The following is a 230686-nucleotide window of genomic DNA, read 5'->3' as shown; positions in this document are numbered from 1 at the left end:
AACAGGGATGGAAAAATCTCTCTCAACTTCCTGAATGGCTGAGAGTTCGCCTTTGCCTTTTTCCTGTCGATCCAAGGCAACGATGACTCCGGCGGCACGGGCAGGGCTCTGATTAATAATGTCCATGATTTCACGAATGGCAGTACCCGCCGTGATCACGTCATCGACAATAATGGCGCGACCTTCAAGCGGAGCTCCGACAATATTGCCTCCTTCGCCATTGCCTTTGACTTCCTTACGGTTGAAACACCAGTGAGTGTTGATGTTGTGATGCTCAGACAATGCAACAGCAGTTGTGGTTGCCAGGGGGATGCCTTTGTAAGCCGGGCCAAAAAGCAGATCGTACCCGACAGCTGAATTGACCAGAGCCCGGGCATAAAACTGCCCCATTTTGTTGATGGCCTCTCCTGTGTTGAAAAGGCCTGCGTTAAAGAAGTAGGGCGATTTTCGGCCTGATTTGAGGGTGAACTCACCGAAGCGAATCACCTGTTCCTTTAAGGCGAAGTCCAGAAACTCTCTCTGATAATCGAGCATGATCTATTCAAGTGCCTGTTGTAAAAAACCGCCATTTTACCCTGAAAATTTTGCTCATGCAGGTTCTGCAACGATTTGTGACGGCTTCCTGCTCTACCGGACGGGGCTTCTGATTTTTCAGGCAGCGACGGGCCGTGTGCCGTACTCAGGAAAGTCACTCTTACGACTTCGGTCTTATGTTTGCCAAGTAAGGCTTTGATAGCAAAGTCAGTAAACTGTATTGAACGTCTCAATTTGGAAAATACCTTTGCTAATTATCCATGGGTGCAGCTATTCTCCGGGGTGGTTTCTTGAAAATGAGAAAAACCAAAAATAATGTTTTGATGCCTGATGGCGGTAGTCTGCCCTGATGTTTTGAGAAGTTGAGGCAGCATTTATGCGGATAAACATATCGGCGACAATCCTGTATCATCCGCCAGTTAAAATTCCCTCTTTTCCTGTGTTCTGTGTAGTTGACTCCCAACATTGGCGTGAGGCAGATGCAGGATTAAGCCTGTTTCAGTGGTTGTCGACCCCGGTCGACAGTCCAGTCAGGTATTTTGCTTTATGCCGGGCCAGATCTGGTCCAGGCAAGGTGTAGTCAATAATGAGAGTTATCAGCTTTAATTGTGAAGGCATAAAAAACGCGCATGACAAAGGTCTGTTTGACTGGTTAATAGACCAGGATGCCGATGTCATCTGCTTGCAGGACATCCGTGAGGATGAGTTTGCAATGGAAGGAGACCGGTATCAGCTTGATGGATATTTCTGTTATGCCTACGGTGGCTATGAAAGGAAAGATCGTGGTGGTGTAGCGATCTATACACGTCAGGCGCCCAAAGCCATTATCAGCGGTCTTGGCTTTCCCGAGGCCGATGAAACCGGGCGTTATATCCAGGCTGACTTTGATAAGATCAGCATTGCCAGCATGTATGTGCCTGAAGGTCATGATACTGCTAGTCAGAACTTCAAGTATCGCTTTCTGGACAATTATTCCCACCATCTGAACAAGCAGCGCCGAAAGCGCCGTGAATTCATTATGGCGGGTACCTGGAATATTGCCCATCGCAAAATTGATGTGGCTAACTGGCGCGACTCTGAGGAAGTTTCCGGCTTTCAGCCTGCAGAGCGTGGCTGGATGGAAGGCCTGCTGGGTGACATGGGCTTTGTTGATGCCTATCGTGAAGTGGATCGTGAGTCTGGCAAATACAGCTGGTGGCAGGATGAGCTCCTGCGTCACGACAACCTGGGTATGCGTCTTGATTATCAGATCATTACGGCCGGGATGCGTCATTCTGTTCTGAATGGTGGAATCTACAAAAACCAGGCTTTCTCCCAACATGCTCCAGTCATCATTGACTTTGACTGGGAACTGGAGAACTGATCTACATTTCCTCTTGATACTCCAGGCCGACAGGCGGCCTGGATCAAGGCTTTTACTCTGCCAGAGCTTCTTTTTGCAGCTTAACCAGGTCATCAATCCCTGCTTTAGCCAGGGCCAGCATGGCCGTCATTTCGTTTTGACTGAACGGTGCCGCCTCAGCAGTGCCCTGAATTTCAATAAAGCCGCCCTCTTCTGTCATGACCACGTTCATATCGGTTTCAGCGTTGGAGTCTTCCGGATAATCCAGATCCAGAACCGGGCTGCCCTGGTAAATACCCACAGAAACAGAAGCAATCATCTGCAGGAATGGATCATTCTTGATCATCTTTTTCCTTTGCATATGGCGGATAGCATCAACCAGGGCCACACAGGCACCGGTAATCGAGGCTGTGCGGGTGCCACCGTCGGCCTGGATAACATCACAGTCGATGGTGATGGTGTTCTCACCCAGTTTCTTCAGGTCAACAGCAGCGCGCAGGGAGCGGCCAATAAGACGCTGAATTTCCAGGGTGCGGCCACCCTGCTTGCCCCTTGCGGCTTCGCGACCCATACGATCGGTTGTTGAACGGGGCAGCATACCGTATTCGGCGGTCACCCAGCCCTGTCCGGAACCTTTCAGAAAGCGGGGAACCGATCTGTCGACCGACGCCGTGCAGATCACCTTTGTGTTGCCAAACTCAACCAGCACTGATCCTTCCGCGTGCATGGTGTACTCACGAGTAATTTTAATGTCGCGTAACTGATCCGCAGTTCTTCCGCTAGGACGCCGCATGGTCTTACCTTCTACCGCCAAGAATGTTAAAAGCGGAAGTATAACCAAGGCGGGCTAAGGGCTCTATGTTTCCTGTCAAATAACTGTTGATGGCTGGTAGCTCATCGGAGCTTGATACTGGTTGCTGTTGATGTATCCTGCAACATTTTGATAAGGAAACTTATGACTTCCAGTATGACGGCCTTTGCCCGTACTCAGATCCAGGAGGACTGGGGTAGCCTGGTGTGGGAAATTCGTTCAGTTAACCATCGCTATCTGGAGCCTCATTTTCGTCTGCCAGAAGCGGTTAGGGAAGTAGAACCAGCGTTGCGGGAGGCGTTGAGAAAGCACTTGCACAGGGGCAAGGTGGAATGTTCCTTAAAGTTGCAACTGGCAGAAGGTCAGCAGCAACTGAGCGTCAATGAATCGGCCCTGGAAGCCCTGCAATCGGTGGTCAATAAAGTTGAAACCTACTTTATCAATGCTTCTGGCGTAAACCCTCTGGAAGTCCTGCAATGGCCCGGCATTATGGACAATAAAGAGGCCAATATGGCTCCGGTTCATGCCGCGGCCATCAAAGCTTTTGAAGAGGCTCTGCTGCAACTGTCGGACTCCCGTCGCAGAGAAGGCGCCGAGCTGGAGAAATTCATCCGGTTAAGACTGGAAGGTGTGACCGGAGAGGTCGAGAGCGTGCGTTCGATTCTCCCTGATTTACTGGAGTCCCAGAGACAGAAAATCATGGATCGCCTGAAAGAAGCCAAAGCTGAACTGGATCCTGATCGACTGGAACAGGAGTTGGTGATTCTGGCTCAGAAAATGGACGTTGATGAAGAGCTGGATCGGTTATCCACCCACGTTTCTGAAGTTAAACACACCCTGGGCAAGAAAGGCGCTATCGGGCGCCGTCTTGATTTTCTGATGCAGGAACTCAACCGGGAAGCCAATACGCTGTCGTCAAAATCCATTAACGCTGGTCTGACACAGAGTGCTGTTAACCTTAAGGTGTTGGTTGAGCAGATGAGGGAGCAGGTGCAGAATATCGAATGATTAGTGCCGTGGCTTCATTAGGAAAGGTGGGGTGAGTTCACCCCATCATTTAAGGCTGAGCTGAGACATCCCGCAAAGCACCCGCTCCTGGGAGCGGTAAGCGTTGTTGGGGAAGGTGGGTTAAAGACGCCTCTGCGCTTCCCGGTAAACTTTCTGGCGATCGCGTTTGCCCACAGCAATAACAACAATCACAATCTCTTTGTCCCGCACTTCATAAACCAGCCGGAAGCCGGAAGAACGTAATTTTATCTTGTAACAGTTCTTTATATCTCTGAGTCGAGCCGATTGCACTTTAGGCGATCGTCGTCGTTCATCAAGTTTTTTCCTGAACTGATCCCGAAGGCTCTGGTCAAGCTGGCGCCACTCTTTCAGAGCTTCTTCCTTGAAGATCAGCTCATAAGTCATCGAGGTCTACCGGGATTTCTTTCTGGTTTTTGCGCTCCTCAACCAGCCTGGCCAGTTCGATGTCTTCCAGCTGATCCAGTACCGCTTCCCAGACGACAGAGGGTACGCAGTAAAAAGCAGGTTCATTGCGGTTCAGAACAGCCACCGGCTGGCCCCCTCCCTGATGAATGACGGCCATGGGATTTTTTTTGAATTCGCTGATACTGGTCGCCATATCGGCCAGTACGGGATGAACATTTGGCATGTTGAACCTCCATAAAGCTCTTTTAACAGAGCTAATCATAGACCATTAAGAAGAAAAAAATGGATCATTTACAGGAAAAAACGGAAAGCGAACCGGACGATAGTGACTCAGTGGTTGGACTTTCTGCGATTGCATTCCCGGCAAAGCACCTGGCCATTATCCAGCTCTGTCTTGCCGCCCTCGGACCACGGGGTGATGTGATCGGCTTCCATCTGGTCGATATCGAAAGGCTCTTTACACTCGGTACAGATACCTTTCTGGCGTTCAAAAAGCGTTCGTTTCTGGCTATCCGTAAAGGCTCGCAGGTTCAGGTGTTTTTCGTTGCCGGTCAGTAAGTATTGATAGACGCCTTTTTTAATGGCCACTTCATCATCGGCCATCAGTCTGCTTGTCTCACTCTCCAGGTGAGTCGGATCGAGGATGTCATCTTTGTGGGCGTTATAGAAATCACCCCAGGCAAGACCCTTCATCTCTTTGCGATAGGCCGGGAAGGTAGCCTTTACCCAGGCAATCACTTGCTGAAAATAAAGCCATAAATCTTTGGCGCTCTTATCATGTTGATGCTTGGCCATGTACCCTTCGATGTCACCCTTGCTTAACCATTTAACGGCAGTTTGCAGGTAATCCTGCCGAATGGGGGAGCCCTTCATATAGTCTTTCGCCAGTTGCCAGGCGGAGCACTGGTTTTTGGAAAAGAAGCGTTTAGCGTCCATCGTCCAGGAACCGGCATAAACCGCATTGCGTAACTCCTGATCGGTTAATTGTTCGCCTGCGATGTTGATGGTGCGAAACCAGTCCAGCTTTTCGCTGGGGGTGCCCTGGCACTGGTACACGGTCAGTTCGTAATTGAGAATGTCGTCCTGCTCATTCGATTGAAGGTTGTGAAAGTAGCGCTCCTTATAAGCAAAGACCCCGTCCACGTACTGGCAAATCGAAACGATGCGCTGCTGGCCGTCGATGACCTCGAAGCCATCGTTGGTTACTGCCCAGTAGATGGTGTTAAGCGGGAAGTCTTTGGTCACGGTATCAATAACCGCCTCCCGCTGTTTTTCGTTGTAGACAAACTCACGCTGGAAGGGTGGGCGGATATTCACTTTGCCTGCGAAGCCGATGACACCGGCTTCCTGGTTGTCTTGGTAATCTTGGGTCAATTCACGGATAGTGATGTGCTTTAGGGTGATGTCCATTTATGCGACCTTGGCCAGGGGTTTGCGGTGGCGGATGAACAGCCGTGTGTAAACCCCCTTGCCATTGATAACAGGGGCATCTCGACGATCATGGGGTAAATAAAGATGGTTAATTAAACCGTCCCCGCCTCGGTCTGAAGTGCCTATGATTTCAAATTGTTCTGGGTTGTACTTGTTCAGGAATGTGACTGGAACTCCCATGACCCCATCGTAATCCGCGGGAATGTCCTTAACGAATGGCACTTCAATGGCATCGTAATTGTCATAGCGCGGCTGACACTCCCCGCCCTTTCGGGCGAGGGTTCTTAGATCGCTCCAAGAACCTTCCTGCTTCGTCACGCCTTCCCTAGGTAGGGGCTTTTAAGCCTCTACCCCCGTTCCAGTCGCTCCACAGGCTAACCCCGCCAGTCCGGCGGTTTTGATATTCTTCGCTGCGTTAATGTCCCTGTCGTGATGGGTTTTGCATTCCGGGCATTCCCATTCACGAATAGACAACGGCAGACTTTCATGGACAAATCCGCAACTGGAACAGCGTTTAGAGCTTGGAAAGAAACGGTCTATCTTAACCAGACCTCTACCCGCCCAATCAGCCTTGTATTTCAACTGACGGACAAACTCTCCCCAGTTTGCATCGGCTATATGCTTTGCCAGCTTTGGATTTTTGATCATGCCCTTCACGTTCAGAGACTCTACGCAAACAACTTGGTTCTCGTTAATGAGTTTGCGTGATGCCTGGTGGGTGGCATCCATCCGACAATCGGCAATCTTGGCATGAAGTCGTGCAACCTTGAGCTTTGCTTTGGCTCTGTTGCTACTGCCTTTTTGCTTTTTTGACATCTGACGCTGAAGATAGGCGAGCTTTATCTCGTAGCGTTTGGTGTGCCTTGGGTTACCGGATTTTTCACCCTCTGAAGTGATGAACAGATCATTCAAACCTAAATCAATGCCTACTGTCTTGTTACTAATAGGCATTGGTTTAGCTTCAAACTCACACAGCATGGACACAAAGTACCGGCCTGCCCGATCTTTGATGATGGTGATACTTGAAGGATCAGAAGACAGCGGTCGGCTCCACCGGATATTCAGCGGATCTTTGCTTTTGGCAATGAAAAGCTGACCATCTTTGTATCTGAAAGCGGCCTTTGTTAGCCGGATACTTTGTCTTGAGTGTCTTTTCTTGAATTTAGGGTATTTGGCTTTTCCATTACAAAATTTCTTGAAAGCCTCTTGCTGATCTCTAAGCTTTTGTTGAAGAATCACGCTGGATACATCAGCCAGAAATGGAAACTCTGTCTTGAGCGAGACAAGCCTTTTTTCTACCTCAGAGTGGGATATGGATTTCCCGTCTTTGTAGTAGGCATCAGTGCGAAAACGAAGCGTATTGTTATAAACAAATCGAGCACAACCAAACGACTGAGCAAGTAGCTGAGTTTGCCCAGGTGTTGGGTAGAATCGTTCTTTGTAGGCTCGCTTAGTCTTCATGCGAAATATTTTACAGAAAGCATTGCCTTTCGTAAACCTTGATGTTTATTATCAGTCCTGCGGACTGACCGCTTGTATCACCGCCCGATTGGGCGATGCTTTACGCGGGAATTGGTAAGTGATCTCATTGCCGGAATACTGTTTCACCAAGATCAACTGCTCATTGCGGTTTTTATGCTTGAGGTTGGTATACCAGCACATATTGCCCAAACTTCGCCATTTCTGACCGTCTTCGTCTTGCCAATAACGCGTTTTACGGGGTTCGTAGTAATCCGGCACTTTAAACCGCATGTCACCGTTTTTGATACCAAGCCAGAGCTCATTATTTTTAATAAGGGGGAAAACTTGTTTGTAGCTAATCGCGTTCTGATTGCCGACAATGATGAACTTTTTTCTGGCCTGAACCAGCTGCGAGACATATTCCCTGAACAGGGAAAAAGGTGGATTAGTGACGACAATGTCAGCCTCTCTCAACAAGGCAATACATTCAGGACTGCGAAAGTCGCCGTCACCCTTGAGGTGTGTTACACCAATATCGTCAGGTCCCGGCAGGCTATTGGCTGCACCACCCGTGTATTCCAACTTGATGGCCTGGGCTGAATCGTTCTGGCTGAATTGCTTCACCTGCTGACTCTTGTAGCATGTGGTAATCAGCTTTTTTAGCTTCAGGAACTCAAAATTCTTGGAAAAGTACTCAAAGAAAGCACTGATATAAGGGTCGTCGCAGTTGCAGTACACCACCTTGTTTTTGAAGTGGTTTCGGTAGTGCTTCATCTCCTTTTCGATATCGGTAAGTTGCGTATAGAACTCATCGTTCTTTTCCTGCTTTGCTTTATTCAAGCCGTTGTTTTCGTTTGGCATCCTTGCCTCGATACGGGTTGGTCCTTGCCTGTACTGCCTGAGATCTGATTATGCTTTGTATCGTTTGATGACGGGAATAGCTTGAGTGTTGAATAAGCCGGAATCCAGTTTCATGTATTACACTTCACTCCTTTAGTACACTGAAGCAGGTTACGTATGGGGCTTAGATTTCATCCCGAACAGGGGACTGTTGTTATTTGTGATTTCAAAGGGTTCGTTCCACCGGAAATGGTTAAGCGCAGGCCTGCAGTAGTCGTGTCACCAAGGCTTCGCCACAGAAGTGGCCTTTGCACAGTTGTACCCCTGAGTACAACAGCTCCTAATGAGGTAGCGCCTTACCATTTTAAGCTCCATTTCACCCCAGTCCTCCCAAAGCCGTACAATGCCGATTTTCACTGGGTCAAAGCCGACATGATCTATACAGTGTCCTTTGACCGACTGTTTATACCGTTTGAGGGTAAGGATGCGTCTGGGCGCAGGCAGTATGATGTACGTGTGATAGACAAGGCGGATCTTCTTAAAATCCAGCAATGCATGCTGAATGGCCTCGGTTTAACCGCTTTGACAGACTATTTGTAAGTGTCTATAGTTCACTTGTCCCCGCTCTGCTCAGGCATCGGGCTTAAGTCCTCCCCGGAGGCCGTCATACGCAGGAGATTGCAATCCGGTATGCCGCCTAAAAGGCTCTGCGCTTGCGTAGAGCCTTTTGCTTTTTTGGCTCCCGGTTACGTCCCTTCCTGAAGTCTTGATTGAAAGTAGCCCTGTTAACCCCGGACACTGAACCCTCCCCAACAACGTATCAACCCCCTTCACCGTTTTCGGCGACAATTCATGCACTGGCGTCTGCTCTTTTTGCCCCCCAGCTTTCCGTGGGCTTCAGTCGTCTTCCGAGTCCGACGACATCCTATTAATTTTATCCATCGATATAGACTGCCAGTGCGGGCAACCCGTATATCGCCAGTTCCGTATGATGCCTTTGGAGGAAGTGGTAAACGACTGTCGACAGGTGCTCATCAGGTAGGCTGAGCCCCAGTTAGAGACCCAGCTATAAACGCTCTGACCATCTTCCAGTTGCAGCATGGAGCTGGGAGCTCCCCAATAACGGATCACTTCCTCTATGTGGCGACCCTGCCAGGAGTGCATGGTTTCCTGTGTGGTGGTGCAGCCTGTCAGAAGGAAGATAAAAAGTAGTAAATACTTCAAAGAATGTTTGCTGAACACCCGCCTGCCTTGCTTCGATCTATAGGGTTGAATCGAAGAAGTATAGAAGCGATTAGTACTGATCTTCCAGCAGTCGAAATTTGAACTGCCTGTAGCCTGGTGAGCTGGAGACGCACTCCAGCAGTTGCCCTTTTCGGATCTTGCCTCCCTGAAGCAGAGTGAATTTCAGTCCGCTTTTGAAGGACACCCTGGGTGTTATCAAGGTAGACGTGTCATTCACGGGGGGCATAACCGGCAAAAGGAATGCTCTTTGGTAGTGCGTTGCGTCGACATTTTTTTTCAGAGGTGTGAGCGCACAGGGTTTGGTTGAGGCGGACAGAAGCTCCAGACCTATAAGCAGATCTTTTTGATCATTCACCTGAACCCAACGCACTGCGGCCAGTAACCAGTTTTTCTGGCCGGGTTCCCGGATGGCCAGCAGCTCTCCAGTGTGCAGTTGGTGTTCAAGGTCACTACGGGTGCTCAGGCAGTAACCCCCTGCGCAGGTGTTGATGATTGAGCACTTATAAGTGGGATACAGGCTGCCCTGGTCGTCAGGCTGCTGGGTAAAGTGTACCGGTGAAGTGCTTGTGGACATTTTGGTATCTTCATCCGTATGGGCATCATGGGCCTCGGACCAGGCATCACTGCTGTCGTTGGAAGAGAAGGTGCTCTTGCCGGATTTGTTCTGGGCAATATGTCCGGAAACCATCTCATCAAACGTCTGTTGATCGTGCAGGAAGTAATGAACCGCACTGAAGCCAAAACAGATTTCACAAGAATCTGAGCTGCTCTGACGTTGGTGCTTTCGTTGTTCGGGCAGGCTCCAGGCAGTGGTCAGATGATCAATGACCCGTTTTGTCAGAGCCCCGGGTTTTTCTTCCGAGACTGATGCGCTGAGCTTTTTCAGGTGCGCACTCAGCAGTCTGGAATCCAGAGCCAGAAGGTGATCATTTTTTTCTCCTTCCAACAGCGAGCTGTAGAGTAGCCCTTCGTCAGAATCCAGATTGACCACAAAATGTGACCGGCTGTTTTCTACCGGCTCGAGTTTGCTGTGGGGTGCCCATAGACAGAGTGCTTTGAAAATCTGTCGGATTTCCTGAGGTCTCAACTGGTTGGATCGGGACCGACTGAGTAGCAAAGCTCGCTTATAAAGATCTGAAAGAGATAATTTTCTGGCTTTGGTGGTGATGGGGTCCTCAAGACTGAAGGTTTTCAGATTTTGTCCGCGGGCAGTGAAGTACAGCGTGTGCATTTCCAGCCATACGCGTTCGGGGACAGGTCGATAATACTCGCAGGTAAAGAGCAGAATAGAAGCACTTTCAGCCAGCGACCGGTGTAATGCGGCAGCCAGGGGGCTGGAAGGGTCCTGTTGGCTCTGGCTGCTGCGGACAACCACTTTATAGACTTTTAACAGCCTGAGAAGCAGCTTCAGGCAGTTGTTGTACTCTTCTTGCTGAGCATCATTAAAGGTGACGATATTTTTCAGAGCCTGGTTTTGACTCTGATGGATCAGAAAATAAACGACAGGTCTAAACTGTTCGACCAGAGACCATTGGAGAGAAGGTTGTACTTTAAGGCGAGCTAGCTCTTCCAGTGCCTGCCCTATTGATTTAAACGACAGTGGTCTATTGGTTTTAGGCAGCTCACTGAGCCATTGATGAACCGCGTGCACATCCGTCTGGCTGAACGATAAACTGTTCAGGCTTTGAGACGGAAGCTGCAGCGGAATCCTTTCATTCTGTACGTCCATGAAATCATCCTGATTATCTGTCCGTTAAAAATAGCTTTGGACCAGACTCTATACTATGACCACAGGCTTAAAGAATCCAGTGTGGCAAGCAGGCTAATTGACCGGTATGGGGGTTTTGCTGGCTGCGCCTGCTACTTCCCTGACCAGTCTTGGGACCAGGTAACCGGGGCATGTTTGCATCAGCTCATTAATGAGCAGCCTGGCTTTCTCATCCGTGACTTCAAAGTGAGCAGCACCCTTAACCCGATCCAGAAGATGCAGGTAATAAGGCAGTACTCCGGCATTAAAGAGCGTCTGGCTCAGATCGGCCAGTGACTTCGAGTCATCATTAATGTCTTTAAGCAACACCGTCTGGTTCAGTAATATTGCTCCCGCCTGCCTTAGTTTTTGCAGTGCCTGTTCAACCTGTTCATCGATCTCATTGGCATGGTTGCAATGAATCACCATAACGGGTTTAAGCCTTCCGCCACAAAACCACTGGAGCATTTCCCCGGTGACTCTCTGGGGAATGACGATGGGCAGGCGGGTGTGTATTCGCAGCGTTTTTACATGGGGAATATCGGACAACGTGTCCACCATGCGGGCAAGGCGACTATCTGTGGCAGCCAGTGGATCTCCGCCACTTAATATGACCTCGTGAATACTTTTTTCTGAGCGAATGTATTCCACCGCTTCTGTCCAGCTGTCTCCACTCAGCTGGTTGTCTCCATAAGGGAAATGTCGCCGAAAGCAAAAGCGGCAGTTGACGGCGCAGGCTCCGCTGGTGATCAGAAGCAGTCGTCCCTGGTATTTATGAATAATGCCCCGGCTCGGGTTCTGGGACTGTTCTGCCAGAGGGTCGAGACTGAATCCACTGACTTCCTCACACTCTTCTCCCAGGGGCAAAACTTGCCTGAGCAATGGATCGTACTGGTCACCTCTGGTCATCCGGTCTATATAAGGACGTGGAATTCGCATACTGAAAGATTTATTGCCCCTGACGGCTCCTGGCAACAGAGTCTTTGGAAGGTTCAGAATGTTGAGCAGTGCTTCAGGGTCGGTGACTGAATCGGCCAGCACTTTTTTCCAGTTCTCTGGCTGTTCTTCTGGAAGCAAAAGACGGGTTGATAGCTTATCAGTATGCACACCGCCCTCGTAACGGGTTATCATAGGGGTTTTCATTTTGCTGGTAGTGTCCGATGGCTAGTTATAGTACCAACGAGTTTCGTTCAGGTCTCAAAGTGATGCTGGAAGGTGATCCCTGCGTCATCATCGAGAACGAGTTTGTAAAACCGGGTAAGGGTCAGGCCTTTAACCGGGTTAAGTTTCGCAACCTGATGAGCAACCGTGTCTGGGAGCGTACCTTCAAGTCAGGTGAAAGCATCGAAGCTGCAGATGTGATGGACTACGACATGGAGTACCTGTACACCGACGGTGAATTCTGGCACTTCATGATGACTGATGGTTCTTTCGAGCAGCACGCTGCCAGCAAAGAAGCGGTGGGTGACACCCTCGATTGGCTTAAAGAGCAGGAAGTATACTCTGTAACTCTGTATAACGGATCCCCTCTTTCTGTGTCGGCACCTAACTTTGTGGAACTGGAAGTGATTGAAACCGATCCGGGCCTGAAAGGTGATACCGCTCAGGGGGGCTCCAAGCCAGCTAAACTGAGCACCGGCGCTTCTGTGAAAGTGCCTCTGTTTATCACTGAAGGTGAAGTTCTGAAAATCGATACTCGTACCGGTGAGTACGTGGGTCGTGTGAAGTAATTGTCCCTTTCCTCCAGTCCCTGGCTGGAGGGTTTTTTTGCTGACTCCTGTCTGCTGCGATCCTTCCCTGCTTTACCTTGATTAGCTCCCCGCGAAAGCTAAGATGTGATTCATTTTGACCCATGGAGTACCACTTGCATGTCATCTGATAACTGGAAACCCTCTGCCTCAATGTCGACATTGCAGGAAAGGGCGCGGCTATTTAGCAGAATCCGACATTATTTTGATGAGCAGCAAGTGATGGAAGTGGACACCCCGATGCTTTCTGCCAGCGCGACGGTGGATCTTCACATCGACAGTTTTGTCACCACCTTTCTTCCCATCGGTGGAGGTAGTGAGAAATCCTGCTACCTGCATACATCACCGGAGTTTCCAATGAAAAGGCTTCTGGCTGCCGGCAGTGGCGATATTTATTCCCTGGGTCGGGTGTTCCGCAATGGTGAAGCGGGTGGGCGGCACAATCCTGAGTTCACCATGCTTGAGTACTACCGGCTGGGAATGGATCAGCATCAGTTAATGGACGATATGACCTTGCTGTTATCTTCAGTTGCAGCCTTTAAAGAAATGGGGAGAGTCAGCTATGGCGACGTTTTTCAGAAAAAGCTGGGGTTGAATCCCCATACGGCATCGGATGAAGTGCTTTCTGCGCTGGTCAAAAAACATGTGGATAAGGGGCTGTCAGGTCTGGAAAGAAATGACTGCCTCGATGCGTTGTTTTCAAAAATGATCGAACCTGAGCTGGGTGTGAGTGAAGGCGGTGCACTCAACGGGGTTTATGTTTACGACTACCCTGCCAGTATGGCTGCTCTGGCGAGACTTCATAGCAATAGTCAGGGTGACCAGGTGGCTGCGCGATTCGAGCTTTTTATTAACGGTGTTGAGCTGGCTAATGGTTATCACGAACTGACCCATGGCGAAGAGCAGCAGGCTCGTTTCAAGGCGGAGCAGACTAAACGTAAGGAACAGGGCAGGCCTGTTTACCCCTACGACCATAACCTGGTTGAAGGTTTGAGATCAGGTATGCCCGATTGCGCTGGCGTTGCCATGGGGCTCGATCGCCTGCTGATGTTAATGCTGAATAAAAAGCAGATTGCAGATGTTATTGCGTTCGATTTCTTCAGGGCTTGAACCAACTGATTGTCGGGCAGGTTTATAAGCGATATTTGTCGTTTAATCATGGAGTCGTTGCATAAGCACCAGCGAGTATTAGGTATTAACCCTCTATTGCCATAATGGGTTTCAGACGTATAATTCGCTCCACTTCTTCGGCGCAATATCCCATTACTGGCAAACACAGCGCAATCAATAAAATATTGATTGACAGTTTCGCTTTGAAATGTAGAATGCGCCGCCGCTGAACGGGAAAAGCAGCACTGATTAAGTATCAGCGTTCGCCAGTTTGGTGGGTTGGAAAGCGGTTTTGTTTCTTCAGTAGAAGCAGTGCTTGACAACGAAAATGGTCGCGGTAATATAGCGGCCTCGCTGAACGGCACTGACTGCTGATTCAGCCGGTTAAAACCTTATTGTTTTAACTCAGTTCTTTAACAAATTATCAGACAATTCGTGTGGGCGCTTGTGCGAATGGCATCGGTCAACAGAGCTTTGCTCTGGAATGATTTAAATGCTGATCAAGCAAGTGAACATACCTGTAATTCATGTACGTTTAATTGCAAATGATTGAGCAGTTAGCTTGTTCTTCGGGACAGCTGACAAAACGATTTAAACTGAAGAGTTTGATCATGGCTCAGATTGAACGCTGGCGGCAGGCCTAACACATGCAAGTCGAGCGGTAACAGGACTAGCTTGCTAGTTGCTGACGAGCGGCGGACGGGTGCGTAACACGTAGGAATCTGCCCGGTAGTGGGGGATAGCCCGGAGAAATCCGGATTAATACCGCATACGCCTTAAGAGGGAAAGCAGGGGATTCTTCGGAACCTTGCGCTATCGGATGAGCCTGCGTCGGATTAGCTGGTTGGTGGGGTAAAGGCCTACCAAGGCGACGATCCGTAGCTGGTCTGAGAGGATGATCAGCCACACTGGGACTGAGACACGGCCCAGACTCCTACGGGAGGCAGCAGTGGGGAATATTGCACAATGGGCGAAAGCCTGATGCAGCCATGCCGCGTGTGTGAAGAAGGCCCTAGGGTTGTAAAGCACTTTCAGCGAGGAGGAAAGGTTCAAGGTTAATACCCTTGAGCTGTGACGTTACTCGCAGAAGAAGCACCGGCTAACTCCGTGCCAGCAGCCGCGGTAATACGGAGGGTGCGAGCGTTAATCGGAATTACTGGGCGTAAAGCGTGCGTAGGCGGCTTGTTAAGTTGGATGTGAAAGCCCCGGGCTTAACCTGGGAATTGCATCCAAAACTGGCAAGCTAGAGTGCGGAAGAGGAGTGTGGAATTTCCTGTGTAGCGGTGAAATGCGTAGATATAGGAAGGAACACCAGTGGCGAAGGCGACACTCTGGTCTGACACTGACGCTGAGGTACGAAAGCGTGGGGAGCAAACAGGATTAGATACCCTGGTAGTCCACGCCGTAAACGATGTCTACTAGTCGTCGGGGATCTTGCATTCCTGGTGACGCAGCTAACGCGATAAGTAGACCGCCTGGGGAGTACGGCCGCAAGGTTAAAACTCAAATGAATTGACGGGGGCCCGCACAAGCGGTGGAGCATGTGGTTTAATTCGAAGCAACGCGAAGAACCTTACCTGGCCTTGACATCCTGCGAACCCTTTAGAGATAGAGGGGTGCCTTCGGGAACGCAGTGACAGGTGCTGCATGGCTGTCGTCAGCTCGTGTCGTGAGATGTTGGGTTAAGTCCCGCAACGAGCGCAACCCTTATCCTCAGTTACCAGCGATTCGGTCGGGCACTCTGGGGAGACTGCCGGTGACAAACCGGAGGAAGGTGGGGACGACGTCAAGTCATCATGGCCCTTACGGCCAGGGCTACACACGTGCTACAATGGTGCATACAGACGGTTGCCAAGCCGCGAGGTGGAGCTAATCTGAGAAAGTGCATCGTAGTCCGGATTGGAGTCTGCAACTCGACTCCATGAAGTCGGAATCGCTAGTAATCGTGAATCAGAATGTCACGGTGAATACGTTCCCGGGCCTTGTACACACCGCCCGTCACACCATGGGAGTGGGTTGCTCCAGAAGTAGCTAGCTTAACCTTCGGGAGAGCGGTTACCACGGAGTGATTCATGACTGGGGTGAAGTCGTAACAAGGTAGCCCTAGGGGAACCTGGGGCTGGATCACCTCCTTAAACGACGACCGACCTTTCATAAGCGTTCACACGAATTGTTTGATAACACCAACGACGAAAGTCGTCTGGTGTTGTTTTGTTCTTTAAAAAGTGTGTTTAATGAATCGGTTGTTTTAGCATTGCGCTGAACCAACAGGATTGGGTCTGTAGCTCAGTTGGTTAGAGCGCACCCCTGATAAGGGTGAGGTCGGCAGTTCGAGTCTGCCCAGACCCACCAATCATGATTCGGGATATGGGGCTATAGCTCAGCTGGGAGAGCGCCTGCTTTGCACGCAGGAGGTCAGCGGTTCGATCCCGCTTAGCTCCACCATTAATCCGGACAACCCATTCATTAAGCGTATTTTGCTTCATTGTCCCCTTCTTTAACGGGAAGCGGATAATGCGATCTTTAACAATGTGGAATCCAAACTTAAATTAAGCTGAGTTGATTTAAAAGACGTTAGTCTTTTAATGAAATTCTTGCTGAGACACTCTCAAGTTATTTGCCGAAAGGTAATAGCTAATGTGTATGGCGTTCAGTTGTCAGTGGTCAGTTAACAGTGGCCAGTGATGAACTGAAGATCGTTAAAGGTAGTTATAGGAACCTTTGATTCAATCAATCATTAGATTGCTTTGGGTTATATGGTCAAGTGACTAAGCGTACACGGTGGATGCCTTGGCAGTCAGAGGCGATGAAGGACGTGGTAATCTGCGAAAAGTCTTGGGGAGCCGATAAACAGGCGTTGATCCAGGAATGTCCGAATGGGGAAACCCACTCACACAAGTGAGTATCCTTTACCTGAATACATAGGGTTTAGGAGGCGAACCCGGGGAACTGAAACATCTAAGTACCCGGAGGAAAAGAAATCAACCGAGATTCCCCCAGTAGCGGCGAGCGAACGGGGAGCAGCCCTTAAGCAATTTTTGGTCTAGTGGAAGGCTCTGGAAAGTGCCGCCATAGTGGGTGACAGCCCCGTACACGAAAGGCCAGTTATTGTGAAATCGAGTAGGACGGCACACGTGAAATGTTGTCTGAACATGGGGGGACCATCCTCCAAGGCTAAATACTCCTGACTGACCGATAGTGAACCAGTACCGTGAGGGAAAGGCGAAAAGAACCCCGTTGAGGGGAGTGAAATAGAACCTGAAACCGTGTACGTACAAGCAGTGGGAGCATCCTTAGGGGTGTGACTGCGTACCTTTTGTATAATGGGTCAGCGACTTACATTTTGTGGCAAGGTTAACCGAATAGGGAAGCCGTAGGGAAACCGAGTCTTAATAGGGCGCCAAGTCGCAAGGTGTAGACCCGAAACCGGGCGATCTATCCATGAGCAGGTTGAAGATCAGGTAACACTGATTGGAGGACCGAACCCACTGTCGTTGAAAAGCCAGGGGATGACTTGTGGATAGGAGTGAAAGGCTAATCAAGCCCGGAGATAGCTGGTTCTCCTCGAAAGCTATTTAGGTAGCGCCTCGTGTCTCACCATCGGGGGTAGAGCACTGTTTGGGCTAGGGGGCCATCCCGGCTTACCAACCCCATGCAAACTCCGAATACCGATGAGTGCAATCACGGGAGACACACGGCGGGTGCTAACGTCCGTCGTGGAAAGGGAAACAACCCAGACCGTCAGCTAAGGTCCCAAAGTAATAGTTAAGTGGGAAACGATGTGAGAAGGCCCAGACAGCCAGGAGGTTGGCTTAGAAGCAGCCACCCTTTAAAGAAAGCGTAATAGCTCACTGGTCGAGTCGGCTCGCGCGGAAGATGTAACGGGGCTCAAACTATTCACCGAAGCTACGGGGTTCAGTGGTCAGTTTTCAGTGGTCAGTTGTCAGTATGAGAAGACTGATGACCGACCACTGAAAACTGACCACTGCAACCGGTAGAGGAGCGTTCTGTAAGCCGTAGAAGGTTCACCGGGAGGTGGGCTGGAGGCATCAGAAGTGCGAATGCTGACATGAGTAACGATAAAGGGAGTGAGAGGCTCCCTCGCCGGAAGACCAAGGGTTCCTGCGCAACGCTAATCGGCGCAGGGTGAGTCGGCCCCTAAGGTGAGGTCGAAAGACGTAATCGATGGGAAACAGGTTAATATTCCTGTACCCCTTTTGACTGCGATGGAGTGACGGAGAAGGCTAGGCCAGCCCGGTGATGGTTATCCGGGTTTAAGGTCGTAGGCTGTGGACTCAGGAAAATCCGGGTCCACAAAGCCGAGAACTGATGACGAACCCACCAAGGTGGGGAAGTGGTTGATGCCAGGCTTCCAGGAAAACCTTCTAAGCACCAGGTCAAAAGGGACCGTACCCGAAACCGACACAGGTGGTCAGGTAGAGAATACCAAGGCGCTTGAGAGAACCTGGGTGAAGGAACTAGGCAAAATGGCACCGTAACTTCGGGAGAAGGTGCGCCGCTGCCGGTGACCGGACTTGCTCCGTAAGCTGGCGGTGGTCGAAGATACCAGGTGGCTGCGACTGTTTATTAAAAACACAGCACTGTGCTAACACGTAAGTGGACGTATACGGTGTGACGCCTGCCCGGTGCCGGAAGGTTAATTGATGGGGTTATCTTCGGAGAAGCTCTTGATCGAAGCCCCGGTAAACGGCGGCCGTAACTATAACGGTCCTAAGGTAGCGAAATTCCTTGTCGGGTAAGTTCCGACCTGCACGAATGGCGTAACGATGGCCACGCTGTCTCCACCCAGGACTCAGTGAAATTGAAATCGCTGTTAAGATGCAGTGTATCCGCGGCTAGACGGAAAGACCCCGTGAACCTTTACTACAGCTTCACAGTGGATCTTGATGTTGCTTGTGTAGGATAGGTGGGAGGCTTTGAAGTGTGGACGCCAGTCTGCATGGAGCCAACCTTGAAATACCACCCTGGCAATATTGAGGTTCTAACCCAGGTCCTTTACCAGGATCGGGGACATTGTGTGGTGGGTAGTTTGACTGGGGCGGTCTCCTCCCAAAGAGTAACGGAGGAGCACGAAGGTTGGCTAAGCACGGTCGGACATCGTGCGGTTAGTGTAATGGTACAAGCCAGCTTGACTGCGAGAGGTACATCTCGAGCAGGTACGAAAGTAGGTCATAGTGATCCGGTGGTTCTGAATGGAAGGGCCATCGCTCAACGGATAAAAGGTACTCCGGGGATAACAGGCTGATACCGCCCAAGAGTTCACATCGACGGCGGTGTTTGGCACCTCGATGTCGGCTCATCACATCCTGGGGCTGAAGCCGGTCCCAAGGGTATGGCTGTTCGCCATTTAAAGTGGTACGCGAGCTGGGTTTAGAACGTCGTGAGACAGTTCGGTCCCTATCTGCCGTGGACGTTGGAAGTTTGAGGAGAGCTGCTCCTAGTACGAGAGGACCGGAGTGGACGAACCACTGGTGTTCGGGTTGTGTCGCCAGACGCATTGCCCGGTAGCTAAGTTCGGACGGGATAACCGCTGAAAGCATCTAAGCGGGAAGCCCCCTTCAAGATGAGACTTCCCTGGCCTTAAGGCCCATAAGAGACGTTGAAGACTACGACGTTGATAGGCGGGGTGTGTAAGCGTTGTGAGGCGTTGAGCTAACCCGTACTAATGACTCGAGAGGCTTGACCATATAACGCCAAAGCGATCTAGCAGCTGAAAGCTTGAAGCTTGAAGCTGGAAGCTTGAAGCCGTACACAGTGAACGAGAGTGTTGAGCAAGAATAGACACACAGCTTAAAAAAAGATTTGGATTCCAGAGCCTTAGCTTTCGAGAAACAGCTTCAAGCCTCCAGCTTAAAGCTTCCAGCTCAAAAGCCACCGGCTCGACCAGTTTTGCCTGGTGACCATAGAGCGTTGGAACCACCCGATCCCATCCCGAACTCGGTAGTGAAACGACGCATCGCCGATGGTAGTGTGGGGTTTCCCCATGTGAGAGTAGGTCATCGCCAGGCATTGAATACAGAAAAACCCCAGTTGAGAGATCGACTGGGGTTTTTGTTTGTTGTCATTTCTTTTGGTTCACAGGGGTACGGCAGACTTTGTCTCCATAATAATCATTGCTGAAGTTGCAATCGCTTTGCTTGTTGGATTGCTGGGTTGGAGTATTGGTACTATCTTGTTTTTTCTCTGTTTGCTTAGTTGTATTCATGGATCGTCCTCTTCTTGTATGAAATAAATTCTACAGATGAGTCGATGAGGCTGGAAATTGGTAATGGCTATGACAGCAATAGAAAAACTGTATTCAAATTGTTGCAGTGCGGTGAGCCTAACCGGTCTTATTTATAGATAAAAGTCTCGGTTATCAGATTACTCCGCAGCATATAAAATACCGGCCTTCAGTCAACAGAGGTTTTGTTATGGCAATTAACTGGTTTCCCGGGCATATGCACAAGGCTCGAAAGGAGATCAAGAAAGTGGTTCCGGAAGTCGATCTGATTATCGAAGTTCTGGACGCTCGTCTTCCTTTCAGTAGCGGAAACCCTCTGGTGCCTTCCCTGCGCGGTAAAACGCCTTATATCAAGGTGTTGAACAAGAGTGATCTGGCTGATCCTGCTGTCACAGAGCAGTGGATCAGGGAGATGGAAAAGGAAGAAGGCGTTAAGGCCATTGCCCTGACCCAGAGTCAGCCAGAAAAAGTGCGTGGTGTGCTAAAACTGGCCGAGAGCATGGTGGAACGCAAGCTCGATATCAAAGGCATGAGAGCCATGATTCTGGGGATTCCCAATGTCGGCAAGTCCACCATGATCAACACGCTTGCCAACCGCATTATTGCCAAAACCGGAAATGTCCCGGCAGTCACGAAACAGCAGCAGCGTATTAAATTGCCTAATGGCATGATCCTTTTAGATACGCCCGGATTCCTCTGGCCCAAGCTGGAGCCGGAAGCCTGCGGCTATCGACTGGCCATTTCCGGAGCCATTAAAGATGCGGTTCTGGAATACGAAGACATTGCCCTGTTTGCTGCTGAATACTTTCTGAAAGCATATCCGGAAGCGCTCAGACAGCGTTTTCAGATCAATGAGTTACCCTCGACTGATATCGAACTGATGGATGCGATTGCTACCCGTAGAAATTGCATGAGAAGAGGTGGCATAGCTGATCTACACAAGGTCTCCGAGATTCTTCTGAATGAGTTCCGCAGTGGCGGCCTGGGACGGCTCAGTCTGGAAACACCGGAGATGGTCGAACAGGAAAGACCTGAGCCAAAAGATTAGCCGGATCAATAAGAAAGCCCGCTGAGCGGGCTTCTACAGGATTCAATCACTCGCTGGCAATCAATGATTCCCTGGGTGCGTAGGTTTTGTGGACATACTCCTCAATCATTTCCTTATACTCTTCAGTGATATTACCGCCTTTGAGCGTCGTTACTTTTTCACCGTCGATAAATACCGGTGCTGAAGGCGCTTCACCGGTTCCGGGCAGGCTGATACCGATATTGGCATGTTTACTCTCACCGGGGCCGTTAACAACACAACCCATAACCGCGACTTTCATTTCTTCCACACCCACAAACTGGTGGCGCCAGGTCACCATTTTAGTGCGCAGGAAAGCATCGACTTCGTCCGTCAGCACCCTGAAGAAAGTACTGGTGGTTCGACCGCAGCCCGGGCAGGCGGTCACTTCAGGGGCAAAACTGCGGACATCCAGTGCCTGCAGAATTTGTTGGGAAACAATCACCTCCCGGTCACGGCTGCCATTGGGCTCTGGAGTCAAAGAGGTGCGAATGGTGTTACCAATGCCCTGCTGAAGCAATACGCCCATGGCAATACTGGATGAAACAATGCCTTTGCTGCCCATGCCTGCTTCGGTCAGACCCAGGTGAAGGGCATATTCACAACGCTCTGAGAGCATCTCGTAGACGCTGATCAGATCCTGCACCCGAGAGACCTTGCAGGAAATAACAATTTTGTTGGCTCCCAGCCCTCTTGCCACGGCTGCATCGGCACTGGTCAACGCCGACAGGACCAAAGCTTCGTGCAGAACTTCCTGAGAGGACTTGGGGTTTTCAGAACGTGCATTCTCATCCATCAGACGAGTGGATAATTCTTTGTCCAGACTGCCCCAGTTCACCCCGATACGAATTGGCTTGTCGTATTTGATGGCCACATCAATCATGGTATTGAAGCGATCATCCTTTTTGTTGCCAAAGCCGACATTGCCCGGGTTAATGCGATACTTGTGCAGCAGGCGGGCCGTTTCATCATACTTGGTCAGCAAAGTGTGACCGTTGTAGTGAAAGTCCCCGACAATAGGAACGTTATAGCCCTGTTGGGCCAGCTTCTCATAGATGGCTGGCACTGCTGCAGCTGCTTCTTCGGTATTGACCGTCACCCGGACAATTTCGGAGCCAGCGTCTGCCAGCAGCTTGATCTGCTCAACCGTTCGTTCGACATCAGCAGTGTCCGTATCTGTCATGGATTGGACGACCACAGGGGCATCGCCACCGATGGTAATGTGTCCCACCTGAACAGCGTGAGTTTTATGGCGTCGGCCCATGAACTTGACTCCTCCGGAATAGGTTATCGGGTTGTTTCGAGAAAAAACTGGCAAGTGCCTGTAGCGTGATGACAGCGAATGTGCAGGCAGGCACACAGTCCAGATAGTTTAACACTTATCAGGGAAAGCGTATCAGGAAGAACGCATCCTCAGGCTAACGGTTTCATGTACCGTGGAAGAAATTATTGGTTTCAATCAGCAATGTGCCACGGGAGAGAGACTATGGCCAAAGAAACCACCGTCAGAGCGCGTATCGACGAAGCTTTAAAGGAAGAAGCTGAAGAGGTACTTCGTAAACTGGGACTGACGACCTCTCAGGCTATTAATATCTACTTCAGCCAGATTGCCCTGAGAAAAGGGCTGCCGTTTGAGTTCCCAAGCTGGAGTGGAACCAGGGTTTTACGACACCCTCTTTAAGGTGGAGGAGGGTGTCAAAAAGGATAGTGATCTTTCAGTCGGTTCACACCGTCACGAACCTTTTACAACTCGCTTTTGCTATCTGCCTGGAAATTGCTTGTGTAGCTTTTCAGGCACTCCTGTTTTGAAAGATTGGTATCTTTTAACAGTCTCTCCTCAGAGCATACTTTTTCTTTTACCTCATCGGATGAGAGATGCTTCTCAATTGCTGGTGCAGGATCAGGATCGCCGACACCATGCCTTTCAACGCAAAAAGCGACCAGTTGCATTAAGCTCAATGGTTCAGACGTTTTGTTTAAAGTCCCGGTGTAGCAACTCTTATACTTATACGCAAATCTCAGGTTATAGCCATAGAGGTTTAAAGTAGTGCCAGTGGCATCGTCCGTCCATTGCAGCCTGAGAGTGTCGGCGTGGCGGCTGCTATCATCTCGGCACAGATTGTTTTCTGGGGAGTCTGTCAGTTCTCCGCTCCATAAACGATGGGGAGGTGCTTTTTCCGTGAATGTCATTTTTCCGGAAAACATTCTCATATGGCCTTTTTCATAAACGCCTGAAATCAGCTCTCCTTCAAGCTTGTCTCCCGACAAAACCCCTTTTCCTAACAGTTTTACATGGTCTCCGGGTGGACCAAAATTCTCCCGACAGGCTGAGGATGCTTGGGTTTGATTAGAGGAAAACAGTATGGACAGTAGCAGTAGGGTATGTATTTTCATCGCTTTATCTCAACTGGATACCCCGTCCTTCAGGGCGGGGTTCAGTGACAACGGACTACACAAAGGAAGAGGATGGAAGACACAGACAAAAGTCAGTTACAAAAGAGTAGTAGGGAAAAGCGTGAATCGCCTCTTTTTTCAAAGAAACTGCCTACACTGAACCCGTTGCGAAATTTAAATAGTGTACAGGCATGATGACCAAACAAGAGAAGCACAACGCACCAGGTGTTCAGTGGGTGACACTGGATAATGGCTATCGAGTCTGGACTCAGAAGATGGGCTCTGGGTCGTTAAAGTTACTGACACTGCACGGTGGGCCGGGATGTTCCCATGAGTATCTGGAATGCCTGGAAGCTTTTCTGGTTCCTCAGGGAGTGGAAGTTATTTTTTATGACCAACTGGGTTCATGGTGCTCAGATCAGCCTGAAGACAAGTCACTCTGGCAATTGGAACGATTTATTGATGAGATCGAACAGGTTCGGACGGCATTGGGTCTGGAGGATTTTTATCTCTTTGGCCACGGCTGTGGCGGTTTATGGGCCATTGAATACGCACTTAAGTACCAGCGGCATCTTAAAGGACTGATTCTCGGCAGTATCACCGGCAGTGTTCATTCTTATACCGCTTATATCAATCATCTTCGGGAGCAGTTGCCACTGGCAGTGCTTGATAAAATGACGCAGCTTGAAGCAGCGAATGATCTCGATAATGAAGAGTATTCCTCTCTTTTGATGGAACATCTTTATCGTAAATACATATGCAGGCTGCCTGACTGGCCTGAAGCTTTGAGTCTGACCTTCGATCATAAGAATCACAGTGTTTATAACACCATGCAGGGCAATAATGAGTTTGTTTTCACCGGCAACCTGCTTGGCTGGGATCGGTGGAATGAGCTGGCAGAGATTCGTGCTGCAACACTGGTACTGGCTGGACGCTACGATACCGTAGCGCCGGATGATCAAAGGCAAATGGCTTCCATTCTGCCTCACAGCAGGCTGGTACTCTGTGATAATGGCAGTCACTGCTCCATGTGGGACGATCCGGAAAATTACCGTCAGGCACTCGTGGACTTTTTAAAGGACGTAGAAAATAGAAGAATTTAAGCATCAGACCCTTTGGTTTCGCCAGAACGAGCGAAACCAAAGGGTCTCTTTTAAAGTGCCGAGACGATCAGGCATTAATCTGCCAGGTTGGATTTTTGCCTGAGAATATCCCTTCTCTGTTTTTTGTCCGGACGGCGATCTGGTCTGGGAGTCATAACACCGCGCATAGCCTTGCGTTGTTCTGCTGACGCCTCACGAGACTGGATACTGTCCGGGGTCTCTTCGTAGAGTTGTTGTGCCAACTCGGCTTTCTGGCGTTTGTCAGAGAGCTCTCGAACAATCACCACCCTTTCATCCCAGCCAGTACGCAGTTTCAGCTCATCGCCTACTTTAGGCTCTTTGCCGGGCTTGCAGCGCTGGCCATTCAGGTGCACCTTGCCACCTTCAATGGCTTCTTTGGCGATACTACGGGTTTTGTAAAATCGGGCTGCCCAGAGCCATTTGTCCAGACGTACTTTGTCCGGTTGTTTGTTGTGAGCACTGCTTTGCTTGGCCATTCATTACTCTCAAAATTCGTTGGATTGTTTTTTCAAGGCTGGTTTTTAAGTCTGATCAAAGATGGATAAGCTCACGAAAATCTTCAACAGCCTGATATTGACCGGTATCTTTGGCACCCTGCTGGCTATCAGGATATCGGATAGCCAGTAAGTGAGCGATGCCATAGGTTTTGGCAGAGTCCAGAACAGGAAGGCTGTCATCAATAAACAGAGCCCGTTCCTTATCCGTTCCTATGTCAGCTTCAAGATTATGCCAGAATGCCTGGGTTTCCTTGGGGTAACCGTAATCGTGGGAGCTGATCAGTTTGTCAAAATAGTGGGCCATGGAGAGTCTTTCCAGTTTTAGCGACAGACTGTCCCGGTGAGCATTGGTGATCATGATCACTTTTTTGCCCCGGTCGCGGATATTTTGCAAAAAGGTGTCGGCACCGGGCCTGAAACGGATTAAATGAGCGATCTCGTGCTTCAGGGCGACGATATCCAGGTCCAGCTCTCTGGTCCAGTAATCCAGACAGTACCATTCCAGCTTGCCGTAGGTTTGTTTGCCCCTTGGATGCAGCTCTGCTTTCGACTGCTCAAGGGTAATACTGTGCTTCTCGGCATACTTCCCGGGCACATGTTCCATCCAGAAATAGTTATCAAAATGGAGATCCAGCAGAGTACCATCCATATCGAGGAGGACGGTATCTATCGCATTCCAGTTAATCATAAACACCTCGATTTTCTTTTCTTGGCATCACGATTCATCCGTGTTGTATCGTGGGCCTAAGGTAAACGTGCATAGACGTATGTAAGCAACGGGTTGGGTGTTTATAATAGCGGCAGAACAGGAGGCAGGGAATCATGTCAGAAAAACCAGTCATCAAAGCGTGCCGTGAAATTGCACGCACTCGTCTGTTCAGGATAGAAGAACTGGATCTCAAATTCTCCAATGGTGTTGAAAGAACCTATGAACGGTTGGGCTCTTTTGGAACGGGTCATCAAGCGGTCATGGTGGTGCCGCTGCTGGATAATCATCGTTTTCTGATGATCCGCGAGTATGCCGGTGGTACTGAAGACTATCAGTTGACTCTACCCAAGGGGCTGGTTGAGCCGGGGGAAAGTCTGGAGGAAGGGGGTAACCGTGAGTTAAAGGAAGAAGTGGGTTACGGTGCCCGTCATTGGCAGTACCTGAGTGCATTTACCCAGTCACCCAACTACATGAAAAGCACAATACACTCAATGGTGGCCTGGGACCTTTATGAAGAAAAGCTCGAAGGTGACGAGCCAGAGCCCCTGGAAGTGGTGGAGTGGTCTTTTGACCGTCTGCTGGAACTAAACGACAGGCCAGACTTTTCCGAAGCAAGAGCATTGGCTACCCTGTTTCTGGTTAGAGAGAAAATGCAGGCCGGATGGCTGGGAGACCCCCGATGTTTGACGACAAGTTAATTGAGTCCGTAAAGCACATTGCCCGGCAGGCCGGAGAGGCTATCCTGACCCTGTATCATCAGGCAGATCTGAACATTCAGCATAAATCTGACAAAACGCCTGTCACTGTGGCGGATCTCAAAGCCAATGAAGTCATTGAGCAGGGCCTTAAGGCTCTGCAGGTTCAGTACCCGATGTTATCAGAAGAATCAGAGCATACCGCTTTTCCCGAACGCTGCCAGTGGCAGCGTTACTGGCTGGTGGACCCTCTGGATGGTACTCAGGAGTTTATCAATGGCAATGGCCAGTTCACCGTGAATATTGCCCTGATGGAAAAGTCAGAAGAGGGCCCAAGCTACCCGTTATTAGGTGTGGTTCAGGTTCCTGATGAACATACTCTCTACTGGGGTGGCCGTGGTCTGGGAGCTTTCAAACAAATTGGCGATCAGCCTGCTGTCACTATTACGCCAAGAATATTTCAGCCAGAAAAGAGGGTTGTGGCACTGGGTAGTCGCAGCTATGGAACTGAAAGAGCAGCGGTATTTGTTAAAAAGCTCAAGGCGCTCTATCCCAATCTGGAGATAAGGCCCGTCGGCAGTGCCCTAAAGAGTTGCCATATTGCCGAAGGGCTGGCGGATATCTACCCAAGGCTGGGCCCCACATCCGAGTGGGATACCGGGGCGGCACAGGCGGTATTGGAAGGTGCCGGAGGTTTACTGCTGGACCCTGATGGCAAGCGGTTTTCCTACAACTTCAAAGAGAGTCTGCTGAACTCTGATTTCCTGGTGGTGGGGGATCCTACTCAAAACTGGTCGAAGATCTGGAACCCGCAGGTATTGGGTAGCCTTTAGCAACAACGACGATTCCAGAGGCTTCCGGGGCGCTTTTGGGTTTCGTGTGGTTGAGTACTTAGACTCGGAACAATAGAGAAGCACTGTTTTGACAAAACTATCCCATTTCTGGACTGATTTTAGAGCGGACCCGCTTGGGGCTATCCGTGACTGGCAGAATCACAGAACCACCTGGCTGATCATGCTGTTAACTGCGGTTTTCCTGGAGTCTGTGGCTTTTTATTTTCAGTACGTTATGTATCTGGATCCCTGTGAACTCTGTGTTTATCAGCGTCTGGCAGTATTGCTGATTGGCCTGGCGGCACTGGTCATGCTGGTGGCACCGCGAAACAAACTGGTAAGAGGCCTCGGATATAGTATCTGGATAGCCGGTGCTGCCTACGGGTTGGATGCTTCGATCAAAATGCTGGGTTACTACTCATCTAAAGACCTGTTTATGTCCTGCAAGGCTCTGCCCACTTTCCCATTTGATCTGCCGCTGTACGAATGGTGGCCTCAAATGTTCCTGCCGTCCGGTTTCTGCGGGCAGGATGGCTGGTTATTCCTGGGTATGAATATGGCTCACTGGATGACGTTTATTTTTAGCGTTTACATAGTGGCTTATGTGGTTTGTCTGGTGAGCCTGTTCAGGAAATCAAAGTAATCGCGTAAGCACACCGACGAGCACCCTGAAGTATATGCTCCAAACGCTCGACCTTTGCCATTCCCTCAAAAAGCTCTTCAAACACTTCTAATTCGGAACGGCAAAATCCCTGGCAGGCCGAGGCTGCTGAGCAGATCGGGCAATGATTTTCATAAAAGATAAACCCCTCATCGGTGGTTTCGTAATCTGCCATATACCCTTCGCTGGAGCGAACCCTGACCAGTGCTTTGACCTTGCCTTCCAGATCAGTATGCCGACCCAGAGCTTCATGATATTGCCGGGCTGTTTCTTTCGACCGGTGTTCTATCAGTTCATCCAGGCCTTGCTCGCCAAACACATCTTTGATGGAAATCAGCATGTCCAGAGTGAGCTGATCATGACGATCAGGAAAGTGTGACTGGGCCTTTTCTGTTAATTGCCAGAGTTTTTTGGGGCGACCGACTCCTCTACTGACTTCCTTGCTGGATACCAGACCCGCTTTCTCCATTCTTTCGAGATGTTGTCTGGCACCCATACTGGTGATGTCGAGATTTTTGCCCAGCTCCACGGCTGTTTTTGCGCCTTCCGTCTTCAGGAGCTGGAGAATTTTATCTTGGGCTTTTTCATTTTTCATGGCCTCAGTATATGAAGGGCATCTTAATTAGTAAATAAAAAGCTTTACAAAATCAGAGTGGTTGCCGTAGTCTGAATATATAAATAAAAAACTTTATATATCTGGAGAAGATTATGAATGCCTATCTTGAACATGCCAATATCACCGTCCCTTCGATTGATGAGGCTACTCGTATCCTGGGAGCTGCTTTTCCTGATTTTCAAGTGAGGGGTGAAGGAGAGTTTCGTGGCCGCCGTTGGGTACATTTTGGCAATGACACAACCTATATGGCTTTGAATGAATACCCCGAAGGTGAAGCAATTAAACCGAACTACAGCCACTTCGGTGTGAATCATATTGGCTTTGTGGTTGAGCAGCTTGATGAATTGGATCAAAGACTCAAAGACGAAGGGTATGAACTGATTCCGGACTTTCAGGAGGAGGGTGAGTTCCGTAGACGTCACTACTACTCTGACGGTAATGGCATGGAGTGGGAGTTTATTGAGTATTCAACCAAAGATGTTGCAAAAAGAAATAGCTATTGAATCAGGGCTGACCTGTGAAAAAGAATAAAATTTCTGTCGTGTATTATTCAGCTTCAGGTACCACTGAGCAGCTTGCAGAGTCCATTGCTAAAGGGGTTAACGCAGTAACACGTTCGGAAGCGGCGCTGATAAAAATCTCCGGTAAGGATATTTATGAGGGTCGTTATACAAACCATGAGGTGATGACAGCACTGACTGAGTCTCAGGGGATTGTATTCGGTACACCGACCTATATGGGAGGAGTGACTGCACAGTTCAAGGCTTTTGCGGATGCTACCAGTAACCCGTGGTACGTCAGAAGAGAATGGCTCGACAAAGTGGCTGCCGGATTTACCGTGGGTAGCTGCCCCAGCGGTGAGCAGCTTGCAACCATTCAATACCTTCAAACCTTTGCTGCCCAGCATGGTATGCATTGGACAGGTGTTGATGCCCGCCGTTCTGAGCATATCAACAGACTGGGAGCCAGCCAGGGCCTGATTGCCCAAACTGAAAAGGGAAAACTGGATCCTGCTGATTATAAAACAGCTGAACTGCTGGGTATTCGCGTTGCCACTCTGGCAGAAAAACTGACCTTAAGCTGACTGCGAGTTAGTAGTCAGTCTTTTCTACTAATGATTTTATGGACCTGTTCTTTTCAGTTATTTTTTTATCTATCATTGGCTTACTGGACTTGCATGTTGCTTTGTGCCTGTAAGATGGACAGTAGGATTAGAACAACAAAATTGCAGGAGACTCTTACCATGAAAAAAATTGGACAAATGATTCTGATCTCGATTGCAGTGGCCTTGACAGGCTGTGCCTCGACCCAGAAGCCAATAACATACAACCCTGAGAAATCCCGTGCTCTCAATCTTGTGAATGCAGCAGGCATTGGCTCGACACTGAAAGATACCAAGCTACCTCAAGATACAGTGAACACCCTTATGAAGAGTGATGCCGCTGACCTCAGTTTTGCGCTATCAGGGTTTGGGGCTCCGCTGCCTGGCCTTAGCGGTCTCAATACTGCCGGACTCAACCTATTGGCTACTGTTCTGGCTCCTGAAGATGCTGCTGCCAGAAACAGTATTTTTGGCTGGATGCCTGAAGATTTTGCTCAAGGTAAAGATCCAAAGAAGGCATTTATGAATGAACTTGAAAAAGCTTTTGAACATGCGTTAGCAGATAGAGGATTCGAGGTCATAAAACACTATTCTAATGATAAAAGCATATTAGTTTTAAGTTTTATAAATGATAAATTAAAATGCCCAAGCCCAGAAACTATAACAAATAATCAAAAATTTTGCTCACTAACATTATACGTAGATGATTATGAATTAGAAAACCCTCCCTCTTTTATAGGTAAAGAAACTTATCCGAGTTTTCATTTTAGTGCTGGAAATATAAACAACACTAGATTCAGATTTAAGAAAAATAAAAATAGCAATTTCAATGAATTCGAGATTGTGGAATCAGCAAGTAGCTATTTACCCGACTGGGCTTTTATATATCTAGCCCCAAAAATGATAGAAATGGATAATAAACAAAAAAACCCCGTGCCTATTGTTTTTGAAAAAGGAAAAGCTCTTTACTTTGTGACTACAGAGTAAAGCCCCCTCATTGACAGTTTTTTTCTATTTGAAAAGAAATCAGACATTGAAGCCTGAAGATAAAACACCACTTCAGGCTTCATTCATTCTTTCTTTCTTTGTCACCACTTCTGGATTAATTAATCCCAGAAGTAGACTGAGATTTTACTGTTTTTCTCTCACACTGATTCTTCTTCAGAGTCCAATCTATGGTGGACCCCACTGTCAAGACAGTAAATCAACAAATTTAAGTTAAGTCCTGGCAGTGGTTGAAAATCCCTCATGCAAAGTGAATTGCCTTCGGTGTCTTATAGTCCAGCGACTGATGTAATCGCTCAGTGTTGTAAAACTCAAAGTACTCATCCAGCCCTGCGTGAAGCTCAGGAACCGTCTGAAACTCATGTGTGTATAGCCATTCGTACTTGACGGAACGCCAGAGCCTTTCTACAAAAATGTTATCCAGTGCTCGGCCTTTGCCGTCCATACTGATCTTGATTTCCCGTTCCTGTAAGGGTGCCAGAAAATCATGGCTGGTAAACTGACAGCCTTGATCTGTGTTGAATATGTCAGGCTGTGCCCGCTCCAGAGCACGGTTCAACGCATGGATACAAAAATCTGCATCCAATGTATTTGATAACTCCCAGCTCACCACGTAACGGCTATACCAGTCAATAATGGCAACCAGATACATGAACCCCTGCGGCATAGGGCAGTAGGTAATATCAGTACTCCACACCTGGTTAGGCCTGAGAATCTCAACCCCTCGAAGCAAGTAAGGGTACACCTTGTGCTCCTTGTTCCTCAGACTGGTTCCAGGTTTTGGCCCTACACCCTGTATGCCCATCAGCTGCATGAGCCGCTGAACACGCTTCCTGTTGACTGGATAGCCCTGGTTATTCAGCCACGCTGTTAACCTGCGACTGCCGTAAAACGGTGTACGTGTATACTGTTCGTCAATCAAGCGCATCAGGCTCAGGTTCTCCAGGCTTTCCTGAGCCTGAGAGGCTTGGTAATACCAACTTGACCTGTTTAACCCAATCAGCTCACATTGTCGCTGAATGCTCAGTTCTGGATGATCTGGCTCAATGCACCTCCGCTTCTCATCAGTGGACATTGCCTGATTTTTTTTTCAACCAGTCCAGCTCCATTTTGAGCCGACCGATCTCTTGGTAAAGTGGCGCTGTCAGCGTTTCCGGATCAACCTCTGGTCTTGTCCTGCCGAAGACCTCTGAAATCCCTTGGAGCAGTTGACGCTTCCACTGACTGACCTGCACAGCTGCAACTTCATGCTCACTGGCCAGCTGGTTTATAGTCTTATCGCCCTTGTAAGCTTCCAGTGCCACCTGTGCCTTGAACTCGGGCGCGTGTCGTTTTCTTTTTGCTGCCATGATTCCCTCCTTTAGGGTCATGTTACAGCCAGAAAACTTAACTTAGCTAGCTGTCCAGTTTATGGGGTCCACTATAATCTGAGGGGCAAGAACAATCATAACGAACAAAAGTAGCATCAATGGCTGTCTGGGAAGCCCTGAGTGACTTTAAGAACGCAAAGCGTAAGGACGCGAGCTTTGCTGGTTTGTTTCTTGAATACTGGCTCTGTCCCATCGTTAGAAGGGTTGGCTATATATGAAGTAGACCGACTAAAGCCTGAGCTTGTTGACCATGCCTCTACCCGACAAACGTTTTTCTTAGGGGATTTTCTTATCTTGATGATGGGGTGTCACTTTTATCCCCTCTAGCCCTGAAGCATTGTCTCTTCTATAGCGGCTAACATGGGTTTTTAATCCGTCGATATGTTCAGCCAGATCGCCTTTGACCGTTCTCCCCATAGCATCCAGGATAAAATGAGCCCCTTCCACACGGGCAAGCTTTGCTGCTGGTACGAAGTCGCTATCACCAGATATAAGTATTATCTTGTTTGCCAGCTTCTTCAGTACAACGCTGGTGATGTCGATGCCAAGCTTCATATCAACACCTTTTTGCCGTGGCCTGAGAGAAACATTGTCAGGATTGATCTCCTTCGGATCGACATCGCCCCGAATCAGCTTTTTAAAATCGTGAATCTTATCCTGACGAATAAATCCCCATTGTTTATCCACCGTGCTCAGGTGTCCCATTCTGCAAGCAACGTAAGGCTGCTGCATGAGAGCTTCATGAAGCTTATTCTTGTACCTTGTAATATCACTTTTAGAAAAGTCGATCTGTCTGTTTGTTATAGGGTGATGGACTTTGTTTGTGAGCGGTGGACAGTCATAGTAATAAATGCGGTAGAGGTCTTCGCTTTTACGGTCAACATGCTTGATCCAGTAGTGCCACATCCTTTTTGCAAGTTCGGAGGGCTTCATGCTCATGTCCGGATCGACCAACTGAGTAAACAGCCTATTAAAGAAGCCTGCGTCAACAAAGATAGCAACTGTCCGCCGTGCCATTATGACCTCTCGAAAAAAAGCCCTTGGGTCGTCACTTCCCGTATTGTGGGAGGAGTCGCCAAGGGCTGTATGTTCTTTTCAATAAATTGTTTCGTAATAGTAGCCGGATTGCCTTTTTATGGCAAGCTGCGTTCTATCGCCTGCGTCATGCAAAAAGCATCGCAAAAACTCACAGAATGACAGTAATAATCTGTATCTGCTATGGAAAAGCGTAGCTTATGCGGTGCTTCTTGTTACAAAACACTTAACTTTCCATACAGCCACAATATCGGCTTGTTAAGGAGTTTCGTAACTGTTAAAGGCTCCAGAGGAAGGGGCAGAGGCAAGCATGCCGTGCACATGGTCAGCGCCTGGAGTCATCGCCATAGCTTGATATTGGGGTAAATGAAAGTAGACTCGAAATCCAATGAAATTACGGCTGTCCCTAAAGGGGGTTTACAGGGGATTGTATTCGGTACACCGACCTATTACATCATTTCAATGAGTTTGATGTGAACAATCTATGTTCATCCTGAGCGGAGTCGAAGGATGTGGACTCCGAACTAACAATAAAGCCCCTGCCAACCACCCTTCGACTCCGCTCAGGGTGAACGGAGTTTGGGTGCCATTGATAGAGGGAACCCGTCAATTACATTGAAACCCTGTACTACATGGGAGGAGTGACTGCACAATTCAAGGCTTTTGCGGATGCTACCAGTAACCCGTGGTACGTCAGAAGAGAATGGCTAGACAAAGTAGCTGCCGGATTTACCGTGGGTAGCTGCCCCAGCGGTGAGCAGCTTGCAACCATTCAATACCTTCAAACCTTTGCTGCCCAGCATGGTATGCATTGGACAGGTGTTGATGCCCGCCGTTCTGAGCATATCAACAGACTGGGAGCCAGCCAGGGTCTGATTGCCCAGACTGAAAAGGGAAAACTGGGTCCTGCTGATTATAAAACGGCTGAACTGCTGGGTATTCGCGTTGCCACTCTGGCAGAAAAACTGACCTTAAGCTGACTGCGAGTTAGTAGTCAGCCTTTTCTAATAATGATTTTATCGTAACCCGTGAAAAACCCCGTACTTTTAGTGCGGGGATGTAAACGGGGAAGCCGCCAGGCTTCCTTGTATCAACAATATCAATGTAGCCATTGGCTTTCTGTAGTATAAATATATAGAGAAAAAAGGAAATCGCGTGAAAAAAAATCGTGTCATTCAAATCAACATAGGCAAGCCAACAGATGGACAGACGCAAGTCCGTCTGGAAGCGGCTCGCCTGTGGAATGACATAGTTCGTTTGCACAAATATATCCGCAAGCGCCACTGGAAGTGGCCTACCGAGTCTAAAATGAAGACTCACGTCAAAGGCAAGTATGCATTGCATTCGCAGACCATACAGAAGCTCGTCGAGAAGTTGTACGACTCCATAGACTCAACTCGAACCAAAAGGGAACAGGGCGACACTAAAGCCCGTTACCCTTGGAAGTGCAAGAAGAAATTCCAGACTGTGACTTGGAAGCAGTCAGCCATTCGCCGCAAGGGGAATAGGCTGAATCTGTCCAATGGTCGTGGGGTAAAGGGTCTATCAATCAAAATTCCACTGGCTCAATTGCCGCAAGGCAAGATCACAGGAATTGAGCTTGGATACCGCACTCTCTACATTTCCATTCAAGACGTAGTTGAGAAACCAGAATCAGCCGGAGACAACACCGTTGCGGCTGATTTGGGTATCATTCATACCGCTGTCATGACGGACGGCATCAAATCAACGGCTGTTGTTGGTCGTGGCTTGCGTTCATTGACGCAAGGCAGGAACAAGAAAATAGCAGGCTACACACGTCTAATAGACAAATGCCAGAAGGGTTCCCGTCGAAGACAAAAACTCAAGGCTGAAAAGGCCAGATGTCTGGCACGATACCACAGGCAAGTTCACAACTTGCTACATCATACCGCAAACAAGATGATCGACTTTGCCATTGAACGGCAAGCCGGAACATTGGTTGTTGGGGATGTGACAGAAATAGCACGTAACAGGCGTAAGCAGAAAAAGGGATCAAGACGCAGCAACCAGGAGAACAGCGGGAACCCGCTAGGTCGATTGGTTGAGTACCTGACCTACAAAGGCAAGCTGAGAGGGGTTGATGTGGTTAAGATCAACGAATCCTACACCACTCAAACATGCCCTAAGTGCGGTCACAGGCATAAGCCAAGTGGGCGCAACTATAAGTGTCAGGGTTGCGGTTATGTTGCAGCGAGAGACGAAGTCGGAGCCTGCAACATCCTGAACAAATACATCCACAATGGACGTATGGTTCCTGATTCGATTCTGCCTACGGGAAGCGTGAAGTATCTACGACCGACCTTGCTACGCAAGTCGCCCGTAGTAGTGGCTTTGAATGAGCCTACTTTGCTTGGTACTACCCTTGAATCAGTTTGGGCGTCCGAGGACGCAGGTTTGGTTGAACCGTCCAAACAGAGTCTTGTGGCTTAACCAAGAAGAATCGCCTTCCTTTAGGAAGGGGAGCATTCAAACATTGCGATAAGTAAAGTGATACATTATCTTTACTATGCGAAAAATGTAAAGAGATAAAACTATGCCTAAACTCAGCGCCAAACGGCAAATCACTATCCCTGCCAGTCAGTGTGAAGAACTCGGCATCCAGCCAGGAGATGAAATCGACAGCTTTATCGTCGATGGTCGGATTACCTTGATCAAGAAGCATAAAGGGGCAGCAAAAGGGTTTCTGAAGCATGTCAAGGCCAAGCAGGACATCTCAGACGACGATTCACTTCAGAGTGCTTTACAGTGATAGTCATTGATACCAATATCCTGCTCCGGTACTTGCTGAAAGATGATAACAAGCAGTCAGCGCAGGCCTCCCGGTTGATTCAGGGAGGGGAAAAGGTTCTAGTGACTGATGCTGCCTTAGTTGAGACAGTCTGGACGCTAAAGGGCAAAAAATACCAGCTTACCAAAGCTGAAATCATTGAGACCGTTTTGCAGCTTTTTCAGGAAACCAACCTCCACTTTGAGGACGGCCAGGTTGTTTGGAAAGCCCTGAGTGACTTTAAGAACGCAAAGCCTGTAAAAGGTAAGGAAGCGGACTTTGCTGATGCGCTCATTGTTTGCAAAGGTCGAAGTGTGGTTGAGAAGCAGAAAGAGGCGTTCAATGGCTCGTTCACTTTTGACAAAGCTGCACAAAAACTACCTGGAGCCAAGGCTCCGAATTAATGTGATTTCATGAAGATTTCATCCAGTTACGAGCCACGCACGGAAATTGAAAGCCTGCTCAAAACAGTTATCAAAAGATCACAAAAAAATGGCATAAAAACTTTATTTCAGAATGTTTCCGAAGAAAAAGTAAACGCGAAACAATTAATTAAACATAGTCGTATATCATAAGTCCATTTTCCGATAAAACCATAACCACTTGTTTTTATTATCATAATTGCACAAAAAAGAAAGCGGTGTTCAGCCCGAATGCTCAGCTTGGGGGTATAAAAAACACCACTATTCACGAAATAAATAGCAGAAATAAAAACAACAGGATTGTCACAAACCTTCACAAATAACAAAATTCAGGCACCGGGTCGGTAAGACTCCAACAACGAAAGCCAGTCATCAAACCCTGTTGATGACGTCGCGAAAATGGAAGAACTCATCATGTCAAACTACCTGAATGATATTGACGCAATCGCTTCACTCAAAGCGGCTCAGGGCTCTTCCTGGGAAGCGATCAACCCCGAATACGCTGCGCGCATGAAAGCGCAGAACCCTTTCAAGACCGGTCTGGATATTGCCCGCTACACCGCCAGAATCATGCGCGAAGACATGGCAGCTTACGACGCTGACACGGCAAAATACACCCAATCCCTGGGCTGCTGGCATGGATTTATCGGTCAGCAGAAAATGATCTCCATCAAGAAACATTTCAACAGCACTGACCGTCGCTACCTTTACCTGTCCGGCTGGATGGTTGCGGCATTGCGCTCCGAGTTTGGTCCCTTGCCCGACCAATCCATGCACGAGAAAACGTCTGTAGCTGGCCTGATTGAAGAACTCTACACATTCCTGCGTCAGGCTGACGCCCGTGAACTGGGTGGTCTGTTCCGTGAACTGGATGCTGCCCGCAAGGCGGGTGATACCGCTAAAGAAGCAGAACTTCAGAGCCAGATCGACCATCACAAGACACACGTCGTACCTATTATTGCCGACATTGATGCGGGTTTCGGTAACGCAGAAGCGACTTACCTGTTGGCCAAAAAAATGATTGAAGCCGGTGCCTGCTGTATCCAGATAGAAAACCAGGTGTCTGATGAGAAACAATGTGGTCACCAGGACGGCAAGGTCACTGTTCCTCACGAAGATTTTCTGGCCAAGATCCGTGCTGTTCGCTACGCCTTCCTGGAGCTGGGGGTAGACGACGGAGTTATTGTTGCCCGTACTGACTCTCTGGGTGCCGGACTGACCAAGCAACTGGCAGTCACCCACCAGCCTGGTGACCTGGGCGACCAGTACAACAGTTTCCTGGATGTTGAAGAAGTGACTCCAGAGAACACGAAAAACGGCGACGTCATCATGAACCGCAATGGTAAGCTGGTTCGTCCCAAACGTCTGCCCAGCAATCTGTTCCAGTTCCGCCAGGGCACCGGTGAGGATCGTGTGGTCCTGGACTGCATCACTTCCCTGCAAAACGGCGCTGACCTGCTGTGGATCGAAACCGAAAAACCCCACGTTGGCCAGATCGCCGGGATGGTCAACAGGATTCGTGAAACCTGCCCGAACGCCAAGCTGGTCTACAATAATTCACCGTCCTTCAACTGGACTCTGAATTTCCGCCAGCAGGTATTCGATGCCTGGAGCGAACAGGGTAAAGACGTTTCTGCCTACGATCGCAGCCAGTTGATGAGTGCGGAGTATGATGAAACGGAACTGGCCCGGGTGGCTGATGACAAGATCCGTACCTTCCAGGCTGACGCTGCCCGTGAAGCCGGTATCTTCCACCATCTGATCACCCTGCCAACTTATCACACTGCCGCACTGTCCACTGACAATCTGGCTAAAGAGTATTTTGGTGATCAGGGCATGTTGGGCTACGTGGCTAACGTTCAGCGCAAAGAAATCCGTCAGGGTATCGCCTGTGTTAAACACCAGAATATGGCCGGTTCTGACATGGGTGACGATCACAAAGAGTACTTCTCCGGTGATGCCGCACTGAAAGCGGCCGGAGCAGACAACACCATGCATCAGTTCAGCTAAAAAAACTCACCTTTCTCGTTTCACATAGCTATTCAAATAGCTATTCAAATAGCTATTCAAATAGCCGTACAGGGTAGTTTATTACTACCCTGACTCATTCCGATTAAGCAAAGCCCTGATTCATTGAGTAGACTTAGCAACCAGCTGCCCCTGTTTTTTGGCGACATTAGGTGATTGATATGCGGATAGGAATCCCTGGAGAAATTCAGGATAACGAAAACCGGGTTGCCGCTACGCCTGATACCACAGGCAAGCTGCAAAAGCTCGGTTACGACGTCATCGTTGAGCGCGGAGCTGGCAGTAAAGCCAGTTTTGATGATGCCGCTTTTGAAGAGGCTGGTGCTCAAATTGCAGAACGTTCAGAAGTCTGGAGTTGTGATATTGTCCTGAAAGTGAACGCACCGACAGACGACGAAATATCTCTATTAAAAGACGGCGCTACCCTCGCCAGCTTTATCTGGCCCGGCCAGAATGAAGAACTTATGAACAAGCTCAGCCAGCGCAACATCAACGTGCTGGCCCTGGACAGCGTACCCCGTCTCTCCCGTTCCCAATCACTGGACGCCCTCAGCTCCATGGCCAATATTGGCGGTTATCGGGCTGTTGTTGAAGCTTCACATCACTTTGGCCGCTTCTTTAACGGCCAGATTACCGCCGCAGGTAAAATTCCACCGGCCAAGGTCATGGTTATTGGTGCCGGGGTTGCCGGTCTCGCTGCCCTGGGAGCGGCGGGCAGTATGGGGGCTATTGTTCGTGCTTTCGACACTCGTCCTGAAGTCAAGGAACAGGTAGAAAGCATGGGCGCTCAATTCCTGGAGCTGGACTTTTCAGCCAACGAGGAAGAGCAGCAGAAATCTTCTGACGGTTACGCCAAAGAAATGAGTCAGGCCTTTATTGATGCCGAGATGGCCTTGTTTATGGAACAGGCCAAAGAGGTCGACATCATTATCACCACTGCCCTGATTCCGGGTCGCCCGGCACCCAAACTGATCCTGGAGGACATGGTTAAAGCCATGAAGCCGGGCAGTGTTATTGTCGATCTGGCTGCCCAGACCGGCGGCAACTGTGAATGCACAGAAAAAGACAAGGTTGTGGTCAAACACGGTGTTACGGTAATCGGATATACCGATCTGCCCAGTCGACTGCCGACTCAGTCTTCCCAGTTATACGGCACCAACCTGGTAAATATGCTGAAACTGATGACACCCGAGAAAGACGGCAACCTGACCATCGACTTTGATGACGAAGTGGTTCGTGGCCTCACTGTTGTTAAAGAGGGCAAGATTACCTGGCCTCCACCACCTGTTAAAGTCAGTGCAGCTCCGGCAGCCAAATCTGCCCCGAAGGTTGCTGACGTTAAGCAGGAGAAGCCTTCCCGCCCCTGGCTGAAGCCAGTCCTGATGGCTGCCGGTGCTGTCATTTTCAGCTGGGTTGCCCATTCAGCTCCGGCCAGTTTCCTGCAACACTTCACCGTATTTGTTCTGTCGTCCATTATTGGCTACTACGTCATCTGGAATGTCACGCCTGCCCTGCATACACCTCTAATGAGTGTGACGAACGCCATCAGCGGCATCATCGTTATTGGTGCTCTGACGCAAATGGGAGGTGATCACACTATTATCCTGACTCTGTCGGGTATCGCCCTGTTGGTGGCCATGATCAATATTGTTGGTGGTTTCGCTGTGACCCAGCGGATGCTCAAGATGTTCATCAGAAATAGCTAAACACAGCGGGAGTTACAGGAATGTCAAAAGGATTATTAGAATCCGCCTACCTGATAGCAGCACTGCTGTTTGTCATGAGTCTGGCGGGTCTCAGTCGGCAGGATTCTGCCAGAAGCGGGAATCTCTATGGCATGGTCGGCATGGTCATCGCCGTTTTGGCCACTCTCGGTTATGCCCATCTGGAAGGTTTCACCTATATCACCATTATGATGATTGTCGGTACAGCCACAGGGCTGGTGCTGGCAAAGACGGTGGAAATGACAGAAATGCCCCAGCTGGTCGCCATTCTCAATGGTTTTGGTGGGCTGGCAGCGGTATTGATCGGTTTTTCCAGTGCTATTCAAGCTTCAGAATCAGTGGTCAGGATAGCCTCCAGTCTGGTGTCGTCTACTGATCACCTGATCCACAGCATTGAAGTTTTCGTTGGCATGATCATTGGTGCCATTACCTTCAGTGGTTCGGTGGTTGCCTGCCTGAAACTGAACGGTAACATCAGCAGTCGTCCCGTATCATTGGCTGGTGGACACTGGACTAATCTGGCCCTGATTGGTTTGGCTATTTTGATGGGCATTGTTTATGTGCAACAGGGTAGCATTCTGGCATTGATTGTTATGACAGCCCTGGCCCTTATGTTTGGTATCACGCTGGTGCTTGGCATTGGCGGTGCTGACATGCCGGTTGTGGTTTCCATGCTGAATGCGTACTCCGGTCTGGCCGCTGCGGCTACCGGTTTTATGCTGGGCAACAACCTGCTGATTATTACAGGTGCCATGGTAGGCTCTTCAGGTGCCATTCTTTCTTACCTGATGTGTGCCGCCATGAACCGCTCCTTTATATCGGTTATCCTGGGCGGTTTTGGCACCGAAGGTGGCTCTGTAGCAGGAGGTGAAGAACAGGGTGAGTACACTGAGGTCAATGTTGAAGAAGTCGCCGAAATGCTTAAAACGGCTTCCAGTGTGATCATTACTCCCGGCTACGGTATGGCCGTTGCCCAGGCTCAGCACCCCCTGAAAGAGCTGGTCAACAAGTTGCAGGCCCTGAACATTAAAGTACGTTTTGGTATTCACCCGGTTGCGGGTCGTCTGCCAGGTCATATGAACGTTCTGCTGGCCGAAGCAAAAGTGCCTTATGATGTCGTTGAAGAGATGGATGAGATCAACGACGATTTTGTTAAAACCGATGTTGTTCTGGTGATTGGTGCCAACGACACGGTAAACCCGGCGGCAGAAGACCCAGACAGCCCGATTGCCGGTATGCCCGTGCTTCGTGTCTGGGAAGCAGAAAGAACAGTGGTTTTTAAACGCTCTATGGCAACAGGCTATGCCGGTGTTCAGAATCCTCTTTTCTTTAAAGACAATGCTCGTATGCTTTTCGGAGATGCCCGCGGCACCGTCGAAGGTATTCTCAAGCTGTTCTGAGCTTAACCACCCCGCTCCAGGCGGGGTGGGGTATCGTTAAAGCTCACGACTTGGGGGGGATTGCTCTCCTGCAGGTTCCGGGCTCAGGGTTATCGTTAGCTTACTGCTCTCTGAGAAAGGTACCTTCTTGAAGTAAGTGGGTGAAAAGTTACTTTGCTTGTCTGTTTTCACCGGGCCGTAATCTCTACCATCCACTGTCAAGGTAATCTGGTAGGTTCGTTCATTAGCATAATAGAATTTACCACCGGCAAAAACGGTAAACATATAAGTAGGTTCATAGACATCTGGACTATCTATGCTCCAGGCTACCTTCCCCTCAGGGTACTTGGCGTCAGTGGGATAAAGATCATTATCCACGTTCTGGAGATCAATAATGGTATTAATGGGAATATAAACACCGGACTTTATGACATTGTCCAATGAGACCGACAAGCCATTTACCTTTCTGAAATACCTCATAGAATCATGTGCAAAGCCCGGTGCCTTGGCACTGAAACCATAACCGCTCCCCACCGTTTCGTCTCTGAACGTCACGTCCACCGCAGATGCCACGGACAGAAAGCCGGAAAGGATTACACCAACAGGAACAGCCAGTAAAACTTTCATAATTAAAAAAGCCTCTTCTGATGTCGTAACCCGGAAGTTCCATAAAGACGCTTTGACTTCATAAACACTGGCCTGTCCGTCGTTTGACAGGCACAAAAAAAATGAACGTCGCTCGTCGGCTGTTGCCAACGCTTTATGAAATCTCCGGGTTAACCCAACGCGAAATTATAGATGGTGATTTCCATAACTGCTTTTTTTGCCATGAAAAATATTTTGCCCAGCCGTCAAATACTGAGCCTCTGGTTATTCAGAGACCGCGAATATTTTCAGCTTCCAGCTCGGCAAAATATTTCAGGGTTTTCACTCGCAGTTCCATGGTGGCGTCTTCATCACAGACGATCATGGCTTTTGGGTGCATCTGCATGGCAGAAATGGTCCACAGATGATTCACAGAACCTTCTACCGCCGCATGGAGAGCGTAGGCTTTGTCGGCACCGGTGACCAGAATCATAACCTCACGGGCATCCATTAACGTGCCCACACCAATGGTCAGGGCCAGTTTGGGTACCTGGTCAATGTCGTTTTCAAAAAAGCGGGAATTAGCCTGACGGGTCTTGTCAGTCAGGGTCTTGATACGGGTGCGTGAAGACAGGGAAGAACCTGGCTCGTTAAAGGCAATATGACCATCATGACCGACCCCACCCATAAACAGGTCAATACCGCCGTATGATTTGATCTTTTCTTCATAGCGCTGGCATTCGGCTTCCAGATCTTTCGGATTGCCGTTGAGCAGATTAATGTTCTCGTGACGGATATCAATATGTTCAAAGAAGTTCTTGAACATGAAGGTACGGTAGGATTCCGGATGATCGGCGGGAATACCCACGTATTCGTCCATGTTGAACGTCACGACATGCTCAAAGCTCACTTCGCCGGCACGGTTCATCTCAATCAGGTTCTTGTAGGTAGCCAAAGGCGTGCCGCCTGTTGGCAGACCCAGGACAAAGGGTTTGTCCGCCGTCGGCTTGAACTCGTTGATCCTTCTGGCAATATGTCTGGCAGCCCATTTGCCCACATCGGGTTTAGCAGAGAGAGGAATTAAGCGCATAGTGTAACCTTCCGGTTGAAGAGCTTCTGGATTCTGTTTAGCCGGATGATGAGCATTTGTCACCCTTTTTTTCGGCATGATGAAACCGATTACGTTATCACCTTTGCCGATATTGGCCTATCTCACAGATCAATGTTTCGTGAAAAAGGTACAAATTTCTCTTATTCTCTACGGTCAATCTCTCTTTCTGATTAATCTTCAACCCATGCGCATCCTCCACACATCTGACTGGCACCTTGGCCAGCACTTTATGGGCAAGAGCCGTGAGCCTGAACATCAGGCATTTATTCGCTGGCTGCTGGCAACCGTCAATGAGAACTCGGTGGACGCCATCCTTATTGCCGGTGATATTTTTGATACCGGAACACCTCCCAGCTATGCACGAACCCTTTACAATCGGTTTATTGTCGATCTTCAAAAAACCTGCTGCCAGCAACTGATTATTGTCGGCGGCAACCATGACTCGGTCTCAACCCTGAATGAGTCCAAAGATTTATTGGCCTGTCTGAATACCCATGTAGTGGGAGGCGTTACAGAAAACCCACAGGACCAGATCGTGGTTTTGAAGAACCATCAGGGAGAACCCGGCGCCGTCGTCTGTGCCATACCTTTTATTCGCCCCAGGGATGTTCTGGAAAGTCAGGCAGGCGACAGTGACACCGATAAACAACAGGCTCTGCAGAATGCCATTGCCGGACACTATCAGACAGTGTTCAAACTGGCTTGTGACAAAAACCTGCCAACCATTGCAACAGGACACCTGACCACGGTCGGTGGCCAAATGACCGAGTCGGTGCGGGATATTTATATTGGAACATTGTCGGCTTTTCCGGCCAGTGCTTTTCCTCCGGCAGACTACATCGCCCTGGGACACCTGCACCGTGCCCAGAAGGTCTCGGACCAGGCTCATATCCGTTACTCAGGCTCCCCCATCCCACTGAGCTTTGATGAAACTTCTGCCCGCAAACAGGTCGTGCTGGTGGACCTTGAGCCTAACGCTGCGCCAACCATCACCGAACTGGAAGTGCCCACCTTTCGCCCCCTTAAAAGTCTCAAGGGCAGCCTGGAGACCCTTCAGCAGGCACTGGCGCAGATCAATGACGACAGCTCACTCACCACCTGGCTGGAACTGGAAGTCAGCACTGACGACTACCTCACCGACCTGCAAAAACCGATACAGACCATGCTGGAAGACCGGAATCTGGAAGTATTAAGGGTGCGTCGAAAGCGTGAAATCAATCGCGCTGCCCTGCAAAGTGAAAGTAAAGAAACGCTGGATGAGTTGGATGTTGCTGAAGTGTTTACCCGGCGATTAAACGACGAAGACCTTGACGAACAACGCACAGCCACTCTCAGACAGGCGTTTGATGAAATCCTTGCCAGTCTGGATGAGCCGGATGACGACAACAAAACCGCTGAGCCTGAGAGCAAGAAGGAGTTGATGGTTTGAAAATCCTCAGTTTACGTCTGAAGAACATCAACTCGCTTAAAGGTGAGTGGAAAATTGATTTCACCGAAGATCACTTTCGCAACAATGGCCTTTTTGCCATCACCGGTCCCACGGGTGCCGGAAAAACCACGCTGCTGGATGCTATCTGTCTGGCTCTCTATCACCAGACACCGCGACTGAGCACGGTTTCTGCCAGCGATAACGAGTTGATGACACGTCATACCTCAGAATCCCTGGCCGAAGTGGAGTTTGAAGTTCAGGGCCAGGGCTATCGTTCTTTCTGGTCCCAGCGTCGGGCCAGGGGCAAAGCGGACGGAAAGTTGCAAAGTCCACAGGTAGAGTTGGCGAAGCTGGATGGCTCCATCATGACCAGTCGTATTAACGACAAATTAAAAATCGTCAGCGATATTACCGGTCTCGACTTTGGTCGTTTTACCAAGTCCATGATGCTGGCTCAGGGGGGATTTGCCGCTTTTCTGCAAGCCAGTGCCAATGACCGGGCCGAGCTTCTGGAAGAACTGACCGGTACGGATATTTACGGAGAAATTTCCCGCCGGGTATTTGAGCGGGCAAGAACAGAGCAGGAAACGCTCAACCTGCTTCAGGCCAGAACGGAAGGCATTGAGCTGCTGGACGACAGTGTCCTGGAACAGCTGACTAAAGAACAGACGGGCCTGACGGAATCCACCGGCAAAATACAGAGCCAGATGGATGAACTGAACAGACAGCAGAGCTGGCTGGAAAAGAAAGCAGAGCTTGAGCAAGAAAAACAAACATCCGGGCAGTTACACCAGCAAAACCTCGAACAACGGGAAACCCATCGTGAAACACTGAAAAAGCTGGACGAAGCGATTCCTGCCCTGGAAATAAAGCCAGTCTACGACCAGTTATCGACCCTGAAAACAGCGGCTGTCCATCGCCAGAAACAGCTGGATGAACTGCTGGTGCAGGAACAGACACTTAAGGAAGCTCTGATCAAAAAAGCACAGGCCAGCAAAAATGCACAGGAAAATCTGGAGCAGGTCAAACAGCAAAAAGCAGAAACTGAGCAACTGATAGCGGATCAGATCATTCCCCTGGATCTTAAAATAGCCGAGGCTGAGCGCAGTCTTGCCGAGCTTTCTGAAGCACAAAAAGAACTCAATAAAACGCTTCAGCTCCAGCAAGAGCAACACTCAACACGGCAACAGCATCACCAACAACTTCAGCACTCTCTAAAACAGGCTTCTGACTATCTGACACAACACGCTCATCACGAGAAGCTGGCAGAACAACTGCCTCTGTGGCATTCGCAGTTTGATCAGAGAAAGTCTCTGACACAGCAGATTCATCAGCTCAGACACTCGCTGCAAGAACAGAATACTCAGATTAAGAAAAACGACACCCGACGTCAGAAATTACTGGAACGGCAAACTGCCAGTCAGGAGAGACTGACCCAGTCCAAACACCTGTTGGAGCAACAGCAGGCTCAACGCCAGCATTGGCTTGGGGGTCAGGAAGAGCCTGCACTCAGGGAACAGCAACAAACCCTGATGGAAAAAGTGCCCCTGTGCCAGCAGCTAAAAACTCTGGTTAAGCAGCACCTTGAAAACCAGAATAGTCTCTGTGCAGAAAAAACGACGCTGGATGACAATAAAAAGAAACTGACCAGTGTTCAGACAGCATTGACCCAACAAAGGGATCTTTACAGAAAAGAAGCTCAGCATCTGAAAGATCTGGAAACCCTGCTGCTGCAAGAACAAAAAATTGCCAGCCTCAGTGAACATCGTCATCAGCTGAAAGAAGGCGAAGCCTGCCCACTCTGTGGCTCAACCACACATCCTGCCATAGAGAGTTATCAACAGGTAGACGTCGACTCCACTCTTCATCGACATCAGGAAAAGAAGCAGCTTGTGGCAGAACTGGAACAGCAGGGAACCCGGAAAAAGCAACAGGAAACGGAGCTGAAAACCCTGTGCACTGCGTCAGAAAAACGCATTCGGGAATGTCAGGATCAACAGGCATCGACCCTGGAAGAGTGGCAGCAGCTTTGTCAGTCATTGCACCTGCAACTGACTATCTCTGACACGGAGTCAGTCAACGCCTGGCTGAGCAGCGCAAGAGAGAAGATGGCAGCCATCAATGAGCAGGTCAAACAGCTGGACACCCTCAATCAGCAACTGCAAAGCACCCAAAAGACGGCCACTCAGGAACAGCAGCAGCTCGATCAGAAACAGTCGCAACTGGCTCTGTTGCAGCAACAATTGAGTCAGGCTTCAGAGCAGGTCAAAACCCTGAGTCAGCAGCTTTCCCGGCAAGAGCAGGAACTGAGCCAACTGGAGGCCAGCCTTCAGCAATCCCTGCAAACAGCACTCCCGACACTGGCAAGTCAGGACAACTGGCTCACAAGCCAGACAGCGTTGAAGGAGCGCTGGCAGACCTGCCATCAGCAGAGTCTGGAGCAACAGCAGGCGCTGCAAACGCTCAATCATGAGATACAAATGCATGAGCAGAATCTGGATCAGTCCCGGCAGCAGGCCGGGCAATTAAATCGGCAGCTGGATCAGATCAGCGCAGAGCAGGCTGATCGCAAAGATATGAGATTCACCTTGTTTGGCGAACTGAAGGTCACTGAGGAACGCAGCAGGATCGAGCAGGCCATTATCACCGCTGAACAAAACGTTAAAAACGCAGAAACGGCGTTCCAGACATCACAGCGAGCGGTCAGCGAGCTGTCAGGCTCTATTCAACAACATCTCAATGACCAAAAAGCTCACCAGTCCGAACTGGAGGAAAAAGCGACACACTGGCAGACCACTCTGGAAGACAGCCCCTTTGATTCCAGCGAACAGTTTCAGCAGGCGTTGCTTGCTCCTGAACAACGTACTGAGCTGGAAGCATTGAAAAACACTTTGGACAAGGCCATTGCCAGCAGTGGTGAGCGTTTCAAGCTGGCGGAAGCCACCCTGGCAAAACTGTTGAAAGAAGCCCTGACTGAGCAAGCCTCTGAAGAAATCCTGACCCGCCTGGGACAACAGACCGCAGAGCTGAGCCTGAATCATCAACGGCTGGGTGAAATCCGGCAGGCACTCACCGAAGACCAGAAAAAACGTCAGCAGTTGTCTGACTGGGTAGCCCGGATCAGCCAGCAGAAACAGCAGTTTGCCGTCTGGGAACATCTCAACAGTCTGATTGGCTCGGCAAAAGGCGACAAGTTTCGTAAGTTTGCCCAGGGACTGACCCTCGACCACCTGATTTATCTGGCCAACCAACAGTTACAAAGGCTGCATGGCCGTTATCAGCTACACAGAAAGTCCGGCGAAGCCCTCAGTATGGAAGTCATTGATACCTGGCAGGGTGATACTGCCAGAGATATCAAAACCCTTTCAGGAGGCGAGAGCTTTCTGGTCAGTCTGGCGCTGGCACTGGCTTTGTCTGATCTGGTCAGCCATAAAACCAGCATTGACTCGCTGTTTCTCGACGAAGGCTTCGGCACACTGGATCAGGAGACACTGGAAATAGCGCTGGATGCCCTGGATAACCTCAATGCTTCGGGCAAGATGGTGGGTGTTATCTCCCATATAGAATCACTGAAAGAAAGGATACCCACACGGATTGAAGTCAGGAAAGAGACCGGGTTGGGGTACAGCTCTCTGGACAAGCATTATGCCGTGGCCGGCTAGCCGACTATGCAGGTCTACTATGCAGGTCTGTCCGCCCCGGATGCCCCAGAAACAGGATTCATACTCTGCCTGAGTGTTTTTTCGAGCCGGTTAAGCTCATTCACAATCTCAGGCTTTTCTTTATGCTGAAACCTTAGATCAGCAATTTTACTCAGGGGATTGACGCCTGCGAACGCTGGATCAATGACATTCTCACTGATCTCATTACTGGGTTGATGACCGTAGGCACGCTTGAGTTTATCAACCAGCTCCTTAACCTCCCGGGCAGTAAAATCCTCCGGTTCCAGATCAGCAATGGCAGCGGAAAATCCTTCCGCTTCCCGGTAAATAACCGAAACCGGCAAATGGTCAGATAACCCGCTTTCCAGAGCATTGTTAGCATCAAGCCCCAGTTGTCGTATTTCTACATGGGATGCCCATTTTTTTTCAGTGTCCCCATGCACCAGCTGGTAGTCATAGATACAGCGCCCTGCCACGTCGGGGTGTTCTTGCCAGCGCTTGCTTGCCCACTGTTGAGGCATTCTGTTTCCGGCGCCAAGATACCATGACCCATTCGGCTCCTGACGATTTTCCTGCGCCTGATCGCTATCGACAAAAAATGGCTCGCTGCTGTCAGCCAGCCGGGTATCATTTTCTTCGTTATGGGTATCGTAGTAACCGTTAGAGAAATCTGGCCCCAGTGCCTTCATGGCGTTATCGTACTCGTGGTCTTTAGCCACCTCTCCCTGTTCGTCTGAGCGGGCAACGTTCAGGTCTCCCATCAGGAAGGTGCCGACATGGTATCGCTTATTTTGTTTGTCGTTATGGCCATCTTCTTCAACCCATTTTCTTATCTGATACAACTCGTCATTGCGAATCGCTTCATAGACTTCACCCTCCTTGGCCTGAAGGTGGGCATTATAAACCACGGCGGTTTTATCATTACCAAGATCCAGGACGATCCGCAGCAACCCTTTATTGGCCAGCTGGTCTTCTGCAGCCAGATCAGAGAAAGGCCGGAATGTTGCCTCTTTTACGGGATATTTGCTGGCAATGGCCAGGCCACTGTTCAATCCGGTTTCCCGGGGGGCAACACTGTGAACAATATGGTGGTAGTGGCCACTGAGATCCTGACAGAGCTGCTCCGTTGCCTGTTGGTCAAAGGCCTCCTGAAAGCAGACAACATCGGGAGTAATGTCAGGATTGCGGGTTAATGCACTGGCAATCTCGTGACAGCGCTGCTGTGATGAGCGCAGGTCGTTCAGATTACGGATAAACGACGGCATCAGGCCCGTGTTGTAGGTCATCAAATGCAGGCCCCGCTCAGGACGATAAGTGGTGGGTGGAGCATCAGACTGAATCAGGGAAATTTCTTTCCTGAACAGATTGCCGATCATGCGGAGGGAGAACCCCACTACTCCCAATGCTAATGAGGGCACCAGAAACAGTGTCACGGCAGTCGCCCGGGCCACCTTTCTGGCCAACAGCGGTACACTTTGCGTCTTGGAAGACGAGTCGCTTTTGCCCGGCCGGTCATGGGCAAACAGCTTTGTTGCCGAATCGGCTACCAGTGAAACCGGTCGTGACAGAAATCTCCCAACGAAATGGCAACCACGACCAAAGCGGTTGTGAGAATAAACGTACTGGTTATCTCTGGAAACAGAGTGGTTCTGTGCTTTAGGTGGCTCGACGGCAGGCATGCAATTCCCTCTGGTTTGTTAACCGCTTATACCGAGCATCGACAATTGTTCTCAGTACTTAAAGGCTTTTGTATTGTTTTTCCTTCGATTACTGACCAATAAATAATTGCTTCGCCCCATCTTTTGCTTATCCAAAAAATCCTTGCTGCACAGCTGATTGAGGTACTTGGTGGCGGTCAGTCGGTTTTTTTCGATGAACTCGATTTTTGTATAAGGTTGCAGAACAGATGGTTGAGAAAGTTCTTACTGTACATTTTTACGCTAGTAAAAATATTTTGGCACCGAAATGGTTACACTGTGCTAGTCTGTAGCCATATCAGTTATAGGTTGGCGGTATGGCGATCAAGCGGTTCCTACATAAAGGGCTGGAAGACTTCTTTTACGATGGTTCCACCAACATTAGTCGCGGGGTTCTCCATCCTTTTGCGAAGCAATAGGGTGGAGGGGGATAGCGAGCAAGGCGCTAGCCTTGCCCCTGGGACGCAAAGTAATTATTGACGGTATCGATATTTGCACCACCTGTACTGCTCACAAAATAAGACCTCGACCATAAAACGGGCTTTGTATAAAACCTCGACAACTGTTCACCGAACTCTTTTCGTAAGATCCGGCTTGTTCCCGTCTTCAAAGCATTAACAAAATCCGACAGTGCAGCAGTTGGCGGCAGCTCTATCAATAAATGAACATGATCACAGTTGTCCGACTCACACTCTATCAACTCCCCTCCCCACGCCTCGCAACGCACTTTTGCCATTTCTTTAAAGCGTTTAACCATTGCATCAGACAATACTTTGCGCCGGTACTTGGTAACAAGAACCAAATGGTATGAAAGTGCATAAGTGCAGTGATTTAGAGTTTTAATACTTGATTTAGTCATAGTAACCAATTGTATAATAGAGATATGGAACTACGCAAAGCAACTTACAAGCTATATCCCACAAAGCAGCAGGCCGAAGCCCTGAATCACGCTTTGCGGTTGCATTGTGAGTTTTATAATGCAGCACTTCAGGAGCGAATAGAGGCATACCGGAAGTGCCGTATATCCATTAAGAACAAAGACCAGCAACCGCAGATCAAGGTGATTCGTGAAGAAATACCGGAGTTTGCGACACTCAATTACAGCAGCCTTCAGGTCACTCTAAGACGACTGGATAAAGCTTTCTCAGCCTTCTTTCGTCGTGTCAACTCGGGTGTAAAAGAACCAGGGTTCCCCCGCTTCAAATCCCACAAGCGTTATCCGGGCATCGGCTTTAGCTCGCACGGTGATGGTTGGCGGTTCACTCCTGGAGAGGATTGGAAGCATGGACGATTGAGACTGACGGGTGTTGGTCACATACGTTGTCGCGGCAAAGCCAGAGTTGCAGGCAAGATTAAAAGCATGGAGCTTTTGCATCGTGGGGGAGAGTGGCTTATCAGCCTCACGATGGAATGCAATGGTGTATTAAGAGAACCGGCTAGCGGTAAGGCTTGCGGCCTTGACTGGGGAGTAAACAAGCTTCTCAGCGTTGCAACAGAATCCGATGGTTATCAGGTTGATAATCCCCGTTGGTTTCAGCAGGAAAGAGAAAAACTAAAGGCTCTGAAGCAAGCGGTTAGCAGAAAGAAAAAAGGCTCGAACCGATGGAAGAAAGCCTGCAAGAAGCTGTCCACTCATCACCGGAAAGCAGCTAACCGGCGCAACCATGAACATCATCAATTATCGGCTCAAGTAGCCTCGCAATACGCTCTTGTGGCGACTGAGAAATTGCAGGTCAAGAATATGACCGGCAGTGCAAAAGGTACCTCAGAGAAGCCCGGGAAAAACGTAAAACAGAAAGCAGGTTTAAACCGTGAGATTTTAGACACTGCGCCAGCGACCTTGCTGGCTATGATCGCCTACAAAGTGAAGGAAACTGGTGGGCTATTCATAGAGACACCGACAAGGAAACTTAAACCCTCGCAGCGTTGCCCTGTATGCTGGTCAGTGAAGAAAAAGACACTGAAAGAACGGGTGCATCAATGCGAAGTCTGTGGTTGCAATGAAGATCGGGATATTGCCGCCGCACGGGTTAATTTAATCTGGGCGTTAAATGAGTTGGGGTCGGAAACCGGCCTACACAGAGCTTGCTCTGTAAAACCACCACCAAATCTTTAGAATTGGTGGTGGTAGTTTATGGGAATAAATTCGAAACATGCGCAACGACTGACTACTCGCCTTGACCGTCTCGATGCTGCCACACAACCAGCTGATATGCGCTTGCCCGGATATGACTTTCACAAGTTAAATCCAAAGTCAGCCGGTCGCTACTCGGTGCACGTGAATGGCCCCTGGTGCATTACTTTCGAGTTTGAAGGCAGTAACGCAACCAATGTTGACTACGAGCAATATCATTAAGGAGAGTGAGCTATGAGCCGAACCAGAAACAGAAAGCCGACTCATCCCGGCGTGGTGTTCCGTCTTGATGTACTGGAGCCTGCCGGAATCAGCGTGACTAAAGCGGCTGAAGTGCTGGACGTTTCCCGCAAGCACCTGTCTGAGTTTGTGAACCAGAAAAAACCCTGCACCCGAGACCTTGCCATACGGATCGCCATTGCCACCAACACCAGTGTCGCCAGCTGGCTGAACATGCAAACGTCGCTTGATGTATGGGAAGCTGAACACCAGAGCTCTGACTTCTATATGGCTGTGGGTTCGCTGGCGCTTAAACCCTGACCGGAGAGCTGGCCTCCGATTATTGACCAATATCCAGAAACAGTTTAACCAAGGGTTCGTTAATATAATAATTGCTTCGCCCCATTTTTTGCTTAACCAAAAAACCCTTGCTGCACAGCTGGTTGAGGTGCTTGGTAGCGGTCAGTCGGCTGACATTCAGTTCTTTTTCAATAAACTCGATTTTTGTGTAAGGGTGACAGAACAGATGGTTGAGCAGGTCCTGACTGTACATTTTGGGTAGTTCTTCACGCATTCTATGCTTTACAGCTTGCATCTGGATTTTTATTTCACCGATCAGAGCAGTGGTTTCTTTCGATGTTTCCGACACGGCTTCAAGCATGAACAGCAACCAGGTTTCCCAGTCGCCATGGTCTCTCACTGCCTGTAATCGTGAATAGTACTGAGCTTTGTTTCGAATGATGTAGCGACTTAAATAGAGCACTGGCAGATTCAGTAACTGCTGAGTGACCAGGTAAAGAATATTAATGATCCGGCCTGTTCGGCCATTGCCATCGTAAAAAGGATGAATGCTCTCAAACTGAAAGTGAATAACCGCCATTTTTACCAGCGGATCATTGTCTGAAAGCTCATCATCATTCAGATAGGCCACCAAGTTTGTCATCAGTGACTCAACCCTTTCCGGGTTTTTTCGTAAGCCTGCCCGGTTTTCTTCCAGTGTTTGCTGAACATCGAGAATATCCTGAAAGCGAAGCATCCCTGTTTTCCTGACAGTGTCGAAGCCACGGCTCAATGCTCTGGCGTAACTTTTAACTTCTTTTGTTGCAGGGCTGTAGGGTGATTCTGTCAGGTTGTTTTTAAACAGCTCATCATGAGTAGTGACAATATTTTCCACCTCTGAGCTGTCTTTGGCTTCCTGAAGCGTCAGGGTGCTGATCAGGATGGCTTCGTTGGGAATGGAGCGTACGACGCCTTTCAGTTCTGCCAGATGCCGGTGGGCGACAGCCAGCTTTTTTAGTACCTGACGTGTTTCCAGCTCATTTTCATGGGCCAGGGGTAGGTCAGTCGGTTGATAAGAGGTCACAGTGACTCCCAACATGTATAGGAAAGTGCCATTTTCTATACATGTTATCAGAACGTGTATAGAAAACTGGTGTTTTCTATACATATCCGTTGGATCCCTATAGAAAAAAGTCGGGGTCGGTCACTTGAGGATAATATATGAGATACGTCATTGATGATTTGGATAACAGAGGTCAGGTTTACAAACAAAGGGAGAGGTAATCCCCCGGGAGAAATAAAATGGTAGAAATACTGAAGCATGAGGGCGTCCCGGCATTCGCAGTAATCCCGTATGCCATGTATGAAAAGCTTATTGAGCTGGCAGAAGAAAGCAAAGACATAAAAGACTATGACAACTTCTGGGAAAATCTTGAGAGCGGTAATGAGGAATTTATTACTTCAGACGTTGCTGATCGTCTGCTGAATGAAAACCCTTTAAAAGTCTGGAGAGAGTATCGTGATCTCACTCAGGATGCACTTTCTGAAAAGTCTGGAGTTTCTGCATCCATGATTGCCCAGATCGAAACAGGAAGAAAAACAGGTTCCGTAAAAACCCTTGCCAAGCTTTCTGAAGCGCTCAGTTTGTCTGTAGAAGATATTATCGAATAAGTGAACAACCCCGTACTTTGGACGGGGTTGTACCCAGCTTGCAGAGCAAGCCCCTTGCGCTAACTTTTGCTATTGGCAAGCTTCCGAGCCTGCCCCACGGCCCATCTTACCTGTTCAGGCGCCGTCCCCCCAATATGACTCCGGGCAGCCACGGACCCCTCCAGTGTCAACACATCAAACACATCTTCCTTAATGGTGTCTGAGAAAACGGTCAGCTCTTCCAGGCTCATTTCTGACAGGTCTTTTTTCTGCTCAATGCCGAAGGCCACCGCCTTGCCGACCACTTCGTGGGCATTGCGAAATGGCATCCCCTGCCTGACCAGATAATCCGCCAGATCCGTCGCGGTGCTGAATCCACGGCGGGCGGCGGCGGCCATGTTTTCTTTTTTGGACTGGATATGTGGAACCATGTCGGCAAAGGCTCGCAGGCAGTCCTTCAGAGTGTCCACGGTATCAAACAGGGGTTCTTTATCTTCCTGATTGTCTTTGTTGTAGGCCAATGGCTGAGATTTCATCAAAGTCAGCAGGCTGATCAGGTGGCCATTGACCCTTCCCGTCTTACCTCTCACCAGTTCAGGCACATCCGGATTTTTCTTCTGGGGCATAATGGATGAACCGGTACAGAAGCGATCCGGCAGATCGATAAAATCAAACTGAGCCGAGGTCCAAAGTACCAACTCTTCTGACATTCGGGACAGGTGCGTCATCAGCAGTGCCGCCACTGAGCAGAACTCTATAGCGAAATCCCTGTCACTGACTGAATCTAACGAGTTCCTGGATGGACGATCAAAACCTAACGCTTTGGCGGTGAATTCACGATCAATCGGATAGGTGGTTCCGGCCAGGGCCGCCGCTCCAAGGGGTGAGACGTTAACCCGTTTCCGGCAGTCCTGTAGACGTTCACTGTCTCTTACCAGCATTTCATACCAGGCCATCAGGTGATGTCCAAACGTCACAGGTTGTGCGGTTTGCAGATGAGTAAAGCCTGGCATGATGGTGTCTGCTTCCTGTTCTGCCAGTTCGACCAGACCGTTCTGTAACCTTTTTAACTCATTATCAATATGGTCAATTTCTTCCCTGAGCCATAAGCGTATATCGGTCGCCACCTGATCGTTCCTGGAACGTCCTGTGTGCAGTTTCTTACCGGCATCACCAATTCGGTCGGTCAGTCTGGCTTCAATATTCATATGAATATCTTCCAGTTCGGTGGACCAGTCGATGTTGTTGTTTTCGATGTCTTCCAGAATGCCTTCAAGACCGCCCAGAATGGCAGACAGCTCATCCTGGCTCAGAATGCCTGATTTTTGCAGCATACGAGCGTGAGCCATCGAGCCTTCGATATCATGACGATAAAGGCGACGATCAAAATCAATGGAGGCGGTGAATCGCGCGACAAATGCATCCACTCCCTCGCTGAACCTTCCACCCCACTGCTGATTGCTGCTATCAGACATTTGCTACCTCTTTCTTGGTATTCTGATTTTTCCGGCCAGCCTGTGGATGACTGAGCCCGGCTACGGCATTATAGAGTGAACTGGGTGAGTTTAGGTAGCGCACTCAACAAATAGAATAAACCAGATACAGGATGCTCCCTCTTGCCATTTAAAGTGACCAGAATTCGGGATGAGGACGACTTTTTCCTGCCGGATTTATGTTCTCCCAGTGCCGTCTTTATGCTGGTTCTGATTTCTGAGCTGTTTGTCCTGATCCAGGTGCTTACTTTGCCTGGCCTGGGCGATCTTGACTGGAACCGTCTGGCTATGACGTCCATGTTTGTGCAGTGGATCTCCCTGGTCTCAGGCGCTGTTCTTTGTCGACTCCGGCCCATTCTGAAGCGTCAGAAGCTGATGGTCATTATTATCAGTTGCCTTGGTGTCGCAGCGACAACCACTCTGATATTTACGCTCGTGGCTCAATGGTTTTTGTGGCGAGATGCTTTTATTGACAGTTATCCACAATGGCCGCAACTGGTCAGGCATGTCACCGTTGCCCTGATCATCACAGCCATGCTGCTGCGTTATTTCTACGTCCAACAGGAAGCCAGGAAAGAGCAGAAAGCCAGCCACGCTGCCCGCTTTGAGGCGTTGCAGGCTCGCATCCGCCCTCACTTTCTTTTTAACTCGATGAACATCATCGCCAGCCTGATTCATATCGATCCGGACAAGGCCGAACAGGCCGTTGAAGATTTGTCGGATCTGTTTCGCTCCAGCCTTCAGGATCATGGCAACAGCATTGCCCTGAGCAGAGAGATCGAGCTGTGTCAGCGCTATTTGCGCATTGAGCAGCACCGATTGGGAAACCGTCTGCAAACCCGGTGGAATATTGAGTTAATCCCTGAAGATGTCGATATTCCACCCCTGACATTGCAGCCCATTGTTGAAAACGCGGTTTATCATGGTATCCAGCCACTGGAAAAAGGTGGCACCGTGAGTGTAGATATTGGCAGGAGCAACGATAACATCACTATCAGAGTCCGAAACCCGGTTCAGAGCAACCCTTCCGGCTATGCCAGGGGAGCTCAGGGCAATCAGTTGGCTCTGGTCAATATCCGCTCCAGACTGAATATGCTTTTTGGTAACAAAGCCAGTGTAGAAGCTCAGCTGTTTGAGGGTGAGAGTGGAGATACCCAGGAGTTTGAAACTTTGATCACTTACCCTTACGGTGGCGATAACCATGAACATACTGATCACCGATGATGAACCGCTGGCAAGAGACCGTCTGCGACACCTGCTGGGACGTTTAGAGGGCTTTCAGGCTCTGGAACACGATGCAGGGAATGGCCTTGAAGCCCTTGAGCTTTGTCGTAAATACCAGCCCGATATTGTCCTGATGGATATTCGTATGCCTGTTATGGGAGGTCTGGAGGCAGCCGCTCATATCAGTAAGCTGGAGCATCCGCCTGCGGTGATTTTCTGCACTGCTTATGATACTCACGCGATTGAAGCTTTTCAGGTTCAGGCGGTGGGCTATCTGCTTAAGCCGGTGAAACTCGAAGAGCTGCAACGAGCCCTGGTTGGCGCCGCTAAAGTCAATCGTCTGCAACTGGCCAGCCTGAAAGATGATCTGGATGATAACGCTCGCAGCCATATTGCTGCCAAGACCCTCAAGGGCATAGAGCTGGTACCCCTGGATGATATCTACTACTTCATGGCAGACAGCAAATACATCACGGTTTATCACAAGAACGGTGAAGTGCTCATTGATGACCCGCTGAAAAACCTGGAATCTGAATTTAATGCCAGATTTGTTCGTATCCACAGAAATGCCCTGGTGGCCAGAAAGGCCATAGAGAGGATGGTGCGTGACGAGCAGGGCCATTACTTTATCTGGCTCAGTGGGGTCGAAGAGCCGCTGTCAGTAAGTCGCCGACATGTACCTCTGATGAAGAAGTTTATGCAGTCGCTGTGAAGCTTCTCGGTCAGGCTCCTTGGTGCCAGACTTAATTAAGTCTGGCTTTAGGTAAAAAGTCTTCGCCCATCACCTGCTCGAGTGTCCATGGGCAATCTTCGGGGAAGTCTTTCGCGGTAAAATGTCTTGAATCCAAATAACTGTTTAACCCCTTGGCAGCCAATATCCGGGCCTGTTGATAGGCTTCAAGGTAAATAGCCTGTTGCTTTGATTTCAGGTTAGGATTATCGGTCAGAACTGCTGCTGCGGAATACCTCTGAATTTGAATGGTATCCACCCAGCTGCGAAACCAATGGTCTATGTCCCTGAGGTCATTAACCTGATTCTGCTGAAAGTCCCATTTTAACAAGTGGCTCAATAACTGAATAAGATGTCTTTTGAACGCTCTCGGCTCACTTTTTCCCATGTCTGCAACTTCTTCCAGCAAGTTTTCAAGGTCAAGCTCATCAAAACGTCTGGCAGCCAGCAGCTTTTTCTGCTCTTCCACCCAGAGCATATAATCGGTTCTATATAGGTCTGTCATAAGTGCCTCCAGTGGAATTACAAGCTAGTTGTTATTTTACCTTCCGGCAACTGTCTGTGAAAAAAGTAAATGTTGGTCACAACTGCAGACTATCGTATTATCCCAATCTTCATAAATGAGTGAATCTGTTCGCTGGCCTTATGCTGGTATCAATCAGACCATTCCGCAAGGTTCAAAGCACCACTCAGCCATCGTTGTCCTTTTATTGATTGCAAGTCTCCTCATGAAAACCATCCGCATCGCGACAAGAAAAAGTGCCCTGGCCCTCTGGCAGGCTGAATACGTAAAAGAGCGCCTGGAGCACTTTCATCCCGGTATCCGGGTAGAGCTGGTAAAAATGACCAGCAAGGGGGATCGGATCCTGGATTCACCTCTGGCTAAAATCGGTGGCAAAGGCCTGTTCGTTAAAGAATTGGAAACCGCCCTGCTGGAGAACAGGGCTGACATTGCCGTGCACTCCATGAAAGATGTACCCATGGAGTTTCCTCAGGGACTTCAGCTGGGTGTTATCTGCCCCCGGGAAAATCCGCTGGATGCCTTTGTTTCCAACACCTATAAACAGCTGGACGAGCTGCCTGAAGGTGCTACCGTAGGAACCTCCAGTCTGCGCCGCCAATGCCAGATACTGGCAAAAAGACCTGACCTGAAGATTGAGTTCCTGCGGGGCAACGTTAACACCCGTCTGGCCAAACTGGACGATGGCCAGTATGACGCCATTATTCTTGCCGCAGCAGGATTGATCAGACTGGGGATGAAAGACCGGATCAAAACCACCCTGCCTTCTGAACTGAGCCTGCCCGCCGCAGGTCAGGGAGCTGTGGGTATTGAGATTCGTGCCAACGATGAAGCCATTAAACCCTTGCTGGCGCCACTGCATCATGAAGACACAGCAATACGAGTGCTGGCAGAACGCGCTATGGTGCGCAGATTAAATGGTGGCTGTCAGGTGCCCATAGGTTGCTACTCTGAACTCGCCAACGACCAGCTCTATATCCGGGGGCTGGTGGGTCAGCCCGATGGTAAAGTCATACTGAGTGCAGAAGTCTATTGTGCACCTGCCGATGGCCAGCAAGGGGGTATCGGGCTGGCAGAATCCCTGCTGCAGCAAGGTGCAGACCGCATTCTCTCAGAGTTGCTGCATTAATGTGAGCCATGTCATGATGAACAGCCGTGAGCCTGACAACAGCCGTGAGCCCTTTAACAGCCGTGAGATCAGAGTTTTGGTCACTCGCCCTGAAGAGCAGGCTAAACCACTGGTTGCCATGATTCAGAGTCAGGGGGCCATGGCATGGTCTTTACCGATGATCCATATTCAGCCGGTGACAGAGAATCAGGCACTGCGAGACCGGATATTACAGCTGGATCAGTACCGTAAAGTCATTGTCATCAGCCAGAATGCCGCCAGGCTGGGTCTGCAACATATAGAGAATTACTGGCCACAAATGCCGGTAAAGATCGACTGGTATGCCGTTGGCTCAAAAACACGGCAATGGCTTAACAATAATGACATTGAGGCTGTCTGCCCGGAGATCGAAAAAAAGTCCGCAGACAGTGAGGCTCTGCTGCAACTGGAGAGCCTTCAGCAGGTCAGCGGAGAAAAAATACTGATTCTGAAAGGCAAAGGTGGCAGGGCACTGCTGGAGACCACCCTCAAAAATCGGGGGGCTGAGGTGGATTGCCTGGCACTGTACGAACGCCAGAAGCCGGATTACCCACAAGATTGTCTGAACCGACTGATTAAAGATCATGGGATTAATGTCATACTGACCAGCAGTGGCGAGCTTCTGGCCAATACTGCAGACTACCTTGCTCCGGCTTTAAGCCGGGAGTGCTGTCTGGTGGTCCCCAGCGAAAGAGTTGCCAGAATGCCAGAGGCTCAGGCATTTAAACGGGTTTATATTGCCCGGGGTGCCAACAATCAAGCCATGGTCTCGGTACTGAACCGGATTAACAGCGAAGGGTTAACGTGAGCAAGAAAGATCAAAACGCCAGAAAACTCGAGCAGGTCGAACCGAAAGAGCCGACCGGGTCAGCGGAGTCTTCCAGGAAAGAGGAAAGCAAGCCGACTCCGGCAAGCTCCAGAAAAAAGCCTCAGAAATCAGCATCAAAGCCAGGACGAAAGCTTACTATTCTGGCCTTGCTGATTGCGGCCACGGCGCTGGGTATAAGTGGCAATGTCAGCTGGCAGCTGATGCAACTGGAGCAAAAACAACCCGCCCTGATCGCCGGACAGGAACAGCAACAAGCCCAGATTGCCCGGGTTCAGGCCAGACTCACTGAGATAAACGGTGAACTGACCCCCATCAAAACCGGACTCAGGGAGCAGGAAGATCGAAGTGAACGCCTGCTGAGTCGCACCGACAGTCTGACCCGGGACCTTCAGGACCTTACTGGCGGCAGTCAGGATGGCTGGAAGCTGGCAGAAGTCGAATACCTGCTCCGACTCGCCAATCAGCGGCTGCTGATGTCATCGGATACCCAATCCGCCAAGGCGCTTCTTAACGGCGCCGATCAATTGTTGCTTGAGCTGGATAACTATAACCTGTACCCCGTGCGGGAAGCCTTGGCAGAAGACATTGCTTCTCTTAACAGCCTCCCGGATTTCGATCAGGAAGGTCTTTACCTGAAGCTTGAAGCGCTCACCCACCAGATTGCGCAACTGCCTCTGACGGAAAAAGAAATCCTGAAAGAACCTTTAGCCACCGCTTCAAAATCCTCTGAGGTTCCATCCACAGGCACTTTATCCACAGGTACTTTATCCACAGGCACTTTATCTACAGATACTTCATCCACAAGCACTTCACCCACAGAAACGGCCAGCTGGCAGACTGTCGTCCTCGCAATGCTGAATAATACCTGGGAACGTTTTGTCAGCCTGTTCAGATTCATCCCTGACCGTGATCAAAAAATCACTGCACTGCTGTCACCCGAAGAGAATATTTTGATTCGCCAAAACCTTCAGCTGATGCTGGAACAGGCTAAGTTATCCGTTCTTACCAGGGATCAGGCTATCTACGACAGCAGTTTGCAACAGGCCTCAAACTGGATAGCAAAATACTTCTCCCTGTCAGGCGCTCAGGCTACCGCAGTAATGGATGAGCTAAAGGTTTTAGAGAAAGTCGCCGTAAAACCGGCAACCGTCCATATCAGCCGTGCTCTGAATTTACTGAAGTCCAGCCAGATAAACGATACACCGAAGAATGAAAAAAGCACCTCAGGGCAAACGGAACCTGCTGGTGCTTTAGAAGAGCTTCAGCCCAAGGGAGAGCTTCAGCCCAAGGGAGAGCTTCAGCCCAAAGAAGAGCCCCAGTCAGAGGAGCCCCGGATATGAAGAGTTTTATCCTCTTTCTGGTGATTCTGGGCGTTACTTTTGGTCTGGCAAACGCCATGATCAACGACAGTGGCTATGTGCTTATCTCCTACAACACCGCTACCTTCGAAAGCACATTGTGGGGACTGTTTCTGCTGATAGGGCTTGCCATAGCGGCACTCTGGCTGGTCTGGATCATCCTGAAGCTGATTTTCGGTGTTACGGGTTTTATCTACCCAATGACTTCGGGTGCCAAAGCAATACAAGCCCGCAAAATGACTACCCGTGGTTTTGTCGAGCTGACCCAGGGACACTGGAAAAAAGCAGAGCGACTGCTTTCGCAGGCGGCGGACTACGGCACCTCACCTTTACTGAATTATCTGGCTGCTGCTCGGGCAGCTCATGAAAATGGAAACCTTGAAGCCGCCGCTGAGTACCTTCGCCGGGCCGATCACAAAGAGCCCGGTGCCGAGTTGGCGATTGGTATTACCCAGGCGCAACTTCAGTTGTCATCAGGTCAACTGGAGCAGGCACTGGCAACGCTGACCAAGCTGCACAAGCAAGTCCCACGACATGCCTACGTTCTGAAAATGCTGAAGCAGGTTTATAGCCGCCTGAACGACTGGCAATCGCTTGCGGCGCTGTTACCCAAGCTGAAAAAGCACAAAGTGGTTTCCGATGAAGAGCATCGCAGCCTTGAGCTGCAATGCTTTGAAGCGCTTTTCAATCAGGCCTTTAACAATGGTCGCAGTTTTACCTCTGTGGACCAGAGAACAAAGCCAGCCACCCAAATCTGGAACAGTTTGTCGGCTGGCCAGAAGCGTCATTCTGCCATGATCTACCGGTATGCAAAGTGCCTGACGGACCTGGGAGCAGAAGAGAAAGCAGAGGCTTTGCTTCGGGACAACCTGAACAAGCATTACAGCAGCGAGATAGCGTTGTTGTATGGAAAAATCAAAGGCAAGGATTTGGGCAAGCAATTGCATTTTGCCGAAACCCTGCTTAATGAAAGACCTAACGATGCCGACCTGCTACTAACCCTTGGTCGTCTATCCCTGCGAAATGAACTTTGGGGTAAAGCCAGGGAATACTTTGAAGCCAGCCTGAGACTCAGTAAACGGGTTGATACCTATAATGAGCTGGGACGTCTTCTGGCTCATATGGACGATCATCAAAGCAGCTCTCTGTTTTTTCAGGAAGGTTTGAGACTGGCAGCGGGCAGTGTTGTTGATGTGTTACCTGCAAAAGTTATGGACAAGAAATGACGCAACGCTATCTTTTACCCGGTGCCCTCTGTGGTTTGCTGTCAGTGGCTCTGGGCGCATTCGGTGCCCATGCTCTGAAGGATCAGCTTTCTGAACGCTATCTGGAAGTGTGGGCAACCGCAACGGATTACCAGTTTTACCACAGTCTGGCCCTGGTTCTGGTGGCTGTTCTTGCTATCCATTTTAAAGATTCGAAAAAACTGAGATGGAGCGCCAGATTGTTTCTGGCAGGCATTATCCTTTTTTCTGGCAGTCTTTATATGCTTGCCGTTACTGGCATTGGCTGGTTGGGTGCGATCACTCCGATAGGTGGTGTCTCGTTTATGCTGGGCTGGCTTTTTTTGGCTATCTTTGCTGTTACTGAACTTTCGGATTAATGTTTTTGATAGTTCCATACTTTTCAACGATCATCCTGCCGTAATTTCGACGAATCCCATTTCCTTGTAGGCAACAAACTCTATTGATCACAACTTGAGGTAAAATCCTATGCCAACTTCAGCAAGAACTGTTCGCCTCAATAATGAAGTCAGTGAGGCTGTCGATGAGATAGCCCGGATTTGTGGCCGTGATGCTAATTTTGTGATGCCGGAAGCCATTGAGGAGTATGTCGCACACCATAACTGGGTTATCGTAACCCGTGAAAAACCCCGTACTTTTAGTGCGGGGATGTAAACGGGGAAGCCGCCAGGCTTCCTTGTATCAACAATATCAACGTAGCCATTGGCTTTCTGTAGTATAAATATATTGAGAAAAAAGGAAATCGCGTGAAAAAAAACCGTGTCATTCAAATCAACATAGGCAAGCCAACAGATGGACAGACGCAAGTCCGTCTGGAAGCGGCTCGCCTGTGGAATGACATAGTCCGATTGCACAAATATATCCGCAAACGCCACTGGAAGTGGCCTACCGAGTCTAAAATGAAGACTCACGTCAAAGGCAAGTATGCTCTGCATTCGCAGACCATACAGAAGCTCGTCGAGAAGTTGTACGACTCTATAGATTCAACTCAAACCAAAAGGGAGAAGGGAGATAAGAAAGCTCGTTACCCTTGGAAGTGCAAGAAGAAATTCCAGACGGTGACTTGGAAGCAGTCAGCCATTCGCCGCAAGGGGAATAGGCTGAATCTGTCCAATGGTCGTGGAGTGAAAGGCTTGTCCATCAAAATTCCACTGGATCAATTGCCGCAAGGCAAGATCACAGGAATTGAGCTTGGATACCGCACTCTCTACATTTCCATTCAAGACGTAGTTGAGAAACCAGAATCAGCCGGAGACAACACCGTTGCGGCTGATTTGGGTATCATCCATACCGCTGTCATGACGGACGGCATCAAATCAACGGCTGTTGTTGGTCGTGGCTTGCGTTCATTGACACAAGGCAAGAACAAGAAAATAGCTGGCTACACTCGTCTAATAGATAAATGCGAGCAGGGTTCCCGTCGAAGACGAAAACTCAAGGCAGCAAAGGCCAAATATCTGGCACGATACCACAGGCAAGTTCACAACTTGCTACATCATACCGCAAACAAGATGATCGACTTTGCCGTCGAACGGCAAGCCGGAACATTGGTTGTTGGGGATGTGACAGAAATAGCACGTAACAAGCGTAAGCAGAAAAAGGGATCAAGACGCAGCAACCAGGAGAACAGCGGGAACCCGCTAGGTCGATTGGTTGAGTACCTGACGTATAAGGGTCAGTTGAGAGGGGTTGATGTGGTTAAGATCAACGAAGCCTACACCACTCAAACGTGCCCTAAGTGCGGTCACAGGCACAAGCCAAGTGGACGCAACTATAAGTGTCAGGGTTGCGGTTATGTTGCAGCGAGAGACGAAGTCGGAGCCTGCAACATCCTGAACAAATACATCCACAATGGACGTATGGTTCCTGATTCGATTCTGCCTACGGGAAGCGTGAAGTATCTACGACCGACCTTGCTACGCAAGTCGCCCGTAGTAGTGGCTTTGAATGAGCCTACTTTGCTTGGTATTACCCTTGATTCAGTTTTGGCGTCTGAGGACGCCGGTTCGGTTGAACCGTCAAAACAGAGTCTTGTGGCTTAACCAAGAAGAATCCCCTTCCTTCAGGAAGGGGAGCATTCAACATGCTACAAAGAGTTTTATGTGGTTACACCCGACATTCACCACCCCAATCAGGAATAAATCGACTGGTACGTAGACCCTAAAATAAAAATGATTGTCGACTGGCTTTCCGTGATGCCTACCACATGCTTCTCCGTCCCGTCGATGACCCAAACATGAATGCCCTCAAAGCAGCTGAAAACCCATCTTCCTGTCGGATTCTGGCCGGGTTTCTTCTTCATGTCTGGAAACGTTCGACTCTGCTTTTTCAGTTCATAGCGGATTCTGTGCTGGATAGCAGCATAGACCATCAGACAAAGAGTCATGATCATTAATAGTGCTTCGATACGTTCCGGCTTTTTGAGATACAGTGAAGACACCAAAAAATCCGGACTTTTCAGGAAGCGAAAACCTCTTTCAACCTGTTGTTGTGATTTGTAGGTCTTCAACAATTCAGCAGTGTTCAGCCGGTCAGTATCGGTATCATTGGTAGCCAACACAAAGCACCCCAAAGAGGCTTGTGCATCCAGCCTTGTTTGCACCGTTACTGAACAGCAACCACTTATGTAATATTCCTGGTAATCGGGTTCTACCCCTTCAGCGGGGCGACCTCTGCCTTTATAGCAGGGTTTAGAGGTAATCTGAGGTTCTGCCTGACAGAGCTCTGATTGTTTCTGCCATTGTTTAAAGGCTTCCATGGCATCAGCTTTGCACCGGAATCCCTTTTGCTGAGCTTTTCCAGCTTCTGAAATTCTTTGGTGGATTTTTTCCGCATACGCCTTGTGAGCGCTTTCTGTTCTGTCTCCTGGCTTTGCTTATTGCGAAACATGACCCAGCGTTGCTCCACATCCGCATAACCAGACGACACTTCCACAGCTTCGTAATGCTCAAAACCTTCGACCGCCTTCATGGCGCGTGACGGTGCACTTTGCACCAGTTCTTTGCTAGCCCCAATATTGAGAGGAACCCGGGATATGAACCACTGATCCTGCTGGTCAAGCTCCTTAACCGTTTCTGAGGTGTACAGAGCAGCATCACCGACGAAGTACCTGGATTCCAAAGCCGCTTTGAAACTTTTCAGATGTTCGGATACCACCAGTTTGAAGCTGGTCTTATCCGTTACATTGCCACTGGCAGCCTTCATAAACAGGGGATGCCTGCTTTGTTTTCTGTCATCAGAAGCAATATGGCCTGATTTAAATCCGGACGATGATCACGACTGTAGCCTTTGCACAACCTAATGCAGTTGAGGTCTTCATCGTCCTCTTCGCTGTCGCTGTTATAACGTCCATCGACGTGTATGCTGGTGCCGTCGAGATTTAGGGCATCGCATGGGAGCTTGAGATGTTTTACGACCTTGATAGCCAGTTCAAAATAGACTTTACTGGCATTGAGTTCAAAGAGTTCATCCAGCGTCCTGCCCAGAACCTTGTCGTTTATATGCTCAGGCTTAATACCGGGCCTGATCAGTTTATCAAGAGGTTTATTGGCGAAGAACCGGGGAAACATATGCAGAGATTGTCCGGTAAAGCCCAGACCATTGATGATCATGGCAACGACAGACTCACCATGGGATATATGCCAGTCATTAGATACCTTGGGGGCTCTTTTATCGATATGTTCGGCAATTCCAAGCTCTTTGCACATTCCAGCCACTAAACCAAGGTGATCCATGACCTGACTGCGGTATTGAACGGGAGGCATAAGGGGGTTTCCTGATATTTGCTTATCTCATAAATAGCAGAATTCAGGAAAATGTCAGGTGAGGTGGTGAATGTCGGTTACACCATTCCCATCAGCAAATTCAAGTCAAACCCCAGTGCTGCAATAAATGAGGCACAAGGGGATGCTATTGCCGTCTCTTCCAACTTACATTTTTCTGGCAATGATCAAAAACTCCCGATTGCCATCACCCCCTTTGATCGGACTGTCAAAATAATCGGTGGTTTTCAGCCCCTGCTTCTCGAGACAATTTCGAATAGACGACTCCACCTCAGTATAGAGACGGTCATCCCGAACAATACCCCCTTTGCCCAGACCTGCTTTTCCTACTTCAAATTGCGGTTTGACCAGACTGACCAAAAAACCGTCTTTTTTAATCAGTGGTGCCAGTGAAGGTATAATTTTGGTTTGGGAAATAAAAGAAACATCCATCACCGCCAGATCAAACCCGGCTTTATTTTCCGTATGCCCTAACAGCGTTGAACTCAGCTCACGGGCATTAATGCCTTCCAGACAGACTACCCGTGGATCTTTTCGCAGTTTCTCTACCAGTTGATCGTGCCCTACTTCAATACCGACCACTTTTGCTGCGCCTGACTGCAAGGCACAGTCCGTAAAACCGCCCGTTGACTGGCCGACATCAATCACGGTCATGCCCGTAATATCCAGACCGACTTTCTCCAAAGCACCCGCCAGCTTGAGCCCGCCACGAGAAACGAATCGATCCGACTCATCCGGAGCGACTTTCAGCTCGGCGTCCCCGGTCAATTTCTCGCTGGGCTTCTTTACAGTCTGCCAGTGGCCGGAATGCAACACTTGCACTTTGCCTTCAGCAATAAACTTCTGAGCCTGGGTGCGAGAGGCAGCAAGGCTCTTATCGACCAGCAGACGATCTACTCTTTCCATTCTGTTAACCGTGTTGGGAAATGGGGGGAGTATACCGGCAAAGTCAGTTTTAAATGGCAGTAAAAGTATTAAGAGTGCTCTTTTTCCACGCGCTCCGTCGCCAATAATGTTCTGAGTGCCTGCCAGGGAATACCTTCCCGTTTTTGGCTCAGGCTGTCACGAGAACCATTTTTCAGGGCCAGAATCTCTCCGGCGATGGCAATGGCAATCTCTGCGGGTTCTCTGCCTCCCACTTCATTCAGTCCCACCGGACATCTCATGTGCTCAATCTGGTTTGTAGTGAAGCCTTTATGCTCCAGACGCTGACGGAATCGTTGGGCTTTGGTCTCAGAGCCTATAACACCCAGCCAGCCAATATCCGATCGTTTTAAGGTTTGCTCGGCAATCGCATAATCCAGCTGGTGATTGTGGGTGACCACCAGAACAAAGGTGTTTTCAGGCAGGTCAGCCACTTCTTCATCGGGTTGTTCACTGAGGATACAGGTCACATTCTCAGGTGGAGTCGGGGGGAAAAGTTCTGCCCGATTATCAATCCAGGTGATACGGCAATTCAACGGTGAAAGCACATGAATAAGTGCTTTGCCAATATGTCCGGCACCGAACAGAGTGATATGAAAATGACAGCCGGCTATCGGTTCCAGTAGTACGCTGACACTGCCGCCGCAGCACTGGCCTAACCGGGGACCCAGGGGGAAATGTTCCATGACCGGTTCTTGCTGATCTGCAGCGATCAGCTCTCTGGCTCGCTCAATCAAGAGAAACTCAAGATGCCCACCGCCCACTGTGTCAACGCTTTTTTCTGCTGTGACCAGCATTTTACTGCCTGACTTTCTGGGCGCAGAACCGGCTGATCCCAGGATAGTCACCAGAACGCCAGGCTGGCCGGAGCGTTTAAGTTCTGACAGTGCGTCAATCCATTCCATGGACGACCTCCTCTTTTTTCAGAGGTTCTGTCTGAGATGACTCTTTTATCTTCAGGATGGCTCTCAGCACTCTCTCCGGAGTGGCGGGAACATCAATGTCCGGGCTGACGGTGTAGTTTGACAGGCTCGACACGGCATCCCGTATGGCCGACCACACTGAGATGCTCAGCATCAGGGGAGGTTCGCCGGTGGCCTTGGAATGATAAATCGTATGCTTCGGATTATCCTGCTCAAACAACTCAACATTAAAGACAGCCGGGAGATCTTCAATCGTAGGGATTTTATACGTCGCCGGGTTGTTACTGAGCAATCTTCCCTGCTCATCCCAGATCACTTCTTCAGTGGTCATCCAGCCCATGCCCTGGATAAACCCGCCCTCAATCTGCCCACGGTCAATCGCAGGGTTCAGTGATCTGCCAACGTCGTGCAATATATCCACCCGCTCAACCCGGTATTCACCAGTCAGGGTATCCACTACCACTTCGGATACTGAAGCACCGCAGGCAAAATAATAGAAAGGGCGACCCTTGGCGTTTTCCCGGTCATAGTGAATCTCGGGGGTGCTGTAAAAGCCTGAGCTGGAGAGTGACACCCGATGGAAGTAGGCGGCCTGAATCAGCTCAACAAAAGGAAGGGTTCGCTCTTTCATAATGACGTGACCGTCAGCGAACTGAATGTCTTCGGGTTGTTCCTGATAATGTTCGGCAGCGAAGGCGATCAGCCGGTCACGAATTTTCTGACAGGCGTCCTGTGCCGCCTTGCCGTTCAGGTCACTGCCGCTGGAAGCCGCAGTGGGCGAGGTGTTGGGTACTTTGTCAGTGCGGGTAGAGGTCACCTGCACCTGGTCCAGACTGACACCGAATTCGTGGGCAACCACCTGGGCCACTTTAACGTAAAGCCCCTGCCCCATCTCGGTGCCGCCATGATTTACCTGAATACTGCCGTCAGTATAAATATGAACCAGTGCACCCGCCTGATTGAGGTGTTTGGCGGTAAAAGAGATACCAAACTTCAGCGGGGTCATGGACAAACCTTTTTTCAGTACCGGGCTGTTCCGGTTGAACGCGGTAATCTCTTGTCTGCGCTTTCGGTATTCAGAGCTGTCTTCCAGTTTTGCCATCAGTTCCGGGAGAACATTATGCTCAAAGGTCTGGTGGTAATGAGTGACATTTCTTTCGCCAGTGCCGTAAAGATTATTCAAACGTACATCCAACGGGTCCAGACCGGTAGCACGAGCAATGTCGTCCATTGCCCGCTCTATAACCAACATACCCTGAGGTCCGCCAAAACCTCTGAATGCGGTGTTGGAGGCAATGTTGGTTTTGCATCGGTGACCGGTGACGATGGCATTATCGAGATAGTAGGCATTGTCAGAATGAAACATAGCCCTGTCGACAATGGCGTCTGTCAGGTCAGGGGAATAACCGCCATCACCTGCGACCTCTATATCGATCCCACTGAGAACCCCCTTGCTGTCAAAACCTGCCCGGTAACGGTGTCTGAATGGGTGGCGCTTACCGGTGGACATCATGTCCTGTGAGCGGTCGACCCGGAATTTTACGGGTTGTCCGGTTTTACAGGCCAGAAGTGCGGCAATACAGGCCGGGCCAGCAGCCTGGGTTTCTTTGCCACCAAAGCCTCCCCCCATACGCCGAACATCCGCCACGACTTTATGTAAAGGAATGCCCAGAACTTCTGCGACCAGTTTCTGCACTTCAGAAGGGTGCTGGCTGGAGGTGTAAATATGGTATTGGTTGTCTTCCAGAGGGACGACGCTGGCAATCTGTCCTTCCAGATAAAAATGTTCCTGGGCACCGTTGGTCATGGCACCTTCGAGTCGTCTTGGTGCTTCGGCAATAGCACGATGGGCGTCGCCTTTATGCATCACATGCTCAGGTCTGAGAAAAGATTCTTCCTGCATGGCCTGATCAATGCCTAGCACCGGTTTTAACGCCTGGTATTGGATGTTTGCTTTTCTGGCCGCTTTTTTGGCGGCCAGATGAGACGTGGCTGCTACCGCAAAGACCGGCTGACCGATGTAGTCGACCCTGCCATCAGCCAGCAACATATCGCCAGGGAAAACCGGGCCAATATCCTTGTGTCCGGGAATGTCGTCAGCGGTGACAACCATCACTACACCGGGGCTGTTTTTGACTGCCTCAAGATCCATGCTGACGATTTCAGCATGAGCCTGGGTGGACAGGCCAAATCCGGCATGAAGCTGGCCTGCCATTTCGGGACGATCATCAATATAGGTGGCCTTGCCGCTGACATGCAGGTGAGCACTGTCGTGTTTAGCCGTGTTTGGGGAAGCCTGGGTTTTGGGGATGTCGGGTAACTTACGCATGGGCAATGATCCTCGCAGTGTGTCCGGACATTTCCAGAAAGTACCTTTCCAGCAGATTGCAGGCTACCTGTAGCCGATAGTCACTGCTGGCCCTGACATCGGACAGTGGTGTGAATTCTGAACGAATGGCTTTTTGTGCCTTCTTCAGAGTGGTGGTATTGGCCTTGTTCCCCAACAGTGCTGTTTCACAGGCCAGAGCCCGTTTGGGTATTGCTGCCATCCCCCCGAATGCGACTCTGGCCCTGGTAATAAGTCCATTGTCGTCCAGTTCCAGGTTGATGGCGGCCAGCACAGCGGATATATCATCGCCATAACGTTTGCTCAGCTTGTAAACCCTGAGTTGATGGGGCTTAAGCGGGATGCGGATGCGGGCAATAAATTCACTGTCTTCGAGCAGGGTCTTTTTGTAACCCAGGAAAAAATCTTCCAGAGGCAGGGATCTGATTCTGTTTCCTTTTCGCAGTTCGATCTGGGCATCCAGTGCCAGCAGCACAGGAGGCGTGTCGCCAATGGGAGAGGCGTTACCGATATTGCCACCCAGGGTGCCCAGGTTGCGAATCTGCTGTGAGCCCAGACGCGAAAGCATACGGGCAAATTCGGGGAAGTGTCTGGCTAACAGAGGTTCCAGCTGGCGATAGGTGGCAGCGGAGCCAATGGTCATTTCCTGATCGGTACAGGTGATTTCTTTTAACTCATTGACCGAGGCCAGTGTTACCAGCGACGGTAAATCCTTCATTTGTTGAGTGACTTCCAGCCCAAGGTCTGTGCCTCCGGCCAGTATTCTGGCTTGAGGATGTTTCAGCAGATAGTCAGCCAGCGCCTGCTCAGAGTTTGGCATAAACACACCGGTGGCGGTGTCGTCTATCTGGTTTTTCAGTGCCTTGAGTGTCTGGAGAGTATTTTGTTCCTGATGTTTGAAGCGGTCAGAGGGGGGCAGGCTGGCGATTTCAGCAGCAGCATTTACGATAGATTGGTAGCCGGTGCAACGACAAAGGTTGCCACCCAGGGCTTCAGGAATGTCCGGTCTGTTGCCGGGTGCCTCATGATGGAAAGCAAACAGGGACATGATAATGCCGGGCGTACAGAAACCGCATTGAGAGCCATGATGATCCACCATGGCCTGTTGAACAGGATGCAGCTTTTCTCCTTCAGCAAGATCTTCAACGGTGATCAATTGCTTGCCGTTCAGTGTCGGCAGCAAAGCAATACAGGCGTTGATGGTCTGATAGTTCAGACGGTCATTCTCTGGCTCGGCAATGACCACAGTGCAGGCACCGCAGTCGCCTGAACAGCAGCCTTCCTTGGTGCCGGTTTTTCTATGTGGATTATGGCTGCCATTACCCCTGAGGTAGTCCAGCAGCGTGGTATCGGAGGGTGTGTCCCTGAGTTCAACAAGAGTCTCGTTGAGCAAAAATCGAATCACGACGACCTGACTCCTTTGTTCTAATTTTTTTAGTTATAGGAAAAAAACACTCGCACCGTCGTTTTTATGTTTTTGATGGCTGCAAAATGTTTTGCCTCGCTCGTGGCTGTCACCGGTAATTTGACTATTTGGTCAGAAAAATAGCAAGTGTTACACAATGAGAAGTAGTGAAAGCTCAACCAGATTAATCTCGGTGAGACGTGCCCAAAGGCATGAGCGCCGATTGTACGAACAGCAGAAATTATCGAATGAGCGTAAAACCCCGTCCTTTTAGGTCGGGGATGTAAGCTCCCAGGCCGAAGGGCTGGTAAAAAGGTTGAACGCTTACACAAACATCTTTATTCTTGTAACTATGACTAAACGAGCTTACAGATACCGATTCTACCCAACACCTGAGCAAGAACAGCTACTTGCCCAAACTTTCGGCTGTGTGCGTTTTGTCTACAACCATATCCTTCGCTGGCGAACTGACGAGTACTACAAGAACGGCAAAAAAGTTAATTACAATGCGGCGTCAAAGCAGCTTACCGAGCTGAAAAGTAACCCTGAATATCAGTGGTTGAACGATGTTTCTTCAGTACCCATTCAGCAATCACTGCGCCATCAGCAAAAAGCCTTCAAGAACTTTTGGGAAGGTAGGGCTAATTACCCGAATTTCAAGAAGAGGCACGCAAATCAGAGAGCTTCTTTTGTTTCGTCTGCTTTCAGTTACAAAGACGGGAAACTATTCATTGCCAAGAGCAAAGAGCCGTTGAATATTCGCTGGAGCAGGGGGCTTTCTTCAGAACCTTCCAGTATCACCATCATCAAAGATCGGGCAGGCCGGTACTTTGTGTCCATACTGTGTGAGTTTGAAGCTAAACCAATGCCTATTAGTAACAAGACAGTGGGTATTGATTTAGGTTTGAATGATCTGTTCATCACTTCAGACGGTGAAAAATCCGGTAACCCAAGGCACACCAAACGCTACGAGATAAAGCTCGCCTATCTTCAGCGTCAACTGGCTAAAAAGCAGAAAGGCAGCAACAACCGAGCCAAAGCAAGGCTCAAGGTTGCCCGTGTCCATGCCAAAATAGCCGATTGCCGGATGGATGCCACCCACCAGGCATCCCGCAAACTCATTAACGAGAACCAAGTTGTTTGCGTAGAGTCTCTGAACGTGAAGGGTATGATCAAAAATCCAAAGCTGGCAAAGCATATAGCCGATGCAAACTGGGGAGAGTTTGTCCGTCAGTTGAAATACAAGGCTGGTTGGGCGGGTAGAGATCTGGTTAAGATAGACCGATTCTTTCCAAGCTCTAAACGCTGTTCCGGTTGCGGATTTGTCCATGAACGTCTGCCGTTGTCTATTCGTGAATGGGAATGCCCGGAATGCAAAACCCATCACGACCGGGACGTTAACGCAGCAAAGAATATCAAAACCGCCGGGCTGGCGGGGTTAGCCTGTGGAGCGACTGGAACGGGGATAGAGGCTTAAAAGCTCCTATCCAGGGAAGGCGTGTTGAAACAGGAAGCTTGTTAGGTGACTAACGGGAATCCCCGTCGTTTACGGCGGGGAGGATGTCAAGGTGATCTAAATGGGAAAAACAGTCTCTGTAGATTATGTAAAAGGGCAGAAGCTTGATGTGTACAAAGACAAAAAAGCACTCGATAAAATGACCGAAGAGGAGCTTCATGAGGCAGCATTAGAAGACCCTGATGCACAGCCTCTATCCGAAGAACAACTCGAACACTTTAAGCGGGTGAATCCAAATCTCCCCAAGAAGGAAGCAGGAAATGGGTAAAAAATTGTTCGGCACCCTATATCAGCTACTCCATTGCCGTACAAGATTTTTTCTATCTCTCAGGCTTTCAAACCGCAACCACGAAGAACGATATCACAGAGAGTGTCGGCGGCTTTCTCGTAAGTAGAGGCAGGCAATTTCTTTGTATTCATGATCATACAGATCTGTTTTTCATAATCAGCGTAATGCTGAGTCGATCCCCAAATCATAAAAATCAGGTGCATGGCTTCCATCCGGAGCATTTTTCCTTCATCCATCCAGTGTTGGAAAACGTCTGTTGTGTTTTTAAACCATTGCTGGGTAGAAGCCTTCATGGAAGGGGATAATTGCTGACAGCCATGAATGATCTCGCTGGCAAAAATCCGGCTGGCAATGGGGTATTTTCTGGAAACTTCTACCTTGGAACGGATATATCGCTCAAGGGATTGTGCCGGGTCATCTTCCGGGTGAAGGTGGTTCAGTTCGTTGTTCCAGAGGCGCAGAATATTATTAAGCACTTCGTCATACATTTTCTGCTTGTTGCTGAAATAATACAAAACAGTCGGCTTGGGTAAATGAGCCAGTTCAGCTATTCTCTGAACCGTGGCTCCGCCGTATCCATGCCGGGCAAATTCCTGCTCAGCCGCCTTCATAATCAGTCGAACTCTTTCGGTTCTGATACGACCGGTTTTCCGGGGTATCGGTTTTACTTCAGCCATGTACAGATCCTGAGCTATTGTTTTTGATTATCCCTTGGGGATGATTTATATCATTGGTACGAATCATAGAAAAGAATCAGGCAGTGTCCACAACTGTGAAGTTTTCAGGGCGTCGGCCTGCTTTTCAGCCTAAAGTCATTCTCAATCCCATAAATTTGGCCAATAATAGCAGCGGATTTTTAACCGTGAAGCGACTATCCTGTCATTGCTTTTCATGGTTCTGGAGCATTAGGTGTGTGAAGCAGCAGGAGTACGGGTGTCTTTTATTGATTTTGCTGGCCTGTCCTGGAAGCCCAGGCATTATCTGAAACAACAAATTCCGGAGACTTGGAGAGACTGGTTGCTGGACAGTGGCTCACTGACTCAGCGTTTGAAGCTGACGTTTCATGGCGACTTTAGTGTTCAGGTTATTCGTCATGGAACCCTTATGCCAACCTATTCGGAACTGAAGTTTCTTAATAATCATGAGCCGCTAAAGGCGATGCCTGCCTTTGATGGATTAGCAGGATCCTTCAGAAACGGGCACTGCAGCAAAATGGCTTCCATCAGGGAGGTTCTGTTAATCTGCGGCGGTAGGCCCAGGGTCTTTGCGCGCAGTGTCTTGCCTCACAGCAGTCTTGTGGGCACTAACAGGGAGCTGCTGCAACTGGGCAGTAAACCCCTGGGTGAGTTTTTATTTAACCACCCTGGCATGCGCCGGGGGCCATTTGAACTGGCGGAACTGCCGGCTCGTCAGTTCAATCCTTATCTGGTGGAAAAATATTCAGACGAAACAGCCTGGGGAAGGCGGTCGTTATTTTATTTACACGAAAAGCCTATTTCTGTTTGTGAAATCTTTTTGCCAGACCTGCCTGGGCAGACAAATAAGCAAGAACTGGCTATGACCTGATAAACTGGCGATCAGTACTCAGCCATACAGCCAGCCAAACATTATGATGCAACTCAGGAAACCCATGCGGGGATTAGCGGGCACAAATGCGGTTCTACAGCGATTCCCCCGTTTGAAAGACTTTTTACAGCTGGCTCGACTCGATCGACCCATCGGTATCTATCTGTTGCTCTGGCCTACTATGTGGGCACTCTGGGTTGCTGCAGAAGGTGTGCCGGATCTGGCAAATCTGGTGATTTTTTCGGTCGGTGTGGTTCTGATGCGCAGTGCCGGTTGTGTCATCAATGACTTTGCCGACAGGAAAGTGGACGGTCATGTTAAACGCACACGTAACCGACCACTGGTGACGGGGAGAATTCGGGAAAAAGAAGCACTGATGTATTTTGCAGGCATGGTGCTGGTGGCTTTTATTCTCGTGCTCTTTACCAATACCCTTACGATTCAACTGTCTTTTGCCGCATTATTGCTGGCTTCGGCCTATCCTTTTGCAAAACGCCACACGCATCTGCCCCAGGTGGTATTGGGGGCTGCTTTTGGTTGGTCAATACCTATGGCTTTTGCGGCGCAGAGCGGAGTCCTGGGAAGCACTGCCTGGCTGATATTTCTCGCCAATCTGTTTTGGACGGTGGCCTACGATACTCAATACGCCATGGTGGATCGTGACGATGACCTGAAAGTAGGCATCAAGTCTACAGCGATTCTTTTTGGTGATATGGATAACCTGATCATAGGTAGTTTACAGGTGCTTACTCTGGTGACTCTGGCCATGGTCGGTCATCAGCTGGCGCTGGGTTTTCTGTACTTCCTTTCACTGACTGCGGTAGCAGCCTTTTTCGTTTATCAGCAGTGGCTAACCCGTCGACGTGAGCGTGAGGCTTGTTTCAAGGCATTTCTGAATAACCACTGGGTTGGGGCCATTGTTTTTGCTGGTTTGGTGGTGAGTTATTGGTGATCTCATGGCTGGAACCCCTGCTCTGCAAGGTCTGAAATAGTTGTCTTCATTCTCAAACTGTGATGTCAGTCTGGAGGTGTCATCTGCCTGTAACATTTCAAGAGTGTAATAGCCGGTGTATAGTGCGGTTGATTAAACTTTTGAAAAACAGCCCCGGCCTAAACGAGCCTGAGCTGACCAACACCCTGATATCACCGCCGCAGTCGAATTGATAGATAAGCAGGTAGAGATCAATGCCAGGAAAGACCATTCTGATCGTAGATGACGAAGCACCTATTCGCGAGATGGTGATCGTTGCTCTGGAAATGGCAGGGTACGACTGTCTTGAGGCGGCTGATGCGAAGGAAGCGCACTCTCTGATTGTGGATAATAAACCCGATCTGATCCTGCTGGACTGGATGCTGCCAGATGTCTCCGGCATTGAACTGGCCCGCCGTCTGAAGCGCAATGAGCTGACCTCTGAAATTCCCATCGTTATGTTGACGGCCAAGGGTGAAGAAGACCATAAAATCCAGGGACTTGAAACCGGAGCCGATGACTATATCACCAAGCCTTTTTCCCCCCGTGAGCTGGCTGCCCGCTTAAAAGCGGTGTTGCGCCGGGCAGGTGGGCTGGATAACCAGTCTCCCATTGTCATCAAGGGGTTGGAACTGGATCCTGTCAGCCACAGAGTCTCCATCGATGGCTCACCTGCTGAAATAGGCCCTACCGAGTACCGATTGCTACAGTTTTTTCTGACGCACCAGGAGCGTGCCTATACCCGTGGGCAGTTGTTGGATCAGGTCTGGGGAGGCAATGTCTACGTAGAGGAGCGAACTGTAGACGTTCACATTCGACGCCTGCGTAAGGCATTGGGTGGTAACTATGAAGGGTTTGTGCAAACCGTTCGTGGTACTGGATACCGTTTCTCAACCAGAGTCTAGCTTTCTAACCCTCTAACTCTCTTTTCCGCCCAGTTTTCAGCAGGTGTTTGTCCGGGAGTCATATGACAACAATTTCAAAAACCCATTTGCTGAGCCGCATGATGGCTTACCTGGTTGTTGGGTTTTCCCTGGGCTGGTTGGTTGGCGAGCCTTTTTTAGGGCTTTGTGTGGTGATGGGGGGCTATTTTGTCTGGAGTTTCCGACAGCTTTTCAAACTGCTGGACTGGCTCAATGACCCCAGGGCCAGAAGCAAAGAACCTCCCGAGAGTAAAGGATTCTGGGGTGAAATCTTTGATGGCATCTATCGTTTGCAGAAGCAGCACAGTCGCTCCCGGCAAAAGCTGACCGTAGTACTTGAGCGTATTCAGGAATCAACCGCTGCGCTTAATGACGGAGTTGTGATGATCGATAATCAGAGCAACCTGGAATGGTGGAATCCTGCTGCTGAAACCTTAATGGGTCTGAAGATGCCTGAAGATCAGGGGCAGTTGATTACCAACCTGCTGCGTGATCCGAGGTTTGCGGACTACTTTGAGCAGGGCGGTTATCAAAAAGCCCTGGAGATCCCTTCTCCGGTCAACCCGGATCATCAGCTGCAATTTAATATAACCGTGTATGGCAAAGGCAATCGTCTGATGACCGTGAGAGATGTCACGCGCCTGAATCAGCTGGAAGTCATGAGAAAGGACTTTGTTGCCAACGTATCCCATGAGTTGAGAACACCGTTGACGGTGGTATCCGGCTATCTTGAAACCATGCTGGACAGTTTGGGGCCGGATTCAGGTCTCCCTCCTGTCTGGGAGAAAGCACTGAACAGGATGCAGGAGCAGTCACTCAGAATGCAGAATCTGGTGGCAGACCTGTTGTTGCTGTCCAAGCTCGAATCGGCTGAAGCTCAGGCCGATGAAAACGGGGTTGATGTTAAAGCCATGCTGAACAGCATTGTTGAGGATGGGCGGGCACTCAGTGGTGAAAACCAGCACCAGATTTCACTGGATTGTCCTGAAGGTGTCTTTTTGGCTGGCAATAGCAGCGAATTACGCAGTGCCTTCTCGAACCTGGTCTTTAATGCCGTACGCTATACGCCGCTGGGCGGGAAGATACAGGTGAGCTGGTGGCAGGATAAGGAAGGCGGACACATGATGGTGGAAGATAATGGTATCGGCATTGATCCCATGCATATTTCCAGACTGACTGAACGCTTTTACCGGATTGATAAAAGCCGTAGCCAGAATACCGGGGGAACAGGGCTCGGACTGGCTATCGTCAAGCACGTTATGCTGAGGCACGGAGGTAAGCTCACGATCAGCAGTCATCCGGGAAAAGGCAGCCGTTTTGTTTGCCACTTCCCGGAAAAAAGCCTTTAGCCGGAGAAAAGCCTTTAGCTTGAGAAAAGCCTTTAGCTTGAGAAAAGCCTTTAGCTTGAGAAAAGCCTTTAATTAGTCTCTCGACTCACTCTTCGTTAACAACACACTCCAGGCGTTTCTTGCCGGTGCGATTCAGGTAGTCCTGGAAGTCACTTGGCAGGCGCCCTGTGGTAGACCCATCCCAATGAACGGTGTCACCCGCTTCAGTCTGGTATTCAAAAGTGAATCTTTGTACATTGCGACGACGCTTGGGAGTCGTAATGTCCAGGTAGTCCAGATCTTCCATGGAAATGCCGCGTTCAGCCATGATTTGCTTAACGGCTTCGATGCTTTCCAGTTTGGCTTGACGCTCTTCGTCAATTTTATTGCGGGCTTCAACTTTCTCTTCCAGAACGTTCTGCATTCTGGAGATAATGCGCTCAAGATCTTCAACGTGAACATCTTTAAACAGAGAGCGGATGCGTGTTTTACTGCTCAGGCGGTGATGAATTTCTTCAAAAACGTTCATTCAGGAACTCCTAATTAAGACCTAACGGATGAGGTGTTAATGATTTTCAATTACCAAGAAGTCTATTTATACAGGAAGCTTTAAATTGATGGAAGTACTTCATTTGCTTTTACGATCTATTTTACGAACTATTTAAATAGATTCAATAAATCTTATGATAAGGCAGGAGTGATTGTACAATACATAAACAGTTGTGAGTCATCGGGATAGGCTAATAAATTCAATTGTCTTCACTTACTGTTCTTTGTTGTTAAAAAGCCAAATACTCAGTCGGGTTTAGTTCCCACTGCCGTGGCAGTGGGTTATGGGTTTAAATAGACAGAGTATATACAGGAAGAGTTTTTAATTATTATTAGTTTTTAGTATTAAGAAGCGCTTGGTTTTTCCCATATCTTTTTAGTGAGATTTTTCAGAATCCTTTCTGCCCGGGCATTGGTAACTTTTACTGACCTTGTTATCAACGGTGACTGACTCCAGCTTGACATCAAATTGCCAGAGCCGGTGCACATGCTTGAGTAATTCCTCTGTGTTTTTATCCAGTGGGCGTCCCTGGTGCTGGTAGTGTCTGAGAGTCAGGCTCCGGTCACCGCGAACATCGACATCAAAGACCTGGATATTGGGCTCCCGGTTGCCGAGGTTGTATTGAGCCGCCAAAGACTCCCTGACTTCTTTGTAGCCAGTGCTGTTATGAATCGCATCGACTTCCAGATAAGACTTACTGTCGTCATCCAGCACCGAGAAAAGTCTGAGGTCTCTCATGACCTTAGGCGACAGGAATTGCAGAATAAAGCTTTCATCCTTGAAATTCTTCATCGCAAAATGCACGGTTTCCAGCCAGTCACTGCCAGCAATGTCCGGGAACCAGTGCCTGTCTTCATCGGTAGGGTTTTCACAGATTCTGCGAATATCCTGGAACATACTGAAGCCCAGTGTGTAAGGGTTGATGCCACTGTAGTGGGGGCTGTCAAAAGGAGGCTGGTAGACGACACTCGAGTGAGAGTGCAGGAACTCCAGCATAAAACCATCGGTGACTTTTCCTTCCTCATAAAGCTCATGGAGAAGGTGGTAGTGCCAGAAGCAGGCCCAGCCCTCGTTCATCACCTGGGTTTGACGTTGAGGGTAATAGTATTGGGAGACTTTCCTGACGATTCGCAGTAGCTCTCGCTGCCAGGTTTCCAGCAGTGGCGCATTCTTTTCCAGAAAGTAGAGAATGTTCTCTTCCGGGTCTTTGGGAAAGCGTTGAACTTTTTTCTCTTCTTTCTCTTCCGTTTTTGGAATGGTGCTCCAGATGTCGTTCAGGGTTCTCTGAATGTACTCTGCTCTTTCCTGCTGACGTTCCTTTTCCTGTTCTGCCGAAAGCGGCCTTGGTCGTTTATAGCGATTAACGCCCTGATTCATCAGGGCATGAGCCGCGTCCAGCACATCTTCAACGGCTTCAATGCCGTATTTTTCTTCGCACTCGGCAACATAGCGTTTGGCAAACATCAGGTAGTCAATAATGGACTCGGCATCGGTCCAGGTCTGGAACAGATAGTTGCCTTTGAAGAATGAGTTATGACCATAACTGGCATGGGCCAGTACCAGGGCCTGCATGGTCATGGTGTTTTCTTCCATAAGATAAGCGATGCAGGGGTTGGAGTTGATCACAATTTCATAAGCCAGACCCATGCGACCCCGCTGATAATTCTGCTGGGTATGAAGAAACTGTTTGCCAAAACTCCAGTGGCTGTACATCAATGGCATACCCGTTGAAGAGTAGGCATCCATCATCTGTTCGGCACTGATGACCTCAATCTGGTTCGGGTAAGTGTCCAGCCGGAACTTGTCAGCCAGACGTGCCAGTTCACTGTCGTATTCCTGAATGAGATCAAAGGTCCATTCTGAACCGGTGGAGATGGGTTCTCTCTCTTTTCTGGTGGTAACCTCACTCATGGCAGGTGCCTCGCTTATACGGTTTCTTTTTTCTCAAACAGACGACGGAACACCGGATAAATGTCGTTCGGTGTCTTGATTTGCTGCATGGCAAACTGATCGGCAAACTGTTCAGCGATGCTTTCGTATTCACGCCACAGGTTCTGGTGAGCACGGTCGGTGATTTCGACATAGGAAAAATATTGAACCTTGGACATGATCTGTTCGGTCAGAATTTTCGAACAGACGCTGGAATCCCCTTCCCAGTTATCGCCATCGGAAGCCTGGGCGACGTAAATATTCCAGTCCACCGGGTTGTAGCGGGTATTGATGATGTCGCTGGTCATTTCCAGGGCACTGGAGACAATGGTCCCGCCGGTTTCTCTGGAATAAAAGAAGTCATCTTCATCAACTTCTTTGGCGGCCGTATGGTGCCGGATAAAGACCACTTCGATCTGTTTGTAATTTCGTTGCAGGAACAGATAAAGCAGGATGAAAAAGCGCTTGGCCATATCTTTGATTTCCTGAGTCATGGAACCGGAGACATCCATAACACAAAACATCACGGCCTTGTTGCTGGGGCTGGGCACTTTGATCAGGTTGTTGTACTTGAGATCAAAGTCATCAATAAAGGGCAGCTTTTTCAACTTGCCATTGAGTTCTTTAATCTTCTCGCGTAGTTCTTCTACTAATTGAGCGTCGGTTTCTTCCGGGCTGACTTCCAGCTCACGAAGCTGCCGTCTTAATGCTCTTACTTCTTTTCGGGCACCGCCACCCAGGGCAATTCTTCGAGCATGGGCGGATCTCAGGGAGCGAACAATGTTCAATCGATCAGGAGAGCCTTCACTGGTGTAACCGGCGTGCTTCATTTTGAATTCAGTGGCGTCCTGAAGCTGCTTTCGCACCAGGTTTGGCAGCTCAAGGTTGTCAAACATGTGATTCAGAAACTCTTCATGGTTGATCTGGAAGCTGAACTCATCCATGCCTTCACCGGAGTTTCCGGCTTTGCCCTTACCTGAGCCCTGACCAGAACCGCCGGATGGGCGCTTGATTCTATCGCCAGAAACAAACTCTTTATTACCGGGGTGAACCTGTTTGTAGCGGCCACCCTGGCCATGCTGAAAGTGGGGTTCGGAGAGGTCTTTGGAGGGAATGGAGACTTCACTGCCTGATTCCACATCGGTGATGGAGCGTTTGTTCACCGCTTCAGAAACCGCCTTTTTTATGTGCTTCCGGTATCTGTCCAGGAACCGCTGTCGGTTGACAGTACTTTTATTTTTCCCGTTCAGACGTCGATCAATAATAATACTCATCAGCACGCTCCCTGTTGGTTATGACACAGAATACTTCGTTATTTTCATGCCACCTGTTTTGAACTTCCGGCTCAAAACTTTGTCGCTCCAATCCTTGTTTTGGATGGCCTGCGACAGCGTCGCAGGCCTGGGAGCCTGTCGGGTCCGACAGGCTCCTATCCCTTACTGTGACTTTCTGACCCTGATATACCATTCAGCCAGAAGTCTCACCTGCTTCTCGGTATAACCTCTCTCCACCATGCGCTTGACAAACTCGTTGTGTTTGCGCTGATCTTCGTTACTGCTTTTGGCATTGAATGAAATCACCGGCAGCAGGTCTTCGGTATTGGAGAACATTTTCTTCTCAATGACGGTGCGCATTTTCTCGTAGCTGGACCAGCTTGGGTTTTTACCCTGATTGTTGGCCCGGGCTCTGAGTACAAAGTTCACCACCTCGTTACGGAAGTCTTTCGGATTGGCGATACTGGCGGCCTTCTCAATCTTCTCCAGCTCTTCGTTGATCGAAGCCCGGTCGAGTATGTCTCCGGTTTCGGGATCCCGGTATTCCTGATCCTGAATCCAGAAGTCAGCGTAAGTAATGTAGCGGTCGAAGATATTCTGTCCGTACTCAGAGTACGATTCGAGGTAGGCGGTTTGAATTTCCTTGCCCAGGAATTCAATGTACTTCGGCGCCAGAAATTCCTTCACATAACGCAGATAGCGTTCATGGATTTCTTTCGGGAATTGCTGCTGTTCTATTTGCTGCTCCAATACATAGAGCATGTGCACCGGGTTGGCCGCCACTTCGGTGGGATCAAAGTTGAAGACCTTGGAGAGAATCTTGAAAGCAAAACGGGTTGAAAGCCCTTCCATGCCTTCGTCCACGCCTGCGGCATCTTTGTATTCCTGAAGGGGTTTGGCATTGGGGTCGGTGTCCTTCAGGCTTTCACCATCATAGACCCGCATCTTGGAATAAACGTTGGAGTTTTCGGGTTCTTTAACTCGGGACAGCACCGAGAACTGAGCCAGCATCTTCAGCGTATCCGGTGCGCAGGGCGCTTCTCTCAGGGAGCTGCTGGAAAGCAGTTTTTCATAAATCAGAATTTCTTCTTTCACCCTTGTGCAATAGGGCACTTTGACAATGTTCACCCGGTCAATGAAAGCTTCGTTGGTTTTATTGTTCTTGAAGGTTTGCCATTCCGATTCGTTGGAGTGAGCAAGGATGACGCCGTTGAAAGGAATCGCGCCCATCCCTTCGGTACTGTTGTAATTGCCTTCCTGAGTGGCGGTTAACAGTGGGTGAAGGACTTTAATGGGGGCTTTGAACATCTCCACAAATTCCATCAGCCCCTGGTTGGCACGGCAGAGTGCTCCGGAGAAACTGTAAGCATCGGGATCATCCTGTGAATACTCTTCCAACTGACGTATATCCACTTTACCCACCAGGCTGGAAATATCCTGGTTGTTTTCATCACCGGGTTCGGTCTTGGCAATAGCCACCTGATTAAGAATGCTGGGGTGAAGTTTGACAATTTTGAACTGGGTGATGTCACCACCAAACTCGTTTAAACGCTTCACTGCCCAGGGTGACATGATGCCCCCCAGATAGCGTTTAGGAATGCCGTATTCCTGAGTAAGAATGTCACCATCCTCGTCGGCATTGAACAGATTCAGAGGTGATTCAAAAACCGGTGAACCCTTGATGGCATAGAAAGGTTGCTTTTGCATCAGGGCTTTCAGTTTTTCTGCCAGAGAAGATTTACCGCCACCTACCGGACCCAGCAAATAAAGAATCTGTTTTCTTTCTTCCAGTCCCTGGGCAGCGTGCTTGAAGTAGGAAACAATCTGTTCAATGGCTTCTTCCATGCCGTAAAACTCTTCAAAGGCAGGATAACGCTTGATCAGTTTGTTGGAAAAAATACGACTGAGGCGGGAATCACGGGAAGTGTCTGTCATCTGCGGTTCGCCAATGGCCATCAGCATTCTTTCTGCTGCATTGGCATAGGCTCCGGGGTCTTCTTTACAGAGGTCGAGGTACTCCTGAATGGTAAGCTCTTCCTGCTGCGTGGATTGGAATCGCTCCTGGTAGTGGTTAAATATGTCCATATTGTGCCCTTCCCTGTCTGACGTTTGGATTCGATAATCGCACCAGGGGTAGGCCCCTCTATGTACGACTATCGGCAGGATCAGTACATTGGCCACTCTTATAATTATAGAGAGCAAGTATAGGAAGTGGCCCGGGCTGGCAGCCGTCCATTGGCTGACATCATGGAAAGCTCAACGGTATGTTGACCAAACACAATGGCAGGAAAATTCCAACCCCTCAGATTTTATAATGTGGAGTTTTTGATCAATCTGCAATAGCTGTCGTTGCGTTTAAGGCAGAAAATAGCGATTTTTTTTCTACACACAGAAAATGTGTGCTGAGTGATTGAGGTTTGTAACGGTTTTGTCATTGTTGTATAAGTTAAAATTATACGACTTTTGTCATATAAAAGATTTGCAGCCAAATACACTGACTCCTGGAGCTGACTTATTTCTGCACTTTGTAGCTAAAGAAATTGTCATCCATCGCTCCGTTTAGGATCTATATTTCCTGTTCAGTCACTGTATCCGGGAAATCACCATGAAAAAGTTATTCAACCTGTTTCCGCTACTTTTGTGTTTACTTTATTCAATGGCACAGGCCAAACCCTTCTCACAAAGTGATCTTGATTTTCTGAAGCCTTTTAATGATACCGCACTGGTGGCAAATGGGCTTGAGTTAACGGAAAGCATTGCCGGAGCCTCCTTGTCTACCCTGCTCAACTTCGGTGTATGGTGGGGTGTCTGTAAAACAGCGGGAATAGTCTCCAGGCTTTCAGGTAAATATGATCTGGCTGCATCGGATACAAAGGAGCTGGAGGAGTTGAAAACGGATTTCTGTTTGCAACTGGCGCCCGTGATGACTACCGCCGAAGTGGCGCTGGCCGGGCATGTGTCTCCCTGGCCCCTGAAACAGAGCTGGTGGAGACCCCTGTATTTTGCTGGTGCAGGAATGGCAGCTTATGTCACTGCTAAAAATACGAGGGGGCTGGTATCTGTCGCAGTCTTGACCTACCTCGCGTCAGAAGCGTTATCAAGAACTGGAGCCAGCGTTACTTCGGTGTTGATTCTAAGAAAAATGAACATAAAGGATGTTATAGCTCCATGCTATGAGGTTGGGGAATACGCAGTGTTGTCTGTAGTTAATGGGGTTATGGCAGGGGATGTCGCTTATGAAGTCATGAGCTATAAAGGCTCAAGTCCAGCAAAAGCGATTCTTGCTTCTGTTGTCAGCGCAGCGCTTGCGGGTACCCTCTCGGGAATTGTTTCAGCGTTCAAAAGCGATATGGACGGACAGAAAAAGGCCGGAACTGCAGCCGGAGTCGGAGCTACAGCCGCAGCAGTAAACGGACTCGGAGCTTTAACCGAAGTGGTAACCGGAGCTTTACCCGGGCCTGTAACCGGCACTGTAACCGGAGCTGCATCCGGAGCCGTAGCCGGGGCTGTAACCGGAACCATCGTTGGAGCCTTAGCAGCAGCCGGAGTCGGGACAGGAATCGGAGTTGGAGTGGGAGTCGGAGTCGGAGCCGCCACTCTGGGTGGAGTCGGAGCCTTGCTCATGTTGCGCAGTTCGAGGATAGCCTCAGACAACCCGTATATCAGAGCCGGTATTACTTTGCTGCCTGCTTTGACCTTCGCTGTTATCAATAGTCTTTCAAACTACGCTGTTTATGGCTATCCACTGGAACAAGGCCTTTCAGAGACCGGCAGGACTCAGTGGAAAAAGTTCTATGCGCCTCTGGATTATCTCTCGACTCTGTTTAACTGACAGATTCAACTTTTACATTTTTCAAATAAAGGACCGGCTTTTGCCCATTGGCAAAAGCTGTACTACGTGTGCCGAGCATGTCACACAGCTTGGGGGTGAAAGTCCCCTGTCCAGCCAGATGAGGGCGAAGGACTAGTGAAGCACAAGGTTTGTATCGTGAGATGCAGGCTGAAGGCAGTGTGGAGCAAAACCGCGAGCCGACGAACAGAAATCAGATATGAGGCTGTTTGCGTGAGGACGAGTCAGCGTATGATGACGAAGTCCATACTCATCCGGACATTCAGGCAGTAGATCTGGCGGTTGTGCGGCGAAGGCGGTGTGACTTACCTCGGGAGGTCTGTGTGGTGTCTGATATTTCGGACTGAGGTCATCGTAAGGTGACTTGACCGCCACACAGAAGTCAGCAGATGGCATAGTAGCTGGCGTATGTCAGTGAAGGCCTGAACGGTACAGAGTGGTGAGTAGTTTCTGTTATTCGATACACTGGACGCAGACAAATCCAGCAAACACTGGAACTCATGCCAAGTGGTCACGGCGGAACCGGAGGCTGCAAGGCTATGAGAGCTGAGGTCGTGTCGGTATCACAGGATTACGAAAGCCCGGCGGGTGGTACTAGACTGATGGAGCGTATCGCCAACCCCAATAATTTAACAAGAGCCTTTCAGCGAGTTAAACGCAATAAAGGCGCAGCAGGGATCGACCGTATGACAGTGGAAGGGTTGTACACCCATCTACAAGAACATGGTCATGAACTGCGACAATGTCTTTTGCAGGGAGAATGGCGTCCTGCTCCCGTAAGGCGAGTACTGATTCCCAAACCGGACGGAGGAGAAAGGCAGTTGGGTATACCAATCGCCTTAGACCGAATGGTGCAGCAAGCGATACAGCAAGTATTGCAGGCCGAGTGGGAACTAAGGTTCTCATCTTTCAGTTACGGGTTCAGGCCGAACCGGTCAGCTCATCAGGCGATTAATCAGGCTCAGTCGTATATCCGAGAAGGATATAACTGGGTTGTGGACATTGACCTGTCGAAATTCTTCGATCGGGTTAACCATGATCGACTGATGGCAAAACTGGCAGTTCACACAGATGACAAGGATGTATTACGTTTAATTCGACGATTCCTACAGTCCGGAGTGATGGAGAACGGGCTGGTAAAACCGCAGACGGAAGGAGTGCCTCAGGGAGGGCCGCTCTCACCTGTGTTGTCTAACATCGTACTGGATGAACTCGATAAAGAGTTAGAAAAGCGTGATTTACGATTTGTACGTTACGCTGATGACTGTCGGGTGTTTGTGCGAAGCAAGAAAGCAGGCGAGAGAGTGATGGCAAGTTTGACTCGTTACATCGAAAGTAAGCTGAAGCTGAAAGTCAACGTTGCGAAAAGTGCAGTTGACAAGGCATGGAGGCGGGCGTTCCTGGGATACAGCTTTACCAGAGATGGCAGGAAGAAGCTGGCAGATAAAACCTGCAAGCGGTTCAGGGACAAGGTCAAACAACTAACCCGCAAAGGCGGGCGGTCACTGGAGCAGAGATTGGAGTCTCTGAATCGCTATTTACGGGGCTGGAAGAACTACTTTCGAGAAGTTGAAACCCGTTCGGAGTTTGAAAACTTTGACTGCTGGATCAGGCGACGATTGAGAAGTTTGCTCTGGTATCAATGGAAGAAAAGTCCGAAGCGATATGCGGAGCTAAGAAGGCGAGGAGTCAGTGAAGAGCTGACGAGGCAGACAGTAGGATCGAGCAAAGGGTACTGGCGGATAAGCCGGAGTCCTGCGCTGCACTTAGCATTGCCGAATAGTTGGTTCGATGAATTAGGTTTGATTAGATTATTGGCTGCTTAACTGACCGAAACGCCCAGTACGGACCCGTATGCTGGGTGTTGTGGGAGGAGCGTAGCTGTGAGGCTACGCCCTATCCCGATTTATAAATTAAAGTTACACGACTAAGTGAATGTAAAAGATTGGCAGCCAAATACTGCTGACTCAGGGGCTGACTTATTTCCGCACTTCGTAGTTAAGGATATTGTCACCCATAACTCCATTTAGGATCTATATTTTCTGTTCAGTCGCTGTATCTGGAAAATCACCATGAAAAAGTCATTCAACCTGTTTCCGTTACTTTTGTGTTTGTTTTATTCGACGGCACAGGCCAGCCCCCCTTCACAAAATGATTTTGATTTTATTAAGCCTTTTAATCACACTGCACTGGTGGCGAACGAGTTTGAGTTAACGGAAAGCATTGCTGGACTCTCTGTGTCTACCCTACTCAACCTGGGCATATGGTGGGGTATCTGTAAAACAGCGGGAGTGGCCTCCGGGCTTTCAAGAACACATGATCTGGCTGCATCGGATACAAAGGAGCTGGAGAAGTTGAAAACGGATTTCTGTTTGCAAATGGCTCCCGTGATGACAACCGCCGAAGTGGCGCTGGCCGGACATGTGTCTCCCTGGCCCCTGGAGCGCTGGTGGAAAGCTATGTATTTTGCCGGTGCAGGAATGGTAGCCTGTGCTGCTGTTGCCCAAATAAGGGGGTTCGTACCTGTTGTAGTCTTGAACTACCTTGTGTCAGAAGCGGTAACAAGAACTATATCCAGCACTACGTGGGTGTCAATTCTAAGAACAATGAGCGCAAGGGATATTACAATTGAATGGTATGTGGCTGGGAAGTACACAAGATTATCTGCGCTTAATATGGTTACTGCAGGCGGTGTCGCCTACGCAGCTATGACCCATGAAGGCTTCGGTCTAACAAAAGGGATTCTTGCTGCTGTTGTCATCGCAGCGGGTGTGGGTACCCTCTCGGGAATTATTCCAGAGTCAATGATTGCTGTGGACGGACAGACAAAGACCGGAGTCGCAGCCCGGGCCGCAGCCCGAGCCGACGAAGCCATGTACACAGTCACAACCACAGTCTTGGTAATAGCCGGAGCCCTGGCCGTAAATCTAATCAAAGCTGAAACCGGAGCTCCATCTCTATTCGAACCCGTAGCTATAGCCGGGGCTTTTGTCGGATACCAAGCCGGAATCGGAGCCGCAGCTGAAGCCTTAGCTGAAACCAAAGTCAAAGTCGAACCCGAAATCGGAGTGATGGTCGGAGTCCAGGCCATAACCTTGGGCGGATTCGGATTGTCGCTTATGCTGGTCAGTTCGGAGAAAACCTCAAGCAACCCGTTTATCCAAGCCGGTGTCACTTTGGCGCCTGCGTTGGCACTCGCTGTTATCAATAGTCTTTCAAACCACATTGTTTATGGCTATCCACTGGAACAAAGCCTTTCAGAGACCAGCTGGACTCAGTGGAAAAAGTTCTATGCGCCCCTGGATTATCTCTCGACTTTGTTTAAATGACAGATTCAATTTTTACATTTTTCAAATAAAGGACCGGCTTTTGCCCATTGGCAAAAGCCGTACTACTTATAAATTAAAGTTACACGACTAAGTTAATGTAAAAGATTGGCAGCCAAAAACTGCTGACTCAGGGGCTGACTTATTTCCGCACTTTGTAGTTAAGGATATTGTCATCTATAACTCCATTCAGGATCTATATTTCCTGTTCAGTCGCTGTGTCTGGAAAATCACCATGAAAAAGTCATTCAGCCTGTTTCCGTTACTTTTGTGTTTGTTTTATTCGATGGCACAGGCCAGCCGTCCCTCACAAAATGATTTTGATTTTCTTAAGCCTTTTAATGACAGCGCACTGGTGGCAAACGGGCTTGAGTTAACGGAAAGCATTGCTGGACTCTCTTTATCTATCCTACTCAACCAAGGTATATGGTGGGGTGTCTGTAAAACAGCGGGAGTGGTCTCCGGGCTTTCAAGAACACATGATCTGGCTGCATCGGATACAAAGGAGCTGGAGGAGTTGAAAACGGATTTCTGTTTGCAGCTGGTGCCCGTGATGACAACCGCCGAAGTGGCGCTGGCCGGGCATGTGTCTCCCTGGCCCCTGGAACAGCACTGGTGGAAGCCCTTGTATTTTGCCGGTGCCGGAATGGCAGCTTATGCTGCTACGATGAAAAAGAGGGAGTACGTACCTGCCGCAGTTTTGACCTACCTTGCCTCAGAAGCGGTATCAAGAACCGGGGCCAGCGCTATTTCGGTGTTAATTCTAAGAACAATGAGCGTAAGGAATATTACAACTGAATGGTATTTGGCTGGGGAATACGCAGTATTGTCTGCGATTAGTGGGTTTATGGCAGGGAATGTCGCTTATGAAGTCTTGATCCATAAAGGCAGCAGATCAGCACAAGCGACTTTTGCTTCTGCTCTCATCACAATGATTGTAGGTGGCCTGTCGGGCGTTATTTCGAAGTTAATCATTAATGCGGACGGAGACGGAGTAGAATTCGGAGCTGCAGTCGGATCTGGTGGATCTGGAGCCGGAGCCGGAGCCTTAGCCGGAGCCTTAGCCGGAGCCAGTGCGTTAGCCGGAGCCTTAGTTGGAACCGAAGCCGTAGCCGGAGTTGGAGCTGCCGCCGAAGCCTTATCTGGAATCGGAGTGGAACCCGGAGCTATAGTCGGAGTTGTATCCGGAGCTGTAGTCGGAGTTGTATCCGGAGCCTTATCCGGATCTGTAGTCGGAGTTGTATCCGGAGCCTTATCCGGATCTGTATCCGGAGCCGCACTTGGAGCCGGAGATGTGGTCGGAGTTGGAATCGGAGCCGGAGCCACAGTCGGAGCCATGGGTGCAGTTGGAGTCTTGCTTATGTTGGTTAGTTCGAAGAAAACCTCAGACAACCGGTATATCCAAGCCGGTGTCGCTTTGACGCCTGCGTTGGCTTTCGCTGTTATCAATAGTCTTTCAAACCACGCTGTTTATGGCTATCCACTGGAACAAAGCCTTTCAGAGACCGGCTGGACTCAGTGGAAAAAGTTCTATGCGCCCCTGGATTATCTCTCGACGTTGTTTAAATGACAGAGCCAACTGTCAGCAACTGAATCAGCGGTGAACTCTGGCAGCTGCCTTATTTGCACCGCACCAAATTGTCATTCATAGCTCCGTTCATGATCTATATTTCCCGTTCAGTCACTGTATCTGGGAAATCACCGTGAAAAAAACATTTAACCTGTTTCCGTTACTTTTGTGTTTGTTTTATTCGACGGCACAGGCCAGCCGCTCCTCACAAAATGATTTTGATTTTCTTAAGCCTTTTAATGACAGCGCGCCGGTAGCAAACGGGCTTGAGTTAACGGAAAGCATTGCTGGGCTCTCTTTCTCTACCCTGCTCAACCTGGGCGTATGGTGGGGTGTGTGTAAAACAGCGGGAATAGTTACCGGACTTTCAAGTAAATACGATCTGGCGACATCGGATACAAAGGAACTGGAAGAGTTGAAAACGGATTTCTGTTGGCAACTGGCTCCCGTGATAACTACCGCCGAAGTGGCGCTGGCCGGGCATGTGTCTCCCTGGCCCCTGGAACAGCACTGGTGGAAGCCCTTGTATTTTGCCGGTGCCGGAATGGCAACTTATGGCGCTATTACGAAAACGAGGGAGTACGTACCTGCCGCAATCTTTACCTATCTTGCCTCAGAAGCGGTATCAAGAACCTGGGCCAGCGCTATTTCGGTGTTAACTCTAAGAGCAATGAACGTAAGGAATATGACAACTGAACGGTATGTGGCTGAGGAATACGCAGTATTGTCCGCGATTAATGGGTTTTTGGCAGGGAATGTCGCTTATGAAGTCTTGATCCATAAAGGCTGCAGACCAGCAAACGCGGTTTATGCTTCTGTTCTCATCACAGGGTTTGTGGGTGGCCTGTCAACCATTATTTCAGAGTTAATCATTGATGCGGGCAGAGACGCAGTGGGATTCGGAGTCGGAGCCGTAACAGGAACCGGAGCCGGACTCGGAGTTGGAGCCGCAGTCGGAGCTGGAGTTGGAGTTGGAGCTGGAGTTGGAGCTGGAGTTGGAGCTGGAGCTGGAGCTTTAGCCGGAGCCGTAGCCGGATTCTTAGTCGGATCCTTAGTTGGAACCGTAGCCGTAGCCGGAGTTGGAGCCGGAGCTGGAGCTGGAGCCGCAGCCGCAGCTGCCGCCGGAGCCGTAACCGGACTCGGAGCAGTACCTGGAGTTGTAATCGGAGCTGTATCCGGAGCCTTATCCGGATCTGTATCCGGAGCCGCACTTGGAGCCGTAGACGCAGCCGGAGATGTGGCCGGAGCCGCAGTTGGAATCGGAGTTGGGGCCACAGTCGCAGCCATGGGTGGAGTTGGAGCCTTTATTATGTTGGTCAGTTCGGAGAAAACCTCAGACAACCGGTATATCCAGGCCGGTGTCGCTTTGGTACCTGCGTTGGCTTTCGCCGTTATCAATAGTCTTTCAAACTACGCTGTTTATGGCTATCCACTGGAACAAAGCCTCTCAGAGACCGGCTGGACTCAGTGGAAAAAGTTCTATGCACCCCTGGATTATCTCTCGACTTTGTTTAACTGACAGATTCAACTTTTACATTCTTCAAATAAAGGGCCGACTTTTACCTATTGGCAAAAGTCGGTACGACTACTTACAAACTAAAATTATACGACTAAGTTAATGTAAAAGATTGGTAGCCAAATACTGCTGACTTATTTCCGCACTCGTAGTTAAGAATATTTTCATTCATAGCTCCGTTTAGGATCTATATTTCCTGTTCAGTCGCTGTATCTGGAAAATCACCATGAAAAAGTCATTCAACCTGCTTCCGTTACTTTTGTGGTTGCTTTATTCGACGGCACAGGCCAGTCCCACCCCACAAAATGATTTTGATTTTCTTGAGCCTCTTAATGACACTGCACTGGTGGCGAATGGGCTTAAGTTGACGGGAAGCATTGCTGGAGTTTCTTTGTCTACCCTGCTCAGCTTCGGTATGTGGTGGGGGGTCTGTAAAACAGCGGGAATAGTCTCCGGGCTTTCAAGAACATACGATCTGGCTGAATCGGATACACAGGAGTTGGAGGCGTTGAAAACGGATTTCTGTTTGCAACTCGCTCCCGTGATAACCACTGCCGAAGTGGCGCTGGCCGGGCATGTGTCTCCCTGGCCCCTGAAGCAGTGGTGGTGGAAGCCCCAGTATTTTGTCGGTGCCGGAATGGCAGCTCATGCCGTTGCTGCGAAAAAGAGGGAGCGCGTACCTGTCGCAGTTTTGACCTACCTTGCGTCAGAAGCGATATCAAGAACTGGAACGGGTGCTATTTCGGCGCTACTTCTAAGAAAAATGGACGTAAGGGATATTTCAACTGAATCGTATGCGGTTTGGCAATACTCAATGTTGTCGGTAATTAATGGGGTTATCGCGGGGACTGTCGGTTATGAGGCCATGATCTATAAAGGCTATCGTCCAGTAGGAGCGACGCTTGCTTCCGTGTTCAGCGCACTTATTGTGGGTACCCTCTCAGACATTTTTTCACTGTTAACAGTTGATTTGGGCGGAGGACAGACAGAGGCCGGAGTCTGGGTCGTAGCCGTAGTCTGTTCCGGAGGCGTGGCTGCACTTGTACCCATATACGTAACCAAAGGCGGAACCGGAACCACAGCAGGAGCTGTAACCAAAGCTGGAGCCATAGTCACTGCCATAGTCGGAGCCGGAGCCGGAGCCGTTGCTGGAGCAGCAGCAGGAGCTGAGTTTGTAGTCGGAACCTTCAGCGGATGCTCAGCCGCAATGCTGGGTTTATTCGGAGGCTCACTTATGTTGGTCAGTTCGAAGAAAGTCTCAGACAACCGGTATATCCAAGCCGGTGTCACTTGGGCGCCTGCGCTGGTTTTCGCTGTTATCAATAGTCTTTCAAACTACGCTGTTTATGGCCATCCGCTGGAAGAAGGCTTTTCAGAGATCGGCTGGGCTCAGTGGAAAAAGTTCTATGTGCCCCTGGATTATCTCTCGACTTTGTTTAACTGACAGATTCAATGTTTATTTTTTCAAATAAAGGACCGGCTTTTACCCATTGGTAAAAGCTGGTACTGCTTCCAGATTAAAATTATACGACTAAGTTAATGTAAAAGTTTGGCAGCCAAAAACTGCTGACTCAGGGGCTGACTTATTTCCGCACTTGGTAGTTAAGGATATTTTCATTCATAGCTCTATTTAGGATCTATATTTCCTGTTCATTCGCTGTATTCGGGAAATCACCATGAAAAAGTTATTCAACCTGTTTCCGTTACTTTTGTGTTTGTTTTATTCGACGACAGAGGCCAGCCCCCCTTCACAAAATGATTTTGATTTTATTAAGCCTTTTAATGACAGCGCACTGGTGGCAAATGGGCCTGAGTTAGCGGGGAGCATTGCCGGAGTCTCTGTGTCTACCCTGCTCAACCTGGGTGTATGGTGGGCTGTCTGTAAAACAGCGGGAATAGTTACCGGTCTTTCAGGCACCTATGATCTGGCTGCATCGGATACAAAGGAGCTGGAAGAGTTGAAAACGGATTTCTGTTTGCAACTGGCTCCCGTGATAACCACCGCCGAAGTGGCGCTGGCCGGGCATGTGTCTTCTTGGCCCCTGGAACAGCATTGGTGGAAACTCCTTTATTTTGCCGGTGCCGGAATGGTCACTTATGCCTCTATGAGGGGAACGATCGAGCACGCCATGCCTGTCGAAGTTTTAGCTTACCTTGCTACGGAAGCGCTAATAAGAACCGGAGCCAGCGCTATTTCGGTGTCAATTCTAAGAAAAACGAGGTTCGTAAGAGATATTACAACTAAACGGTATGTGGCTGGGGAATACGCGATATTGTCTTCGATTAATGGGGTTATGGCCGGTGCTGTCACTTATGAAGCCTTGATCCATAAAGGCATCAGGCCAGCAAAAGCGAGTCTTGCTGCTGTTGTCAATGCAGCGATTGTGGGAGTCCTCTCGGGAATTGGTTCAGGGTTAATAATGGATGTGGACGAACAGACAAAGGCCGGAGTCGGAGTCGGAATCGGAGCCGGAGCCGGAGCCGGAGCCCTGGCTGGGGACCTGGCTGGAGCCATAGCTGGATTTGTATCTGGAGCCGGAGCTGGAGCCGTAATCGGAGCCGGAGCCGGAACCGGAGCCGGAGCTCTGGCTGGAGTTTTAGCCGGAGCTGTATCCGGACCCGTAGTTGGCGCTGGAGTCGTAGCCGCAGTCGGAGTTGGGCTTGGAGGTGTAACCGGAGGTGTAGTCGGAGCAGAAATCGGATCAAGAGTCGGATCAAGAGTCTTATCAGGAGTCGGGTCAGGAGTCGGGTCAGGAGTCGGGTCAGGAGTCGGGTCAGGAGCAGCATTGGGAGCTTTTATCGGAACCCTGTCCGGAGCCTTAGCCGGAGCTTCATCCGGACTCGGAGTCGGAGCCGGAGACGGAATCGAAGACGGAGTCAAAATCACACTGGGAGTCGGATTCACAACCGTAGTCCTGTACGCAGCCGGAAACTTGCTTATTTTGACCAGTTCGAAGACAACCTCAGACAACGTGTGCATCAAAGCCGGTGTCACTTTGGCACCAGCGTTGATTTTCGCTGTTATCAATAGTCTTTCAAACTACGCTGTTTATGGCTATCCACTGGAACAAAGCCTTTCAGAGACCGCCTGGACTCAGTGGAAAAAGTTCTATGCGCTCCAGGATTACCTCTCGACTTTGTTTAACTGACAGATTCAATTTTTATTTTTCAAATAAAGGACCGGCTTTTACCCATTGGCAAAAGCCGGTACTACTTATAGGTTGAAATTATACGACTAAGTTAATGTAAAAGTTTGGCAGCCAAAAACTGCTGACTCAGGGGCTGACTTATTTCCGCACTTGGTAGTTAAGGATATTTTCATTCATAGCTCTATTTAGGATCTATATTTCCTGTTCATTCGCTGTATTCGGGAAATCACCATGAAAAAGTTATTCAACCTGTTTCCGTTACTTTTGTGTTTGTTTTATTCGACGGCAAAGGCCAGCCCTCCTTCACAAAATGATTTTGATTTTATTAAGCCTTTTAATGACAGCGCACTGGTGGCAAACGGGCTTGAGTTAGCGGGAAGCGTTGCCGGAGTCTCTGTGTCTACCCTGCTCAACCTGGGTGTATGGTGGGCTGTCTGTAAAACAACGGGAATAGTCACCGGGCTTTCAGGCACCTATGATCTGGCTGCATCGGATACAAAGGAGCTGGAAGAGTTGAAAACGGATTTCTGTTTGCAACTGGCTCCCGTGATAACCACCGCCGAAGTGGCGCTGGCCGGGCATGTGTCTTCCTGGCCCCTGGAACAGCACTGGTGGAAACTCCTTTTTTTTGCTGGTGCAGGAATGGACATTTATGCGACGGAAACGAGGAAGCGCATACCTGTCGAACTCTTGACTTACCTTGCTTCAGAAGCGCTATTAAGAACCGGAGCCAGTGCTATTTCGGTGTCAATGCTAAGAAACATGAGGTTCGTCAGAGATATTACAACTAAACGGTATGTGACTGCGGAATACGCAATATTGTCTGCGATTAATGGGGTTATAGTTGGTGCTGTCACTTATGAAGCCTTGATCCATAAAGGCTTCAGGCCAGCAAGAGCGAGTCTTGCTGCTGTTGTCAGCGCAGCGATGGTGGGAGTCCTCTCGGGAATTAGTTCAGGGTTAATAATGGATGTGGACGAACAGACAAAGGCCGGAGTCGGAGCCGGAGTCGGAGCTGGAATCGGAGCCGGATTCGGAGCCTTGGCTGGAGCCCTGGCTGGAGCCATAACTGGATCTGTATCTGGAGCGGCAGCCGGAGCCGGAATCGGAGCAGGAGCCGGAACCGTAGTCGGAGCTCTGGCTGGAGTCTTATCCGGAGCTGTATCCGGACCCGTAGTTGGCGCTGGAGTCGTAGCCGCAGTCGGAGTTGGACTTGGAGGTGTAACCGGAGGCGTAGTCGGAGCAGAAATCGGATCAAGAGTCGGATCAGGAGCAGGAGCAGGAGCGGGAGCAGGAGCAGGATACGGAGCAGGATTAGGATCTTTGATCGGAACCCTATCCGGAGCCCTGGCCGGAGCTGGATCCGGACTCGGAAACGGAATCGAAGACGGACTCGGAGTCACACTGGGAGTCGGATTCATAGCCGTAGCCCTGATCGGAGTAGGAAACTTGCTTATGTTGGCCAGTTCGAAGGCAACCTCAGACAACCTGTGTATCAAAGCCGGTGTCACTTTGGCACCTGCGTTGACTTTCGCTGTTATCAATAGTCTTTCAAACTACGCTGTTTATGGCTATCCACTGGAACAAAGCCTTTCAGAGACCGCCTGGACTCAGTGGAAAAAGTTCTACGCGCCACTGGATTATCTCTCGACTCTGTTTAACTGACAGATTCAACTTTCATCTTGCTCAAAAATGATCGGCTTTTACCCATTGGCAAAAGCCGATATAGATTATTCAGATAACTTCTGAAGCATACAATGCAAGAAACGAGTCGCTTCTCCACCAGTAGCGGCTCGATGATCAAAGGTCAGAGAAATAGGAAGAATCCGGTGATTCTGAATCTGACCGTCCTCGCTCACCACCCGGTTTCTCAGTCGACCCACACCAATGATGCATACCATTGGCGGCACAACAACAGGGGTGGCAAACTGACCCGCAAAGACGCCAAAGTTGCTCAGGGTTATGGTGGCACCCTGCATTTCGGAGGGTGGCAGGCTGCGCTCTTCAACGGCTTTTCTAAATTCATTAATACTGTTTCTCAGAGCAGCGGCATCCTGTTTTTCTGCGTCTCTGATGACCGGCACAAACAAACCATCGTCACTGTCAACCGCCAGCCCCAAATGGACAGACGTAAAGACTTCACGACTCATCACCGTTTCATCAAACCAGGCATTCAGTGCCGGTTCTTCTTTACAGGCTGCGGTAATGGCCTGAATCAGTCGAACGGTAATGTCTGTCCCTTTTGGCCAGTGCTCGATATCCACATCATCAAACAGAGTGACGGGCACCACTTCGGCATGGGACTGCGCCATAGTCCTTGCCATGTGTTTTCTGACACCTTTGATGGGTTCAGGGTTTTCCAGGGGGTAGCTTTGACCAATAGAGTTTCTGCTAACATTTTTCGGAGCATTTTTCGCAGCAATGGAGACACCCAGTCTGGCGGCCAGTTCACTGATGTCACCCCGGGTTGCGGTAGCGGGGGCTTTTCCGGAATCGGGTGGTGTCCCAATAAAAAAGCTGTCATCAGAACTGTTATCGTGAGCGGTGGTTGCCAGCTCGCCGACAACTGTGCCAGCATCTTCCTGATCACTGACGAACTCCAGCAGAGGTGCTCCGGTCATGATGGTGTCGCCGGGTTTACCATAGAGTTTTGCCACCACACCGCTTATTGGCGCAGGAACGTCGACAATCGCTTTGGCGGTTTCGACAGAGACAATGATCTGGTCTTCTGTCACGGAGTCGCCTTCCTTAATGTGCCATTTAATAATATCGGCTTCGGGAATGCCTTCACCCAGGTCGGGCAGGTTGAAAAATTTCATCGTTGTTATCCTTTCCAGCTGATATCAGTGATACGCCAGTGTTTTCAGAGATGCCTTGATGATGTCATCAGGCTGGGGAAGATAATGACTTTCCATCCGATAATAGGGCATGGTCGTATCATAGCCTGTCACCCGTTCGATCGGTGCTTTCAGATCCATGAGGGCTTGCGAGGCCAGCTCGGCAGCAATTTCAGCACCGACGCCAAAGCTGCGGCAGGCTTCGTGAATAATCACACAACGACCGGTTTTGCGAACTGAAGTCAGGATGGTCTCCATATCAAGCGGCTTGATCGTGGCGACATCAATCACTTCGACTGACACGGCGTATTGTTCCAGGGTTTTGGCTGCCTGAAGTGTTTCACTGACAGAAGCTCCCCAGCTGATCAGAGTCAGGTCGGAGCCTTCCCTGAGAGTGAAGCACTTGTCCAGTGGCAGCAGTGGCGTCTGTTCAGAAACATCCTGTTTAACCGCTCGATAGATGCGCTTGGGCTCAAGAAACAGTACCGGATCAGGATCATTAATTGCAGAGCGCAGCAGTCCGTAAGCCCTGACCGGGGATGATGGAATGACCACTCTGATACCAGGAATATGGGCAAACAGGGCTTCGGTGCTTTCAGAGTGATGCTCGGGAGCGCGGATACCGCCACCGAAAGGGGCTCTGACCACCATAGGGCAGCTCAGGCGTCCACGGGTACGGTTGCGCATTCGGGCGGCATGGCATATTAACTGTTCCATGGCCGGGAAGATAAATCCCATAAACTGAATTTCTGCCACAGGCTTCAGACCTTGAGTGGCCATCCCGATACTCATACCAGCGATCAGAGCTTCAGCCAGGGGCGTATCCATGACCCTTTTCAGACCATACTTGTCTCTCAGACCCTGAGTGGCCCGGAAAACGCCGCCATTGACACCGATGTCCTCACCCAGCAATACCACGTCAGGATCTTGCTTCATAGCGTGGTCCAGAGCCAGGTTGACGGCTTCCACCAGAGTGATCTTCTTCACGGTGCTGCCCACGGTGGATTGAATCAGGTTTTCAGATACTGAGCTGTTCATCATTGCCTTCCTCCGTTGGCTTTAGCCATGGCAGCCTGCTTTTGCTGCTCCAGCTGCGGGGGCATATTGGCGTAGGTGTAGTCAAAAAGGTCGCTGATAGCAGGGAGTGGTGTTTCCAGATAGGTTTTGACTTCTTTCTCAACCAGCGCGGCGGCTTCCTGTTTTAGTGCCTGCTCTTTCTGCTCGTCCCACAGGCCACGGTGATACAGGAAGTTTCTAAGTCGTTTGACCGGCTCCTTGTTCCAGGCATCCTGCAGTTCTTCACTGTTACGATAACGACTGGCGTCGTCTGCTGTAGTGTGGTCGCCCAGACGATAGCTGATGGCTTCAATCACGGTAGCGCCTTTGCCGCTTCTGGCACGTTTTATGGCTTCAGTGACGACTTCGTGCAGGGCCACCACATCGTTACCGTCAACCTGCACAGAAGGCAGTCCGGCGGCAATGCCTTTTTGCGCCAGTGTCGGGGCTCCGGACTGAATGTTGCGGGGAACAGAAATAGCCCACTGGTTGTTATTGATGATAAATATTAGTGGTAGCTGCCAGACACCGGCAAGGTTCAGGGCTTCCGTAAAGTCGCCTTTGGAGGTGGCGCCATCGCCCAGGGACACCACCGCTACCTGAGGCTCGTGTCGTATTTTAATGGCAGTAGCCACTCCCGCAGCATGGCCTGCCTGGGTAGCAATAGGCACACAGTTCGGGAAGTCAAGACCCCAGGCTGAACCGGAACTGCCTTGCTCATCGCCACCCCAATAAAGCATGACATCGGAGAGCGGAACCCCCCGTGACAGCAAACCGGGCAGGTCACGGTAGTAAGGAATCAGTACGTCTTTTTTCTCCATCAGAGAACCATAAACAGTGCTGATTGCCTCCTGCCCGAGACAGGAAGGGTAGGTTCCCATCTGACCGGTTCTTTGCAGGGCAACGGCTTTGGCATCCCCCGCCCGGGCGATGACCATGGTGCGGTAGTAATGAATCAGGGTGTCTTTATTTTCAGTCCATTCAGGCAAGCTCTGAAGGACTTCCCCCTCCTCATCAAGATACTGATAGAAGGGAATCTGACAGGAATCTTTGGCTTTCATCAGCTGCGCTCTCGCATATTTTTAACATCGGGTTCTTTTGGTCACCCAACCTGCTCTCCATAAAGCAAAACTTCTGCCATATGATCGGCAATCAGGCTGCTGGGAGACTGGCGTTGTTGCTCATAGCGAAACACCTGTAGCAAAGTGTCTTCTATGGCGTTGATGCGATGATTCATTTCATTCTGTGACTGACCTTGATGTGTCATCGCAACAAAAATGAGGCCACCGGCGTTGATAAGATAGTCCGGCGCATAGAGGATGCCCCTGTCAAACAGCCACTGGCCACACTCAGGCGTCAGCAGTTGATTGTTGGCAGAGCCTGCTACCGCCGCGCATTGCAACTGATGAATGGTGTTTTCATTGAGAATGCCGCCCAGACCACAGGGGCTGAAAATATCACAGGGGACTGAATAGATGTCCTCAGCACCGACAGCGGTTGCCCCAAACTCCTGAACGCACTGCTGAACTTTCTGTTCATTAATATCAGTGACAATCAGTTTGGCACCGTCCTTATGCAGTAACTGGCACAGCGCAAAACCAACATTACCGAGCCCCTGAACAGCGACTGTCATACCTTTAAGTGAGGAGCCAAATTCCGGATGAGCTTTGAGGGTCGCCTGAATGCCCTTGTAAACTCCGAGGGCGGTTGAGGGGGCTGGATTACCGCTCGAAGAAGTGCAGGAAACGTGTTGGGTTTGAGAGGCGATGGCATCCATATCAGAGACTCTTGAGCCGCTGTCCATGGCAGTAATATAGCGGCCTTCCAGTTCGTCTATGAATTGGCCAAAAGCCCTGAACAGCTGTTCCCGATCGTAGGGACCTTCGGGCTCCATAATGACGGATTTGCCACCCCCGAGATCAAGACCGGCAAGCGCGGCTTTGTAGCTCATACCTTTGGCAAGACGGATGGCATCAGTGACTGCATCTTCAGTGGAGGTGTAGGGAATTATACGACAACCGCCGAGGGCTGGTCCTCTTTGGGTATTATGGATTGCAACGATGGCTTTGAGGCCTGACGCTTCATCGTATTTCAGATGGATGTCATTGAGCCGGGCCTCGGTTATCTGTCTGAACATAACGGGATCTCTCCGTATGTGTCAGAGCTGATAAGGCTCTGTTTTGTTTATTGTTATTTTGCAGTTGCCGAAGGTCAGGGTGATGACCGACAGCAGCGATGACAGGGGCTTTTAGCCCCTTCAGCGATTACAATACGTCGGCGGGTGTATTGTCAACTGGAGAATTGTCAGGCAGGTTGTCCCAGAAGTGCCATCGGGGGATGGCACTTAAAACGGTCGGGCTCCTAGCCCAATGTTTCTTCGGTATCCAAATCAAACAAGTGGCAATGAGACACCTTAAATTTCAACAAAGCAGAGTCACCACTTGCCACTACCCTGTCAGCATCGAAGGGTATTCTTGAAATCATCTTGTCACCTCCCAACTGAAAATAGAGGTAAAGCTCATTGCCCACAGACTCCACCACCATCACATTCATAACACCATTGATTTCATCAATGCGGACTTTAATGATGTTCATCGCTGGGGAACCAATAAAACTGGCTACCTTTAAAGTTGCATAAGACCCAGAACAATGGTCGGAATGACCACCCCGAGTGAGAACCAAAAGGTATTGAGCAAGGCTTGAATAAACTCAAAGTCCTCGACCATGTATTGGTAATTCTCAAGACCAATAAAGTTGTATTCCGGAGCAATGTAGTCCCAGTCGGTGAAGCTGATATAGACGGAGTAACCAAAAGGCACCAGCCAGAACGTCACCAGCGGTATCAGTAAAGATGCAGTAAAAAGCAGCACCTTTAACCGGTTCGAAAATTGTTGAGAGAAGGCGCTCATGGCTTACCTTGGCACTTTAAAAATCTATCGATAATGTAAATGGGATATCAAAGTACTAACTTCTTTTCGACGAACGCATAACCCCTTTCTTTTAGGTCTGTCTCTTAGACAGATCTTTTGAATAATTGAATGTAGAAAAAACGCCCGAAGTCCAATCAGTACGCAGCTTCCCGGTTAAAATCAGAATTTCGGACATAATCGTGTTATTCAACCAATATACGACATTGTTTTATATGCTTAGTCCGTCACTATCACTGTGCTGGAGACGAAAAAAGGTGCTGTATTTTAATTTTTACATTGTCGTATATTAGTCATTGTTTGATTATTAACCGACATTCACCACCCCAATCAGGAATAAATCGACTGGTACGTAGACCCTAAAATAAAAATGATTGTCGACTGGCTTTCCGTGATGCCTACCACATGTTTCTCCGTCCCATCGATGACCCAAACATGAATGCCCTCAAAGCAGCTGAAAACCCATCTTCCTGTCGGATTCTGGCCGGGTTTCTTCTTCATGTCTGGAAACGTTCGACTCTGCTTTTTCAGTTCATAGCGGATTCTGTGCTGGATAGCAGCATAGACCATCAGACAAAGAGTCATGATCATTAATAGTGCTTCGATACGTTCCGGCTTTTTGAGATACAGTGAAGATACCAGAAAATCCGGACTTTTCAGGAAGCGAAAACCTCTTTCAACCTGTTGTTGTGATTTGTAGGTCTTCAACAATTCAGCAGTGTTCAGACGGTCAGTATCGGTATCATTGGTAGCCAACACAAAGCACCCCAAAGAGGCTTGTGCATCCCGCCTTGTTTGCACCGTTACTGAGCAGCAACCACTTATGTAATATTCCTGATGATCGGGTTCCGCTCCTTCAGCGGGACGACCTTTGCCTTTATAGCAGGGTTTGGAGGTGATCTGAGGTTCTGCCTGACAGAGTTCTGATTGTTTCTGCCATTGTTTAAAGGCTTCCATGGCATCAGCTTTGCACCGGAATGCCTTTTTGCTGAGCTTTTCCAACCTTTGAAATTCTTTGGTGGATTTTTTCTGCATACGCCTTGTGAGCGCTTTCTGTTCTGTCTCCTGGCTCTGCTTATTGCGATACATGACCCAGCGTTGCTTCACATCCGCATAACCAGACGACACTTCCACAGCTTCATAATGCTCAAAACCTTCGACCGCCTTCATGACGCGTGACGGTGCACTTTGCACCAGTTCTTTGCTGGCCCCAATATTGAGAGGAACCCGGGAAATAAACCACTGATCCTGCTGGTCAAGCTCCTTAACCGTTTCTGAGGTGTACAAAGCAGCATCACCGACAAAGTACCTGGATTCCAGAGCCGCTTTGAAACTTTTCAAGTGTTCAGATACCACCAGTTTGAAGCTGGTCTTATCCGTTACATTGCCACTGGCAGCCTTCATAAACAGGGGATGCCTGCTTTGTTTTCTGTCATCAGAAGCAATATGGCCTGATTTAAATCCGGACGATGATCACGACTGTAGCCTTTGCACAACCTAATGCAGTTGAGGTCTTCATCGTCCTCTTCGCTGTCGCTGTTATAACGTCCATCGACGTGTATGCTGGTGCCGTCGAGATTTAGGGCATCGCATGGGAGCTTGAGATGTTTTACGACCTTGATAGCCAGTTCAAAATAGACTTTACTGACATTGAGTTCAAAGAGTTCATCCAGTGTCCTGCCAAGAACCTTGTCGTTTATATGCTCAGGCTTAATACCGGGCCTGATCAGTTTATCAAGAGGTTTATTGGCGAAGAACCGGGGAAACATATGCAGAGATTGTCCGGTAAAGCCCAGACCATTGATGATCATGGCAACGACAGACTCACCATGGGATATATGCCAGTCATCAGATACCTTGGGGGCTCTTTTATCGATATGTTCGGCAATTCCAAGCTCTTTGCACATTCCAGCCACTAAACCAAGGTGATCCATGACCTGACTGCGGTATTGAACAGGAGGCATAAGGGGGGGTCCTGATATTTGCTTATCTCATAAATAGCAGAATTCAGGAAAATGTCAGGTGAGGTGGTGAATGTCGGTTATTAAAAATCTCTGAATCGACATACTGAGTAATCCCTTACCTCTTGGGAATAAAGGGATTGGAAGGTTTTATGGCCTTTCGGAATTTGTGACTAAGAGACAGTCTTTTAGGTAGGAGGAGTTCGTCGAGAGTCCGTTGAGAATCCTTCTATTAACAATATCAATGTTTCCGTTGAAATATATTGTTGATGTAGACACAGATTTCCTCTATAAGAAATTCGGGGTAGGTCATACCCTTAGAGCCTGCCAAGCGAACGACGCTTTAATGTCGTCGGCAACAGGAAACTGCTAAAGCCGTGGGCTGAAGCCTGCGCTATCTAATTAGTGCAGAATCGCTACCCTTTAGGGTGGTGAGTATGTCAAGGAAAGCAGCCTTCGGTCAGGACGAATTTTCCACCAAAAAGGGGTATCGTCATCCCATTTGTGGTGGGGATACTGGCAACAGTCCGTAACCGGCGTGGAACTATGTTAATTGCGTGCCTGTAGAGATTATTGAATGCTGAAATCGTTAACCTTAACCAATGTCGGGCCAGCAGAAGGAAACCAAGCCATCCCTTTTGCTCCCCGACTGAATCTGATTACCGGCGATAATGGTCTGGGTAAAAGCTTCCTGCTGGATATTGCTTGGTGGGCGCTGACCAGAAAGTGGCCTCAGGAAGTAAACCATAACTTAACATCTGGCTATATGGCACGTCCGGTGAATCCGGAAAAACCAGCCAGCATTGGCTTTGAGTCAAAGGGAAAGTCCCGGCTTGTTGAGGTTAAAGTTCCATTTCGTCGGGCAGAACAGCAATGGGTCTTTCCGAGATCCAAACCGGCACTGGCAGGTCTGGTCCTTTATGCCCTGCCCAATGGTGGGTTTGCAGTGTGGGATCCGGCCAGAAACTATTCAGATGCCAAAACCGGGGCGACCCACGAGAGGCGTGCAGCTTATGTGTTTACTCCCGAAAATGTTTGGGATGGCCTTGGAGGTGAAGACGGTAAGCCCCTCTGTAATGGTCTGATACAGGACTGGGCAGGCTGGCAGAAAGAAAAAGGTGAGACATTTGCACTACTGCAAAAAGTACTCTCCGCTTTGTCCCCTTCCCCGGAAGAACCTATTGAAGCGGGCCAACTGGCGCGGATTAGCCTGAATGACTCAAGAGATATTCCTACCCTGAAAATGCCCTATGGGCAGGAAGTGCCTGTGATTCATGCTTCTTCAGGCATGAAGCGGATCATTGCCCTAGCCTATTTGTTGGTATGGGCCTGGCGGGAACATGTGGCAGCCTGCAAGTTACTGGGTCAGACACCGACCCAACAGATCATTTTCCTGATTGATGAAATTGAAGCGCACCTTCACCCCAAATGGCAACGCAGTATTATCGTGTCCCTGCTGGAAGTGGTGAAATTGCTGGTGGCAAAGCATACAAATGTGCAACTCATCACGGCCACGCACTCCCCTCTGGTGATGGCGTCAGTAGAGCCTTTCTTTGACGCTAAAAAAGATGGCTGGCTGGACCTGGACTTTGAAATAGATAAAAAAGGGAGGGGTTGTGCTGTTATTTCAGAGAGGCATTTTGTTCGACAAGGTAATGCCAATAACTGGCTTTCCAGTGAAGCTTTTGATTTAAAAAGCTCATACTCATTGGAGGCAGAAATCATAATGGAAGAAGCCAGTAAGGTTTTAAGTAGCGATTCTGTGACATTACTGCAGGTCAGAAACATAGATAAAAAACTGCGGACTGTTTTGAGTGATACCGACCCTTTCTGGATGCGCTGGCGCTCCTTCGCTGAGAAAAAGGGGTGGTTGAGTGATTAAAGTAAACCCTCAGCCGGAACCAGTGGATTTTAATGTGAAGGTACGCCAGAAGGGGATTCGTCATCTTGAAGAAAAAGGTATTGACCTGGACAAGCCTCTGCCTGAAGGCGTGAAGATCTCTCCCTATTGGCGTGACTGTATGGATGAGTTATATCAGGCTTATTCAGGTATTTGCGGCTACCTGGCAGTACACTTTGAACGCACTACCGGTGGTGCTACGGTGGAACATTTTGCAGCTAAATCCCGACGGGTGGACCTGGCTTATGAGTGGAGTAACTACCGGTTAGCAAGCTCTATCATCAATAGCCGCAAAAACGATTATGAAGATGTGTTGGATCCTTTTGAAATAGAGAATGGCTGGTTTCATGTGGAGTTAGTGAGTGGGCGTATTTTTCCAGCTCCGGGACTGCCAGAGAATGTTTTCCAAAAGGTTGATGACACCATTAAACGTTTAAAGCTGGATGACAGGAGTAACCGTGAAATGCGTGCCCGGCATTATTATGAATACATTCAAGGGGAATATACAGAGAGCTTCCTGATGAAGCGCTCTCCGTTGGTATGGGCTGAGGCTTGTCGACAGGATATGCTGCTTTAACAAGCCGGGAGGCTCCGCTGGCTTATTCTCTTTAAACGAAGCCACCGTTTTTAATCTGATTGTAGCCAGTCGCAATGTCGACACTCTTGTCGACACTCTGATGACCCGTTAATGACTCACAGAAGAAGAGAAAAGATTGATAATCACCGTTCCGGTTAAAATAAAGCCAATGCCCACTAATGCATAGATATCCAGCTTTTGCCCGTAGATCAGCCATGATAAAGCTGCCACCAAAACAATGCCTGCACCACACCAGATCGCGTAAGCCACACCCAGTGACATCGTTTCAACAGTAATCGACAACAGATAGAAAGCCAGGCCATAGCCAATCAATACCGCCATGGTGGGTATCGGTGAAGTAAATTGATTGGTCTTGGGCAGCCAGGACGTGGCAAAGACCTCTAATACAATGGCAAAGGTCAGCGTCAGGGCAGGTGGAAGGGATAGCAACATAGTAAGCCGTATTTAAACTGTGAAAAAAGGGTATCTTACAACATAAGCAGGTCGGTGCAGGCAGGAGAATTTTGTCATCTTGTGCAAAAGCCGGTATCTTGAAATTTCGCTCTATGAACGAGAGAGGACATGACATGACGGATACTGTACTTGAGAAGCGGCGCTATCCACGCAAGGTTCTGGCTGAGCCCGCTCAGGTCATGGACAATGAAAGTGGTCAGTTGCTGGGAGTTCTGGAAGATGTATCCAGGGGAGGATTCAGTATTCTTACGGATCAACCCATCCGCTTGGAAGACATCAGGAATATTACCATGGTTCTGCCCGGCCTCAATGACACCGCACATCATGTAACGCTGGTGGCTAAATGTGTCTGGTGTCAGTCTGGTAATAAACAGGGCGATCACACCAGGGACTTTGCCGCGGGGTTCCAGCTTCATGATATTGAAGAGCAGGATGCAGTCGCCCTGAATTATTTCATCAGGGATTATTGAACTAATCAGGAATTGGGAGATTCAGTGTCTCTTTCACTTCTTCCATGACAATGTAGCTTTTCGACTCCCTGACGCCCGGAAGCTTCAGCAGTATGTCACCCAGCAACTCCCGGTATGAGGCCATTTCGGAAATACGGGCTTTGACCAGATAGTCAAAGTTGCCGGAAACCAGATGGCATTCCAACACGTTAGGCAGAGCGATAACCGCTTGTCGAAACTCGTCAAAGATATCCGCCGACTTGGTATAGAGGCTGATTTCAACATAGACCAGCAAACCCGCCTGAAGGTATTGGGGGTCTAATCGGGCACTGTAGCCCTGAATGATGCCTTCCCGCTCAAGACGTTTGACCCTTTCCATGCAGGGTGTGGTACTCAGTCCCACCCGATCTGCCAGATCCACGTAGGAAACACGACCGTTTTCCTGGAGTGTGCGAAGAATATTACGATCAATCCTGTCCAGTTGCCGGACGACTTCTTTTCGACTTCTCATTTCAGCAAACGTCTGATTCAGGTAGTTTTGGGCATGGTGAAAATTACCGGATTGTTCCCAGGTGTGGTGTACACCGGGGTACCTTCTAGCTGTGACTGCTGGCTGATATAACAAGCCTTCAGTCACGGGTTGAGAAGGGTATGGTACACGCAGGAAATATACAAGTGCTGAATCTGTTCTGCAATGTAAAGGATCTACTGCCCTGATCCACCAGCAGATCCGCCAAGGTTAGGGGCGCGATTAATCCAATCTTCAATATTGGGGACTGATGATAAATGATCCGGGTTATCCTGATTATGCGTTTGCGGGGTCTCGAGAAGGTGTAAGGATGAATGAACATTGTGCATGTCTTCACCGAGTGCGTTGACAATGGCTGTGAGTATGTTCATTAAATTATTTTGAGTAATATGCAGTGGCTGATTCCCCATTAACAGAAGCATATCGGTAGACCCTGTATGACTGTTCGCAGGGTCTGCAATAATAGCCCCCAGCATCACGCTCGTCACTGTGCCTGCGGCAGCCTGATTGCCCTCATGTGCTGCCTCCGTAGAAGTAATGATCAGCGGTATCATATTTCCTGCCTGAATAGCCTGAAAAACAGAACTAAGATCCATCAGTGGGACACTCTGAAACTCAGCAGTGACAAGCTCAACCATTCCCGTACCTGACAGGTTCGGCCATTGAGACTCCCTTATTTTTCTGGCTTTTTCAAGAGTCAGAGCGATTGCACTGTCATGGATCGGTATCCTTCTTATCTCTTCAGCTCCTGCACTGAGCAGCGCCTGACGCAGTTTTAGCACTGTCTTCTTATTATTTTGATTGACCAATACCTTTTTCAGATGACCTCTTCGCTCACGCACAACTTTCAGATGCGTCAGTTTCATGCTAGTGCGAATACCCCTAAGAGTCTTATCAATTGTCTCAAGAAGCTGTTTGCCACCTCCCCGTTCAATAGCATCCCAAGCCATGTCACTGAGTTGAACGTGAGCCACCACTCTTCCATCTTCATCCTTCATCAACAGGATGGTAAAGGATGATGAATCTAACTCGGGAGCAGGTATCTCAGGGTTCGTTGCTTGGGTGGTTTTCTTTCCTGAAACGCTCTTCCTGGCTGAAGAGTTCTTTCCGGCTATAGAGCTTTTCAAACCTTTATTAGCGAAGGATGACGGATCATGAGATGTAAAAGTAAATTTCCCGGAATTACACGTCTGGCAGAACATTTGCCCATCCTTGCCGAGCTTACTCTCTTTGCCGCAATGCTTACAGGGGCTGGCCAGCAGTGGCAGGCTAAATAACAAAACAAATAAAAGAAGCCATCTTGTTTGATGAATAAAATAATGATGCATATCTCAATCGGCCCTTAATAAAAAATGAACATTTAATCCGCCGTCACAAGGCCTAATCAGTGGCAAAATCGCCAGCAGGAAAGTTACGGTCAAACGGATCGAAGTCGGGGGCTGGTGGCAGAAAGTCTAAGTTATCCTGAGAGTACACTTGGGGACTCAGGAAAAAGTGTAAGGTTAAATGACCAGTGCTCACGTTTTCACGGAGTGTATTCATAGCGGCTATGAGCACGCTCATTAAATTATTTCTTGTAACGTGAACTGGCGCAGTTCCAATTAACAGGTGCATATTCGTAAATCTTGTACGACTGTGCACATCAGGGTCTGGAATAATAGCGCCAAGCAAAACTGGCGTGATTGTGCCTGCGGCAGCCTGACTGCCCTCGTTTGCCACCTGCGTATGGGTAATGATCAGCTGTATCGTATCTCCTTCCTGAATGGCCTGAAAAACGCCAGTAAGATCCATCATCAGTTGAGCATTCTGAAGGTCAGCACTGGACAGGTAAAAGAGTCCCATACCTGACAGGTCAGTTGACCATGTAGATTGGGTTATTGCCATAGATCTCTGCTGAGTCAGACCGATGATTTGTTCGTGGATGCGCTGCTTTTCTCTCTGATCAGCGCCTGCACTAATCAGTGCCTGTTGCAGTTTTTGCAACATCTCCCTCTCTTTTTGCCGTTGCTCCTCAATCTCTAGCTGAGTTTGCTGTTGACGCTCCATCAAGTCATTAGCAATCTCCAACAGCTTCTGGCTAATTTCCTGAGAAGATCCCTGAGTAAATGTATCGCCATGTTCCTTGTTAATAGCATCCAGATCTTTGTCATCAAGTTGTATTTCGGCTATTAACGCACTTTCATCTTCTTCTCCTTCTTCATCTTTACCCTCCGCTACCCACATTCTGTCGGATGACGGACCGGAAGAAGGCAACTTTTCGGGGGCACAGGCTTGCCCTTCCTCACTTTCGGAGTCACAGGTTCGGCATAACGTTTGCCCATTCTGACCCGGTTCTTTATCTTTGCCGCATTTATCACAGTTGGTAGCCATTGTTTGCAGGCTAAATAACAAAACCAATAAAAAAAGCCATCTCGACTGATAAACAAAATGATGATTCATAACTAAATCCGTCTTTAAATAAAAAAAACGAATATGAGAATAGACTAATCCAGCAGTGGCTGGAGAATAATCCAGACATTTTCGAGCAGCTTTGGCTGAGCCTGGGCGGTTGGGTGGATGCCATCGGGCTGATTCAGGTCACTGTTTCCCGCTACACCTTCCAGAAAGAAAGGCACGACTTTCAGGTTATAGGTTTTGCCCAGCTCCTGAAAAATCTGTGTGAATTTACGGGTGTAGAGCGGTCCGTAATTGGGCGGAATCTGCATCTCAAACAGGACGGTTTTGACCTGGTTGGCCTGAGCCATTGCAATCATTTTTTCAAGATTCTGTTGGGTGCTCTTTAAAGAAGTACCCCGCAGCCCGTCGTTTGCACCCAGTTCCAACAGCATAAGGTCCGGCTTATACTTATCCAGTGTCGTTTTTAACCGACTCAGGCCGCCTGCTGTCGTCTCGCCACTGATACTGACATTGACCACTTGCCAATCAGGGTTAGTTTTTTGCATTTTTTGTTGTAATAAAGAAACCCAGCCCTGATTAATGTCAATACCGTAAGCCGCACTGAGGCTGTCGCCATAAACCAGCAGGGTTTTCTCAGCAGCGGATGCACTGCAGCTGAGTGCGAGAGATCCGATAAACAGCCATGAGCGTATTGAAAGCCATGAGCGTATTGAAAGCCATGAGCGTATTGAAAGCCATGAGCGTATTGAAAGCCATGAGCGTATGAAAAGCCATGAGCTTAAAAAACGATTTTGTGTCATTCTCGAACAGGAACGCGGGTAACGCAAAATAGTTTTCACGGAAAACAACCGCCCAATAACAATTAACGTAAACATCGGCAAACAACTGCGTATGACCATTAGCACAGAATCCTCCATTGCCGTTTCGGCGAAATCCCTGACGAAAACAGTGACGGCCCAAAGTGGTTCACTCTCCATCTTGTCCGGACTCAATCTCAAGATCAAGTCCGGGGAGTCTGTCGCCATCATCGGAACTTCCGGATCCGGGAAATCCACTCTGCTGGGCATTCTTGCCGGTCTTGATCGGCCAACTGCAGGTGAAGTGGCCCTGGCTGGCAACCGGATTGATCATCTTGATGAAGACGCCAGAGCCGGGGTTCGGGCAAATCATACCGGTTTTGTGTTTCAGTCTTTCCAGCTTCTGCCTAATCTGACCGCCCTGGAAAATGTCATGTTGCCCCTTGAACTGGCAGGAAAAGAGAATGCCCAGACACAGGCCAAAACATTACTCGAAAGAGTGGGTTTATCTGAAAGGCTGACTCACTACCCCAGACAGTTATCCGGCGGCGAGCAACAGCGGGTTGCCATTGCCAGAGCCTTTGTCGGGCAGCCAGACATACTCTTTGCCGATGAACCGACGGGCAATCTGGATGAGAAAACCGGCGAAAGCATTATTGACTTACTCTTTGAAGTGAACCGGGAGAACAACACCACTTTGGTGCTGGTAACTCACGATTTGCATCTGGCCCGGCGCTGTCAGCGAGTTTTAAGGTTGACTCAGGGACATCTGGAAGAAACGGTTGAACACTCTGGAGTCGCCCAATGAATCGAAGTCTTTTGCTCTCGTGGCGTTTTCTGGTGAGGGACTGGCGATCCGGCGAACTCTGGCTGCTGATATTATCCCTGCTAATGGCTGTCAGCGTCAGCACCGCCATTGCGATGTTCAGTGACCGGCTTCAGCTTTCCCTGGGCAGACAGGTGGCCGAGGTGATGGGGGCTGATCTGGTTATCAGCAGTCCCAAAAGGCTATCTGAAGAGGTCAGTCAGGCCATAGCAGACCAACCTGTTGAGCGGGCCACTGTGCTGGAGTTTCCTTCGGTGGTTATGGCTGGAGACCAGATGCAGCTGGTTTCAGCGAAAGCGGTCTCCAACAATTATCCTTTGCGTGGACACATAAGGACGGCCCATCAGCCTTTTGCCACGGATACAGTGGCTAAGGACACCCCCGGCCAGGGAGAAGTCTGGCTGGAACCCAGACTGTTTCCACTACTGGGCGTCGAAGTAGGCGACACCTTACTGCTTGGCGAAGCCACATTCAAAGTCGCACGGGCCATCACTCTGGAAACCGATCGTGGCAGTGGTTTTTACAGTCTGTCTCCCCGCTTAATGTTTAACATCAACGATCTGGATGCCACTGGCATTATCCAGCCGGGCAGTCGGGTTTACTGGCAAACATTAATTGCCGGCGACGCCCACCAGCTGGCCGGATTCAGAACGGCGATTGAGCCCCTTTTATCTGACAGTGAAAAGCTGAATCTGGCAGAAGATGACCGGGAAGACCTGCGCAGCTCCGTCTCACTGCTAAAACAGTTTCTGGGACTGGGCAGCATTGCCGCCATGCTGCTGGCCGGTATTGCGATTGCTATGTCCAGCCGCCGTTTTGCTGAACGACGCTTTGATGGTATCGCAGTGATGCGCTGCATGGGCGCACAGCAAAATCAGCTTATGCAGATTTTTATCGCAGAGTTGCTCTGGCTGGCTGTTCTGGTGGCAGTACCCGGGGTGATCATTGGCTGGTTGTTGCAAATGGGCGCGGTCAAACTGTTGGCGGGTGTTTTGCCTGCATGGCTCCCTGAAGCCGGTCCCGTACCCATGGTTGTGGGTGGTTTGACCGGCATTATTACCTTGATCGGTTTTGGGCTGGCGCCTTTACTCAGGCTGAAGGACGTTACGCCACTGAGGGTACTCCGGCGTGAGCTGTCACCGGCTGTCGCAGGGGTCTGGTCGGTTTATGGGCTCTCTCTGATTGCCATGCTGGTGCTGCTCTGGTATCACACAGGCCGGTTGTTGATGACAGCAGGGATAATTCTCGGCGTCGGTGTCGTTATATTACTGATCACCCTGGCGATTAAAGCTGGCTTAACAAGCGTTCAACGTCGTTTGTCAGAACAGCCCGTCCCCATGCCCTGGCGGCTGGGTCTGAAACGACTGCTACAGGAACAGGGACAAACGTCTGCCCAGTTAATCGCCTTTACCCTGACGTTTATGGCTATGGCGCTGGTACTGTTGGTAAGAACGGATTTGCTGGAACGCTGGCAGCAACAATTACCCGAGAAAACCCCCAATTACTTCGCAGTCAATATTCAGCCAGCCGAAGTTGAACCCTTTCAGAACTTCCTGCAGAGCAATGATGTCGAGGGAACGTCTCTTTATCCCATGGTTCGGGGTCGGCTGATTGAAATCAATGGGCAGCCAGCCAAAGAGGCTGTTTCAGAACAGCAGAGGGATCATAACTCCCTGCATCGTGAGCTGAACATGACCTGGTCAGACCAGCCCGCACCTGCAACGGAGACGGTGGCAGGCGAATGGTGGCAACCGGGCGATACCGGTGAGATTTCCATTGAGAGGTCGATTGTTGAACATCTGGGCGTCGGGCTGGGTGATGAGCTGACGTTTATGATTGTGGGGACGAAACTGACGGCCAAAGTCACCAGCATCAGGAAAGTTCAGTGGGAATCCTTCCAACCCAATTTTTACATGGTGTTGCCAGAAGCTTCCCTGAAGGATCTGCCAACGACCTGGCTGAACAGTTTTTATCTGCCACCGCAGGATCGGCTGGTTTTGAATGAACTGGTCAGACAGTTTCCAACCATCAGCCTGTTGGATATGGATGCGGTCATCAGTCAGGTTCAGGTGATGCTTGAGCAATCCATTCTTGCGGTGGAAGCCATGCTGCTGGCGCTGCTGCTGGCAGGTTTACTGGTTCTGGCGTCGGCCATAGAAGCCAGTCTTGATACCCGACTGCGTGAAGGGGCCCTGATCCGATCTCTGGGTGGGAGCGCAAAGCAACTGATGATCATGCAGGTGGGAGAGTTCTTCATCATAGGCGCATTTTCCGGCGTGATCGCTGTGGTGGGCACAGAGCTTTGCAGTGCGTGGCTGAATGCTCAGGTCTTTGAGCTTTCCTGGCAGCCTGCTATCTGGCTCTGGTTTACGCTTCCCGTGGTCAGTGCCATATTGATTGGCCTGTCGGGCTGGCTTGGCGTCAGACGTGTGATCCGACAGTCACCGGGTCTCGTTCTTAAACAGTGATTTATTGGTGGCTGGTTATTTTTTGATCAGTTTCTCAGCGAAGCCAGATTTAAAGGCTATCTCTCACTTATCCACAGTTCATTCAGGGGGTTGATCAGGGTTTTTGTGGAAAAGTGGATAAGTTTTTTGAACCAGGGATTTTTCCGACTTTCATAGCCTTTTGTTTGGATGTCGGGAAACCGGTCGATTTTATCTATAGGTAATGGTGATGGCCATGTTACAGTAATTTTATGGGTCACTTTTCTAACGCTGTGCAAGTGACCCTCATCCGCAGTATTACTCAAGGCTGGAGACTTTCCTAAGTCTTCAGAGAAGGGGTTCCGGGTGCTCTAAATGGACTGAGGAGATACTTCATGACTGATCAGGAAGAAGCTTATCTATCGCTTTTGTGTCTGCGCAACAGCACTTTTCGAATTGCTCAGTTGTACTGGACTTACATCAAGCTTCGTTCACTAACAGGGCAGGCTCCTCCCATTCTTATCATTATGCTCAGTGTTCTCTGGGAAAAGCAGCAGGGACTCCATGATCGACTGGTCGCCGCTTACCCGGACGATATGGCCGCTGAAAAGTGGCATGGGCAGGATGAAATGAGCGATCGACTGGGTGATATGAGCAGAGAGACCCAGGAAGATCTTCAGAGAATTTGCCAGACAGAAATGCAGATGCTGCAACTGGTTGGCATGATGATGAAGCAATAGCGAAACACACTCCGACAACGTATTCCCATCCTCTTACCACTCGTTCCCACGCTCTGCGTGGGAATGCATACCTCCCCTTAAAAGCCGACTCTACAGCGCGAGACAGGCATGGGTTCCCACGCTGAAACCTGTGGATAACTTGTTGGATAACTGTGTCTTTGTTGTGGTCTTCTTATGGTAGTTTTCCCCAGTTGCACGCCACATAAGCCTTGTCGAATCTGATAGCCAGCTATACTCCCTTTTCCTAAATAGGCAGAGGCTTTTATGAACCGACTCACATTAACTCCCGTTGGTCTCTTTTTAACCCTTCTCTTTCTGGTATCCCAGGCCAGTGCTTCTTATTGGGTTGGGGTCAGTAAAACGGATATCACCGGCCCAGCCGTGGGCAGTGGCATGATGGGCTATGCCGAGAGCAGCCAGATCAGTGCCGGAATCAATGATCGCCAATGGGCCAGGGCATTTGTCGTGAGTCAGGATGGCGAAGGTCATCGTCTTGCCATTGTGGTTATTGATGCCGGAGCTATCTTTGCCAGTGTTTATCAGGCGGTTCTCAACCGACTGGAACAGCAGTTTGGTGCTCTTTATAACCGTCACAACGTCATCCTGTCAGCGACCCATACCCACAGTGCCGCTGCCGGTCAGTCCCATCATTTTTTATACAATATGCCCTATGGCGTATTCGATGACCGGACTTTTGAAAAGATGGTGTCAGGCATTGTTCAGGCCATCAGGATGGCTCATGCGGACCTTGCTCCTTCAGAGGTCTGGATGAAAACGGGGTTGTTGGATAATGCCAGCAGCAATCGCTCTTTGCCGGCCTATGAAAATAATGTGGATGCCAGCGAACAAGAGCCTATCGACCGGTTTGTTCAGCAACTCAGGTTTACCCGGCAAGGTAAACCATTAGGTGCCATCACCTGGTTTGCGACCCATGGCGTCTCTTTTCCCGGCAGTAATCACCTGTTGAGCAGTGACAACAAAGGCTATGCCAGCTGGGCTTTTGAACGTTATGCAAAGTACAACTGGGGAGTGCCTTCTTTTATTGCTGCTTTTCCACAAACGAACGCTGGGGATCTGACGCCCAACCTGAACCTTGATGGCACCGGACCCGGTAAAAATCCCGATGAAAGTGTCAGGGAAATTGGTAAAAGGCAGTTTAAAAAAGCCCTGGAAATGTTTAATAGCAAAGGCAGGAAAGTGTTTGGACCCATTGTGTCGGTGCAAAACTGGGTGGATTTTTCCAACTACGAAGTCCGGCAGGAATATTCGGGACAGCAGAAACCGGTTAAAACCTGTAGCCCGGCAATGGGGTACAGTTTTGCCGCAGGCACGGAAGATGGTCGGCCACCTTATCTGGTGAGGCTATTACTGGGGGCCTATGAGGGCCGCAGTGATGAACAATGGTGGGTCAGAAAAGTCACTAATTTTCTGACCTCACCGTCAGAAGAAGAGCTGGAATGTCAAAAGCCCAAGCCGGTTATGCTGTCGTTGGGGCGTGGGAAAAACTTCCACTATTTCAACGGCGTGTTTCCCCCGGGCAATATGCACCGGGAAGTGATTAATCAGCCCTGGGTGCCCGAAGTCCTGCCCTTGATGCTGGCTAAATTGGGGAATGTTCAGATTGCTGCGTTGCCCGTTGAACCAACGGCCATGGCTGGGAGAAGGCTTCGAAACAGGTTGTCAGAACTTTCAGGTATTTTTCCCGGAAATATCGTGATCGCCGGTTATTCTAACGATTATGTCAGCTATCTGACCACAACAGAGGAGTTTTCCCAACAGCATTATGAAGGCGCTTCCACTTTATTTGGCCCCTGGGAACTGAATGCCATGATGCAGGCTTTTTCCAGTCTCTACAGGCAATTAAGCAAACAACAGCCACCTCCTGTGGATGAAGCAGTACCTTTGGATTTGAGTTATTTGTACGACAATGTTCATGTGGAGGATGTTCTGGAAAAAGAAGATGCCCGATATGGAAGGATAGTGGCCGCCAGTCAGGGTAGCATCGACTCAGGCCAGTCAGTGAAGCTTCAATATATTGCATCACACCCAGGATCGGGTATGAATCTTGATAGTTTTTTTTATGTGCAGAAGAAGAATGACTGTACAGAATCATGGGATACGGTTGCCACAGATGATGACTGGACCACCCGGTTTAAATGGCAATCGGGTGTTGCTACCGTCGAATGGACACCTGATCGTTACGACAAAGAGGGTCTTTATCGTATCGTCATTCGTGGTGATTATTACACCGCCGACGCCGAGGGAGATCGGGTGAAAAAGCACTATGAGTCGACGTCACGGGTATTCTATTATTCTGCCCATTATCCTGATCCTGACACTCATCTGTATAGCGGATATTTACCCAATTCCGTCCAAAGCCCAGAAAAGAGCTGTTCGTGTAAAAATTGACGGTGGCTCACTTCGAGCGACTACCTTTCAGCAGGTTTTTGAATTGTGCCGCAAAATCCTGCTGGTTTCCCCTGTTATCAGGAGGCAGGGGAGACTCATCAAAGGTGTGAATTAAATTGACTTGCTGATTGGTGACCCCCAGCAGGATATCCTTTTCGCCGATTCGAATCAGACAGACTCTGGCCTGACTGGAAACCGGAATGCTGGAAACGACGGTTATCCCCTGGCCAACGGCGGGCGTGCCTACGTTCAGTTTTTTTACGACCCAGGCCAGGGCAAAAATCAGCACAATAACAAAAAACAGAGGCGCAACAACCTGAGTGAGACTCAGGTCGGCTGGCTTGTCGGCGGTCTCTTCTGCAAAAGCCATTTCAATAGAAGCAATGGCTGAAAAACCGGACAGTAAAATCAGACTGAGCCCATAAGGATAGTGTTTGAATCGGCTTTTCACGCCGCCTCCTGCTTGCGCTTACATGATCTAAAGTCCTTTCATTCTTACCATATTAAGTGAGAAGCATGAAGAACAAGTTTTGCCGACCAGTCATCGACGAGCTTAAACAATGACAACGACTCAACGATATAGAAAGTGATCATCGTCCTATATCTCTGATTCCATCGAGGTTCCTCATGAAAAAACCTGACATTGTCAAAAAGCGACTGCAAAAGTCTATTGATAATCTTGGGGAGGCTATTCGCAGCAGAGATTGGACCAGGCTGAACGCTTTGGATTCAGAAGCCCGCCAGGCCATTGATGAGGCCCTGAAAAGTGACCCCGTTTCTGCCAAAGCAGTAAAGCCGCTGCTTGAAGAGCTTCAGGTGCTTTATCAGGAAATGATATCAACCTGCCAGCTGGAACGAGATCGCATAAAGGAACAGTTAACGCTCAGCAAGCGTCGTCAGGACGCTATTGAGAGTTATCAACAAAGCAACAGGCATTGAAATTATTATTGAAGTATTTCCTGTTACCTGCCGATAGTGGACATCAGCCAGTTCTTAAATTGGAAAAATCTCAGTCCGCTACTGCAAGGAAGAAAGCATGAACAAGAGCCTGTTCAGGAAGAAAACGCTTGCCGCTGTTATTGCTGCGACCGTTCCACTCATGGCCGCCAAGTCCAGTGCCGTTACAGAAATCACCGCTGATGGTGATAGTTATGCCGCCACCGGAATCTTCGGTGCAGTGACCTTAAATGTTAATGCTGGAGCGACTGACGAGTACGCCTTCATTCTGGATGCCGATAACGGGACTTTCTACGTTCAGGGCACGCTATACCAGGCCGTCAGTATCAATCTCGACAACCCGGAAGGCAAAGCCGTTCTGCTCTATCGTGACACCAATTCCGGTTACGCTGTGAATATGTCTGCACTCAGCAGACTGAGCGCTAAAGGTTCAGCCCACGGTATTCTGCTGAGTAACGGCGACGCCAGCGTTATTCAGATCGATGTTGGAGATACCAAACTCGGCGGTACTATTCAGGTCGAAGACGGGGATGCTTACAGAATTGAAGAAGAGCTGTTAGGTACCGTTACCATCACCGGGGTACTGCATGGTAAAACAGCCATTAAAGCAACCGAAGGCGGTAAGCTGGGAGAGGATGCTGCGATCGTCGTTAAGGGCGGTAAGCTGCAATCAAATGGTGATACTGCCGTTGACTTCAGCGGTGCCGGTGGTGACCTCCTCATGAGTGTCAATAACGGTACGATAGAGGGTAAAGTGCTGGGTTCTGCTGCCCACAGCGGCGATACTCTGAACACAGGCGGTAACACCACATTCACTGGCGATATTGAGAATGTTGAAACCATTACAGTCGGTAACACCGGTTCGGACGTCACCCGTTTCCAAGGTGATATCAAACATGAATCCGATGGTGCCAACGTCAAAATCTACGGTACAACCAGCTTTGATAAGTCTGGATCACAAACCATCGAGGGTGATCTGACGGTTGATCCAACAGGACTTATCATAACAGAGCTGGATACTGACTCCGACACCGATCCCGCTCTGGTTGTCACCGGTACTGCCACTATTGACTCAGGCTCGAAGTTGAAAATTATTCCTTCTCAGGAAGTCATGGAATTAGGCGAGGCTGTGCAAGATGCAAAAATCATTGAAGCCAACACCAATCTGGATGTTTCCGGCGATGTTTCTGATATACCCGTTGAGCACTCTGTACTGATTGATGTTTCCGAAATCACACTGGATAACGATGCTCTGGAAGTAGACGTGACACCAAGAACCCGCGAGTCACTTCAGGAAATGATTGCAAAAGAAGGTGCTGGTGCCTCCACTGAAAAAGCTTTGGCGGCTATGATGGCAGTGATCACTCAGGATCCCACCAACTCCACAAGCTTCAATAACTTTTACAACACCATCGCCAATATTACGGATGTGAACAAACTGGCTGAACTCGCCAGAGAGAGTAAAGTCAACAACTCCGATGCCATCCAGACGACCAACGTGACGGTAGAAACCAAGGTCAAGACCAACGTCCTGAGCCACGTCAGGGCGGTTCAGGAAGATGAAGCGCCAGAAAACGGGCTTGCCTACGGTGGCAGTTACACCAGTCAGGGTTTCTGGTTGCAGGTTCTGGGTTCAGACATCACTCAGGATGATCGCAAAAACGACGGTGGCGACCAGCTTTTCGGTTTTGATGCCGATCTGAATGGTTTGACACTGGGCACCGAAACCACTATCAACGATGACTATCTGGTGGGAGCCGCGTTCACTGTCGCCAATGCTGATATCGACAAACATAACTCGAATGACAACTCCACCATCAAAAACTACCAGCTCAGCGTTTACGGTTCCTGGGAGCAGGAAAACTGGTTCCTGGACGGTGTGATTAACATCGGTCGCAGTAACAACCAGCGCAGCCGGTACATCGATGGCTTTGTTGATGCCCCGATCACTTCAGATTACACCAGTCATCAGTACGGCCTGACCACTATATTAGGAATGAGCCAGAACTTTGGTGCGATGAAGATGGTGCCAATGCTAGGTTTCAACTACACCATGGTCAAAAGTGAAGCCTTCAAAGAAGAAGACAAATATGCCACCGGTTTTGCCATGGATGTCGACAGCCAGAAGTATCAAAAGGTTGAGCTGGGTGCTGGCGTTGAATTGAGTCAGGCTTTCAGGGTCAGCAAGGGTGAAGTCGAGCCTTCCCTGAGATTGATGGCCTGGCATGATTTCAAGGGTGATGTGGTAGAAACCACAACGAGTTATCTGCTTCTGCCCGGCAAAGAAGAGCCCTATAAGGGAGCCGATGCCGTCAAGAACCGCTATCAGGTTTCAGCCAACGTGACCTACCGTCGCAACGACAACATGAGCTTTGTTGTGGGTTATGAACTGAACAAGAGTTCAGACTACAAAGCCCAGAACTACTTCCTGAGAATGAAGTACGATTTTTAAGCTTTGACGTTTTCGAGAGGACTCTGTTTCAGAGTGTTGTACTCTCGTTTTAGTTAACAGTAAAACCCTCGTTAGACACTTGTAAGTGTTCGGTGAACACACGGATATTCAGCCATTGTCTACTACAGCTCTGGCATGTCCCAGTCTGCCGTTCTCACTACTGCCCCGCCCACGGTTAAGGAAGAAACCCACGAAAGTCCTCAAGAGTCTTCAGCGGCACTGGGAAGATCTGACCCGGTTTGTGGATGATCCGGGTATTCCACTGGATAATAATGCCGCCGAGCGAGCATTACACAACCCTGTTGTGGGGCGCAAGAACTATTATGGTGCAGGCAGTGAGTGGAGTGGTCAGCTGACTGCCTGGCTGTTTTCTATTTTCGTGACGCTGAATCTCTGGGGTATCAATCTTCACACCTGGCTGAGCGGTTACCTTCAGGCCTGTGCCGATAATAACCGACAGCCGCCGGATGATTTATCCGAGTGGTTGCCTTGGGAGATGGGTGAGGAAAGGTTGGAGGTGATGCGGGGGCATGATCCGCCATAGCAATTTATAAAGGATCGGCTTTATAACCTTCAGATACGTAAACCTCTGATACAGGACATTCAGGGTATACCCATTGGGACCAGTTCTCGATAAGCCAGTTCTTCTCTATAGAGCGCCTGTAAAGGCTGTCTTTAATTGATGATTCTTTTGGTAGTAAGACTAAAATCAGACCTGCCTTATATCCGGAACTAACCATCAACCCTTGCCCTCTGTCTATCATGGCTGGGTCATAAACCATAAAGTCGACTAGATTTTCATATGGATATTTTCCTGGTACTCTGAAAACAGTGCCATGTGAAAACCAATCCATATTACAATCAACAAGTTTCATCCATTTCATTACTTAACCTTCAGATCATGCTGTCCTGAGCTGTCATATTTTTTCTCAACAGGATTTAAGTCAATATCAACCTCATCTATATGTTTACCGCTTTTTGGATCATTTTTTTCAAACCTACCATGCTGACTATCAATGGAATACAAAAAGCCATCGTTTCCTTTGTAAACGTCTCGATCATTCATTTTACTGATCTTATTGTCTTTCACCCAGCCGTAGTTCTGTGCAACCACTTTAAGAGTAACTTTAATATGAGCAACCCTTTCTCCGGAAGACATTCGAAATAGTGATGCTTCAAACTCTGAAGCTCCTGGTATTCTCCTATCTGGAGAATAAAACTCCTGCCATTCCTTATGCCGAGCCTCCACACTGTCCGGATGCCAGCCATCTTTCTTCAGCGCAGGTGACGGTACTCTGGCCAGCTCAGCCAAAGCCCTCACTTTGGCAACCGGCACCAGCACCGAAAGCACCTTCCCGGCTCCCAGTATACGAGCCTGAGTGATTTCGTCCAGTTGTTGCCAGACGGCACTGACCCGGTTGCCAGTGCTGTCGTCGATAAACTCCACCACGGCATCCATGGCGCTATCGACACGACTTAGAGCATGAAGAACCCGTTCAGTTCCTTCTGGAAAGTGCTGGTAAGAGACTCTGACCATACTTTCCGTTGCCTGCTCAATACCCTGGGTCAGCGGGTCTTCACCCCGACCAAGGGTTTCCAGGGCAGTGAACAGCAGGTTTTCATCCGGTGTCTGTTGCTGCTGAGCCTGAATATCTGCTAGCGTCTGCCGACGAAGTTTTTCCAAATCGGCAATACCATCCAAAAGCACCATCAGCGCATTCTGGTTCTGGAGTGCGCCAGGGTTATCTGCTTCGCTCAGGGCTGTGATGCCTGAAAGCCAGGTTTTTTTGAAGCACCCGGCTTTCCTGTGGCAAACCCTGCCACTGAGCTGCACCCCTTGCTGCTCCCACTGTATCGGGGCGGTCAGTTGCGGATGATGGCGCAGACCCGTGAATTCAGCCATGTTATGTTCCAGCCAGTGACGGTATTCAACCATGGTCATCTGTTGCCGGTTCTGTGACATGGCCTCAAAGGTCTCAAGGCTGCGAATTTCCCACTGCGCCGCTTCTATATCATGTTGCTGCCTTGCTTCGGAAAAAAGGTAACCGCCTTCGTTCTCCAAAAAGGCAATATGGTCTTTCCTGGCCTGAAGCGGTTCCGTATTGAAACGCGCCATAATGCCATGATGGGTTTTCACTCTGACAAGCTGGTTCTCATGGTGCCTGATGGACTGCTCGACCTCTTCCGGGTTGGACGCTTTGGGCAATCCCGATTTCAACAGGCTAATCATGGCCTGCCAGTTTTCCGCTGACAGAGGCTGGTTGTTTAAACGTTGCTGAATCTGTGCCTGTTGATCATCAAAGGACTTTTGTAGCGAATTTTCCTGTACCTGGTTCCGGGCGGTGTGAGCATTGCTACGACGTGAAGGATGACTGGCAGCAAAATGATGAAACCGGGCAGCATGCTCCAACTTTTGACGGTTAGGATGATAGGGTGTTGAACCACCCGGACGAATCACCACATCAGGGCCTCCACCCCGGTCATGGAGGAGATGGGCGCTCGCACCGGGTAATCCGAAAGTGCCTTCATCCGGTTTTGGCGTATTTCGGCAGGGGGCTGGATAATGCAGTTGCCCAAGCTGCTCCATCTCAGGTGTTATTGTCTGCCCCGTTAGCCACGATTGCCAGAACTGTTCTGCTTTCCAGTGACCACCTCCGGGAACAAGTCGCAACCACTCCCTGACAAGCCAGTGCAATAAAAATTTGTCCGGCTGTTCTTCCAGCTTTTGTTGCCAGTCTTTCCATTGCCTTTCCCAATGCACGACAAACGACGACTCTCTGATAAAAAAGTTCAGAATTGAGTCCAGCAAGGAGAGTGCTTCAGGACAGTCTGGCAGAAACTGCTGGAACTGCTGAATCAGGTTCAGCCAGACTAAAGGATAATTGCCAGCAAGATTGTCCACGAAAGGTATGGACTCCTGACCGGTCAGCGCCAGGTAGTGAATGGCATGACGGGAAAACGCCTCTTCGTCGTCCAGGCTCCGTATAAGGAGGGTTTTGAGATAAGCGACAGACTCTCCGGTACCAACATCATCAGGCACGGCGTTGCCGGAAGTCACCAGCAGAAGGGCGAATAAAAGTCTGGCCAGCAACTCCGTACAGCGCATATCCGGCTACGAATTCGGCAAAAGCACAAGGATAGACGAGTTTCTCGGGAAGAGTTGCCGAATGCCAAGGTCTTTCATCCGGCAGAGGAACAATGTTGTGTTGTGTGTTCACCGAATACTTGCAGACACCTCAACCATTTCAACCCTGCCCCGCTGATACTCAGTGATATAAAGTCTGTTGTTGTCCTTGCCGCCAAAAATAACATCCATAGGACATGAGCCCCGGGTCACAATCGTTCGCTGAATGTCGCCATTGGCAGTGACGGTGGCCACATGACCCTGACCAAACATGGCAACGTAAAGGTTACCCTCCGTGTCAAAGGTGATGCCATCGGGTCCTGCCACCCGGCATGGGCCAGCAGCATCGGTGACCGTTACAAACCGTTCCCGGCTGGCAACCTCCAATCGGTCAGTAAACGGGTAACGATAAATATTCCCTGTTACTGACTCACTGATATAGAGTTTTCCATCCGGAGCAAAGGCAATACCACTGGCAAAACGAAATCCGTCATCAAGACAATCCAGTTGTTTGCTGATGGGATCGAGTCGAAACAACTTTCCCTGCATTGGCCCTTCCCAGATGTCCGGATTAGCCCTTCCTGCCGTGATCAGGTCAGTGACACGGATACCAGAGTCCGTCAGATAAATAGCCCCATCAGGCCCCAGAGTCATACCATTGGGCCAAAGCAAGGGAGTGTCACTGTCGCCGGAAAAACGCTCGGCCAGCGAGCCATCAGAATTGAGCCTGAGCACTGATGATTGACGGGTTTCGGTAACCCAGATACTGCCATCATAAGGGTTCTGCAACAGACCGCCGGGTCTGTCGAGTCGGGCAAAAATATGGCGTTTTTTTCCTGAGGCCGAAACCCGAATCAGACAACCTCTCTCCTTGCCGGCCTCTGAAATAATTATACTTCCGTCGTTTAATATCAAAGCTGACTCAGGATGCTCCAGGTCTTCAAGAAAAACCATATTACGCCCACTTGTGATTGTTCATGTGGAGAGACAGTTTAGATACAAATGACCGCGACCTGCTTAGAACAATAAGAAACAAAATGTAGGGAGATTTAGCTATACGGGGTATTATTTAGTCACTAATAGAATTAATAAAAACACTTAAAGAGCAATAGCTTATTAATTGATAGCATTGAGACTTCAGCATGAGCGGCATTTTCGGCTCATGGCTGTTTGATTTGACTCGGGGGAAATGCGGCAACTATGAGTCGTCCGGCCAGGGCCGTCATTCATCTTGACGCTCTCAAACATAATTATCGACTGGCTAAATCACTGTCAGGCAAGGGCAAAGCCCTGGCGGTTGTCAAAGCCGACGCCTACGGTCATGGTGCCATTCCTTGTGCACGGTCCCTGTCAGAGGAAGCCGACGGATTTGCAGTGGCCTGCATTGAAGAAGCGCTGGAACTCAGGGCCGCCGGCATCAGCAACCGCCTGCTTATTCTCGAAGGTTTTTTCGATCAGTCCGAACTCATAGACGTTGCCTCAGAAAGCCTTGATATCGTTGTACACAATCCGGAACAGATAAAACAACTTGAACAGACCCCGCTGGAGAAGCCCATCAGGGTCTGGCTGAAAATGGACTCTGGTATGCACAGGGTGGGCATTCTTCCCGGTCACTATCGCGAGGCCTGGACAAGACTTGAGCAACTGCCCTGGGTCAGCGAGATTCTCCTGATGACTCACCTGTCCTGTGCCGACCAAACGGACACGGGTTACACCCGGCAGCAGCTTGAAGTCTTTGAGCAGCATACGCTGGGATTACCGGGTGAAAGAAGTATTGCCAATTCAGCCGGTCTTATTCATTGCGCCAGTGCCAGAGCAGACTGGAGCCGGCCCGGACTGATGCTTTACGGAGCCTCTCCTTTTGATCACTGCCATGACATTGAAGCCAGGCTCAGGCCGGTGATGGCACTCCATTCCGCCATTATCAATATCAAGGAAGTGCCCGCTGGCAGTCCGGTCGGTTATGCCGGTACAGCGGTGACCAACAAGACCACTCGTTTGGGTGTCATAGCCATGGGTTACGCTGATGGCTATCCCCTGGCTCCGAATGGCACACCTGTGCTCGTCAACGGTCAGTCAGTGCCACTGACAGGTCGAGTCTCCATGGATATGTTAACGGTCGATCTGTCAGAAATGGCTGATGTGAAAGTGGGCGATCCTGTGTTGCTCTGGGGCAAAGACCTGCCAGTGGTTGAGGTTGCAAGGTATGCCGGTACTATTCCCTATCAGCTGTTTTGTAATATAAACCGGGTTCCCCTTTCATATCAGCACTCAGCCAGTAAAGAGGTTGTCTGAGTTAACGGAGCCGCTATTCGGGGTGCAGGATACCCGGAGTCCACTTCAGCCATTCAGGTTTCGGTTCGTCGGCCAGTTCGAACGAAGTTTCCGGAGTCACCGGATCTCCCTGCTCTGGCGTCGCAAACGCGATACCACCTGCCAGAATCGCTTCGAGAGACTCTGTTCGAAGCCTGGCACCACTGAATAAACCAAACTGGAAATCGACCCCACTGGCATTCCAGAACCGGCTTTTGTCAGTGACCAGCGGCGCATAGTGATCTTCGATGTTCAGAAAAATAATAACCTTGTCGGCGGGATTACCTAACTTGAATCCGGTGACCACGCCTACCGGTATTTCTCGGTAATAAACAGGATTGCCCGGTTTAATGGAGCCCAATTGAGTGCTGACTAACTGAATACGAAGGCCGCCGGCGCGAGGCTGGTCATCAGGTGCCCTCGGGTTTGCGACAAAAGCAACACGTTTAGCAGCGGTTTCAGAGCGTGCCGGTGACACGCCGATATAAAGACCTGTCAACAGCGTTTCCAGGTGCGCCGTGTTGGTCAGGCCCAGCCTGGGTTTAACCAGCCAGAATCTGGAACCCGTGCGAGCCAGCCAATCAGCGCCTTCGTTAAGTAACACACGGGCCAGGATGGCTTTTTTAGTCTCATCCAGATTCAGTTCTGTCACTCTTCCCATCTCCAGACCTTTGTACTTCAGCCGTGTACCTACCTGCAGACCGTCCGCAGATTCAAACTGAATGTCTATCACCTGGCCTGTTTCGCTTGCCCGGCTCATATCGTCATATAAAACAAACCGGGTTTTGTTGGCTACTCTGGCGGCATCAGGGTTGGGGGTTTTAAAGGCAATGCCTCCTGAAAGCATGGAATTGAGTGTGCCTGTCCTGACCTTGAACCCCTGCAATCCACCCTCCAGGGTGACACCGCTGATATTCCAGAAAAGCGTGCTTTTATTCACAAGGTGTTGATATTTGGGCATGATCAATATTTTGACCACGACCCCATCCTTCCCAAGTGTGTAGGACTCCACCTGCCCGACGGGCATTTTTCTATAGAGGACAGGGCTACCCTGGCTCAGACCCTCAAGAGAGTCAGCCCTGAGTTCAAGGTGCAGGCCCGGAGAGGAAGGCGATGCCGGAGGCTTGCTGGCCAGACCGATGAATTTCGTTTCCGGCTCCGCTTTTTTCATATCAACCTGACTGACATCCATAGCGATATAACGGCCAGCCAACAGGGTTTCCAGACCCGTGATGCCTTTCAGGTTGATTTGTGGTGCCACCATCCAGAAACGGGCACCTTTGACCAGAATATGTCTGGCTTCAGGGCGAATAACGGCCTCGGCGATAATGGCTGAGTAATCCTCATTAAACGAGGCATCTTTGATAACACCCACTTCCATACCGTGGAAAAGTATTTTTGATTTCTCCTGTCCAAGGGCAACATCCAGAGGGAATTCAATGGCAATACTGATGCCCGCTTCTGCGGCATCATAATCGTTATACAAAGGAAAGCGGGTGCCGTTGGCAGCCTCCGGCTCTTGTTCTTCCCAATCCGGGGTATAAAGAGCCACACCGCCCTGAATCATGGAAGTCAAAGACTGGGTTCTTACTTTCAGATGGGTCAGACTCCCGGAGATATCCACCCCCCCTGCATTCCAGAAGCGGGTATTTTTTCTTACCAGATGGCTGAATGTCGGCTTGATGTACACATGAATATCAACCCTTTCGTCATCCTGCGAGAGTGCGTAGCGAGTCACTTCGCCAATCTTCAGACGGCGATAATAGACCGGACTTCCCTCCTGCACAGAAGATAACTCATCAGCCTGAAGTATCAGGCTCAGCCCTCCTTCTCGAACGCCTGGGGCGGGTGGCGATTCTAGCGCCGAAAATGACCGCTTTGTCTCACCCCTCCCAGAGGGCCTGAAGGCGATGTAGTTGCCAGAGACCAGCGTTTCCAGACCGGACACGCCGGCTACAGAAAGCTGAGGCTGAACCAGCCAGAACTGACTGTATTCCCTGAGATACGGCTTCATCTGCCGATCCATTTCCAGCTCGACATCGACACCTTTCAGGTCTTCTGTCATGGTCATTCGGGTCACTTTTCCAACCGCCAGGCCGTTGTACCTGACTTCGGTTTTGCCTGCTTTCATGCCCTTGGCATTGTCAAAATGAACGTGAACTTCCAGACCCGTGTGATAAAGGGTTCTCCAGACCAGAAAGGAAACGATCATCAGGGCAATCACCGGCAGCAGCCAGATCGCTGGAACACGACGATGCTCTTTCAGATCTGCGTTCACAGCCATCTTTTCGTCGCTCACTGTTGATCTCCTTTTAAGCTCAACTGACTGGACCGATCCCAAAGTAGTCTGGGATCAAAACTCATGGCTGCCGACATGGTTAGCACCACCACCGCAGCAAACGCAAAAGCAGCAGGACCGGCCGTCACAGTACCCAGATGACCGAACTGCACCAGTGCGACAAGAAGGGAAATAATAAAAATATCCAGCATGGACCAGCGGCCAATCCAGACAATCAGTCGATACAGACGGGTCTGACGATCCGGGTTCATTGCCCCTGTTTGCACACAAACCAGCAGCCATGCCATGCCCAGAAGTTTCATCAGGGGCACCAGAATACTGGCGGTAAAAACCAGCAGGGCAATGGGTGCCATACCATGGTGCATCAGCTCTATGACGCCCGACATAATGGTATCTGGCCTGCCTCGCCCAAACCGGCTTACCGTCATTATCGGCAGCAGGTTTGCAGGTATGTAGAGCAGCGCGGCGCTCAGGGTCAGAGCCCAGCAACGAGAAAGGCTGTCCTTTTTTCTTAGACGTACTTTGCTGCCACATCGGGGACATCGGATCTCACCTGCCCGACACACCCTGTGGCAGTTCAGGCAAAGTTTTATCCTGCGCTCAGCACCGCTGGACATCTGGCTGGATGGATCTGTTACGGTCATGGATCCTCTCCCAACATTTTCCACAGCTCATGCTCATTCAGGTTCAGGGTGATCATCAGTTCACAGAGCATCAGCCCGGCAAAGCAATATAAGCCTGCACCGGTCTGCACACTGGCCATATCTGCCAGCTTGATAACCGCTACCAGGGCGCCCAGGAAATAGATTTCTGTCATACCCCACTCTTGCAAGAGCGTATAAATTCTCAACAAGGTTCTGGATCTTCTGCGTCCCCAACCGTTGCCGACAGAAACAAGAACCTGAAACAAAATCACAAGACGCAGAAAAGGGATCAGGATGGCAGACAACAGAACCAGCAGAGCGACGGCACCATAACCTCCCTGGTAAAGAGCGATTACCCCTTCAGAAATCGTGCTTTGCTGCACATTCCCCAGAATATCCATGGAGAGAACGGGGTAATAATTGGCGGGTATAAACAGGATTAAGCCGGTCACAACCAGAGCCAGGCAGCGCTGGATGCCCGCAGGTCGGTGAGACTCCAGCACACAGCCGCATCGGGGGCATGAAGCCTGCTGCCGATAGGCCGGGTCATGAGCAAAGGTCGGGGTCTTTATCATCAGGTCACAGTCAGGACAGAGCCTGATTCCTGAGTCAAAACTCGTTTCTTTTTTAACCATATAGGTATATCTGGGGAAGAAACTGAACAAATTCTGCCATATAATCCGCCAGTGAATTTTAGCTGCTCTGATTGCCTTGTCTCTATATCGGCAGCACGAACCAGTACTACGCCCCACAGCTGGTGAGCGGCGTAAATAACAGATACGCAATGATTCAAGAGGTTTAGGTATGCTTCCCGTTGAGCGTCGAGAGCACATTCTGACTTACGTAGAGGAAAAAGGCTGTGCCAACATCGAAGAGATGGCGGAGAAATTCGATGTTTCCCAGATGACCATTCGTCGCGATATACGAACCCTGGAACAGGAAGACAAACTGCGCGTCACCTATGGCGGTGCGGTATCCAAAAGCTTCCTGATGGAAGATATCCCTTACGAAAAGAAGAATGCTGTCAACATCGAAGAGAAAAAGTCCATTGCTTACGAAGCCCTCAAGCTGGTTAAGGAAGGGCAGATCGTTCTGCTGGATGCGGGAACCAGCACCATGGCCCTGGCCAAGCTGTTGATGCGCATGAAGGTCACGGTGATCACTCCCGACCTGAAAATCGCCCTGCAACTTTCTGATTCTTCGACCGCCAAGGTCTACACCACCGGGGGTCTGGTCAGCGCCATTACCAAGGCTCACTGTGATACTACCGCCCTGTCTTTCCTGGACAGCATTAATGCCGATATTGCCTTTCTGGCCACCAACAGCTGGAGTCTGGAGCACGGTATGACCACAGCGTCGACCGACCATTACTTTATTCGTCGCAAGATGCTGGATCGGGCAACCCGCAGCGTTCTGCTGGCAGACTCCAGCAAGTTTGGTGCTTCCAGCATGAAGACTATCTGCCAGCTGGATGAGCTGGATACTATTATCACGGACAGCCGTTTCGATGATGAAAGTCTGGCGGCTATCAGGGAAGCGGGTGGTAATATCATTCGCTCCTGATTGTGCGACAATGTCTGCACGTCATCATTGCACGTCATCATTGCGCGTCTGGTCTAAACTCACAGCTATCAATCAGACTGAGTCCCAGTCAGGATCCTGACCGTCAGGCTTCTGGCTGGCTGTGAGTAATGAATCCCCTGATCTGTATTCCAATGGGTGACCCGGCCGGCATCGGCCCGGAAATCCTGGTAAAAGCACTTGCTGCCAATGACTTCTCTAATAGCTGTCGATTGCTGGTGGTCGGCTATGGTGCGGTTCTTCAACAGGTTATCTCGACCTGCTGTTTGCCCCTGACCATCAAGCCTGTGAAGGCTTGTACCGATATTGATCCCCGGACCGATATTCTCAATCTCCTCGAACCCACTGTTCCTCCTCAACATTTCGAGCCGGGCACGGTTTCAGCTGCCGCCGGGAAGATGGCTTACGACTGCATTCAACTGGCAACACAGCTGGCCCTGGAGCAACAGGTTCATGCTCTGGTAACACCGCCTATTAACAAGATGTCCCTGGCCGCAGCCAATATCAGACAGGCAGGGCACACCGAAATTCTTGCTGATCTGACAGACAGCAGGCACCCACTGACGTTGTTTGAAGTGGCGGGATTGAAAGTCTTTTTTCTTTCACGACACCTGTCTCTCAGGCAGGCCTGTGACTATGTCACTCGAAATAATTTGATTCAATGTGCGCAAAAAGCGATTGAAGCCCTGAAATCACTGGGTATCGAGATGCCCAGTCTGGCCATAGCAGGGCTAAACCCTCATTGCGGCGATAACGGCCTGTTTGGGCATGAAGAGCAGGAAGAAATCAGGCCCGCTGTTCTCAGGTTGCAACAGCTTGGGTTGAACGTATCCGGCCCCTGGCCTGCTGATTCGGTGTTTTATCAGGCATTGAATGGAAAATTTGATGCGGTTATCTCGCTCTACCATGATCAGGGTCACATCGCGACCAAGATGGTGGACTTCCACAAAACCATTTCCATCACCTGCGGCTTGCCTTTTCTGAGAACTTCGGTAGATCACGGCACCGCCTACGACATCGCTGGTAAAGGTATTGCCTCTGATGTCAGCATGACTGAAGCCATAAAAGTGGCGATTCGTTATCTTTCAGGAAGTGGACTTTCTAACATTCGCCCTTGATCTCTGGACAGAGGGCTGGTTAGGCTAAAAGTTCTTCGGATTCCACACCTTTTACAGGCAAATCAATGGCTCTTCGCTTCGTTTCACACCCCAGCCCCAACTTTGATGCCCGGGAAATTCCTGTAGAGTTTCTGGTCTTGCATTACACGGCGGTAGACCTTCAGGGCACGCTGGACATTTTTTCAAGCAGCGAGTGTGGGGCTTCAGCCCATCTGGTGATTGATCTGGATGGAGCCATCTATGAGCTGGTCAGTTGCTTGAACGGCACGGCTCACAGAGCCTGGCATGCAGGGATTAGCCGCTGGCAGGAAAAGGAAGCGTTCAACGATTTCGCCATTGGCATAGAGCTGGTTAACTATAACGGGAATGTTTTCCCTTTCACCAATGCGCAATATTCAGCTCTGAAAGATGTGATTCAACAGTTGCAGCAGCATTACCCCAGTTTGAATGATCCACAACGGATTCTTGGTCATGAGCAGATAGCCGGTTTCCGGGGAAAAGCCGATCCGGGTTGTTGCTTTGATTGGAATCGACTTTTCTCAGACAACTTTCCTGACCAGCCCCGGCCTGTTCGGGAATCGGTCTGCCCAAAGGCGCTTCAGACTGCTCTGGAAAAGCTTAAGCCACTGGAGCCTGTTGATAGAGAGCAGCGGTCACTTTTTTGGCAAAGAATTAGCGAGCTAACAGAAACGTCAGTCAGGCTGATTCAGCAGGGAGCCAGGGCTGGTTAATAGATACTTATCCTCAAGGTATTTTTTGTAATCCTCCTCACTCGATACTTCAGAACCTGCCATGATACCCCTGAGACTTTGTGTGAGGGGAGGCAGTTTTTTGCTGACATCAGATTCCTCAAGTAGCGCATTAAAATAATCAGCTACCAGTTGAGACAAAGATTTGCCGTGGTCAGCAGCATATTTTTTAGCGTGCTCAACAAGTCTGGCGTTTATCCGCAGGGCAAGTTTATGCATAACGGATCCTTGTTTATAACTCCGGATTTAGCTTGTTCCGCTCAGGTGCATAGCCATATCCCTGCAACAGCTTGACACCCGCTATCGCCAGAAGCTCTCGGTATTGCGAAGGGTTCAACCAGACCATGCGCTTCAGGTCTTCTTCGCTCAGAACCTCATTAAGCGCATCTTTCACCCGTACAGTCTGCCCCACCGGCAACTCCCCTACCATGAGCAGAGGCACATTGTTGCCCTCCCTGTCTTTGTCAATGCCCTCTTCACTCAGCCCCTCAACGACGCTTTTAATGACTGGAATAAAGGTTATCCTGGCACATTCGGTTAAGGTGTTTTGGCCGTAATACCAGTCTTCCTCAGCGATGCCCGCTGGCACGGTATTCTGTTGCAGCACCCAGAAGCCGACGTAGCCCGCTTCATTCTTCTTGTTTTTCAAGCGAACAAACAGGTGATTAAACTTTCTGGTAGGCAAGGTGGTATTCAATCGTGCCTGTTCCGTTTTGCTATAGCCCAGCTCAGGGTAGGATAGGTAGTCACCTTTGCGTGCTTGCTCATAAGCAGCCACGGTTGGCATGGCATTCATGGCTTTCAGAACCGGTACGTGCTCTAGATCCAGTATGTTAAAATCACTGGCTGTACAGGTTACTGGCAGTTGATCAAGAAAATTTTCCTGAATGCTGATGCCGTACTGATAACTTCCACCCTCACTGCCATAAGTCACCAGATCATCCTGCATAATACCGTCCCGAATTTTGTAACCGACGGCGTAAGTGGTCAGTTGAATAAAATCCAGATCCCTTAATTCACCCTTTCCGCCTGCCTTCTGTTTGGCCACTTTGCCCATCAGACGGGCATCGGAGTCCAGTTGCAGAAGTTTATGCTGGAATATCGGGAAGTTACGTAACTTCAGTACTTCTCTCAGGTTCTTGTCAATGTACTGCTCTTTGGTCATGGTTCTGCCATCAACCGTAAGCGTTTTATCCTTGTGTTCGTAGAATCCGGAAATACCAACGAATACTGCATCAAGCCTGATCTTGTCGTCATACTTCAGGCCTGGCCAGTGGAAGCGGGCTGACTTTCTGAGATTATCAAGCGCAGCAGCAAACAGAATGGTTTCAGAATCACGGAATGCCAGCGTGCCGGGATGGCCCATACCGGCGAGAGAGGCTGCATAATAGTCTTCATAATCCGGTGACTGGCTGTAGCTGATATGAACCGGAGAAGCCACTGAGCTGGCCAGAACCTTCTCTGGGTGATCTGCCGAGACCAGCACCATATTGACCTCGGCGTTACTTTCATAGACCACCAGTACCAGATTGTCCGAATAGGTTACGGCAAAAGCCAGTGAGGACATCAAACAGAGTGAAAGCAGGACGATACTGCCTGTGAGCCTGAGTTTCATTAGACCAGCGCCTGTATAAAAAGAAATGGGTGGTCTTTAAAGTAGTCAATAAAACGAAGTCTGGGACGAGCTGAGTGTGTTTTATTTTAGAGACTGCTTGCGCTCTGATATAGAGCCAACAATATGGCCAGAGTGGTTATAACACCTGAACCCGCAGTCATTCTGGTTGAATCTGCTGATGAAGTAGAGATCAGGCCTTTTTTATTGGAGGTCGTGTTGCCGCTAAAAGCTTTATCAGTAACAAAAGCAGAGGGCGTAGTGACAGTCGGGCAGACTGCTGATTTAAAGAAAAAACGACCTTCGTAGTTGACCAGTCCATCACAGGCCGTGGCAGAGGAGTTAATGGCCGTCCAGGTGTTTAGAATCTGGCTGATGGAATAGGGAGCAGGTGTTGGCGTAAAAACGGTTGAGCTTGCTGATGGCATGGCAACCGTTGAATTTGGCGTTGGCGTGACAACGGGCGACGTCATCGGTCTTTCACACTCACCTGCCAGCGGTAACGGATCATCAGCTTTCAGGCTGAAGTGTGGTTGAAATTGTCGCCATGGACGGATGGCCTGCAGGTGATTACAGGCCAGGGCCAGTCTGAGAGGGGGGCTGACGTTTATAGCGGCCTCTTCTGCCCGGGGACTTACCTGGATCCAGTTGCCTGCCAGGTTAAAGAGAGGAGGCTCTGCATTGGCATCGGTATGACCTATAAGAGTAAAGCCTCCCACTCGTGGTGATCGTTGGGCAGAAGCATCGCGAAATGTGTTAGTGCTGCCATTATTGATAATGTCTACGGTATTTCTGAAGATATCCATACGGCTTCCGGGCCCAAGAGTAAATTCACCCGCCTCTGCCACTCTGCCCAGGAATGTATTATCGGTAACAGAGATTCTCTGTGACTGGTTTCTGATAGCAGGAAGATTTACAAATACCCCATCTTCGGGCATATAGTTCAGGAACCTGTTCTGGATTAGGTGACCTCTGATCGTGTTATTGGCAAACTGCAGGCCCGGACCAGGGCGATTGCTATCGGCCGTTGCATCCAGCGATTTTTTGCAATCAAGATTCATTGCGGATCGGTTGGGAAGATGGAATATGTTGTCTTTTACAATCAGTCTCCGGTTGTAACATTCTGCGAAAATAATAGAGTTAGGTTCGGGGAAGCCACCGTCTGGGTGACCCGCGGTGTATCCAAGTGGCCGGAAAGTAAGGTGTTTGATATGGCTGTCTCTTGTTTCTCCAAACCGGAAATTTTCAGAGGTTCCTACCTCGACCATATGTTCGCTTCCGTGACCTCTGGACATGACGACGATTTCAAAACCGTCGTCAGCGGCTCCAATAATGTCTTGGCCATCCTTTAAAACTATTTTATATGTAAAGTACTCAACCGCGGTTCTACCTCTCACAGGAACAATGTTGGAGGAGAGCAGTATCACCGTATTTTCAGGAGCCTGATGGATCAATTCATTTAAATTTTCTTTCCGGTTGGCACTGAGAACAAGACACTGTTTTCCGCGAAAAAACTCTTTATACTGGTCTAGCCGTCGCTGCACGCCCAGCGTTTGTCCTGTCAGAGAGTCGCATGATGGTACTGTAGAGGCTGTAGGTTGAGTCGCCGCCTGAGCCTGTAAACTGTGCAACAAAAATAGCGAAGCAAGGAACAGGGCCATATAATGTTTCAAGTACTTAACCCTTGTCGTTTAAAGCTCCGTCGGCAGGACGGGAACAGTCAGGTGTATTTTTCCAGTCCCAACAGTTTCTTGCCCAGCTCACTGAGCTGAGCAGGTTCTCCCGGTTCCGGATCTTGTTGATAGCGCAGGCCCCGCCACTTTTCTGGTGCTCGTTTTTCCTGCCAGAGCTGTATACGTTCTTCAGCCGTTCCTTCAGAGCCTGCCGGAAACATAGAAATATAGACTGCCAGCCTGGGTTTGTCTGAAATATTCAGCATTCCAGAGTGGGGAAGACCTGAATCCCAGATGATCAGCGAACCGGCCTGTGCTGCTATCGGTTCGATCGGATACTGACTGAGTTCTTCTTCAGAGAACCAGAGACTTTCACGGTGTTTAAGCACATCATCTTTTTTGAAAAGGCTGGGCACACAGCAGAATGCCCCCTGGTCTTTTTCGGTGTCAGTCAGATAGAGAATGCCCTGCAAGCGCAATGATGTGAGTTTTTCTGCGGGAAAGTCGAGATGGATATGACGTTTTAGCTGGTCCGTTTCGGGATCAAGAGAGGGCGGTTTGAAGGACAGCCTGTCCATGCGAACCCAGAGTTTTTCAGTACCAAGGAGTTGTGAGAAAAGGGCGTGAATATTAGGGTGTTGTCTTATATTCCAGAGGCTCTGATGCTGATGAACAGGAACCAGACCGTTGTATCCGAGATCTTTTTGGTACCAGCTTTGGGGATTGCTGAGGTCAATATCAAGAAAGTGTGTGATTAAATCAATGGCGTCATCACACAGGGACAGCGGAACAGCGTCAGGAATAACCGTATAACCGTTCTCGCTGAGTTGGCGTCTGTTTTCCTTGGACAGAGTCAACATGCTTAGCCTCACTGATTCAGTTCAGGTGTTGTTTTAGAGTAAACAGTCCTGAATCGAATGAACAGTCTTGAACCGAATGAACAGTCTTGAACCGAATGAACAGTCTTGAACCGAATGAACAGTCTTGAACCGAATGAACAGTCTTGAACCGAATGAACAGTCTTGAACCGAATGAACAGTCTTGAACCGAATGAACAGTCTTGAACCGAATAAACAGTCCTGCAAGCCTGTTTCAGTGAAGTGTCTCGTTGGCTTCTCTTTCTTCCAGATCTTCCAGCAGGGATTCGAGAACGACCTTGAGAGTATCCGTCTCTTTGTTAAGTTCGTAATGGCGAACCATGGCGACCATGGCCTGCGCCATCGGATAGATGCGAAGGAAATTTTTCAGGTCGTGTGGCTGAACAGCCTGACCGGAATGCTCGACAAAGTGGTTGGCACCGGAAGCCGATCCCTTGTTGGCAGAGTCTACCAGAGACTTTATCTGCTCAAGATCGTCCAGATCATTAAAACCCAGAAGCATTTCAGCCAGGCTTTCTTGAAGCTGTGCTCTCATAGTCATCACTCCTACGGGAGTCTGCCGGACGACTTCTGCCGCGTCAGGCTCCAGGCAACCCGTTAATAGGTTGAGAATAAAGTCTGATTATCTTTTAACCAATTCGTATGTCTGCTGATTTTTTTCGACTTACCAGAGTGTTTTTTCGATTTTTCAATGCTTTTGCAGGGGGAAACACTTATTAGGAGTGTCTTTTTTTCAGATTAGGAAACGAGGTGGCGGTTCACCTCCTGACAACTGTCGGCAAAAAGTGATAAATATCCCGCAATGACCGAAGTGCTCTGAACCTTTATAATCCTCCCTTCCTGTTTACCCTCTTGCCGCCCTGGTAGTAACTCCATGACGTTAAAAACTCTCCGCCTGAAGAACCGGGCTGATCGTCGATTAAAAGCGGGTCATCTCTGGATCTACAGTAATGAAGTCGATACCCAGAGTTCTCCCCTGAGAAACTTTGAAACAGGGGAGCTGATCAATATCGAAAGTGCTGAAGGCAAACCCCTGGGGACAGGCTATATAAACCCGAATAGCCTGATTTGTGCCCGTCTGGTCAGTCGAGACAGCAAATATGTTCTGGATCGTTCACTGCTGGTGCATCGTCTTCAGGTGGCCCTGAGCCTGAGGGAGAGAGTATTTCACAAACCCTTCTACCGTCTGGTCTTTGGCGACAGTGATGGTTTGCCGGGACTGGTGGTGGATCGTTTCGGCGATGTTGTTGTTGCCCAGATGTCCACCGCCGGTATGGAAGCGGTGAAGGGCGATATTGTTGATGCCCTGGTCAAGGTGCTCAAGCCCTCAGGCATTCTTTTGAAAAATGACGGAACCGGTCGACAGCTGGAAAAACTGCCTGAGTATGTAGAAGTTGCTTATGGCGAAGTGCCGGAAAAAGTAGCACTGGAAGAGAACGGTGTGAAATTTCTGGCCCCGGTTATGAAAGGCCAGAAAACGGGCTGGTTCTACGACCATCGCCTGAACCGGGAACGTCTGCGTCACTACGTCAGTGGTAAGAAAGTACTCGATGTGTTCAGTTATGTCGGTGGCTGGGGTGTTCAGTGTGCGGCTTTTGGCGCCAGCCATGTAACCTGTGTTGATGCTTCTGAACAGGCGGTAGACCTGGTTCATGAAAATGCCGGGCTTAACGGTCTTGCCGATCGTGTAGCGTCTATCCAGGGTGATGCTTTCACGGCTCTGAAAGCCTTGAGGGATGAAGGGGAAAAGTTCGATGTGGTGATTGTTGACCCACCGGCCTTTATCAAGAAACGCAAGGATACCAAAGCCGGTGAGCAGGCCTATCGCCGCATTAACGAGCTGGCCATGAGGTTGTTGGAAAAGGATGGCATTCTGGTGTCCTGTTCCTGCTCCATGCATCTTCAGAAAGAGTCACTGTTCGATGCCCTCAGGGCGGGCAGTCGCCATATTGATCGTAATTTGCAAATTATCGAGCAAGGCCATCAGGGTCCCGATCATCCTGTTCTGCCTGCCATACCGGAGACCGAATACATCAAGGCGATCATTGCCCGGGTGACCCGGGCCTGATCAGAGCCGGTTAATGACTTCAACCAGCTGGTCTGCGTCTTCTTCCGTATTGTAGATATGAGGTGAAAAACGCAGGCCTTCAGATCGTTGATCGCAGACTATGCTGGCGTTATTCATAGCGGCCATGGCTTTCTGGTTATTTTTAAATGAGATAGCCAGGGTGCCTCCCCGACGATCTTCCTGCAATGGTGAGCGAATCTCTCCCTGGCGAATCTGGGCGATAATACGATTAATCAGCTTCTGGTTATGCTGAAAAATCGCTTCCGTACCGATACCGTCCAGGGTTCGGATACTCTCTGCCGAGACGGTAAAGGGCATAATGGACGGGGTTCCGCCAGCAAAGCGCCCTGCATCCTCCCCATAGTCAAAGTGATGAATATCAAACTCCATAGGGTTCTGATGAGAGAACCAGCCGACATCCATGGGCTGACAATGTTCGATGATGTGATCACTGGCCCAGAGATAGCCACTGCCGGGGCCACCGCACAGCCATTTAACACTGGAACCGATCACAAAGTCGGCCTGCCAGGTTTTGAGGTCAATAGGAACCACGCCAGCTGACTGGGCGATATCGACAACAGAAATAACCGATTTCCTGTGGGTCAGTTCTGTGATTTCAGCAACGGGCAAACGCAGGCTGTCATTGGACTGAACGTGAGTGATAAAAGCCAGCCAAGTATCGTCGGACAGCATGTCATCCCAGCAGTTCAAGTCCGTAAGGTCAGCTTCGTGAGGTATGAAACGGGGCTTGAGTCCAAAACGTTGACACAGGGTCTGGATCACAAATCCCATCGAAGGGAAGTCTCGCTCTGACAGCAGAATATGATGGCCAGCAGGTGGCAGTGGCAGCGACCCCACTATTTTTGTCAGAGCGCTGGACAGGTTGGTCTGTGGGCAAAACTGTTGGGTTTCACCGTTCAGCAGATTGGCCAGAGCCCCATTGAACCGGGTCAGGTTGTCGAGCCATTGTCCCCATGCATTGCTGCCTTGCTGTTTCCAGGGTTCCAGAAAATGATTCACAAAGGCGTCGCTGGCACTTCTGGGCAGACAACCAACCGAGTGGTTCAGAAGGTAGACACCCTGTTCCGGTTGATAAAACCGTTCTTGAATATCAGTGGTCATGAGCCATTTTCGTTGTTGAGTTTATCCCTTTTTACGCCATACTCCCCGCCCCAGGCATCGGTCATTGCACCACGGATATCCCAGAGCTCGGGGAAGAACCGGTGTTGAATGCCTTTTTGCAGCAACTCTACAGAGCGGCCTTTTAAGGATTTAGCGCCAATGCCAATGGTTCTGTAGATCAGTTTAAGGTGGTGAATACGGAAAAACTGAAACTGTTCATCGAACTCGGTGAGCGCTTCTGCCACCACATAGGCGTCGCAGTGACGGTATTGTGAGTTATAGATTTTTTCTACCGTCAGCCCTTTTTGATCCAGATAATGGGTTTTATAACTCTCCCAGAGGAAAGGAGGCATTTTCAATAGCGTTCTGAATCCGGGGGATTCCTGGCCACTGCCATTACCCAGTTGCAGCCGGATCTCCTGATACTCTTTTGGTGACATGCTTTCCAGCAGTTGCAGCTGGCTGGTCATCATAGTCAGTGTTCGATGTACTCTCTGGAACAGGGTAATGACGCGATGGGTATTGGTTTCCTGAAGGTAATCATCAATGTCCAGAAGGGTGTAGCCGATCAGTTTCATCCAGAGTTCTTCGACCTGATGAACGACCTGGAACATCAGTTCATCTTTATTGCAAAGATCAGCCATCGGTTTCTGGGCTTTAAGAATCTGTGGCGTGTTGAGATAAACTTCGTAGTCCAGTTTACCTTCACCTTCCATCAAGGCGTAGAAGTGGGATCTGTCCATCGTCTCTCCGCTTGTTTTAATGATTGTGAGCAGAGTCCGGGTAAGGGACTTACTCTTGTGGAGGTATCAGCAATGGCTTGGTCAAGCTGCCGACGCCCCCTAAATAAAGCACAGAAACGGACTGTTCTGAAGAAATAAATCAAATTTACCTGAGGCTGATCACAGGCCATCCTTTCTCAGTAGCCACCGCGGTCAACTCAGGGTCAGAATCAACAGCGAAAGAGTGATCTACCTGACCCAGCAGAGGCAGGTCATTTTTTGAATCACTATAGAAGTGGCTGCCTTCCAGAGAGTATTCCGGGTTTTCCTGCAACCATTGCTTAAGGCGGATCACCTTGCCTTCCTGAAACGTCGGCGTGCCGACCACTTTTCCGGTGTAGCGGTTATCTTCAATCTCAAGTTCTATGGCCAGCAGCGTGTCGACATCAAATGCTCTGGCAATAGGCTCGGTAACAAATCGGCTGGTGGCGGTGATGATCATCAGGTGATCACCCTGTTCCCGGTGCTTTTTCAGGAGGTTCACCGCTTTTTCCAGCATGATGGGGCGAATGCTTTGCTCCATGAATTGGTCGTGCCAGGTTTTAAGTTCGTCCAGAGTGTAGCGGGTCAGTGGCTCAAGACAAAAGTCCAGGTATTCACTAAGAACCAGCGTGCCCGCTTCGTACTGTTGATAGAAACGATCATTGCCGGCATGAAAGTGGGCAGCATCCACCAGACCTTCATTAGCCATGAACTGTCCCCATAGATAGTCGCTGTCACCGGCTATCAGGGTGTTATCAAGATCAAAAATTGCCAGAGCCACAAATACTCCTGTCAGATTGCACTTCTGAAAAATGAAGGGGGGATTGTACTATGAAAATCTTCCTAAAGATTGTTGATGATTTTTTTCAGGAAAGCAAAAGTGGCATCCTGATTGCTGAGCTCTAGGAGCCTGACCGAGAATGGCGCCCGTAGCGAGGACGGCAGAAAATTGAGGATAAAAATTCGGTTTTGTGAGGAGAATAGCTAGCTATTTGACGAACAAAAGCGGATTTTTAGACCAATTTGCTGTCGCCGCAGTAGGGCAGCTATTCTCGGTCAGGCTCCTAGATTGCTGTTGTGCAGTGGTTTATGAAACAATGCCGGATAAGAAAGAGTTTAAGGTAGTCGCTTAAGTGATTGATACAGATGGATTCAGGCCCAATGTGGGCATAATCCTCGCTAATCGTCACGGACAGGTCCTGTGGGCCAGGCGAATCAGACAGGAAGCATGGCAGTTTCCCCAGGGGGGCATAAACGATGATGAAACCCCCGAACAGGCCATGTATCGCGAGCTGTACGAAGAAGTTGGGCTTCAGCCCCAAGACGTCAAAGTTCTGGATTGCACTCGTGGCTGGCTGCGTTATCGCCTGCCCAGAAGGCTGGTTCGTAGAGATCAGTACCCGCTTTGCATTGGACAGAAACAGAAATGGTTTCTGTTGGAGCTGCTGAGCGGTGATGATCGGATTAGTGTGGATCATACCGGATCACCGGAGTTTGATGGCTGGCGATGGGTCAGTTACTGGTATCCGTTGGGGCAGGTCGTTTCATTCAAAAGGGAGGTCTACCGCCGTGCTTTGCGTGAGCTGGCTCCCCGGATAGGACAACTGCAAGGTAACAAAGGCTCAGACAATAGGCAGTGAAGTGCGATCTTTGACATTTCATGGCAAACAACAGAATCGGGCGTCTGTTATTCCTGGGATAGCAGATACAGGAGACAGATAATCAGACTGGATTAAGTCACCATGCTGAACACCTTGCGTACAATTGTACAGGAAGTCAGTGCCGCTTCGGATTTGAGGATGGCGCTGGACATCATTGTGCAGCGGGTTCGGCAGGCTATGGCCACTGAAGTCTGTTCTGTTTATCTCTACGATGCTGAACAATCTGTCTATACGCTTATGGCGACAGAAGGCCTGAATAAAAAGGCTGTCGGTGTCGCCTGTTTATCCCAGTCTGAAGGTCTGATCGGCCAGGTGGGTCTCAGAGAAGAGCCTATCAACCTGAAAATGGCCTCCTCTCATCCTAAATACCGTTACATCAAGGAAACCGGTGAGGAAAAGTTTCATGCTTTTCTTGGCGTTCCCATCATTCATCACCGGATGACTCTGGGTGTACTGGTGGTTCAACAAAAAGAACAGCGTCGTTTTGACGAACATGAAGAAGCTTTCCTGGTCACCATGTCTGCCCAGCTTGCCGGTGTTATCGCCCATGCTGAGGCCACCGGTTCCTTGCATGTTACGGTAGATACCCAAAAAACAGCTCGTTTTCAAGGGACGCCCAGTGCCACCGGTGTTGCCATTGGTGAAGCCGTTGTCGTTGCACCGGTGGCTTATCTGCGCGCTGTTCCTGATCGTATTTGTCATGACATCAAGAAAGAGCTGGAGTCGCTGGATCTGGCCCTGGCGTCGGTTCGCTCGGAAATGAAAGCCACAGCCGAAAAGCTCTCTGGCCATCTGCCAGCAGAAGAGCAGGCCTTGTTTGATGTCTATCTACGGATGCTGGACGACAATGCCCTGGGGCTGGAAATCAGGAACCGGGTGAAACAGGGGAACTGGGCACCGGGAGCGCTCAGGCAGGTTATAGACGAGCACATTCGTAATTTTGAAAGAATGGACGACGCTTATATGCGGGAGCGTGCGGTTGATGTAAAAGACCTTGGTCGTCGGGTTCTGGCCAGCATTCAGAAACAGGACCATGAAAACATAAGCTACCCTGATCAGACTGTTTTGATCAGCGAAGAGCTGACCGCCAGTATGCTGGCGGATGTTCCCCGGGAGAAGCTGGCTGGCCTTGTATCCGTGCGGGGCTCAAGCAACTCCCATGCGGCCATTCTGGCCAGGGCTATGGGCATTCCTACCGTGATGGGGGCTGTCGACCTGCCCTATCACAAGATGTCCAGCAAGCAGTTGATTGTCGATGGTAACCTTGGCCTGGTTTATGCGTCGCCTTCCAAAGAACTGCTGGAACACTATCAGGCCGTTGTTGAAGAAGAAAAAGAATTCAGTGAAGGGCTTGAAGCGATCAGCGATCTGCCCTGTGTCACTGTGGATGAACACCGGTTGCCGCTTTGGGTGAATACCGGTCTTATGACGGATACGGTTCGCTCCCTGGATCGTGGCGCGGAAGGTGTCGGTCTCTATCGTACCGAAGTTCCTTTTATGCTCAGGGATCGATTCCCCAGTGAAGCGGAACAGGAAAAAATCTATCGTCAGCAACTTGAGGCTTTTGCACCCAGGCCGGTCACCATGCGCACGCTGGATGTGGGCGGTGACAAGGCGTTGTCCTATTTTCCCATTGAAGAAGACAATCCTTTCCTTGGCTGGCGGGGTATCCGGGTCACACTGGATCATCCGGAAATATTTCTGGTGCAAATCAAGGCGATGCTAAAGGCCAGTGTTGGCCTGGATAATCTTCGAATCATGCTGCCCATGATAACCAGTGTCCATGAAGTAGAAGATGCATTGTATCTTATCCACAGGGCACATGGTGAAGTGTTAGCCGAGGGCCTGACTGTGGTGATGCCTCCGGTTGGCGTTTTGATTGAAGTGCCTGCTGCCGTCTATCAGGTTCGTGAACTGGCCCAGAGCGTGGACTTTATGTCGATCGGTTCCAATGACCTTACGCAGTACCTGCTGGCGGTGGATCGTAATAACCCCAGGGTGGCGGGCTTATATCATTCTTTCCATCCGGCTGTTTTGCAGGCACTTCGAAAAATTGTCGAAGATTGCCACAAAGAAGGCCGGTCAGTCGCTATTTGCGGTGAAATGGCGGGCGATCCGGTGGCTTCTGTTCTGCTTCTGGCCATGGGGTTCGACATGCTTTCCATGAGCGCGGCCAACTTGCTTAAGGTGAAATGGGTGCTCAGGAAAATCACTATGGAGAGAGCCAGGGAAATGCTTGATGATGTGATGACGCTGGACAACGCTCATCTGATCCGGAGTACTCTGGAGCTGGCCCTTTGTCGTGAGGGGCTCGGCCAGGTTCTGGGTATCAAAAGTAAGCGTTTTTCTGGCCTGCCAGACTGATGCTTGCCAGCATCAATCTGACCAGTTTTTACTGTCAGCGAGTCCAGCCGAGAGTTGCGACGAGCTTTTCCCCTTCGCTGCTGTTCAGGAATTTAACGAAGTCAGCTGTTGCCGGGTCCGCTTTTGGAGATACGGCGATGTTCATGTCCCGGTAAATGGTTCTGGTTTTCTCCAGCTCTACATAATCCACTTTGCTGGAGTTAGCCAGAGGCCAGTCGATCCAGGTAATCCACGCGTCAGCTTTTTTATCGAAGGCTTTAAAGGCCGCACCACTGCCTTTTTCGAAAGCAACAATGTTCTTTCTCAGTTTCTGGATGTCTTGCAGTGAGCCTTCACGGCCTGCGATATCTTCCCAGAGACCCGTGCCTGAAGTGTTGTAGACACCCTTGCCTTCGGTCACAACCACTTTGATGCCCGGCTTTAGCAGATCATCAAAGCCTTGAATGTCCTTTGGGTTGCCTTCTTTAACGGCGATGGTGGCACGACGAAGGTAAACCGGCTGGACATCTTTTTCGGAAATGAAGTGGTAGTTTTCCAGGTACGCAGTAATGGACTGCTCAGAGGCACCAAAGATAATGTCAGCCTTGGCCTGGGCATCATGGGTCCACTTAGTTTCAGGTCCGAAAATAACCTCTACTTTTTTACCTGTTTTCTTTTCATAGGCTTCAGCCACTTTAATCAGGGCGGTGTGAGGACCACCCGGACCGTAAAGTCTGATCACGCCATCGGCAGGCTGATGCTCAATAGCAGCGTCGTAGAACACACCTTCGCGATCATTCGCGGTGCCTGTAGCGGCAGTTGCAGCAACAGTGGCTGAAGCTATGGAAGAGGCTGCCAGGGTAGCCAGGGCAATGGAAGTTGCTAATGCTTTAAGCTTTTTCATGTTTGTCTCTCACTCAACTAATGGTTATTCAGTCAGGCTTTTCATGCCTGCTCAGATGGTATTCATTTTCAAATCGTTTACGGCTGGCATCGCTCTGCGTGGGCCTACCATCAGCAGTCCGGAGGACTTCATGGGGAGCGCGCGGATTTCGGTGCCATCCTTTTCGCGGGTGAAGCTACCCTGTTGGGCAATGGCTGCACGAACTTGCGGATTCCTGAAGAGAACGGACTCTTCGATTCGATACTGGAACACAATATCTTTGCCACTGCGCATCGCGTAAACCTGTGCTGGTGCCCCGCCTATGGACGTTTCCCAACTGGACAGCAGGGTGCCTCCCGGCCAGGTGGCAGGGGCTTCTGTCCCGTGTAGCGATACCGGCAGAGTGGCTTGCTCAGCTGCCTGGTAATGGGAGAGAGCATCCGCCACCATAGGAATTTCGCTATGGGGGGCACTGGGCATCTGTTGCATGTACAAGGCCACCATCAGGGCCAACGCGGTTGCCCAGCCTCCGGCTGAAAAGGTCAGCTTCAGCCATTGGCGTTCCAGCCACCGCCCCGGACTGATCGTTATTCCGGGTTTTTGTTTCTGAGTGTCCGTGCTCCGGGGTTGTCCGGTAATCCTGTCCAGCTTTTCGTGCAGGCTGACAGTCATTCTTGCCAGTGGCATTGCGCTCAGGTGCTGGTTAAGAGCAACCTGTCTGGCAAGGTCATCGCGACAGAGTTTGCAGCCTGCCAGATGAGCTTCGACAATCAGGACTTCGTCGTCTTCCAGCTCATTGTCTGCATAGCCAGCCAGTAGGTCTTGCAAAGAGGTATGAAGCTCCTGCCATTCAGGATCCTCTGTTTTGTAAGAAGTACTCATGACACACCTTCTGCTGATCGGCTGCGAGTCTGGTTTGAGCGATTATCACTCGATTTGATTATTGCGGTGGACAGCATTCTTCTCGCTCTGGAAAGACGGCTCATCACCGTTCCTTTTGGAATTCCCAGGATGTCACTGATTTCCAGATAGCTCAGCCCTTCAACATCCCTGAACAGGAGCACTTCGCGAAACTCGCAGGGTAAGGCCGAAATAGCGGTCTGAAGCTGATCCTGGCTCTGCTTCTTTAGTAGCTCTTCAAAGGGGCCCGGAGATGACGAGGGGTGCCTTTGAAGCTCTGCATCTTCAACGCTGACCACCGGTGCGAGCTGCACTCTTCTTGACTCCCGTCGTACATCGTCGACGATGACGTTTTGAAGTATTTTCAGCAGCCAGACGTAGACCGTTTCTTTCTCCTTGAGATCAGAAAAATGTCTCCAGGCTTTGAGCATACTTTCCTGCACCCAGTCTTCAGCTCGCTGTCGTGAGTCTGTCTGGCGCACCGCTACAGAGAACAAGCGGTCGCGCCAGGGTGACGTAAGCTGTTGAAACTGTTTTGCAATGTCAGGCATGGATACACCAAAAAGATTACTCACCCTAAAGACGGAGTGAGTTCTCCCTTTATTCCCGAATTTTTAAAAAAGATTCATGTTTTTTTGCTCTGTCGCAGATTGGCTGGTTGATGGGGGTGTTCAAGCTCCACAGGCTATTGGGGTTTCTTTCCAGAATTATTGGCTTTTATAGCGTAAACAGTCACATTGGATGAGTGATCAATGGGGGGCTGAATAAAAAGCATAATTTTTTGAATGGAGCGGTTATGGGCAGGAATCGGGAACTCCCGGGTTTCCATGCCTGACCGCACTCGCTTCTGGATACTCAGGTTAATGACCTGCCCATCGCTCATATACACCTTGCCGGAACGGATCTTCAAATCACCTTGGGTGATATGAAATTTCAGCGCCTTGTAAGGCATTTTCCGGGCTTGTGAAGAGATTTTGATGTTGACAGTGTCTTCAGAAGGAAGGACTTGTTTTTCACCTATTTTCTGCCATTCTCCGCTGGCAGCGGCCTGCAGGATCATAGATAACAAAAGCACCAGTGTGGCGAGCAGGGACTGATAAAGTCGGGTTGAGTTTTTTAATCTCATCTTACACACCTTGATTTTCATCACGCACTAGTTGCGAAGACATGCAGTTTGCGGAAGGTTCTGAAAGCAGTAGATATAAATGGTGTGTTAGAAAGCTAGCTGGTTTTGACCGTTCTGTCGCCCCGTTGAAAGCTAACGACATTTTTTTAATCAGATATACTACATTTCGTTCACTCTGGTTCAGAGGGAGCCGTATCTATTTCACTGGAATAGCAGAGGGGAGAGCGCCTATGAGTAAAACGGTAACTGCTGCTGTGGTCCAAATGTGTTCCGGACCCGACGTTCAAGCCAATCTCAAGCAGGCAGAAGAGCTTTTTGCAGACATGGAGTCTTCGGTTGACCTTATTGTACTGCCTGAATGTTTTGCCCAGTTCGGGGGAGATGTTCCCGTTCTGGGCAACAACACCAGTGTGGTCAGAAACTGGATGTCCCGCCTTGCCCGTCAGTCCAGGGCCTGGCTGGTAGGTGGTTCCATTCCCTGTGTCGTTAATGAAGGAGAGAACAGCAGGGCATCCTGTTTTGTCTATGACCCTGAGGGTAACGAAGTCACCCGTTACGACAAGATTCACCTGTTTGATGCTGATGTATCGGACGGCACGCGCCGCTACAGGGAATCTGATGATTATTCGCCGGGGAGTGATCTGAAGGTAGTGGATATGGAATTTGCCAGAACCGGTCTATCCATCTGCTACGACGTTCGTTTTCCAGAGCTCTACCGAGAGTTGCGAGTCAGGGAGGCAGAAATCATTACCGTACCTTCTGCCTTTACCAGGGTGACCGGGCGGGCACACTGGGAGCCATTATTAAGAGCTCGTGCTATCGAGAACCAGTGTTATGTACTGGCACCTGACCAGAGTGGCACTCATCCCAACGAGAGAGAAACCTGGGGCCACAGCCTGATTATTTCACCCTGGGGTGAAGTGTTGGCAGAAGCTGGTAAGGCTCCCTGTATTCTGACCGCTGAACTGGATATGAAAGCACTGCGGGAAATCAGGAAGCAAATGCCTTGTTTTGAACATCGTGTGTTGTGGAAAAAATGAAAAGCGTAGCGAACAGCATTATCCAGGGCCTTGAAGAGGCCGTGGCCTACACAAAAGGTGAGGATACAGGAGCAATCGTCCATGAGATGACACCCCTGGACATCAAAGACATTCGCCAGCAGCTTGATATGACTCAGGAAGAGTTTGCCCAGGCTGTAGGTGTAAAACTCCCCACCCTTCGCCACTGGGAACGGGGCGACCGCAAACCGAACGGCCCTGCTCGTGTATTGCTGAACCTGCTCGCCAGAGAACCCAAACAGATTGTCGCGATGCTAGGGCTGACTCATTCCTGAATCATCGATGCTTTGTACTTATTTTCTATCCTGAATGCCGGTTTGCAAATCACTGCGTGTAGTTAGCCAGTGTTTCCAGTAACTTTCTCTGGGCATCTCTACGACGCTGGCCTCTTGATGGCTTATTCTGCAGATAATGACCATCACTTTGCAGCTTCCAGCTGCGGGTATTGTCGGACAGGTACAGCTCCAGCTCTTTCTTGACTCGTGCAGTCAGTTTGGGTTCTTCAATCGGGAAGCAGGTCTCAACGCGCATATCCAGATTACGAACCATGCCATCGGCACTGGAGCAGTAGACTCTGAATTTGCCATCGTTTTCAAAGTAGAAAACGCGGGTGTGCTCAAGAAAACGGCCAACAATGGAACGTACCTGGATATTTTCAGACAGTCCGGGAATACCAGGTCTCAGGCAGCAGATGCCCCGAATGATCAAATGAACCTCGACACCAGACTGGGAAGCCCGGTAGAGCGCCTTGATCAGCTGACTTTCGGTCAGTGAATTGACCTTCATAATGATACGGGCCGGTTTGCCTTCTTTGGCGTTAGCGGCTTCCTGATTGATCAGTTCAATCAGGCTTTTCTTGAGCGTGAAGGGGGCATGGAAAAGCTTACGCACACGCACTGCCTTACCCATCCCCGTCAGTTGCTGAAAGATCTTGCGAACATCGTTAGTGATGTCCTTGTCGCAGGTCAGCAGGCTGTAGTCGGTGTAGAGTCGTGCGTTACCCGCGTGATAGTTACCGGTGCCCAGGTGTGCATAACGCTGAATTTTTTTGCCTTCCCGGCGAACAATCAGAATCAGTTTGGCGTGGGTTTTATAGGCAACCACCCCGTATACGACAACGGCCCCGGCTTCCTGAAGCCTTCTTGCCAGTGCCAGGTTTTCTTCTTCGTCAAAGCGGGCTCGAATTTCTACGATAACCGTGACTTCTTTACCTTTTCTGGCGGCGTCCACCAGGGCGTCGACCATTTCAGAGCGGGCACCGGTCCGATACAACGTCTGTCGTATTGCCAGAACGTTAGGGTCAGTCGCGGCCTGACGCAACATATCCACAACCGGGGTAAAGGATTCGAAGGGGTGGTGCAGCAGAATATCGGACTTACGAATGGCATCCAGCATATTAACAGACCGGGGGCTTCGGGCTTGCAGCGCCTTCGGGTAGCTCGGTGTAAAGCTGGGGAAGATCAGGTGTTCAAACTCAGGCGATGCCTCGTTGCATACCGACATCATGCGGGTCAGGTTGACCGGGCCACTGACGCAATAGAGCTCATCTTCTGTCAGGCCAAATTCTTTCAGCAGGAAATCAACCAGTGGCTGTGGGCAGTTATCCACCACTTCAAGGCGCACTGCTTCACCGTAGCGGCGGGAAAGCAGCTCACCCTGCAGAGCCTTGGCCAGGTCTTCCACTTCATCTTCAAGATCCAGATCGCTGTTTCGGGTCAGTCGGAACTGGTAGCAGCCCTTGATCGTCATGCCCGGGAACAGGTCCTGCATATGCAGGTGGATGATAGACGACAAAAATACATAGTTCCTGCCGCCTTTGTCACAGACATCATCGGGCAGTTTAACGACTCTGGGCAAGGATCTTGGCGCAGGGATAATCGCCATGCCGGTTTCACGGCCAAAAGCATCTTTGCCTTCCATTGCCACGATAAAACAGAGCAGTTTGTTGGTGAGCCTTGGGAAGGGATGAGCCGGGTCCAGTCCAATAGGGCTGATGATGGGCATGACTTCGTTGTAGAAAAAACGCTTGATCCAGGCTCTCTGTTTATCGTTCAGCTGATGACGTCGAATAAAGCGAATGCCCTGCCTGGCCAGACGAGGCAGCAGTTTGTCGTTCAGAATTTCGTATTGAAGCTGAACATTTTGCTTAGCCTGATGGCTGATCTCTTTCAGAACCGCCTGAGGACCCAGACCGTCCAAGCCCACTTGTTCACGGGCAAACTCTACCTGCTGCATCAGGCCAGCCACACGAATCTCAAAAAATTCATCCATGTTTGAGCTGTAAATCAACAGGAAACGGAGGCGTTCAATCAGCGGATGGTCGTCGTTTAAAGCCTGTTCAAGCACACGACGGTTGAACTGTAAATGACTCAGTTCCCTGTTGATGTAATATTCCGGGTTGCCCAGATCCGTGATACGAGGCACCGGGGCAACAGGTCCCGGGCTCTCTTTCAGGCTGGCTGTGAGTTCGGGGAGTTCCCGGTCTTGTGAGTTATCCATGGAACCTCTAACGACATCGGTTGGCAGTGCGCTCTTGTTGTAGCGCGATTGTACGACGTTTTGATGACTGAGTTGAGCATTAAGACATTATCGTTGAATCAGGCGGGCTGCCTCCTTAGCGTAGTAAGTCAGAATGGCATCGGCTCCAGCCCGTTTGAAGCAAAGCAGAGACTCCATCATGATAGCATTCCGGTCCAGCCAGCCGTTGGCAATGGCGGCCTGATGCATGGCGTACTCGCCGCTGACCTGATAAACAAAGGTGGGTGCCTTGAACTCATCCTTGGCTCTTCTGACCACATCCAGATAAGGCATACCGGGCTTAACCATGATCATATCCGCACCTTCATTGAGGTCGGCGGCGATCTCATGCAGGGCTTCATCAATATTGGCCACATCCATCTGGAAATTATGCTTGTTGCTCTTGCCGAGGTTGCCAGCAGAGCCCACCGCATCCCGAAATGGGCCATAGTAGCTGGAAGCGTATTTGGCAGAGTAGGCGAGAATCCGGGTGTTCAGATGACCGGTCTGTTCCAGTCGGGTGCGAATGGCAGCGATTCGGCCATCCATCATGTCCGAGGGAGCAACAATATCGGCTCCGGCCTCAGCATGAGACAGCGCCTGTTTAACCAGGACATCAACGGTTGGGTCGTTAACGACGTAGCCTGATTCATCAATCAGGCCATCCAGCCCATGGCTGGTGAATGGGTCGAGAGCGACGTCCGTAATAATGCCCAGCTCGGGCAGTGTTTGTTTTAACTCACGGATGGCCCGCTGAACCAGACCTTCAGGATTCCAGGCTTCGGCAGCATCATCAGACTTTTTCTCAGCGGGTGTGACCGGAAACAGGGCAATGGCCGGAATGCCCAGTTCCAGAAGCTCTTCCCCTTCGCGGATCAGCTCATCCACCGTCATGCGCTCTATGCCCGGCATGGAAGCAATGGCTTCCCGGTGACGAGTGCCTTCCAGAATGAAGACGGGGTAGATCAGGTCGTCAGTGGTAAGGTGGTTTTCCCTCATAAGACGGCGGGAAAAATCGTCAAAACGCATCCGTCTGGGACGGTTGGCTGGAAAGGGGCGCTGGATCATGTGCTTACTCAGAAGATATAGTTTGACAAGAGATATAGTTTGACAAGCATTATACGAAAAAGATGCGCTATGTGCTTTCACGACAGGTAAAGGACTCTTGTATGAAGAAAAGTAAAATCATTCTGCTGGTGACGGTTGCGGCAGCCATCGTGGGATTTTTTGCATTGGATGCACAACAATACCTGACTCGTGATTATTTTCAGTCGCTGTATAGCGATAACCCTGCACTAACCCTCGCTGTGTTCTTTGCCATTTATGTGGCGGTAACGGCACTCTCCCTGCCCGGCGCTGTCATCCTGACTTTGATCGGTGGTGCTATTTTCGGGTTAACGACCGGCCTGATTGTGATCTCTTTTGCCAGCACGATAGGGGCTACTCTGGCTTTCCTTATTTCCAGAACGTTGTTGCGGGAATGGGTTCAGAACAAGTTTGGCAACTACCTGGAAACCATCAATAAAGGCATTGAGCAAGACGGTCTGTTTTACCTTCTCACCCTGAGATTGATTCCGGTAGTTCCGTTCTTTGTCATCAACCTGGTTATGGGACTGACCCCCATGAAAGCCCGAACGTTTTACTGGGTCAGTCAACTGGGGATGTTGCCGGGAACCGCTGTCTACGTAAATGCTGGTGCTCAGCTTGGTCAGCTTCAGGAATTATCGGTCAGTGGCATTTTGACACCCGGGCTTATCGGCTCTTTGATATTGCTGGGGATTTTCCCCTGGTTAGCCCGCCAAGGGGTGGCCTGGATCAAAAAGTCTTCAGTCAGTGAAAATAACAAGGAGGAGTGAGTATGTTCGGTCATTCCGGTGTTTACAAGGGCTTCAGGAAACCCCGCAGGTTCGATAATAACCTGACCGTGATCGGTGCCGGTTCTGCCGGGCTGGTCAGCAGTTACATTGCTGCCGCTGTGAAAGCCAGAGTCACTTTGATTGAAAAGCACAAAATGGGTGGGGACTGTCTTAATACCGGCTGTGTTCCCAGCAAGGCTTTGATTCGATCTGCCCGAATCGCTCATTACCTGAAGCGGGCCAGTGAGTTTGGTCTGCAAAATGCGCAGGCTGATGTCAACTTCGCTGCCGTTATGGAGCGGGTACAGTCGGTCATCAGGCAGGTTGAACCCCATGATTCGGTTGAACGCTATACCGGTCTGGGGGTCAATTGCGTAACGGGTGCGGCCAGGCTGGTCAGCCCCTGGGAAATCGAGGTGGACGGTCAGCGGATTTCCAGCCGCAATATCATTATTGCCAGTGGCGGCAGGCCTTTTGTGCCGCCTTTGCCCGGTGTGGATCAGGTTACCCACTACACGTCAGATTCCATCTGGGGTATTCGGGCACAACCACAAACGTTGCTGGTCATCGGTGGCGGGCCGATCGGCTGTGAATTAACCCAAGCCTTCACCCGACTGGGTGTGAATGTCATTCAACTGGATCATGGCTCCCGCCTGTTGCATCGGGAAGATCCGGACGTTTCTGCGGCGGTGATGTCTCAGTTTCGTGAAGACGGGGTTGATCTGCGGCTGAACCACGAAACCCGATCTTTTCACCGGGAAGGTGATAGACAGTGGCTCGTGGCTGCGCATGAAGGTCAAACCGTTGAAATCGATTTCGATGCCGTCCTGTTTGCCACAGGTCGCAAAGCCAACACCGACGATCTGGGGCTGGCAGCACTGGGGATAGCAACCACAGAGCGTGGCACGATAGCGGTGAACCAATATTTGCAGACACGGTTCCCGAATATCTATGCCTGCGGTGATGTCGCCGGACCTTATCAGTTCACCCATGCAGCGGCTCACCAGGCCTGGTATGCCGCGGTGAACGCTCTGTTCGGTCGCTTCAAAAAGTTTAAAGTGGATTACTCAGTGATGCCCTGGTGCACCTTTACTGATCCGGAAGTGGCCAGAGTGGGTCTCAATGAAACTGAAGCCAGGGAACAGGGGGTTCCCTATGAGATCACCCGTTACGGTATTGATGATCTGGACCGGGCTATTGCCGATCAGGAAGCCAGGGGCTTTATTAAGGTTCTCACCAGACCGGGCAGCGATAAGATTCTGGGGTGCACTATTGTCGGTTACCATGCCGGTGAACTGATCACAGAGTACATCACCGCTATGAAGCACGGGCTGGGAATGAACAAGATTCTTGGCACCATTCATATTTATCCAACACTCAGCGAATCCAACAAGTATGCCGCTGGTGAATGGAAACGGGCCCATGCGCCGGAGGCTGTGTTGAAGTGGGTCAAAAAGTATCATGACTGGATGAGGCATTGACCTTAGTCGTCGATCTATTTTTTCTCAAAAGCCAATAAATGGGAAATAAATTGATCGTAAATAGGGTTTTATGGGGCAAAAAATGAACAATTTTTCCCTTTAATTCACGATAAACTGACTTCAGTGACTGATCATGCAGACGGGATTACCAGTGTCGTCTGCTTTCAAGGGTCAACGCAAGGAGTCATCGTATGTGGCAAGATAAATGGTCTACTTATCGGGATCTGATTCAAGAGCAAGTGACACCGGCGCTTGGTTGTACGGAACCTGTTTCCACCGCACTGGCTTGTGCTAAAGCAGTCCAGCTCCTCGACCAGACGGTGGAGCGGATGGAGGTTATGGTCAGCGGCAATCTGTTAAAAAACGGTATGGGAGTGGGCATTCCTGGCACCGGTGAAACAGGGCTATTAATTGCTGCCGCCCTGGGTGCGGTGTGCGGTGATCCGGATAAAGGTCTTGAGGTACTCGATAATGCCAACCCTGCCAATGTCGCCATAGCCAGACAGATGGTTGACGATGGCAGGATACAGTTATCCCAAGTGGATTCTCCGTCGATTCTTTACGTTAAAGTAATTGCCTACGCCGGCAAGGACACCGCGACCGTGGTGATTCAGGATTACCATACCAACATTGCCTTTCAGTCTTTAAACGGCAAAGTTATAGCAAGCACCGCAGATACTGATAAGCCTGTTGAAGAAAAAGAGAAACCGGACCTCAGTATTTCTGCCATCTACGAATTTGCCACCCAGGCAGATGTGGAGAAACTCACTTTTATTCTAAAAGCCTCAGAGCTTAACTGCGCCTTAAGTGATCTTGGACTGGAACAGGATTATGGCTTGAAAATTGGTAAGGTGCTGCGGGACTCCACGGTCGACGGATTGTCCACCCGCGACCTGATGTCACAGGCAATGATTCGTTCTGCCGCCGCTTCTGACGCCCGGATGGGGGGTGCCATGCTGCCCGCCATGAGTAATTCCGGCAGTGGTAACCAGGGCATTGCTGCCACCATGCCGGTGGTCGCTGTCGCGAACTGCATTGGTGCGCAAGAGAGCCAACTGGTCCGCGCCCTGATTATGAGCCACCTGATTGCCATTCACATTAAATCGCACATGCATGTGTTGTCCGCCTTCTGCGCCGCCACTACCGCTGCGGTCGGTGCCTCTGCCGCCATCACCTGGCTGATGGGGGGAGGTGAAAAAGAGGTTGAATCGGCGATTTTTAATATCTTCGGTGATGTCACTGGTGTTTTGTGCGACGGTGCAGGATCGGGCTGCTCCCTGAAAGTTTCTACTTCAGCCCAGGCCGCCGTTAAGTCCGCTATTATGGCAATGAATGGCGTCCGTATTACCTCCCACGAAGGCATTATTGAAGATTCCGTGGAGAGCACTATCGACAATATTGGTCACATTGCCAATGATGGACTGGCCAATGCTGATAAATTAATCATCAAAATAATGAGTACTTAACTTGATAGTTGCTTTAAAGCACTGACTGAATCGGCGACTGGACTAGATTAAAAATAAAGGGCCTCTTCTCTGAGGCCCGTTTACAGAATGGTCAGGAACCAGATGCCTCACTCCAGCATTTCACAAGCAGGGATATCCCCAACCCTCCCTAAAACCTCAGGAATGGATTCAGCGCCTGTTACCCGGCAGGAAGCTGACAATCCTGGTCGTCTTAATCGTCAATCTATAACCACTGTTGATCCAAAAGTCCGCCTGAATAATGGCAGCCTTGAGCCTTCGAGACTCTCTGGCAAAAGTCTGTCGGAATTCGATATTCAGGCGGCTTCACCCGGTGATGTGAAGAAGCTATTGCCTTCAGGACCTTCCCGCGAAGATCAACTTTTATTCAGAGTCAGTGATGTTAGAAAAAGAATTTCTCTGGAAAGATCGAAAGTAAGACCCAGCGTCGACAAAAGCAGCAAAGATGCCCTGACAGCAGCTCTGAAAAATGCCAATAAATCATTGAAAGAGGCCAAAGGGCTTCAGTCAGAGGCTCACAATCTGGCCAAACAGGGAGTACTGGAAGAGAACTTGCTGGAACTGGGACTGGGCGGTAAGAGAATGACCAGGGCTGAAAGCGAAGCATTCAGCGCAGCTCAGGACGCCGACCAGCTGGTAAATACACGAAAGCAGGAAGTGAAGGGTCTGGAGCGGGCGCAAAAGGATCTGAAAGCAGAGCAAAAGAAAGCTGCCAAAGCAGATAAGAAAGCCCATCAGGCGCTGGAAAGATTGCAGAAAGAGACATTGTCTCTGGGTAGGTCGGTAGCCAAAATTTGCAGTAAGGTGGTAAAAGCTAAAGATCAGTCCAGCAAAGGATTGGGAGAAGAACTCAAGTCTTTACAAAGGGCTCTGAAGAAGGCCAACGGTGTGGCGTCTCATGGTGAGAAGTTACTGGCTAAAGCCGATGAAAAGCAGATGAAGCATGGTATTGATACCGCGCCCATAAAAACCCTGGTTACGAATCGTATTTCAGAAGCCAAAACTGAAGCAAAACGGCTGGAGGTCGAGGTGGCTTCATTAAAGGAAAAAGTGAAATCGGCTCGAAAATCTGAAAAAGCAAAAAAGCAGGCGCAAAAAGCAATCGATAGCACTATCAGGCAACAGGAGAGAGCAGAAAAACAGGCTTCCCGGAAAAAAACCAGACTGCCAGAGAAAACGCAAAGTCGAGAAAAACGGTTAAACAAAGACGAAACGGTGACCCATATCCCATCCGACAAGGCCAGTTTCAGCCCATCAGAACCGCTTCCACTGAAGCCCGGCAAGACCCAGATGAGGGCTTTTCTCAAAGGCATAACGCCTCATAAAGGAATGGATACCCAGGCGCTGGAAAAGGCCATGGAAAATCTGTCCAAGCCCAACGATTACCGACAGGTGTTGGCCGATATCACGGCTTCAGGCCTGAATGTGAAGGAGCAGCTCAGACTCAGGTCCAACCTCAGTGCCTGCCTGTTGGGTGCCATGAAAGATCCCGAAAAATTTAAACAGTTTGACCGAGGCTTTATTGAACATATTATGTTTGGCGATAGCATGGTTGAGATTCAGCAGCAATATCCCCTGTCGGTGAAAAAAGACATAGAAAGAATTGATAAAGCAGTAGCGAGGAAATAACACTATTCATGCAATCTGATCATCTGCAACGGCTCCAGCATCGGGTGAGTGAGGCTGAAGCCTTTGAAGCCTCCATTTTGAAAAATCTGGAAGAAATCCAGCACAGAGTTGGCGAATGCTCCGAAAAGCTGACCCGACTGAATAGCCAGATGGCCATGCTGGAAGCCAGTCAGGAAGCTGATGAAGAACTGGCGAAGAAAATGGATGCGCTTAAATCCGAGCTGGTTGATGCCGAGGCTGCGTACCGTGAACAGATGGCCCAGGAATCCAGGTTACAGAAAATGGAGCTGGATGCCATCAGCCATCTTAAGGGAGCCAGAAACGAGCTGAAAATTGCCCAGCTCAAATCTGGCTCCTGAAAACGCTGCTACAGCTCTCCAGACGATTTATTGGAAACTTCATCGGCCTGAGGGAACCGATTAGTTATGTTGATGGCAGAATCACCGCAGTGCCAGGTCCACATCAGGTTAGGACTGAGCTGAACTTTGGCCTCCATGTACGTTCCCAGGCTAAACCTGAATTCCATGATTACCCAGCCCGGCCGGATTTCTGGTGTGATTCTAAGGTCTTCAGATCGTACCAGAAAGGTGGGGCTGATCATTTCATCAAAGTGCAGTCTGGCAAGGCGAGTATTATCCAGACTGACGCTCACATCCTTGATATAGCCCTCGTGCTGACTCGAAAAGATTCTTGCCGGTATTTTGTTTTCCGGCGTGGTGCCGTCGGAACCGGCTTGTATTACACATTTGCCAAAATCAACGGTTCCATGCAAACCAACACCCTGATCAAAAACAGCTCTTACCTTTGAGGTTGCTATGTCTGCATAATCGGCGTGACTGAGTGGTGCGAAGCCAATGAACAGACCTGACACTGCGATAAGAGAAGCCCTACGACATAAGCCGTTTGGTTGTAGCGAATTCATGACCATCCTCTCAATGAAGATATTGAATGGTTGCGAAAGCAACGGAAAGATTATAGGCAGTGTTCAGGTGTATCCCCATTGATTTAATAGCTTGATCTGTTATGAAAGAGCAGTTACATGCTTATAAAAGTAATTTATCCTCAATTAGCATAAGCTTCTCATTGAAATTGGCCAGGCTCAGGCCGAAGCCTTTTTCCTGGGAATACCCAGTCGTTGTCGTCTCTCCCAGAGTGTTTTACGACTGATGCCGAGTTTCTGGGCCAGGTCGGTTTCGGTCATTTGATCCTGATGCTCAAGCACAAAGCGCTGAAAGTAATCTTCCAGAGACAAACCATCCTGAGTCTCAACCACGTGGTTTCTGCCGGCATCAGTCCTGAACAGAGTCGACTTGACATGCACATCCAGATCCAGAGTCTCAGGCGTAATGATGTCGTCGTCACAGAGAATAACCGCTCGCTCAATGGCATGTTCCAGTTCTCGTACATTTCCCGGCCACTGATGCTGACAGATAGCTGCCATGGCTTCAGGAGAGTAGGAATACACTTCCAGCTCCATTTTGTTACAGATTTTTTCCAGCAGCTTTTCCGCGAGCATTAATACGTCGTTGCCCCGTTCACGTAAAGCCGGAATTCTCAGCTCTACCACTTTCAATCGATAGTAGAGGTCTTCACGGAAATCACCGCTTACAGAGAGCTGGCGCAGGTTTCTGTGGGTAGCGGCAATCAGTCGTACATCGACTTTCTGGGATTGCACGGAGCCGACCTTTCTGATTTCTCCTTCCTGCAGAACCCGGAGCAATCGAGCCTGAGCCTCCAGAGGCAGTTCACCGATTTCATCAAGGAACAGGGTACCGGCATTGGCGGCTTCAATCAGGCCGGTTCGGGCCGCTGTGGCGCCGGTAAAGGAACCCTTCTCGTGACCAAACAGTTCCGATTCAATCAGTGTCTCCGGGATTGCGGCACAGTTGACGGAGATCATCGGGCCATTGGCCCGGCGGCTGTTCTCGTGGAGTGCTCTGGCGACCAGTTCTTTGCCCGTTCCCGATTCACCCTGAATCAGAACCGTGGCATCGGTGGGAGCCACTTTCTGGATGCGTTTGAACAGCAGTTTCATGGCATCACAGTGTCCCAGAATCCCGTTGTATCCCGTCTGTGCGTCGCAAACCGATGGCTCAGGTGCAGCGGGTTTGCGTACCATAATCGCGGCAACACGATGCAGCATTTCGGAGTGATCAAAGGGTTTGGCGATATAGTCAACGGCACCCATTTTCATGGTGCTGACAGCGGAGTTGAGACTGGCATAGCTGGTCATAATGAGGACCGGTACGCCTTCAGCCAGGTGGATCATTTCGGTACCGGGTGAGCCGGGCAGACGCAAGTCACTGATGATCAGGTCAAAGTCTTTTAATGTATACGACAGCTCAGCTTCGTGGACAGAGCCTGCTTCACTGACTTTGTAATCGTTTCTTTCCAGCAGTCTTTTCAGGGAGGCTCGAATAATTTCTTCGTCCTCAACAATGAGAATATTGCCCTGGTTCATACGGTTTCCCCCTCCTGCCCCAATAATTCACGGGGCTGATAAGTCAATAACCATGCTGCTGCCTGATGCTCTGCGGCTCATGACGCGGCAGGGAAATATCAAAGCGTGTACCTTTATCCAGATTTTTATCGATTGGGCTGATGACCTCGATGGTACCAAAGTGCTCTTCAATAATATTCCAGGTAAGTGCCAGACCGAGGCCGGTCCCCTTACCGGCCTCTTTGGTAGTGAAGAAGGGTTCAAACAGACGCTCCCTGATGTTGGCAGGAATGCCATGACCCTGGTCTTCTACTTCAATCTTGACGGTGTGGACAGAGGCCGATGTTCTGATAGTGATTGTACTGTTCTCATCGGAAGCATCCACGGCATTACTCAGCAGGTTGATGAATACCTGTTGCAGTTTCTGTGGGTCACCTGTCACTCTGTGTTCTGGATCACACACGTTAAGAAAGCTGATATTGCTGCTCTTTCGTCCAAGTTGCAACAGGCTGATGGACTTCTGGACGCAGGTGAAAAGATCAACAGGTTCATGGGTGCCCGTTTCTGATCGATGCTTACCGTTGTGGGAGTAGCTCATCAGCATTTGTACGATTCTGGATACCCTTTTGGTTTGTTCGAGTACCTGCTCAGCCATTTGCCGGGTGTCGTTCTCTTCCGACAGGGCTTTCAGCTCCTGGGCCAGACAGTCAATAGCGGTGACCGGGTTACCAATCTCGTGGGCGACACCGGCCGCCAGCTGACCGATGGAAGCCAGACGTTCACTGTGAAACAGTTGATCTTCAAGCATCTGGTTTTCTGTCTGATCTTCCAGCAACATCACTTTATTGCCACTGGTACCGGACGCGGGTGCTTCAAGGTTAGCCTTGTGCAGATTGAAGTAACGCAACTGCCCATTCATTTTTATACCGTGTTTAGGCAGGTGTTGACTGTCTATCCGGGCAAAGTTGCTGAGAATGTTATTCCAGGGCCCTGGAATCCGGTTCAGGGGACTGCCCAGAACCTCAGCGGCCGGGATATCGGTCATATGACTCATAGCCTGATTCCAGAGCATGATGTCTCCCGCCGCATCCACCGAGCAGAGCGCCATAGGAAGATTATTGAGGATGTCCCGGTGGTACCGCCGCAGGTCGTCCAGTTCTCCGGCCAGACCGCTTAATCGACTGTGATAAGCCTCCAGCCGGGATTCCATGAAATGAATATCCCGGGCAACGTAGCCCTTGCTTTCATCCCAGGGCAGGAAGGTGTCAACAATATCATGGGCTACGCTGGGTCCCATCAGACCCGAAAGGTTTTTCTCAATTCGCTCCCTTAGACGACGGAGAGCATGGGGACGGTTTTCATCTTCTCTCAGGTTGAGATCGCTCAGTGCCCTGGATACTTCCTTATGGGCCACCTGTCCTCCCAGGGGTTTGCTCAACATTGCATGGAAATCATGGGCAGACTTGGCTTCAGGTACTTTTTGCTCGTTGCGGCTGTTGTTCTCAACCTGACAGGCACTGGCGGCTGAATGTTCTTCCGGGGACATGCGGGTGAAGCTGGAGACCAGATAAATAAGCGCGGCGTTGACGACCAGAGAGGCCATGCCCAGCAGATGCCACTGCTCATGATGCCATTGCCCATAAAAGTAGTGGTAAAAGGCGTTCGGAGCTTCATCCATGGTTGAGCTATGGGGACTGAAATCGATGATCTGGGGCAGCATCATGGTGAAGAACCAGAAGGTGGTGCCGCCGATCAGGCCGGCAATAAACCCTTTATGGTTGGCTTTGGGCCAATACAGTACACAAAGTGCGCCGGGCAGCAGTTGCAGGGCGCCCACATAGGCAATAGCCCCCAGGTTGTAGAGCGCGTGCTCAGCTTCAAGTATTCGATAGAAGCCGTAGGAGCCAGCCATCAGCGCCAGAATAATGCAACGCTTGAACCGGGTCAGCCAACGATAGATATTCACTTCAACCTGAAGGCGGGGCGGATAATAGGGCAACACGATGTGATTCATGATCATTGCAGACAGGGCCAGTATTGTCACAATGGTCAGGCCGCTGGCAGCCGCCAGTCCTCCTACATAAGCGACAATGGTCAGCCAGGGCATATCCAGGGCCTGACCAATGAACAGTGGGAAGTAGTCAGCCGCCACCGGGCTGTCCAGCTTGATACCCGCCCAGAGAATCAGCAGGGTGGGTAGACTCAGCACCAGCAGAAACAGGGGGAGCGCCCAGCTGGCAATATGAAGAGAACGCTGGCTGCGATTCTCAGCAAAGGTCATGTGGAACATGTGTGGCATGACAATCGCCGAGGCAAAAAACATCAGCAACATACTGCGCCAGGGGCCATCCTCAAGGGGCGTTTGCATGGTTATCAGTGTGTCCTGATGGGCAGCGAGCCAGACTTCCACACCGTCAAGACCATTAAAGACTTCAAACAGAATCACCAGTCCCAAGGTTATCATAACCATCAGTTTGACCACTGACTCAACCGCGATTGCCATGACCAGGCCTTGATGCCTGTCACGGGTTGAGAGGTTCCGGGTCCCAAACAAGACAGCAAACAGGGCCACCATGACACAGAAAACGACAGCGAGTCGTTCCGGAGAGTACTCCTTGCTGATCAGGTGAATACTGTCGGATATCGCCTGAATCTGCAAAGATAGCAGAGGCATGATCGCGGTCAGCATCAGTAACGTGGCCAGGGTACCGGCTACCGGGCTTCGGAACCGGAACGCAAAAAGGTCTGCCAGCGAACTGAGCTGGTAAGTACGGGTGATCCTGAGAATGGGATGGAGCAAAACCGGAGCCAGAAGGAAAGCGCCACTCAGTCCCAGATAGAAAGCCAGAAAGACGTAACCGTGCTCACTGGCGATACCCAGACTGCCAAAATAGGCCCAGCTGGAGGCATAGACCCCCAGAGACAGAACGTAGACAGCAGGGTGCTGAGTGATTTTATCGGGGATCAGGCCTTTCTCGGTCGCCCAGGCACAGAGGAACAAAACCAGCAGGTATACGACACTGATAAGAAGAAGTTGTTCGAGTTCAAAACTCATCCGACTTCCCTCTGGGCTGGAGCAGGAAGCCTGCCAGAATGACGATAAACCAGAGAATCCAGGGTTGGTACCAGCTGTCGCCAGTGGTAATCCACCAGCCCATGATGGCGGGAGAGAACAGGTAGATACTGATAACCAGAAGCAGAACCAGGCGATAGATGTACATGAAACTTCAGTACGAGTTTTAGATCGGGCTGTCTATGTTAACCAGTGCCGGGGTAAACCGCAAAGTGGGTGAGTAATGTCATCTATTAAACGCTCGGTGGATTGTAGGTCACCCAGTAAACCATGTTGCCCGGGCAGTCATCACCCAGTACGTCGGTCATCAGCTCGTTCGCTTTCAGGTCACCTATCTTTTTGATCGCGTCAGTGTCATCCAGTTTTTCTTCCAGATACCAGTTGGGCAGGGCGTTGATGCGCTTATCGTAGTAAGCCAGGGGGAACTTAAGGTCTCTTGGCAGGCGGGCACGTTTGATACTTAACGCGGCATCGCAACGAACCACCAGGCTTTCTGCCACCTGTCTTCTTTTGCTGACGTAGTTTCCTGCTTCCCTTCGATATTTATCTTCGTAGGGGCCCATCAGTTCTTCAAAGCGGTTTTCTATACAGTAATCGTAAGACCGGCTGACATCGTCGTTTTGATAGCCCATGATCTCGCAGGCTTCTTTCACCCGCGCACGAAACTCACGACTGATCTCTATATACCAGGGAGCATGAGGGCCAAGGATATTCTGCGCTTCCTGATTGGCAACGAAAAACAGGTTTTCATCCGGGGTAAAACAGAGCGCAGCATCTTGAGCGTTAACCACATCAATTTTAGAAAGGTCGGGTTCCTTGCCAACAGCGTTTTCGCGCTCAAAGCGAGCCTTTTGACAGAATTCAGAGTCGGTTATATCAATCGCAGCTCCCGGCATGGGAGTGATTTCCTGTGGGGTAATCGCCAAAGAGTTGGAAATAAAAAACAAGGTAGTAGCAGGCAGACATCGACGTGCAATTTTTTTAATAACGGCGTTGATAACGGACATATCCACTCCCTAGACATATCTTTCTCGACAAGGTTACTCGACAAGGTTAATAGTCTATATATACCACTCCCGGTCCTCAGGATAAAGCCGCCAGTGGCACAAAAGGTTGTTTTGCGACCTTTTCTATCTGCCAGTGCGCTATACCCCATTGCAGAATCTCGGAAACACTGCTGCCGTGCAGTTCGGCGTCCGGGCTCTGTCCCAATGCCTGTAATGCATTAATCAATTGCTGTTCAGGCTGGTGGAGGGGAATCTCCGGAGCATGGTTCTGCTTGCTCAGCTTGTCGCCGTTTGCCAGCGTGATAACAGGAATATGGGCATAGGCAGGAGTGGCAGTGTTGAGCAACGACAACAGATAGATCTGCCAGGGCGTGGCATTCAGAAGGTCATGGCCCCTGACGATGTGAGTGATCCCCTGGTCAGCGTCGTCAGCACAGACGGCCAGCTGGTAGGCAAAGAGACCATCCTTGCGCTGAATAATAAAGTCGCCCAGATCAGGCAGGGCATATTTGATCGGGCCCTGGATCAGATCCTGAAACTCAATGACTTTTTCCGGGCATCTGACTCTCAGGGCATATGGGGACTTTGTGTTATCGGTTTTGTCCCGACAGGTACCCGGATAGACGCCCCCTTGCCCACGAAGGTCTTTACGGGTGCAGGTGCAGGGGTATACCAGGCCTCTGGTTTTCAGGTCACTGATGATGTGTCGATAGGTCTCGTGACGCCTGCTTTGATAGAGCACCTGATCATCCCAGTGCAAACCATAGGCTTCCAGTGACTTCAGAATCTGACGGGCTGCGCCGGGTTGTTCCCTGGGAGGGTCAATGTCTTCCATGCGAACCCGCCAGATTCCGTTTTGCGAACGGGCATCCAGAAAACTGGCCAGGGCGGCGACCAGTGAGCCAAAGTGCAATGGCCCGGAAGGAGAGGGGGCAAAGCGACCAACGTAGTTTGGCTTTTCTTCACTGTTGGCATTTCTGTTTGCTGTGGGCATGTTAACAACTCGTTCCTACGCTCCAGCGTGGAAATGCATAAATAACAAAGCCGCGATGTAATTCGCGGCTTTGTAAGAAGGCAGCAGTGACAGGGTATATTATTGACCCAGCTGCTTTTCTTTGATTTCAGCCAGGGTTTTGCAGTCAATACAAAGAGTGGCTGTAGGACGAGCTTCCAGACGGCGGACGCCAATCTCGACACCGCAAGAATCGCAGAAACCGTAATCTTCTTCCTCAATACGAGCCAGAGTTTTATCGATTTTTCTAATCAGTTTGCGCTCGCGGTCGCGGGTACGTAGCTCCAGGCTGAACTCTTCTTCCTGGCTGGCACGGTCAGCCGGGTCAGGGAAGTTTGCTGCTTCATCCTGCATATGGTTTACGGTGCGATCCACTTCTTCCATCAATTCCTGCTTCCAGTGCTTGAGGATGTTGGTGAAATGTTCGACCTGCTTCTCATTCATGTATTCTTCGCCTTCTTTCTCCACATACGGAGTGAAAGAGCGAAGCAAATTACCTTGATCGGCTTTTTTCTGTGCTGACATGATTACAGCCTCATCACCTTCTCATTAAGTAGCCCGACATACTGCCTGCCAGGCTTTCCATCCGAACGCCGGATATCACCGGCTTCCTTGAAAGCTGAGGTCAACACTACGGGTTGCCAGTATCCGTTGCGTAATCTGGACCCTATGCCTCTTGCCTTCCTCACAGAAGCGAAGAAACTACCAAAACCTATGGCAATGCGCCATAAAAAATTGCTTCTGCCGTTGTCGACAAGTAATCATCCACATAGTACATAGTAATCACAAAATACTCCTCGAGGAAACCATGAAATTTGAGAAAGATCTTCAGTCAGCCCGTTTGCTTCGACGTTACAAACGCTTCATGGCGGACGTGGAGTTGGAGGATGGCAGCATTATTACCCTTCACTGTCCGAATACCGGTTCCATGAAAAACTGTCTCTATCCCGGCAAACAGGTCTGGTATCTCGATTCTGGCAATCCCAAACGTAAGTACCCCTGCACCTGGGAGTTGGCTGAGATTCCCGTTATCTATGGCGCACAGGAAAAAAGCACTCTGGCCGGGCTGAATACCGGCAGGGCCAACAAGCTGGTGGCCGAGGCGTTGAACCTGAAAAAGATTCCCGGTCTGGCAGATTACGACAACGTTCGCAGCGAAGTGCCTTACGGTGAAGAAAAAAGCCGTATCGACTTTTTGCTACAGCAGGAAGGTTTGCCCGATTGCTATGTCGAAGTGAAAAGTGTCACTCTGGCGGTTGGTGATGGCCTGGGCCTGTTTCCCGATGCCGTCACCACACGGGGAACCAGGCATCTCAGGGAGTTGGTGGCTATGGTGAAGTCAGGTTATAGGGCAGTGCTGCTGTTTTGTGTTCAGCACACGGGGATTGAACGTGTGGCTCCAGCTCATGAGATTGATCCGGCATACGGTCAGGCCATTAAAGAAGCGGCAGCCGCAGGGGTTGAAATTATGGCTCTGGGCGCTGAAATATCGACCCAGGAGATCACCCTGACCCGGACGCTGCCGGTTCTGGATATTGACTGATCAGCTCCAGATCCGGGGGACTGAATTCCATTTTGTTTCTGCTTGATGGTTCGGATAGCGCGCGAAATAACGTCTATCTTAAAAGCCGAAACATCAAAACCTTATGGAATCTTTCAATGCTCAGAACCGCAGTAGTCGGGATCGGATATCTGGGAAAATTTCACGCCCATAAATACGCCATGTTGCCTGAGTGTCAGCTGGTTGGCGTAGCAGATATCAATGAAGACAGTGGTCGTGTTGTTGCCAGTGAGTGTGGCACAGAATTCTTTGCTGATTACCAACAACTGTTAGGCCGGGTGGATGCGGTCAGTATCGCTGTACCCACGTTTCTCCATCATCAGGTTTCCAGAGATTTTCTTAAGGCGGGTGTGCATGTACTGGTGGAAAAGCCCATCACTTCCAGTCTGGATGAGGCCCATGAGCTGGTTCAGATAGCCAGGGAGCAGGAGCTGGTTCTGCAGGTGGGTTGTCTGGAGCGTTTTAACGAAGCCCTTTCCGGCGTAGGCTCTTTATTGAGGGAGCCCCGTTTTATTGAGTCTCACCGGCTGGCTGGATTCAAGCCTCGCTCCATGGATATCAATGTGGTTATGGATCTTATGATCCATGATCTGGATATTATTCTGAGCCTGGTGAACAAGCCATTAGTGGATGTCGTTGCCAACGGTACAGCGGTACTGTCTGACTCAGTGGATATTGCCCAGGCCCGACTGACATTCAGTGGTGGCTGCGTCGCTAATGTAACCGCCAGCCGGATCAGTCAGAAAGCCAAGCGAAAAATGCACATCTTTCAAGAAAAGTCGTGTATTTGTATCGATTTTCAGTCTCTGAATATGTCGCACTTTTACAAAGGTAAAGGTGAGATGTTTCCCGGCATTCCCACCATTGAGTGTGATGCACTGAGTTATAAAGACAGCGACTCCCTGCGCAGGGAGATAGAAGACTTCCTCAACTGTGTTCGTTACTCAAAAGAGCCCAGGGTCAGCGGTGAGGATGGCCATCGTGCCCTGGCGTTAGCCACCCGGATTTCCGGTATCATCGAGGGAGATGTCCAGTGAATTCGAAAGCAATGATCCCGATGGTGGATACACTGGCCTGGCACCAGCCTATTCAGCAGGAACTCAGGGCAGCGGCCAGCCGGGTGCTGGACTCCGGTCGTTTTTTGATGGGCGAGGAAGTCACTGCTTTTGAACAGGAAGTCGGAGCGTTTCTTCAGGCTAACCAGGCTGTCAGTTGTGGCAATGGCACCGATGCCCTGATCCTTGCCCTCTCAGCCGCTGGTCTGGGCCCCGGTGATGAAGTCATTACCACGCCTTTTACTTTTTTTGCCACCGCTGAAGCCATTGTCCGGGTAGGTGCAACGCCTGTGTTTGCGGATATAGAGCCGGAGACGTTTAATATGGATCCACTTCGGATACAGCAGGCAATGACTGACCGCACTCGTGCAGTGCTGGTGGTTCATCTCTTCGGTTTGCCCGCCCGTATTCAGGAAATTCAGTGGCTCTGCGAGGAACATTCCCTGCTGCTGATTGAGGATTGTGCCCAGTCCTTTGGTGCGTCTGTCAACGGCAGAATGACGGGAACCTGGGGTGATCTTGGTTGTTTCAGCTTTTTCCCCAGCAAGAACCTCGGTGGTTTTGGTGATGGTGGTTTAATTACTGCAAAGACGGAGTTCATGGCGGAGCAGTTAAAGGTATTGAGAAACCACGGCAGCAGCATTCAATACCGACATGAGTGCATGGGTTTCAACAGCCGATTGGATGAAATGCAGGCGGCGCTGCTCAGAGTCAAGCTCAAGTACATTGAACGTTATAACCAGGAGCGGAAAAAAATAGCAGAAGTGTACCGATCCTGTCTGCAGGGATTGGATGTTCTGTTGCCAGCAGGACAGGGGCACGTTTATCACCAGTTTACGGTGTTAACCGATCAACGGGATCAACTGAAAGCGCATCTGGCCAGTCAGGGCATTGCATCCGCCCTGTATTATCCGATCCCATTACATCAGCAGCCAGTGTTTAGAGGCTTACCGATAACACAGGATCTTTTTGTCGCCGAGCAGGTGTCCCGGCGTTGTCTTTCTTTGCCTGTGTTTCCGGGAATGACGGCGGCGCAGGTGAGCCGGGTAGCAGAGTCTGTTTCCCGTTTCTTTTTGGACGAACAGGCAGAGCCTTCTTATGGGTTGGCGGGAGTTTTATACAAATGATCCATTTAGCCCCCTTTTATGACCAGCTGGAGGCAGTTCAGCTGGGTGATGCCCATTTTGATGCACAGGGGCGAGTGGTGTTGGGCGGCGATATTGATCGCAAAACTATCTGTCTTCGTCCCATGCGAAAGGGGTTGCCAGAAATCAGTGCTGAGCGTATCGGTGAGCAAATAAGAGTCCATTTATACGGTCATGGCGGCAGCGGCTGGACGCTGCTCTGGGGTAGTGTAAACAAAGCCATGGCCTTATTTGAGGAGAGGGCCAGAGCGCATAAATTAAACGACCAGGTTTCTGTAACGGTCATTGGCGCAGGTTGTATGGGAAAAGCCGTCGCCTTATCGCTTTATCAGGCAGGCTACCGGAACCTTCGTGTGGTGGCTGAGAAAGACGACGGTATTGCTTCATTGAACTCAACGGGGTATCTGGCCATGGTGTCTATGGCAACAGAAAATAAGTCCGAGAAAAAAGAGGCTGAACAGCTCGCCATTGAGACGCTCAAGGGGTATCAGAAAGTCGACAAAGGCACCCATTCCATCATCAATGAAGGGGTGCATCTTATTGATGTCTACAGTGGTCTGGGTAAAGAAGGGGAAGAAGGTCCTTTAGAAACTTACACCGGTATTGAACCCTTTGCTGAAGCCGGATTGTTACCCAAACCTGAGCAGGGCGTGGTTAAGTTTTCCACAGGCGTGAATTACCCGATGCAAAAATTCCGGACTTACTTTATGGATACTGCGGTCATTATGGCAGCCTTTGACCGTGAACTCAGAACCCGAAATATCCCTGTGGTTCGTGGGACAATCGGCAGTCTCGATGATATTAAAACCGATGTTGTTTTTAACTGTTCCGGGCTGGGGGCTGCAAAACTGAATCACGATGACAGGGTTTACCCCAACATGGGGTTGTTGCTTGAGCTGGCTCATCAACCCCTGAACAAGCTCGACTACATTATTTACACTCGCTACCAGCCGCCGGGAGCCCCCAAACGTGCCAGCCCTGTGGATAAGGCGGATATCTATTTTATGCCCAGAAGAGGAGGGTTACTGGGAGCCACCTTTATCGACCACAACGATGGCTCCGATAACGCTTTGAATGAGGCGTTGTTCACGAGAATACTGAGGGAAAATAAGCAGTTTTTTGGTTATTCGCTTTGAAGACCTTGCGACAGTGGCAGAACGCCGGGACGAAGAAACCCCGCGAGTAATGTTGGGGAAGGTGGGGTGATGGCGACCCCATTGTTCACTGACTGTTCAAGGCTGAGTTGAGACATCCCGCAAAGCACCGGACAGGTACTTGTGGAGAATACTGGACACCAGTGTCTGGTATGGAATCCCTTCCCGCTGGGCCCGTGACTGAATCGCCAACAGATCCTGTTGGGAAATTCGGATGTTAATACGCTTATCCTTCTTAAGCGTCTCCCTGGCCGCCGCTTCCAACGTCGCCTTGCGCTCAGGCGTCAGCACGGATTCATACTCACCTCGTTCAAAGGCATCGAGCAACGCCTGCTCTTCGTTATCCAGTTTGGTTTTTGTCATGTTTATCTCCCAAATAGTCACGGGTATATTTGCGGCTGGGTATCAGTGTTTTTAAAAAGTACTCCTGCTCACTTTCCACGTAAGGCACCAGCCAGACGTAACCCTGTACATTCACCACAAACATCCGCTGATGGGGATAGGCTTGCGGGTTAGGGTGGTCAATGTCGTCCAGCAGGTCGCCGTTCTCTATGTGGAAAACCACTTCCCCGAAGGATTTATTCCGTTCGCGGATCAGCTGCTGATTCTTCTGGGGGGGTTCCAGTTAAAGGGTTTCATGGGAGAAATATAGCGGATGTATGCCTTTTGTCATCAGTTGAGCCGGGCAAACGTGGCTCAGTGGTTGGACTTTCTGCGCAGTTCCCACAGCCCCTGAACCCCCGCCAACAACTTGCACCCCCCTCTTCAACTGCTATCCTCAAACCTCAAACAAAGTTGAACACTCAGACCTGCTGGCCGACTTATCCCCAGGGATGGGGGGTATCCCACCAAGCGCCTGGGGCGCGACTGGGAGGGAGCGGTTGATGGCTGAAGAATGGTATCCGTTTAATGGAGTGAACATCTATGAGTAATTTATACGAAACTGATTATCACCAGTGGTTATCCAATCAGGTAGCTTTGCTGAGAAATCATCACTTTGACCAGCTAGATTTAGAAAACTTGTTGGAGGATTTGGAGTTGAGCATTAAGCAAGACATTCGTGAGTTAGAGAAATTTTTAGTTAATCTCATACTCCACTTGCTTAAAATGGATTACCAAACAACAGTGTTAAGGGACACCGTAGCCACTGAAAGAGTCATTAAAGGCTGGATGGTTAGCGTATGGAATGCAAGGGATGGGATTAATGAATTATTGGATAAGAATCACAGTTTAAACAGACGTATCGAAGACGTTTTAAAAGAGGCTTATCCTAAAGGTAAAAAGAAAGCTATTAGAGAAATGAATTTACACATACCACCTAAATGCCCAAAGCTGAACAACAGTAGCTTTCCAGACCAGTGCCCTTGGTCTTACGACCAGCTAATGACTGAAGACTGGTACCCACTGAACGGGGTTGAATTGTAGCTCGTATAGCTCTTACCCACGCTCAGCAAACGAGGTGAAGAATCTTTGGCCAGGTCCCGGAGGGTGATGTTATGTTGGATGACTTTCATTTATGCCACCTTGGCCAGGGGTTTGCGGTGGCGGATAAACAGCCGTTTATAAACACCCTTACCATTGACGACAGCGGCATCTCGTCGATCGTGGGGTAAGTAAAGATGGTTAATGAAACCGTCCCCACCTCGGTCTGAAGTGCCAATGATTTCAAATTGTTCCGGGTTGAACTTACTCAGGAACGTAATAGGTACACCCATGACACTTCAATGGCATCGTAATTGTCGTAGTGTGGGTAGGCAGCCTTATTACCCCGGTATCGCTGCACCAAAATCATTTCCTCGTGTCGTTTGTTATGATCAAGGTTTGTGAACCAGACAACACCTGAAACCCAGATCAGGCCTTCACGATGGTCAGTATCAGAAGCGACATCGTCGTAGTAGGGTGCAATGAAATGAGCCATGTTCCTTTTGAAGCCAAAGCCCAGCCACATTTTGTTTTCTTTGATAAGAGAGAAAACACCCTTGTAGGTAATGGCGTTTTGGTTACCGATGATAATGAATTTCTTATTAAAGCTGGCCAGCTGACCTACATACTCACTGAACAGGGAAAACGGTGGATTGGTGACGACAATGTCAGCCTTTTTCAGCAGGGCGATACACTCAGGGCTGCGGAAGTCACCATCGCCCTCCAGGGGCGTCACGCCATTTCGTTTGGCATCCTTGCCTCGGTACGGGTTAGTCCTTGCCTGTACTGCCTGTGATTTGATTATGAAGAATATCCATCGGCCTTGGCAGGCCAGGCATTAGACAACCTTTGTTTTATCCGCCCCGGGAAGGTTCTGGATCCTCCAGCAACGCAGCTTCCTTCAAAACATCAGGATACTTGTCAACGTGGCCACAGGGGTTCCACCATTGATCGAAATGCTGGCGCAAACCCGTTCCTTCAGGGGCGGGTCTAGCCAGCGCAAGGCGTTAGCCTTGCTGTGACAGTCGCTTAGAAGTTTTAACAGACTTTTCTGAAGGCGGTGTTCTCTGGCTTTCTCCAGAAGTGTTTCCCCCATAACATCGGCTTTATGCGCTCCCAGTATTCACGCCTTAATGTATAAGACGACTTTCCCTTTGGCTTGCCTACCATTTCCCTGCTGAACTCGTTTCTACGGTATTTAGTAACAAATACTAGATGTACGTTATTCCTAAATACACATGATCTACCGATCTCCATTCGTACATAAAAACCTCATATTTGACAGATATTTCTAGCCAGACTAGCATGAAGCCATTCAATTCAACAGGTTATGTAATGCTGCAAGGTATCCGACTCAAAGCCAATCCAACAGATCAGCAAAAGTTGGTTCTGTCTCAGTGGATGGGTTGCGCTCGGTTTATCTGGAATGCGAAATGTGATGAACATCGCTATTACAGCACTTACGCAAAAAAATACTGCCCCATAGGTGCGTATGCCCCTATTGACACAAAGGCAGCCCAATTCAAAAGCGAAGAGTTATCACCCTGGTTATCCGATTGTCCCAGTCAGATAATCAGAAACTCGGCTACCAACTGGTATAAGACCTACCAAAAACACATCAATGGCCAGTGCGGCAAGCCAAAGAAAAAGCCAAAATCCGACAAGGGCAGCATTTATCTCACCAATGAAGTGTTCCGGTTCGATATCTGTGAAGATGGTGTAACCCGTCTTTTCATTGGTACAAAGACCAACAATATTGGTTATTTGTCGTTTAAAACTCATCGCCCATTCAACGAACCAAAATCCATTTACATTAGAAAAGAGGCTGGTCAGTACTCCGTTTCTTTCTGTTATGACGATGGATCAGAAGAACCAGCAACAGAAAAAGAGCATTTGGAATACCTTAAAGGTGCTTCCAAAGAGTGGCTGGAAGAGCATGTTATCGGCGTCGATCGAGGTGTTGTTATACCTGTTCATACTGGCGTTAAGCCTTACGACTTTACAGAAAACCAGACAAAGAACATGGATAAGCGCCAGCGATACCTAAAGAGGTTTCAGCGTCGTTTGTCTCGCCAAACCAAAGGCTCTAACCGTCGTCAGAAAACAAAGAACAGGATTAGCAGGCAGCACAAGAAAGTAGCCAACATTCGGCAAGATTTCTGTCACAAAACCAGCCGTAAAATGGTTGACAGCAAGGCCAGGGTCATTGTTTTCGAAGATCTGAAAACCTCAAAAATGACTCGCAGGCCAAAAGCAAAAAAAGATCAAAACGGAAAGTTCATCTCCAACAAGGCGAAACAAAAAGCCGGACTGAACAAGGCCATTCTCAACGTAGGATGGCACTTCTTGGAAACCTATACCCGATATAAAGCAGCAAAAGCAGGCAAAGCTGTATTCAAAGTGCCTGCACCCTTTACGAGTCAAGAGTGTGCTGATTGCGGTCACACTCACCCCGACAACCGCAAGACACAAGAACTGTTTCTTTGCGGTCAATGTGGACACTTTGACAACGCTGACAGAAACGCCAGCATCGTAATCAAGAAACGAGCAATTAGGTTTTTTATGGACTCTGGAACGGAGTTGGTTGGCAAAGGAATTCCTGTGCTAACTAAAGGACGTGGAGCGAAATGTAAGTCGGGAAAGGGCAAGCCCTCTTCCGCAGCTCGCAGTGAAACGTCAAAAAAGAAAAGAACGGTAACTACTCCGGTAGTTGCTTAGTATTGGAAGCTCGCTCCTTTAGGGGCGAGTAGTTCACCCACCGTATACCAGCCGTCATTATCCATAAACCTGTGGGATTGGGGTTTCAGGCCGGGTTTGTGATGACGCTGAGCCATAAGCATTACACTCAGCCGCCTGTGGGGGAGATGGCCACCCCAACAACTTGCACCCCCCTCTTCAACTGCTATCCTCAAACCTCACACAAAAGTGAAGACTTATCCCCAGGGATGGGGGGTATCCCACCAAGCGCCTGGGGCGCGACTGGGAGGGAGCGGTTGATGGCTGAAGAATGGTATCCGTTTAATGGAGTGAACATCTATGAGTAATTTATACGAAACTGATTATCACCAGTGGTTATCCAATCAGGTAGCTTTGCTGAGAAATCATCGCTTTGACCAGTTAGACCTTGAAAATCTGTTGGAGGATTTGGAGTTGGGTATAGAATCCAAGATAGACAATCTTGAGAATTTTCTAGTTAATCTCATACACCATCTGCTTAAAATGGATTATCAAACTACGGTGTTAAGGGACACGATAACCACTGAGAGAGTTTTAAAAGGTTGGATGGTGACTATTAACACGTCAAGGAGTGGGATTAATAGGCTGATCCGAAAGGTAACTATTCAGCCCCCCTGTAATCGACTGGTATTTTCGTGATTTTGTGCCACTCTGAAGTACAGTTTCCTGGTCGTATGCCGCTATGAGTCAGCTTACTCCCGAATTTCAGATGATTGTCGCCCTCCTTGCCGTTGTGAATGAGCTGCAAGAGCAGGTGACCGTGCTGAGCCAGCAAGGGGCAAAGCTGGAGACGGAGAACAAAGAACTCTCAGCTAGACTCAATACCAACAGCCGCAACAGCAGCAAGCCTCCATCCTCGGATGGATATGCAAAACCCAACGCCAAAGCAAAGGACTCTTTAGAGGCGACGGAGAGCGACCCAAAAGACGAAAAACCCAACCCAAAAAGCTTACGAAAGAAGTCAGGTCGTAAGCCTGGCGGCCAGAAAGGTCACAAGGGTTCTACGCTTCGACAAGCTGCTAAAGCAGAGCATACCCACTACCACCCTGTCATTGACTGCGAAAAATGCGGTTGCTCGCTGCGTTCGGAAAAAACGGTTAAGCGGGTTGAACGACAAGTGTTTGAACCTGGTCGTTTTGGTCACTTTGAAGTGACTGCTCATGTAGCAGAGGTCAAAAAGTGTAGCTGCGGTCATGTAACGCAGGCCAGCTTCCCTGAAGGCGTAGACTCTCATGTGCAGTATGGGCCCGTTACTCAGGCACTGGCCGTGTATCTTTGCCAGTATCAGCTGGTGCCTTACAAGCGTGCTTCCCAGTTCTTCATGGATATTTTCGGATTAGAGGTTAGCCCGGGTTCTATCTGCACCTTCCAGGAAAAGGCTTATAACCAGTTAGCCAGCACCGAACAGGCTATTGCCGATGCCCTCAAGGTAGAACCCATTGCCGGTGCTGACGAAACAGGCATGAGAGTAGCCGGGGCGCTATGGTGGATGCATGTCCTTCGTACTGAAAAATGGACGATGTACCACCTTGATCCCAGTCGAGGTCACTCCGCCATAGAGTCCATGGGCATCTTACTGGCCTTTGCTGGAATATTAGTTCATGACCACTACAAGGCTTACTTCCGTTATGCTGCACTTCATGCCCTCTGCAATGCCCATCACCTAAGAGAGTTACAGGGTGTTGTTGACAGGGACTGCAACCATCTTGCCGCACGCTTGCAACGGTTACTGAGACTGGCCTGCCATCTCAGCAACGGTTTCAGAAAGATTGGCATGAAGGCTATGCCAGAAGTGATTTACCAGCGCATTGCCTCACTGTTCGAGCGGACAGCGAGAAGAGCGCTGGCTGAAGAGGCTGAGTATATGGAACGAGTACGGCAACGGCTGGGTCGTGACAAAGTCAAAAATACCAAAGCCTTCAACCTGTTTAAGCGGTTGGTGGAGTTCAAGGACGAAACCTTGAGATTCATGACCGACCTCAACATCCCCTTCGACAATAATGGCAGTGAACGAGACATCAGAAATGGCAAGGTGAAGCAAAAAATATCAGGTTGTATCAGAAGCAAGAAAGGAGCGAAATGGTATTGCCGGATACGGAGTTATGTTTCATCGGCGAGAAAGCAGGGTCAGAACGTTTTCGAAGCCCTGCTTATAGCCATGAAGAATTACCATGATCATCCTTTGCTGGGTGCTGAATAGTTACTCCGAAAGAATTATGGTTTAAAACCAAGAGTTGAAGGTTCCTTGATAGAAGCATATCCCGACGCTAAAAAAGAAGCTATTAAAGCTATGAATCTTTACGTTAATAAAAATCAACAGCTTGACGACAGCAGTTTTCCAGACCGGTGCCCTTGGTCTTACGATCAGATTATGACTGAAGACTGGTACCCACTGAACGGAGTTGAATTATAGCTCGTATGGCTCGTTCCCACGCTCCAGCGTGGAAGCATGACGCACTACCGGTATGCATTCCCACGCAGGGCTTGGGAACGAGGTGAAAAACGCACTCCTCCTCGCCCCGCCTGCGGGATTTTGGTGTTTTTTTTTGTGCGGTTTTGGTGGGTGTGCGGGTGGGTAGGCTGCGTGGTGACACTTTTGTGACACAAAAGCCTATTTTTAGAGCTGTGATGCCCTTGTGACACCCATAAAAAACAGGCATAAAAAAACCTGAAAGCCTTGTTTTATAAGGCTTTCAGGGTTTTTGTTTGGTGGGCCTTGGCAGACTCGAACTGCCGACCTGCCGATTATGAGTCTTTCAATTTGTACTTTCGTACCATTCCACATAATTCCTTATATCGCTTGTAACCCCTTGTTTACTGGGTTTATTATTTCCGCATGATTCCAGACTGTACTATAGTTTTCCACTCAAGCCCGACAGAAAGGGGGAGCAAAGAGGGGAGCAAACGGGGAGCAAATTCAATTTGTCTTACAGGGAGCAAACGGGGAGCAAATTAACAGGTAGGTGACCGGGCAATAACAAGTAATTCAGGTGGGTAATTTATGGGCAAGCGATTAACAGACCTTCAGTTAAGGAATCTAAAGGAAAAAGCCAAGACCGGGGAGAGTATCGGGAGCCGTGGAGACGGTACCTTGCTGTTCTGGCGGCGCAGTCCTGAAAGTATTGAGGCCTATTACCGCTACCGTGAAAAAGGCAAAGAAACATTTCTCAAGATCGGTCAGTACAAAATTACTCGTAACGGGTACGGCTATACCTTAGCGGAGTGTAGAGAGAGAGCGCAACAGTTATCAAAGCTTCGCAGAGAGTGTAACGGTGATCTGAAAGCGCACCTTGAAGCCCAAGCATTGGAGTACCAGCAGAAGCAGCGAGAACTTAAGCGACAGGAAGAATTAGCCAAGACCCAGGGCACACTTTCAGAACTGTGCGAAACCTACGTTTCATCCCTCTACAGGCAGGGCAAGAAATCAGCCAGAGTGGTTAAGGGGGCATTTACTCTATACGTTCTGGAGCCATTCCCCAATCTGGCGAAAACCAAAGCCAAGGACATTACTGTTGAGGACATAGTAACCATTATCAGGCGCATGATAGAGAAGGGCATAACAACCACCAGTAACCGGCTGAGAAGTTATCTCCATGCGGCGTATGAATACGGTATGAAGGCTGATAATAATCCCCGTGAGCAAGTAGAACACGGCAAGCGCTTTCTGATAGAGCACAACCCCGTGTCAGCCGTACCCCGTCAGGCAGACTTTGAAAGAGTCAGAGAGCGTTACCTGAACCACCAGGAGATTAATCGGCTCTGGTATGACTTTACCCCATCGCTGCCAAACAGAAGCCCTGTGTATGGTTTGCTGTTGCGCTTCATGCTGGCGACAGCAGGTAACAGGCCAGAGCAATTAGCCCAATGCCGATGGTCAGATATTGATTTTGAAAGAAGAGTATTTACCTTCATTGAGCGGAAAGGGAAAAGCGGCAAGCCAAGAAAGCGAGTAATGCCACTGACAAGCAAGGCACTGAAAATACTTGAAGAGCTGAAACTGATAACAGGCTCCCATGAATGGCCTTTTTCAATTACAGGGAAAGCTCCGATGACGGTTACCGGTCTTACAAGGCGAGTGAATGAATACTGTGACTGTCTGGAAGCTGAAGCCAAGGCAGCAGGAGAGCCATTACCTGAACGATTCACCTCTAAGGATATTCGACGGACGGCAACCAACCTGCTTATCGAGTGCCGTGTACCACAAGAGCAGCGATTCCTGATCCAGAGCCGGGAAGATGGCAGCATTGAAAGTAAGCACTACGACCACTCGGACAGGTTGCCAGAGAAGCGGGAAGCCCTGAAGAAATACGACGCATTTTTAGACAAGATACTCAAGGGCAAAGATACCAAGCTGGTGGATCTTGACCAGTACCGGCAGTCCACCAGCAGTGTTAAAAATTAGGAAATACGTAAAAGTGGATACTCCAAAATATCTCATTTAATCAGTTACCGGAGATAACACCATGCCAGCACAACCAAAGCCACAATACATAACCGATGACCAGGGCAACCGGGTATCTGTTGTTTTGCCAGTGGATCAGTATCAGGAACTGATAGAAGACCTTGAAGACCTTGCGACAGTGGCAGAACGCCGGGACGAAGAAACCGTATCCCATGACGATCTTATCAAATCCCTGAAGGCTGACGGCAAGCTATGAACCGGTACCTGTTGAGCTGGAAGAAATCAGCACAGAAGGAACTCAGGAAGCTACCCAAGGCAACAGTAATAAAGCTGGTGGCCTTGGCTGAATCGCTGGTGAATGATCCACACCCGGAAGGATGCCGCAAGCTGTCAGGCACAGAACACACTTACCGGGTAAGGTCTGGTGATTATCGGATTGTGTACCAGGTAGATAACGGGCAGTTAATCATTGAAGTGGTGAAGGTAGGCCACCGGAAAGAAGTCTACCGATAAGAACAACGCAGGCCGGAGCCTGTAACTGAATAGCCAGTCTAGGGTAGCTCCTGAAAAGGCGGATAACCCACCCGCCCTGACTGGCTAACTTAATCGTGGGGATTGCTGGGGGCAGTGATGGATACAGTAGATATTTATAAACACCTAAGCCGGGAACTAACGACACAGGAACAGAAGAAAATAAATGAGTTGGAGTTAAAACAAACTCAAGCGGAGTCTGAGCTACTAAAGGACGAAAAATATATAAGTATATTAGATCGACTGGAAGAGTTTGAAAGTCGCTTTGATATGGGTGGCTCTGAATACAGTAAGCTTTATGAGCAAGCTCGGCAGATACAGAAAAGCTACTTTAAAGACTATCTTGATGAAGTAATAAAGAATTTTCCAGAAGTGATACTGGCGATAAGAAACGAGTTCAGATACCGCCAAGAAGAAGCAGTTAACGCTGATCCAGTTCAACCTTTTGACGATTTATTTTCATATGATGAATCAGTTACAAATGAAGATATAAAGAGCTTTAAGCAAGCATTAATACGAAAATTTTCATTGGATCAAAACATTCCACTACCTCTTAAAGCTGGATTCACATCACATGTGCTTGGAATGGATCAAGTAGCAGCTCAGCATATAGTGAGTTATTGCGCTGAAAAATCGGAAAAGGAAATGAGCGATGACGTAGAAAGAGCGATTTATAGCTTGAGTGCTAAACAGGCTGGCAGTATTGGTGGAAAAGCTAGACATGTGGCAAGCAATAAGGCTAGGGAGCAAGCACGTTTCATAGCAAAAGAGTGCTGGTCTGATAATGAATCAAATCCTCCACGAATTGGTGTTGTTTCAAAATGGATAAATGATGAATTAAAAAAGAAAGGATTTAAGCCCCCAGCAGATAAAGTTATCCGACAATGGATTAGTGATATTGCGCCAGCAGAAGCAAAAAAAGGGGGGAGACCAAAGAATAAAAATTGAAAAAAACCACCTTATAGGGGTAGAAACATGTTTTTTAGGGAATAAAACAGGTTTTCTACCTCTACACACAATTTTTAGTACCTTCCGTTAATAGCAAATTATTTTCCGTGGAATAACAAAGAACAACACGGAAACCAGACCATGACCCAACAACCTCAAACCTACCTCACCCGCCAACAAGTGCTGACCCGTTACGGGATCGGTAACACCACCCTTTACCGCTGGATGCAGGATTCAGAAGTAAGCTTTCCCAAGCCTGTCCAGATGGGGCCGCGCTGTGTCCGCTGGAAAATGTCAGAGCTGGAAGCTTGGGAGGAAAAGCGCCAGACAGAAGCCGCATAAAGAAAGGACTACGGGCCACCAGTCCCCACCAGTAAGCCCGTAATACAGTTAAGGACAGCTCATTATGAAACAGCCAACCAAAATAGAAAACTGTCTGTATGCCTTTCTTGAGGCAGGGCCGGCAGGCTTACGACAGATTGAAGTCGCCAGCCCTCTACAGGGTTATCGGTTTAAACAGCAACCCGGATTGTTCTGGAGTAGCTGCCTTAATACCGACGTTTCAAGGCTGGGAAAGCAGAACATTCTGATTGCCCGGACTCTGGACCCGTTCACGCGCAAAGATGGCGGACAGGCCAACTTTTACCGCTACTGGTTACCCAACCGTAAGGCAGCAGGTCAGGCCATTAACCTGCTGAACCATTACCGGCTGAAGCGTGGGGCTGATTATCTAACGGTCAATCTGGTTCAGATGCTGGTGGAGCAATTCCCGCCAGAAGAAACGCAGGCCCGTTAACTGGCTTACTCAATTTGAGTAGACCCACCAGCCAGAAAATAGACGCAGGGTAGGACACCCCTAAACCCGCTGATAAATAAACGTCCTGCCCTGTCAGCTTCAAGAATGGATACCAGGCTATGAAAAAAAATAAAGTCGGTCAGGCAGTAGCAAAATGCTATGAAGGGCATAAAGAAGGACAAAGGCCAACCCACGTACAGCAAGGTTTAACCCGTTATGAGCAACACAAAGAGCAACAGCAGGTAGATTCGCTTAACTCCTCAGATTTGATGAGTTTACCCATAGTTCAGAAGGCGTATTTGCCTAACTTCTCAGATGTGAGCAGTTTACCCGTAGTCCAAAAGCAAGGCTGCTATAGCGGAATCACCTTGTGTGTTAATAACTCATTGCCTGACGGGAATGAGTGCGCTATCGTTCACAGTGTTACAGCAAAATCTGTAACCCGGACTATCACCCCGGTAATACTAAAGGCGCAACAGTCGCCAGCAGAGCGGCTTTTTTGTTGCTTACTTCAGCGTACTTACCGTTTTATGGTAGGGCTGATGGGGCTACCTTCGGGTAGGCCGGTTTCCTTTAGTGCCGGTGGTGATAACCCTATCAGCTCTGCCACCAATTCAGACTTATCACCCTGGGTGGCAGGCTCCAAAACTAAAGGAGGCCACCCAATGGCTATAACCTGTCGTCTTGCCTTACTGAAAGGCAGCTCCCACCGTCTATGTGACCGTCGTGTACGTGGTTACATTACCCTGTCGTTCAACTCCCACCAGCAAGCCCGTAAAGAAGCCAGAAAGCTGGATGCCGTCGTCTGTGGCTGGAGGGTGTCAGCATGACTCGCATTGAAGCACTCGAGCAGGCATTGTTAGCCCTGTCCTTTGAAAAGGGCCAAGCTGAATTCTTTTCCCGACAAGACCATATTTCTGAGTCAGACCGCGATCAGTGGCTGGAGGTAATCGAAAAGGACAAAGCCGCAAGGGATCACTTGTGGGAAATGATCAAAGAAATGAATCAGCAGGGAGGGTAAGCGCATGGGTCATAAAACAGTAAAACAGCTGACCAATGAAATCAGCCGCCTCAGTATTCCGGCTTATGGCCTGTCCTGTCTGTTGGCTGAAGAGACTGTTAGTGCTGAATGCGGCATTTCTCCACGGTTGACTGAACTTGAGACAACCCATATTGCCACCGCTCTGAAAGAGCTGTGCCGATCCGTTCACCATCTGGCGGGAGAGCTGGAAGAAAGGATGGAGGAAAGGATGGAGGAAAGCAGTGATGACTCGTAAACCTCTAAACCGTGGTGCCCACAAAAAATACTCGATCAGAAACTCGGTTAGGCTCCAGAGCGGCAATAGGTGGCTTGAACACCTTAAAGAGCTGGTCAGAGACCCATCAAAAGCGGGCAGGAGTGAAAGACGATGACAGCACAGCTATTCACGGATCGGGTAAAGCTGGCTGCTGGTGGACAGTGGGACAGCATTCTACAGGCTGTATGTGGCCTGACAGATAACGAGGTAAACCCTCGCAAGCGAAATATACCCTGTCCCCATTGTGGCGGCCGTGACCGTTACGAATTCAGGAACGCTGACATTGGGCATTACTTCTGTCGTCATTGTGGTTCTGGTGACGGTTTCAGCCTGATTATGAAAATGCAGGAATGCCGGTTTCCTGAAGCAGTAGACCAGGTAGCCCGTTATCTGGGGATCGAGCGGAAGCCATACCGCAATGAAGCCGAAGCGCTGGCAGAACAGACCCGTATAGCGGTCAGAATGGCACAGAGAAAAGCGCTGCAGGAAGAATGGCAGGCTCTGGAAGCAGAAGAGAAGCGGAGAAGGCAGAACCAGGTAGCTGATAGGGTGCCGTTTATTCTGGCAGGGGCAAAACCGGCTGACCCGAACCACCCTTACCTTGTCAAAAAGAAACTCCCACCCTTGGGACTGTACCAGCAAGGCCGCTTGCTGCTGGTGGCTCTGTATGCTGAAGGGCACAAGCTGGTTAATTTGGAACGGATCACCCCGGAAGGCAAAAAGTTCAGGCTCAAATATGGCCTGTGCGAAGGGGTTTACCATCGTTTCGGAGCTGAGGCATGGACTGTGTACGTCTGTGAAGGCTGGGCAACCGGGGCAAGCCTGTACCTGATGGATAGCCAAGCTGTGAGGGTCTATGCCGCTGCGGGCAAACACAACCTTGAAGCCGTCGCACGGATCGCCAGAGACCAGAACCCGGACAGCCGGTTAATCATTGCCGCCGACAACGACACCCACCAGCCCGACAACCCCGGGCTATCTCAGGCACTTAAAGCGGCTGAATCCACCGGGGCCGCTGTGTTACTGCCAACACTGAAACAGACCAGCGATCAGGGCACAGACTTTTCAGACTTTTATCTTGCCACCGGAGGGCTAAAGCATGGCACTGTGTGACCAGACACACCCAAACATTAAAGTCGTCCAGCCTGAAGCCATACAGAAAGAAATCAGGCAGAGTGGTTTAGACAGTGGGAGCAGGCCCGCTATTGATTGGCCGGAACTGAAGCCTATCAAGAACGACCTGCTACCCGTTCAGGAGATTACACCGGATATGCTCCCCCCGGAGCTTTCCGGCTGGCTGGTGGACACAGTAGAGCGAATGGACAATGCCCCCTTTGAATATGCCGCTGTTTCTGCTGTAACTGCCCTGGGGAGTTTGATCGGTCGAAAGGTTAGTGTGAAACCAAAGCAGTATGACGACTGGGCAATCATTCCTAATCTGTGGGGTTGCTGTATTGGCAGGCCAAGCCAGAAAAAGATACCTGTTATCAAAGACACTACCAAGCCATTAACCCGGCTGGAGGCTGAAGCCAGAGCAGAGCACAAGGAAGACCTGAAGCGTTACCAGGCGCAAGAGAAAATAAACCAGATGGCAACCAGGGAAGCAGAGCGACAGGCGCAGGCACTGGTAAAGAAAAAGGATCTACAGGCCGCTGAAGCCTTGTTGATGGATGAAAGCAGCGACCCGGAGAAGCCCGCCAGCCGCCGTTACATCGTCAATGACGCCACTGTAGAGAAACTGGGTATATTGCTGTCTGAAAATCCATGGGGGTTGCTACTGTTTCGTGATGAGCTGGCCGGATGGATAGCAGGGCTCAACCGGGACGACCGACAACAGGACCGGGCTTTCTGGCTGGAAGCGTTCAACGGCGATGGAACATACAGCTATGACCGTGTAACCCGTGACGATGTATACATACCCTCTAACACAGTGTCATTGCTTGGAGGGATTCAACCGGGGCGATTACTGCCACTGTTGATGACCCAGAGAGACGGGAGCGGGGACGATGGACTTGTAGAACGTTTTCAGCTGCTGGTGTATCCAGATAAACGATCATTCAGGCTGACCGACAGGAGCCCGGACAAGGCATTGAAGGAACAGGCATATCAGGTATTTCGAAGGCTGGACAACATCCCATACCAACCAGAGGAAGAGGACAGGCCCGCTATCCGATTCGATGATCAGGCGCAGGCACTGTTTAACCGCTGGTACTCTGATCTGATGACCCGGATCAGTGGCGAAGGTGTCAGCCTGCAGATGGAAAGCCACCTCGGAAAGTATCCGTCTTTAATGCCAGCACTGGCCCTTGTGTTTCATGTTATCAGCAACGGGGCAACAGGCCGGATCAGCAAGGCATCGGTTGAAATGGCTATCCGCTGGTGCGATGTATTGGAGACTCACGCCAGACGGGTTTATGCCCTGGCCGACGATCCATTAGCCGGGGCCCGGATACTGGCGGACCGTATAGGGCAGTTGCCACAACCCTTCAAAATGGCAGACCTTGAGCGTAGAAGGTGGGTAGGGCTGCAAGAGAAGCGGAACCGAGAACAGGCTGTAAAGTGGTTAGAACTACATGGCTATATTGTGCGGGAAGAATCAAAAGGCCGGGGCCGTCCTTCAGTCACTTTTCATATAAACCCGGCTTGCCTGACAGAAGAAGAAAAAACGAAAAATAGTAGGGGTAGGTATCAGTAAAAACCAGTAAAAAGACTTTTTACCCCTTTTTACTGACCCCTACCCTACATGATTTCTGTTTTTTTCAGGAGAACGACCATGCTAATCAATGCTGAAAACAGGTTCATTGCTAACCAGCGGATGATAATAAATTGGGTGGCTGAATACCTGAATGTGCCAGCAACTCACGTGAAGATAACCAGGCTGTTTAACTGTGAACTGGGTTTACTGATTACTGGACAATACCGGAATAGGAATAGCCGACAGTGGCAACCCTTCCAGCCAATGACCAGGATACACAAACCACAACAGCGCAGGCAGACCCGGTAAGCTTTTCTGTCCTCTCTGGTTTTCCACCTTTTCCGGTATCCAGCCTTGCTACCAGAGGGGCTAGGGTCGCTGGTGGTGGAAAGCATACAGTCCCGAAAATCTCCCAGTTCCCGCGAGTCCGTCACCCCGTGGAGCATACCGACTGTTCAGGGTCCCATCGTTCGGTAAGTGCCGTGGGTCCTTCTGGAGAGTCTCCCCGTTGCGGGTAAGCTGGCGCGCAGAATTTCACTAAATATGAGAATTCACTGAAGGTGGTTGTTGTTTAGCAAAATCGTCGTAAACCCTCGCCCAATCGGGCGGGGATATAAGACGGGAACGCAGAGCGTTCCGGTTGCGTTTTTGTACATAGCTGGCTATATTCACCCTCGGTCTGCCCCTGCAAGGGCACCCGGTGACGAAAACCAAGCACTGGACGAAAAGTTAAGGCAGAGAAAACTGCCCAACCGCCCTTGAAGAACCAGACGAGCCCATACCTGAGTGACCCGTTAAGGCAGCGGAAAACCAAACAAAAGACCAACAAATAACCGAGGGGCACCCGGTTACTGCTGATGGAGGCTTCCATGTAAGTCCAGTCGTTACAGGCTGGCTGTAGCCTGTGAAATCAGAAGCCTCGCCTGACAAGGCGGGGAGTGTCACTTGTGTCTGATAACCCATTGGCCATGAAGATAAAAACAGAACTGATAGAACAACCAGACAGCCACCAGCCCCAAACTGTGCAGATTCGAATAGTTGCGATGGGACCCTGACCAGATCGGCACATCCACGGGGGAACGGACGCGCGGGAATTGGCTAAATTCCTGTGTTCTATGGTCGTCAGCAGCAGCTCTATAAAGCCCTTGCTTCTACTGGCCTGAGAGCTGGCGAAGCTGACGACAGGGAGGGGAAATTGACACTATCATTTCCTCTATTTTTACTCATCACTATCCTGTAGGCCTTGTTATTACGGGAATTTCCTCTATTAAATCCCTCAATAGAGGAAATCCATTTTCACCCTCCAGCCACACTGAAAATACCGCGACCATTCACACCCGCAGCAATTAGGCCAGAAAGGACCCACGCCAGTCTGGGGTAACTGCATATTTGGATTGCTTGTTTTTAAGTATTTCTGGACACCGACAGGAGAGAAGACAGGTAAAAAAAGGTCTGTTTCATTCCCGTGTAATGCCGCTACAGCCCGACAATAAAGGGGAGCAAAGAGGGGAGCAAATACGGATTCAAAGAAAAAGGGTTAGCAGTTATTAACACGCTAACCCTTGCTGTATCTGGTGGGCCTTCCGGGACTCGAACCCAGGACCTGCCGATTATGAGTCGGATGCTCTAACCAACTGAGCTAAAGGCCCCATTTTGACACTATCGACCCTGTAATCTTTCCTGATGACGCATAACGCACAAGACTGTAGGTCACAGAGCCCTAGTGGGTGTGAATTATAAGCATATCAGGGCGTTCTCGCCAACCCTCTGATTTTAATAAAGCTTTTTCTGGCGACCTGCCCGCTCCTTTTAGGGGCAAGTAGGTTACTACCGTTATCTCCGTTCATGGCATCAAAGTAGAGACAGGAAGTGACGTTGACCAAAGTACAACGTGATGAGAGGTAACCATAAAAAAATAGCTCTCGAGATATAAAAATACTTGAAAAAGGTAACTCTAGAGTTATATTAAAACGATGTTCGACAAACAAGGGCGTTGGAGGTGAAAAGTTCAGAGTTGATAAAGGAAATGGAGGCGGCCGGCTGGAAGCTCGACAGGGTGAGAGGAAGCCACCACATTTTCAAACATCCAGATTTCAACAGATCAGTACCCATACCGCATCCCAAAAAGGATTTGAAGCAGGGAACATTGAAAGCAATCAGGAAGCAAGCCGGACTCATATAAAACGATGAGCTCGGTATCAACTCAAAACCTTCATGCAGAATAGGGTTACTCAACGAGGACTACGTATGAAATACCCAATTGCTATTGAGTGGGGTGACGATGAGCATGCCACTGGTATTGCAATACCTGACATACCGGGGGCAATCACGGCAGGGGATACCTACGAAGAAGCTTATAAGGGGGCCGTTGAGGTCGCTCATATTATGTTAGAGGAGATGGTTGGTAACGGTGAGGAGGTTCCTCTTCCATCTCCAGTGAAAGACTTGATGGTCAATCCGGATTATGAAGGATGGGGTTGGGGCCTGATCGAAGTAGATTTATCTCCTTACCTTGGGAAAACAGAAAAAATCAATGTCACGCTTCCCGGTGTACTGGTCAACAAAATTGACTCTTATGTAAAAAGTCACGACGTAAAAAGTCGATCAGCATTCCTGGCGGATGCAGCTATGGAAAAACTTCGCCTTTAAATTTAAGAAAAGTCTGCTCCGGGTCTTTTCCGAGTCATAATTCATCTGACACAGGTGCCGTGTCTTTAATACCCGCCCCGAATAGAGGATAATGAGCAACACTCAGATAGGGGGCAATGAGGAATCTATGGCTCTGGAAAAGATAAAAGAGCGTGTGTCTTCAGTCGCTGAAGGTCTCACGGGCACCTTGGGGGGCAGTATGCCCGGGGGTAAAACGATTGCCGTCGCGGCGGGTGTCGTAGTGATTGGTCTGGCTGCTTTGGGGATGTACTGGAGCAATGAGCCGGACAGTTTTTCAGTAAAAGCCAATACTGATCAGATGGCACAGGCGAATGGCCAGGAAGTTGTGGTGGGTTACACGACGACGGCTACGCTTTATCGCATTGCCGATACACTGCTGAACAAGCCCGGTGGTTATCTTCGCAATGATATCGGCCCTCCCGGTGTGCTTATGGACAATATGCCAAGCTGGGAGCTGGGTGTACTGGTTCAGGTGCGTGATATGGCGCGCTCCCTTCGTAAAGATATGAGTCGTTCACAGTCTCAGTCCCAGGAAGATCGTGATCTGGCCATTGCCGAGCCTCAGTTTAACTTTGATTCCAAGAGCTGGATTCTGCCTTCCAGTGAAAAAGAATATCAGCGTGGTATTGATAAACTGGGCAATTATATGAACCGACTGCCTGACAGGCAGGACCGTGCCCAGTTCTATGCCCGTGCCGATAACCTGACCCGCTGGCTGACCGATGTTGAAACCCGTTTGGGCAGTCTTTCGCAAAGGTTAAGTGCCAGTGTCGGCAAACCGCGCATTAATACCGATCTGGCGGGGGATGCCGAAGCTTCCCAGTCCACAGAAGCCAGCGCCCTGGTAGAAGTGAAAACACCCTGGACCAAAATCGACGATGTTTTCTATGAGGCCCGAGGTTCTTCCTGGGCACTGATTCATCTGATGAAGGCGGTAGAAGTGGACTTCGCTGATGTGCTGGAGAAAAAGAACGCCACCATCAGCCTGAAGCAAATCATTCGGGAGCTGGAAGCCACCCAGGAAACGGTTTGGAGTCCCTTCATTCTTAATGGTGGTGGGTTTGGCGTACTGGCCAACCATTCGCTGGTCATGGCTAATTATATTTCCCGTGCCAATGCCGCAATCATTGATTTGCGCCGGTTGCTTGAGAAGGGATAAGTGCGCTATAAGGTTTTAGTGCTATATTGAGTCATTTACTATTCGGAGGCTGTGTATGAGGGAATATTCATGGCTTTCTCTATCAGAAAGTGAGATAGAGGAAGAGTACAATACTTTAAAGAATGAAGTGGTTGATTCAACAGGTCTTCAGGATTTGCTATCGATCAGATCAAAAAGTGATCTGTTGAAAGTGATCAAACTTTTTCAAGAAATATCTCCTCAACAGGAAAATGATGCTTATTTTAGATCAGGCAAACATAGACAGGCTTTTTTGATATTGAATAATCAAAAAGGAATTTTTGATGAAGAGTTAGGCATAAAAAAGAAGCACTATTTAGATGCTAATGCAGCAAAAGAGTGGAAGAAAAAATATCAGGCAATATTTCATCCAGATAAAAATATTAATGACAAAACCATTAATTATGATGAGGTAATGCAAAAAATAAACAAGATTTACAAGAGGATGGTAGGTAAAGCATGAGTAGTAGGTTACCGTCTATTGTATATCACGAACTCAACAGTTTAGCTGAGGACAGCGAGCTAAAACATATAGTTGATGCTACGATTCATCGTTTAAACAAAGGACATATTACAGCTATACTCAACTCCTTCTTTATTAACACAAAAATATGTGTCAATGGGATTCCGTATATAAAGATCAAGGGACTGTCTAATATTCTCAGAACCGGTAACTCAGGTGCGGAGAGACCTCTGATCTATCAGGGAATGCCAGGCATAACATCGGCGGCTGAGATTATTGAAATTAAGGGGGAGGAACATATATCCGGCCCTACTCTGGTAATGCTTATTGAAGCAAGAATGAATTTTTCAAGGGGCAGAACAAAAGAATATCTACAGATTGCAAAGAGTGCATATGAGAGGATAATCAATCTTCCTGAAGTTAGAGATTTAAAAGATGTTTTTCTTAGCGATATTGATAATAATCGACCACTTTTGAAAATACAGCGTATATCTGAATTAAATATTACTGCGTGCGAATTTTCAGGAAATAGTTTCACTAATAAAAGTGAAGTGGAATTTTCTCATATTGAAAGTGTTATTAGTAACCCATCATTAGCACTTGATATTAATAACGGAGTAATAATATTGAAAACTATTCATCATGAGATTACTCGAAGAAAACTACATGGCTTTTCAGAAATGTATGAGTTTTGTAAGGAGAAAGGTTTTTCCACAAAATGGGCAGACTGAATTTCAACAATAGTATTAAGAGGTAATACAGGCTCTTGGTATTGGTAACGTCTGATTATCAATGGCCTTCATTGTGAAGGCCGTTCTTATTTCTAACGGATGGTTTTTTTAAATGCTATGGAAAACTTAAATCAACACATCAATTTTATAATGGAGCTGGATCGCCTGAAGGCTGTCCAGCGTCGATGCCGGATCAAATGTGATGACAACCGTTTTGAGAACAGTGCCGAGCACAGCTGGCATATTGCCCTGATGGCTCAGGTATTGTCGGTCTATGCCGACGAGCCCGTGAATCTCGACAGGGTAGTGACGATGTTGTTGATACACGACATTGTTGAGATTGACGCAGGGGACACCTTTGCCTTTGATATGGCAGGTCAGGAAAGTACGGCAGAGGTTGAGGCCAAAGCTGCAGACCGAATTTTCGGACTCTTGCCAGAACCACAGGCAAAAAGCTATCGCGCGCTCTGGCAGGAGTTTGAAGAGGCACAAACAGCCGATGGCCGCTTTGCCAAGGCGATGGACCGTCTGCTGCCATTACTGCAAAACTGCCGGAATGAGGGTGGTAGCTGGCTTGAACATGGTGTTTCACGCTCTCAGGTCATCAAGCGGAATGAATACCTGAAAGGGAGCGTACCCAGACTTTGGGATTATGCTGTGCAAGAGATTGATCAAGCCACAGACAAAGGCTGGCTGGTAAAAGATTGAGGTGAACAATGAGCAGCAAACTGGTTTATTCGACCGATATGGGTCGCATCAGGGAAGACAAGGTTAAGGAAACCGTGGGTGATGGCAACGTCCGTGTCCGCCCGGAAAAGAAAGGCCGTGGCGGCAAAGTCGTGACCGTCATCAGCGGCCTGCCTCTTGCGGGTAACGACCTCAAGGCTTATGCCAAAACATTGAAAAAGCGCTGTGGCGGTGGTGGTGCTGTAAAAGACGGCAATATCGAATTACAGGGTGACCATGTGGATGTCATGGTCGATGTACTCAAAAAAGCCGGATACGATGCCAAGCGTTCAGGGGGTTAACTTCGGGAAAAGTGCCATGGAACAAAACGCTCTTTTTTTCCTCAAAGTGTTTTTTTAGAAGAAATCAAAATTAATCCTCTCTATCTGTTTATTTTGTATAGACTGGATAGATGCTTTGTTTGTGATATAGGCTCAGTTGATAGGTTTTTATTGTACATCTGTACTAATTGAGTGCAGTACTTCGGGGGAATACAAAGTATAAGGAAGTTTGTGTGAGGGAAGGGAAATATCTTTCAAATATAAAAAGGTAAATTTGAATGGATCAGGAAAACATCGCGTGTGACAAACCTCCGGAGAATGCTCCCCAGTTTACTTCCAGACTGGGTTTTTATCTTGCGGCTGTGGGCTCCGCTGTCGGTATAGGCAATATCTGGGGATTTCCTACCCAGACTGCCGACAACGGTGGTGCTGCCTTCGTTTTTGTTTATCTTTGTTTCTCTTTCCTTCTTGCATGGCCGATGCTGGTGGCTGAACTGGTGATTGGTCGTTATGGTCGTTCAGATCCGGTTTCTACGCTGGAAAGTGTCAGCAACAGCTTCTTTTTCAAGCTTCTGGGTAAGCTGACGGGTTGGGCATCAACCATCACGGTTCTGCTGATCTACACCTTTTATGCCATTATCTCCGGCTGGATCATCTGTTTTGGACTGGCTCCCATAGCGGCGGCCCTGGGGCTCGACAGTCTGGCGGCTTCACTGATTTCATTTAGTCCCTTGCCCACCATGATAGCCGCCGGAGTGTTTATGGCCATGGTGGCGGCCATTGTCTCTGGTGGTGTGGCTGACGGCATTGAAAAATGGTGCAGCCGTCTGATGCCACTGCTGGTACTGCTGATTCTGTTGCTGATTGCTTTTACCATGACGCAGGAAGGGGCGCTGGAGGGCCTTCGATATTTTGTCCTGCCGGATGTTTCCAAACTGCTGAGCAAAGACCTGCTGATCAGTGCCCTGGGCCAGTCGTTTTTTTCCATGTCCCTGGGAGTGGGCATTATGGTGGTTTATGGTGCCTACCTGACTCGCGACTGCAATATTCCCGTGATGGCTGCCGGTGTTGCGGTGACGGATACGCTGGTGGCGGTAATGGCCGGATTGCTGATTATTCCGGGCATGTTTGTGGCGCTCAATCACGGAATTGATATCTACACTGCCGAGGGTGCCCTGAAAAGTGCCGATAAGCTGGTGTTTGATGTTTTGCCACAGCTCTTTCTTCAGTTTGGTCCGCTGGGTATTTTTCTCTCTCTGGGCTTCTTTCTGCTGCTCACTATTACTGCTTTAACCTCAGCGGTTTCCATTCTGGAAGTGCCGGTCGCGGTTTTCCAGAGACGACACCTTGCCCACAGGGCTACCAGCGCCTGGCTGATCTCGCTGATTACCTTCGGGGTCAGTGTCTGCGTCATGATCTGGTTTGATCTGCTCTTTGACTTTGTGGTCAACCTGACAACCCGATATGCTATGCCTCTGTTGAGCCTGGTCGTCTGTATCTATGCGGCCTGGATTTGGTCCAGAGATCAAAAACTGAAAGAACTGCAGAAAGGCTATCCGGATATTGAGCACAGTCTCTTCTGGAAAATCTGGCCCTGGTACATCCGGTTTTTCTGCCCGTTCATGGTGATGGTCCTGATCTTTTTCACTTTTTGATGATATCTGGAATTCGGGCCTGAGAGGTCTTAAATCAGACAGGCTCCTGATGTCCGGATTAAGAGCGTTTTTGCAGAATGAAAATTTGGGTTGATGCCGATGCCTGCCCGGTGGTGATTAAGGAAATTCTTTTCAGAGCCGCCGACCGAACCGAAACCCCGCTGACCCTGGTGGCCAACCAGCCACTCAGGGTTCCGGGATCCCGCTTTATAAAATCCCTGCAGGTCGCCTCCGGCTTTGACGTAGCGGACAACGAGATTGTCAAAAGAGCTGAACCAGGAGACCTGGTAATCACCAGCGATATTCCCCTGGCCGCTGAAGTGATTGAAAAAGGCGCTGGTGCATTGAGTCCTCGCGGTGAACTCTTCACAGAAGATAATATTCGGGCAAGACTGAATATGCGTGACTTTATGGACACACTCCGAGCCAGTGGTATTGAATCCGGTGGGCCTCCGGCACTGAGCCAGAGTGATCGCCAGCAGTTTGCCAACCAGCTGGATAAGTGGCTGGCCAGGTTTCAGTGTCATTAAAGACACTTACCGTCTCAAAATCAGGTGCCCTAACACTGACCCGGCAAATTTCAGCGTGGCGGAAAAAGAATTAGCACCAGACCTGGCCACATGCAAAGCTCTTACCTGAGCAAGGGGATAGGCCGACGGGTACGATTTGATTGGTTGCCTTTGTGACAGCCTTTGTGACAGCCTTTGTGACAAAAAGGGCGCTCCTTTCGACCGAAAAACAGGGTCAGTAGAGGACGGAGTATAACCAACAGCCGGGCCTGTCGGCCAAGTGTGGGCGGGAACAGGGAAACCCGGAGGATTGCACCTGGCCAGAACATCAAACCTGGCTGGCGTGATTAGCTGTAATTCGGGCAGACTGGAATCTTCGGTTTGTACCACTGAGCGCCAGGCCAGAACAGGCGTCGGTATCTCATTATTCTCCGAGTCTCTGCGGTTCAGTTTCAGAACCGGTTGCCTGCGTGCGACATTGAGTTCAGCAAAATATTGCTGTTTATCAACATTTGCAGCTTTACAGGAAGCTGAATATATATCCTCCATCGTTATGTTGTCAGAATCCTGTTTATTCATAGTTTCTTTGGCAAAGTTAGTCCACAAATCACTTTGCCAGATTGAATCCATGTCAACGTAAACTCTGCCCCCGTGAACCTGGATATTATTCATAGTTTCTAGGGCAAAGTTAGTCCACAAGCCATTTTGCCAGATTGAATCCATCTCAACGCACACTTTGCTCCCGTGAACCCGGATATCGGTAAATACATAACCATAACTGGCCATCCGGTCTGCCGAGGGCCATCTTGGGAACTTTTCCAATAAGCAAAGGCCATCTTCGTTAGAGTATGAGTGCACTCTCTGATGGCGCTCAAAGTCTTGCGCATGATGGAGTCCTGAAAAACCATGAAGCACGATAATATCCCTGGTGGACAGTTCCTTGATTTTCTCCGAACCCAGGAAGGATTCATCAGGCAATTGATGAAGGAATAGCAGCCGGGTGCCAGGGTTAAGCTGAGCAACTTTTCGTTTTCCTGAATCAAAAGAGACCAGGCAACAACCAATATGGTTAACGGTTGAATGTTCTATGAGGCTGTTACTGGCCTCCTTGGTAGTAAAGGTCTGATGCTCGGAACCATGATGCCAGAATAACTCAGAAGCATTGCGCCCCCGGGATGCAGAAACATGATCACGCTCGTTGTTGCCCCAGTTTTCACGAAACATGGAGATATGCGAAATTGGTCCCATTAGAAGAACTCCTCAATTGTATCCAAGGGCACGCCTTTAGAAAGTGATAGATAATTTATTGACCATACGGTCATAAAAAAGTTTCACCTTTGATTGGCAAGCGTGGCTATGCCGAGCGTATGGACTCCTTCAAGGTTTATAGATTTTCAACCGGAACCCAAAAGCTGGTTAATCACCGCCGGATCCGCCAGTGTACTCAAGTCGCCCAGGTTATCTTTCTCGCCCTGGGCCAGTTTGCGCAGGATGCGTCGCATGATTTTTCCAGAGCGTGTTTTTGGCAGGGCAGGGCATGGGTGGAGTACCTCCGGGCGGGCGAATGAACCGATTTCACTGACCACCAGGTTCGACAGTTCCTGTTTCAGAGCGTCGGTGATTTCAACACCGTCCATGGGCGTTATGAAGGCGTAAAGGCTTTCGCCCTTGACCGGGTGAGGCACTCCCACTACGGCGGCTTCTGCAATCGCTTCATGCAATACCAGGGCACTTTCAATTTCTACAGTACCCAGGCGATGACCTGAAACATTAATGACATCATCTATTCTGCCGGTGATCTGGTAATAACCATTTTCATCCCTGCGGGCTCCGTCTCCCGTAAAGTAATAACCCGGGTACTGACTGAAGTAAGTGTCGATGGTTCGCTGGTGATTGCCATACACGGTTCTGATCTGGCCCGGCCAGGAACTGGTGATCACCAGACTCCCTTCACCGGGGCCGACAATCTCATTACCCTCGTTATCCAGAAGGGCGGGACGGATACCAGGGAAAGGCCGGGTTGCAAAGCCGGGTTTTAACGCCGTAGCTCCCGGCAAAGGGGTAATCATCATGCCGCCCGTTTCTGTTTGCCACCAGGTATCGATAATGGGGCAGCGTTCTTCACCCACGCTCTGGTGGTACCACTGCCAGGCTTCCGGGTTAATGGGTTCACCTACGGTTCCCAGAATTTTCAGACTGGCGCGTGAGGTTCGTTTGACGTATTCATCCCCCTTGGCCATCAAAGCCCGGATGGCCGTGGGGGCTATGTAGAGCGTATTGACCTGGTGACGATCCACCATTTCCCAGATTCTTGAGGCATCAGGCCAAAAAGGCACACCCTCATACATGACCATGGTGGCACCGTTGGCTAATGGACCATAGACAATATAGGAGTGGCCGGTAATCCAGCCGACATCGGCACCGCACCAAAAAACGTCACCTTCGTGGTAATCAAACACGTAATGGAATGTGACCGCGGTATGAAGCAGATAGCCCGCTGTGCTGTGCAGAACTCCTTTAGGCTTTCCGGTGGAGCCGGAAGTGTAAAGAATAAAGAGTGGATCTTCAGATTCCATGACTTCAGGTTCACAGATAACGGGCTGGCCTGATATCAGTGCCCGATAGGAAATATCCCGCCCTTCCTGCCATTCAATCCTGGCTCCGGTTCTTTCGTAAACCACGACTGTGTCGACATCAGGACACCCTTTCAGGGCTTCATCCGTATTCTGTTTGAGAGGAACAGGCTTCCCTCCCCGAACGCCCTCATCAGCGGTGATCACTGCCCGACAGCCACAGTCGAGAATACGGTCGCGAAGAGAGTTTGGCGAGAAACCGCCAAAGACGACGGAATGAACCGCGCCAATGCGTGCACAGGCGAGCATGGCATAAACGGCTTCTGGCACCATGGGCATGTAGATACACACCCGGTCACCCCGGTTAACTCCCCGTGCCTTCAAACCATTGGCCAGCCGGCAGACCTCATTATGAATCTCCTGATAAGTGATGTTGCGTTGCAGGTCGGGCGTGTCACCTTCCCAGATGATGGCGATCTGGTCGGCCCGATTTTCCAGATGCCTGTCTATGCAGTTGACGCTGGCATTCAGCTGTCCCCCCCTGAACCAGGTGACTTCACAGCGTTCGAAGTCCCCTTCATAAATGGCATCCCAGGGGCGATACCAATCCAGGTAATGCTCGGCCTTGTTAGCCCAGAACGTTTCCGGGTTCTCCAGAGAGTAGCGATACAGCTCCTGATATTTTTCTTCGCTCATCCATGAGTCTTTAAAAGCTTCGGGAACCGGGTAGATTGTTGCCTGGGTCATCGCCTATTACCTGTCTTATCTTTAAACCGGTACCTAGTATAGAACCCATGGCACCACCCAGGGTGCTAACAGGGCGCTGATACTGGCAGAAAGCACCAGCGCCAGGGCACTATAGGCGCCTTCTTTCAGTGAGCTTTGCGCCATTCTTGCCGTGCCCAACGCGTGACAGGCCGTGCCCATGGCGATGCCCCTGGCTTTGGGATCCGTGATTTTCAGCAACGACAGTAATGGCAAACCAAAGATAGCCCCCATCAAGCCCGTCAGGATGACGGCAATAGCGGCCAGCGAAGGGACACCATTAAGGTTATCCACAATCATCAGGGCAATGGGGGTTGTCACCGATTTGGGGGCCAGGGAAATAGCCACCTGACCATCGGCACCGGCCAGAAGCGCCAGGATAACCGTGCTGACAAGGGCAAACAGGCTGGAGATAAATACCACCAGAATCACACCGGGCAGCTCCCGATGAATCTCCCTCATCTGTTGATAAAGAGGCACTCCCAAAGCAACAACGGCGATGTTCAGCAGCTTGCTTAGCCAGTCACCTCCCTGTTGGTAATCGGAGTAAGGAATATTGCCAGCGAGAAGCATACCTGCGAGTACCAGAATGCTGATCAATACAGGATTGAGCAGTGAATGCTGGAAACGATTCTGAAGCTTCCAGGCCATCAGATAGACGGCTATCGTCAGAGAACAATACAGCAGGCCTTTCATTGGAGTGCTTGCAAGCATCGTAAACAAGGTCATTGTCGTGTACGCTCCAGCCATTGAAACAACCAACCAGCAACGGCCATAATGATCACTGTCCCAAGAACACAGGTTAACAGGAGGGCGCCAAGGCTATTGGCCAGCAGGTCCAGCTGATCGACGACACCGACTCCAATGGGGACAAACAACAGGGACATCCAGCGCACAAGAAAACCGGCACCGGCCTCAACCCAGGACAGTCGAATCAGGCCGCTGCCCAGCAGCGCTGCCAGCAGCAGCATTCCGATAATACTGCCCGGAAGGGCATGGCCGATCCAGACGCTGACCAGATCACCTGTCCACAGACAGGCCATAAGAATAATGACACTGCTTAGCCAGGCTGCCATACGTTGGCATAGAAAGGCTATTTTCACTAAAAAACTCCCTGGGACATGGTTTCATTGAGTATGATACCCGACTCCGTTCGCACTAAGCTTGTCGAAGTGCGGTGTATTCAGTTGAGGTAAAGCGATGAAAATCTGTATCTTCAACGCCAAAAAATACGATCGTGAATATTTTGACCGGTGTAACGCCGACTACGGTTTTGAACTGGAATACTTTGACATTCAGCTGGATGAAAAAACGGCTCACCTGGCCAGAGCGGGTGACGCCGTCTGCGCTTTTGTGAATGACGATCTCAGTCGGCCAGTTCTGAAGGTACTGGCTGAGTATAATATCAGGCTTCTGCTTATGCGCTGTGCCGGATTTAACAATGTCGACTTAGCTGCGGCAACAGAGCTGGGTATCACCGTAGCAAGGGTTCCGGCTTATTCTCCCGAGGCTACGGCAGAGCACGCCATCGCCCTGATTATGACCCTGAATCGCAAAACCCATAAAGCCTACCAGAGAACCCGGGATGCCAATTTCTCACTGGAGGGGCTGACCGGATTTAACCTCCATGGTCGTGTAGCGGGAGTCATTGGCACGGGCAAAATCGGTATTGCTGCCGCCCGAATTCTGAAAGGTTTTGGTTGTCAACTGCTGGGCTACGACCCTTACCCGAACCCGGCTTTTGAAGCACTGGGCGGAGACTATGTTTCCCTGCATCAGCTGTTGCAACAGAGCAAATTAATCACCCTGCATTGCCCGTTAACGAAAGACAACGAGTACATGATCAATGAGGACGCCTTTAACCAGATGCAACCTGGCGTGGTACTGGTGAATACCAGCAGAGGGAAGCTGCTGGATTCAATGGCAGCGATGAACGCTCTGAAAAAAGGAATCCTGGGTGGACTGGCGCTGGATGTTTACGAAAACGAGCAGGAACTGTTTTTTGAGGACCTGTCCGATGAAGTGATTCAGGACGATGTTTTCAGGCGTCTTTCAGCCTGCCACAACGTGATCTTTACCGGCCACCAGGCCTTTCTTACCGAAGAAGCTCTGATGGCTATTGCCAAAACCACCCTGAGCAATGCCAGCGCTTTTTCTGAGGGAAAAGCCTCTGGCAACGAAATAGCCAGAGAAGCACCGGATCAGCATTGAAGGTCGGGCCGGACAGGTCCGACCTTCACCGGCTCACTGTTTGGCAGCCCTGAGTGCTGCTTTCTCGGCGTCACTCAGGAAAGATAGGGTCAGGCCATTTTCCTGAGCCTGACGAATCTGCTTCCCGGACAGGCCAGCAGCCGGAGCCGCCACTTCGTATTCATAAGGCAGCTCAATGCCTTCCACGGCAGGATCATCGGTATTGATGGTGGCCAGTACGCCGTGTTCCAGGAATTTCTTGAGCGGGTGCTTTTCAATACTTGGGAAAGTGCTGGTCTGAATGTTTGAAGTCAGGCAGGACTCGATACCAATACGGTGCTCGGCCAGATAATCCATCAGTGCCGGATCCTCGATGGCTCTGACACCGTGGCCAATTCGGGTGGCTCCCAGCTCTCGAATAGCCTGCCAGACACTTTCAGCACCCACAGCCTCACCCGCATGAACGGTGACATTCAGCCCGGCATCACGCACCTGTTTGAAATGATCGACAAACAGCTCACCCGGCTTGCCGAACTCATCACCGGCCAGATCAATAGCGACCAGACTGTCTTTAAAGGCCAGACACGCATCCAGCTCCTGCTGGCAGGCTTCCTGACCAAAAGTACGACTCATGATACCGATCAGGTTGGTTTTGACCCCAAAGTCACGGCTACCTGCCTGCACACCGTCCACCACGGCTTCCACCACACCCTGAGGATCAAGATGGTGAGTCATGGCCATGTAGTAAGGACTGAAACGCAGCTCGGTGTAATCAATTCGGGCATTCAGGGCGTCTTCAACATTCTCATAGGCGATTCGACGACAGGCGTCGTAATCCGCCAGAACCTTTACACCCCAGTCCAGCTTGGCCAGGAAACTCACCAGGTCCGGCTCATTACTCATAACCTGAACATGGGGAATCAGAGCTTCCAGATTATCGGCGGGTAATGTCAGGTTGTGCTGCTGACCCAGCTCCAGAATAGTCTGGGGACGAATATTGCCGTCCAGATGACGATGAATGTCGGTAAGGGGAAGGGATGTGTCAATCATGTTGCTGCCGCTCTCATCAATGGTTGGGTGCCTGTGTTTTTTTTGTCCAGGCCCCTTTTGTTTTGTTTTCAGGGGAATGAATACTACAGGGAATCGCCCGTAAGTCTAAGAGGAGAATGGCAGGTTTTTCTTCGGTCTGAAGAAATTTTGTCAGAATGGCTAACAAGTGTGTTATTCGGGATCTTGAAGGGGAACAAGTCATACTGCCCACAATCAAAGGGTGTATGAATTTTTAAAGGTGGTGAAAGGAGTATCACTATGACCAATCCAGTAAGTTCAGGAAGAACGCCTGTTTTACCAACCAGCGAAAGGCCCGGCAACGACTCTGGCAGCAAGGCCGAACATGCATTGACCCGGTGTCGTGCAATTAAGGGTCAGTTAAGCATAATTCTGGCAAAAGAGGCTTTGCCAGAGTTACCTGAACCGCCTCTGCAGAGTCGTTTTCTGAATGGCGGCAAACGCCTGGAGTTTCGCACGGTAGAAGCGTCTCCATCCTGGTTTGGCAGTCTTATGTTCGCGCCAACCAGCTCAATTACCAAGGCCAGTGAGGCTGAAATTCTGGCTGAACTGAAGGAAATGGATGAGCGTATTCACAAGGATTACCAGCGCATCTGCCAGCTCCATCGTCAGCTCCGTGTAATTTTGAATAGTGTCAGTGTGGCTGAAGCTTCATTAGGTCAGGTTATTCCCCGCCACGATCAGGCGTTGAGAAGTCAGCATCAGGGTCAGCAAGCGATAGAGGTAAGGGCTAATGAACTTCTGGATGAATTCGGGACGTTAAATGAAACCTTCCTTGCAGAAATCCAAAAAAGAGAGCAGGCGCATTCACAAGCGGATGATCAAAACCCTCCAGGATCTTTTTACAAGGTTTTGGTGGCCAAGGTTCGCTCGCTCGAGAATGAGCTGCGTCATAAAGCCCTGATGATCGAAGTGAAAAATCAAAAAGTGCGTGAACTCGATATGACAGTTCAGGGGCTTACACAACTGGCTAAATACAGCGACAAGCAAATGCTCCAGGCGCTGAATGAGCAGCACAGAATGGGGCGTGTTGATCAATTAGCCAGTACTCTAAAGATCGATTTATCAGAAAGTGAACGTCGTATAAATATCTTTCAGGGCGCCGTTGACAAAATACAGAACGCAAGAACTAAACAAGCCCAACGTGCTGACCAACTCGAATTCCAGCTAAACCAGCTCACTGCCCAGTTACGGGATCAGAGAGAGATGGAAGCGAAAGTTTCTGAACTGGGACTCGAAAACACTCGATTGCAGAGACAGTTGCAAACGGCACAAGCCAGCTCCACATCAACATCAGAAGTTCTGGAGAATCTGGCAGCGTTGCAACATAAAAGCGATCACTTAGAGACGCTAACAAAAAGTCAGGCGAAAGATCTGAAAAAAATCAGGAGTGAGAGAGATCAGGCCCGTGCAAGGTTCGCGGCTGTAGAAGAGCAGTTAAAGAAACACTGCGCAGAAATGAACCAAGTCACGGATGAGACAAAGAAAGCTGAAAAAGGTTTGAAACAACTGGACGCTCAGATTCAAAAGCTGCAAATCAAGCTGGCTGAAGAACGAGAGCACAATGACAAGTTGCAGGCCGACAAAGTGTCTTCTGACACTGAGCTGCGTCAGCTCAGAAGCCAGTTTGCCAATCAAGTCCGTGGTGCAAGAATCCAGGCCAGTATTGCCAATATCCAGCTTAATAAGGAGCTGGAAGAGAAAAAGGCGGAGTACGAGAAAGAAAGCGCTCATTATCGCGAGCTGTCCACTCAGCTTGACGCTCTCAGTCTTGCCATGAAAAAGGAGAGTGAAAAAGCGTCCAGGTATCTTGCAAAAAGCCAAAGGCTGGAAGAGGAATTGACACTGGCGCAAGAGCGTTTCAGCGAGCTTGAATCTCAAAAAACGCAATTGGAACAACAGTTGGAGGATACCCAAACTCGGATAAAAGGCGCTAACGGTCGTGTTTCAGCGCTGGAAGTTCGGTTAAGTCAGCAACAGACAGAACTTGAACAACTGAGAGCCACGGGAGTAGAACTGAAAACCAGCAAAGAGAAGCTTGCCCAAATTAAAACTGATTTGCGTCAGACTCGGTCGCTATTACAAAAGACGACCATGGCAGAGCAAAGCGCCAGGGAAGCGCTGCAGAAGAAAGAAGAAGAAACGAGAACCTGGATCACTCAATCCAGACAGTGGAATAACGCCAGGGCAACTCTGGAAGGGCAGGTGGAAACCCTGAAAGCCGAATTACGCACACTCTCGGAAGATAAGTCTAAAGCGGAGGAGGAACTCTCCCAACAGGCCGGGAACGTTGAGGTTCTGAGGAAGAAGCTGCTGGCTTTAAATACAAAAATGCAACTGGCCTCTAATCAGTCTCAGTCAGACCAGAGTTCACAAAAGCAGCGCATCGAATTGTTGACCGTTCAGGTCACTGAACTGGAGCATCAGAAAAGGGAAGCCGAAGAGACACTGCTGGCATCCGAAGCCAGATTCGAGCAGGACTATAGCCAGTCTGAGCATAGAGTGAGTGAACTGACACAGCAACTCATTGCCCTGAAAGCTGAACTGAGCAATGCCACCGAAGCGCAACAGAGGGCCCGCAGTGAGGCCGCTCTGGCAAAGTCAGAGCGTAAAAAGTTCGAGAGTGAGTCGGTTCGTCTTGGGCAACAGGTAGACACGCTGACTAAAGAGGTCTGTCAGCTTACGGATGAACAGAGCAGGGTCAAAATGCAACTTGAGAATGAACGGCTTGAGCTGAGAAGTGAGGTAGCAACGCTCAGGGAGAAGGCCACAAAAGCGGATACCATTGAGCAGGAGCTACAGCTTAAGCATAAGGTGATCTGCGATCAAAAAGCTCAGCTTTCTCAGATGGAAAGAACACTTAAGACTCAGCTTGGCAAGCTCAGGCAGGATTTGGATGAGTCCCGACAAAAGCTTGATGAAGAAGAGGCGGCTAAATTAGCTTTCCAGCTGGATTACAATGCTGCCAAAAGCCAGCTGGAGCAGTTGCAGAAAAAGTACGCCGAGGCCATGGCTGACATTGACAGGTTAAAAGTGTTGCCCGAAAACAGCGAGCAGGCTCAGGGTCTTGGCTCTGGTTTTGATTTTCAGGAGTCGGGCGTCGGGTTTGACGATCACGGCGCTTATGTGAGCCTGGGTACAAGCACGCAGCAACCTGCTTCTTTAGCACAACCTCTTGCTACGGTGGATGAAGCAAGCTTGTCCGATCCGCGGATGACAGGCTCTCAAGGGGTCTCTCGCTTTGAGTATCAAGATCTTATGAGGAAGAAGAAGGCGTTGGATGAGCAGATGTCAGAACTCAGGCAAGCACTCAGAACGGCTCAGAATAACGAGAGAGCGCATAAAAAGCGAGCCAGTCAGGCCGCCTGGGAATTGAGAGATATCAGCAAGCAGCTGAAAGAGGTTAAGGCCGAAAGCGAGCAATTTGCCCGTATTGCCAGTGACCAAAAAGAAGAGCAGAAAAAATGGCGTGAAGAGGTCAGCAGACTGAATAAAGCAAAAGCACAGTTTGAGCTTGAGAAACAGACCCAATTGGATGAAGCCGCCGAATTTGCTGAAGATACCGTGCGTAGAAATGCGGTTCTGAAAACAGATGTGAAGCACTTGAGAACAAAAGTGGATGATCTGGAGCATCGTCTGGAACGGGATATGCCCTCTGTCATGCAGAAGAATCAGGACCTGAGTCAACAAAATGAAGTGCTCAAGAAGGCATTTCTCGATGTGGTAGGCCTATTCAGAGAGAAACTGTCTGACGTGGATCAGGCAGAACTTGAAGACAGGCTTCTGGAGATGCAGGCAACCCTGTTGCCGTTACATACCTGACACTCTCCGCCCTGTGAGGGTGTTTTAATGCAGTCCTTTAGGTGACAGAAGAGGGTTGACTATGGATGGTCGTATTGTTGAAAAAACAAACAGCCCTGCTATTAATAGCTCTCCTGATAGCGCTCCTGATAGCGCTATTAATAGCGGTGCGCCAACCGGTACGGCAGAGCTGGATACATGGTCAAAAAATGTAGAAGCCATCCCCGAAGCAACGGCCAGACTCAGTAGATCATCACCTCCGGTGACCCTGCCTGACAAAGTGAGAACTGTATCCTCATTGGCTTCCTCACCCCAAAAGCCCACTCATACTTTCGATTTTCGTTTTGTCACCAGCGATGATGAAGTCCGTCAGCTTTTGGTTAGCCGAACCGGCGCTGCCCGGGCTGGTGATGAAGCTCAGGATGTCACTATTATTTCCCATCCCGACGACCTCTCAGAGGCTAATCTGGTGACCCGGTTGAGCATTTCCGAAGAGGGTCGCCACACTCTGAGTTCGGGCAAGCTGTTCGAAGGTTCACAGCCATTAACTCTGGTCGTGGATATCAGAAAACTCACCAGCGAGGAACTGCCAAAATTTAACGACCTGCTGGATCCGGACAACCCCTGCCTGTACGACAAAGTCAGCCATAAGAAACGCCCCCTGGGCGAGCATGTTGCTCTGTTGGTCGTGGCAGACCCTGCACAGTTGGCATCGGTTGGCAACACTGATGAGGCCCCCGGTGCTGATTTCTGGCGACGCGTTAATCGTCCGGGAAATAGCTGGCAGCCCGATGCCCAGACTGGCAATAAGGTGCCTCCGGTATTACCTGAATTCCCCAGTGCCGACAATGCCCCGGATGACAATGCCCCGGATGACAATGCCCCGGATGACGACAATACCCTTCTTATTAACTGCCACTTGCACAGTGACTGGCGACAGTTGCTGCTGGGCGGCCCCGGAGTGGATCAACAGGGGCGAATCCAGCACAGACCCGGCAGGCTTGAGTCATTGAAGGCCGGACAACGGGTCATTCTGAAAGGGGCCAACTGGCAGGACCTGGCCTTTGAGCAGACGATTCGACAGATGCTGGCGCAACAGTGTTATGAGAGCAATGGGAAGCTCTGTCCGTTACCGGACGATGTTCAGTTTTATCAAATGCCGGTGAAGAATGACGAGCTTCATTCACTCTTTCAAAGCCTCTTCCATGGTGGTGAAAAAGCACTTTCCTGTCAGGCACCACGAAACCCAATCATTATTAACCAAAGCAATATTGCCCAATGGTTGAGCCCGATTGCCATTTCCCCGGGAGGCTATGCCGTCCCTAACACCTGCCTGCTGGAACAAATTCGGGCAGGTGGTGTAGTCACCGTAACGTCGCCGCTCACTGAGGCACTCTGGTTTCGTTTGCTGGGTTCACTACAGACGATTCGCGAGACCACAGGCCTGGAGCCCCGGCTTCGGGTAACGCATTCAAAACGGCAGCCAAAAGCCCTGGGGTTGACAGAAAACGATGAGCAGCCGCTGTTCAGAAAACGGTCTGCCTTTAATGTCGTCACTTATCGGCAACATGCTCAGCCCCGGCATTGGATTCATTATTACCTGAAAGCACCTTTGGTCATTCAGATCAATGAACAGACCAGCCTTGGCCAGCTGTTTGATAATATCCGTATCACCTCGGAACGAAAGGCTCATTTTGAACGACGTCCGAGCCGGTTGCAGCAGGCATTGACGGCTGGCAGGCCGGTGGTACTGCTGGGGCTCGAGAGCAATCCAACCCTCCAGCAGCTTCTGGAGCCCCTGGTGGCTGGGCAACCTCTGTTAGTGAATGGCCAATTACAGGCCTACCCACAAGCTCATGTCATAACATTCTGGCCTGAGTTTTTGCAAAGCCGCTCTTCAGTATTCAATGGGATGATCGCCAGGGGTGAGCCGTGCCCCAAGATCGATATCTGGAAGATCAATGCCTACAGGTATGGTATACCCCGGGCTCAACTGCCAGAACCAGCACTTCAGGCACTTTACCAAGCGTTTGCAACCGTGCCTGGCGGCCTTTGTAACCCTCTGCCAGCAATGACCGAAGGGTTGCTGAATAACCTGATACTGGCAGCCCGACGGGCACAACAGCTGGACCATTCTTCACAGCTCCTGCCTCGCCACTGGCGCAAGGCCATCAATAGCACTCTCAGCCATGGCACCCGACAACATCCGTCCGTGCGTGATTTTATGAAAGTGGCTTGTTGGCAATTACTGCCGGATACCGATAAAACCGCCTGGGTAGACCCGGATCAATTAACGGCTATCATCAACAGGGCTCCGCAATTGAATAGAGAGTTTGTCAAGCAGAACCTGTGGCCGTTGCTCAGAGCCTTTGACCCGGCTGTATTTAATGAAAAACTACAACTGTCTTATGAAAACCCATGGTCATGTCCAGAGGATGAAGAAGAACTTCTCAACACACTCTGCGCCATGATCGTGGCTTATGGGCCTGAAGAACAGCAAGAGGCAATTGCCTATCAGTTGGAAATCGAGCTTGAAGCCACAAAGCAATGCCCACCTTTAGCTATCAGGCCAGGCAGACAGATTAAACGTTTGCAGGATGCCCTGGCTTCCGGCTGGCAGTTCACTTTGCCACCAGAGGAGACTCGATCCGATACGCTTCAGGCGCTGGCTAGTGATTGTTTTCATTTGGCCAGAACAGAGAAATCTGAAACAGAAGGCATTGAACGCATAAAGCATCGACTGTCTGAATCACTGGTATGGAAGGGTTCCGCTGAAGAGCCCCTGTCTGCACTGGCCGCAGATCTTTATCACGGCGAGATAAGCCAGAAGGATCGTGAACACCGTCGCTTATCTCGACTCCATGACCGGCTTACCGATTCTCCCGTTATCTTCCTGCAGGGGGAAACCGGCACCGGGAAAAGTTATTTTTCTGCCAAAATCGCGAAAGCTTCAGGATCGGCTGAGGTCATTTCCCTGGGACCTTCTGACAGCGAAGCAACCCTGATGAAACGCTGGCAGTGGCAGGACGCCGATGGCGACCGCTCTATGGTGCAGCAAAACCGGGCGTTGATGGAATGGGCCAACATTTCACAGGACAAAGACGGAGCTTCTGTTGGAGAAAATTCTGTTGGAGAAAATTCTGTTGGAGAAAACTATGTCACTCTGGTGCTGGATGAGGCCAACCTGGCCAAACCCGGATTACTGGCATCCTTAAACGGCTTATGGGAACCGGAACCCTGTATTTATGTGAATGGCCATCCTGTCCCGGTCAGCAAAAAACATCGGGTGATTCTCACGGGTAACCCCGATCATTATTTCGGTCGTCGGCTGGACCCGGCTCTGAAAGAGAAACTGTCCAGGGTTTACTACCCACCTCTGGACCAGGCTTTCCTCAGGGACAGGGTCGTGGAACCGGCTTTGGTCAAGCAGCTACAACGGCAGCTGACAGAGTCTCAACTAAGAGAGTCTCAACTAAAAGAGTCTCAACTAAAAGAGTCTCAACTAAAAGAGTCTCAAATAAAAGAGTCTCAAATAAACGACATTGCCCGCAGTGCCGCCAAGAGTGTGATGACACTCTGGCATTTTTATCAGGAACTGTTGCCAGAACATGAGTTTACCCCGAGGGATTTAACGGATATCTGCAGCTGGACAGGCTGGTATCTCGATCGTTCGTTAACCGAGGGTGACACGGTGACTGGCAGGCAAATGAATGGTTTGATCCAACAAAGTTTTCGGGATGTATTGGGGCCCGAAATCACCGAAGCTCATCAGGATGCCCTGACCGCACTGGACATCTGGTTTGCAGCCCGTTACCAGCCGGACAACACCTTGAGGGACAAGGTTCATAACCAGACCCAGCTTGATTTTCAGAAAAACTTAACGACAGTCGCCGAACAATTCCAACCTGACTTTGATATCTCCGGATCGGCAGTCCGTGAGTTGGCGCAACGGCTTGGACAGGATTTAAGCCGTGCCCAGCAGGCTTATCATCACAAAAGAAAACACGGCGGTCGTCAGGCAACATTGATTGAAGGGCCGGCCGGACGGGGTAAGGATGTCACGCTGAATCTGGTGATTAAAAGTGTCAGACAGCAGGCTCTGCAACGGGGAGAATCCTCGCCAGAGGTGTTTCTGCTGAATGCCTGTGATTGTTCCTGGGACGAAATTTGTAAAACAATTCGCAAGGCAAAACTCAAAGGCGGCATCGTGGTGATTTCAGAAATGAATCTGATCGACAGTCAGCACCTGGAAGGTGAGTTAAATGATATTCTGGCCGGCGACGCGCATCCGGGCTTCCACCTGTTTGCCACCATCAACCCGCCTGAGTACAGTGGGCGAAAACCCTTATCACCGGCGCTGAAAGGACGTTTTCGACATTTGCCCATCCGGCAGTACAACCCGACAGAGTTGCAGGCTATCGCCGAGAAAGTGTTGCCACAGAACCCGATTGGGAAAATGGCGGCGAACAAGCTGACTCAGAAACATTGTCAAATAAGGGCTGACCTGGAAAAGAAAAAACGGCCATTGCAGCCAACCAGCCTTGATTTACAGAATGTTGCCAGGGCCGTCACCAGAGGCGGCGATTTTACCGAAAAAAGACTGCATCAATACCTTAATCAGTATTACCGGCTTTACCTGATGGCCGCCAACCTCTCATTGGAGGAACTGCCTGAGTCACCGGCTCTTACCACGACTGAAGGCGCACTGGCTTATGATCTGAGCTGCTGGCTTAACGAAACAGTGTCGGACCTTGATCGTCCGTGGTTGATACGACGCAGTCATCGCCAGAGTACGGATGAAAAAAACCATGAAATTTGTATTGATACTCGTCTGGATGAAGAGGAAATCAAAACGGAAATCATCAAGAGAATCGCTCAGGCAAAATGGCAGGCATCCGGTCTTTCCCTGAATCCGGATCAGTCGGACGATATGCTCACCCAGGCACTGTACCGGTACTCGCAGCAACATTGGTTTGCTGGTAAGTTTGGCCAGACGGGCGTGGACGCCAATCGCGTATTTCCCCTGACGCAAGAAGAAGGGCAAACGCTGAAAATGCCAGCGAACCAGCCTTATCTTCAGGCGGTTGAACAGCGGATAAACACATGGAATGCCAATACCGCCCAATGGTGGCCTGTGGTTTGGCATCAGGTTATTGGTCAGCTGGACCATTGGGGGGATGATTGGGGGAATGATTGGGGGGATAATTCTGAAAAATACCTCCTCCAGATCCAGGCGCAAGGGGCTTCGACATTGGACCAGAGCACGGACTATGAGAACCGGGAGGCGCCACAAGTTGACAACCGTATAGTTTTTAATACGCAGAGCCCTTCCTCCCTGATGTATCGCTTGTTGGCAAAGGATATTTATGTGACTGACGCGGGTGACATCAAACTGATCGAGATTGGCGATCAATACATGCAGAGGACCGAAACCCTGATGCCTGACCCGCTGCCGGGGCATGATGAGGAAGTGACATTGGCCAGTGATCAAACGCTGGGAACCCTGGAGGTATCATCGAAGAACGGCCACTATAATTTGCCTAGCCTGACACCTGACGACTATATTGCGGCCATGCGCACAGAACCCTGTGTGGAATACATCCTGTTCAGGCATCAAGATACCGGGCTTCATACATTGTTTATTCCAGAAGCTAAAGCTGACCAGAGTATTCAAGTGACTTATGTCGTAGAACCCAGAAAATCCGGCAAAAAAAACCGTGTCCAGTCAGGGTTTGATGTCCATTGCTCAGAAGGTATGAAAACCGTACTGAAAGACCTGTTTACAACGATTAAGCAACAACCACTGGAATTACAGACACCTTTGTCGAGAATAAAGGACGCCAAAAGCACCAGACAACGAATTGCGGCCATCACGGACTATTGCCAACAGTTTTCCGGTAAGAATATACCCGCAGACAACCATAAAAATTTCTTTAAATTTCTCGTAACACAGCGACAAGGCAGCTGTCGTCATCGTGTGCCTGTTTTTATTGCTATGTGTCGTTATTTCGGGATTCCATGTCGGCAAATGGAGAGCCACACCCACATCTTTGCCGAGTACTCGGTGGATGGCGGCCAAACCTGGGAGTCAGTGGATTTAGGCGGGGCGCCTGTACAGCAGACAAAAATCACACCTGACTTCCAGCTCACCTGCAAGTTAAGGGACTCCAGCGCGGCATTGAGCAAGACCAAAGCGCTTCTGAAAAACCTGCTGAAAGAGGCTGATTTAGCACAACAGCAAACGCTGACTAAAGCTTGTGGCATGAGTCTTGAGGAACTGAACAAAGCCCTTGAGACAAACCTTGAGACAAACCTTGAGACAAATAATGTGTTGCCAGACAACCATCTAAATACTTCTGAAATACTAATGAACCTTTGGCAGCAAAAAAACTTCACCGCCTTTGCCATAGGCATCTTAATGATTGAGTCACTGGGAATAGAAGCATTGGGCTATTACGAGGAGGCATTCAAGCCGATCACGGAGGCAGTCATACAAATATTGCACGACAGTGATGCAGATCAGGTCACTGAAATACTCAAGTCATTCCATTCAAAAGTCGTTGATCAGGCCGGAGTCACCCCTTACAGATGGCTGCTTGCACTGATTTATGTGCTGCGGAGCTGTGACCTGAACAAGCCTTCAGTGCGTCAATTTGCCATTAAAGCCATGAAACTGGGTTGGCTGGATCCAGTGCTGGATTATGAGAGCGATATTAAGGGAGCCACTGGACACCATGATCTATTGGTACAGCTGGAAGACATCGATGAACTGAAGGTTAAAGCCGCCTGTTGTCTGAAAAAGTGGTATGAGCAGCTATTGTCCAGGGAAAAAAATAATCAGGATTTTCTATCGGCTTATAAACGCCTCCAGGAGCGTGGAGATATTGTCCATTTTGTCACTCATGCTCATTATGGTTCTTCGCGATTCCTGAAAGATAAAATTGCCAGCTTATCGGTAGAGGAGGCCTGGACGGACCAGCCCGGTGGTATTCCGAATATAGAACGAATACTGATGAACCAACCTGCATTTGTGCAGTCAACTTCAGGCAAGGCGAACCACCGTCCGGTGATTATCCTGGGGCAACCTTTATGGGAAAACACCACGGTTACGGAAAAGGTCGATGCCCTGTTTGTACGAAAAATTAACAACAGCCCTTACTTGAAGCAGTTGGTGGAAAAACTCGGACTGGAGCCCGATGAGGTGCCGTGGGATGGGCAGAAGCTTTTGGATGATTTAATAGCACACTTATGTTGCGCGATTAATCAGGCCTTCGCTTATTACCTGTATGAAGAGGCACACTCGAAAGGCGGTTGTTTAACCTATTGTTGGGGAGATGCACAGATTGGGGACTACACGAATGAATCGCTATACGGCGCTCATGATCCATCCTCACCAGAAGAGCTGAGTGTCATGCTCGGTAATATTCATAGCTCTTTACCGTTTCAAAATGCTGTTAAGGATGACTACTTGAGGCAGGCGCACAATGCCAGTCATGCCCTGGTGCTCAAATCCGATGAGCTGACAACCATTTTCGAAGAGTTTTTGGGCAGCTTGGATTTGGATTCGCTTTACAAGTCTTTGTAAACGTATTTTTTACGGTGGGAGGGTGTCAAACGGCATCTAATCTCAATAGATGCCGATTTTTTCAGCCTTAATCAGCTGTTAAAACGCTTGAAACGGTTAACCAGTCCATTGGTGGAACTGTCCTGATCGCAAGTCGCACCGCTCTCTTTCAGGCGATCATAAACCCGGTTGCCCAGCACCTTACCCAGTTCTACGCCCCACTGATCAAAAGAGTTGATTTGCCAGAGGGTTCCCTGGACAAAAACTTTCTGTTCGTAAAGCGCCACCAGGGCACCCACCACTTCCGGAGTGATTTTCTCAGGCACGATCATGTTGTTGGGGCGGTTGCCGGGAATCACTTTGTGAGGGGCCAGGGCATCAACATCGGCACGGCTCATGCCGGCACTGGTTAGCTCGTCACGGACTTCATCGAGATTTTTACCCTGCATCATCGCCTGACTCTGGGCCAGAGCGTTAGCAAAGAGCCACGGATGCTGTTCAGCCAGTGGATTATGGCTGGTGGCCGGAGCAATAAAATCAACAGGAATCAGTCGTGTACCCTGATGCAGCAGCTGGTGATAAGCGTGCTGGTCATTAGTCCCTGTACCACCCCAGATAACGGCACCTGTCTGGTAATCGACGTTGCTGCCGTCCCTGCGGGTCTGCTTGCCATTACTTTCCATATCCATCTGCTGTAAATGGCCGGGGAAGTCTCGCAGGAAGTAATCGTAGGAAATAACAGCCTGGGACTCTGAGCCAAAGTAGTTCTGATACCAGATACCCAGCATACCGAGGATCACCGGCATGTTCTTTTCCAAGGGGGCTGTGGCAAAATGCTTGTCCATCTCCCAGGCCCCTTTGAGCAACTTCTGGAAGTTTTCAAAGCCCACCACCAGGCTGATCATCAGCCCAATGGTGGACCACAGGGAGTAACGACCACCCACCCAGTCCCACAATGGCAGGGTGTTTTCCTGGGCAATGCCAAATTCATCAATGGCTTTCAGGTTGGTGGAAATAGCCACGAAGTGTTTACGAATATCAGATTCGGCACAGCCTTTTGCCAGCATCCAGGCGCGGGCAGCCTGGGCATTTTGTAAGGTTTCCAGCGTGCTAAAGGATTTGGACGCCACGATAAACAGAGTGGTTTCCGGGTCAATCCTGCGGAACACCTCGGAAATTTCGCTGGGATCAATATTGGCGACATAGTGATGCTCAAGCCCTTCGACGTGGTAGGGGGTCAGGGCATTAATCGCTGTCTTCAGGCCCAGGTAGGAGCCGCCAATACCAATGTTGACAATGTGCTTGATGGGTTTGCCGGTGAAACCCTGCCACTCACCCGAGTGCACGGAATCGGTAATGCGTTTCATGCGCTCGTGGGTATCACGAATCTTGGGCATGACGTCTTCGCCATCCACCATGACCGGATCTGTGCCAAAGTTGCGCAGAGCTGTGTGCAGCACGGCACGCTGTTCGGTGTTATTGATTTTCTCACCCCGGAACATGGCCTGAATGGCTTCTGGCAGCCTGGCTTCTTCAGCCATTTTTATCAGGGATGACATTACATCGTCGTTAATCAGGTTCTTGGAGTAATCCAGGAACAGGCCTGCCGCTTCCAGGCTGTAGCGTTCGAATCGATCCTGGTCAGCCGCAAACAGTTCCCGCAGGTGAGTGTCGGCCATCTTGTGTTGCAGAGCTGCCAGTGATGAAGATGAGGCAAGGTGTTTAAGAGGGGTCATGGTCAATTCAACCTCTGAGGGTGAGTGCATACTGCCAGCCGGATAAAATCGTCGGCAGTATTCGAGTCATTACAAGTTGACGGTAATGTTATCAATCAGTCGGGCCTTGCCCAGGTAACCGGCTGCCAGAATCACCAGCTCCTGATCTTCAGGGCCAGCGGGCAGCAGGGTGGCGGTATTGCTGATGTTGAAATAGTCCGGTTTAAATCCAGCCTGGGCCAATTTTGCAAAAGCGTCACGGCGCAACAGGTCATAATCAGACTCACCTGCCAGAATGGCCCTGCGAGCCGATTGCAGGCAGCGGTAAAGCGTGGGGGCTATCTCTTCACGTTCTTCCGGTGTCAGGTAACCGTTACGGGAACTCATGGCCAGTCCGGTGTCTTCGCGGGCAATGGGTGCGCCGACAATCTTAACCGGTATGCACAGGTCTTTGGTCATTTTGCGGATGATGGCCAGCTGCTGAAAGTCTTTTTCTCCGAATACCGCAACATCGGGACGAACAATGTTAAACAGTTTGCTGACCACGGTGGCAATGCCCGTGAAAAAGCCCGGACGGCTTTTGCCGCAGTGCATACCATCCAGCTCCTCGACAGTGACGTGGGTGTGGTGTTCGCTGCCTTCAGGATAAATTTCTGTGGTCTGGGCGGTGTAGAGCAGGTCCACGCCCTGCTCGATCAGCAGCTGCTCATCCTGCTCCATGGTGCGAGGGTAAGAGTCGTAATCTTCGTTTGGGCCAAACTGGAGCGGGTTGACATAAATACTGACGACGACGACATCGCACAGTTCCTGGGCTTTTTCGACCAGGGTCAGGTGACCGCCGTGCAGGTTACCCATGGTCGGCACAAAACCGACGGTTTTACCTTCAGCTCGGCAGGCTGCTACTTCGGTCTGGATTTCAGCAATGGTATGAAGTGTTTTCATAGTGAGAAAGACGGTCAGTGACTTTAAAAAGCCTGTATTTTTGGCCTGTGGCGGTTCTAAGATAGTTTTGATTATCTATTTCAGCCAGATCATTTAGCGAACTGGCGCTCAGTGTAAAGGCTCAATTGAAGCTGTGTTCCGGAGCCGGGAAGGTACCCTCTTTAACTTCCGCAACGTATTGCGCCACGGCTTCCTGCGGGGAGGCAGCGCCTGCCATGTAGTTTTTGACAAACTTGGGCTTGCGGCCCGGAGTCAGGTGGAGCATGTCATGAACCACCAGGATCTGGCCATCGGTTGCGTTTCCGGCACCGATGCCAATAACCGGAATATCAACGGCTTTGGTGATTTCCCGGGCCAGGTCACTGGGTACACACTCCAGTAGCAGCATGGCGGCACCGGAAGCCTGCAAATCAATGGCAGCCTGGATCATGCTGTTGGCTCTTTCCTGTTCCCGGCCCTGAACCTTGTAGCCGCCAAAGACATTGACAAACTGCGGAGTCAGCCCCATGTGGACGCAGACAGGAATGCCCTGTTGCCTGAGGTGGGCGACAATGGGAGGCAACCAGCCTTCACCTTCCAGCTTCACGACTTCGGCGCCAGCCTGCATGATTTTGGCGGCATTGGCGACTGCCTGCTCTTTAGTGGCGTAGGAAGCAAAGGGAAGGTCTACCATGATCATGGCGTCGTGGGCTGCCCGGGTGACACAGCGGGTGTGATAACACATGTCATCGACGGTAACAGGAACGGTACTGTTTTTGCCCTGTATAACATTGCCAAGGGAGTCTCCCACCAGGATGACTTCAACCCCTTGACTGCTGACCAGGTGGGCGAGTGTCGCGTCATAGGCAGTCAGGCTGGTAAATTTTTCGCCGGACTGCTTCATGTCGGCCAGGGTTTTCAGGGTTACTTTAGCCATCTATCAGGACCTTAAGCCTTTAGCGTTAACTGAGGGGTGCTTTGCGGCGGATTATACGCAAAGCAAACGGGTGTGTCAGTGCCTGCCGGGGGACGGGCACCGGAAGCTCATAACCAGGGGTAGTGGGTAGCTATGACTTCAATGCCTGCCGTCCCGACTTCTGCTAACAGCGCAGCCGCTTTGCGGCCATCGGGAAGCGTCAGGTCGGGGTCAATATCCAGCAGTGGGCAGAGGACAAAGTTTCTTACATGCATCTGATAATGGGGCACTGTCAGACGTTCAGATGCAAGGGTGTGGTCACCGTACAGAATGATATCGAGATCCAGTGTCCTGGGCCCCCAGCGCACGGTTCTGACTCTGCCATGGTCATTTTCAATGGCCTGCATGGCGTCCAGCAGTGCCAGTGGTGCGAGTGTGGTTTCAATCCGAACGGCGGCGTTGCAATAGTCAGGCTGTCCCGCCGGGCCTACCGGCTCGCTGATGTAGAGTTTTGAGCAGCCTGATACTTCAATGTCGGGCAGGGAATCAATATCGTCCACGGCTCTTTGCAATTGCAGGCCGGGATTTTCCAGATTGCTGCCCAGGGCGATGTAGACGGTGGTCATATTTCAGCTTCAGTGGTTTATTACGGTTTGTTGACGGGGGGACGCTTGCGTGGGCGGCGTCTTCTCCGTTGCTGATTCCCTCTGCCACGGGGGTGGGAGCGAAGGTCGTGAATCATGCTGTTTCGGTTGTGGTCGGCGGAGGCCTGGATATCAGTCCACCACTGGCCTGCGCCATCCAGTGCTTCACCGGCAGCTTCCCTGAGTACCAGGAAGTCGTAAGCAGCCCTGAACTTGGGGTGCTCCATCAAGGGTTCAATGGTTTTAGGCTGACGGCGTTCCAGACGGTACTGCATTTCCCAGATGTCCCGTATCACCATGGTGAAACGTTTTGGAATCGCAGTGTGGCTGCACTGATTATCCAGCACGGCCATGGCGGCCTGTTGCAGAGCCGGTGCCGGAGGTACACCCTGCTCACGGAGGTCTCTGGCCAGCCGTTGCAGCGGTGCCCACAGGAAGGCTGCAAATATAAAGGCCGGAGTGACCGGTTTGCCACGGGCAATGCGTAAGTCGGTGCTTGCCAGTGCCTCGATAATCAGTTCTTCAGCCCATTCCTCCTCAGCTTCAAGGCTGTGATCTGTTGCCGGGAACAGGTACTGAAGCAGGCTGTACTCACGCATAAGGTGAAAGGTTGTTACCCCTTTGCCTGATTGCAATAGTTTGAGCACTTCGTCAAACAGTCTGGCTGAAGGAATGTCACTGAGCAGGTGGCCCAGGTCGTAGATGGGGTCTGCTGTGGCGGGATCCATATCGAAATCCAGTTTGGCTACAAAGCGCAGGGCCCGCATCATTCGAACCGGGTCTTCGTGGTAGCGTTTAACCGGATCACCAATCAACTTCAACGTCTGGTTTTCAAGGTCCTGAACACCGCCGCAATAATCGATGACAGAGTAATCACGAACGTCGTAATAGAGTGCATTGACGGTAAAGTCCCGACGAATAGCGTCGTCTTTCATGGAGCCGTAAACGTTGTCCCTCAGAATCCGCCCGGAATCGGAGTGCTGGGATTTGTCTCTGCTGTGTTCGATATTCCTGGCTTCAGCATCATGACTGGCTCTGAAGGTGGCTACCTCAATCACTTCGTGACCAAACAGAATATGGACCAGTTTGAATCTTCTGCCAATGATCCGGGAGTTACGAAACAGTCTGCGGACCTGTTCAGGGGTTGCGTTGGTGGTCACGTCAAAGTCTTTGGGGTGAAGATCCAGGTAAAGGTCCCGGATGCAGCCCCCCACCAGGTAGGCTTCGTAGCCATTACTGTTCAGTCGGTGCAGCACTTTCAGGGCATTCTCACTGATCCCCTGTCGTGAAACAGGGTGGTGTTCGCGAGCAATGCGAGTCTGCTCTTCAGAGCGAAAGTCATCAGGCTCCGGAATAGAGTCGGGTTCTGGAAGCTGCGATTCAGAGGATACTGAGTCTCTTTCCGGGGGTGGCTTAAGCCAGAAGTAAGCAGCAAGCGATATGGCCAGCACCACTAAAACGGTGATAATGATGCCTGTCATGATGATTTTTGCATGAAATCTTTGTTGGTTAGTCAGTAAGATCGTCGCGCTGGATCAGAGGTACTGCTCCAGTCTGGCGTACATCATAGCATTTCAGTGGGGGTTGTCAGTAGGGGGTTCTTCAGTAGGTGTTCTTCAGTAGGTGTTCTTCAGTAGGTGTTCTTCAGTAGGTGTTGTTGACACAGGTGCGAACAAGAAAAGAAAAAAGGGGAAAAATCAATTTCCCCTTTGTGACTGGTGAATGATGATTGTTTTTTTTGTCTCACCGAAGTCTGTAAGTGGATGATTTTGCTGGCTACCTGCTCCTTGGTAAACCCAGAGGGTATACCGCAAAATAATCAACTTATCGGTGCCCTTGTTATTGTTATGTGGGCCAAGCTTATTATTTTTATTGTGTGCGCTTATTGTTATTGTTTTGTCAGTATATGGCATGGGTTGTGCCAACTTTTTTAACTTATTGATTTTTAAAGATAAATACTTTTTTTAATGGCGTCAGAGGCGGAAAAGGTTACGAAACTTTGTTACCTTCCCAGCAATTAGGTATTAATGCGTAACACATAGCGGTAGCACTCAGCGAGGTGACAAAATCAGCTGGTTGCGGTCCTGATCAATCTGGAAATGGAACTGGCCCAGTACATTCATGCCCAGCAGCCCTTCTGCAAAAGAGGACTCCAGGTCCAGCCCCGCCACCTCCAGGTCTTTGATAATGTATTGACCCAGGTGCAACTCTTTCACCCGATAGATAGCAGCAAAGGCAACCCCGCTGGCTGTCTTCAAATGGGTATGACCGACCCGGTGGGCCATTTTTTTACGTTTAAGCTCCTTTAATAAAGCATCGGGCAAAGTAGTCAGGCTGGCTCCGGTGTCAATCAGCAGCCGTGACTGGCTTTTGTCCTGAGTCAGCGCGGTGACAATATAGTGATTGCCGTGGGTAAGCAGAGGAATGGCTGAGGCATGCGCCTCTTCGGGCTCTTCCTGTACCGGGGGTAACAGTTCAGACAGTTGCCGGGAAGCCAGTCGGCCAAACTCTTCATCGGTCTGCACCAGCTCCAGCTCGCGAATAGCACTGTTTGAATCCTCTGAAGACAAGTAACCCTGAGCCAGTGCATACCGGTAAAAGGCATACTCAGGTTCCATCGCTGCCAGCTTCTGGAAGAGGGGCAGAGTTTCGTGGAGCTGTCGGGCTTTTTGTCTGTTGTCAAAAAACAGGCGGCTGAGCTTTTGGATTTTGCTGGCTGTCTTTTCCAGCTCATCAGGCTGGCTGGTGAAGGAGCGAGTGCTGATCAGTACTTCAATGGCTTTTTCCGGTTCCTGCTGTTCTGTGTAAAGGTCTGCCAGCTTTTTCAGAAGAACCGGGTTCTGATAATAGTGTTGGGTAAAACGTTCCAGCGCCGCAATGCTGTATTCCCTGTGTTCATACCATTCATCTATTTTTTGCAGCAGGACGGTTTCCAGTCGTTGGCTGAGATCTGAATTCTGTCGCTCCTGTTGTTGAAAAATGACCAGGGCATCATCGTACCGGTAATCATCCAATGCCCGTTCAAAATCAATGATTTCCTGGGGGATGTCGGGCCATTGAAGCGATTTGCTGAAATCTCCACGGGGCAGCCAGTCACGGTAGTCTGACCCTTCGAACGAGTATTTTTTACTCTGGGTAGCCAGTATTTCATGCCACCACCAACCAGTAATCAGGCCAGTGGCGAACATCATAATAGACAAAGTCAGAAGCCTGAGAGCCAGAAGCTTTTTCAATAGTTTGGGGACTCCATTCAATTATTTTTGCTTCAGTCTAGCTCGACTCCGGGGGGTCGTCGAAATAATCTGCTACAGTCCCTGTGTTAACTTTTTGTCTGCCTATCTGTCACGATGGTACGAAATGGAGACTAATGATGAGTAAAAAAGTGGCTGTCATTCTTTCCGGGTCCGGTGTTTTTGACGGCAGCGAAATTCATGAGGCTGTTCTGACCCTGCTCAGCCTTGATCGCCGTGAAGCCAGTTATCAGTGCTTTGCTCCCGATATAGCCCAACACCATGTCATTAATCATATGACCGGCGACGAAATGGCTGAAAGCCGGAATGTGCTGGTGGAAGCGGCCAGGATTGCCCGGGGTGAGATCAGGCCAGTGACGGAGCTGAAGGCTGACGATTTTGATGCCCTGGTTCTGCCCGGCGGTTTTGGAGCGGCGAAAAATTTATCGGATTTTGCTTTCAGTGGCAGTGAGCTCACTGTTCAGAGTGACGTCAGTTTTGCCGTCAAATCTTTCGCAGAAGCCGGAAAACCCGTTGGCTTGATGTGCATTGCCCCCGCTATTGCCGGTCGGATATTTGGTGAGGGCGTTTTAGCCACCATCGGCAACGACGCTGAAACCGCTGCGGCACTGGAGCAAACAGGTGTTAAGCATGTCGAGTGTGCTGTGGATGATATTGTGGTGGATGACCATCACAAACTGGTAACCACGCCCGCCTATATGACTGCCAGAAGCATCAGTGAAGCCGCCCGGGGGATCGACAAGCTGGTTGATCGCATTCTGTCTATGGCCTGATTTCTCGAAGCCCTGTTCTCCCGGACTGGGAGGGCAGGTGTCGTGTACTATCACCGGCTGTTTCTCAAAATCCATCAATAGTAAATATGCTTTATCTACGCGCATTCGTGATATTTAGCTTACTCGTGTTTTGTAGTGCTTCTTACGGGTCTCAGGTTAATACTTATGATGATGGGTATATATGCTCCAATCACACTGCTTCGTATGAAGAATATGAAGATTTCGAACCGAGTCTTTACCGTTTTCTATTGAATTTATTAGCTTCTTTTTCGTTGTATTATGAAAATTTCGGGCAGAGTTTTTATACTGGTTTTGTGGATTTATTAAGCTATCCGCTGCTGTATTATGATGGATTCAGGCTGCCTGTACGAGCGTGTGAAATAGTAGCTATGGCTTTATTAAATTTCTATGTCTCTAAAACCGATAATGCTCATAATTATAAATATATTGTTGTTTTAGTAATAAGTTTGGCATTAGGTTATTTGGGCAGTGCTGCTTATGAGCTAAAGATATTTTTTAATAGGGATGAAAGCATATTATTAGCTTTTCCCAGGTTCATTGCGAAAATGATAGAGCACTTTAAATTTATAGAACATTCCCATCTCCTGGCGAGTCAGTTCTTTACAGGATTGTGTCTTATTTGTTCAGGGCCCATGAAAAGGCCGGCAATGGCAGCCTGTACAAAACATTGGTATTGCCGGGAATGCCTTAGGAAGCAATCACGTCCGTGTCCTTTATGCCATTAGTAACCTGATTTAAAAGCCCTGCCCTCCCTGGCCGGAAGAGTCTCAGGCTGCTGTAACAGGAGGCATGGAAGCCATCATTTTCGACACTTCCTGATCGATAAAGTAAAGCCCCTTGCCTTCAAAGCCAATCATATCGATTTTATCCAGAATGCCTTTAAACAACTTCTCTTCTTCGTGCTGCTCGGATACATACCATTGCAGGAATTGAAAGGTACTGTAATCCTTTTCAGTAAAGGCCGTGTGTGCCAGTTCGTTGATACAACGGGTGACCTCGCACTCGTGCTCATAGGTGCGCAGGAAAATATCCCTTACCGACTCATACTGGCAGGGAGGTGCATCAATGGCACCAATAATGGCCATGGCACCTGTCTCATTTACGTAGTTAAAGAGCTTTTGCATATGCTCCATTTCTTCCCGGGCGTGGCGGCGCAAAAATTCGGTGCAGCCATCAAGCCCCTGCGCTTCGCACCAGGAAGCCATCTGTAGATAAAGATTGGAAGAGTAAAACTCAAGATTAATCTGGTCGTTGAGTTTGTCGACCATGGTTTGGGTCAGCATGGGTGATACCTGTTTATGCGAAAAGGCGAATTATACGGCTTGGTGCTCTGGTTGAACATTCGGGGTATCCTTTCGCCTTCTTTTAACACTATTTACGAGCTGAGTGATGACTTCTCCCTTTGATCGCCCTGATACGCTTTACTGCAAAATGAAAACGGCCTGTGCAGACGACTGGCACCGCTATTGCCACCACGAGTTTGTTCAGGGTATTGCCGACGGCACCTTGCCTCTGGAAAGTTTTAAACATTACTTGCAACAGGATTATCTGTTCCTGATTCATTTCGCCAGAGCCTATGCCCTGGCTGTTTACAAGGCTGAGAATCTTGAGGATATGAGAGCGGCTTCTGGCTCCGTGGCCGGGATTCTTTCAGAGATGAATCTCCATCTGGAGTATTGCGCACAGTGGGGAATGACTGAGCAGGATGTGGTCAGCCAGCCAGAAGCCCGGGCCAATATGGCCTATACCCGCTATGTGCTTGAGCGGGGAATGGCCGGGGATATCCTGGATCTCCAGACGGCGCTTTCTCCCTGTTCGGTGGGCTATGCCGAGATTGGTCTGAGGCTGATCAATGACCCGGCCACTAAAAGAGAAGGCAACCCCTATTGGAAATGGATCCAAACCTACGGGGGAGAGGACTTTGTGCAGGGGGCTGTCAAACAGGTTGAAGCGATTGAAAAGCTGGCCGCCAGTCGTTTTTCTGAAGGGCGAATGGACTCACTCTGTCGTACTTTCCAGGAAGCTACCCGTCTGGAAATTGGTTTCTGGGACATGGGGTTGAATCGGACTTTTTAACAAAAATTGAGTGTTTTCTTAGACAGGTTTTACTCGATTTCTAAAAAATTTACGTAATGCCCAGTGTTAAATAATTAAGACATAAGGGCAAGATGGAGGATTTTTTGAGTAGTTTTACCTACCCCTCAATGGTTGTGGTTGTAGTTATCCCTAGTCGTGTAAGTGCAAACAATTGGCAAGACTGAAAATTGGATGATCGTATCACTTTTATTGATGTGACGATCGTCCCATAGCCTATAAGAATCCGCATACAACTGCTGGGTCATAGAATCACGTTAGATAGTTCATGATCGCATATTAAAAAGCAGAACAAGATCAACACAACACAACACAACACATTGAGTCAGGAGTTTAGTGATTATGCAGAAGAAACTGCTTGCCACTTTAGTAGCATCTCTCGTTGCCGGTCAGGCAATGGCCCTGGAAGTTTACAACGACGGCGTTAACAGCGTAGAAATCGGCGGTCGTGTAGGCATGGTGACCGGCGATGAAGACGGTGGTCACGACAACGGCCTGAGCGACGACGGTTCCCGTGTTAACTTCAAGTTCGCTCACAACTTCCAGAGCGGCTGGACCGGTACTGGTACTGTTGAGTGGGGCTATAACCCACAGTCTACAGACAACATCGAATTCTCCAACCGTCTGGGTAACGTTGGTCTGAAACACGACCAGTACGGTGCTTTCCTATTTGGTAAGCAATGGTCTGCCTTCTACGATGTAGCTGGCTGGACTGACATCTTTGCTGTCGGTGGTTCTGACTACGTGGGTACCAAAGGTATCTACGACAATGGTCACTTCCTGGGTACTGCCCGTGCTGATGACGCCCTGAGCTATCGTAAGAGCTTCGGCGGTCTGAACGTTGCTGTACAGACTCAGCTGGAAGGTACAGGTGAAGTCAACAGAGTTACTGATATCACTCGTGAAAAAAGCTACGGCATCGCTGTTAGCTACGACCTGCCATTCGGTCTGTCTTTGGGTGCTGCGCACAACGAAACTTACCTGAAAGACATGGACAACACCAAAGCCAGCCTTGTTAGTGCTAAATTCGCTGCGGGTCAGTTCATGCTGGCAGCTAACTACGGTGAGTACACAAACTCTGTAAAATTCGATGCAGTTGAAGCTGACACTACTTTCGTTTCTGAAAAGGCTAAAGCGGCAGAAGTTGTAGGTACCTATGCTCTGGACGCTGTAGTAGAAGGTCTGCTTCTGGAAGCCGGTTACACCCAGATTACTGACGAAACCGAGCTCAGCAAAGCTGAACAAAAAGGCTACGTAGCTGGTGTTGTTTACACTACTGGTCCAATGGAATTCGCTGTTGAGTACAAAGATGCGACCAAAGCTAACCGCGCTGGTACCGAAACAGACAGCGACACCTTGGGTGCTTCTGTTCGCTACTACTTCTAATCTACAGAAGCCAGTCAGCCTGACAGTATGCAGTATTTGAGAAGGCTTATTCTGCTGACTCAGACTCTGTCAAAAAAGGCGAAATCCTATCCGGGTTTCGCCTTTTTGTTTTCCAGAGTTTAAACAGAAAGCACGACTGTCTCCCCACACTGCTGACTCAAACAACGATTCAAAACCTGCATAAATTCCTCGCCATCGCTATCAGTCAACCACTGCTTTTTGTCTACATCGTAATCAAAGTGAAAACCACCACTTCTGGCCGCCAGCCATAATTGCAGCACAGGCGTTTGTCGGCTCAGAATGACTTTGGAATGATCTTCACAGGTCAGAGTCAGAATACCTGCGGCGGTTTCATAATCAATATCCAGCTCAGCCTCTTCTATGGCGTCTTCAATGGCGACCATCAGGTCGTCCAACAGGTCGTGGTACTCGCTTTCGTTCATCAGGGTATCCGTCAGTTGGGGCTATCGCCGCTGTTTGATGCAGATTATACTCAGCGTTTGATCATTGCTGAAACAGCCTTGTTGTAGAACGACTGTTCTGATGATGAATGACTATTCACGCAGCCCTGAGCGAATACAACTCAGGGTAAAAAATACAAGGAGCCTTTCATGAGAGCCATCATTGCCCTCATGTTCACCACTCTGCTGTTGGCCGGGTGCGGTCAGAAGGGAGCTTTATACCTTCCAACAGAGGGTGAAGCCCAGCAGTTGACTCATAGCGGGTCAGAATAATAGTTTCCAGACGTTTAATAACAGAATTTCATAATAGAGTTTCATAATAGAGAGTAAGACAGTCTGATGGATTGGTTCCCCCATCGTAACGGTGAGCTTTATGCTGAACAGGTTCCTGTTACTGACATTGCCGAACAGTTTGGTACCCCGGCCTACATCTATTCCCGCAAAGGGTTTGAAGAAGGTTTTAAAGCGTATCAACAGGCGCTTGCAGGGTGGCCTCACCTGATTTGCTACGCCGTCAAGGCGAACAGTAATCTGGCGGTTCTGAATGTTCTGGCAAAACTGGGGGCGGGCTTTGACATCGTCTCTGTGGGAGAGCTGGAGCGGGTCATCGCTGCCGGTGGTGAAGCCTCCAAAGTGGTTTTCTCCGGTGTCGGAAAGCAGCGTCATGAAATCAGAAGGGCGCTGGAGCTGGGGATCCACTGCTTCAATATTGAGTCAGACACTGAACTGGAAAGAATCCAGCAAGAAGCCCAGGCTCTGGGCAAAGTCGCCGCTGTTTCTGTCCGGGTGAATCCGGATGTTGATGCCCGGACCCATCCTTATATTTCCACCGGTTTGAAAGACAACAAGTTCGGTATTGATATCAAGACTGCGCCTGCTGTTTACCAGCGGGCGGCGGAACTACCGAACATTGAAGTGCTCGGGGTGGATTGTCATATCGGTTCTCAGCTCACCAGTAAAGAACCTTTTATTGATGCCCTGGATCGTCTGTTGCTGCTGGTGGATCAGCTTCGTGACATGGGTATTATCTTGAAGCATCTGGATATTGGCGGCGGTCTGGGTATTGCTTATGAAGCTCATGAGCAGCCACCGACACCTTCAGAATACCTGGGTCAGGTAAAAGAGCGTCTGGCTGCCAGTGAGCACCATAAGCATCTGAACATTGTCGTTGAGCCCGGTCGCTCCATTGCCGCGCAGGCCGGGATGCTGGTCACCAGCGTCGAGCTGATTAAACAGTCTGACCATAAGGCGTTCACTGTCGTGGATGCGGCTATGAATGATCTGCTGCGTCCTGCTATCTACAGCGCCTGGCATGATATTGAGCCGGTTGTGACTAATAACGGGAGACAAGAAATCCTGTGTGATGTGGTCGGCCCCATCTGCGAAACCGGAGACTTTCTGGGTAAAGACAGAAAGCTGAGCCTAGCAGAAGGCGATTTGCTGGCGGTTCGCTCAGCCGGTGCCTATGGCTTTGGCATGAGTTCCAATTATAACTCTCGCTGTCGCCCTGCTGAAATTATGGTCGATTGTGATCAGGTACATCAGGTTCGTCGCCGGGAAAAACTGGCTGACCAGTGGGCTGACGAAACCTTGCTGCCAGAAGGATAATGACTTCACTATGTTGTTGCACTTTACAAAAATGCATGGCCTGGGCAACGACTTTATGGTTGTTGACAGAGTCACCCAGTCCGTACGCATTACCCCGGAAAAAATTCGCAGCCTGTCCGACCGGAATTTCGGGGTGGGTTTTGATCAGTTACTGATGGTTGAGCCGCCCACGGATCCCGATATGGATTTCCGCTATCGCATTTTCAATGCCGACGGCAGTGAAGTGGAGCAGTGCGGCAACGGTGCCCGTTGTTTTGCCCGTTTTGTCAGGGATAAAAAACTGATTGGGCGTGACAGGGTTCGGGTACAAACGTCCGGTGGCAATATGGAACTCATCATTGAAGATAATGGTGATGTGACCGTGGACATGGGCATTCCAGTGCTGGAGCCTCAACAGGTTCCGTTCAAAGCACCTTCCACACAAACCACCTATGACCTTGATGTGGCGGGAGAGCGGCTGACCGTGGCAGTGGTTTCCATGGGTAATCCCCATGCCGTGTGGCAGGTGGACGATATTAACCGGGCACCGGTTGCATCGATGGGGCCCCGGCTGGAAGGCCATAGTCGTTTTCCCAAACGCTGCAATGCCGGTTTTATGCAGGTGCTGGATGCCGGAGAGATTAATCTCCGGGTTTATGAGCGGGGCGTGGGTGAAACCCTGGCCTGTGGTTCCGGCGCTTGTGCGGCAGTTGTCGCAGGCCGTTTGCAGGGGCTACTGGATGAAGAGGTTCGGGTTAATCTATCAGGTGGCACGCTTCATATTCGTTGGCCGGGAAAAGGTCACTCGGTTATGATGACCGGAAGTGCCACCCGGGTATTCGAAGGACAGATACGGATATGACAGACTCGGTGACAACGGCAGATCAGGTGACTGAATACCTGAAGAACCATCCCGACTTTTTTATCAATCAGGATGAGCTGTTGCTGAAACTCAAGATTCCCCACGAAAGAGGGGTAGCCATTTCACTGGTTGAACGTCAGTTGCAACTGCTCAGGGAGCACAATCTTGAGTTGCGAAGCAGGCTTGGCAAATTGATGGAGGTTGCCCGGGATAACGACCGTCTGTTTGAACAGACTCGCAAACTGGTGCTTGGCCTTCTGGAAAGTCAGGACCTTGAGCAGGCGACTGAAATACTCAAGGATGGCCTGGAGCAGGACTTTAACATCGAGTTTCATTCCCTGATTCTGTTTACCCACCAACCCGCCACTCTCACCATCCGGGAAGAAAATCCCGATACGGCGGACGAGATTCTGGGTGACCTACTTACGGGCTTTGGTGATAAACAGGCTTCGGGCCAGAAAGTTATCTGTGGTCGAATAAAGCCCCGCGAACTGGAATTCCTGTTTCCGGATAATCATAAGGAAATCGGTTCCGTGGCCCTGGCACCCTTGAACTTCCCGAAAAACGTCGGTGTTCTTGCACTGGGCAGCCGGGATGAAAGTCACTTCCGGGCTTCCATGGGCAGTCTGTTTATTGGTTATCTCAGTGATGTGACCAGTCGTGTCCTGAGTCGTCTTGTCGATGCAACCCGGTCCGACGGTTAATTATTGTTTTACCAGAATACAAGTGCTCGGCAAATAGGGCAGTGTCTCACCCTATTTTGAATCATCGACAGCATACATCCTATGTGAACCCTGTGGGAGCAGGGCAATATATGGCAGCCGGTGAAGACATCTTCCAGGCAGATGCCGCACTCATCGTGCCCCGAACCAGGTCGGCATGGGTGATTGTCTTTTAGTCTTATATCCATGCAGGCATTGCAAACATCACAGTGAAAAGACCCATGCCGACCTTCTCTGCAAATACCGCATTTATCGCAGTGGTACGGGTCTTCAGCAAATGAGGTGAAGTGTTTGCATATTGAGCAGTAATATTCCGACATGTGCTTATTGCAGTTTGGGCATGTCTGAGAGCCTTCATTAATTTCGCCCTCATAATCACATAAAGAACATTTAAGCATGGTTGCATCTTCAGACTTAAGCGTATTGGTTCTGCATTCTATCTCTTTGAGATCAGCTTCCTCATTATGACATCTATGGCACGGGAAAAACGTTTCACAGCATTCAAAACTCACATAGCAGAGCCTTTGGTAGTGAGGGCATGACGGTTTTGGGGTTGCTTGCACAGGTTGTCGTGCTACCTGCCCATTCGCCCCGGTTTCCTGATGATCAAGACGATCCATTGTGCCATTGTTTGGTATTGGCGGACTGGCCACAAGCATCTGTTGGATATTTTCAAGCAGGTCAGTCAGGTACTTGTTTCGAGCTTTCGAAGACTTCCTGGTGTTTCGTAACAACTCATTATCTGCAGCCAATCTCTGATTATCTTTACTTAACCGTTCATTCTCCACCATTAACGCTTCCAATTGTTCATTTAACTCTGGTTGAGTCAAATTTGACCCGTTAGCACCGGTAGGCTGTTTTGGTCTTGCGCCCTGCTGCAAATATTTATCGTTGGCTGGGTCAGCAGAGTTGCTGACAGAGCCAGAGGCGCTGTGGTCACTATTAGCTAGTGGAACGCGAGCAAGCATTTGATTCCGCAGTTTGTTTTTGAAAACTTGTAATTCATGAAAAGATGGGTGTTGGTAAAATTGTATAAAGGTATTAAAAAAACGGGCGGGAAATGTCAATGATGGTTGATCTATAAAAACATCAAGCCTTGTGAATGTATTTGATATTTCTTTCAACAGATTATCAATTAATTCAACTGGGTTTGAATAGGTCATGAACAATTGAGCAAAGTACTCAGTAAAGCAACTTTTTTCAAACTTGCCTATGGGTCGACGTCGGTTAGAATTGGCTTTATGAATGATGTCCAGAGCAATCTTGGACAAAATCCTCAGGTTGTTGTTGCCCGCTTCCGGTATTATCCGGTCAGTTGGGGTGATGTGTTGCAGTTCAGACCAAATGCCAGGGCTATTAAAAGGCTGTCTCTCACCGCTTGTGGCTAGTATTAGCTGTTTAATAAACACATTGCGAACTGAACTATCTTTGGAAGTACGCTGCAGCTCCAGCACCGCCTCAAGAGGCGTGACAGGACGACCCTCGGCGTTTCTGCCTGTTGTTTCCAGAACCTGTAAACGCTGAGGCATGTCCAGACTATCCAGAATATCCTTCAGCTCAAATGCAGCAGGGCGATTTTTGAGTTCAATGATGGCAATAAGCTGGTTTGCCAGCTCCTGAAGGTTCTGATTCGCAGCGTTTGGAGAAGGAGAGTTTCCAGCTCCCTCGCCATTGTCGTCTTTTCCGTTATCTCCTTCGTCATTACCCTCATAGCTTTCCCCTGGTGGTTGGTTCTCCTGACTTTCAGATTCATCTCTTTGCTCTTGATAATGGTTATTGTCATCCCCTGGCAACCAGAGGATGAGATGGCCTGGTAGCTCGCCAGAGGGTTTTCCATCGACATTGCCTGCCTCTAAGTGATCCGCATGATGTGTCTTCATTAAACAGCTCAGTTGCCACTCAAACGAGACAGAATGCTTACCGATGGACATCAGCCAGGAGATGACGGGTTGCAGAATAACCAGGTCAATGTCGAATAATCCCGATGGACTGCCACCTCCACCTCTACCTCCACCTCCCCAGGGAGGAGGCGGCGAATAAAAGAAGCCCCCGTTGCCGACGCCGGGAAAATCGACATCGCCAGCGAGCTTGCCTCCGGTCAATGTCAGGGTGCTGTTGCCTGCCTGACCGGTTACCAACCCACTGTCTGCCATGTTGTCGGGGACAGCCGGACGAGGGTCTGTGTCATCATGGATTTCAACCCAGACTTTGTGCCCATCAGGATGATGCCAGTCAACGATGGTTAAGGAATGGCATAATGGCACAAATGCCACAGCCAGTAGCGCCAGTAGCGAAACAATAAATGTTATCAATAAGCGGTAAAACTGCATTCGAGTCTCACTACAATTCAACCCGGTCAGACGGTTAATCATTATTGTCACCAGAAAATAAAGGCGCCCTGCAAACAGGGCAGGTTCTTATCCCATTTTGAATCATCGCGATAGCACATTCCCTGTGAACCTTGTGGGAGCAGGGCAATATCTGGCAGCCGCTGAAGGTATCTTCCAGGCAGATGCTGCACTCACTGTGCCCTGGTTGGCATGAGTGATTGTCTTTTAGTTTTTTATCCAGACAGGCATTGCAAGTATCACAGTGAAAGGACCTATCACGGTGTATTCTGCAAATGCCGCATTTATCGCAGTGGTGTGGGTCTTTAGCAAGTGAGGTGAATTGTTTGCATATTGAACAGTAATACTCCGACATTTGCTTATTGCAGTTTGGGCATGTCTGGGAGCTTTCATTAATTTCGCCCTCATAATCACATAAAGAACATTTAAGCATGGTTGCATCTTTAGCATTAAGCCCATTCGTTTTGCAGGCTATCTCATTGCCATCAACTTTCTCGTTATGACATCTATGGCATGGGAAAAACGTTTCACAGCATTTGAACCTCACACGGCAGAGCCTGTGGTAGTGATCGCATAACGGTTTTGGGGTTTCTTGCACAGGTTGGCGTGCTACCTGCTCATTCGATCCGGTTTCCTGATGATCAAGACGATCCATTGTGCCACTGTCTGGTATTGGCGGACTGGCCACAGGCATCTGTTGGATATTTGCAAGCTGTTCAGTCAAGTGATAGTTTTGAGCTTTTAAAGACTTCCTGCTGTTTCGTAACCACTCATTATCTGCAGCCAATCTCTGATTATCATTACTTAACCGTTCATTCTCTACTATTAACGCTGCCAATTGTTCATTTAACGTTGGTTGAGTCAAATTTGACCCGTTAGCACGGGTAAGCTGTTTTGGTTTTGCACCCTGCTGCAAATATCTATCGTTGGCTGGGTCAGCAGACTCGCTGACTGAGCCAGAGGCGTTGTGGTCACTATCAGGTAGTGAAGCGAGATCAGCCAGCTTATTCCACAGTTTATTTTTGAAATCTTGTAATTCATGAAACGATGGGTGCTGGTAAAAATGTATAAAGTTATCTAAAAAACGAGCGGGAAAT

Annotated in this window: 203 protein-coding genes, 3 tRNA genes, 3 rRNA genes and 3 pseudogenes (2 of these 212 only partly in view); 116 read left to right on the top strand and 96 right to left on the bottom strand. The window is 49.7% G+C overall.

Annotated elements, in window-relative coordinates; all coding sequences use genetic code 11:
* Positions 1 to 534, bottom strand: the 5' portion of a protein-coding gene (pyrE, locus tag K7B67_RS20085) for an orotate phosphoribosyltransferase (protein WP_252177630.1). Its footprint begins 111 nt before the window's first position; only the first 534 of its 645 coding nucleotides appear in the window; it begins with the start codon at positions 532 to 534; its stop codon lies beyond the left edge, outside the window.
* Between the two features lie 586 nt (positions 535 to 1120).
* On the opposite strand from pyrE, the gene K7B67_RS20080 reads away from it, so the two are divergent.
* Entirely contained in the window at positions 1121 to 1897 is a 777-nt protein-coding gene (locus K7B67_RS20080; protein ID WP_252177629.1) for an exodeoxyribonuclease III, read from the top strand.
* 52 nt (positions 1898 to 1949) lie between these two features.
* On the opposite strand, the gene rph is transcribed toward K7B67_RS20080, so the two are convergent.
* On the bottom strand, positions 1950 to 2669 hold the full coding sequence (gene rph, locus K7B67_RS20075; protein ID WP_252177628.1) for a ribonuclease PH: 720 nt from the start codon (positions 2667 to 2669) through the stop codon (positions 1950 to 1952).
* A gap of 162 nt (positions 2670 to 2831) precedes the next feature.
* On the opposite strand from rph, the gene K7B67_RS20070 reads away from it, so the two are divergent.
* Positions 2832 to 3695, top strand: coding sequence for a YicC/YloC family endoribonuclease (locus K7B67_RS20070; RefSeq protein WP_252177627.1), 864 nt, complete (start codon positions 2832 to 2834; stop codon positions 3693 to 3695).
* 120 nt (positions 3696 to 3815) lie between these two features.
* Here K7B67_RS20070 and K7B67_RS20065 read toward each other — a convergent pair whose 3' ends face one another.
* From K7B67_RS20065 to epmB, 9 genes are all read right to left on the bottom strand, one after another.
* Complete coding sequence (locus K7B67_RS20065; protein WP_252177626.1) at positions 3816 to 4100, bottom strand: type II toxin-antitoxin system RelE/ParE family toxin; 285 nt, start codon at positions 4098 to 4100, stop codon at positions 3816 to 3818.
* Positions 4090 to 4344 carry an antitoxin gene (locus K7B67_RS20060; protein ID WP_252177625.1) on the bottom strand — a complete coding sequence of 85 codons (255 nt, stop codon included), beginning with the start codon at positions 4342 to 4344 and terminating at the stop codon, positions 4090 to 4092. The genes K7B67_RS20065 and K7B67_RS20060 overlap by 11 nt, the downstream gene beginning before the upstream one ends.
* Positions 4345 to 4451: 107 nt before the next feature.
* Positions 4452 to 5531 carry a DUF262 domain-containing protein gene (locus tag K7B67_RS20055; protein ID WP_252177624.1) on the bottom strand — a complete coding sequence of 360 codons (1080 nt, stop codon included), beginning with the start codon at positions 5529 to 5531 and terminating at the stop codon, positions 4452 to 4454.
* A complete protein-coding gene (locus tag K7B67_RS20050) occupies positions 5532 to 5870 on the bottom strand; it encodes an adenine-specific methyltransferase EcoRI family protein (RefSeq protein ID WP_252177623.1) in 339 nt (112 codons plus the stop codon). It lies immediately after the preceding gene.
* A 21-nt stretch (positions 5871 to 5891) separates the two neighbouring features.
* Positions 5892 to 7013, bottom strand: a complete 1122-nt coding sequence (locus K7B67_RS20045) for a transposase (protein ID WP_252177622.1) — start codon at positions 7011 to 7013, stop codon at positions 5892 to 5894.
* Between the two features lie 51 nt (positions 7014 to 7064).
* Entirely contained in the window at positions 7065 to 7874 is an 810-nt protein-coding gene (locus tag K7B67_RS20040; RefSeq protein ID WP_252177621.1) for an adenine-specific methyltransferase EcoRI family protein, read from the bottom strand.
* 876 nt (positions 7875 to 8750) lie between these two features.
* A complete protein-coding gene (locus K7B67_RS20035) occupies positions 8751 to 9077 on the bottom strand; it encodes a hypothetical protein (RefSeq protein WP_252177620.1) in 327 nt (108 codons plus the stop codon).
* Between the two features lie 70 nt (positions 9078 to 9147).
* Positions 9148 to 10827 carry a hypothetical protein gene (locus tag K7B67_RS20030; RefSeq protein ID WP_252177619.1) on the bottom strand — a complete coding sequence of 560 codons (1680 nt, stop codon included), beginning with the start codon at positions 10825 to 10827 and terminating at the stop codon, positions 9148 to 9150.
* Positions 10828 to 10920: 93 nt separating this feature from the next.
* Positions 10921 to 11988, bottom strand: a complete 1068-nt coding sequence (gene epmB, locus K7B67_RS20025) for an EF-P beta-lysylation protein EpmB (RefSeq protein WP_252177618.1) — start codon at positions 11986 to 11988, stop codon at positions 10921 to 10923.
* 17 nt (positions 11989 to 12005) lie between these two features.
* On the opposite strand from epmB, the gene efp reads away from it, so the two are divergent.
* From efp to rrf, 7 genes are all read left to right on the top strand, one after another.
* On the top strand, positions 12006 to 12575 hold the full coding sequence (gene efp, locus K7B67_RS20020; RefSeq protein WP_252177617.1) for an elongation factor P: 570 nt from the start codon (positions 12006 to 12008) through the stop codon (positions 12573 to 12575).
* 138 nt (positions 12576 to 12713) lie between these two features.
* Positions 12714 to 13703, top strand: a complete 990-nt coding sequence (epmA, locus tag K7B67_RS20015) for an EF-P lysine aminoacylase EpmA (protein WP_252177616.1) — start codon at positions 12714 to 12716, stop codon at positions 13701 to 13703.
* Between the two features lie 593 nt (positions 13704 to 14296).
* Positions 14297 to 15838 (top strand): 16S ribosomal RNA (locus K7B67_RS20010).
* A gap of 140 nt (positions 15839 to 15978) precedes the next feature.
* Positions 15979 to 16055: transfer RNA gene (locus K7B67_RS20005), tRNA-Ile, on the top strand.
* Between the two features lie 17 nt (positions 16056 to 16072).
* Positions 16073 to 16148: transfer RNA gene (locus tag K7B67_RS20000), tRNA-Ala, on the top strand.
* A 313-nt stretch (positions 16149 to 16461) separates the two neighbouring features.
* Positions 16462 to 19411 (top strand): 23S ribosomal RNA (locus K7B67_RS19995).
* A gap of 205 nt (positions 19412 to 19616) precedes the next feature.
* Positions 19617 to 19732: ribosomal RNA gene (gene rrf, locus K7B67_RS19990) — 5S ribosomal RNA — on the top strand.
* The 16S, 23S and 5S rRNA genes sit together here with 2 tRNA genes alongside, the layout of an rRNA operon.
* 53 nt (positions 19733 to 19785) lie before the next feature.
* Here rrf and K7B67_RS19985 read toward each other — a convergent pair.
* Entirely contained in the window at positions 19786 to 19929 is a 144-nt protein-coding gene (locus K7B67_RS19985; RefSeq protein ID WP_252177615.1) for a hypothetical protein, read from the bottom strand.
* 208 nt (positions 19930 to 20137) lie between these two features.
* Here K7B67_RS19985 and ylqF point away from each other — a divergent pair, with 208 nt between their 5' ends.
* Positions 20138 to 20995, top strand: a complete 858-nt coding sequence (ylqF, locus tag K7B67_RS19980) for a ribosome biogenesis GTPase YlqF (RefSeq protein ID WP_252177614.1) — start codon at positions 20138 to 20140, stop codon at positions 20993 to 20995.
* 46 nt (positions 20996 to 21041) lie between these two features.
* Here ylqF and ispG read toward each other — a convergent pair whose 3' ends face one another.
* A complete protein-coding gene (ispG, locus tag K7B67_RS19975; protein WP_252177613.1) occupies positions 21042 to 22277 on the bottom strand; it encodes a flavodoxin-dependent (E)-4-hydroxy-3-methylbut-2-enyl-diphosphate synthase in 1236 nt (411 codons plus the stop codon).
* A 222-nt stretch (positions 22278 to 22499) separates the two neighbouring features.
* Between ispG and K7B67_RS19970 the strand changes: the two genes are divergently transcribed.
* Positions 22500 to 22694: a type II toxin-antitoxin system RelB/DinJ family antitoxin gene (locus tag K7B67_RS19970; RefSeq protein ID WP_252177612.1), complete on the top strand. Its 195-nt coding sequence runs from the start codon at positions 22500 to 22502 to the stop codon at positions 22692 to 22694.
* Between the two features lie 62 nt (positions 22695 to 22756).
* Here K7B67_RS19970 and K7B67_RS19965 read toward each other — a convergent pair whose 3' ends face one another.
* Positions 22757 to 23407 (bottom strand): hypothetical protein, encoded by a 651-nt coding sequence (locus K7B67_RS19965; protein WP_252177611.1) that lies wholly within the window; start codon positions 23405 to 23407, stop codon positions 22757 to 22759.
* A 191-nt stretch (positions 23408 to 23598) separates the two neighbouring features.
* Between K7B67_RS19965 and K7B67_RS19960 the strand changes: the two genes are divergently transcribed.
* A complete protein-coding gene (locus K7B67_RS19960; RefSeq protein ID WP_252177610.1) occupies positions 23599 to 24510 on the top strand; it encodes a proline iminopeptidase-family hydrolase in 912 nt (303 codons plus the stop codon).
* Between the two features lie 74 nt (positions 24511 to 24584).
* On the opposite strand, the gene hslR is transcribed toward K7B67_RS19960, so the two are convergent.
* Positions 24585 to 25007, bottom strand: coding sequence for a ribosome-associated heat shock protein Hsp15 (hslR, locus tag K7B67_RS19955; RefSeq protein ID WP_252177609.1), 423 nt, complete (start codon positions 25005 to 25007; stop codon positions 24585 to 24587).
* A 55-nt stretch (positions 25008 to 25062) separates the two neighbouring features.
* Positions 25063 to 25716 carry a GMP/IMP nucleotidase gene (yrfG, locus tag K7B67_RS19950; protein ID WP_252177608.1) on the bottom strand — a complete coding sequence of 218 codons (654 nt, stop codon included), beginning with the start codon at positions 25714 to 25716 and terminating at the stop codon, positions 25063 to 25065.
* Positions 25717 to 25850: 134 nt separating this feature from the next.
* Between yrfG and nudE the strand changes: the two genes are divergently transcribed.
* The 3 genes from nudE to dsbB all read left to right on the top strand — a co-directional run bounded on the left by nudE (position 25851) and on the right by dsbB (position 27908).
* Positions 25851 to 26435 carry an ADP compounds hydrolase NudE gene (nudE, locus tag K7B67_RS19945; RefSeq protein ID WP_252177607.1) on the top strand — a complete coding sequence of 195 codons (585 nt, stop codon included), beginning with the start codon at positions 25851 to 25853 and terminating at the stop codon, positions 26433 to 26435.
* Positions 26417 to 27265, top strand: coding sequence for a 3'(2'),5'-bisphosphate nucleotidase CysQ (gene cysQ, locus K7B67_RS19940; protein ID WP_252177606.1), 849 nt, complete (start codon positions 26417 to 26419; stop codon positions 27263 to 27265). Before nudE ends, cysQ begins: the two co-directional genes overlap by 19 nt.
* A gap of 88 nt (positions 27266 to 27353) precedes the next feature.
* Positions 27354 to 27908 (top strand): disulfide bond formation protein DsbB, encoded by a 555-nt coding sequence (gene dsbB / locus K7B67_RS19935; RefSeq protein WP_252177605.1) that lies wholly within the window; start codon positions 27354 to 27356, stop codon positions 27906 to 27908.
* Here dsbB and K7B67_RS19930 read toward each other — a convergent pair.
* A complete protein-coding gene (locus K7B67_RS19930) occupies positions 27892 to 28521 on the bottom strand; it encodes a metalloregulator ArsR/SmtB family transcription factor (RefSeq protein WP_252177604.1) in 630 nt (209 codons plus the stop codon). The genes dsbB and K7B67_RS19930 overlap by 17 nt on opposite strands.
* A 113-nt stretch (positions 28522 to 28634) precedes the next feature.
* On the opposite strand from K7B67_RS19930, the gene K7B67_RS19925 reads away from it, so the two are divergent.
* The 3 genes from K7B67_RS19925 to K7B67_RS19915 all read left to right on the top strand — a co-directional run bounded on the left by K7B67_RS19925 (position 28635) and on the right by K7B67_RS19915 (position 30631).
* Positions 28635 to 29045 (top strand): VOC family protein, encoded by a 411-nt coding sequence (locus K7B67_RS19925; protein WP_252177603.1) that lies wholly within the window; start codon positions 28635 to 28637, stop codon positions 29043 to 29045.
* 14 nt (positions 29046 to 29059) lie between these two features.
* The gene (locus K7B67_RS19920) at positions 29060 to 29626 is read left to right on the top strand and encodes a flavodoxin family protein (protein WP_252177602.1); all 567 of its coding nucleotides are present in this window, start codon (positions 29060 to 29062) and stop codon (positions 29624 to 29626) included.
* A 159-nt stretch (positions 29627 to 29785) separates the two neighbouring features.
* Complete coding sequence (locus K7B67_RS19915) at positions 29786 to 30631, top strand: hypothetical protein (RefSeq protein ID WP_252177601.1); 846 nt, start codon at positions 29786 to 29788, stop codon at positions 30629 to 30631.
* A gap of 259 nt (positions 30632 to 30890) precedes the next feature.
* Here K7B67_RS19915 and K7B67_RS19910 read toward each other — a convergent pair.
* Positions 30891 to 31998 (bottom strand): IS3 family transposase gene (locus K7B67_RS19910; RefSeq protein ID WP_252177600.1). Its coding sequence is split into 2 segments (ribosomal slippage): positions 30891 to 31731 and positions 31730 to 31998, totalling 1110 coding nucleotides; the frame shifts between segments, so codons are not numbered across the junction.
* A gap of 297 nt (positions 31999 to 32295) precedes the next feature.
* On the bottom strand, positions 32296 to 33036 hold the full coding sequence (locus K7B67_RS19905; RefSeq protein WP_252177599.1) for an NYN domain-containing protein: 741 nt from the start codon (positions 33034 to 33036) through the stop codon (positions 32296 to 32298).
* 659 nt (positions 33037 to 33695) lie between these two features.
* On the opposite strand from K7B67_RS19905, the gene K7B67_RS19900 reads away from it, so the two are divergent.
* The 7 genes from K7B67_RS19900 (at position 33696) to pntB (ending at position 41416) form a co-directional block, all read left to right on the top strand.
* A complete protein-coding gene (locus K7B67_RS19900; protein WP_252177598.1) occupies positions 33696 to 34034 on the top strand; it encodes a hypothetical protein in 339 nt (112 codons plus the stop codon).
* A gap of 175 nt (positions 34035 to 34209) precedes the next feature.
* Positions 34210 to 35505, top strand: coding sequence for a transposase (locus tag K7B67_RS19895; RefSeq protein WP_252177597.1), 1296 nt, complete (start codon positions 34210 to 34212; stop codon positions 35503 to 35505).
* A gap of 103 nt (positions 35506 to 35608) precedes the next feature.
* Complete coding sequence (locus K7B67_RS19890) at positions 35609 to 35824, top strand: AbrB/MazE/SpoVT family DNA-binding domain-containing protein (protein WP_252177596.1); 216 nt, start codon at positions 35609 to 35611, stop codon at positions 35822 to 35824.
* Positions 35821 to 36246, top strand: coding sequence for a type II toxin-antitoxin system VapC family toxin (locus K7B67_RS19885; RefSeq protein WP_252177595.1), 426 nt, complete (start codon positions 35821 to 35823; stop codon positions 36244 to 36246). Before K7B67_RS19890 ends, K7B67_RS19885 begins: the two co-directional genes overlap by 4 nt.
* A 432-nt stretch (positions 36247 to 36678) precedes the next feature.
* Entirely contained in the window at positions 36679 to 38274 is a 1596-nt protein-coding gene (locus K7B67_RS19880; RefSeq protein WP_252177594.1) for an isocitrate lyase, read from the top strand.
* Between the two features lie 179 nt (positions 38275 to 38453).
* Positions 38454 to 39998, top strand: a complete 1545-nt coding sequence (locus K7B67_RS19875; protein ID WP_252177593.1) for a Re/Si-specific NAD(P)(+) transhydrogenase subunit alpha — start codon at positions 38454 to 38456, stop codon at positions 39996 to 39998.
* Between the two features lie 20 nt (positions 39999 to 40018).
* On the top strand, positions 40019 to 41416 hold the full coding sequence (pntB, locus tag K7B67_RS19870) for a Re/Si-specific NAD(P)(+) transhydrogenase subunit beta (RefSeq protein WP_252177592.1): 1398 nt from the start codon (positions 40019 to 40021) through the stop codon (positions 41414 to 41416).
* A 36-nt stretch (positions 41417 to 41452) separates the two neighbouring features.
* Here pntB and K7B67_RS19865 read toward each other — a convergent pair whose 3' ends face one another.
* Together K7B67_RS19865 and nagB are read right to left on the bottom strand one after the other, a co-directional pair.
* Positions 41453 to 42022, bottom strand: a complete 570-nt coding sequence (locus tag K7B67_RS19865) for a hypothetical protein (protein ID WP_252177591.1) — start codon at positions 42020 to 42022, stop codon at positions 41453 to 41455.
* Positions 42023 to 42269: 247 nt separating this feature from the next.
* On the bottom strand, positions 42270 to 43070 hold the full coding sequence (nagB, locus tag K7B67_RS19860) for a glucosamine-6-phosphate deaminase (RefSeq protein ID WP_252177590.1): 801 nt from the start codon (positions 43068 to 43070) through the stop codon (positions 42270 to 42272).
* Positions 43071 to 43209: 139 nt separating this feature from the next.
* Here nagB and sbcD point away from each other — a divergent pair, with 139 nt between their 5' ends.
* Both sbcD and K7B67_RS19850 read left to right on the top strand, forming a co-directional pair.
* Positions 43210 to 44520 (top strand): exonuclease subunit SbcD, encoded by a 1311-nt coding sequence (gene sbcD, locus K7B67_RS19855; RefSeq protein ID WP_252177589.1) that lies wholly within the window; start codon positions 43210 to 43212, stop codon positions 44518 to 44520.
* Complete coding sequence (locus K7B67_RS19850; RefSeq protein ID WP_252177588.1) at positions 44517 to 48182, top strand: SbcC/MukB-like Walker B domain-containing protein; 3666 nt, start codon at positions 44517 to 44519, stop codon at positions 48180 to 48182. Before sbcD ends, K7B67_RS19850 begins: the two co-directional genes overlap by 4 nt.
* A 17-nt stretch (positions 48183 to 48199) precedes the next feature.
* Here the strand turns inward: K7B67_RS19850 and K7B67_RS19845 are convergent, their stop codons facing one another.
* The 3 genes from K7B67_RS19845 to tnpA form a co-directional block, all read right to left on the bottom strand.
* The gene (locus K7B67_RS19845) at positions 48200 to 49861 is read right to left on the bottom strand and encodes an endonuclease/exonuclease/phosphatase family protein (protein WP_252177587.1); all 1662 of its coding nucleotides are present in this window, start codon (positions 49859 to 49861) and stop codon (positions 48200 to 48202) included.
* Between the two features lie 51 nt (positions 49862 to 49912).
* On the bottom strand, positions 49913 to 50083 hold the full coding sequence (locus tag K7B67_RS24010) for a hypothetical protein (protein WP_346658281.1): 171 nt from the start codon (positions 50081 to 50083) through the stop codon (positions 49913 to 49915).
* A gap of 241 nt (positions 50084 to 50324) precedes the next feature.
* A complete protein-coding gene (tnpA, locus tag K7B67_RS19840; protein WP_252177586.1) occupies positions 50325 to 50738 on the bottom strand; it encodes an IS200/IS605 family transposase in 414 nt (137 codons plus the stop codon).
* Positions 50739 to 50762: 24 nt separating this feature from the next.
* Here tnpA and K7B67_RS19835 point away from each other — a divergent pair, with 24 nt between their 5' ends.
* Genes K7B67_RS19835 through K7B67_RS19825 form a run of 3 tightly spaced genes read left to right on the top strand, consistent with a single transcriptional unit; the run spans position 50763 to position 52553 of the window.
* Positions 50763 to 51995 (top strand): transposase, encoded by a 1233-nt coding sequence (locus tag K7B67_RS19835; protein WP_252177585.1) that lies wholly within the window; start codon positions 50763 to 50765, stop codon positions 51993 to 51995.
* Between the two features lie 18 nt (positions 51996 to 52013).
* Positions 52014 to 52235, top strand: a complete 222-nt coding sequence (locus tag K7B67_RS19830; protein ID WP_252177584.1) for a type II toxin-antitoxin system RelE/ParE family toxin — start codon at positions 52014 to 52016, stop codon at positions 52233 to 52235.
* A gap of 12 nt (positions 52236 to 52247) precedes the next feature.
* Positions 52248 to 52553 (top strand): HigA family addiction module antitoxin, encoded by a 306-nt coding sequence (locus K7B67_RS19825; protein WP_252177583.1) that lies wholly within the window; start codon positions 52248 to 52250, stop codon positions 52551 to 52553.
* A gap of 19 nt (positions 52554 to 52572) precedes the next feature.
* Here K7B67_RS19825 and K7B67_RS19820 read toward each other — a convergent pair whose 3' ends face one another.
* On the bottom strand, positions 52573 to 53595 hold the full coding sequence (locus K7B67_RS19820) for a Fic/DOC family N-terminal domain-containing protein (protein WP_252177582.1): 1023 nt from the start codon (positions 53593 to 53595) through the stop codon (positions 52573 to 52575).
* A 218-nt stretch (positions 53596 to 53813) separates the two neighbouring features.
* On the opposite strand from K7B67_RS19820, the gene K7B67_RS19815 reads away from it, so the two are divergent.
* Positions 53814 to 54182, top strand: coding sequence for a helix-turn-helix transcriptional regulator (locus K7B67_RS19815; protein ID WP_252177581.1), 369 nt, complete (start codon positions 53814 to 53816; stop codon positions 54180 to 54182).
* 59 nt (positions 54183 to 54241) lie between these two features.
* Here K7B67_RS19815 and argH read toward each other — a convergent pair whose 3' ends face one another.
* Positions 54242 to 55636, bottom strand: a complete 1395-nt coding sequence (argH, locus tag K7B67_RS19810; RefSeq protein ID WP_252177580.1) for an argininosuccinate lyase — start codon at positions 55634 to 55636, stop codon at positions 54242 to 54244.
* Positions 55637 to 55777: 141 nt separating this feature from the next.
* Here argH and K7B67_RS19805 point away from each other — a divergent pair, with 141 nt between their 5' ends.
* Both K7B67_RS19805 and K7B67_RS19800 read left to right on the top strand, forming a co-directional pair.
* Entirely contained in the window at positions 55778 to 56878 is a 1101-nt protein-coding gene (locus K7B67_RS19805; protein ID WP_252177579.1) for a histidine kinase, read from the top strand.
* Positions 56856 to 57590, top strand: coding sequence for a LytTR family DNA-binding domain-containing protein (locus K7B67_RS19800; RefSeq protein ID WP_252177578.1), 735 nt, complete (start codon positions 56856 to 56858; stop codon positions 57588 to 57590). The genes K7B67_RS19805 and K7B67_RS19800 overlap by 23 nt, the downstream gene beginning before the upstream one ends.
* A gap of 31 nt (positions 57591 to 57621) precedes the next feature.
* Here K7B67_RS19800 and K7B67_RS19795 read toward each other — a convergent pair whose 3' ends face one another.
* Complete coding sequence (locus K7B67_RS19795; protein ID WP_252177577.1) at positions 57622 to 58113, bottom strand: DUF29 domain-containing protein; 492 nt, start codon at positions 58111 to 58113, stop codon at positions 57622 to 57624.
* 223 nt (positions 58114 to 58336) lie between these two features.
* Here K7B67_RS19795 and hemC point away from each other — a divergent pair, with 223 nt between their 5' ends.
* The 7 genes from hemC to K7B67_RS19760 all read left to right on the top strand — a co-directional run bounded on the left by hemC (position 58337) and on the right by K7B67_RS19760 (position 64748).
* The gene (gene hemC, locus K7B67_RS19790; RefSeq protein WP_252177576.1) at positions 58337 to 59257 is read left to right on the top strand and encodes a hydroxymethylbilane synthase; all 921 of its coding nucleotides are present in this window, start codon (positions 58337 to 58339) and stop codon (positions 59255 to 59257) included.
* A 13-nt stretch (positions 59258 to 59270) separates the two neighbouring features.
* Positions 59271 to 60083, top strand: coding sequence for a uroporphyrinogen-III synthase (locus K7B67_RS19785; protein WP_252177575.1), 813 nt, complete (start codon positions 59271 to 59273; stop codon positions 60081 to 60083).
* Positions 60080 to 61444, top strand: coding sequence for a uroporphyrinogen-III C-methyltransferase (locus K7B67_RS19780; protein ID WP_252177574.1), 1365 nt, complete (start codon positions 60080 to 60082; stop codon positions 61442 to 61444). Before K7B67_RS19785 ends, K7B67_RS19780 begins: the two co-directional genes overlap by 4 nt.
* Positions 61441 to 62688 carry a heme biosynthesis HemY N-terminal domain-containing protein gene (locus tag K7B67_RS19775; protein WP_252177573.1) on the top strand — a complete coding sequence of 416 codons (1248 nt, stop codon included), beginning with the start codon at positions 61441 to 61443 and terminating at the stop codon, positions 62686 to 62688. Before K7B67_RS19780 ends, K7B67_RS19775 begins: the two co-directional genes overlap by 4 nt.
* Entirely contained in the window at positions 62685 to 63065 is a 381-nt protein-coding gene (locus tag K7B67_RS19770) for a DUF423 domain-containing protein (protein ID WP_252177572.1), read from the top strand. The genes K7B67_RS19775 and K7B67_RS19770 overlap by 4 nt, the downstream gene beginning before the upstream one ends.
* A gap of 109 nt (positions 63066 to 63174) precedes the next feature.
* Positions 63175 to 63360, top strand: a complete 186-nt coding sequence (locus K7B67_RS19765) for a ribbon-helix-helix domain-containing protein (protein WP_252177571.1) — start codon at positions 63175 to 63177, stop codon at positions 63358 to 63360.
* 92 nt (positions 63361 to 63452) lie between these two features.
* Positions 63453 to 64748, top strand: a complete 1296-nt coding sequence (locus K7B67_RS19760) for a transposase (protein WP_252177570.1) — start codon at positions 63453 to 63455, stop codon at positions 64746 to 64748.
* An 89-nt stretch (positions 64749 to 64837) separates the two neighbouring features.
* Here K7B67_RS19760 and K7B67_RS19755 read toward each other — a convergent pair whose 3' ends face one another.
* The 6 genes and pseudogenes from K7B67_RS19755 to xdhA form a co-directional block, all read right to left on the bottom strand.
* Complete coding sequence (locus K7B67_RS19755; protein ID WP_252180616.1) at positions 64838 to 65518, bottom strand: IS1634 family transposase; 681 nt, start codon at positions 65516 to 65518, stop codon at positions 64838 to 64840.
* Between the two features lie 102 nt (positions 65519 to 65620).
* A pseudogene (locus K7B67_RS19750) lies at positions 65621 to 66440 on the bottom strand (IS1634 family transposase); the annotation flags it as partial.
* A 195-nt stretch (positions 66441 to 66635) separates the two neighbouring features.
* Complete coding sequence (locus tag K7B67_RS19745; RefSeq protein ID WP_252177569.1) at positions 66636 to 67394, bottom strand: TlyA family RNA methyltransferase; 759 nt, start codon at positions 67392 to 67394, stop codon at positions 66636 to 66638.
* Between the two features lie 68 nt (positions 67395 to 67462).
* Positions 67463 to 68317 carry a xanthine dehydrogenase accessory protein XdhC gene (gene xdhC, locus K7B67_RS19740; RefSeq protein WP_252177568.1) on the bottom strand — a complete coding sequence of 285 codons (855 nt, stop codon included), beginning with the start codon at positions 68315 to 68317 and terminating at the stop codon, positions 67463 to 67465.
* A complete protein-coding gene (xdhB, locus tag K7B67_RS19735; protein WP_252177567.1) occupies positions 68304 to 70664 on the bottom strand; it encodes a xanthine dehydrogenase molybdopterin binding subunit in 2361 nt (786 codons plus the stop codon). The genes xdhC and xdhB overlap by 14 nt, the downstream gene beginning before the upstream one ends.
* On the bottom strand, positions 70657 to 72087 hold the full coding sequence (gene xdhA / locus K7B67_RS19730; protein ID WP_252177566.1) for a xanthine dehydrogenase small subunit: 1431 nt from the start codon (positions 72085 to 72087) through the stop codon (positions 70657 to 70659). The genes xdhB and xdhA overlap by 8 nt, the downstream gene beginning before the upstream one ends.
* A gap of 352 nt (positions 72088 to 72439) precedes the next feature.
* Between xdhA and K7B67_RS19725 the strand changes: the two genes are divergently transcribed.
* Together K7B67_RS19725 and K7B67_RS19720 are read left to right on the top strand one after the other, a co-directional pair.
* The gene (locus K7B67_RS19725) at positions 72440 to 73564 is read left to right on the top strand and encodes a transposase (RefSeq protein ID WP_252177565.1); all 1125 of its coding nucleotides are present in this window, start codon (positions 72440 to 72442) and stop codon (positions 73562 to 73564) included.
* Between the two features lie 100 nt (positions 73565 to 73664).
* Positions 73665 to 73871 carry a hypothetical protein gene (locus tag K7B67_RS19720; protein WP_252177564.1) on the top strand — a complete coding sequence of 69 codons (207 nt, stop codon included), beginning with the start codon at positions 73665 to 73667 and terminating at the stop codon, positions 73869 to 73871.
* A 59-nt stretch (positions 73872 to 73930) separates the two neighbouring features.
* Here K7B67_RS19720 and K7B67_RS19715 read toward each other — a convergent pair whose 3' ends face one another.
* Positions 73931 to 74569, bottom strand: coding sequence for a TetR/AcrR family transcriptional regulator (locus tag K7B67_RS19715; protein WP_252177563.1), 639 nt, complete (start codon positions 74567 to 74569; stop codon positions 73931 to 73933).
* A gap of 256 nt (positions 74570 to 74825) precedes the next feature.
* Here K7B67_RS19715 and K7B67_RS19710 point away from each other — a divergent pair, with 256 nt between their 5' ends.
* From K7B67_RS19710 to phoR, 4 genes are all read left to right on the top strand, one after another.
* The gene (locus K7B67_RS19710) at positions 74826 to 75458 is read left to right on the top strand and encodes a chorismate lyase (protein WP_252177562.1); all 633 of its coding nucleotides are present in this window, start codon (positions 74826 to 74828) and stop codon (positions 75456 to 75458) included.
* Positions 75459 to 75522: 64 nt separating this feature from the next.
* The gene (gene ubiA, locus K7B67_RS19705; RefSeq protein ID WP_252177561.1) at positions 75523 to 76410 is read left to right on the top strand and encodes a 4-hydroxybenzoate octaprenyltransferase; all 888 of its coding nucleotides are present in this window, start codon (positions 75523 to 75525) and stop codon (positions 76408 to 76410) included.
* Between the two features lie 233 nt (positions 76411 to 76643).
* Positions 76644 to 77333, top strand: a complete 690-nt coding sequence (gene phoB / locus K7B67_RS19700; RefSeq protein ID WP_252177560.1) for a phosphate regulon transcriptional regulator PhoB — start codon at positions 76644 to 76646, stop codon at positions 77331 to 77333.
* Positions 77334 to 77395: 62 nt separating this feature from the next.
* Complete coding sequence (gene phoR / locus K7B67_RS19695) at positions 77396 to 78700, top strand: phosphate regulon sensor histidine kinase PhoR (RefSeq protein ID WP_252177559.1); 1305 nt, start codon at positions 77396 to 77398, stop codon at positions 78698 to 78700.
* A gap of 85 nt (positions 78701 to 78785) precedes the next feature.
* On the opposite strand, the gene K7B67_RS19690 is transcribed toward phoR, so the two are convergent.
* The 4 genes from K7B67_RS19690 to K7B67_RS19675 all read right to left on the bottom strand — a co-directional run bounded on the left by K7B67_RS19690 (position 78786) and on the right by K7B67_RS19675 (position 84517).
* A complete protein-coding gene (locus K7B67_RS19690) occupies positions 78786 to 79208 on the bottom strand; it encodes an H-NS family nucleoid-associated regulatory protein (RefSeq protein WP_252177558.1) in 423 nt (140 codons plus the stop codon).
* 396 nt (positions 79209 to 79604) lie between these two features.
* Positions 79605 to 81140 carry a SpoVR family protein gene (locus K7B67_RS19685; RefSeq protein ID WP_252177557.1) on the bottom strand — a complete coding sequence of 512 codons (1536 nt, stop codon included), beginning with the start codon at positions 81138 to 81140 and terminating at the stop codon, positions 79605 to 79607.
* A 14-nt stretch (positions 81141 to 81154) separates the two neighbouring features.
* Positions 81155 to 82432 carry a YeaH/YhbH family protein gene (locus tag K7B67_RS19680; protein ID WP_252177556.1) on the bottom strand — a complete coding sequence of 426 codons (1278 nt, stop codon included), beginning with the start codon at positions 82430 to 82432 and terminating at the stop codon, positions 81155 to 81157.
* Between the two features lie 162 nt (positions 82433 to 82594).
* Positions 82595 to 84517: a PrkA family serine protein kinase gene (locus K7B67_RS19675; RefSeq protein ID WP_252177555.1), complete on the bottom strand. Its 1923-nt coding sequence runs from the start codon at positions 84515 to 84517 to the stop codon at positions 82595 to 82597.
* A gap of 520 nt (positions 84518 to 85037) precedes the next feature.
* On the opposite strand from K7B67_RS19675, the gene K7B67_RS19670 reads away from it, so the two are divergent.
* From K7B67_RS19670 to K7B67_RS23960, 8 genes are all read left to right on the top strand, one after another.
* Positions 85038 to 86264 carry a hypothetical protein gene (locus tag K7B67_RS19670; RefSeq protein ID WP_252177554.1) on the top strand — a complete coding sequence of 409 codons (1227 nt, stop codon included), beginning with the start codon at positions 85038 to 85040 and terminating at the stop codon, positions 86262 to 86264.
* A gap of 518 nt (positions 86265 to 86782) precedes the next feature.
* Complete coding sequence (ltrA, locus tag K7B67_RS19665) at positions 86783 to 88108, top strand: group II intron reverse transcriptase/maturase (protein WP_252176896.1); 1326 nt, start codon at positions 86783 to 86785, stop codon at positions 88106 to 88108.
* 246 nt (positions 88109 to 88354) lie between these two features.
* Positions 88355 to 89611 (top strand): hypothetical protein, encoded by a 1257-nt coding sequence (locus tag K7B67_RS19660; protein WP_252177553.1) that lies wholly within the window; start codon positions 88355 to 88357, stop codon positions 89609 to 89611.
* Positions 89612 to 89843: 232 nt separating this feature from the next.
* On the top strand, positions 89844 to 91178 hold the full coding sequence (locus tag K7B67_RS19655) for a hypothetical protein (RefSeq protein ID WP_252177552.1): 1335 nt from the start codon (positions 89844 to 89846) through the stop codon (positions 91176 to 91178).
* Between the two features lie 133 nt (positions 91179 to 91311).
* Entirely contained in the window at positions 91312 to 92697 is a 1386-nt protein-coding gene (locus K7B67_RS19650; protein ID WP_252180646.1) for a hypothetical protein, read from the top strand.
* Between the two features lie 223 nt (positions 92698 to 92920).
* Complete coding sequence (locus K7B67_RS19645; RefSeq protein WP_252177551.1) at positions 92921 to 94138, top strand: hypothetical protein; 1218 nt, start codon at positions 92921 to 92923, stop codon at positions 94136 to 94138.
* A 232-nt stretch (positions 94139 to 94370) separates the two neighbouring features.
* On the top strand, positions 94371 to 95843 hold the full coding sequence (locus K7B67_RS19640) for a hypothetical protein (protein ID WP_252180645.1): 1473 nt from the start codon (positions 94371 to 94373) through the stop codon (positions 95841 to 95843).
* Positions 95844 to 96074: 231 nt separating this feature from the next.
* Positions 96075 to 97508, top strand: coding sequence for a hypothetical protein (locus tag K7B67_RS23960; RefSeq protein WP_276576711.1), 1434 nt, complete (start codon positions 96075 to 96077; stop codon positions 97506 to 97508).
* A gap of 65 nt (positions 97509 to 97573) precedes the next feature.
* On the opposite strand, the gene K7B67_RS19630 is transcribed toward K7B67_RS23960, so the two are convergent.
* The 7 genes and pseudogenes from K7B67_RS19630 to K7B67_RS19600 all read right to left on the bottom strand — a co-directional run bounded on the left by K7B67_RS19630 (position 97574) and on the right by K7B67_RS19600 (position 104597).
* The gene (locus K7B67_RS19630) at positions 97574 to 98662 is read right to left on the bottom strand and encodes a dihydrolipoamide acetyltransferase family protein (RefSeq protein ID WP_252177550.1); all 1089 of its coding nucleotides are present in this window, start codon (positions 98660 to 98662) and stop codon (positions 97574 to 97576) included.
* A gap of 24 nt (positions 98663 to 98686) precedes the next feature.
* On the bottom strand, positions 98687 to 99718 hold the full coding sequence (locus K7B67_RS19625) for an alpha-ketoacid dehydrogenase subunit beta (RefSeq protein ID WP_252180615.1): 1032 nt from the start codon (positions 99716 to 99718) through the stop codon (positions 98687 to 98689).
* Positions 99718 to 100797, bottom strand: a complete 1080-nt coding sequence (gene pdhA / locus K7B67_RS19620; RefSeq protein WP_252177549.1) for a pyruvate dehydrogenase (acetyl-transferring) E1 component subunit alpha — start codon at positions 100795 to 100797, stop codon at positions 99718 to 99720. The genes K7B67_RS19625 and pdhA overlap by 1 nt, the downstream gene beginning before the upstream one ends.
* Positions 100798 to 100838: 41 nt before the next feature.
* Positions 100839 to 101873, bottom strand: a complete 1035-nt coding sequence (locus K7B67_RS19615) for a Glu/Leu/Phe/Val dehydrogenase dimerization domain-containing protein (RefSeq protein ID WP_252177548.1) — start codon at positions 101871 to 101873, stop codon at positions 100839 to 100841.
* Between the two features lie 224 nt (positions 101874 to 102097).
* Positions 102098 to 102331: a hypothetical protein gene (locus K7B67_RS19610; protein WP_252177547.1), complete on the bottom strand. Its 234-nt coding sequence runs from the start codon at positions 102329 to 102331 to the stop codon at positions 102098 to 102100.
* A 29-nt stretch (positions 102332 to 102360) separates the two neighbouring features.
* Complete coding sequence (locus K7B67_RS19605; protein ID WP_252177546.1) at positions 102361 to 102645, bottom strand: hypothetical protein; 285 nt, start codon at positions 102643 to 102645, stop codon at positions 102361 to 102363.
* A 348-nt stretch (positions 102646 to 102993) separates the two neighbouring features.
* Positions 102994 to 104597: pseudogene (locus K7B67_RS19600) on the bottom strand (IS1634 family transposase).
* A 604-nt stretch (positions 104598 to 105201) separates the two neighbouring features.
* Between K7B67_RS19600 and K7B67_RS19595 the strand changes: the two are divergent.
* Both K7B67_RS19595 and K7B67_RS19590 read left to right on the top strand, forming a co-directional pair.
* Positions 105202 to 106506: an ATP-binding protein gene (locus K7B67_RS19595; protein ID WP_252177545.1), complete on the top strand. Its 1305-nt coding sequence runs from the start codon at positions 105202 to 105204 to the stop codon at positions 106504 to 106506.
* Positions 106499 to 107101, top strand: coding sequence for a hypothetical protein (locus K7B67_RS19590; RefSeq protein ID WP_252177544.1), 603 nt, complete (start codon positions 106499 to 106501; stop codon positions 107099 to 107101). The genes K7B67_RS19595 and K7B67_RS19590 overlap by 8 nt, the downstream gene beginning before the upstream one ends.
* 108 nt (positions 107102 to 107209) lie before the next feature.
* On the opposite strand, the gene K7B67_RS19585 is transcribed toward K7B67_RS19590, so the two are convergent.
* Positions 107210 to 107551: a multidrug efflux SMR transporter gene (locus K7B67_RS19585; RefSeq protein ID WP_252177543.1), complete on the bottom strand. Its 342-nt coding sequence runs from the start codon at positions 107549 to 107551 to the stop codon at positions 107210 to 107212.
* A gap of 137 nt (positions 107552 to 107688) precedes the next feature.
* Between K7B67_RS19585 and K7B67_RS19580 the strand changes: the two genes are divergently transcribed.
* Positions 107689 to 108045: a PilZ domain-containing protein gene (locus K7B67_RS19580; RefSeq protein ID WP_252177542.1), complete on the top strand. Its 357-nt coding sequence runs from the start codon at positions 107689 to 107691 to the stop codon at positions 108043 to 108045.
* A gap of 1 nt (position 108046) precedes the next feature.
* Here K7B67_RS19580 and K7B67_RS19575 read toward each other — a convergent pair whose 3' ends face one another.
* The 4 genes from K7B67_RS19575 to K7B67_RS19560 form a co-directional block, all read right to left on the bottom strand.
* Positions 108047 to 108535 carry an Lrp/AsnC ligand binding domain-containing protein gene (locus tag K7B67_RS19575; protein WP_252177541.1) on the bottom strand — a complete coding sequence of 163 codons (489 nt, stop codon included), beginning with the start codon at positions 108533 to 108535 and terminating at the stop codon, positions 108047 to 108049.
* Positions 108536 to 108729: 194 nt separating this feature from the next.
* Positions 108730 to 109755 carry a hypothetical protein gene (locus K7B67_RS19570; RefSeq protein ID WP_252177540.1) on the bottom strand — a complete coding sequence of 342 codons (1026 nt, stop codon included), beginning with the start codon at positions 109753 to 109755 and terminating at the stop codon, positions 108730 to 108732.
* 178 nt (positions 109756 to 109933) lie between these two features.
* Positions 109934 to 110992 (bottom strand): hypothetical protein, encoded by a 1059-nt coding sequence (locus K7B67_RS19565; RefSeq protein WP_252177539.1) that lies wholly within the window; start codon positions 110990 to 110992, stop codon positions 109934 to 109936.
* Positions 110993 to 111036: 44 nt separating this feature from the next.
* Positions 111037 to 111573: an arylesterase gene (locus K7B67_RS19560; protein ID WP_252180614.1), complete on the bottom strand. Its 537-nt coding sequence runs from the start codon at positions 111571 to 111573 to the stop codon at positions 111037 to 111039.
* A gap of 268 nt (positions 111574 to 111841) precedes the next feature.
* On the opposite strand from K7B67_RS19560, the gene K7B67_RS19555 reads away from it, so the two are divergent.
* The 4 genes from K7B67_RS19555 to K7B67_RS19540 all read left to right on the top strand — a co-directional run bounded on the left by K7B67_RS19555 (position 111842) and on the right by K7B67_RS19540 (position 118148).
* On the top strand, positions 111842 to 112555 hold the full coding sequence (locus K7B67_RS19555) for an ABC transporter ATP-binding protein (protein WP_252177538.1): 714 nt from the start codon (positions 111842 to 111844) through the stop codon (positions 112553 to 112555).
* On the top strand, positions 112552 to 115041 hold the full coding sequence (locus tag K7B67_RS19550) for an FtsX-like permease family protein (protein ID WP_252177537.1): 2490 nt from the start codon (positions 112552 to 112554) through the stop codon (positions 115039 to 115041). The genes K7B67_RS19555 and K7B67_RS19550 overlap by 4 nt, the downstream gene beginning before the upstream one ends.
* Before the next feature lie 353 nt (positions 115042 to 115394).
* On the top strand, positions 115395 to 115739 hold the full coding sequence (locus tag K7B67_RS19545; RefSeq protein WP_252177536.1) for a hypothetical protein: 345 nt from the start codon (positions 115395 to 115397) through the stop codon (positions 115737 to 115739).
* A gap of 264 nt (positions 115740 to 116003) precedes the next feature.
* A complete protein-coding gene (locus K7B67_RS19540; protein WP_252177535.1) occupies positions 116004 to 118148 on the top strand; it encodes a neutral/alkaline non-lysosomal ceramidase N-terminal domain-containing protein in 2145 nt (714 codons plus the stop codon).
* Positions 118149 to 118155: 7 nt separating this feature from the next.
* On the opposite strand, the gene fliO is transcribed toward K7B67_RS19540, so the two are convergent.
* A complete protein-coding gene (gene fliO / locus K7B67_RS19535) occupies positions 118156 to 118599 on the bottom strand; it encodes a flagellar biosynthetic protein FliO (RefSeq protein WP_252177534.1) in 444 nt (147 codons plus the stop codon).
* Positions 118600 to 118775: 176 nt separating this feature from the next.
* Between fliO and K7B67_RS19530 the strand changes: the two genes are divergently transcribed.
* From K7B67_RS19530 to K7B67_RS23910, 3 genes are all read left to right on the top strand, one after another.
* Complete coding sequence (locus tag K7B67_RS19530) at positions 118776 to 119087, top strand: hypothetical protein (RefSeq protein ID WP_252177533.1); 312 nt, start codon at positions 118776 to 118778, stop codon at positions 119085 to 119087.
* Between the two features lie 97 nt (positions 119088 to 119184).
* A complete protein-coding gene (locus tag K7B67_RS19525) occupies positions 119185 to 121557 on the top strand; it encodes an autotransporter outer membrane beta-barrel domain-containing protein (protein WP_252177532.1) in 2373 nt (790 codons plus the stop codon).
* A gap of 85 nt (positions 121558 to 121642) precedes the next feature.
* Positions 121643 to 122101, top strand: coding sequence for a transposase (locus tag K7B67_RS23910; protein WP_256484576.1), 459 nt, complete (start codon positions 121643 to 121645; stop codon positions 122099 to 122101).
* A gap of 4 nt (positions 122102 to 122105) precedes the next feature.
* On the opposite strand, the gene imm45 is transcribed toward K7B67_RS23910, so the two are convergent.
* The 3 genes from imm45 to K7B67_RS19505 all read right to left on the bottom strand — a co-directional run bounded on the left by imm45 (position 122106) and on the right by K7B67_RS19505 (position 125635).
* On the bottom strand, positions 122106 to 122432 hold the full coding sequence (gene imm45, locus K7B67_RS19515; protein ID WP_252177531.1) for an Imm45 family immunity protein: 327 nt from the start codon (positions 122430 to 122432) through the stop codon (positions 122106 to 122108).
* 8 nt (positions 122433 to 122440) lie between these two features.
* Entirely contained in the window at positions 122441 to 124663 is a 2223-nt protein-coding gene (locus K7B67_RS19510) for a hypothetical protein (protein ID WP_252177530.1), read from the bottom strand.
* A 108-nt stretch (positions 124664 to 124771) separates the two neighbouring features.
* Positions 124772 to 125635: an SMP-30/gluconolactonase/LRE family protein gene (locus K7B67_RS19505; RefSeq protein ID WP_252177529.1), complete on the bottom strand. Its 864-nt coding sequence runs from the start codon at positions 125633 to 125635 to the stop codon at positions 124772 to 124774.
* Between the two features lie 246 nt (positions 125636 to 125881).
* On the opposite strand from K7B67_RS19505, the gene alr reads away from it, so the two are divergent.
* Positions 125882 to 126976, top strand: coding sequence for an alanine racemase (gene alr / locus K7B67_RS19500; RefSeq protein WP_252177528.1), 1095 nt, complete (start codon positions 125882 to 125884; stop codon positions 126974 to 126976).
* A 13-nt stretch (positions 126977 to 126989) separates the two neighbouring features.
* Here the strand turns inward: alr and K7B67_RS19495 are convergent, their stop codons facing one another.
* Genes K7B67_RS19495 through K7B67_RS19485 form a run of 3 tightly spaced genes read right to left on the bottom strand, consistent with a single transcriptional unit; the run spans position 126990 to position 130572 of the window.
* A complete protein-coding gene (locus tag K7B67_RS19495; protein WP_252177527.1) occupies positions 126990 to 129293 on the bottom strand; it encodes an MlaD family protein in 2304 nt (767 codons plus the stop codon).
* Entirely contained in the window at positions 129290 to 129937 is a 648-nt protein-coding gene (locus K7B67_RS19490) for a paraquat-inducible protein A (RefSeq protein ID WP_252177526.1), read from the bottom strand. Before K7B67_RS19490 ends, K7B67_RS19495 begins: the two co-directional genes overlap by 4 nt.
* The gene (locus K7B67_RS19485; protein ID WP_252177525.1) at positions 129934 to 130572 is read right to left on the bottom strand and encodes a paraquat-inducible protein A; all 639 of its coding nucleotides are present in this window, start codon (positions 130570 to 130572) and stop codon (positions 129934 to 129936) included. The genes K7B67_RS19490 and K7B67_RS19485 overlap by 4 nt, the downstream gene beginning before the upstream one ends.
* Before the next feature lie 169 nt (positions 130573 to 130741).
* On the opposite strand from K7B67_RS19485, the gene K7B67_RS19480 reads away from it, so the two are divergent.
* From K7B67_RS19480 to K7B67_RS19470, 3 genes are all read left to right on the top strand, one after another.
* Positions 130742 to 131500, top strand: coding sequence for a DeoR/GlpR family DNA-binding transcription regulator (locus tag K7B67_RS19480; RefSeq protein WP_252177524.1), 759 nt, complete (start codon positions 130742 to 130744; stop codon positions 131498 to 131500).
* A 128-nt stretch (positions 131501 to 131628) separates the two neighbouring features.
* The gene (gene pdxA, locus K7B67_RS19475) at positions 131629 to 132636 is read left to right on the top strand and encodes a 4-hydroxythreonine-4-phosphate dehydrogenase PdxA (protein ID WP_252177523.1); all 1008 of its coding nucleotides are present in this window, start codon (positions 131629 to 131631) and stop codon (positions 132634 to 132636) included.
* A 65-nt stretch (positions 132637 to 132701) separates the two neighbouring features.
* A complete protein-coding gene (locus tag K7B67_RS19470) occupies positions 132702 to 133367 on the top strand; it encodes an N-acetylmuramoyl-L-alanine amidase (RefSeq protein WP_252177522.1) in 666 nt (221 codons plus the stop codon).
* On the opposite strand, the gene K7B67_RS19465 is transcribed toward K7B67_RS19470, so the two are convergent.
* From K7B67_RS19465 to K7B67_RS19445, 5 genes are all read right to left on the bottom strand, one after another.
* On the bottom strand, positions 133329 to 133604 hold the full coding sequence (locus K7B67_RS19465; RefSeq protein ID WP_252177521.1) for a DUF6364 family protein: 276 nt from the start codon (positions 133602 to 133604) through the stop codon (positions 133329 to 133331). The two genes, K7B67_RS19470 and K7B67_RS19465, sit on opposite strands and share 39 nt — an antisense overlap.
* A gap of 13 nt (positions 133605 to 133617) precedes the next feature.
* Positions 133618 to 135000, bottom strand: coding sequence for a hypothetical protein (locus K7B67_RS19460; RefSeq protein WP_252177520.1), 1383 nt, complete (start codon positions 134998 to 135000; stop codon positions 133618 to 133620).
* Positions 135001 to 135086: 86 nt separating this feature from the next.
* On the bottom strand, positions 135087 to 136670 hold the full coding sequence (locus K7B67_RS19455) for a hypothetical protein (RefSeq protein ID WP_252177519.1): 1584 nt from the start codon (positions 136668 to 136670) through the stop codon (positions 135087 to 135089).
* 47 nt (positions 136671 to 136717) lie between these two features.
* Positions 136718 to 137530 carry a phytanoyl-CoA dioxygenase family protein gene (locus tag K7B67_RS19450; RefSeq protein ID WP_252177518.1) on the bottom strand — a complete coding sequence of 271 codons (813 nt, stop codon included), beginning with the start codon at positions 137528 to 137530 and terminating at the stop codon, positions 136718 to 136720.
* 232 nt (positions 137531 to 137762) lie between these two features.
* Complete coding sequence (locus K7B67_RS19445) at positions 137763 to 138083, bottom strand: hypothetical protein (protein WP_252177517.1); 321 nt, start codon at positions 138081 to 138083, stop codon at positions 137763 to 137765.
* 339 nt (positions 138084 to 138422) lie between these two features.
* On the opposite strand from K7B67_RS19445, the gene K7B67_RS19440 reads away from it, so the two are divergent.
* Positions 138423 to 139616, top strand: coding sequence for a class I SAM-dependent rRNA methyltransferase (locus K7B67_RS19440; protein WP_252177516.1), 1194 nt, complete (start codon positions 138423 to 138425; stop codon positions 139614 to 139616).
* On the opposite strand, the gene K7B67_RS19435 is transcribed toward K7B67_RS19440, so the two are convergent.
* The 3 genes from K7B67_RS19435 to K7B67_RS19425 all read right to left on the bottom strand — a co-directional run bounded on the left by K7B67_RS19435 (position 139617) and on the right by K7B67_RS19425 (position 142283).
* A complete protein-coding gene (locus K7B67_RS19435) occupies positions 139617 to 140738 on the bottom strand; it encodes an aminotransferase class V-fold PLP-dependent enzyme (protein WP_252177515.1) in 1122 nt (373 codons plus the stop codon).
* Positions 140735 to 141481 (bottom strand): tryptophan 2,3-dioxygenase family protein, encoded by a 747-nt coding sequence (locus tag K7B67_RS19430; protein WP_252177514.1) that lies wholly within the window; start codon positions 141479 to 141481, stop codon positions 140735 to 140737. Before K7B67_RS19430 ends, K7B67_RS19435 begins: the two co-directional genes overlap by 4 nt.
* Positions 141482 to 141626: 145 nt before the next feature.
* Positions 141627 to 142283, bottom strand: a complete 657-nt coding sequence (locus K7B67_RS19425; protein WP_252177513.1) for an HAD family hydrolase — start codon at positions 142281 to 142283, stop codon at positions 141627 to 141629.
* Between the two features lie 352 nt (positions 142284 to 142635).
* Between K7B67_RS19425 and rppH the strand changes: the two genes are divergently transcribed.
* Both rppH and ptsP read left to right on the top strand, forming a co-directional pair.
* Positions 142636 to 143142: an RNA pyrophosphohydrolase gene (gene rppH, locus K7B67_RS19420; RefSeq protein WP_252177512.1), complete on the top strand. Its 507-nt coding sequence runs from the start codon at positions 142636 to 142638 to the stop codon at positions 143140 to 143142.
* A 102-nt stretch (positions 143143 to 143244) separates the two neighbouring features.
* Positions 143245 to 145527 carry a phosphoenolpyruvate--protein phosphotransferase gene (ptsP, locus tag K7B67_RS19415; RefSeq protein WP_252177511.1) on the top strand — a complete coding sequence of 761 codons (2283 nt, stop codon included), beginning with the start codon at positions 143245 to 143247 and terminating at the stop codon, positions 145525 to 145527.
* 34 nt (positions 145528 to 145561) lie between these two features.
* Here the strand turns inward: ptsP and K7B67_RS19410 are convergent, their stop codons facing one another.
* The 4 genes from K7B67_RS19410 to K7B67_RS19395 form a co-directional block, all read right to left on the bottom strand.
* Entirely contained in the window at positions 145562 to 146410 is an 849-nt protein-coding gene (locus tag K7B67_RS19410) for a substrate-binding domain-containing protein (RefSeq protein WP_252177510.1), read from the bottom strand.
* Between the two features lie 51 nt (positions 146411 to 146461).
* Positions 146462 to 147271 carry a zf-HC2 domain-containing protein gene (locus K7B67_RS19405; RefSeq protein WP_252177509.1) on the bottom strand — a complete coding sequence of 270 codons (810 nt, stop codon included), beginning with the start codon at positions 147269 to 147271 and terminating at the stop codon, positions 146462 to 146464.
* The gene (locus K7B67_RS19400) at positions 147268 to 147840 is read right to left on the bottom strand and encodes a sigma-70 family RNA polymerase sigma factor (RefSeq protein WP_252177508.1); all 573 of its coding nucleotides are present in this window, start codon (positions 147838 to 147840) and stop codon (positions 147268 to 147270) included. Before K7B67_RS19400 ends, K7B67_RS19405 begins: the two co-directional genes overlap by 4 nt.
* 134 nt (positions 147841 to 147974) lie before the next feature.
* The gene (locus K7B67_RS19395) at positions 147975 to 148415 is read right to left on the bottom strand and encodes a hypothetical protein (protein WP_252177507.1); all 441 of its coding nucleotides are present in this window, start codon (positions 148413 to 148415) and stop codon (positions 147975 to 147977) included.
* A 230-nt stretch (positions 148416 to 148645) separates the two neighbouring features.
* On the opposite strand from K7B67_RS19395, the gene K7B67_RS19390 reads away from it, so the two are divergent.
* Both K7B67_RS19390 and K7B67_RS19385 read left to right on the top strand, forming a co-directional pair.
* On the top strand, positions 148646 to 149455 hold the full coding sequence (locus K7B67_RS19390) for a carbon-nitrogen hydrolase family protein (RefSeq protein WP_252177506.1): 810 nt from the start codon (positions 148646 to 148648) through the stop codon (positions 149453 to 149455).
* On the top strand, positions 149452 to 149748 hold the full coding sequence (locus K7B67_RS19385) for a helix-turn-helix domain-containing protein (protein WP_252177505.1): 297 nt from the start codon (positions 149452 to 149454) through the stop codon (positions 149746 to 149748). Before K7B67_RS19390 ends, K7B67_RS19385 begins: the two co-directional genes overlap by 4 nt.
* 49 nt (positions 149749 to 149797) lie before the next feature.
* Here the strand turns inward: K7B67_RS19385 and ppk1 are convergent, their stop codons facing one another.
* Both ppk1 and hemB read right to left on the bottom strand, forming a co-directional pair.
* Entirely contained in the window at positions 149798 to 151972 is a 2175-nt protein-coding gene (gene ppk1 / locus K7B67_RS19380; protein WP_252177504.1) for a polyphosphate kinase 1, read from the bottom strand.
* A gap of 87 nt (positions 151973 to 152059) precedes the next feature.
* A complete protein-coding gene (hemB, locus tag K7B67_RS19375; protein ID WP_252177503.1) occupies positions 152060 to 153058 on the bottom strand; it encodes a porphobilinogen synthase in 999 nt (332 codons plus the stop codon).
* A gap of 101 nt (positions 153059 to 153159) precedes the next feature.
* On the opposite strand from hemB, the gene K7B67_RS24005 reads away from it, so the two are divergent.
* The 5 genes from K7B67_RS24005 to K7B67_RS19355 all read left to right on the top strand — a co-directional run bounded on the left by K7B67_RS24005 (position 153160) and on the right by K7B67_RS19355 (position 158799).
* Positions 153160 to 153846, top strand: coding sequence for a TVP38/TMEM64 family protein (locus tag K7B67_RS24005; RefSeq protein WP_346658239.1), 687 nt, complete (start codon positions 153160 to 153162; stop codon positions 153844 to 153846).
* Positions 153847 to 153848: 2 nt separating this feature from the next.
* Complete coding sequence (locus K7B67_RS19370; protein WP_346658238.1) at positions 153849 to 155327, top strand: mercuric reductase; 1479 nt, start codon at positions 153849 to 153851, stop codon at positions 155325 to 155327.
* A gap of 191 nt (positions 155328 to 155518) precedes the next feature.
* Positions 155519 to 156793, top strand: coding sequence for an L-serine ammonia-lyase, iron-sulfur-dependent, subunit alpha (locus tag K7B67_RS19365; RefSeq protein WP_252177502.1), 1275 nt, complete (start codon positions 155519 to 155521; stop codon positions 156791 to 156793).
* Positions 156794 to 156895: 102 nt separating this feature from the next.
* A complete protein-coding gene (locus K7B67_RS19360) occupies positions 156896 to 158440 on the top strand; it encodes a hypothetical protein (protein WP_252177501.1) in 1545 nt (514 codons plus the stop codon).
* A gap of 8 nt (positions 158441 to 158448) precedes the next feature.
* Positions 158449 to 158799 carry a hypothetical protein gene (locus K7B67_RS19355; protein WP_252177500.1) on the top strand — a complete coding sequence of 117 codons (351 nt, stop codon included), beginning with the start codon at positions 158449 to 158451 and terminating at the stop codon, positions 158797 to 158799.
* 8 nt (positions 158800 to 158807) lie between these two features.
* On the opposite strand, the gene K7B67_RS19350 is transcribed toward K7B67_RS19355, so the two are convergent.
* The 7 genes from K7B67_RS19350 to dksA all read right to left on the bottom strand — a co-directional run bounded on the left by K7B67_RS19350 (position 158808) and on the right by dksA (position 166497).
* Entirely contained in the window at positions 158808 to 159362 is a 555-nt protein-coding gene (locus K7B67_RS19350; protein WP_252177499.1) for a hypothetical protein, read from the bottom strand.
* A 177-nt stretch (positions 159363 to 159539) separates the two neighbouring features.
* Entirely contained in the window at positions 159540 to 160901 is a 1362-nt protein-coding gene (locus K7B67_RS19345; protein WP_252177498.1) for a sigma-54 dependent transcriptional regulator, read from the bottom strand.
* A gap of 43 nt (positions 160902 to 160944) precedes the next feature.
* The gene (locus K7B67_RS19340; protein ID WP_252177497.1) at positions 160945 to 163935 is read right to left on the bottom strand and encodes an ATP-binding protein; all 2991 of its coding nucleotides are present in this window, start codon (positions 163933 to 163935) and stop codon (positions 160945 to 160947) included.
* Complete coding sequence (locus tag K7B67_RS19335; protein WP_172806705.1) at positions 163925 to 164101, bottom strand: hypothetical protein; 177 nt, start codon at positions 164099 to 164101, stop codon at positions 163925 to 163927. Before K7B67_RS19335 ends, K7B67_RS19340 begins: the two co-directional genes overlap by 11 nt.
* An 85-nt stretch (positions 164102 to 164186) precedes the next feature.
* Positions 164187 to 164960 carry a hypothetical protein gene (locus K7B67_RS19330; protein ID WP_252177496.1) on the bottom strand — a complete coding sequence of 258 codons (774 nt, stop codon included), beginning with the start codon at positions 164958 to 164960 and terminating at the stop codon, positions 164187 to 164189.
* Between the two features lie 76 nt (positions 164961 to 165036).
* The gene (gluQRS, locus tag K7B67_RS19325) at positions 165037 to 165954 is read right to left on the bottom strand and encodes a tRNA glutamyl-Q(34) synthetase GluQRS (RefSeq protein WP_252177495.1); all 918 of its coding nucleotides are present in this window, start codon (positions 165952 to 165954) and stop codon (positions 165037 to 165039) included.
* A 99-nt stretch (positions 165955 to 166053) separates the two neighbouring features.
* Positions 166054 to 166497 (bottom strand): RNA polymerase-binding protein DksA, encoded by a 444-nt coding sequence (dksA, locus tag K7B67_RS19320; protein WP_252177494.1) that lies wholly within the window; start codon positions 166495 to 166497, stop codon positions 166054 to 166056.
* 283 nt (positions 166498 to 166780) lie between these two features.
* Here dksA and sfsA point away from each other — a divergent pair, with 283 nt between their 5' ends.
* The 4 genes from sfsA to K7B67_RS19300 all read left to right on the top strand — a co-directional run bounded on the left by sfsA (position 166781) and on the right by K7B67_RS19300 (position 170869).
* Entirely contained in the window at positions 166781 to 167515 is a 735-nt protein-coding gene (gene sfsA, locus K7B67_RS19315) for a DNA/RNA nuclease SfsA (protein ID WP_252177493.1), read from the top strand.
* 116 nt (positions 167516 to 167631) lie between these two features.
* A complete protein-coding gene (locus K7B67_RS19310; protein WP_252177492.1) occupies positions 167632 to 168570 on the top strand; it encodes a Gfo/Idh/MocA family oxidoreductase in 939 nt (312 codons plus the stop codon).
* The gene (locus K7B67_RS19305) at positions 168567 to 169715 is read left to right on the top strand and encodes a DegT/DnrJ/EryC1/StrS family aminotransferase (protein ID WP_252177491.1); all 1149 of its coding nucleotides are present in this window, start codon (positions 168567 to 168569) and stop codon (positions 169713 to 169715) included. The genes K7B67_RS19310 and K7B67_RS19305 overlap by 4 nt, the downstream gene beginning before the upstream one ends.
* Positions 169712 to 170869 (top strand): FAD-dependent oxidoreductase, encoded by a 1158-nt coding sequence (locus K7B67_RS19300; protein ID WP_252177490.1) that lies wholly within the window; start codon positions 169712 to 169714, stop codon positions 170867 to 170869. The genes K7B67_RS19305 and K7B67_RS19300 overlap by 4 nt, the downstream gene beginning before the upstream one ends.
* A 96-nt stretch (positions 170870 to 170965) precedes the next feature.
* Here K7B67_RS19300 and K7B67_RS19295 read toward each other — a convergent pair whose 3' ends face one another.
* Complete coding sequence (locus K7B67_RS19295) at positions 170966 to 171250, bottom strand: CopG family antitoxin (RefSeq protein ID WP_252177489.1); 285 nt, start codon at positions 171248 to 171250, stop codon at positions 170966 to 170968.
* Positions 171251 to 171811: 561 nt separating this feature from the next.
* On the opposite strand from K7B67_RS19295, the gene K7B67_RS19290 reads away from it, so the two are divergent.
* Positions 171812 to 172312: a DUF29 domain-containing protein gene (locus K7B67_RS19290; protein ID WP_252177488.1), complete on the top strand. Its 501-nt coding sequence runs from the start codon at positions 171812 to 171814 to the stop codon at positions 172310 to 172312.
* Positions 172313 to 172401: 89 nt separating this feature from the next.
* On the opposite strand, the pseudogene K7B67_RS19285 reads toward K7B67_RS19290, so the two are convergent.
* Positions 172402 to 173045, bottom strand: a pseudogene (locus K7B67_RS19285) (adenine-specific methyltransferase EcoRI family protein).
* Between the two features lie 599 nt (positions 173046 to 173644).
* Here K7B67_RS19285 and K7B67_RS19280 point away from each other — a divergent pair.
* From K7B67_RS19280 to K7B67_RS19215, 14 genes are all read left to right on the top strand, one after another.
* A complete protein-coding gene (locus K7B67_RS19280; protein WP_252177487.1) occupies positions 173645 to 175027 on the top strand; it encodes a transposase in 1383 nt (460 codons plus the stop codon).
* Between the two features lie 700 nt (positions 175028 to 175727).
* The gene (locus K7B67_RS19275) at positions 175728 to 177245 is read left to right on the top strand and encodes an IS66 family transposase (protein WP_252177486.1); all 1518 of its coding nucleotides are present in this window, start codon (positions 175728 to 175730) and stop codon (positions 177243 to 177245) included.
* 801 nt (positions 177246 to 178046) lie between these two features.
* A complete protein-coding gene (locus K7B67_RS19270) occupies positions 178047 to 179447 on the top strand; it encodes a tyrosine-type recombinase/integrase (RefSeq protein WP_252177485.1) in 1401 nt (466 codons plus the stop codon).
* Between the two features lie 61 nt (positions 179448 to 179508).
* Positions 179509 to 179703, top strand: a complete 195-nt coding sequence (locus K7B67_RS19265; RefSeq protein ID WP_252177484.1) for a hypothetical protein — start codon at positions 179509 to 179511, stop codon at positions 179701 to 179703.
* 11 nt (positions 179704 to 179714) lie between these two features.
* Positions 179715 to 179960: a type II toxin-antitoxin system RelE/ParE family toxin gene (locus K7B67_RS19260; protein WP_252177483.1), complete on the top strand. Its 246-nt coding sequence runs from the start codon at positions 179715 to 179717 to the stop codon at positions 179958 to 179960.
* A gap of 117 nt (positions 179961 to 180077) precedes the next feature.
* Positions 180078 to 180926: a hypothetical protein gene (locus K7B67_RS19255; protein ID WP_252177482.1), complete on the top strand. Its 849-nt coding sequence runs from the start codon at positions 180078 to 180080 to the stop codon at positions 180924 to 180926.
* A 141-nt stretch (positions 180927 to 181067) separates the two neighbouring features.
* Positions 181068 to 181268 carry an AlpA family phage regulatory protein gene (locus K7B67_RS19250; protein ID WP_252177481.1) on the top strand — a complete coding sequence of 67 codons (201 nt, stop codon included), beginning with the start codon at positions 181068 to 181070 and terminating at the stop codon, positions 181266 to 181268.
* A gap of 64 nt (positions 181269 to 181332) precedes the next feature.
* Entirely contained in the window at positions 181333 to 181722 is a 390-nt protein-coding gene (locus tag K7B67_RS19245) for a hypothetical protein (protein WP_252177480.1), read from the top strand.
* 119 nt (positions 181723 to 181841) lie between these two features.
* Positions 181842 to 182552 (top strand): ash family protein, encoded by a 711-nt coding sequence (locus K7B67_RS19240; protein ID WP_252177479.1) that lies wholly within the window; start codon positions 181842 to 181844, stop codon positions 182550 to 182552.
* Positions 182549 to 182743, top strand: a complete 195-nt coding sequence (locus K7B67_RS19235) for a hypothetical protein (RefSeq protein WP_252177478.1) — start codon at positions 182549 to 182551, stop codon at positions 182741 to 182743. The genes K7B67_RS19240 and K7B67_RS19235 overlap by 4 nt, the downstream gene beginning before the upstream one ends.
* A gap of 4 nt (positions 182744 to 182747) precedes the next feature.
* The gene (locus tag K7B67_RS19230; protein ID WP_252177477.1) at positions 182748 to 182999 is read left to right on the top strand and encodes a hypothetical protein; all 252 of its coding nucleotides are present in this window, start codon (positions 182748 to 182750) and stop codon (positions 182997 to 182999) included.
* A 132-nt stretch (positions 183000 to 183131) separates the two neighbouring features.
* On the top strand, positions 183132 to 184133 hold the full coding sequence (locus K7B67_RS19225; RefSeq protein ID WP_252177476.1) for a primase-helicase zinc-binding domain-containing protein: 1002 nt from the start codon (positions 183132 to 183134) through the stop codon (positions 184131 to 184133).
* On the top strand, positions 184120 to 185715 hold the full coding sequence (locus tag K7B67_RS19220) for a YfjI family protein (protein WP_252177475.1): 1596 nt from the start codon (positions 184120 to 184122) through the stop codon (positions 185713 to 185715). Before K7B67_RS19225 ends, K7B67_RS19220 begins: the two co-directional genes overlap by 14 nt.
* Positions 185716 to 185793: 78 nt before the next feature.
* The gene (locus K7B67_RS19215; protein ID WP_252177474.1) at positions 185794 to 186024 is read left to right on the top strand and encodes a hypothetical protein; all 231 of its coding nucleotides are present in this window, start codon (positions 185794 to 185796) and stop codon (positions 186022 to 186024) included.
* 1263 nt (positions 186025 to 187287) lie between these two features.
* Here the strand turns inward: K7B67_RS19215 and K7B67_RS19210 are convergent.
* A tRNA-Ile gene (locus K7B67_RS19210) sits at positions 187288 to 187364 on the bottom strand.
* A gap of 377 nt (positions 187365 to 187741) precedes the next feature.
* Here K7B67_RS19210 and K7B67_RS19205 point away from each other — a divergent pair.
* The 9 genes from K7B67_RS19205 (at position 187742) to K7B67_RS19165 (ending at position 193948) form a co-directional block, all read left to right on the top strand.
* Positions 187742 to 187897, top strand: a complete 156-nt coding sequence (locus K7B67_RS19205; RefSeq protein ID WP_252180613.1) for a type II toxin-antitoxin system HicA family toxin — start codon at positions 187742 to 187744, stop codon at positions 187895 to 187897.
* A 65-nt stretch (positions 187898 to 187962) separates the two neighbouring features.
* Positions 187963 to 188364 carry a type II toxin-antitoxin system HicB family antitoxin gene (locus K7B67_RS19200; protein WP_252177473.1) on the top strand — a complete coding sequence of 134 codons (402 nt, stop codon included), beginning with the start codon at positions 187963 to 187965 and terminating at the stop codon, positions 188362 to 188364.
* Between the two features lie 199 nt (positions 188365 to 188563).
* The gene (locus tag K7B67_RS19195; protein ID WP_252180612.1) at positions 188564 to 189544 is read left to right on the top strand and encodes a DUF2333 family protein; all 981 of its coding nucleotides are present in this window, start codon (positions 188564 to 188566) and stop codon (positions 189542 to 189544) included.
* Between the two features lie 55 nt (positions 189545 to 189599).
* Positions 189600 to 190025, top strand: coding sequence for a hypothetical protein (locus K7B67_RS19190; RefSeq protein ID WP_252177472.1), 426 nt, complete (start codon positions 189600 to 189602; stop codon positions 190023 to 190025).
* Positions 190022 to 190756, top strand: coding sequence for a hypothetical protein (locus K7B67_RS19185; protein ID WP_252177471.1), 735 nt, complete (start codon positions 190022 to 190024; stop codon positions 190754 to 190756). The genes K7B67_RS19190 and K7B67_RS19185 overlap by 4 nt, the downstream gene beginning before the upstream one ends.
* A 117-nt stretch (positions 190757 to 190873) precedes the next feature.
* A complete protein-coding gene (locus K7B67_RS19180) occupies positions 190874 to 191464 on the top strand; it encodes an HD domain-containing protein (RefSeq protein WP_252177470.1) in 591 nt (196 codons plus the stop codon).
* 8 nt (positions 191465 to 191472) lie between these two features.
* The gene (gene yciH / locus K7B67_RS19175; RefSeq protein WP_252177469.1) at positions 191473 to 191784 is read left to right on the top strand and encodes a stress response translation initiation inhibitor YciH; all 312 of its coding nucleotides are present in this window, start codon (positions 191473 to 191475) and stop codon (positions 191782 to 191784) included.
* 257 nt (positions 191785 to 192041) lie between these two features.
* Entirely contained in the window at positions 192042 to 193418 is a 1377-nt protein-coding gene (locus K7B67_RS19170) for a sodium-dependent transporter (protein ID WP_252177468.1), read from the top strand.
* A gap of 77 nt (positions 193419 to 193495) precedes the next feature.
* Positions 193496 to 193948, top strand: coding sequence for a YaiI/YqxD family protein (locus K7B67_RS19165; protein ID WP_252177467.1), 453 nt, complete (start codon positions 193496 to 193498; stop codon positions 193946 to 193948).
* Between the two features lie 6 nt (positions 193949 to 193954).
* Here K7B67_RS19165 and K7B67_RS19160 read toward each other — a convergent pair whose 3' ends face one another.
* The 4 genes from K7B67_RS19160 to K7B67_RS19145 all read right to left on the bottom strand — a co-directional run bounded on the left by K7B67_RS19160 (position 193955) and on the right by K7B67_RS19145 (position 198368).
* Positions 193955 to 195175, bottom strand: a complete 1221-nt coding sequence (locus K7B67_RS19160) for a hypothetical protein (protein WP_252177466.1) — start codon at positions 195173 to 195175, stop codon at positions 193955 to 193957.
* Positions 195176 to 195321: 146 nt separating this feature from the next.
* Complete coding sequence (gene acs / locus K7B67_RS19155; RefSeq protein ID WP_252177465.1) at positions 195322 to 197247, bottom strand: acetate--CoA ligase; 1926 nt, start codon at positions 197245 to 197247, stop codon at positions 195322 to 195324.
* Between the two features lie 33 nt (positions 197248 to 197280).
* Positions 197281 to 197961 carry an LrgB family protein gene (locus tag K7B67_RS19150; RefSeq protein ID WP_252177464.1) on the bottom strand — a complete coding sequence of 227 codons (681 nt, stop codon included), beginning with the start codon at positions 197959 to 197961 and terminating at the stop codon, positions 197281 to 197283.
* 29 nt (positions 197962 to 197990) lie between these two features.
* Entirely contained in the window at positions 197991 to 198368 is a 378-nt protein-coding gene (locus K7B67_RS19145) for a CidA/LrgA family protein (protein ID WP_252177463.1), read from the bottom strand.
* A gap of 97 nt (positions 198369 to 198465) precedes the next feature.
* On the opposite strand from K7B67_RS19145, the gene K7B67_RS19140 reads away from it, so the two are divergent.
* On the top strand, positions 198466 to 199476 hold the full coding sequence (locus tag K7B67_RS19140; protein ID WP_252177462.1) for a 2-hydroxyacid dehydrogenase: 1011 nt from the start codon (positions 198466 to 198468) through the stop codon (positions 199474 to 199476).
* Positions 199477 to 199509: 33 nt separating this feature from the next.
* Here the strand turns inward: K7B67_RS19140 and add are convergent, their stop codons facing one another.
* A complete protein-coding gene (add, locus tag K7B67_RS19135; protein ID WP_252177461.1) occupies positions 199510 to 200505 on the bottom strand; it encodes an adenosine deaminase in 996 nt (331 codons plus the stop codon).
* Between the two features lie 258 nt (positions 200506 to 200763).
* Here add and K7B67_RS19130 point away from each other — a divergent pair, with 258 nt between their 5' ends.
* Both K7B67_RS19130 and K7B67_RS19125 read left to right on the top strand, forming a co-directional pair.
* Entirely contained in the window at positions 200764 to 204345 is a 3582-nt protein-coding gene (locus K7B67_RS19130) for a hypothetical protein (protein ID WP_252177460.1), read from the top strand.
* 61 nt (positions 204346 to 204406) lie between these two features.
* On the top strand, positions 204407 to 211909 hold the full coding sequence (locus K7B67_RS19125) for an AAA family ATPase (RefSeq protein ID WP_252177459.1): 7503 nt from the start codon (positions 204407 to 204409) through the stop codon (positions 211907 to 211909).
* Positions 211910 to 211980: 71 nt separating this feature from the next.
* On the opposite strand, the gene pgi is transcribed toward K7B67_RS19125, so the two are convergent.
* The 6 genes from pgi to K7B67_RS19095 all read right to left on the bottom strand — a co-directional run bounded on the left by pgi (position 211981) and on the right by K7B67_RS19095 (position 219338).
* Positions 211981 to 213624: a glucose-6-phosphate isomerase gene (gene pgi, locus K7B67_RS19120; RefSeq protein ID WP_252177458.1), complete on the bottom strand. Its 1644-nt coding sequence runs from the start codon at positions 213622 to 213624 to the stop codon at positions 211981 to 211983.
* 69 nt (positions 213625 to 213693) lie between these two features.
* The gene (panC, locus tag K7B67_RS19115; protein ID WP_252177457.1) at positions 213694 to 214545 is read right to left on the bottom strand and encodes a pantoate--beta-alanine ligase; all 852 of its coding nucleotides are present in this window, start codon (positions 214543 to 214545) and stop codon (positions 213694 to 213696) included.
* Between the two features lie 121 nt (positions 214546 to 214666).
* The gene (gene panB, locus K7B67_RS19110) at positions 214667 to 215461 is read right to left on the bottom strand and encodes a 3-methyl-2-oxobutanoate hydroxymethyltransferase (RefSeq protein WP_252177456.1); all 795 of its coding nucleotides are present in this window, start codon (positions 215459 to 215461) and stop codon (positions 214667 to 214669) included.
* 107 nt (positions 215462 to 215568) lie between these two features.
* On the bottom strand, positions 215569 to 216066 hold the full coding sequence (gene folK, locus K7B67_RS19105; RefSeq protein ID WP_252177455.1) for a 2-amino-4-hydroxy-6-hydroxymethyldihydropteridine diphosphokinase: 498 nt from the start codon (positions 216064 to 216066) through the stop codon (positions 215569 to 215571).
* Positions 216067 to 216086: 20 nt separating this feature from the next.
* Positions 216087 to 217565 carry a polynucleotide adenylyltransferase PcnB gene (gene pcnB, locus K7B67_RS19100; RefSeq protein ID WP_252177454.1) on the bottom strand — a complete coding sequence of 493 codons (1479 nt, stop codon included), beginning with the start codon at positions 217563 to 217565 and terminating at the stop codon, positions 216087 to 216089.
* Positions 217566 to 218135: 570 nt separating this feature from the next.
* Positions 218136 to 219338 (bottom strand): retroviral-like aspartic protease family protein, encoded by a 1203-nt coding sequence (locus K7B67_RS19095; RefSeq protein WP_252177453.1) that lies wholly within the window; start codon positions 219336 to 219338, stop codon positions 218136 to 218138.
* Between the two features lie 116 nt (positions 219339 to 219454).
* Here K7B67_RS19095 and elbB point away from each other — a divergent pair, with 116 nt between their 5' ends.
* Positions 219455 to 220108, top strand: a complete 654-nt coding sequence (gene elbB, locus K7B67_RS19090) for an isoprenoid biosynthesis glyoxalase ElbB (protein WP_252180611.1) — start codon at positions 219455 to 219457, stop codon at positions 220106 to 220108.
* Between the two features lie 788 nt (positions 220109 to 220896).
* On the opposite strand, the gene ftnA is transcribed toward elbB, so the two are convergent.
* Positions 220897 to 221412: a non-heme ferritin gene (gene ftnA, locus K7B67_RS19085; RefSeq protein WP_252177452.1), complete on the bottom strand. Its 516-nt coding sequence runs from the start codon at positions 221410 to 221412 to the stop codon at positions 220897 to 220899.
* Between the two features lie 106 nt (positions 221413 to 221518).
* Here ftnA and tenA point away from each other — a divergent pair, with 106 nt between their 5' ends.
* Both tenA and K7B67_RS19075 read left to right on the top strand, forming a co-directional pair.
* On the top strand, positions 221519 to 222205 hold the full coding sequence (tenA, locus tag K7B67_RS19080) for a thiaminase II (RefSeq protein ID WP_252177451.1): 687 nt from the start codon (positions 221519 to 221521) through the stop codon (positions 222203 to 222205).
* Positions 222206 to 222565: 360 nt separating this feature from the next.
* A complete protein-coding gene (locus tag K7B67_RS19075; protein WP_252177450.1) occupies positions 222566 to 223609 on the top strand; it encodes a porin in 1044 nt (347 codons plus the stop codon).
* A gap of 119 nt (positions 223610 to 223728) precedes the next feature.
* On the opposite strand, the gene cyaY is transcribed toward K7B67_RS19075, so the two are convergent.
* The gene (cyaY, locus tag K7B67_RS19070) at positions 223729 to 224052 is read right to left on the bottom strand and encodes an iron donor protein CyaY (RefSeq protein WP_252177449.1); all 324 of its coding nucleotides are present in this window, start codon (positions 224050 to 224052) and stop codon (positions 223729 to 223731) included.
* 168 nt (positions 224053 to 224220) lie between these two features.
* Between cyaY and K7B67_RS19065 the strand changes: the two genes are divergently transcribed.
* The 4 genes from K7B67_RS19065 to K7B67_RS19050 all read left to right on the top strand — a co-directional run bounded on the left by K7B67_RS19065 (position 224221) and on the right by K7B67_RS19050 (position 227223).
* The gene (locus tag K7B67_RS19065) at positions 224221 to 224343 is read left to right on the top strand and encodes a lipoprotein (protein ID WP_256484568.1); all 123 of its coding nucleotides are present in this window, start codon (positions 224221 to 224223) and stop codon (positions 224341 to 224343) included.
* Positions 224344 to 224409: 66 nt separating this feature from the next.
* Positions 224410 to 225678: a diaminopimelate decarboxylase gene (lysA, locus tag K7B67_RS19060; protein ID WP_252177448.1), complete on the top strand. Its 1269-nt coding sequence runs from the start codon at positions 224410 to 224412 to the stop codon at positions 225676 to 225678.
* A gap of 10 nt (positions 225679 to 225688) precedes the next feature.
* Positions 225689 to 226519, top strand: a complete 831-nt coding sequence (dapF, locus tag K7B67_RS19055) for a diaminopimelate epimerase (RefSeq protein WP_252177447.1) — start codon at positions 225689 to 225691, stop codon at positions 226517 to 226519.
* Positions 226516 to 227223, top strand: a complete 708-nt coding sequence (locus tag K7B67_RS19050) for a DUF484 family protein (RefSeq protein WP_252177446.1) — start codon at positions 226516 to 226518, stop codon at positions 227221 to 227223. Before dapF ends, K7B67_RS19050 begins: the two co-directional genes overlap by 4 nt.
* Before the next feature lie 8 nt (positions 227224 to 227231).
* On the opposite strand, the gene K7B67_RS19045 is transcribed toward K7B67_RS19050, so the two are convergent.
* Positions 227232 to 229571 (bottom strand): CHY zinc finger protein, encoded by a 2340-nt coding sequence (locus K7B67_RS19045; protein ID WP_252177445.1) that lies wholly within the window; start codon positions 229569 to 229571, stop codon positions 227232 to 227234.
* A gap of 34 nt (positions 229572 to 229605) precedes the next feature.
* On the bottom strand, positions 229606 to 230686 hold the final stretch of the coding sequence (locus K7B67_RS19040; RefSeq protein ID WP_252177444.1) for a CHY zinc finger protein. It continues 1256 nt past the right edge of the window; 1081 of the gene's 2337 nt are visible here — the last part of the coding sequence; its start codon lies beyond the right edge, outside the window — the gene reads right to left on this strand; the stop codon is at positions 229606 to 229608.

The organism is Endozoicomonas sp. 4G (assembly GCF_023822025.1).
Lineage (GTDB): Bacteria > Pseudomonadota > Gammaproteobacteria > Pseudomonadales > Endozoicomonadaceae > Endozoicomonas_A.
Note: the sequence above shows the minus strand (reverse complement) of the source record. Positions and strands in the feature narration are given on the sequence as shown.

Coding starts and splice junctions, on each gene's coding strand:
- ltrA (WP_252176896.1), top strand. CDS start 86,783: ATGCCAAGTGGTCACGGCGGAACCGGAGGCTGCAAGGCTATGAGAGCT.
- epmB (WP_252177618.1), bottom strand. CDS start 11,988: ATGAAAACCCCTATGATAACCCGTTACGAGGGCGGTGTGCATACTGAT.
- K7B67_RS19275 (WP_252177486.1), top strand. CDS start 175,728: ATGAGTCAGCTTACTCCCGAATTTCAGATGATTGTCGCCCTCCTTGCC.
- K7B67_RS19280 (WP_252177487.1), top strand. CDS start 173,645: ATGCTGCAAGGTATCCGACTCAAAGCCAATCCAACAGATCAGCAAAAG.
- ptsP (WP_252177511.1), top strand. CDS start 143,245: ATGCTGAACACCTTGCGTACAATTGTACAGGAAGTCAGTGCCGCTTCG.
- K7B67_RS19400 (WP_252177508.1), bottom strand. CDS start 147,840: ATGCCTGACATTGCAAAACAGTTTCAACAGCTTACGTCACCCTGGCGC.
- dksA (WP_252177494.1), bottom strand. CDS start 166,497: ATGTCAGCACAGAAAAAAGCCGATCAAGGTAATTTGCTTCGCTCTTTC.
- K7B67_RS19215 (WP_252177474.1), top strand. CDS start 185,794: ATGCTAATCAATGCTGAAAACAGGTTCATTGCTAACCAGCGGATGATA.
- K7B67_RS20060 (WP_252177625.1), bottom strand. CDS start 4,344: ATGCCAAATGTTCATCCCGTACTGGCCGATATGGCGACCAGTATCAGC.
- K7B67_RS19460 (WP_252177520.1), bottom strand. CDS start 135,000: ATGAAACTCAGGCTCACAGGCAGTATCGTCCTGCTTTCACTCTGTTTG.
- K7B67_RS19490 (WP_252177526.1), bottom strand. CDS start 129,937: ATGACCGTAACAGATCCATCCAGCCAGATGTCCAGCGGTGCTGAGCGC.
- K7B67_RS19245 (WP_252177480.1), top strand. CDS start 181,333: ATGAAACAGCCAACCAAAATAGAAAACTGTCTGTATGCCTTTCTTGAG.
- K7B67_RS19045 (WP_252177445.1), bottom strand. CDS start 229,571: ATGCAGTTTTACCGCTTATTGATAACATTTATTGTTTCGCTACTGGCG.
- K7B67_RS19065 (WP_256484568.1), top strand. CDS start 224,221: ATGAGAGCCATCATTGCCCTCATGTTCACCACTCTGCTGTTGGCCGGG.
- K7B67_RS20080 (WP_252177629.1), top strand. CDS start 1,121: ATGAGAGTTATCAGCTTTAATTGTGAAGGCATAAAAAACGCGCATGAC.
- K7B67_RS19165 (WP_252177467.1), top strand. CDS start 193,496: ATGAAAATTTGGGTTGATGCCGATGCCTGCCCGGTGGTGATTAAGGAA.
- K7B67_RS19825 (WP_252177583.1), top strand. CDS start 52,248: ATGAGCCGAACCAGAAACAGAAAGCCGACTCATCCCGGCGTGGTGTTC.
- K7B67_RS19545 (WP_252177536.1), top strand. CDS start 115,395: ATGACTGATCAGGAAGAAGCTTATCTATCGCTTTTGTGTCTGCGCAAC.
- K7B67_RS24005 (WP_346658239.1), top strand. CDS start 153,160: ATGAAGAAAAGTAAAATCATTCTGCTGGTGACGGTTGCGGCAGCCATC.
- K7B67_RS19075 (WP_252177450.1), top strand. CDS start 222,566: ATGCAGAAGAAACTGCTTGCCACTTTAGTAGCATCTCTCGTTGCCGGT.
- hslR (WP_252177609.1), bottom strand. CDS start 25,007: ATGGCCAAGCAAAGCAGTGCTCACAACAAACAACCGGACAAAGTACGT.
- K7B67_RS19335 (WP_172806705.1), bottom strand. CDS start 164,101: ATGTACATCTATCGCCTGGTTCTGCTTCTGGTTATCAGTATCTACCTG.
- K7B67_RS19510 (WP_252177530.1), bottom strand. CDS start 124,663: ATGCGCTGTACGGAGTTGCTGGCCAGACTTTTATTCGCCCTTCTGCTG.
- argH (WP_252177580.1), bottom strand. CDS start 55,636: ATGTCTGATAGCAGCAATCAGCAGTGGGGTGGAAGGTTCAGCGAGGGA.
- K7B67_RS19195 (WP_252180612.1), top strand. CDS start 188,564: ATGCCCGGGGGTAAAACGATTGCCGTCGCGGCGGGTGTCGTAGTGATT.
- K7B67_RS19815 (WP_252177581.1), top strand. CDS start 53,814: ATGGTAGAAATACTGAAGCATGAGGGCGTCCCGGCATTCGCAGTAATC.
- K7B67_RS19880 (WP_252177594.1), top strand. CDS start 36,679: ATGTCAAACTACCTGAATGATATTGACGCAATCGCTTCACTCAAAGCG.
- epmA (WP_252177616.1), top strand. CDS start 12,714: ATGTCATCTGATAACTGGAAACCCTCTGCCTCAATGTCGACATTGCAG.
- ispG (WP_252177613.1), bottom strand. CDS start 22,277: ATGGGCCGACGCCATAAAACTCACGCTGTTCAGGTGGGACACATTACC.
- K7B67_RS19865 (WP_252177591.1), bottom strand. CDS start 42,022: ATGAAAGTTTTACTGGCTGTTCCTGTTGGTGTAATCCTTTCCGGCTTT.
- xdhC (WP_252177568.1), bottom strand. CDS start 68,317: ATGGAATGGATTGACGCACTGTCAGAACTTAAACGCTCCGGCCAGCCT.
- K7B67_RS19365 (WP_252177502.1), top strand. CDS start 155,519: ATGTGGCAAGATAAATGGTCTACTTATCGGGATCTGATTCAAGAGCAA.
- acs (WP_252177465.1), bottom strand. CDS start 197,247: ATGACCCAGGCAACAATCTACCCGGTTCCCGAAGCTTTTAAAGACTCA.
- K7B67_RS19170 (WP_252177468.1), top strand. CDS start 192,042: ATGGATCAGGAAAACATCGCGTGTGACAAACCTCCGGAGAATGCTCCC.
- K7B67_RS19785 (WP_252177575.1), top strand. CDS start 59,271: ATGATGAACAGCCGTGAGCCTGACAACAGCCGTGAGCCCTTTAACAGC.
- K7B67_RS19150 (WP_252177464.1), bottom strand. CDS start 197,961: ATGAAAGGCCTGCTGTATTGTTCTCTGACGATAGCCGTCTATCTGATG.
- K7B67_RS20030 (WP_252177619.1), bottom strand. CDS start 10,827: ATGGACGTACAGAATGAAAGGATTCCGCTGCAGCTTCCGTCTCAAAGC.
- K7B67_RS19575 (WP_252177541.1), bottom strand. CDS start 108,535: ATGAGAAGTCGAAAAGAAGTCGTCCGGCAACTGGACAGGATTGATCGT.
- ppk1 (WP_252177504.1), bottom strand. CDS start 151,972: ATGGATAACTCACAAGACCGGGAACTCCCCGAACTCACAGCCAGCCTG.
- K7B67_RS19465 (WP_252177521.1), bottom strand. CDS start 133,604: ATGCATAAACTTGCCCTGCGGATAAACGCCAGACTTGTTGAGCACGCT.
- K7B67_RS23960 (WP_276576711.1), top strand. CDS start 96,075: ATGAAAAAGTTATTCAACCTGTTTCCGTTACTTTTGTGTTTGTTTTAT.
- K7B67_RS19505 (WP_252177529.1), bottom strand. CDS start 125,635: ATGGTTTTTCTTGAAGACCTGGAGCATCCTGAGTCAGCTTTGATATTA.
- K7B67_RS19525 (WP_252177532.1), top strand. CDS start 119,185: ATGAACAAGAGCCTGTTCAGGAAGAAAACGCTTGCCGCTGTTATTGCT.
- phoB (WP_252177560.1), top strand. CDS start 76,644: ATGCCAGGAAAGACCATTCTGATCGTAGATGACGAAGCACCTATTCGC.
- K7B67_RS19680 (WP_252177556.1), bottom strand. CDS start 82,432: ATGAGTATTATTATTGATCGACGTCTGAACGGGAAAAATAAAAGTACT.
- cysQ (WP_252177606.1), top strand. CDS start 26,417: ATGTTTGACGACAAGTTAATTGAGTCCGTAAAGCACATTGCCCGGCAG.
- folK (WP_252177455.1), bottom strand. CDS start 216,066: ATGACCACCGTCTACATCGCCCTGGGCAGCAATCTGGAAAATCCCGGC.
- K7B67_RS19675 (WP_252177555.1), bottom strand. CDS start 84,517: ATGGACATATTTAACCACTACCAGGAGCGATTCCAATCCACGCAGCAG.
- K7B67_RS19360 (WP_252177501.1), top strand. CDS start 156,896: ATGCCTCACTCCAGCATTTCACAAGCAGGGATATCCCCAACCCTCCCT.
- K7B67_RS19985 (WP_252177615.1), bottom strand. CDS start 19,929: ATGAATACAACTAAGCAAACAGAGAAAAAACAAGATAGTACCAATACT.
- cyaY (WP_252177449.1), bottom strand. CDS start 224,052: ATGAACGAAAGCGAGTACCACGACCTGTTGGACGACCTGATGGTCGCC.
- K7B67_RS19255 (WP_252177482.1), top strand. CDS start 180,078: ATGGATACAGTAGATATTTATAAACACCTAAGCCGGGAACTAACGACA.
- K7B67_RS19565 (WP_252177539.1), bottom strand. CDS start 110,992: ATGAATCATCATTTTGTTTATCAGTCGAGATGGCTTTTTTTATTGGTT.
- K7B67_RS19765 (WP_252177571.1), top strand. CDS start 63,175: ATGCCAACTTCAGCAAGAACTGTTCGCCTCAATAATGAAGTCAGTGAG.
- K7B67_RS19140 (WP_252177462.1), top strand. CDS start 198,466: ATGAAAATCTGTATCTTCAACGCCAAAAAATACGATCGTGAATATTTT.
- ftnA (WP_252177452.1), bottom strand. CDS start 221,412: ATGCTGACCCAAACCATGGTCGACAAACTCAACGACCAGATTAATCTT.
- imm45 (WP_252177531.1), bottom strand. CDS start 122,432: ATGAAACTTGTTGATTGTAATATGGATTGGTTTTCACATGGCACTGTT.
- K7B67_RS19350 (WP_252177499.1), bottom strand. CDS start 159,362: ATGAATTCGCTACAACCAAACGGCTTATGTCGTAGGGCTTCTCTTATC.
- K7B67_RS19480 (WP_252177524.1), top strand. CDS start 130,742: ATGCTTCCCGTTGAGCGTCGAGAGCACATTCTGACTTACGTAGAGGAA.
- alr (WP_252177528.1), top strand. CDS start 125,882: ATGAGTCGTCCGGCCAGGGCCGTCATTCATCTTGACGCTCTCAAACAT.
- K7B67_RS19430 (WP_252177514.1), bottom strand. CDS start 141,481: ATGGACAGATCCCACTTCTACGCCTTGATGGAAGGTGAAGGTAAACTG.
- K7B67_RS19250 (WP_252177481.1), top strand. CDS start 181,068: ATGACCCAACAACCTCAAACCTACCTCACCCGCCAACAAGTGCTGACC.
- K7B67_RS19890 (WP_252177596.1), top strand. CDS start 35,609: ATGCCTAAACTCAGCGCCAAACGGCAAATCACTATCCCTGCCAGTCAG.
- K7B67_RS19960 (WP_252177610.1), top strand. CDS start 23,599: ATGATGACCAAACAAGAGAAGCACAACGCACCAGGTGTTCAGTGGGTG.
- K7B67_RS19485 (WP_252177525.1), bottom strand. CDS start 130,572: ATGGTTAAAAAAGAAACGAGTTTTGACTCAGGAATCAGGCTCTGTCCT.
- K7B67_RS19655 (WP_252177552.1), top strand. CDS start 89,844: ATGAAAAAGTCATTCAGCCTGTTTCCGTTACTTTTGTGTTTGTTTTAT.
- K7B67_RS19050 (WP_252177446.1), top strand. CDS start 226,516: ATGACAGACTCGGTGACAACGGCAGATCAGGTGACTGAATACCTGAAG.
- K7B67_RS20055 (WP_252177624.1), bottom strand. CDS start 5,531: ATGGACATCACCCTAAAGCACATCACTATCCGTGAATTGACCCAAGAT.
- K7B67_RS19470 (WP_252177522.1), top strand. CDS start 132,702: ATGGCTCTTCGCTTCGTTTCACACCCCAGCCCCAACTTTGATGCCCGG.
- gluQRS (WP_252177495.1), bottom strand. CDS start 165,954: ATGCCCACAGCAAACAGAAATGCCAACAGTGAAGAAAAGCCAAACTAC.
- K7B67_RS19925 (WP_252177603.1), top strand. CDS start 28,635: ATGAATGCCTATCTTGAACATGCCAATATCACCGTCCCTTCGATTGAT.
- K7B67_RS19355 (WP_252177500.1), top strand. CDS start 158,449: ATGCAATCTGATCATCTGCAACGGCTCCAGCATCGGGTGAGTGAGGCT.
- K7B67_RS19930 (WP_252177604.1), bottom strand. CDS start 28,521: ATGAAAAATGAAAAAGCCCAAGATAAAATTCTCCAGCTCCTGAAGACG.
- K7B67_RS19265 (WP_252177484.1), top strand. CDS start 179,509: ATGCCAGCACAACCAAAGCCACAATACATAACCGATGACCAGGGCAAC.
- K7B67_RS19595 (WP_252177545.1), top strand. CDS start 105,202: ATGCTGAAATCGTTAACCTTAACCAATGTCGGGCCAGCAGAAGGAAAC.
- K7B67_RS19405 (WP_252177509.1), bottom strand. CDS start 147,271: ATGAGTACTTCTTACAAAACAGAGGATCCTGAATGGCAGGAGCTTCAT.
- rph (WP_252177628.1), bottom strand. CDS start 2,669: ATGCGGCGTCCTAGCGGAAGAACTGCGGATCAGTTACGCGACATTAAA.
- phoR (WP_252177559.1), top strand. CDS start 77,396: ATGACAACAATTTCAAAAACCCATTTGCTGAGCCGCATGATGGCTTAC.
- K7B67_RS19185 (WP_252177471.1), top strand. CDS start 190,022: ATGAGTAGTAGGTTACCGTCTATTGTATATCACGAACTCAACAGTTTA.
- elbB (WP_252180611.1), top strand. CDS start 219,455: ATGAGTAAAAAAGTGGCTGTCATTCTTTCCGGGTCCGGTGTTTTTGAC.
- hemC (WP_252177576.1), top strand. CDS start 58,337: ATGAAAACCATCCGCATCGCGACAAGAAAAAGTGCCCTGGCCCTCTGG.
- K7B67_RS20045 (WP_252177622.1), bottom strand. CDS start 7,013: ATGAAGACTAAGCGAGCCTACAAAGAACGATTCTACCCAACACCTGGG.
- K7B67_RS19725 (WP_252177565.1), top strand. CDS start 72,440: ATGACTAAACGAGCTTACAGATACCGATTCTACCCAACACCTGAGCAA.
- K7B67_RS19435 (WP_252177515.1), bottom strand. CDS start 140,738: ATGACCACTGATATTCAAGAACGGTTTTATCAACCGGAACAGGGTGTC.
- K7B67_RS19445 (WP_252177517.1), bottom strand. CDS start 138,083: ATGAGAGCACAGCTTCAAGAAAGCCTGGCTGAAATGCTTCTGGGTTTT.
- K7B67_RS20040 (WP_252177621.1), bottom strand. CDS start 7,874: ATGCCAAACGAAAACAACGGCTTGAATAAAGCAAAGCAGGAAAAGAAC.
- ubiA (WP_252177561.1), top strand. CDS start 75,523: ATGCGGGGATTAGCGGGCACAAATGCGGTTCTACAGCGATTCCCCCGT.
- K7B67_RS19640 (WP_252180645.1), top strand. CDS start 94,371: ATGAAAAAGTTATTCAACCTGTTTCCGTTACTTTTGTGTTTGTTTTAT.
- K7B67_RS19370 (WP_346658238.1), top strand. CDS start 153,849: ATGTTCGGTCATTCCGGTGTTTACAAGGGCTTCAGGAAACCCCGCAGG.
- nagB (WP_252177590.1), bottom strand. CDS start 43,070: ATGCGCTTAATTCCTCTCTCTGCTAAACCCGATGTGGGCAAATGGGCT.
- K7B67_RS19845 (WP_252177587.1), bottom strand. CDS start 49,861: ATGCCTGCCGTCGAGCCACCTAAAGCACAGAACCACTCTGTTTCCAGA.
- K7B67_RS19670 (WP_252177554.1), top strand. CDS start 85,038: ATGAAAAAGTTATTCAACCTGTTTCCGCTACTTTTGTGTTTACTTTAT.
- K7B67_RS20065 (WP_252177626.1), bottom strand. CDS start 4,100: ATGACTTATGAGCTGATCTTCAAGGAAGAAGCTCTGAAAGAGTGGCGC.
- K7B67_RS19395 (WP_252177507.1), bottom strand. CDS start 148,415: ATGAGATTAAAAAACTCAACCCGACTTTATCAGTCCCTGCTCGCCACA.
- dapF (WP_252177447.1), top strand. CDS start 225,689: ATGTTGTTGCACTTTACAAAAATGCATGGCCTGGGCAACGACTTTATG.
- pcnB (WP_252177454.1), bottom strand. CDS start 217,565: ATGACAGGCATCATTATCACCGTTTTAGTGGTGCTGGCCATATCGCTT.
- panC (WP_252177457.1), bottom strand. CDS start 214,545: ATGAAAACACTTCATACCATTGCTGAAATCCAGACCGAAGTAGCAGCC.
- K7B67_RS19390 (WP_252177506.1), top strand. CDS start 148,646: ATGAGTAAAACGGTAACTGCTGCTGTGGTCCAAATGTGTTCCGGACCC.
- K7B67_RS19540 (WP_252177535.1), top strand. CDS start 116,004: ATGAACCGACTCACATTAACTCCCGTTGGTCTCTTTTTAACCCTTCTC.
- K7B67_RS19220 (WP_252177475.1), top strand. CDS start 184,120: ATGGCACTGTGTGACCAGACACACCCAAACATTAAAGTCGTCCAGCCT.
- K7B67_RS19450 (WP_252177518.1), bottom strand. CDS start 137,530: ATGTTGACTCTGTCCAAGGAAAACAGACGCCAACTCAGCGAGAACGGT.
- K7B67_RS19410 (WP_252177510.1), bottom strand. CDS start 146,410: ATGAAAAAGCTTAAAGCATTAGCAACTTCCATTGCCCTGGCTACCCTG.
- hemB (WP_252177503.1), bottom strand. CDS start 153,058: ATGATCCAGCGCCCCTTTCCAGCCAACCGTCCCAGACGGATGCGTTTT.
- K7B67_RS19745 (WP_252177569.1), bottom strand. CDS start 67,394: ATGGAAAGAGTAGATCGTCTGCTGGTCGATAAGAGCCTTGCTGCCTCT.
- K7B67_RS19605 (WP_252177546.1), bottom strand. CDS start 102,645: ATGAGCGCCTTCTCTCAACAATTTTCGAACCGGTTAAAGGTGCTGCTT.
- lysA (WP_252177448.1), top strand. CDS start 224,410: ATGGATTGGTTCCCCCATCGTAACGGTGAGCTTTATGCTGAACAGGTT.
- K7B67_RS19200 (WP_252177473.1), top strand. CDS start 187,963: ATGAAATACCCAATTGCTATTGAGTGGGGTGACGATGAGCATGCCACT.
- K7B67_RS19205 (WP_252180613.1), top strand. CDS start 187,742: ATGGAGGCGGCCGGCTGGAAGCTCGACAGGGTGAGAGGAAGCCACCAC.
- K7B67_RS19835 (WP_252177585.1), top strand. CDS start 50,763: ATGGAACTACGCAAAGCAACTTACAAGCTATATCCCACAAAGCAGCAG.
- K7B67_RS19685 (WP_252177557.1), bottom strand. CDS start 81,140: ATGAGTGAGGTTACCACCAGAAAAGAGAGAGAACCCATCTCCACCGGT.
- K7B67_RS19580 (WP_252177542.1), top strand. CDS start 107,689: ATGACGGATACTGTACTTGAGAAGCGGCGCTATCCACGCAAGGTTCTG.
- K7B67_RS19795 (WP_252177577.1), bottom strand. CDS start 58,113: ATGACAGACCTATATAGAACCGATTATATGCTCTGGGTGGAAGAGCAG.
- K7B67_RS19160 (WP_252177466.1), bottom strand. CDS start 195,175: ATGGGACCAATTTCGCATATCTCCATGTTTCGTGAAAACTGGGGCAAC.
- K7B67_RS19965 (WP_252177611.1), bottom strand. CDS start 23,407: ATGAAAATACATACCCTACTGCTACTGTCCATACTGTTTTCCTCTAAT.
- pntB (WP_252177592.1), top strand. CDS start 40,019: ATGTCAAAAGGATTATTAGAATCCGCCTACCTGATAGCAGCACTGCTG.
- panB (WP_252177456.1), bottom strand. CDS start 215,461: ATGGCTAAAGTAACCCTGAAAACCCTGGCCGACATGAAGCAGTCCGGC.
- K7B67_RS19830 (WP_252177584.1), top strand. CDS start 52,014: ATGGGAATAAATTCGAAACATGCGCAACGACTGACTACTCGCCTTGAC.
- K7B67_RS19270 (WP_252177485.1), top strand. CDS start 178,047: ATGGGCAAGCGATTAACAGACCTTCAGTTAAGGAATCTAAAGGAAAAA.
- K7B67_RS19295 (WP_252177489.1), bottom strand. CDS start 171,250: ATGACAAAAACCAAACTGGATAACGAAGAGCAGGCGTTGCTCGATGCC.
- tenA (WP_252177451.1), top strand. CDS start 221,519: ATGACTTCTCCCTTTGATCGCCCTGATACGCTTTACTGCAAAATGAAA.
- K7B67_RS19615 (WP_252177548.1), bottom strand. CDS start 101,873: ATGTTCAGACAGATAACCGAGGCCCGGCTCAATGACATCCATCTGAAA.
- K7B67_RS19645 (WP_252177551.1), top strand. CDS start 92,921: ATGAAAAAGTCATTCAACCTGCTTCCGTTACTTTTGTGGTTGCTTTAT.
- K7B67_RS19300 (WP_252177490.1), top strand. CDS start 169,712: ATGATCCATTTAGCCCCCTTTTATGACCAGCTGGAGGCAGTTCAGCTG.
- yciH (WP_252177469.1), top strand. CDS start 191,473: ATGAGCAGCAAACTGGTTTATTCGACCGATATGGGTCGCATCAGGGAA.
- K7B67_RS19340 (WP_252177497.1), bottom strand. CDS start 163,935: ATGAGTTTTGAACTCGAACAACTTCTTCTTATCAGTGTCGTATACCTG.
- K7B67_RS19630 (WP_252177550.1), bottom strand. CDS start 98,662: ATGAAATTTTTCAACCTGCCCGACCTGGGTGAAGGCATTCCCGAAGCC.
- K7B67_RS19385 (WP_252177505.1), top strand. CDS start 149,452: ATGAAAAGCGTAGCGAACAGCATTATCCAGGGCCTTGAAGAGGCCGTG.
- K7B67_RS19875 (WP_252177593.1), top strand. CDS start 38,454: ATGCGGATAGGAATCCCTGGAGAAATTCAGGATAACGAAAACCGGGTT.
- K7B67_RS19230 (WP_252177477.1), top strand. CDS start 182,748: ATGGGTCATAAAACAGTAAAACAGCTGACCAATGAAATCAGCCGCCTC.
- K7B67_RS19610 (WP_252177547.1), bottom strand. CDS start 102,331: ATGAACATCATTAAAGTCCGCATTGATGAAATCAATGGTGTTATGAAT.
- pdxA (WP_252177523.1), top strand. CDS start 131,629: ATGAATCCCCTGATCTGTATTCCAATGGGTGACCCGGCCGGCATCGGC.
- K7B67_RS19720 (WP_252177564.1), top strand. CDS start 73,665: ATGGGAAAAACAGTCTCTGTAGATTATGTAAAAGGGCAGAAGCTTGAT.
- K7B67_RS19970 (WP_252177612.1), top strand. CDS start 22,500: ATGGCCAAAGAAACCACCGTCAGAGCGCGTATCGACGAAGCTTTAAAG.
- xdhB (WP_252177567.1), bottom strand. CDS start 70,664: ATGCGTAAGTTACCCGACATCCCCAAAACCCAGGCTTCCCCAAACACG.
- K7B67_RS19290 (WP_252177488.1), top strand. CDS start 171,812: ATGAGTAATTTATACGAAACTGATTATCACCAGTGGTTATCCAATCAG.
- K7B67_RS19905 (WP_252177599.1), bottom strand. CDS start 33,036: ATGGCACGGCGGACAGTTGCTATCTTTGTTGACGCAGGCTTCTTTAAT.
- K7B67_RS19345 (WP_252177498.1), bottom strand. CDS start 160,901: ATGAACCAGGGCAATATTCTCATTGTTGAGGACGAAGAAATTATTCGA.
- K7B67_RS20070 (WP_252177627.1), top strand. CDS start 2,832: ATGACTTCCAGTATGACGGCCTTTGCCCGTACTCAGATCCAGGAGGAC.
- ylqF (WP_252177614.1), top strand. CDS start 20,138: ATGGCAATTAACTGGTTTCCCGGGCATATGCACAAGGCTCGAAAGGAG.
- K7B67_RS19915 (WP_252177601.1), top strand. CDS start 29,786: ATGAAAAAAATTGGACAAATGATTCTGATCTCGATTGCAGTGGCCTTG.
- tnpA (WP_252177586.1), bottom strand. CDS start 50,738: ATGACTAAATCAAGTATTAAAACTCTAAATCACTGCACTTATGCACTT.
- K7B67_RS19190 (WP_252177472.1), top strand. CDS start 189,600: ATGAGGGAATATTCATGGCTTTCTCTATCAGAAAGTGAGATAGAGGAA.
- K7B67_RS19240 (WP_252177479.1), top strand. CDS start 181,842: ATGAAAAAAAATAAAGTCGGTCAGGCAGTAGCAAAATGCTATGAAGGG.
- K7B67_RS19330 (WP_252177496.1), bottom strand. CDS start 164,960: ATGTCCGTTATCAACGCCGTTATTAAAAAAATTGCACGTCGATGTCTG.
- K7B67_RS19550 (WP_252177537.1), top strand. CDS start 112,552: ATGAATCGAAGTCTTTTGCTCTCGTGGCGTTTTCTGGTGAGGGACTGG.
- K7B67_RS19130 (WP_252177460.1), top strand. CDS start 200,764: ATGACCAATCCAGTAAGTTCAGGAAGAACGCCTGTTTTACCAACCAGC.
- K7B67_RS19125 (WP_252177459.1), top strand. CDS start 204,407: ATGGATGGTCGTATTGTTGAAAAAACAAACAGCCCTGCTATTAATAGC.
- pgi (WP_252177458.1), bottom strand. CDS start 213,624: ATGACCCCTCTTAAACACCTTGCCTCATCTTCATCACTGGCAGCTCTG.
- K7B67_RS19775 (WP_252177573.1), top strand. CDS start 61,441: ATGAAGAGTTTTATCCTCTTTCTGGTGATTCTGGGCGTTACTTTTGGT.
- yrfG (WP_252177608.1), bottom strand. CDS start 25,716: ATGATTAACTGGAATGCGATAGATACCGTCCTCCTCGATATGGATGGT.
- K7B67_RS19800 (WP_252177578.1), top strand. CDS start 56,856: ATGAACATACTGATCACCGATGATGAACCGCTGGCAAGAGACCGTCTG.
- add (WP_252177461.1), bottom strand. CDS start 200,505: ATGATTGACACATCCCTTCCCCTTACCGACATTCATCGTCATCTGGAC.
- efp (WP_252177617.1), top strand. CDS start 12,006: ATGGCTAGTTATAGTACCAACGAGTTTCGTTCAGGTCTCAAAGTGATG.
- K7B67_RS19555 (WP_252177538.1), top strand. CDS start 111,842: ATGACCATTAGCACAGAATCCTCCATTGCCGTTTCGGCGAAATCCCTG.
- K7B67_RS19690 (WP_252177558.1), bottom strand. CDS start 79,208: ATGAACGTTTTTGAAGAAATTCATCACCGCCTGAGCAGTAAAACACGC.
- nudE (WP_252177607.1), top strand. CDS start 25,851: ATGTCAGAAAAACCAGTCATCAAAGCGTGCCGTGAAATTGCACGCACT.
- K7B67_RS19225 (WP_252177476.1), top strand. CDS start 183,132: ATGACAGCACAGCTATTCACGGATCGGGTAAAGCTGGCTGCTGGTGGA.
- K7B67_RS19440 (WP_252177516.1), top strand. CDS start 138,423: ATGACGTTAAAAACTCTCCGCCTGAAGAACCGGGCTGATCGTCGATTA.
- K7B67_RS19770 (WP_252177572.1), top strand. CDS start 62,685: ATGACGCAACGCTATCTTTTACCCGGTGCCCTCTGTGGTTTGCTGTCA.
- sfsA (WP_252177493.1), top strand. CDS start 166,781: ATGAAATTTGAGAAAGATCTTCAGTCAGCCCGTTTGCTTCGACGTTAC.
- K7B67_RS19235 (WP_252177478.1), top strand. CDS start 182,549: ATGACTCGCATTGAAGCACTCGAGCAGGCATTGTTAGCCCTGTCCTTT.
- K7B67_RS19530 (WP_252177533.1), top strand. CDS start 118,776: ATGAAAAAACCTGACATTGTCAAAAAGCGACTGCAAAAGTCTATTGAT.
- K7B67_RS19715 (WP_252177563.1), bottom strand. CDS start 74,569: ATGGCTGAAGTAAAACCGATACCCCGGAAAACCGGTCGTATCAGAACC.
- K7B67_RS19625 (WP_252180615.1), bottom strand. CDS start 99,718: ATGAACAGCTCAGTATCTGAAAACCTGATTCAATCCACCGTGGGCAGC.
- K7B67_RS19310 (WP_252177492.1), top strand. CDS start 167,632: ATGCTCAGAACCGCAGTAGTCGGGATCGGATATCTGGGAAAATTTCAC.
- pdhA (WP_252177549.1), bottom strand. CDS start 100,797: ATGAAAGCCAAAGATTCCTGTCAGATTCCCTTCTATCAGTATCTTGAT.
- K7B67_RS19570 (WP_252177540.1), bottom strand. CDS start 109,755: ATGTTCTGCCAGACGTGTAATTCCGGGAAATTTACTTTTACATCTCAT.
- K7B67_RS19660 (WP_252177553.1), top strand. CDS start 88,355: ATGAAAAAGTCATTCAACCTGTTTCCGTTACTTTTGTGTTTGTTTTAT.
- K7B67_RS19180 (WP_252177470.1), top strand. CDS start 190,874: ATGGAAAACTTAAATCAACACATCAATTTTATAATGGAGCTGGATCGC.